We start from the raw sequence: 227,336 nt of genomic DNA on the forward strand, positions 1-227,336 counted from the left end.
GAGATCGACCGCGATCTCAAAACCATCCGGCCGCGCGCCGCATAGGCATGTCTCCGGGCAACGACCGATGCTATAAGCCATCATGCCCAAACCCGGTCCGATCAGCGCCAAGCCGCTTTCCGTCCTGCTCAGCGACGTGTTTTCCGACGCCTATGCCCGGCAGGGATTTGCGGCCCGTGAACTGGTCACACGCTGGACGGAAATCGCCGGCCCCGAAATCGCCGTGCATGCCGAGCCATTGAAGATCCAGTGGCCGCGGCCGGTGGAGGGGCAGCCGCAGGAACCGGCCACGCTGGTGCTGCGGGTGGACGGCCCGATGGCGCTGGAAATCCAGCACGGTTCCGATGTGATCCTGCAGCGCGTCAACCGCTTCTTCGGGTGGAACGCGGTCGGCCGGCTGGCGCTGCGCCAGGCGCCGCTGGCGCGCCGGAAAACGCCGAAAGCGCCTGCCGCACCCGACGCCAAAGCCGTGGCAGAGGTGGCAAAAACCCTGACCTCGATCGAGGACGAGGAGTTGCGGGCCGCGCTGGCCCGGCTTGGCGCCTCGATCAAGCGAAATTGAGCCTATCTACAGGCTCGGCGGCCGTGGCCTGCCATTGCCACAATTGAGGTTTCAAGTTAGCCAACTGCATTACAACCGTTATTGGCAATATCTCCCTTGGGCTTTTCGGGCGTGAACGCGCCAATTCAGGAGCAGACCTTGATCATCACGCGCCGCGCCTTCACCGCCGCCCTGTCGCTGACCGGACTTAGCCTGCTTGCCGGTTTCTCGCCGCTGCGCCTGATCACCGAGGCGATGGCGCAAAGTGCGGCCGATGTCGCCAAGCCGGTCTCGCTGCCGGACATGGCGCTTGGCCCCGCCGACGCCCCGATCACGATCACCGAATTCGCGTCGATGACCTGTCCGCATTGCGCGGCGTTCAACGCCGACGTGTTCCCGAAGATCAAGTCGACCTATATCGATACCGGCAAGATCCGCTACGTGTTCCGCGAATTCCCGCTCGACATCAAGGCCGCCGCCGGCTCGATGCTGTCGCGCTGCATCGCCAAGGACGACGCCGGAAAATACTTCGCGGTCACCGACATGCTGTTCAAGCAGCAAGGCGACTGGGTGATGAAGAACACCACCGAAACCCTGACCCGGATCGGCAAGCAGGCCGGCTTGAGCCAGCAGGCTGTCGATGACTGCCTGAAAGATCAGACGCTGCTCGACAAGATCGTCGCCGACCAGAAATTCGCCAACGAGGTGCTGAAGGTCAATTCGACGCCGACCTTTTTCCTCAATGGCGAGATGATCAAGGGCGAAACCTCGTTCGAGGAATTCGACAAGCGGATCAAGGCGCTGCTCAAGAGCTGAGCGGCCCCGGTCGAATTATCGCTGTCCTGGCCAGGGCCGGGACAGCAGCGTGAGCGCGCTTCGCCGAAATTATGCTGGCGTCGGTTATTATGGGTCCGCGGTGTTCGCCATAGCGACATCTGTGGATAACCTCTGTAAAAACCTCAATAAAAGTCTCTAAAAAGCCTTGGGAAAAGCCCTTCGCCGCAGTTGCCCAAAGGCCCGGGCCTCGCCATTGTCGACGCCATGAGAGCCGCGAGGAGCGACTCGCCCACACACCGACATTGCCTTCTATGGTATTGTCCCGGCAGGGAGATTCGCGCCTTGCCAACAGAGCATCGTGTCCATGAAACTCACACGCCTTCGTCTTCACGGTTTCAAGTCCTTCGTTGAGCCCACCGACTTCGTGATCGAACCCGGTCTCACCGGGGTGGTCGGGCCGAACGGCTGTGGAAAATCGAATCTGGTCGAGGCGCTGCGCTGGGCGATGGGCGAGACCTCGCACAAATCATTGCGCGCCGCCGACATGGACGCCGTAATCTTCGCCGGCTCCGGCAATCGTCCGTCGCGCAACCACGCCGAAGTGGTGATGACGATCGACAATTCCGATCGCTCTGCGCCGGCCGCAATGAACGACCGCGAGATTCTGGAAATCTCGCGCCGCATCGAGCGCGAGGCCGGCTCGGTCTATCGCATCAACGGCCGCGACGTGCGTGCCCGCGATGTGCAGATCCTGTTCGCCGATGCCGCCACCGGTGCGCGATCGCCCGCATTGGTCCACCAGGGCAAGATCGGCGAAATCATTCAGGCCAAGCCTGAGCAGCGTCGCCGGGTGCTGGAAGACGCCGCCGGTGTTGCGGGACTTCATGCCCGCCGCCACGAGGCGGAACTGCGCCTCAAGGCCGCCGAAACCAACCTCACCCGCGTCGAGGACGTGATCGGGCAATTGGCCGGACAGATCGACGGGTTGAAGAAGCAAGCGCGGCAGGCGATCCGCTTCCGCGAAGTCGCGGCTAAAGTGCGCAAGGCCGAGGCGATGCTGTTCCATCTGCGCTGGGTCGGCGCCCATGCCGACGTCGCGGAATCTGCGCAGGTTCACGACCTCAGCGTCCGCGAAATGGCCGAGCGCACCCGCGAGCAGGCAGAGGCCGCACGCATCCAGGCGATCCGTGCTTCCGAACTGCCGGCGCTGCGCGAGAGCGAAGCCCGTGCCGCGGCCGGGCTGCAGCGCCTTACCAACGCGCGCGAAACGCTCGACCGCGAGGAAGCGCGCGCCAAGGAGCGCGTTGCCGAGCTCGATCGCCGGCTGACGCAGTTTTCAGCCGACGTTGCCCGCGAACAGCAACAGAGCGCCGACGCCGAGGTCGCGCTGCAGCGGCTCGATATCGAAGACACAGAGCTGAAGGAAGAGATCAAGTCGCGCGTCGAGAAGCGCAGCGGCGTCGATGAGCGCGTGTCGGAGGCCGAGGCGACGCTGGCGGCCGCCGAGCGGATGTTCTCCGAACTGACCACCGAACTCGCCGACCTCACCGCCAAGCGCAACCAACTCGAAGCCAGCGTGCGCACCCATCGCGATCGGCTGGCGCGGCTCGATCAGGAAATTGCCAACGTCCAGAGCGAAGAGTCGAAGCTGGCGCAGGAAACCAGCGGTCATGGCGATCTCGCGACCTTGGCCGGCGCCATGGAATCCGCGCAGGAAAATCTCGCGCAATCCGAAGCCGCCTCGCAGGCCAGCGAAGCCGGCCATGTCTCGGCCCGGCAAAAGCTTGAGGCCGCCCGCGCGCCGCTGAACGAAGCTGATAAACGCGTGCAACGGCTTGAGACCGAAGCCCGCACGATCTCCAAGCTCGTCAACAGCGAGACCAAGAATCTGTGGCCGCCGATCATCGACGGCGTCACGGTTTCCAAGGGCTATGAGAAGGCGATCGGCGCAGCCCTCGGCGACGATCTCGATGCGCCCGTCGATCCCTCGGCCCCGATGCGCTGGACCAATTCGGGCGTCACCGAGGGCGATCCCGCACTGCCGGAGGGTGTCGAAGCCCTCGCAGCCCATGTCGAAGCGCCCCCGGAACTGGCGCGGCGTCTCGCCCAAATCGGCGTCGTCGCCAAGGAGCGCGGCGCAGAACTGGTCTCGCAGCTCAAGACCGGCCAGCGGCTGGTGTCGCTGGAAGGCGACGTCTGGCGCTGGGACGGTTTTGTCGCCGCCGCGCATGCGCCGACCGGCGCGGCCCGGCGTCTGGCCGAGCGCGCCCGGCTGGTCGATATCGAAAACGAACTGGAACAGGCCCGCATCGAGGCTTCAATCAAGCGTCAGGCGCTTGAGACCGCCGAAGCCGAACTCAAGGCGGCGTCCGCCGCTGAAACCTCCGCACGCGACGCGTGGCGTGCCGCCCAGCGCGAGGCCGATGCCGCGCGCGAACGTCATGCCGCGACCGAGCGCGAGATCAACCGCCATGCGGCGCGCAAATCGGCGCTGACCGAAGCGCATACGCGCCTCGCCGCCGACCGCGCCGAAGCCGAAGGGGCGCATGAGAGCGCCACCGCCGCTTTGGCCGAACTGCCGCCGAGCCTGGAGGCCGAATCCCGGCTCTCCATGGTTCGCACCGATATCGAGGGTCATCGCCGCCTCGCCGCGCAGGTGCGGGCGGAAGCCCAGGCGCTGGCGCGCGAGGCTGAACTGGCCGATCGCCGGTTGCAGGCGATCACGTCGGAACGCAGCCAGTGGAACGACCGCAAGCAGAGCGCGGCCTCGCAGATCTCGACCATCGAAGCCCGCGTCACCGAGGTTACGGCCGAACGCGCCGAACTCGACAACGCGCCGGCTCTGTTCGCGGAAAAGCGCCGCGCGCTGATCAGCGAGATCGAAGCCGCCGAAACCGGCCGCCGTGTCGCCGCCGATGCGCTGGCCGCGGCCGAAAGCGCGATGGCGGAGACCGATCGCGACGCCAAGATATCGCTGGAGGCGCTTTCGGGCGCACGCGAAGCCTGCGCCCGCGCCGAAGAACGCATGGACGGCACCAAGCGCCGGCTGATCGATATCGAGCGCGAAATCCACGACATGCTGGAAATCGAACCGCACGCCGTGGCAGGGATCGCCGAGATCGAACCCGGCGCCGAGTTGCCGCCGCTGGCGGAAATCGAAGAGAATCTCGAAAAGATGCGCCGCGATCGCGAGCGCCTCGGCGCCGTCAATCTGCGCGCCGAGGAAGAACTGCGCGAGGTCGAGACCCAGCATACCGGGCTGACCACCGAGCGCGACGATCTGGTCGAGGCCATCAAGCGGCTGCGCCAGGGCATCCAGAGCCTCAACCGCGAAGCGCGCGAGCGGCTGTTGACCTCGTTCGAGATGGTCAACAATCATTTCAAGCGGATGTTCGTCGAACTGTTCGGCGGCGGCGAAGCCGCGCTGCATCTGATCGAGAGCGACGATCCGCTCGAGGCCGGGCTCGAAATCATCGCCAAGCCCCCCGGCAAGAAGCCGCAGACGCTGTCGCTGTTGTCAGGCGGCGAGCAGGCGCTGACCGCGCTGTCGCTGATCTTCGCGGTGTTCCTCACCAACCCGTCGCCAATCTGCGTGCTGGACGAAGTCGACGCACCGCTCGACGATCATAACGTGGAGCGGTTCTGCAACCTGCTGCATGAAATGACCTCGACCACCGAAACGCGCTTCATCATCATCACGCATAATCCGATCACAATGGCGCGGATGAACCGGCTGTTCGGCGTCACCATGGCCGAGCGCGGCGTCTCGCAACTGGTCTCGGTCGCGCTCGATGAGGCCGTGAAGATTCTTGACCAGCACGTGGCGTGATCTCCTTACTTCCCCTCTCCCCTTGTGGGAGAGGGTGGCTCGAATGAGCGCAGCGAATTCGAGACGGGTGAGGGGTTCCGATCTATCGATGGAAAGAGACCCCTCATCCGGCGCTTCGCGCCACCTTCTCCCACTCGAAGTCGGATATATCCGACTTCGACAAATTCAGAATAGCCAACTCGGGTAAACCCGAGTTGGCTGGGGAGAAGGGAAGAAGACGATGATGACCGCGCCCGATCTTCCCGCTGAACTGAAAGCCGCGCTTGACGCCAAGCTGCACGGGCTGTCGCGCAACGACGCCGCCGAACGCGCCGCGGTGATCTCGAAGACCTACCGCGACGGCGGCCATTCCGGCGCGATCAAATCCGAGACCGATGCATTAGCTTACGCACTGGCGCGGATGCCCGCGACCTACGCCGCAGTGACCGCGAGCCTGAACGCGCTGCGCGAGATCACGCCAAACTTTGCGCCGGCAAGCCTGCTCGATATCGGCGCCGGTCCGGGCACCGCAAGCTGGGCCGCGGCCGAGGCGTTTTCATCGCTGCAAGACTTCACGCTGCTGGACGCCAACAGCGCACTGCGCGCGCTGGCGCTGGATCTCGGCCGCGACAGTTCGCGTCTTGGCAAAATGACCTATCAGCGCGGCGAAGCCCGCGCGGCGCTCGCCGCATCCGAACCGGCCGATCTTGTGGTGGCGAGTTATGTGATCGCCGAACTCAGCGACAAGGAACGCAGCGCGCTCGCTGAACTGATGTGGTCGAAGACCCGCGATACGCTTGTCATCGTCGAACCCGGCACCCCCTCGGGCTATGCGCGGATCATTGCGCTGCGCGCACAGTTGATCGCATTGGACGCGCATATTGCTGCCCCCTGCCCGCATGACGGCCCGTGTCCGCTCACGGCGCCCGACTGGTGTCATTTCACCCAGCGCCTGCCGCGCCTGCGCGCGCATATGCAGATCAAGGGCGCGGAGTTGCCGTTCGAAGACGAGAAATTCAGCTATGTCGCGCTGACGCGCGCGCCAGTGACATCTCATCCCGCCCGCGTGCTGGCGCAGCCCATCGTGAGCAAGGTCGATGTAACAGCGAAACTCTGCACGCCGGATGGTCTCACTGTGACCAAAGTGCCCAGCCGCACCAAGGCGGATTATGCCCGCGCCCGGCGCTGGCGATGGGGTGACGCGGTGGTGGAAGAGCCGTAACGCGTGACGCATCAACATCGCGTCAAATGCCGCACTAATTGCCGAGCTTAATGCCGGCGTCCTTGATTACTTTGGCCCATTCGGGCGTTTCTTTCCGGATGATCGCGGTCAACTCATCCGGCGTACCGCCGATCGGCTCGAGCCCAAGTTCGTCGAACTTCTTGCGCACCTGCGGCGCCGCCAGAGCCTTGACGGTCTCGTCATGCAATTTATCCAGAACATCCCTGGGCGTGCCGGCCGGCGCGAACAGACCGAACCACGGCACGGCCTCAAAGCCCGGATATCCGGATTCCGCCATGGTCGGCAGATCGGGCGCCAGCGGCGAACGCTTGATCGAGGTGATGGCCAGCGCGCGCAATTTACCTTCGCGCGCGAGCGGGATCACGTTGGAGATATTGGCGAACGACATGGTGATGCGGCCCGCGAGCAGGTCCGGCATCAGCGCCGTGGTGCCGCGATAGGGCACGGCTGAAATATCGACATGCGCCATGTATTTGAACAATTCAGCGCCCAGATGCTGCGACGTGCCCACCCCGGCATGGGCGTAGGAAAGCTTGCCGGGGTTCGCTTTGGCAAGCGCCACCAGTTCCGCCACACTCTTGATCGGCAGCGCGGAGGGCACCGCCAGCACGTTGGCTGCGATGAATACCTGCGAGATCGGCGCGAAATCCTTGATCGGGTCGAATGGCAGCGTTTCGTACAGACTCGGATTGATGACCAGTGACGAGTTGCCGCCCATCAGCAACGTGTAGCCGTCGGCAGGAGCCTTGGCGACGTGATCGGTGGCGATGTTGCTGCCGGCGCCCGGCGTATTCTCGACCACGAACGGCGAACCCCAGACGTCCGCAAACCGGTCGGCAAGAATGCGCGCCGCGAGATCAGGCGCGGTGCCGGGCGTAAAACCGACCACGATTTTCACCGGCCGGTTCGGATAGCCGGATTGTGCCAAAGCCGTTGGCGCGGCGAGCAACACGCACAGGGCGGCGAACAGCCTCAAAGCGAGCCTCATCGTTCCTCCCTGTCGTCCCGCATGACCGTTCATTCGGTCTTGTCGCGAGATTAATTAGCTGCCTTCCAGCAATTTGCCGTAGCCTTTGACGCTGCAACTAACGCCGGCCGTGCGCAAGGCGTGCCACATCATCGCCGAAGCCGCCGAAACAACCGGCTTGCCCAAATCGTCCTCAAGGGACTGCAGTGCATCGAGCGTCGGCATGCCGACGCCGCTGAGGAAGATCAGATCGGCCTTGGGGTGATCGACCTGCCGGGCGATCGCATAGGCGCGCGCACTGGTTTCCTCGTAGATATTGCGGACGTCAGCCAGATGGCCTGAACTGACGACCTCAATGCTGCAGCTTTCGAGATGCTGCTTGCCACGCGCGGTCATATCGGCCGAATACGGCGTGGCATAGGCGACCCGGCGCGCGCCAAGGTGAGAGAAGGCCGCGAGTACGCTTCCGAAGGCCGTGATGAAGCGCGCACCGCTGGCGGCTTCCATCTGCGCTACCAGTTCGGCTTCCCGCAGTTGTCCCAGCGTATAGCTCGTCGCCGTGTGCGCCATCACGATGACGCGGGGCGACACCATGGCGAGCAGCTTGACGCAGGCCGGGATGCTTGCAAGCTGGCTGAGATTGCGTTCTTCCTGGCCGGTATGCGTCCCGGCCGGGCCGTCCGCGCTCATCCGGGTGAAATGAAGCGATACGCCTGATGGCGCCAGCTCCGTCATTTCCGGTTCAACCGTCGGATTTCCCGGCGGCACCAGAAATCCTATGCGGGCACGCCATCCCTTCATGACAAAATCACCTTCATCACAAAATCACTTGCGTCCATTTTTGTAGTTGGCCAACTCTAGGTCGGCGCGCGGCGCTTTCCAAGCGTCGTGCCGGACCAAACCCGCTGGCATTCATCTATTGCTCCGGGTACCGTCGACGTCGCGGAGGCCCGAGCCCCCGGGAACGACCGGTCGGGATTGCGAGTTGGTGTGGCTCTGTGGAGGCAGGAAAAATGCGAGCCGTCCCGAACGAACCGTTGTCGCGATACGCCCTCGCCTTTGTTCTTGCGGGCGGCCGGGGCAGCCGGCTGCAGGAATTGACCGACAGACGCGCCAAGCCGGCGGTCTATTTCGGAGGCAAGTCGCGTATCATCGACTTTGCGCTCTCGAATGCGCTGAACTCCGGCATAAGGCGCATCGCCGTCGCCACCCAATACAAGGCTCACAGTCTTATTCGTCATTTGCAGATGGGCTGGAACTTCTTCCGTCCGGAGCGCAACGAAAGCTTTGACATCCTGCCGGCCAGCCAGCGGGTTTCCGAAACCATGTGGTATGTCGGAACCGCGGACGCCGTCTATCAGAACATCGATATTATCGAGGCCCATTCCTGCCAGTTCATCGTCCTGCTTGCCGGCGACCATGTGTATAAAATGGATTACGAGATCATGCTGAAGCAGCATGTCGAGTCCGGCGCGGATGTCACCGTCGGCTGCCTCGAAATGCCGCGCGCGGAATCCAGCGCCTTTGGCATCATCCATGTCGACGAAAACGACATCATCCAATCCTTTCTCGAGAAGCCGGCCGACCCTCCGCCGATGCCCGGCAAGCCGGATGTATCGCTCGCCAGCATGGGCATCTATGTTTTCAACACCGAATTTCTGTTCGATCAGTTAAAGCGCGATGCCGCCGATCCGCATTCGAGCCACGACTTCGGCAAGGACATTATCCCCTATGTGGTGAAACATGGCCGCGCGGTCGCGCATCAGTTCAGCAAGTCCTGCGTCCGATCCGGCACCGATCAGCCCAGTTACTGGCGCGATGCCGGAACGGTCGACGCCTATTGGTCATCGAATATCGATCTCACCGACGTTGTGCCTGAACTTGATCTGTATGACCGGTCGTGGCCGATCTGGACCTATGCCGAGATTTCGCCCCCCGCCAAATTCGTCCATGACGAAGACGGCAGGCGCGGAGAAGCCGTGACCTCGCTGGTTGCAGGCGGCTGCATCGTGTCAGGTGCGGCGCTGCGGCGCTCGCTGCTGTTCACCGGCGTACACCTGCATTCGCATGCCCGGGTTGAGGGCGCGGTGATCCTGCCTTATGTTGATGTGGCGCGAACCGCGAGATTGAGGAACGTGGTGATCGACCGTGGCGTGAAAATTCCCGAAGGACTTGTCGTCGGTGAAGATCCCGAACTCGACGCAAGCCGCTTTCGACGCACAGATCAGGGAATTTGCCTGATCACCCAGCCGATGATCGACAGGCTGAATGCATGAGGCCTGTCCGCGCCCTTTCGGTCGCTTCGGAAATCTATCCCATCATCAAAACCGGTGGCCTTGCGGACGTAACCGGCGCTCTACCGATCGCTCTCAAGGCGGAAGGCATCGAAACCCGCACCCTGTTGCCGGGCTATCCGGCCGCCATCAGCGCGCTGGAAAAAGCCGAGCAGGTGCTGGCATGGCGGGATTTCTTTGGCGGACCGGCACGCCTGCTCAGTGGTTCCTGCGGTGCACTCGACTTGTTGGTGCTGGATGCGCCGCATCTGTTTGGGCGCCCGGGTAATCCCTATCTCTCGCCTGAGGGTGTCGACTGGCCGGATAACGGCCTGCGATTTGCGGCGCTGGCGGGCACGGCCGCCGACATCGGGCTCGGCGGCGTGCCGTCTTTCGTACCTGACGTGGTTCATGCGCACGACTGGCAGGCCGGCTTGACGCCCGCCTATCTGCACTACAGCGGCCAGCCGCGTCCGGGCACGATTTTGACCGTCCACAACCTCGCCTTTCAGGGCCGCTTTCCGCAGCAAATGCTGCGCGAGATTGGCTTGCCGCCGGACTCTTTCACGATGGCTGGCGTCGAATATTATGGCGACATCGGCTTTCTGAAAGCCGGGCTTCAATTTGCCGATCGCATTACGACCGTCTCGCCGACCTACGCCGTCGAGATCCAGGGCGATGAAGGCGGCATGGGCCTCGGTGGCTTGCTGCGCGCACGTTCCGGCCAGCTCCAGGGCATTCTCAACGGGATCGATATCGACGTGTGGAATCCCGCTGCGGACGGCGACATTTCCAGTTCTTTCAGCCTGGATGATCCTGACGGTCGCCTTGCCAACAAGGTAGCTTTGCAGCGACGATTTGGCTTGCAACCCAACAACGAGGCCATTCTGCTCGGCGTGATCAGCCGCCTGTCCTGGCAAAAGGGACTGGATCTTCTGATCGAATGCATTCCCGCCTTGCTGGATGAAGGGATGCAACTGGCCGTGCTCGGCAGTGGAGACGCCGAACTCGAGGATAAATTCCGGGCAGCCGCGAAAGCCAATGCCGGACAGATCGGCGTCCTGATCGGCTATGACGAAAAGCTGGCGCATCTCATCCAGGCCGGCGCCGACGCGCTTGTGGTGCCCTCTCGATTTGAGCCATGCGGCCTCACGCAGCTCTGTGCGCTCCGCTATGGCGCCGTTCCCATCGTGTCACGGGTCGGCGGCCTCGAAGACACCATTCACGATTTCGATGAAACGGACAGCGATCAGGCGACCGGGTTTAAATTCGGACCGGTCACCACCGAAAATCTCGCCGCGGCATTGCGCCGGGCGAACGCCCTGTTTCGAAACAAAGCGGCATGGAAAAAAATACAGATGAACGGCATGTCGACCGACGTTTCCTGGCGGAGCCGTGCCAGCCAGTATGCCCGTCTATATCGCGAGATTGCCGGTAGCGGGCATTAGCCGGGGGTAACCCGCCTTCTCCCTTGCTTTGAACTAAACTCGCCTTGCGCCCGACCAAGGGTAACCCCATCTCGCGGCGGGCTGCCGCGCGCGGGCTTTTTGGTCTACCCTGCCCGCCTTCGTTGTCTCATCAGGAGCTGTTGCCATGTCGACCGGCTGGATCGTTCTCGGCGTCATCGTTATTCTCGTTCTGTTCGCGATCGGCGCCTATAACCGCCTAGTCGCGCTCGGCCAGCGCGTCAATCAGGCGTTTGCCGACATCGACGTGCAACTCAAGCAGCGCCACGACCTGATCCCGAACCTGCTGGAAACCGTGAAGGGCTATGCCGCGCATGAACGCGGCACGCTCGACGACGTGGTCAAGGCCCGCAACGCGGCGATGACGGCGCAGGGGCCGGGACAGGTCGCCGCCGCCGAAAACCAGTTGAGCGGCGCGCTCGGCAAGCTGATCGCGCTGTCCGAGGCCTATCCCGACCTCAAGGCCAACGCCAACTTCCAGCAATTGGCGAGCGAATTGTCCGACCTCGAAAACAAGATCGCGGCCAGCCGCCGCTTCTTCAACAACGCGGTTTCCGAATACAACACCGGAATCCAGCAGATGCCGGCCGCTCTGTTCGCCGGCATGTTCGGCTTCACCCGCAAGGATTTCTTCGACCTCGGCGCCTCCAGGACCGAAGTCGAGGCGGTGCCGACGGTCAAGTTCTGACCTTTTAGGGCTTTCCGGCAGAGCAGCGCATCATGGCCGCGTATGGTCTTTACACGCACATCGCATCGAACAAATTCCGTTCGATGCTGCTGCTCGCCGGGTTGTTCGTTCTGATCTATGTGATGGTCTATGCCGGCGCGCTGATCGCCGAAGTGCTGATCAACGCCGGCGGACCGCTCGATTATTATCTGGCCAAGGCGGCGCGCGACCTGGTGACGGCGTTTCCCTATGCCACGCTTGCCGCCGTGCTGTGGATCGTGATCGCCTATTTCTTCCATCAATCGATCGTCGATGCCGTGACCGGCGGCGAGGACGTGACGCGGCAGCAGCAGCCGCGGCTTTATAATCTCTTGGAAAATCTCTGCATCTCGCGCGGCATCCCGATGCCGAAGCTGAAAATCATCGACAGCGACGCGCTGAACGCGTTCGCGACCGGGCTCAACCAGCGCCAATATGCCATCACCGTCACCACCGGCCTGTTGAACGCGCTCAACGACCAGGAGGTCGAGTCGGTGCTCGGCCATGAACTTACCCACATCCGCAACGGCGACGTGCAGATGATGGTAATCGCGGTGATCATCGCCGGCGTGGTCGGATTCTTCGCTGAATTGCTGTTCCGGGGTTTTACCAATTTCGGCTATTATGGTGGTGGGTGGTCGTCGTCCTCTTCCTCTTCATCCTCGTCGTCATCCTCTTCGAGCAGCGACCGGAAAAGCTCCGGCGGCGGCGCGGCCATCCTTGTCATCATCATCGCGGTCGCGCTGATCGCGCTGGCGTGGCTGTTGTCGCAAATGGTGCGGCTGGCACTGTCGCGCTCGCGCGAATTGCTGGCCGACGCCGGATCGGTCGAACTGACGAAAAATCCCGATGCGATGATCTCGGCGCTGCGCAAAATCGAGAACCGCGGCGAACTTCCCGGCGCAACGTCGGCGGTCATGGAATTGTGCCTCGACAACCCGCGCGAGGGTTTTTCCGACCTGTTCGCGACCCATCCCTCGGTCGACACCCGCGTACAAGCGCTGGTGAAATTCGCCGGCGGTCACGACCCCGGACCGCTAGCACTGCCTTCGGATACTGTGCCGTCGGATACATCCGATGCACCGGACGATCAGCCACCTCCGCTGCCGGCTGATGGCCAGCCCCCGCCACCGCCGTCGGGTCCATGGGGCCCTCCCGGTGCATCGCAGGGACCTTGGAGCAATCCCGCAAGTCCTCCTGGCGGTCCTCCCATAGGTCCTTGGGGCCGGCACTAGCGATCCCAGCGATAAAGCCCATTGAACGACCGGAACTTGTACGGGATTAACGACATCGGCACGATTAAACCCGGCCGCCGTCTAATGAATTGAATTCTCCCTTGTTTCTGCCATGTTCCCGCCTAAAGCAGGCGGGGGACATTCTGATCGCATCGTGTATAGAGCGACGGTCGGGATATAATATTGCGCGCAAGGGGCGTTCATGGCGAAGCCGGTAGTGATTGTAGTAGGTGCTGACAAGGGCGGGGTCGGCAAGACAACCGTCTCGCGAACCGTGCTGGACTATTTCAGCGCCAATAACGTGCCGACCCGGGCCTTCGATACCGAAGCCCCGCGGGGCACCCTGAAGCGCTTTCATCCCGACATTACCGAGATCGTCGACATGACGACGACATCGGATCAGATGAAGATCTTCGATACGCTGAACGCCGTCAGCCCCTCGGTCACCGTAATCGATGTCCGCGCCGGACTGTTGTCGCCGGCCCTGGCCTCGTTGCGCGATATCGGCTTTCTCGATGCCGCCAAAACCGGCCAGATCACCTTCGCCGTGTTCCACATTCTCGGCCCCTCGATCGCCTCGCTGGACGAAATCGCGGAGACCGCGAATTTCATGCAGGGCGCGAAATATTTCCTGGTGAAGAACTTCATCAACAACACCAGCTTCTTCGAATGGGATCAGGCGACCTACAATTCCTATTTCCACCGCATCAAGGACGCCACCGAACTCACCATCCCCAAGCTCAACGAAATGGCCTATGAGCAGGTCGAGGTCGCCTCGGTGCCATTCCTCAAATTCGTCGCCAACAAGGGCACCAATGACGAAGCCGCGAATTATTCGTTCGTGCTGCGCGGCTATGTCCGCCACTGGCTGGCCAATGTCTGGAGCGAATTCGACCGCATCAAGCTGACCGATCTGGTCGGCTCCAGCAAAGGCGTCCCACGCACCGGCGAAAAATAATGGCGCGGGCGATATAATTTGGCTGGATTAGGCGCAGAATTCGCCTGATATAGCCCTGATGTCCGCGACGCCCATCTACATCATCTGCTCGCCCCGCCCGCTGGTCGGCAAGACCCTGCTGGCGCGGCTGTTGAGCGAATTCCTGCTGCTGAAAAACGGCACCGTCACGGCTTTCGACATCAACCTGAAAGAGCCGTCGCTGCTGGAATATCTGCCGCGGATCACCGAGACCGCCGAGGTCGACAACACTTTCGGCAAGATGGCGCTGATGGACCGCCTGATCGTCAATGACGGCGTCGCCAAGGTGATCGATCTCGGCTTTCATGCCTTCGACGAGTTCTTCACGATGACCGATGAGATCGGCTTCCTGAAGGAAGCCGCACGGCGCGGTGTGGCTCCGATCATCCTGTTTGTCGCCGATACCGACCGGGTCTCGGCACGCGGCTATCCGATGCTGCAGGAGCAGATCCCCGCCAACGCGCTGGTGACCATCGACAACGAACATGTGGTGCGCGGTGAACTACCCCCCGCCATGGGACATGGCCGGATCATACGCGTCCCGGCGCTGCCGGCGTTTCTCAAGACCTATATCGACCGGCTGAATTTCTCGTTCACGGGATATCTGCGGCAGGAAAAGGATTCATCCACCGAACTGCATCAGTGGATTCGGAAGAACTATTCCAGCTTTCGCGATTTGGAGCTGAGGCTGCTGTTGCAGAGGTCGTAGACGTACCACTCTCAACACGTCGTCCCGGCGAACGCATACGCCGCTTTGTCATTGCCGGGCTTGACCCGGCAATCCATCCCGTTTCGCAAAGTTTTTTTGAAGTGTAATGGATACGCGGGTCAAGCCCGCGTATGACGATTGAAGACGCCGAGAGTTCTGCGCTCCTCTCTTCTAACCTCTCAATGCCCGTCGAACGCCATCAGGGTCCGCACCGGCACATCCATCGCGCGCAATTTTGCGGCGCCGCCGAGATCCGGCAGATCGATGATGAAACAAGCCGCGACCACAGTGGCGCCGATCTGGCGTATCAGCTTGACCGCGCCCTCGGCGGTGCCGCCGGTCGCGATCAGATCGTCGACCAGGATCACGCGCTCGCCGGGCAGGATCGCATCGGCATGCATTTCCATTTCATCGAGGCCGTATTCCAGCGAATAGGCGATCCGCACCGTGGTGTGCGGCAGCTTGCCCCGCTTGCGGATCGGAACGAAACCAGCCGAGATCTGATGTGCCACCGCGCCGCCCAGGATAAAACCGCGCGCCTCGATGCCGGCGACCTTGTCGATCTTGTTGCCGGCCCATGGCTGCACCAGTTCATCGACGGCCTGGCGGAACGCGCGGGCGTCGCCGAGCAACGTCGTGATATCGCGAAACAGGATGCCCGGTTTTGGGTAATCGCGAATGGTGCGAACGCTGGACTTCAAATCATATTCAAAAGTCATCGGTTTCTCTTTCAGATTTCCTGCAGGTAATCTTCAATTCACTGGCACGCGCAGCCGAAATGCGTTCTCGACGATGCGCAGGCCGACTTCGCCGCCAAGCGACATCAGCGATTCCGGGTGAAACTGCACACCGCCGACCGGCAAACTCTTGTGCTCGATCGCCATCGCGACGCCGTCTTCGGTACTCGCTGTCACCTCGAGCACGTCGGGCATGCTGTCGCGCTCGACATAGAGCGAATGATAGCGGCCGATCACGATCTCATTGGGCAGGTTCTGCATCAGCCTGCCGCCGCGAACCGCAACCCGCGACGGCCGGCCATGCGCGGGCTGGCTGAGCTGGCCGAGCTGGCCGCCGAAATATTCGCCGATCGCCTGCACTCCCAGGCAGACGCCGAAGATCGGCAGCTTCTTGTCGAGCGCCGCTCCGATGGTTTTGGAAATGGCGAAATCTTCCGGCCTCCCCGGCCCTGGCGACAATACCAGGAGATCGTAGCTTTGGGTGTCCAGCATGTGCTGGGCGTGAATATAGCGTACCACGGTCACGGTGGCGCCGACCTGACGAAAATAATCCGCCAGCATATGCACGAAGCTGTCGTCATGATCGATCAGCAGCACCCGCTTGCCTGAACCGGTGGCATCAGGCGCGAAGGCCGATAACGGCTTCGGCGGATCGCCGCGCAGCGCCTGAAACAGCGCCGCCGCTTTGACCTGGCATTCCCGGTCCTCGGCGGCAGGGTCTGAATCGAACAGACAGGTGGCGCCGACCCGCACCTCGGCCAGCCCGTCTTTCATCCTGATCGTGCGGATAGTCAGCCCGGTATTGATGCTGCCGTCGAAATTCACCGCCCCGATCGCGCCGGCATACCAGCGACGCGATGAACGCTCATTGTCCTCGACGAACTGCATCGCCCATAATTTGGGCGCACCGGTCACCGTCACTGCCCAGGCGTGGGTGAGAAACGCATCGAGTGAATCGAAGCCCGGCCGCAGCATGCCTTCGACATGGTCGACGGTGTGAAACAGCTTTGAGTAGGTCTCGATCTGGCGCCGCGCCAGAACCTTGATGGTGCCGGGGATGCAGACTCGCGCCTTGTCGTTACGGTCGACGTCGGTACACATGTTGAGCTCGAATTCGTCTTTCTCCGAATTGAGCAATTGCCGGATCTGCTCGGCATCGCCGATCGCATCGATGCCGCGCGCGATGGTGCCGGAAATCGGGCAGGTCTCGACCCGCCGTCCGTCCGAGCGCACGAACATTTCCGGCGAGGCCGACACCAGAAACTCGCCGTCGCCGAGATTCATCAGCGCGCCATAGGGCGACGGGTTGATCCGGCACAGCCGCTGGAATACTTCCGCCGGCGAACGCTCGCAGGGTTCGGCGAATAATTGCCCCGGCACCGCCTCGAACAGATCGCCGCGCGCAAACGCCGCGCGCGCGGTTTCGACCGTCGCCTGATATTCGCCGGGCGCGTGATCGGCAAAACCTTGCCGCGGCGTCTTGGCGTAGATGCTTTCCGGCGTGTCGCGCGGCAGGCCTTCGGAAGATTTGCCGTTCCAGGCAAAATCATAACTCAGCACCACGCCCCGCCCGGTGGCGCGGTCATAGGCCAACAGGCGATCCGGCAGATACAGCACGATGTCGCGCTGGTCGGCCTCGCGCGGGCGCTTCTGCACGAGATCTTCGATCTGAAACACGAGATCATAGGCGAAGGCGCCGAACAGGCCATGCATCGGATCGTCATTGGCGCCGAGTGCGGCCACCAGCGCGCGCACCAGCGACATCACGCTGGCGCGGCGGGTGCGCTGGTCTTCATCGACCGGGGCTTCACCGCGCACGATATGACCGGCGAGACGGCGCGGGCTCTTTTCGGTGACGACGACACAGGGCTCGCGCAGCACGTCGCCAATGAAAGCGATCAGCACCTCGCCCCGCGCGTTCAGCGCATCGAGCAGGAAATTCGCGCCGGTGGTTTCCAGCCGCAGCGGCGGATCGGAAAAACCGAGATCGAAACTCTCATAGCGGCCGGGCACTGTAGTTCCCGACGACAGCACCACGCCGCGGCGGCTGTCGAGCAGGTCGATCAGATCATCGAGCCGGTTGGCTCCCCCGGAGAATTGCTCCACCGAACGCGTCACTTCGAGGCCGCCATGGGTGCGATAGAGGCTGCGGGCCGGCAGTGAAAAGGCTGTCCTGTTCATGTGATCCTCTTACGAAACTTGCCGAGGGAACGCCACACAGAGGACAAACGAGAAGGCCGTCGCGCTGCGATGACGGCCTCTGACGATTGATTGAAATGAAATCGCACCGGCCACCTCTTAGGAGGTGCGCCACCAGAGACGGGCTGGGCGGACAACGGTGTTCATGGCCGGTAAACACCATGGCTCAGCCGGATCGTCAAGGGCACGACTGGCAATACCCGGGCCGTCTGCCCTCTCTCCCGCTTGCGGGGAGAGTTGGAGAGGGGGCAGCCCACGCAAGGTGCCCCCGTAGCGGCCCCACCCTAACCCTCCCCGCAAGCGCGGGAGAGGGAACGTTCTCGCGCCAGCCGATGGACTGTGGGTCAGACCGCTCGCCTGATCCTGAAAATTTGCGTAGGATTCGATCAAGATCACAAAAGAACGCGGGAGGCGCGCGATGCCAGTGCAGGCTCTGGGGTATGCCGGGTTCGGCTCGGCCGCGCTCGATGACTGGCGGCAATTCGGCACCGGGCTGGTCGGGCTGCAGGCGGTGGAACGCAGTTCTTCCCTGCTGGCGTTCCGGATGGACGACCGCAAGCAGCGCATCGTGATCGACCGTTCGATGCCGGAAGGCGCGCGTTTCTTCGGCTGGGAGGTCGCCGATGCGGCCGCGCTGGACGCCCTCGCGGCACGGCTGGAACAGGCCAAAGTCAGCGTCACCGCCGAGCCGCAAACGCTGGCCGATGCGAGGCGCGTTGGCCGGCTGATTTCGTTTCACGATCCCGCGGGCAATCGGCTGGAGGCGTTTTACGGCGCCGAGATCGACGATACGCCGTTCAGTCCGGGCCGCTCAATTTCAGGATTCCGCACCGGGCCGCTCGGGCTGGGGCACGCGGTGCTGACGGTCGAGAACCTCGAGCCGGTCATGGCGTTCTATGTCGACGTGCTTGGATTCGCGCTGAGCGACTACATCGAAAAGCCGTTCCGCGCCTATTTCTTCCACATCAACGCCCGGCATCACTCGCTGGCCCTGATCGAGACCGGCAAGAACGGTATGCATCATCTGATGGTGGAGCTGTTTTCGCTCGATGATGTCGGTCAGTCCTATGACATTGCACTGACCCAGCCCGATCGCGTCAATGTCACGCTCGGCCGCCACACCAACGATCTCATGACCTCGTTCTACGCCAAAAGCCCATCGTCATTCATGATCGAATGCGGTTGGGGCGGCCGCGAGATCGAGCCTTCGACATGGAAACCGTTCGAGATGCACGCCGGCCCGAGCCTGTGGGGTCATGAGCGCGTCTGGCTGCCGCCGGCCGATCGCGAAGTCGCGCGCGAAATGCGCATGCGCGCTGCGGCTTCGGGCCTACGCGCGCCGGTCCAGGTGATGGATGGCAATTACAAGCTTATGTCGGGCACGTGTGCGTGGTGGGATGGGGTGAAGGGCTGATTGGTCCCTCAACGTCGTCCCGGCCTTGAGCCGGGACCCATAACCACCGGCAGTTGTGGTTACGGGAGGTCGTCGAACACCGTCTTCTAAACTGGCGAGCACGGCGTATGGGTCCCGGCCTTCGCCGGGACGACGATTCAATATGCCCTACCCCAAATGCTTCCGGAAAAACTCCGTCGCCCTGCCCCATGCCAGTTCCGCCGCTTCGCGGTCATGCACCGACTGGCGCTGTTCGTTGACGAAGGCGTGGTCGGCGTCATAGCGGAACAGTTCGAGTGACTTGCCGGCGGCCTTCATGCCGTTCGCGAAGGCATCGACCAGTTGCGGCGTGCACCAGTCGTCCTTGTTGGCAAAATGGGCCTGCAGCGGAATCTTGATATCCGCCGGCTTTGCCGCCGCTTCCGGCGGGATGCCGTAGAACACCACGCCTGCGGTCAGTTCCGGAATTTTGGCAGCGCCGATGATGGTGACCGCGCCGCCGAGGCAGAAACCGGTCAGGCCGACCTTGGCGCCGTTCTTGCCGAGATACTGTGCGGCGCCGCGCACGGTCTGCGTGGTGGCGTCCATGAAATCCAGCGAGTTCATCTCTTTGCCGGCCGCGTCCGTATCGTGATACGGCACCACCTTGCCGGCATAGAGATCGGGCGCCAGCGCATCGAAGCCAGCCACTGCGAAGCGATCGCACAGCCCCTTGATCTGCTCTGAGAGCCCCCACCATTCCTGGATCACGACCACGCCCGGCGCGTTGCCCCGCGCTGCGTTGGCGAGATAGCCGTTGGCGTCCTTGCCATCCGGACGCTTGAACGAAATGCTGGTGCCCATGGGTTCCTCCGGTGGTTTTGACGAAGCTTTCGCGGCTAGTTTGTCTGTGACGTGGCCGGGAAGCAATTAAACTCCGTCCATTCCGGCGCGATGCGCAGCATCGAGACCGGAATCTCGAGATTCCGGGCTCGTCCTTCGGACGCCCCGGAATGACGAACGACAGCCAACAAAAAAGCCCCCGCGGGGGCTTTTTCAATTCACATGATCGCGACAGGCTTAGTGCGCGTCGGCCCAGACCTTCTTCTTGGTCCAGAACATCAGACCGGCGAAGATGATCAGGAACACGAATACCTGCAGCCCAAGCCGCTTGCGGGCTTCCATATGCGGCTCCGCGGCCCACATCAGGAACGTGGTGACGTCATGGGAGTATTGCGCCAGCGTCGCCGGAGCGCCGTCGTCGAACGTGACCTGACCGTCGGACAGCGGTTTCGGCATCTTGATCGCGTGGCCGGGGAAGTACTTGTTGTAGTAGGTGCCCTCGGGCAACGTCACATCCGCCGGCTTCTTGTCGAAACCCTGCAGGATCGCGCTGACGTAGTTCGGCCCCTGCTCCTGGAATTGGGTGAAGAAGTCGAAGATGAACTGCGGAAAGCCGCGCTCATACGAACGAGCCTTGGTGATCAGCGACAGATCCGGCGGCAGGCCGCCGCCATTGGCCGCGCGGGCGGCCTGATCGTTCGGGAACGGCGACGGGAAGTAGTCGGCGGCGCGGCCGGGCCGGTCGAACATATCGCCGGCGTCGTTCGGGCCATCCTTGATCTTGTATTCGGACGCCAGCGCTGCGACCTGGGCCACCGAATAGCCCGGACCATCCGCGTCGGCGAGATTACGGAATGCGATATACGACAATCCGTGGCAGCTCGAGCAGACTTCCTTGTAGATCTTCAGGCCGCGCTGCAGAGAGCCGCGATCGTATTTTCCGAACGGCCCGGCAAACGACCATTTCTCCGAGGGCGGCACGGGCGACTCTTCGGCCCGCGCGTTCTGCACGCTGCCGGCGAACAGGGCGCCAGCCACAGCGAACATGATCGCCACCGACGCGACCGCCTTGCCGGACTTCGACAGCACGTCATCGGCGATCGAATTGGGCAGCGGCCGCGGCTTTTCGATCCGGCTCAGAAGCGGCAGCAGGACCAGGAAATAGCCGAAGTAGCAGACGGTCAGGATACGGCCGGCGATCACATAGATGCCTTCCGGCGGCTGCGCGCCGAGATAGCCCAGCAGGATGCAGATCACGACGAAGATCCAGAAGAACTGCTTGGCCAGCGGACGATATTTCGACGAGCGCGTCTTGGCACTGTCGAGCCAGGGCAGGAATGCCAGCACGATGATCGCCGAGAACATCGCGATCACGCCCGCGAGCTTGTTCGGGATCGAACGCAGGATCGCGTAGAACGGCAGGTAGTACCATTCGGGCACGATGTGCGCCGGGGTCACGCCGGGATTGGCGGGGATGTAGTTGTCGGCGTCGCCGAGATAGTTCGGCATGTAGAAGATGAACCAGGCGAAGAACAGCAGGAAGCAGGAAACACCGAATGCGTCCTTGATGGTCGCGTAGGGCGTGAACGGCACCGTGTCTTTTTCAGTCTTCGGCTCGACGCCGGCCGGATTGTTCTGGCCCGCGACATGCAGCGCCCAGATGTGCAACACGACCACGCCGGCGATGACGAACGGCAGCAGATAGTGCAGCGAGAAGAAGCGGTTCAAGGTCGGGTTACCGACGGAATAGCCGCCCCACAGCAGGGTCACGATGCTGTCGCCGACATAGGGAACGGCCGAGAACAGGTTGGTGATGACGGTGGCACCCCAGAAGCTCATCTGGCCCCACGGCAGCACATAGCCCAGGAAGCCCGTCGCCATCATCAGCAGGTAGATGATCACGCCGAGGATCCAGAGGACTTCACGGGGTTCCTTGTATGAACCGTAATACAGGCCGCGGAACATATGGATGTAGACGGCGATAAAGAACATCGAGGCGCCGGCGGCGTGCATGTTGCGCAGCAGCCAGCCGTAGTTCACGTCGCGCACGAGGCTTTCGACCGACTTGAAGGCGAGATCGGCATTCGGCGTGTAGTGCATCGCCAGGATGATGCCGGTCAGGATTTGCACCCCGAGCATCATCGAAAGGATGGCGCCGAAGGTCCACCAGTAATTGAGGTTACGCGGCGTCGGGTAGGCCACGAAGGAGGAATGGACAAGCCCGATAATCGGGAGACGCCGTTCGAGCCACTTCAAGGCGGGATGGGTCGGCTGGTATTCGGATGGTCCGCTCATGATGCGATCCCTGGGGAAGTAAGACGGAGCGACGGGCTTATAGTCTCGGACAAAGTATCCGAGGCTCAGCCAATCTGGATTTTGGTGTCGGAAACGAATTGATAGGGCGGCACCGGCAGGTTGGCTGGCGCGGGTCCCTGACGGATACGACCGGAGGAGTCGTACTGAGAACCATGGCAGGGGCAGAAGAAGCCGTCGTAATTGCCTTCATGAGCGATCGGGATGCAACCGAGATGGGTGCAGATGCCGATCACGACCAGCCACTGGTCATGGCCGTCCTTGACCCGGGATTGATCGGTCGCCGGATCCGGCAGGCTCGCGACGGGCACCGCACGGGCCTCGTCGATCTGCTTCTTGGTCCGGTGGCTGATGTAGATCGGCTTGCCCCGCCAGAATACCTTGATGTCCTGTCCCTCGGCGATCGGCGTCAGATCGACCTCGATCGGCGCGCCGGCCGCGATGGTCGAGGCGTCCGGATTCATCTGGGAGATGAACGGCCACGCGGTAAATACCGTACCGACGGCGGCGGCAGCTCCGGTTGCAACAAAAAGGAAATCACGGCGTGTGGTACCCGCCGAAGACGCTGTCGTCACGATTCCAAACCCTTTCTCGGCTGCAGCCGGTGGAACCGCCCCAGGCAACGCATGAACGAAGCAAGGGTGGCTGCCGGCGCCCGCGACCCCCGCGGCGGCAGTAAAGACCACTTCTCCCGGCCAATCGGGCGGAACAAGCAGTCCAGAATCGTTCTATTGGCACCCTTGCCGGACGAGCGCAAGCCCGCTATCGGCTGGCTCGCGTGCAATGCACTAATTCCGCGCATAGCGATGATTTATTCCGACATTTCACGAGACACCCAAACGGCCGTCACATAATGCAGATCGCGCTTTTCCAGCCCGACATTCCCCAGAACACCGGCACGATTCTGCGGCTCTGCGCCTGCCTGGACGTCACCGCCCACATCATCGAACCCGCGGGTTTTCCGGTCTCCGACCGGCATTTCCGCCGCTCCGGCATGGATTACCTCGACCAGGTGACCCTGATGCGCCATGATTCATGGGCCAAATTCCAGGAATGGCGCCACGAAGCGCGTTACCGCCTGCTTCTTTTCACCACCAAGGGCGCCGTCTCCTATCTTGATTACCGCTACGGCGCCGATGACATTTTGCTGTTCGGGCGCGAATCCGCCGGGGTTCCGGACAACGTTGCCGCCGCCGCCGACGCGCGGCTGGTGATTCCGATCAAGCCCGGCCTGCGCTCGCTGAATATTGCGATGGCGACCGCCATGGCCTTGGGCGAGGCGTTGCGGCAAACCAGAGCCGGTAACGGCCCGCAAAGTTAGGCATTTGAAGTTAGGCATTGGGACATGAATATTTCCGTGATCGACGATCGCAAGGCGCGCGCCCGGACCTGGTTCGAGGCGCTGCGCGACCAGCTTTGCCTGGCCTTCGAGCGGCTGGAAGACGATGCGCCGGCCGCGCTCTACCCCGGCGAGGCCGGGCGTTTCGTGCGCACGCCCTGGGAACGCACCGACCATGCCGGCGAGAGCGGCGGTGGCGGCGTGATGAGCCTGATGCACGGGCGGCTGTTCGAGAAGATCGGCGTGCACTGCTCAACGGTGCATGGCGAGTTCGCCCCTGAATTCCGCGCCCAGATCGCCGGCGCCGCGGACGATCCGCGGTTCTGGGCGTCCGGCATTTCGATCATTGGCCATCCGCGCAATCCGCATGTCCCGGCCGTGCACATGAACACGCGCTTTGTAGTGACGACCAAGGCCTGGTTCGGCGGCGGCGCGGATCTGACCCCCGTGCTGGACCGGCGGCGCACGCAGCAAGACGCCGACACGATCGCGTTTCATGAGGCGATGAAGTCCGCCTGCGACGGCCACAATGGCGTCGCGGACTACGACAAGTACAAGGCCTGGTGCGACGAATATTTCTATCTGCCGCATCGCAAGGAGCCGCGCGGCATCGGCGGCATTTTCTACGACCATCATGATTCCGGCGACTGGGACGCCGATCTCGGCTTTACGCAGGAAGTCGGCCGCGCCTTTGCGAAAATCTATCCCGAACTGGTGCGCCGGAATTTCAACTCGCCGTGGACCGCGACCGAGCGCGAAGAGCAGTTGATCCGCCGCGGCCGCTATGTCGAGTTCAACCTGCTCTACGATCGAGGCACCACGTTTGGCCTCAAGACCGGTGGCAATGTCGATTCGATCCTGTCCTCGATGCCGCCGGAAGTGAAGTGGCCGTGACGCCGGCGCGCGACCGGCGCTGAACGCAGTTCCACCGCTGCTTTCGCTTTGGTTATTCAAGCCCGTCGAGGCGGCGACAGCCCCGCCGGCATAACCCAAATTTCAGAACAAATTCGGACTGGTTCAGCCCGATTTCAGGACGGCCGGCCGCCGCCTGCCTATGAACTTGCACCCTTCGATCGCGGAAAATGGACCCGGGATAATCCCCTCGAGGCGAGCCAACGCGGATCAAGGTTTCATCAAGGAGTTCTTGCCATGACCACACATACGCATCATTCCGCCCCGACCCAGTACGTCGAGGCCAACGGCATCCGCTTCGCCTATCGGCGCTTCGGCAAGACCGGCGGCGTGCCGATTGTCATGAACGTGCATTTCCGCGGCACCATGGATCATTGGGATCCGGCGATCACCGATGGGCTGGCCCAGCAGCGCGAGGTGATCCTGTTTGACAATGCGGGCGTCGGCGCGAGCTCGGGCGAGGTGCCGGCGACTTTCCCCGATATGGCGCGGGACGCGATCGCCTTCATCAAGGCGCTCGGGATCAGCAAGGCTGACATCCTGGGGTATTCGATCGGCGGCAAGATCGCGCAGGAGATCGCCGTGCAAGCGCCCGATCTGGTGCGCAAGCTGGTACTGGTCGGCACCGGCCCGCGCGGCGCCGACACTGCCGCCAGCAAATCCGCCGAGATCTTCTCTGCGACTTATGATCCGCCCGAACATCTCTGGATCGCCGCGCATTTCTCGTCCTCTCCCGCCGGTCGGGCGGCCGGTCTCGAGTACCTCGAACGTAAGCACCGTCGCCGCGACCGCAGTCCCGAGGTCAGCGAGGCATCCGCCGCCACGCAGTTCCAGGCGATCGTCAAATCGAACGAGAAGGTCGATGGCGTTCTGGACTATCTGGCTGAAATTCATCATCCGGCGCTCGTCGTGCATGGCAAAAACGACCTGATCATTCCCACGGTCAACGGCCTCACCTTGCAACAGCACCTGCCGAACGCGCAGCTCATCATATATCCGGATTCCAATCACGCTCCCTTCTACCAGTATCCGGAACTCTTCCTGGCCCATGCAGCCCTGTTCCTGGATGCGTGAGGTTCTGGATGCGTGAGGCGACGTGAATTTGTCGAGCCGGTCGGCCGCGCTTCTGACGCTCCGATCGGCTCACCTCGATTAGCCTCTCCATTGAATGGCCAGCCCTGAATTTCGAGCAATACAAAAATCGAGACTTTTGTGTCGGCGACACAAAGCGGACGCGTGGCCGTGATCGACCTGTCATGACATCGCGATAGGTTGAAACTCCGTCGATCAACCGAGGAACAGATCATGGATTTGAAACCAGGCGATGTTGTCATTCTAAAGTCCGGCGGTCATCCGATGACGGTCGCGGAAGTACACGACGATGCGGTCGCGTGCCTGTGGATGGGCGGAGAAGGCGATCTGTTTCGCGAAACGCTTCCCCTGATCGCGCTCGAATCCGCCGACATCGCCGAGCCGGATGACGAAGAAGACGACGAGGAAAACGAAGAAGACGAGGACGAAGACGAAGATCACGACGAAAAAGCCTCGCGCAAGAAGCGCAAAGCGGCCTGAGCAGGTCTCCCTGAATAAGGCCTTCCCTGGATAAAGGTCTTCCTGCGTAAGCCGTTTGCGTCAGTCTGTCTGCGTAGCGTAATTCCGTCTTGCGATGCCGCCCTTCCCCCGTTCGGCGGCATCGCTTTTTTATTTCATCTCTCCCATTCGGAGAGGTCGGCGCGTAGCGCCGGGTGAGAGGCTACGGAACAACGGTATCCAGGAGATATCGGCAAAGCCGGAAATGATCGTCACAGGCGGTGATCGCGGCGGAAGCGCGCCACGGTTTGATCGGCGATGGCTTCAAGCGCTGACACCTCGATCGGGAAATTCGCTGCCAGCCAGGCGTCTTCGGCCAAAGCGAGCACATGTCCGAGCCCCGGTCCTTCGGCAATGCCGCGTGCGATGAAGTCGGCGGCCTTCAACGGAAATTTCGGCGCCTGCCAGCGTTCCGGCAAGGTAGCCAGCGCATGCCAAGACTCCGCATTGCCATCCGAATCGGTATCCGCACCGGCCCGCGCCCAGGCCAGCATCAGCCGGTCGCGATAGCGTTCCTCGCCCAACCTGTAGAGCCGCCGCCGCGCCCTCATTTCGTCCATGCCGGCAAGCCGCCACCAGCGATGCCCCATCGAATCGAGCGTCCTGGTTTCGGCATTGGTCAATCGCAGGCGGGCCCCTAGCCGTCGCGCATCCTCGGTCACGGCGACCGCCAGCGCGCCGAGGCGGCGAATGGGGTTGGGCGCCAATCCGAGTTGACGTTCCACCGACACCATGGCCGCAAAAGTCCCGGTATAGGCGACGCCGCCGAAGATCGGCAGCAACAGCCCGCCGTCGGCCATCGCCGTGACCGCGTCGGCGGCGCCTTTGGCAACCATCAGCTTGAGCATTTCCATGCGCATGCGCTCGGCCGAAAGCGTGGCAAGGCCGGCCCGCCCGCCGATGCAGGCGAGATAGCCTGCGCGATCGGGTTCACCTTCGCCATGGGCGGCATGAATGCGAAAGAACCTGAGGATGCGCAGATAATCCTCGGCAATCCGTGAGTTGGGATCGCCGATGAAGCGCACGCGCCTGGCCGCAATATCGTCGAGGCCGCTGACGTAATCGTACACCACACCCTTGGCGTCCGCGGACAGGCCGTTGATGGTAAAATCGCGCCGCTGCGCATCACGCACCCAGTCGCGGCCGAACGCGACCTTGGCCTTGCGACCGAAGGTCTCGGTATCCTCGCGCAACGTGGTGACTTCAAAGGGCTGACCGTCGACAACCAGCGTGACGGTGCCGTGATCGATGCCGGTCGGCACGCTCTTGACGCCGGCCGCCTTGGCGCGGCGGATCACCTCGGTGGGAACAGCGGTGGTGGCGATATCGACATCGTCGATCGGAATCTTCAGCAGCGAATTGCGCACCGCGCCGCCGACCACGCGCGCTTCCTCTCCATTGCCATTGAGCAATTCGAGCACGCGAGCCGCCGGACCGGGTTTGAGCCACGGCGCATCATCCGGCACGCGCGCGCCGCTCATTTTTCAGCTCCGGGAACCAGCCTGCCATTCTCGATATGGGCGGGAATGTAGGTGGAATTAGGTGCCCCGCCGGAAAATTGCGCCAGCAACACAAAACTGATCACCACCAGCAGCAATGAGCCGATCAAAAGCCTGCCGATGATGCGCAGCGGCCACGACGATTGCATTAGTAATCCGGAGCGGGTCGCAATCAGAAACAGCGCATAGACCGCGAACGGGATCAGGAAAATTCCGACTTCGGTCAACGCCGGACGGATCATGGCAGATAGATCCGTTCATACAGCACGCGCAGGATTCCGGCGGTGGCACCCCAGATGTAACGCTCTTCATAGGGCATCGCGTAGTAGGAGCGTTCGATGCCGCGGAATTCCTTGCTGTGAATCTGATGGTTCGCCGGATTCATCAGGAACGCCAGCGGGACCTCGAATACATCATCGACTTCGGCCGCACTGACGCGCATCGTGAAGCCCGGCCGCACCCGGGCGACCGTCGGCAGGATACGAAATCCAAACGCCGTTCCGTAGAGATCGAGATAACCGACCGGATCGATGAACTCCCGCGCGAGACCGACCTCTTCGTTGGCTTCGCGCAACGCCGCATCGAGCGGCGACGCATCGGTCGGATCGATCTTGCCGCCTGGAAAGGAAATCTGGCCGGCGTGATCGTTGAGATGCGCGGAGCGCTGGGTCAGGAGCACGGTTGGCTCCGGACGGTCGACCACCGCGATCAACACCGCCGCTGGCCGGATCGGCTGTTCGCGCGCGATGATCTCCAGCATGCGATCATTGCCCTGATCCCCGCTCAACGGGATGATGCTGGCATCGGTCAGGCCCGCCGGCACGTCGAAATTCAGCCGCGCCCGTGCCCGATCGAAAAACTCCACCGAACTGATCGCAGCCGGCACCGGCTTTCGCATCGGCTCGTTCAAAGTGCGCCCCTCACCTGCTCCGCATCGGCCATCGCGAAGAATTCGCCGGCCGATGCTACCCCAAACATCGCATGACCATCGACCACTCGCTCCTCGCCCATGTCAACCAGATCGTAATAGAGCGCCCGCGTAACCTTGGCCCACAGATCGGACCGGACATGGAGATAGGGCGTCAGGCCGCCGTCGGCGGCAGCCTTGAATCGCAGGCGGTGTGCGCTGTCGCAGGCAACCCAGTCGTCCACATTGGTCCGGAAGCGCAGCCGCCGGTCAGGGCCTTCACCCTCCTTCTGCATCTCCACCGCGAGGAACGGCGCATCGTCGACGCGGATGCCGACCTTCTCCACCGGTGTCACGAGAAAGTGCTTGCCGTCCTCGCGCTTGAGGATGGTTGAAAACAGCCGGACCAGCGCCGGCCGGCCGATCGGCGTCCCCAGGTAGAACCACGTCCCGTCGGTCGCGATCCGCATGTCGAGATCGCCGCAGAACGGCGGATTCCACAAATGCACGGGAGGCATTCCCTTTTGCTTGCCCTTTTGCGCGGAACCCGCATCGCCAGCGTCGTTCGCGGCTTGTTGGGCGGCCGCGGCGATTCCATCAAGGTTTTGCAAGGTTTTGTTGCCTTCGCGGCCTTGATCGCTGATCCGCCCTTGCTTCGCCATGGTTTGCCCTGAGTCTGCACGCCCTAGGTTTGGCACGATTGGTGCACGTCTTCTGAGGAAAAGTATTCCGCTGTGCGACATGGAAAAATACCTTGGAAGAGACCCTTGCGAGACCTCCTCATCAAGTCGCCACATCGTGATGCCGTTAATAGCCTGAAATGCCGATAATGTGGGGATAGTTTAATTCAACGAATACATGGCCTTCGCATAAGTTTAGCATGAGGTTCATGGCATGACGACGCAATCGTGACATTTCCGGCTGGAGTGCGACCAAGGAGAACGAAATGGCTGGCGCAGATATGGTTGGCGCAAACAGTGTCGAAAAACTCGAAGACGTGATCGTCCGTTCGGCCGAGCAGGTCGCCGGTCAAATCCGCGCCGCGAAAGAAGCGATCTCCACCGTCATCTTCGGCCAGGAAAAGGTGGTTGAAAACACGCTGGTGACGATCCTGTCAGGCGGCCACGCGCTCCTGATCGGCGTACCCGGCCTCGCCAAGACCAAGCTGGTTGAAACGCTGGGCATTACGCTGGGGCTCGACGCCAAGCGCGTCCAGTTCACGCCGGACCTGATGCCGTCGGATATTCTGGGCGCCGAAGTGCTGGACGAGAGCGTTGCCGGCAAGCGGTCGTTCCGTTTCATCTCGGGACCCGTATTCGCACAGCTCCTGATGGCCGACGAAATCAACCGCGCCAGCCCGCGCACCCAGTCGGCTCTGCTGCAGGCGATGCAGGAACAGCACATCACGGTGGCCGGCGCGCGGCATGATCTGCCAAAACCGTTTCACGTGCTGGCGACGCAGAATCCGCTGGAGCAGGAAGGCACCTATCCATTGCCGGAAGCGCAGCTCGATCGCTTCCTGATGGAGATTGATGTCGACTATCCCGACCGCGATGCCGAGCGGCGTATCCTGTTCGAGACCACCGGCGCGGACGAGACCTTGGCCAAAGCCGCCATGAACGCCGAGATCCTGATCACGGCACAGCGGCTGGTGCGGCGGCTGCCGGTCGGCGACAGCGTCGTGGAGGCGATCCTCTCGCTGGTACGCTCCGCGCGTCCCGGTCCGGACGGCGGCGAAGCCGGCAAGCTGATTGCCTGGGGCCCCGGTCCACGCGCCAGCCAGTCGCTGATGCTCGCGGTTCGCGCCCGTGCCTTGCTTGACGGCCGCCTCGCACCTTCGATCGACGACGTGCTTGATCTCGCCGAGCCGGTTCTCAAGCACCGCATGGCGCTGACGTTCTCGGCCCGCGCCGAAGGCCGCACCATTCCCGACGTGATCCGGCAATTGAAGACGCGGATTGGTTGATGGCCGCAGAGACCAAGCACGCGGCCGGGGAAATCACAGCGATACGACGTGCCGACGGCGAAAGCCGTACGCTCGCCGCATCACTGCCGCGTCTGGTGCTTGAAGCCCGCCGCATCGCGGCCAATGTGATTCACGGCCTGCATGGACGGCGGCGCGCCGGCGCCGGCGAAAGTTTCTGGCAGTACCGCCGCTTCGTTTCCGGCGAACCATCGCAAACCGTCGACTGGCGCCGATCGGCGCGCGACGATCATTTGTATGTTCGCGAGCAGGAATGGGAGGCTGCGCACACCGTATGGCTCTGGCCGGACCGTTCGCCCTCGATGGCCTTTGCGTCGAAACAGGCGCGCGACAGCAAGCTCGAACGCACCCTGATCGTGACCTTCGCGCTGGCCGAATTGCTCGTTGCCGGTGGCGAGCGCGTCGGCATTCCCGGCCTGATCAACCCGACCGCCAGCCGCAGCGTCATCGACAAGATGGCGCAGGCGATGCTGCATGACGACGCCGCACGCCCCAGCCTGCCGCCATCCTTTGTGCCCTCGGCGCTGGCCGAGATCGTGGTGCTGTCGGATTTCTGGTCGCCGATCTCTGACATCAAGACCATGCTGGCCGGATTGTCGGCGTCGGGCGCGCACGGCACGCTGATTCAGGTGGTCGATCCGGCGGAAGAAACCTTTCCGTATTCGGGCCGGGTCGAATTTGTCGAACCGGAAGGCGGCGGCATCATCACCGCAGGCCGCGCTGAGCGCTGGGCCGACGATTACGTCGCGCGCGTGGCGCAGCACCGTGACGAAATTCGAGGCGAGACCAACAAGCTCGACTGGCTGTTCTCGACCCACACCACCAGCCGCTCGGCCGCCGAACTGTTGCTGTTCCTGCATTCGGGCATGATGGTCAACAAAGGCAGCGCGCGCACGTCGAGCGTCAAAGCGGGGCGCAGCGCATGATTGCCGGACTGCCGCTCTCGTTCGCCGAACCATTTCTGCTGCTGGGCCTGCTCAGCCTGCCCGTGCTGTGGTGGCTGTTGCGGGTGATGCCGCCGCGGCCGCGCCGCATCGAATTTCCGCCGACACGGCTGTTGTTCGATATCGCACCGAAAGAAGAGACGCCGTCGCGGACGCCGTGGTGGCTGACCGCGTTGCGGCTGCTCGCCGCCGCACTCGTGATTATCGCAGCCGCGGGACCGATCTGGAATCCGCCCACGGGATTGGCCGGCTCCAGCGCGCCGCTGGTAATCCTGCTCGACGATGGCTGGAGCGCGGCCAGCAGTTGGGACGCACGGGTCAAGGCCGCCGACGAATTGATCGCCAATGCCGACAACAACCGGCGCGGCGTCGCGCTGGTGCCGCTGTCCGAGCCCGCGCGCGACATCACGATCATGCCGGGCGGCACCGCGCGGGTGGCATTGCGCCAGATCGTGCCAAAACCCTATTCGATCGAACGGGTGGAAACCCTCGCCACGCTCGAGCGCTTTCTTAAAACCACCGGCGACTGCGAGATCGCGTGGCTCTCGGACGGCGTCGATACCGGCCGGGGGCCGGAGTTTCTCCAAGGCCTCGGCAAGACCATCGGCGATCGCACCTTGACGATTTTTGAAGGCGGCAACCCTTCCGCGCTGGCGCTGGTCGCCGCCGAAAATGCCGCCGCAAAGATGACGGTAAAAGTGCTGCGCACCGATGGCGGTATCGCCGCAGGCACCGTGCGCGCGCTCGATCAAAAGGGATCGCCGATCGGCGAAGCCCGCTACACCTTTGCGCCGCAGGACCGCGAGACCGAAGCGTCGTTCGACCTGCCGGTCGAATTGCGCAATGACATCGCACGGCTTGAAATCGCCGGCGAGCACTCCGCGGGGGCGGTGCAGTTGCTCGACAAGAGATGGCGCCGGCGCGCGATCGGCGTGGTCAGCGGATCGAGCACCGATACCGCGCAGCCCTTGCTGGCTTCGACATTCTATCTCACCCGCGCGCTCGGGCCGTTCGCCGACGTGCGGCTCGGAGATCGCGGCGCGCCGCAGCAGGCGATCACGCAATTCCTCGACCAGAAACTGCCGATGATCGTGCTGGCGGATGTCGGTACGCTGTCGCCGGAAATTCGCGAACGCATCTCGGCCTGGATCGAGCAAGGCGGCGTGCTGGTGCGCTTTGCCGGGCCGCGCCTCGCGCAGGCCGATGACGACCTCGTCCCCGTCAAACTGCGCCGCGGCGGACGCAGCCTTGGCGGCAGCCTGACCTGGGAAAAGCCGCAGCATCTGGCGTCGTTTGCGGCCGACGGACCGTTCGCCGGTCTGGCAGTGCCCAAGGACATCACCATCAGCCGGCAGGTGCTCGCCGAACCTGATGCGGTGCTGGCGACCAAAAGCTGGGCTTCGCTCGAAGACGGCACACCGCTGGTCACCGGCGAGCGCCGCGGCAAGGGTCTCGTGAGCCTATTTCACGTCAGCGCCGATATGCGCTGGTCTGATTTGCCGCTGTCCGGCACCTTTGTCGAAATGCTGCGGCGGATCGTCGATACCTCGGGCTATACAGCGAACCCCGGCGCCGGCGTTGCGGGCGAGACCGGCACCGAGACCGTCGCACCATTGCGCACGCTGGATGGTTTCGGCGCGTTCGGGCCTCCGCCATCGACCGCAAAGCCGCTCTCCGCTGATTTCCGCGATCGCGCGACGTCGGATCATCCGCCGGGATTCTATGGCCCGGCCGACGGCCCGCTCGCGGTGAATACGCTCGCCGCAGCCGACCGCATCGCGCCGCTCGACACTTCGAGCCTGCGCGCTCGACGCGCCAGCTACACCAATTCCGAACCGCGTGACTTGCGCGGGATCCTGCTGTCATCGGCGCTGGCGCTGTTTTTGATTGACGCCGTGATCGTCGCGATGCTCGGCGCCGGTATCGCCGCGCTGCTGCGGCGGCGTGCGGCGCCCGCGGCATTGGCGTTCGCTTTCATTCTGTTGCCCCTGCTGGCGGCACCCTCGCCGGTCCGTGCCGATGGCGCCACCGATGATTTCGCGCTCAAGGCCACGTCGCAGACCCGGCTGGCTTATGTCGTGACCGGGAATGCCGACGTCGATTCCATCGTCAAGGCGGGCCTGTCCGGACTGACATTGTTCCTCGGGCAGCGCACCGCGCTGGAAGCCGGCGATCCCGTCGGCATCGATCCCGCGCGCGACGAGTTGGCGTTCTTCCCGCTGATCTACTGGCCGATCGTGCCCGGCGCGCCGAAGCCGCCGCAGGACGCGCTCAATCGGATTGACGCCTACATGAAACAGGGCGGCACCGTGCTGTTCGATACCCGCGACGCCATCGAAGCGACGCCGGGCGAAGGCGCCTCGCAGACGCCGGGCATGCTAACCTTGCGCGGTATCCTGTCCTCGCTCGACGTTCCCGAGCTGGAGCCGGTGCCGCGCGAACACGTCCTGACCAAGACGTTCTATCTGTTGCGCGACTTTCCCGGCCGGTTTGACTCAGGGCAAACCTGGGTCGAGACCCTGCCGCGCGAGGACGACGAGGAGGCTGCGTCGCATCCGGCGCGCGGTGGCGACGGCGTCTCGCCGATCATCATCACGTCGAACGATCTCGCCGGCGCCTGGGCGATGCGTCCGGACGGCCAGCCGATGCTCCCGCTGACGCCGGGCGAACCGCGGCAACGCGAATTCGCCTTCCGCGCCGGCGTCAACATCGTGATGTACACGCTGACCGGCAACTACAAGGCCGATCAGGTTCATGCGCCGGCGCTCATCGAGCGGCTGGGCCAGTAGGAGCGCGGCATGCAATACGGCATCGCGTTTACCCCGCTGGTCCCCACGCTCGTGCTTTGGCTGGCGCTCGCCGCCATCGTGGTGATCGCCGCGTTGCTGCTGCTGGGACGGGCCCGGGGTGCGGCGGTGCGCGTGGCCGCGCTGGCGCTTATTCTGTTGGCGCTGGCCAATCCATCTTTCACCCGCGAGGAGCGCGAACCGCTGTCGTCGGTGGCGGCGGTCGTGATCGACAAGAGCCCCAGCCAGAATTTCGGCAATCGCACCGGCGAGACCGCCAAGGCCCAGGAAGCGCTGGTCGACAGCCTCAAGAAGATCGCCGGACTGGAAGTGCGGGTCGTCGAAGCCGGCCAGGCCGACGGCGAAACCGACGGCACCAAATTGTTCGGCGCGTTATCGTCGGCGCTGTCGGATGTTCCGGTCGATCGCGTCGCCGGCGCGTTCCTGATTACCGACGGGCGGGTGCATGACATTCCCGCCAATGCCGCCGCACTCGGCTTCCAGGCTCCGGTGCATGCGCTGATCACCGGCCGCAAGGACGAGCGCGACCGCCGCATTGCGATTGCCGCCGCGCCCCGTTTTGGCATCGTCGGACAGGTCCAGACCATTACCTATCGGCTGGATGACCAGGGTGTCAGCGGCGAGCGCGCCAAGGTGGTCGTGCGCTGCGACGGCGAGGTGATCAACGAGCGCAATGTTCAGAGTGGCCAGACCGTCAATGTCGATATCGAGATCAAGCATGCCGGCCAGAACATCGTCGAGATCGAGGCCTCGCCGCTCGAGAACGAGCTGACGCTGGTCAACAACCGCGCGGTGGTGGCGATCGACGGTGTGCGCGACAAATTGCGCGTGCTGCTGGTTTCAGGCGAGCCGCATTCCGGCGAGCGCACCTGGCGCAACCTGCTGAAATCCGACGCCAGCGTCGATCTCGTGCATTTCACCATTTTGCGTCCGCCTGAAAAACAGGACGGCACGCCGATCAATGAATTGTCGCTGATCGCGTTTCCGACCCGCGAACTGTTTCAGCAGAAGATCAACGAATTCCAGTTGATCATCTTCGATCGCTACGCGCGCCAGGGCGTGCTGCCGATCGCCTATTTCGACAATATCGCGCGCTATGTGCGTGCCGGCGGCGCCGTGCTGGTGTCGGCCGGTCCCGACTACGCGTCGTCCACCAGCATCTGGCGCACGCCGCTGGATTCGGTGCTGCCGGCCGAACCGGTCGGCGTCACCGAGAAACCGTTCTACGCGCACTTAAGCGATGCCGGCAAACGCCATCCGGTGACCCGCGGCCTCGAAGGCTCCGCCAGCGAACCACCGCACTGGAGCCGGTTCTTCCGTGAGGTCGAAACCCGCAACGCCACCAGCGCGCCGGTCATGACGGGTGCCGATGGCAAACCGCTGCTGCTGCTGTCGCGGTACGGCGAGGGCCGCGTCGCGCTATTGCTGTCGGATCACATCTGGCTGTGGGCGCGCGGCTATGAAGGCGGCGGACCGCATCTCGATTTGCTGCGGCGAATGTCGCATTGGCTGATGAAGCAACCTGATCTCGACGAAGAAGCATTGCGCCTGCAGGTGCAAGGCAAGGATCTGGTGGTACTGCGCCAGACCATGGCCGACAGCGTGACGCCGGTGACGGTGACTTCGCCATCGGGCGCGACGCGCGAGTTGACGCTCAGCGCCAGCGAGCCCGGGACATGGCGCACCACGATCCCCGCGAGCGAACTCGGGCTGTGGCAGGCCACCGACGGCACGCTGAAAGCCCTGATCAATGTCGGCCCGACCAACCCGAAGGAATTTTCGGAAGTCACTTCCACCACCGAGATGCTCAGGCCGCTGTCACAGGCCACCGGCGGCGACGTGCGCCGCGTCGTGGACGGATCGAGCATCGATCTTCCGCGGATCGTGCCGGTGCATGCCTCCAGCGTGTTTCGCGGCGACGGCTGGATGGGCGTCAAGATGCGCGACGCCAGCGTCGTCAAGGGCGTTGGCGTGCTGCCGGTGTTCGCCGGATTGATCGGATTGCTGCTGCTGCTCGGCGCGTTCGCGGCCACCTGGCTGCGCGAAGGACGCTGATCACAATTCAGTCAATGCCGTTGCGTGAATCACACAAGCCCGGCGAATTGTCGCCGCGCGCGGCGGGACTACGGTTGACACCCTCCGCCTGTTCTTGCGATGTTATATTGTAACGTCGGCGTCGCCGGGATATCCCGGCGCGCTCACGCATAGGCGCCTGTCGGCATGAAGTGGTTTCGTTCGAACGTCCAACACGGCACGCGGCTGGCGCTTTTTGCGCTGGCCGTTCAGTTCGTGCTGTCGTTCGGGCATTTCCATGCCATCGCGGCGCCCGCGGTATCGGCGCTGCAATCCGCAGCGACCCAGCTTGATCTTTCCTTCGCAAGCCGCCTGCCCGCGCCGCAGGCCGTCAGCAAGTTCACGCCGCAACAGCCTGCGTCGGATCGCGATTCCGACCGGCAGACCGATGATTTCTGCGCGATCTGCGCCGTGGTCGCGATGGCCAATGCGGCGTTGTCTGCCACGCCGCCGGCGCTGCTGCTGCCGCACGCCGTGGAATTCGTCTACCTGACCACCGATGCCGGGTTCGTTCACCTAAGCCCGGTTCGCGTCGCATTTCAGCCTCGCGCCCCTCCCGCCGCCTGATCTCGATCAATCGTTAGCTCCAAGGACTCGCTGCGCATTGCGCGGCAAGTCTTTCGGAATCAATCGAAATCAGTTCGTCGACTATCGACGGCAGGCCTTCTGAAATTCGCCGACGGCGAAACCGGTCGAGGCCTTATCGGGATTGGGACCAATGTCAGCCTTTACTAAATCTCTCTGGGTTGCCTCCGGCGCAGCCTCACTTCTGCTGGCCAGCTTCGGTAGCGCCGCGCTATCGCAGACAGCAGAGCCTTCGAGCAGCGGGGCGACCAAGCTTCCCGACATCGTTGTCGATGCGCCCAAGCAAGCCGCCGCGAGGCCAAAGCCGAAACTGAAACCGAGGACGACTACGGTTGCCGCCCGCAACGGCGTCAGCCCGCCAACATCAGCGCCAAAACTGGTATCGCCCGCCGAGCAACTTGCCGCGAAGGGCAGCGTCTTCGATCAGGCGCGCGGCAATCTCTACACCACCGCCGGGACCACCTCGGCCACGATCAGCCACGACACGATCCAGGATCTGCCGGGGGGCACCAACCAATCGGTAGAGCAAGTGCTGCTGCAGGCGCCCGGCGTCTCGCAGGATTCGGCGGCCAGCGGTTCGCTGCACATCCGTAACGACCACGCCAATCTCCAGTATCGGATCAACGGCGTGCCGCTGCCTGACGGCGTCACCGGCTTCGGCAGCATCTTCGACACCAGCTTTGTCGGCAGCATGTCACTCGTCACCGGTGCCCTGCCCGCGGAATTCGGACTGCGGACAACGGGCCTCGTCGACATCACGACCCGCACCGACCTTTTCAACAACAGCGGCAGCGTCGGCGTCTACGGCGGCAGCCACGGCACCATCACGCCGACCATCGAGTATGGCGGCACGTTCGGCGGCAATTGTCCCGCGACCGCGCCGGCCACGCCCGGCTATGTCAAGGCGCCCGCCTCCAATAATTGCTTTGCCGGCGTGCAATATTACTTCACCGGCCGCTATCTGCAGAACACGGTCGGAATCGAAAATCCGACGCCCGCCTATAATGCGATTCACGACCTCACCCAGCAGGAACGTGGCTTCGCCTTTATGTCCGCCTTCATCGATCCGACCACACGGATCAGCCTGATCTCGGGAACCGCGGTCAACAATTTCCAGATTCCCAATGTTCCGGGGCAACCGATCGGACAGTCTGGAACGCCGGTCACCAGCGCCTTTGGCGCGACCAGTTTCAACTCCGCGTTGCTCAATGAGAACCAGACCGAGACCACCCAGTTCAACGTGCTCTCGGTGCAAAAATCCTACGATGGCTTCGACGGCCAATTGTCCTATTTCACCCGTTACAACAAGCTGCAGTTCACGCCGGACCCGGTCGGCGATCTCCTGATCAACGGCATCGCCTCGAATATCAGCCGCACCTCGCTGACCAACGGCATCCAGGGTGACGGTTCTTATCAGCTCAACCCGGCGCATACGGTCCGCGCCGGCTTCTCCGTCAGCAGCGAGCAGGCATTCGTGGGCAATACGTCGCTGGTCGAGCCCTGCACGGCGTGCGACGGCTCCGACAACGGCAATCCTGTCGGGATCACCGACAACGTCTCGAAAACCGCGATGCTGATGGGGGTCTATGTTCAGGACGAGTGGAAGGTCACCAACCAGTTCACGATCAACGCCGGCCTGCGTTTCGACCAGATGGAACAATTCATCAGCGCCAACCAGTTCAGCCCCCGGCTGAGCTTCACCTACAAGCCGTTCGAGAACACCACATTCCATGCCGGTTATGCGCGCTACTTCACCCCGCCGGAGCTGGTGGAGGCCGCGCCTGCCAACATCGCGCTGTTCAACAACACGACAGGCGCTGTGACCGGACAGAGCGATCCGGTCTTGCCGGAGCGCTCGCATTATTTCGATGCCGGGTTCGATCAGAAATTCAAATTCGGCTGCGCCTCGGACGGGAAAACCTGCTCCAATCTCGATCTTGGCGTCGATGCCTATTACAAGATCGCGACCGATCTGATCGACAACGGCCTGTTCGGCCAGGCCCTGGTACTGAGCGCGTTCAACTACGCCAAGGGATACAATGAAGGCATTGAATTCCACGCCAAGTACAACAGCGGCAACTTCCAGGCCTATGGCAATGTCGCCGTCGCCCAGCAGAGAGCGACCGACCCGGTGTCGAACCAATATCTGTTCGACAGCACCACGCCGCTGGCGACCCTCGGCGGCTTGACCGAGCTGGCCTACGTGCAGTCGCACTTTGTCTATACCGATCACAACCAGTTCATTACGGCATCGGCCGGCGCGATCTATCAATTCTGCGGCCGGACGGCCACCGCGGCGGAAGCGTTCGGCGACAATGGGCTATCGCCGTGCGGAATCAAACTGAGCGCCGACATGATCTACGGCAGCGGCCTGCGTGACGGTGACGCCAATATCGGCACGGTACCCGCCTATACGCAGGTCAATGTCGGCATCAAGCGCGAATTCCTGCTGCCGAATGATCCCAAGCCGATGACCGTCCGTTTCGATGTCGTCAACCTGTTCGACAACGTCTACGAGATCAGAGACGGCTCCGGCATCGGCGTGTTCGCCCCGCAATTCGGGCCGCGCCGTGGCTTCTTCCTCGGTCTTTCGAAGAAGATATGAGAACGCGCGCGTTGCGCGAGTGATGATGAAGGTGACTCCGCTTTGCTCTCCCCTCCCTCCGCGCGCGAAGCGCGTGGCGGGGAGGGGTCGGGGGTGGGGGGTCTATCAGCTCGCTCTGCTTTTAGCGGTGAACTTGCGGAGACACCCCCCACCCCCGACCCCTCCCCGCCGCTTCGCGGAGGGAGGGGAGCAGAAACACAAAGTGGAGTCCTTGATGCGTCGATGGCTTCGTCTGCTGCCTATCCTGGCCGCACTCGCTTACGCGGGCGCGGCGAAGGCGCATCCGCACGTCTGGGTCACCGCATCCAGCGAATTGATGTTCGCCGCGGATGGCTCGGTGACCGGCGTGCGTCACGCCTGGACCTTCGACGACATGTTTTCGACCTATGCGCTGCAGGGCATCAAGACCAAGAGGAAAGGCGTCTACACCCGCGAGGAACTGGCGCCGCTGGCGCAGACCAATGTGGAGTCGCTGAAGGAATTCGCTTTCTTCACTTTTGCCAGGGTGGACAACAAAAAGCAGAAATTTGCCGATCCGATCGACTACTATCTTGAGTACAGGGATGCCACGCTGGTGCTGCACTTCACGCTGCCGCTGAAAACGCCGATCAGGATCAGGCAGCTCGCGCTTGAAATCTACGACCCGACCTATTTCGTCGATTTCTCGCTGCAGAAAAAAGAGCCGATCCGGCTGGTCGACGCGCCTGCCACCTGCACTCTCGCTGTCCAGCGACCGAGCGACGGTTCGGCCGCCGCCCTGAAGCTCAACGAAGACACTTTTCTTAACGGCGAGAACGCCAATTATGGTGCGATGTTCGCCAACAAGATCTCCGTGAATTGTCCTTGAGGAACACGCGCATGACAACGAGCCGCAAGACTACATGGAGTTTGGCGTGGATTTGTCTGGGAATCGCAGCCTTTGGAATCGCAGTCTTTGGGATCGCGGCTTTGGGCCTTGCCGCCGATGGCGCGCTGCACGGCGCGCTGGCGCAAAATCCGTTTGGCGGTGCGCGCGCGGCTCCCGATGCACAGGTCGGTGGCATTGTCGGCTGGCTGCTGACGAAACAATCAGAATTCTACCGCGAGATGTCATCGACCATTCGCGCCGCCAAGGCCGACGGCAGCGCGGTCTGGACCTTGCTGGCGATTTCGTTCGCTTACGGGATATTCCATGCGGCAGGCCCCGGCCACGGCAAGACCGTGATCTCGTCCTACCTTGTGGCCAATGAAGAGACCGCGCGGCGCGGCATCGCGCTGTCGTTCGTCTCGGCGCTGATGCAATCACTGGTGGCGGTGCTGATCGTCGGCATCGGCGCATGGCTGCTCAATGTGACCGCGAACACGATGTGCGGCGCCGAGCGCGTGATCGAGATCGCCAGCTACGCACTGATCGCGGCCTTCGGGCTGCGGCTGGTCTGGACCAAGGGCCGCGGTTTTGTCAGAGCCTTGCAAACAGCCTATGGCCGATCCGGGTCACGGCCTGCGCTGGTGCTGGCGCACGCCGCCGCGCTTGAACATGGTCACAATCATCATGTGCACGACCATCATGCGCATGGCCGTCACGCGCATGATCACGGCGTTTCAGAACATCATCACCATGATCATACTCACGATCACGAGCACGTTCACGACGAGCATTGCGGGCATTCGCACGGTCCAGAGCCTGCGCAACTGGCCGGGCCCGGCGGCTGGCAACGCGGCCTGAGCGCGGTGTTCACCGTCGGCATCCGGCCCTGCTCGGGCGCCATTCTGGTTCTGGTTTTCGCGCTGGCGCAAGGATTGTTCTGGGCCGGTATCGCCGCCACCTTTGTGATGGGCCTCGGCACCGCGATCACCGTGGCCACGATTGCCATTATCGCCGTCTCCGCCAAGGGGCTGGCGCAGCGGATGACCGCGGGCCGCGATGGCGGCGGTGCGCTGGTGATGCGAGGGATCGAATTCGGCGCTGCCGGCCTGGTGCTGCTGTTCGGCGTGGGATTGCTATTGGGCTACATCGCCGCCGAGCGCGTGACGTGCTTCTAGAGCGTTTTCGAGCGAAGTGGATACCGGTTCGCGTGAAGAAAACGCGTCAAACCAAAAGATTAGAGCCCGGTTCTGATTCAATCAGAACCGATAAGGCTCTAAGACGAAATGTCAGGCCTGACTTCGCGCCAGGCTCCAGTCCGGGCGGATCGCGCCTGAAACATCGGTGAATGCGCCGTCGGCCAGTTCGGCGACCAGGAGACGGCTATAGTCCACCGGACCCGGCATGGTCGCGCGGCCCTTCGGTATCGGCCTGAAGCCGACCCGGCTGTAATAGGCCTCGTCGCCGACCAGCACCACCAGACGATGCCCTTTGGCTTTGGCCTCCTGCAGCGCGCGATCCAGCAGCACGCGGCCGATGCCACGGCTGCGAAACGGCGGCTCGACCGTCAGCGGCCCCAGCAGCAAAGCCTTGGTATCGCCGATACAAACCGGCAATTGGCGCACCGAGCCCACCAGCAGCGTGCCGATCCGCGCGGTAAACGACAGATCGGGCAGATGGTCGACATGCTCGCGCAGCCGATAGGCGCTCAGCACGAAGCGGCCGGGCCCGAACGTGCGTTCGTGCAGACGTTCGATCGCCTGGGCGTCGTTGGCGGTTTCCGCCGATATGGAAAGAGAGAGGTCGCTCATGATACCGCGCGGAATAGAGCGTTTTCGAGCGAAGTGGGTACCGGTTCGCGTGAAGAAAACGCGTCAAAACAGAAGATTAGAGCCCGGTTCTGATTCAATCAGAACCGACAAGGCTCTAGCATCTGGCGGAGGCGCGGTCCATCGTCCCGGCGCTGCATATTCCTGCTCCGCACCCCTCAAGCCACGGCAGTCCCTCTGAACTGGTCCAGAGATTTTTCATCGCGCATCTCGAGTGTTGCGAACAATAAAGTCCAGAGCGAGAGCATGATCATGGGCATCGTATAATACGGCGTGAACACCGGGTGTGTGGCGAAAAAAACCAGATTCACGGCAAGATTGCCCGCAACGACGAAAGCAAGCTGCCTTGCGCCCGATTGACGGGCGCGCCGCCACAGCATCGCGGTCCAGCCGCACGCCACCACAATCAAGGGAAACTGTGCGTCCATGAGATAGGCCAGAAGCACCGTCGCATCGAGCCTGGGCGGCACGGCATCCGGGCCGCCATAAGTCGTGGCAAACGGGCTTCCCGCGTTGATCGCGTTGGCAACCAGAACAGGCAGCACGCCCGCCAGGAAGGCCAGGCCGAATGACAGGCCCCGCAGAAATTTGTCCCGGGTTCGCCAGGTCAGGAACGAGAGTCCGAAAAACAGAAAATAACCGGTCGATAGAAGAATATTCGGCAATCTGAAATTGGCCGACAGCCCGAGCAGAAGACCAACCAGCGCCGTCAAAGCCAGGCGCGATCGGCCTTCATCGGCAAACAGCCTTGCGGTCAAAAACCCCGCGAGCGCGCAACAGACCATGGTGGGCGCCATCGAATAGCTCGCCTTGGTCGGGTTGATCATAAAATAGATGGCAAGCGCACCAAATACGCCCGCCAATCCCTGCATGTTGAACCGCTGCGCCTGCCAAAGCCCCGCCCATGCAAAGCCGGCCACGATCACATTTGCCAGCATATAAAGCGGAATGACCTGCCGCCCCTCGGGAAACAGCGACAGCACAAACCCGGTCCCCGGAGGAGGCACAAGAACCCGCTTGTCAACATTTGGCGGCTTGATGTGGCACAGCGCCTTGGTGTCATCGGTCCAGGAGGGATAGTTGATCTCGCGAGCCTTGCCTTCAAGATAGTGATCGTCGTCCAGGGCGAGATTGGTGTCGAGCCCATGCCATCCAAAACGCTGGAACAGATGCGCCTGCCGAAGGTAGCAGATGTCATCATAGACGCCGCGACTCTCGTTCCAATGCGAAATTGACCGGATATTGCTTGCCAGGATCAGCAGAAAGACGATGCCGAAAAATATCTTGAGAGGCTTCATCGCTTCATTCCAGAGGAACCGTGATCCTTCCCGACGAGGCCGGGCCGCCGTTCACAATCCACCTCGCCGCCAATCCCGGCGACGGCCCAATCCAACCTAAGGCCCCGATCTTGCCGCCCTGGCGTGAGATGGATGGCCAGAGTTTGCTGCCTGTACAGCAGGTGCGGGGATAAGTATAGCAGTGCTCGGACGGCGGGTTATTACATCTCCCGAATAGATCGCATGACCATGTCCTGCCGCGTCGGCGCGTATTGTTTCTGGAGAATTCCGATGTCGGGCGCGTAACGTGACGAATATCGCCGCGGCCTCAGCCGAACCGCCGATGTACGCCCCGACCGCCCCCGTGGTTGAAAAGCCGCGAATCCTGCTGGTTATTCCCTGCTACAATGAAGAGACGTCGATCGGCGACCTGCTCGGCGAAATCGCCGCGGTGGGCGCGGAATACCATCCGCTGGTCATCGATGATGGCTCTTCGGATTCGACCGGCGCCGTTGCAAGCGCACATGCGCAGGTCGTGCGGCTGATCGAAAATCTCGGTATCGGCGGCGCAGTTCAGACCGGACTGAAATATGCAGAGCGTAACGGCTTTGATATCTGCATACAGATCGATGGCGACGGACAACATGATCCGCGAGAAATCAGCGCGCTGCTCGATTGCTACCGGCAGCAACCGCACAACATCGTCATTGGAAGCCGTTTCCTCGACAACGCCGGATTTCGATCGACGGCTTCCCGCCGCCTCGGCAGCAAGCTCATCGCCTCGGCGCTCAACATTTTTTTTGCAGGCAACCGCATTACCGACCCGACAAGCGGCATGCGCCTGCTGGACCGGCGCGCCATCAACTTCTTCGCGCGGAGATATCCGCTGGATTTCCCGGAGCCGATTTCACTGGCATGGGCCAAGCGCGCCGGCCTCACGATCAGCGAAACCCCGGTCGAGATGCGGGCAAGGCAAACGGGGGAAAGCTCGATCGAAGGATTCAAGCCGATCGCCTACATGATCCGTGTCCTGGGCTACATCCTGCTCGCTCGCCTTTCGAACAAGCACTGAGGTCCAGATCTCAAGGAAACAGCCGTGCCAATCGCCCTGCCAAACACCACGACGGTCCTGATCATTTCGGCCTTCGCTGTCGTCTACATGCTGATCCTGTTGCGCAAGACGCTGCAGGGGAAATTTGATCTGTACGATTTTTTGATGCTCTCGATGGTGGCCATCATACCGGCCGGATTCGCGCTGTTTCCGAGGCTGACATATTGGCTCACTCAGATCAGCGGCGTCGGCTTCCCGTTCGTCCTGATGTTCGGAGTCTTGTTCCTGGTCGTGTTCATTTTCATGCACAATATGACCGCGCGGCTTCATAAGCTTGAGCGCCAGAACGGGGCGCTGATTCAGGAACACAGCCTTCTCGCGCTGGAACTCAAGGCGAAGGAAAATAACAGGTCTGAGGATAACAAGCCTGATGCATGACCTGGCCGTCTAACGCCAGGTCGGAATCAGCGGCTTACCTTCCAGCACTTCGGCAATCCGCAACCGCGTCCCCCTGGTCGTCTCCGCCGGCAACGCGCCGGCCTCGAAAAACCCGCAGGCAATGATCTCGCGGTTCGGCTCCGGCAGGCGATCCTGACTGAAATGCCTGACTACATAAACCGCGACATGATCGCGGCGGGAGATATGGCTGTTGAGGAACAGGCCGTGCAAAGCCGGTTCGCCCGTCAACACGATGCGGCCCTCTTCCATGAGTTCGCGTTGCAAGGCGTCGTGGAAGGTTTCGCCGGTTTCGACGCCGCCACCGGGCAGATGCCAACCGGAGATATAGCTGTGCTCGACCAGAAAAACGCGATTTTGACTGTCCAGCACCACCGCGCGAACCCCCAGTGTCATGCCGCGGGCGAACCGCCAATAAAAATGGAAAACCTGCCGCAGGGCCGGCTCAAGACGTAGTCGCAGGCTCTGCAGGTTCACCGACAATGAAACTCCGGATTGACGGACATCGCATTCGATGCCTTGTTCGATTCCATGTTTGATCCTTGCATCGCTTCGGCCCGCTTGCCAATACACTGCAGTGTTTTAGTCGTATCCTGGCAGTGTCTTTGGCGGAATCCCGGAAGCATGTGATGGCGGCATTTACCCTGGCCCATTTGTCCGATCCACATCTTCCGCCCTTGCCCGAACCGCGGCTGGCCGACCTCGCCGGCAAGCGCGCGCTCGGCTATCTCAACTGGACGCGTAACCGGCACAAATTCCATCGGCGGGACGTGCTCGATACGCTGGTGTCGGACTTACACACGCAGGTATCGGATCACATCGCGGTCACCGGCGACCTCGTCAATCTCGCACTCGAGGCCGAATTCCCGTCCGCGCGGACATGGCTGGAAAGCGTCGGCCCACCGGATCGCGTTACGGTCATTCCCGGCAATCACGACGCCTATGTGCGCGCGACGAAACATCGCTTCGCCGAGACATTTGGCGATTATCTGCGCAGCGATGGATCACCCCAGGACAATGCGCTTCAGAGTGAGACATTTCCCTTCCTGCGCCGGCGCGGCCCGCTGGCGCTGATCGGGGTGTCGTCATCGGTGCCGACGCCGCCGCTGATGGCGACGGGCTGGCTCGGGCGGAGCCAACTGGATGCGCTGGGTCGCCTGTTGGCGCAATTGTCCGCCGAGCAGGTATTTCGCGTGCTTTTGATCCACCACCCGCTGCGATCGAAGTCGCGCGCCAAGCGGTTGACGGATTCGCCGCAGTTGCTCGCGCTGTTGAAACAATATGGCGTCGAGCTGATCCTGCACGGGCATGACCACATTCATTCCACGATGTGGTTCGACGGCCCGAACCGCTCGATCCCGGCGATCGGCGTGCCCTCGGCCTCCTCGATCGCGCATGGTCACACCCCCGCCGCGGCCTATAATCTGTTCGCGATCGAGCGCGACGGCGGGGCATGGCGATGCGAGCAGACCGTACGCGGCATCAACGATGCGATGCGGGTGCGGGAAATACGGCAGACGCGGCTGATATAAGAGCCCCGTCATTCCGGGATGGTCCGAAGGACCAGACCTCAGATGTGCAATTGCACATCGGGGAATCTCGAGATTCCGGGTTCGATGCTTCGCATCGCCCCGGAATGACAAAACTCAAAAATTCCGCAAGGTCGAGAACAACGCCACGCCGAACAGCGCGATCGCGCCGACGATGAAACCAAGCGCAAAAGTCCAGAACCCGCTGCGGCGCGGCTTCTCGGCCATGACGGGCACCTGCGCCGGGGTCGCGACCAGCGCATGTTCGCGCTCGATCATGCGGCGCGCGACGTAATCGGTGACGGCATCGACGAGCGGCGCGGTATCGTGGGACTCGGCGATCACGATACGGCCGAAGCGGGTATCCTGCACGAAACGATAGATCCGCTTGTCGCGTCCCATCACGACATGGGCCACCACATCGATCCACAGCCGCGGCGTCTCGCCCTGGCTGATGCCCCGATCGAACAGATCGACCTGATTTGGAATTTGCGCAAACAGCGGATCGAGCGCGTCGTTGAGAATTTCGAGCCGAGCCACTTCGGCATCGCGCAGATCGACGACAACACCGGTGCGATCGGCGGCCTCGATTCGCGCCCGCCGGAGCGCATCGCGCAGCCGCATCGGGCGCGGATCACCGATGGCTTCATTCCCGATATTCTGTGCGTCCGACATCCGCTGACGGCCCTTGTCCTGATGGATCCTAACACCGTTAACCTATCAGTAACCATGTTTTCCGCAAAGGCCGTTTATTCCCAATGGCTTACGCCCCAAACTTTTGTTTTGAAGCGTTTTCCGGGCGCGAACCGGTTCCCACTTCGCTTGAAAACGCTATGCAGTTTCAAGACTCAAGCGGCCCCACCCGGTTTCGCCGGGTGAGGCCGCTCTCGTCCTTGGACGTCTTCTTGGCTCTTGGAAGGTTTTTGCTCTCGGACGTTCTCAGGTTTTGAAGGATCTCAGGCCGAAACGCGGCTGGGCTCTTCCACGATCGAGAAGCGCACGCCGGCCTTGTGCCGGTTCTCCTCCGAGACCGTGCGCCAGGCATCCTCGGCCTCCTTGCGGGTCGGGAACGGGCCCTGCACCTGGGCCGAACCGTGCACGAGGGTGTGGAAGTTCATCGAACCGAACTCGCCGCCGATCACCCAGTAATTGCTTCCTTTGGTCATGGTCGTCTCCTGCTGTTGACTGGCTGTTACTCAGCCGCCTGTTAGCCGAACTGGTTCATTGTGTTGTGGGCGCCGCCCGCCTTCAGAGCGGCCTCACCGGCGAAATATTCCTTGTGTTCGTCGCCGATATCGGAGCCCGCCATGTTCTGATGCTTTGCACAGGCGATGCCCTGACGAATCTCCTGGCGCTGAACATTCTTCACATAGCCCAGCATGCCCTGCTCGCCGAAATACTCCTTCGCGAGATTATCCGTCGACAGGGCGGCCGTGTGATAGGTCGGCAACGTGATCAGATGGTGGAAGATGCCGGCCCGCTTGGCCGAATCGGCCTGAAAGGTGCGGATGCGCTCGTCGGCTTCGATGGCCAGCGGCGTATCGTCGTATTCCTGCTTCATCAGTTCAGCCCGATTGTATTGGCTGACATCCTTGCCGGCTTCCTTCATCGCGTCGTAGACCTGCCAACGGAAGTTGAGCGTCCAGTTGAACGAAGGCGAATTGTTGTAGGCCAGCTTCGCGTTCGGAATGACCTCGCGAATGCGGTCAACCATCTTGGCGATCTGCTCGATATGCGGCTTCTCGGTTTCGATCCACAACAGGTCGGCGCCGTTCTGCAGCGAGGTGATGCTGTCGAGCACGCAACGATCTTCGCCGGTGCCGGCGCGAAACTGATAGAGATTGCTGGCAAGCCGCTTCGGACGCATCATCTTGCCGTTCCGGCTGATGATGACATCGCCATTTCTGGCGTTGGCGGCTGTCACTTCCTCGCAATCCAGGAAGCTGTTGTACTGGTCGCCGAGGTCGCCGGGCTTGTGGCTGACAGCGATTTGCTGCGTGAGACCGGCCCCCAGCGAGTCGGTGCGGGTCACGATGATGCCGTCTTCAACACCAAGTTCGAGGAAGGCATGGCGGCAGGCGCGGATCTTCGCCAGAAACACCTCGTGCGGCACAGTCACCTTGCCGTCCTGATGGCCGCACTGCTTTTCGTCGGAGACCTGATTTTCGATCTGCAGAGCGCACGCGCCTGCTTCGATCATCTTCTTGGCGAGCAGGTAGGTCGCTTCAGCATTGCCGAAACCAGCATCGATGTCGGCGATGACGGGCACGACATGGGTCTGGAAATTGTCGATCTTTTCGATCAATGCCTTTTCCTTCGTCTGGTCGCCGGCCTTGCGAGCGGCGTCGAGGGCGCGGAAGATATCGTTGAGCTCGCGGGAGTCCGCCTGACGCAGGAAAGTGTAGAGCTCTTCGATCAGCGCCGGCACCGAGGTCTTCTCGTGCATCGACTGATCGGGAAGCGGTCCGAACTCGGAGCGAAGGGCGGCGATCATCCAGCCGGAGAGATACAGATAGCGGCGATCGGTCTTGCCGAAATGCTTCTTGACCGAAATCAGCTTCTGCTGGGCGATGAAGCCATGCCAGCAGCCGAGCGACTGGGTGTACTTGGTAGGGTCGGCGTCATAGTCAGCCATGTCGGCGCGCATCAGCGCGGCGGTATACCGGGCGATGTCCAGACCGGTCTTGAAGCGGTTCTGCAGACGCATGCGCGCCACGGCTTCGGCGCCGACGCCGTTCCAGGTCGGCTTGGTCTTGAGGAGCGCCTCGGCAGTTCCAATCTCGCTCAGATAGGACGCCGGTCCCCGGATCGCCTGGTCGTTGATCCCACGTGGCTGGTAGTTCATGCGCGTGTTCCTTTCGGTGACGACGAGTCCGCAGTGTCTTCACCACAATTCTCGACATTCGTGACAGTGCCTTGCGAAATGCGTGGCAAGAGCTAAACGCGAAACTGCTTATCTCGTATAGATAGCTTGTCAGCGAATGGTGATGTGATGTAACATCACGACTTGTAATAGATGTAACTTTGTAAATTTTGTCACATATCGATAATACGCTGTCATTCCGGGGCGATGCGAAGCATCGAGCCCGGAATCTCGAGATTCCGGGTCTGGTCCTTCGGACCATCCCGGAATGACGGAAGAGGTGGGGAGACGACCATGGCCGGCGATTCCGGAAAAAAGCTGTTTGTCGGCCCGCGCTTCCGGCGCATCCGCCAGCAATTGGGGCTGTCGCAGACCCAGATCGCCGAGGGGCTCGGCATCTCGCCCTCCTACATCAACCTGATCGAGCGCAACCAGCGCCCGGTGACGGCGCAGATCCTGCTGCGACTGGCGGAAACCTATGATCTCGATTTGCGCGATCTGGCCACCGCAGACGAAGACCGATTCTTTGCCGAGTTGAACGAGATCTTTTCCGATCCGCTGTTCCGGCAGATCGACCTGCCCAAGCAGGAACTGCGCGATCTCGCCGAATTGTGCCCGGGCGTCACCCATTCGCTGCAGCGGCTCTATGCAGCCTATACCGAAGCCCGCCGCGGCGAGACCATGGTGGCAGCCCAAATGGCCGACCGCGACGAGGGCACGCGCTTCGAGACCAATCCGATCGAGCGCGTCCGCGACCTGATCGAGGCCAACCGCAATTATTTCCCCGAACTCGAACAGGCCGCCGAAAACCTGCGCGACGAATTGAACGTGCCGGCGGAAGGATTGTTCGCCGCGCTTTCGACGCGGCTTCGCGAAAAGCATTCCATCGTCACCCGCATCATGCCTACGGATGTGATGCGCGAAACCCTGCGGCGGTTCGACCGCCATCGCCGCCAGCTTCTGATTTCGGAACTGGTGGATGGTCCCGGCCGCGCGTTCCAGATCGCGTTTCAAATCGGGCTATCCGAATGCAGCGGCAGCTTCGAGACCATCATCGGCCGCGCCGGTTCGCTCGACGACACCCCGCGCCGGCTCTACCGGATTACATTGGCGAATTATTTCGCGGCCGCCGTGATGATGCCGTATCAGGCGTTCCATGGCGCGGCCGAAGCGCTGAGCTACGACGTCCATGTGCTGGCGCAGCGATTCAATGCCGGCTTCGAGCAGGTATGCCACCGCCTGACCACGCTGCAGCGGCCGAATGCGCGCGGCGTGCCGTTCTTCCTGCTGCGCGTCGACAATGCCGGCAACGTCTCCAAGCGATTTTCCTCTGGCACGTTCCCGTTCTCGAAATTCGGCGGTACTTGCCCTTTGTGGAACGTGCACTCGACCTTCGACACGCCGGACCGTCTGCTCAAGCAGGTGATCGAATTGCCCGACGGCACCCGGTATTTCTCGATCGCGCAGATGCTGCGCCGCCCGGTGGCGCCGCACCCGCAACCGCAGCCGCGCTTTGCAATCGGATTGGGCTGCGAAATTCGCCATTCTTCAAAACTGGTCTATGCGACGGGCATGGATCTGGAAAAAACCGAGGGCACGCCGATCGGCGTCAACTGCCGGCTTTGCGAGCGCGAAAACTGCAGCCAGCGCGCCGAGCCGCCGATCACGAGGACGTTGATCCTGGATGAGAACACGCGGCGGGTGTCGTCGTTTGCGTTTTCCAATGCGCGGGAATTGTGAGGAGGATTCATTGCGAGCGCAAGCGACGCAATCCGTGGGGCAACAAATAAGCAAGGTAGATTGCTTCGCCGCTTCGCTTCTCGCAATTACGGCTACGTCGTCCGAGCGCGCGGGGCTGCACGGCGCGCGGTCTATTTTGAGAGATACCCTTCAAAATTTTGCTCGCCACCTCATCATTACCATCACTTGAAACAAACGCCTGCAGGTCGGACGTAATATGATCGGGCTAAATTTTCGAAAACTGATGAAAGTCTACGGAAAAGATGCTGCGGCGAGAGACGCAGTTATGAGACTTTTCGGTAAACCGAATAAAAAAGTAGATCAGTACTATATCCTCTTGGGACAATTCGTTAATTGCTATGCCTTTTTAGAAAGGGACGTTCAAGCCGTCCTTTGGCGACTGGCTAAGCTTGAGACGCCAATCTCACAATCTGTTCTTTCGGGCGTTAGGACGGAAGCTGCTGTTGCCTTGATTTACAGGATCGCCGATGCTGAGCGATGGTCAAAATGCCGAAAGGAAGCCTACAAAAACATCTTGGACCAGATTCAAGTTCTAAACAAATTACGAAACGATCTTCTGCACCGTGGCTCCGAACTGCAACAAGATGGGACTTGGTTGATTACAAACCTTCCCTTCGTACATATCCCTGAACGTATAACAAACATCTCAATGACCGTGAGCGATCTTAAGCATGCTTATAACGATCTTATTATAGTTAGGCTTGTCGTTTCTCTCATTCTCGACGACGAGGTACACTCAGAAGAATGGTGGAATAAGAGCAAGCTGCTCTCATGGAGTTATAAACCTGCTCCACAGGGTCGGAAAGCCCAAACGAATCGTTGAGCTATTCTGAAATTGACGCGCCAACCTCAACCCCCCTCGACATGATTTGGAGCTATTCAGAGATGAGGCGGAGCAGTCAATTCGAGATCTCATGAACACGATAGCCGATGTTTACCTGGAGCTGACCCGCTCAGATTGTCTGGCCATCCCTCTTCCATAGTTGCCGTGCACTTGCCCTTCGTCTACTTCATAGGGTCTCATAAACAAATCCGCGAATTATTCTGTCCTCCGAGACTGGATCCCCTGATGTTCGTTTCATTTTTTCCCCGCCCAAAACTATTCTTCTGGTCCGCTGTGATCTGGGCGGCGTTGTCGATGGCGTTCTGGTATGGCTTTGCCAGCAATCTGGTGGATGCGTCGTCGCCCGCAATAAGCGTAGCGCGGTTCTGGTCGGTGCCGGAGCTGTGGTTCGATCTCTATTTTGCGATCTGCGTCGCGCTGTTCGCGGGCGCCTGGATGTGGTTTGCGCCGCATCCCTGGGCGCCCTGGTCGATCATCGGCTCGGCGTTGATCCTTTTCACTTCTTACTTTCAGGTCCAGGTCAGCGTCGCCCTCAACGACTGGCGCGGGCCGTTCTATAACCTGATCCAATCGGCCCTTACGAAACCGGGATCGGCCACACAAGCGGAGTTCTATGCCGGAATTTCGACGTTCGCGGGAATCGCGACCGTCGCGATTCTGGTCATCGTGCTGACGCGGTTCTTCGTCAGTCACTATATCTTCCGCTGGCGCACCGCGATGAACGACTACTATGTGGCCAACTGGCCGCGGCTTCGCACCATCGAAGGCGCATCGCAGCGCGTGCAGGAAGACACGATGCGGTTTGCGACCATCATGGAGGGGCTCGGCGTCAATCTCATCAGCGCTGTGCTGACGCTGATTGCATTCCTGCCGGTTCTCATCAGGCTCTCCAGCTACGTTACGGAACTGCCGTTTGTTGGATCGATCCCCTACCCCTTGGTGTTCGCCGCGGTGATCTGGTCCGTGTTCGGCACCGGCGCGCTTGCCCTAATTGGAATCCGATTGCCTGGAATCGAGTTTTTCAATCAGCGAGTCGAAGCCGCCTACCGCAAGGAGTTGGTGCTCGGAGAGGACGATCCAGCCCATGCTGAGCCGCCGACTCTGTCGATGCTATTCGTCAACATCCGCCGGAATTATTTTCGGCTTTATCTGAATTTTATGTACTTCAATGTCGGCAGATACGTCTATCTGCAGACCGACGTCATCTTCCCCTACATTCTTCTTGTACCGACCATCGTCGCGGGAAAGATCACGCTAGGCATCATGCAACAGATATTGGCTGCATTTTCCGAGGTCAGAAGTTCCTTTCAATATCTGGTCAATTCCTGGAGCACCATCGTCGACTTGATTTCGATCTATCAGCGCTTGCGAGGCTTTGAGGCCAGAATCCATGACAAGCCGCTGCCCTCGATCGAGACGGAGGCCGAGCCGGCGTCGTTGTGACGCTTCTTTTGTAGGGTGGGTTGGCCCCACCTCTTCCTCTTTGACGAACGGCGGATTACGCTTCGCTAATCCGCCCTACTATTATCTCGCCCTCCGAATTGATCCCCGATTGGTGACCGCATGCGAAGCATTTCAACGGCATTTATCAGCGCCGCTTTATTGACATTCCTTTGTGCGCCACACTCCGCATCAGCTCAACTCGCAGCCCCCACAGGTAGACCCGCTCCCCAAGCCAGACCAGCTCCGGCTCCCGTCGCACCAACACCCCGCGCCGCCTCTTGCCACAACGGCATGTCATTCGACCGCTTCCTCGCCGACCTCAAACAACAGGCCGTCGCCGCCGGCGTATCGCAACGCGCCATCGCGGAAGCGTCGCCGTATCTGGTTTACGATCAGGGCATCGTCAATCGTGATCGCGGTCAGCGCGTGTTCGGACAGGTTTTCACTGAATTCGCCGGCCGTATGGCTGCGCCGTTCCGGATGCAACAGGGCCAGGCGCAGATCAAGACCTACGCCGCGGCCTTTGCGCGTGCCGAGAAGGAATATGGCGTGCCGCCGGCTGTGATCGCCGCATTCTGGGGACTGGAAAGCGATTTCGGCGCCAATATGGGCAATCTGCCGACACTGCGTTCGCTGGTGTCGCTGGCCTATGATTGCCGGCGCTCCGAGCGCTTCACCAACGAGACCATCGCTGCATTGAAGATCATCGATCGCGGCGATCTATCGCCCGACGAGATGATCGGCTCCTGGGCCGGCGAGCTCGGCCAGACGCAATTCCTGCCGACGCATTATTTCACCTATGCCGTCGATTATAATGGCGACGGACATCGCAATCTCCTGCGCAGCCCCGAGGATGTAATCGGCTCGACCGCGAACTACATCGCCACCGGATTGAAATGGCGCCGCGGCGAACCCTGGCTGCAGGAAGTCCGCGTGCCGGCAAACCTGGCATCTGGTTTTCCTTGGGACCAGGCCGACCTCACCATCCAGTTGCCGCGCTCGAAATGGGCGGAGTTCGGCGTCACCTATCCGGACGGCAAGCCATTGCCATCGGACGAATTGCCGGCCTCGGTGCTGCTGCCGATGGGCCGCACCGGCCCGGCGTTTCTGGCCTATGCCAATTTCGCCGCCTATACCGAGTGGAATAATTCGCTGATCTATTCGACCACCGCGGGCTATCTCGCGACCCGCATCGCCGGCGCCGCACCGCTGCGCCGTCCGGCGGTGCCGGTGGTGCAACTGCCGTTCAACGAATTGCGCGAACTCCAACAATTATTGGTGCGCGCGGGCTTCAATGTCGGCAAGGTCGACGGCGTGATGGGCCAGCAAAGCCGCACCGCCGTAAAGGCAATGCAGATCAAATACGGCCTGCCCGCCGATTCCTGGCCCACGGCCGAACTGCTGGCAAAGATGCGCGGGCCGCGGGCGCCCGCCGCTGCACAGGGGCCGGCTGCGGAGCGGTAATTTGCTCCCTCGCCTCGCTTGCGGGACACAGACCGGAATAATCTACTATTTCCGGCAGGCTTAAGAGTTGTATTTCCTCTGCGGCGGTCCCATCTCGAGCAACACTAACTAACGCTTCCCCGTCATTCCGGGGCGCGGGCACTGCGAACGAACCCGGAATCTCGAGATTCCGGGCCCATCGCTGACGCAATGCCCTAGAATGACAGTAACAATGAAAAGAGCATCACATGTCCTTCTATGAAGCCACCGTTCCGGCATTCCAGCAGATTCTTGGCAGCCTTTCCGGCCTCCTGACCAAAGCCGAAGCACACTGCAAGGCGAAGAATATCCAGCCTGAAGTGCTGTTGAGCTCACGGCTCTATCCGGACATGCTGCCGCTGTCGCGCCAGATCCAGCTCGCCTGCGACTTCGCCGGCAAAGCCTGCGCCCGCCTCACCCATATCGACGTGCCCTCCACGCCCGATACCGAAAAGACATTCGAGGAATTGCGGCAGCGGCTGGCCAAGACCGCCGACTACCTGAAGACGTTCAAGCCCGAGCAGTTCGAAGGCGCCGATGCCCGCGAGGTCACCTTCCCCGCCGGTCCGGACAAAACCATGACCCTCAAGGGACAGCAGTTCCTGAGCCATGTGGCGTTCCCGAATTTCTATTTCCACGCCACGACCGCCCACGGCATTCTGCGGCATAACGGCGTGGAAGTCGGCAAGCGGGATTTTCTTGGGGTGAGCTGAGTTAGTATCGTCATTCCGGGGCAGTCCGCAGGACTGAACCTCAGATGCGCAATTGCACATCGGGGAATCCCGAGATTCCGGGTCTGGTCCTCCGGACCATCCCGGAATGACCCGCGGAAAGAGCGTGGTCATCTCGAGGCTCGGGAAATCGTTCAACTGCGTAACTTCCCTTCTATAGAAGACCATTGCTGCCACACTCCCAATGGAGATGAATCATTCCCTCGTGCCGGCCCACCTTGCCGCGCGCGGTTGCAGTGCACATTTCAGCAAGGTCTACCAATTTCCAGCAATTTCCCGCCACCTACCGGAACAGCAAAAAATGAGCACACCGACCAAACTCTTCGAGCCGTACAAACTTGGCCCGATCACGCTGCCCAATCGTTTTGTGATGGCCCCCCTGACCCGCAACCGCGCGGTGGAAGGTTTTGTCCCCGGTCCGCTGGCAGCGGAATATTACGGGCAGCGCGCTTCCGCGGGACTGTTGATTACCGAAGCGAGCCAGATTTCGCAGCAAGGCCAAGGTTATCAGGATACGCCCGGCATCTATTCAAAAGAGCAAGTGGCCGGCTGGCGCAAGGTGACGGACCGCGTGCATGAGCTCGGCGGACGCATCTTCATTCAGCTCTGGCATGTCGGCCGCATTTCGCACACCTCGCTGCAGGTCAATAACGGCGCGCCGGTCGCGCCCTCCGCGATCCGCGCCAAGGGCAAGACCTTCGTCGGCGGCACCTTTGCCGATGTTTCGGAACCGCGCGCGCTGGCGCTGGAAGAAATCCCCGGCATCATCGAAAGCTTCAGGCTTGCCACGGCCAACGCCCTCGCGGCCGGTTTCGACGGCGTCGAGGTCCATGGCGCCAACGGCTATCTGCTGGATCAATTCGCCAAGGACGGCGCCAACAAGCGCACTGACGCCTATGGCGGCTCGATCGAGAACCGCGCCAAACTGATGCTTGAAGTCTCCAAGGTGGTCGCCGCCGAAGCCGGCGCGGATCGCACCGGCATCCGGATTTCACCGGTCACGCCGGCCAACGACATCTCCGACAGCAACCCGCAGCCGCTGTTCGATTACATCGTCGATCATCTCAACGCGCTGAAGCTGACCTACATCCACGTCATCGAAGGCGCGACCGGCGGCCCACGCGATATCGCGCCGTTCGATTACGGCTCTCTGCGAAAGCGCTTCAAAGGCGCCTATATCGCCAACAATGGCTATGATTTCGATCTCGCCACCAAGGTGCTCGCAGCCGACCAGGCCGATCTGATCGCGTTCGGGAAACCGTTCATTTCGAATCCCGACCTGGTCGAACGCCTGAAGCGTGGCGCGCCGCTCAACGAGTACGACAAGAACACCTTCTACGGTGGCGGCGCCAAAGGCTATACGGATTATCCGGCGCTCGGCGCGGCCCTGGATGCGGCGCAGTAAAAGATGCGCTCCTTCTCCCCGCGTGCGGGGAGAAGGTTGGGATGAGGGGGACTCTCGACAGGCTTGGACTCGCGGATAGCCCCCTCACCCTGCGCTTTGCGCCGGCTTCTCCCCGCAAGCGGGGCGAGGTAAGAGAAGTCTCCCTTCCTTGCGGACGTCCCCCATTGTTCTAATCTCCCGGCATGAACCAGAACACTGCCGAGGACATCGTTCGCCGCGCCACTGCTGCGTTTAATGCCGGTCAGCCGGATACAGCGCGCCAGTTGTGCGAACAAGGATTGGTCACCCGCCCCGGCGATCCCATGCTGCATCATCTGCTGGCCGCGGTGTTGTTGTCCAAGGGCGAGATTGAAAGGGCTCGCGCTCACATCACGACCAGCCTCAACAAGCGTCCCGACAACGCCGCCGCGCAGTTGCTGGCGGCACGGATCGCGCGGGCGGCCGGGGATTTTTCCGGCGCGCTGTCGCATCTCGATCGGATGATCGCGATTGCGCCGCAACGTGAAGCCTTTCTCGAAAAGGCGCGAACGCTCGATCAGGCGGCGCTTCATCAAGCGGATCTTCGGCCAAGGGCACGTGAGGCGTGGCGGGCTATTCTGGACGTAATTCCGAAACACACCGAAGCTGCAGCACGGCTGGGACGGCTTGCGTTTGAAGACGGCGACCTCGCGCTCGCCGCGTCGCTGCTCGAACGCGCCGTGACCGGCGAGGTCCCGCCGTCAGTCTGGTTCGATCTCGGTCTTGTCCGCCAGGATTTGCGCGACCACGCCGGCGCCATTAATGCCTATCGCAAGGCGATTGAACTCAAGCCCGATTATGCCGAAGCCGCGCTCAATCTCGGCGTCGTCTTGCAAGACTCCAGCGATCTCGACGGGGCGATGCGCGCCTACACGCAAGCCTATCGGCTGCGGCCGCAAACCTTCGGCACCATCGCGATGGCGCTGACCTCGGCGCCGCACGGCAGGCTGTGGCTCGATGAAGATGCGCTACGTCGAGCATTAAGTAATTGAGCGCCCCCGCCGCGCGCGAAACCGTTTGCGATAGACGCCGGGGCTGGCGAGCACTTCAGCCACCGTCGCTTCATAGGCAGCCCTGTTGCTTTCATCGAAACATTCGAACTCAAGCTGCGGTGCGGCGCGCGGCACCGCAAAGCATTGCGCGACCGGCGTGCCCTTCGGCAGCACACCGGAAAAATCCGGCTGCGTCCAGATCGCCGGAAAATTGATCCCGCCATCGTGAAAGCGATCCGCATCCACCAGCCCCGAGATCAGCCGAAACGGCAGATCGTCGCGATTGACGGGATGCGTGGCAAACAGCGACCAGCCGGGCTCAAGCTCGATGGTCCAGAAACTGTTGAATTTGATGGCGGCCTGGTTGTCGCGCGCGAAAGGCGCGTTCGGGAATTGGGCGGCGACATGGAAACTCAGGGGTGCGCGTGGATGTCGTGAGGTCGCCGGTTGCGGAATGTCCCAGGCCCACGAAAACGATCCTCGGTCGATGGTGATATCGCAGGGCAGCACGATCAGCACGCCATAGGCCATCGCATCCACAAAGGGCGGGCATTGCTTGACGGTGCGGATGTCACGGCCGTGGATGTCGGAAGCCGCTTTCGCCGGCATCGCGCGTAGCCAATCCGGCAGCGCGCTTCGCGCCGGAACCGGCCGCGGCAGATGATCGGACAAGGCCGGATCGCAACGGAAGATCATGCGCATGGCGGGGGCTCCTGATTCTGCAGATGGTGTGGTCCGGCGGCGGCGATGGTCAACAATGCTCCGACCGTCATTGCGAGGAGCGAAGCGACGAAGCAATCCATACTTTTCTTTTTGGTGAGACAATGGATTGCTTCGCTGCGCTCGCAATGACGGAAACAAAAAAGGCCGGGATTGCTCCCGGCCTTCTGTTCTGGCGCGGATGGCCGGGGCATTAGGTGTCAAGACGCACGTTGCGCTTTTGCCCGGCCATGACGATGAGAGGCCTCAGTTCGAAGCGCGCTTCGGCGGGCTTGCCGGCCACGACTTGATCAGCGTGTCGTAGTCGATGGTTTCACCCTTCGGCTTTTCGTTCGCCAGCTTGCGCTGGGGCGCGATATTGCCGTCCTTGGCGGACTTGTTGAACCAGTATTCGGCCGTCTCTTTCTTGTTGAGCTTCGGTCCGCAGGCGCCCTGAACGCCGGATTTCTCCAGACGCTCCATCACCGAATCCTGTGCGGCGGCGAGCGAGTCCATCGCCGCCTGCGGCGTCTTCGCACCGGACGACGCATCGCCGATGTTCTGCCACCACAATTGCGCAAGCTTCGGATAATCCGGCACGTTGTTGCCGGTCGGGGTCCACTGCACGCGCGCGGGCGAGCGGTAGAACTCGATCAGGCCGCCGAGTTTCGGCGCGCGCTCGGTGAACGACTTGTCCCAGATATCGGACTCACGAATGAAGGTGAGACCGACATGGCTCTTCTTCAGGCTCACGGTCTTGGAGACGATGAACTGCTGATAGAGCCAGGCCGCCTTGCGGCGGTCGACGGGCGTGGATTTCAGCAGCGTCAGCGAACCCACATCCTGGTAGCCGAGCTTCATGCCGTCCTTCCAGTAGGAGCCATGCGGCGACGGCGCCATGCGCCACTTCGGCGTACCGTCCGCATTCATGACCGGCAGGCCGGGCTTCACCATGTCGGCGGTGAAGGCGGTGTACCAGAAGATCTGCTGGGCGATATTGCCTTGTGACGGCACCGGACCCGACTCGGAGAAAGTCATGCCTTGCGCCTGCGGCGGGGCATACTTCTTCATCCAGTCGAGATATTTGACGATCGAATAGACCGACGCCGGACCGTTGACGTCACCGCCGCGCTCGACCGACGAGCCGACCGGACGGCAGCCTTCCATGCGGATGCCCCATTCATCGACCGGCAATCCGTTCGGGATTCCCCTGTCGCCATTGCCGGCCATCGACAGCCACGCATCGGTGAAGCGCCATCCCAGCGACGGATCCTTCTTGCCGTAGTCCATGTGACCATAGACCCGCACGCCGTTGATTTCCTTGATGTCGTTGGTGAAGAACTCGGCGATGTCTTCATACGCCGACCAGTTCACGGGAACACCGAGGTCGTAGCCATACTTGGCCTTGAACTTGGCCTTGTAGTCGGGATTGCTGAACCAGTCGTAGCGGAACCAATAGAGGTTGGCGAATTGCTGGTCGGGCAATTGATAGAGATGACCGTTCGGCGCCGTCGTAAAGGACTTGCCGATGAAGTCGTTGACGTCGAGCCCGGGATTGGTGACGTCCTTGCCGTCGCCGGCCATCCACTCCGTCAGATCGACGGCCTGGCCGTAACGGAAGTGGGTTCCGATAAAGTCGCTGTCGTTGATCCAGCCGTCGTACACGTTCTTGCCCGATTGCATCTGGGTCTGGATCTTCTCGACGACATCGCCTTCCTGGATGATGTCGTGCTTGACCTTGATGCCGGTGATTTCCTCGAACGCCTTGGCGAGCGTCTTGGATTCATATTCATGCACGGTCAGGGTTTCGGAGACCGCGTTGATCTCCATGCCCTTGAAGGGGGCAGCGGCCTTGATGAACCACTGCATTTCCTTCATCTGGTCTTCTTTGGACAAGGTCGAGGGCTGAAACTCGCTGTCGATCCATTTTTTGGCGGCCGCTTCGTCCGCGAAGGCAGGCGCGGTGAGCGCAGCCGACGCTGCCATCATCGCAACCGCGCTTGTCATCATCAAGATGCGGGACCGGTTTGCAGGCCCCTTTCTCATCATCAAGTGTCGCATGTTGTTTCCTCCGTTGCAGCGACAAACATATTCAGGCCCGGGTTGCTCCCGGATCTGCTCTTTTTCGCGTGTCTCAGACGGTGCGAAATATGGCGACCGCCGAAGCCAGCGAAATCACGGTGGCGAGCCACAGGCTCGGCAATTCAATGCCTTCCCCAATTGGAATGGTCGCAATGGTGTCGGTGCCGACAAAACCGATCCATGCCAGATGAATTAACGCTGCCATGATCAGCGAAATAAACAGGCGATCGCCGCGCGTGGTCGGAATCCGCAATACTCCGACCCGCTCGGCTTCGGGATAGCGCACCGCAAGCCAGGTCATGACCGCGAGCGTCGTGGCAAGGGCACAGAAGAAAATCGCGGTCGGCGGCGTCCAGGCCATCCATGCGACGTTTTCCATGGAGCCCTCCCTATACCCGGCCAAGCGCGAAGCCGCGCGCAATGTAGTTGCGGACGAACCAGATCACCAGCGCACCGGGGATGATGGTCAGGACGCCGGCCGCGGCCAGCAGCCCCCAATCCATCCCGGCGGCGGAAACCGTGCGCGTCATCACGGCCGCGATCGGCTTGGCGTTGACCGAGGTCAGTGTACGCGCCAACAGCAATTCGACCCAGGAAAACATGAAACAAAAGAACGCCGCGACGCCGATGCCGCTGGCGATCAGCGGCACCAATATCTTGATGAAGAAGCGCGGGAACGAATAGCCGTCCAGAAACGCGGTCTCGTCGATCTCGCGCGGAACGCCGGAGACAAAGCCTTCGAGAATCCAGACCGCCAGCGGGACGTTGAAGATGCAATGCGCCAGCGCGACCGCCCAGGGCGTATCGAACAGATTGATCGCCGAATAGAGATTGAAGAACGGCAGCGCATAGACCGCCGCCGGCGCCATCCGGTTCGACAGCAGCCAGAAGAACAGATGCTTGTCGCCGAGGAAGCGATAGCGCGAAAACGCGTAGGCCGCAGGCAACGCCACCGAAATCGAGATCACGGTATTGATGACCACATATTTCAGCGAGTTGACGTAGCCGGAATACCAGCTCTCGTCGGTGAAAATGCGCATGTAATGCGCGAAGGTCGGTTGATGCGGCCACAGCGTCATGGTCGAGACGATCTCTTCGTTGGTCTTGAAACTCATATTGACCAGCCAATAGATCGGCAGCAGCAGGAAGATCAGAAACAGCGAGAGAATGATACGGCGTCCGGGAATCGAATGCATCATGCGACTCCCTTGCTGGCCGGCCGCTCAGATCCGGCATTGGTCATGACCGTGTAGAATATCCAGCACACGATGATGATGATCAGATTATAGACCAGTGACAGCGCGGCTGCCTTGCCAAGGTCGAACTGACCGAGCGCGATCTTGACCAGCTCGATCGACACGAATGTCGTCGAATTGCCTGGACCGCCGCCGGTGACCACGAACGGTTCGGTATAGATCATGAAGCTGTCCATGAAACGCAACAGCACCGCGATCAGCAGCACGCGATTCATTTTCGGAAGCTGGATCGCGGTGAATACTGCCCAGCGCGAGGCGCCGTCGATTTGCGCCGCCTGATAATAGGCGTCGGGGATCGACTTCAAACCCGCATAGCACAACAGCGCAACCAGGCTGGTCCAGTGCCAGACGTCCATCACGATGACGGTGACCCAGGCATCAAACTCGTTGGAGACATAATTATAGTTGATGCCGATATTATTCAGCACATAGCCGAGCAGGCCGATGTCGGGCCGCCCGAAAATCTGCCAGATGGTGCCGACCACATTCCACGGAATCAGCAGCGGCAGCGCCAGGATCACGAGGCAGGCGGCAACGCGCCAACCGTCGCGCGGCATCGACAGCGCCACCACGATCCCCAAGGGCACTTCGATCGCGAGGATCACGGCCGAGAAGAACAGGTTGCGCCACAGCGAGGCAAAGAAACGTTCGCCGAGATCGGTGGTGGGATCGAGCAATTCCTTGAACCAGCCAACACCGTTCCAGAAGAACTGGTTGTTGCCGAAAGTGTCCTGCATCGAATAATTCACCACCGTCATCAACGGCAGGATGGCCGAGAACGCCACGACCAGAAACACCGGCAGCACCAGGAACCAGGCTTTCTGGTTGATCGTCTTGTCCATCAGGCGGTCCCCTCGACCAGGAGACTGTCGGCATAGACATGAACACGCGACGGATCGAATTTGAGGCCGGCGGATTTTTCAGGGATAGAGAGCCCCGGCGGCACCCGCGCGGCGAATTTGGCATCGCCGATCCGCACCCGCGCGAAACGCACACGACCGAGATCGTCGATCCGGTCGATATTGGCCGACAGCAGTCCCGGCGCCGGTGGCGCGATGTCGACGAATTCCGGCCGCACGCCAATCTCGATCTTCGCGCCCGACGGCAGGCTGTCGTAGCTCCGATTTAAACCGATGACATGGCCGTCGATCCGGGCCTCGCGTCCCCTTACCTCGGCCGGCACGATGTTCATGCCGGGCGAGCCGATGAAGTAACCCACAAACGTATGTGCGGGCTTGTCGAACAATTCCGCCGGGGTGCCGCTTTGCACCACACGGCCGTCATGCATCACCACGACGGTGTCAGCGAAGGTCAGCGCTTCGGTCTGATCGTGGGTGACATAGATCATCGTCAGATCGAGATCGCGGTGCAGCGCCTTGAGTTTTGAGCGCAACTGCCATTTCAACTCGGGATCGATCACGGTCAGCGGCTCGTCGAACAGCACGGCCGCGACGTCGGAGCGTACCAGCCCGCGGCCAAGCGAGATCTTCTGCTTGGCGTCCGCCGTCAGCCGCGTCGCTTTGCGATTCAAATCCGGCGTCAGATCCAGGAGATTTGCGATCTGCGCGACCCGCGCGTCGATCTCGGCCTTCGGCACACCGCGATTGCGCAGCGGAAACGCCAGATTTTGTCCGACCGTCATGGTGTCGTAGATCACCGGAAACTGGAACACCTGCGCGATATTGCGCTTCCGGGTTGACAGCGGTGTGATGTCGACGCCGTCGAACAGGATCTGCCCGCGTGACGGCGTGACGATGCCCGAGATCAAATTGAGCAGCGTGGTCTTGCCGCAGCCCGATGGCCCGAGCAGCGCATAGGCGCCACCCTGCCGCCAGGTCATCGTAACCGGCTTGAGCGCAAAGGATGTGGGATCGGCATCGTTGCCGCCGTAGGAATGCGCGAGATCGACGAGGTCAATGCGGGCCACGCGGCATCTCCCTCACATCGCACCGGGCGAAGCGACCAGCCGGTCGGCCGCGTCGAAAACGAAAACATTGTCGGGATCGAGCACGGCGTCCAGCACATGGCCCGGCGGATATTCGTGCACGCCCTGTAACACCGCGACCCAGTTCGAAGCATCGCGGTTGAGATGCACGAAGCTCTCCGAACCGGTGATTTCAGTCACCGTCACGGTGGCGGAAAAGGCGTGGCGCCCGGCAATGCCGTTGGCCACTTCCAGTTGATGGGCGCGAAAGCCGACGCGGTAGGCGCCGTCGCCGAGGCTTGCATAGAGCCCGGTCGCGGGCGCCTGCACGCCCCCGGCATATTGCACCGAGCCGTTGTGCTTCTCGATCCCGACGATGTTGAGCGGCGGATCGGAAAACACCTGCGCGACCCTTAGCGTGTCGGGATGACGATAAACCTTCGGCGTCTCGCCGGCCTGCAGGATTTCGCCTTCCCACATGCAGATGGTGCGGCCGCCGAGCAACAGCGCTTCGGAAGGCTCCGTCGTCGCATAGACGAAGATGGCGCCGGACGCTTCAAAAATGCGCGGCAGCTCAGTGCGCAATTCCTCGCGCAGCTTGTAATCGAGATTGGCAAGCGGCTCGTCCAGCAGCACCAGATCGGCGCCCTTCACCAGCGCGCGCGCGATCGCGGTGCGTTGTTGTTGGCCCCCGGACAATTGCAGCGGCGTGCGATTAAGATACGGCTCGAGCTTGAGGAGACGCGCGGCCTCCTGAACCCGGCTTTCGATTTCCGCGCGCGGCTTGCCCTGAACGCGTAGTGGCGAGGCGATGTTCTCATAGACGGTCAGCGAGGGATAATTGATGAACTGCTGATAGACCATCGCGACCGAGCGCTGCCGCACATCGGCGCCGGTGACATCCTTGCCGTCAACCAGGACACGGCCGGCGGTCGGCTTGTCGAGGCCGGCGAGCAGCCGCATGATCGACGTCTTGCCCGACAGCGTCGGCCCCAGCAGCACGCTGAGGGTGCCGCGCTCAAGCGTCAGCGAGACGTTGCGGATGGTCGCAATGCCATCCACCGCGCGCGTGACGCCTTCGAGCGTAACGGTCATGGCCGCCCTCCTGCTTCCAGTAGGGAATTTTCAGGCAAAACCCGGTGCGCGGCAATCCAGTCATCGATCGCGGCAATCTGCGCAGATGACAATCGCAACCCAAGCTTTGATCGGCGCCACACGATGTCTTCTGCGGTGCGGGCCCACTCCGACGACATCAGGTACCTGACTTCGCGCTCCGTCAAGGTCGCACCGAACGACTGGCCAAGATCGCCAAGGGATTTCGCACTGCCGAGCAGTTTCGCGGCGCGGGTGCCGTAGGCATGCGCTAGCCGGTTGGCGTGTTCCGGCGTGAGAAACGGATAGGACCGCTGCAATTCCGCCGTCAGCGCCGGGATTGCCGACACATCGAGATCGCCGCCGGGCAGCGGCGATTTGGCGGTCCAGCCTTCGCGCGCCTTGGTGCCGTGGAGGTAAGGCGCGAGCTTTTCGAGCACTTCTTCGGCGAGGCGGCGATGGGTGGTGATCTTGCCGCCATAGATCGACAATAGCGGCGTGCCGCCGGGCAGATCGAGCTCCAGCACATATTCGCGGGTGGCGGCCTTGGCCTCGCTGGCGCCGTCATCATAGAGCGGGCGCACACCGGCATAGGTCCAGACCACGTCCTCGGGCTTGACCGGTTTGGCCAGATATTCGCTGACGGAAGCGCAGAGATATTCGATTTCCTCGGCCGAGGCTTTTACCTTGGCGGGGTCGCCTTCGTAGTCGCGATCGGTGGTGCCGATCAGCGTGAAATCGTCCTGATACGGAATCGCAAAAACGATCCGGCCATCGCTGTTCTGGAACATGTAGGCGCGGTCATGCGCATACAGTTTCCGCACCACGATGTGCGATCCCTGTACCAGCCGCACCTTGGCCTTGGCGTTGACGCCGGCGCCCGACGCCAGCACGTTCTCGACCCAAGGGCCGCCGGCATTGACCAGCACGCGCGCCTGGATCGTGCTGCGCTCACCGCTGGCGGTATTTTCCACCGTGACCTGCCAGATGCCATCGGCCTGACGAATATCTACCGCACGCGTCCGGGTGCGAATGTCAGCGCCGCGATCCGCCGCGTCCCGCGCGGTCAGCACCACCAGGCGGGCGTCATCGACGAAGCAGTCCGAATATTCGAAGCCTTTGACGTAGCGATTTGGAATCAGGGGCTGGCCGACCTCGTCATGCGCCAGATCGACAGAACGGGTCGCCGGCAGTAAATGGCGGCCGCCGATATGGTCGTAGAGAAACAGCCCCAGCCGCAGCAGCCAGGCCGGGCGCAGCCCATCATGATGCGGCAGCACGAATCGCAAGGGACGGATGATGTGCGGGGCGATCTGCCAGAGGAGCTCGCGCTCGATCAGCGCCTCGCGGACCAGCCGGAACTCGTAATATTCGAGATAGCGCAGGCCGCCATGCACCAGTTTCGTCGACCAGGACGACGTTCCACTGGCCAAATCATTCATTTCACAGAGAAAAACCGAATTCCCCCGGCCGACCGCATCGCGCGCGATGCCGCAGCCGTTGACGCCGCCCCCAATGATTGCGAGGTCGAAAATCCGATCCAAAGACGCTTCCCCGGCGCTCGCCTGTTCAAATCAGCGGTTTTACTTTCGTTTTGGATTAAATCACAACCAAATGTGAAAGCAATAGCGAAAGGTGTACCGGGGCTTATTCCAAGCCTCGCATCCTTCGAGACGCATCGCTTTGCGATGCTCCTCAAGACTCAACTCCCTCATGGTGAGGAGCACGTCTTCGTGCGTCTCGAACCATCAGGCCCGGAAGCGCGATCGCACGCCTTGAAACTCTCTATCGAATCCGAGTGACGGTCGCAGGAGCCTCGGCCACCATCTCGTCGATATCGTCAGCCGATTTCGGCATCGCCTCAATCACCTGGATGCCGCGGGTCTGGCAGATATTCGCGAGTTTGTCCGGCAGCGGCATGTCCGTGACAAAAGTCTGGATCTGGCTGATGTCGGCGATACGCACCGGCGCACTGCGGCGCAGCTTGGTGGAATCCGCCACCAGCATCACGCTGCGCGCATTGGCGATGATGGCCTGCGCGGCCTGGACTTCGCGGTAGTCGAAATCAAGCAGCGCGCCCTCCTCGTCGATCGCGGACGCGCCGATGATGGCGTAGTCGACCTTGAACTGGCCGATCAGGCTGATCGCGGTCGAGCCGATCACCGCGCCATCGGCCCGGCGCACCGCGCCGCCGGCCACGATCACCTCGATACGCGGATGCCGGTACAGCAGCATCGCGACATTGAGGTTGTTGGTGATGACCAGCATATCCTCATGCGAGGTCAGCGCGCTGGCGACCTCTTCCGTGGTGGTGCCGATATTGATGAACAGCGAGCAGCCATTCGGGATCAACGTCGCGGCGGCTGCGCCGATCGCCTTCTTCTCTTCGGCGGCGACGAAGCGGCGGGCTTCATAAGCCAGGTTCTCGACTCCCGAGGCGATGATGGCGCCGCCGTGAATCCGCGTCAGCGAGCGGTGGTCGCAGAGATCGTTGAGATCCTTGCGGATGGTCTGCGCCGAGACCTCGAAACGCCGGGCGAGATCTTCCACCATCACCCGGCCAAAGGCGCGAGCGATGTTAAGGATTTCGGTTTGACGATGGCTGAGACCGGTCACGTGGCACCTGAGCGCAAGGGTGGCTTATGGTGCGACGCTTCCGTCATCCGGTCAACGCGGCAGATCGACCGCGTGCCGGCTCAAAGCGACCGGTCCGTCACGTTTCCGCGACCCAACCGGAATGTTGGCTCCGGCGCGGCGTGACGTGGACAGGCTGCGATTGAGATCGCCGGCGTAAAGACCTTGCGTGCAGTTGGATGCGAATCCGGAACGCTCCATTAACGATCTGCATAAAGGTAAACGCGCGTCTTTCGTTGACGATTACACGCGCCGACTTATTCATGTGGGCCAATTCAAACCCAAAGGCTCACCATGAAAATGTCCCGCGCTTACGCCGCCATGATCGTTTCCGCCGTCGCCGCCATTGCCCTGCCGACCGCCGCGTCCGCGGGATGCTATAATTGCTACGCACCGCCGCAGCCCTGCGGCACCTGCTATCAGCAGCAGGTCGCGCCGGCGCAATACCGCGCCGTCCAGGAAACCGTGATGGTCTCCCCGGGCGCCGTCGTCGCGCATCGTAGCCCCGCGCAGTACCGTACCGTGATGGTGCCGCGGACCGTGATGGTCGCGCCGGAAAGCGTTCAGTACGAGCACATTCCCGCCCAGTATGAGACCCGCCAGCATGTCGAAATGGTCGCGCCCGCGCGTACCTATTACGTGCCGGTGGCTCCGCGCTGCAATTCCTGCGGTTACTGATCTCCGCAAACGCATCGCTCACGATAAACAAAAGGACCCGGCGCAAACCGGGTCTCTTTTTTCTTGCACGCAGACAACGATTGTCGCAAGCACGATCGACCGGCGAAGCGGCAGCGGCGTCAGATCGGGAATTCAGGCGCGTGCTGCTCGCTCCAAATCCTTCGCACGTAACGGGCGATTTCCGCATTATGGCCAATGAGCGAAAAGCGGGCGCCGTCGCCGTAATCGGGCAGATTGATCATTTCAGTTGTGATGAAGCTGAGCCCGCTATCGGCGTTCTTCCGGTGCGACAGAAGCACTTTTCGCACAACTTCCTTCGCCAATTCGAGCTTGTAGGCGAACCACTCACTGTGCCATTCGCCAGGCCGCGGCCGGCTGAACGGGTACAGGATGCCGCGCCCGTATTCACCGGCGCGCGGATGATCATCGATAACTCCCGGGTTTGGGATAGCAGGATCCACCTTTGACCAAAGATTACGCGGACCGTTCGGAGCGACGCCGCGAACCTGCAGCCAGCGCACGATCCCCATCGAAAGCCATTCCTCACAGAGATTGCCGGGTTCGAACGGGTCCAGCACCAGGCGTCCCGTCTCGACGTCATCGCGGATGCCGGAAACAGCTTGCTCCCCGGCATTGCCAATCTTGAATATGATATGGCTGTAGTCGAGCGTGAAATTGAAGGGTATGCCGCGCGACTGGACTGCGCGCGCGACAGGCGCGATACGACGAAAATCCTCAGACCACATGTTGACGTGGACCTCGGCGCTGATCTCGATTCCCTGCGCCTGCCAGATCTCGTAGGCACGAAGATAAAAGCCGGCAACTTCCTCGTCGGTCAACAAACGACCATCTGCATGCTGCTTGAACAGCATCATGTTATGCATGCGCATTCCGACTTCTTTGGCCGCCTTGGCATTGCGGTCCAGTGCGCCGTCGTCGCGTCCGAGCTGGTAGGACCACGTACCTGTCCAGACGGGCAGCGCGTACTGCGAGGCCCCCTGAACAAACTCTGGCGCTTCCTGTGGCAACGGCTGGCGGTCGAAGAAGTCGAAGACACCGGCTTCCTTGACCAGACGCATCTGTTCCGTAATTGGGGCTTCCTGGTGAGAAACCGGATTAGTCAGCGAAGAAGCTTGCGCCCCGCGTCCATGGCAGCCGATCGGCGGGAGGGTCTGCATGGAAATTTCCTGCCGTTCCAGCCTCAAGCTGCTTTCGACGAATAGCCAAACGATCGCCGGAACATCTCATCGAGATGCTCCTTTGCCGTACACGTCTCGAACTTGCGCGGATTTGCCTCGTCATAACAGGTAGGGATGGTCTCGATCACGCTGTCAGGATTCGGATTGAAGAAGAACGGGATCGAATAGCGATCCGTATTACCGCCATTGTTCTTCACACGATGCATGTTCGAACGGTAAATCTCGTTCGTCCAGCGCATCGTGAGATCTCCAAGATTGATGATGTAGGTTCCCTCAATCGGCGGAGCCTCGATCCAGTCACCGCTGGCCGTGCGCACTTCCAGGCCGCCCGCATTGTCCTGCGCGAGAAGCGTCACACCACCCCAGTCGGTATGCGCACCAGCGCCGATTTGATTTGCCATCGCATGTTGTGGATGCGGCGGATACTTGATCATGCGCAGCAAACCGCTCGATGGCTGGTAGAACTTCGCGAACCAATCCTCGGGCAGATCGAGCGAAATAGCGATCAAGCCGAGGATTTTAGCCGCGAAGATATCCATCGTCTCGTAATAGCTGTTTGTCTGCTCCTTGAATCCATCGATTGCCGGCCATTGATTATGCCCGAAGCTGCGAATCTTGCGCATGGCCAGCGGATGGTCGTCGGCCAGCTCCCGGCCGGAATAGAAGCTCTCCTTTAAATCCGGCGGCGCTTTCTCGGATTTTTCATCCTGGCTATCCAGCACCTGCCCGCCCATCGCTTCATAACCCGCCACGCTCGGCGAGTTCTTCATGCTGATGCGCATGCGCTCCTCGAGCGGCAGGGAAAAGAACCGCTTCGCCATCTCAAACTGGTTGTCGATAAGACTCTGCGGCACGCCGTGGTTTTTCAGGTAGAAAAACCCTGTCTCGCGGCAGGCGCGGTGAATTGCCTCGGCTGTCTCACGCTTGCCTTTGTCGCCGCCATCGAGCGAGGGCGCAAAGTCGATAACCGGGATTGATGTCAGCTTCGCTGGCGGATGATACAGATGCATGGTCTCTCCCTGAAATTGGCGATGCACCTGAAGGCATCGTCGCGAAAGTCTGTTTGTCTAACCAAAGCCTTGCTGGACCGGGTGCGCTCGCTATAGTCGTCGCCACATCGCGACTGCTTGCCGGGGAAACAAAGCATATTTTATCTCATAATACGAAACGTACCGTTTCGTATATACCGCAGCAAGAACAAATCTGCGGCAGCCTGCCGTAATTTACGTCAGGTCCGTTTGCACTGAACAACTCTGGAAAGACGATGAGAGTACCGTTGAAGAAATCTCAACCTCAGGAGCCCAAACAGCTCGGCCGGCCGCGCAGCGAGACGTCCCGCATAGCGATCCTTGAAGCGACGATGGCGCTTCTCGACAAAACCTCCGTCCGCGACATCACGATAGAAGCCATCGCGCGCGAAGCCGGGGTCGGCAAGGTAACGATCTATCGCTGGTGGCCAACCAAGATTCACCTTGTCGTCGATGCGTTTATGGAAACGATGCTGCCGCAGACGCCGTTTCCCGAAAGCGACGCCAAGTTCGGCGCTTTCGCACATCATCTGGCCGTTCTGGTGAAAAAGTATCGTGGAAAGTATGGCCGCATTGTCGGGGAGATCATCGCCGAGGGACAATTCGATCGCGACGCGCTCACCTATTTCCGCGAAGCCCTGCTGACGCAACGCCGCGCCGCCGCGCGCGACATTGTCGACAATGCCAAAACACGCGGCGAGATCGACAACGAGATCGAAACGGACATTTTGGTCGATGCGCTATATGGACCCATCTACTACCGGTTATTGCTCGGCCACCAGCCGCTCGATGCCGATTTCATTGCCGGCCTCGAGAAGCTGACGGAACGGCTGGCCGTCCCACCCCTTCGCAAGGCAAACCCCGCGGTCAAGCGTGGCCGCTAGACCTTCGTCTGCGACACCGCAGTCTCGTAGAAACTCATGTCGGAGTATTTTTCCGGCTCGGAAAGGTGCTTGCGCGGAACACCGTAGTCGCTGCGCAGCGCGAGAACGGTCCGAACACCAACCGCATCTATCTTCGCATCCCTGAAGAAGCCTGTCCTGCCGTCGAGCAGTACAGCATAAGAACGTTCGGCGTCGCCAGGCGATGCGCCCGCCAGGTGCGCCTGAAAAATACGCAAGGCTTCGGCCTTGTTTGCTCTATCGTAGAGCCAATCGAGCGCCGCGATATTCGCCCGGATAAAAGATTCAATGTCGCCCTTGTGCGCATCAGCCCAGCCCCGGCGCACAGCGGCAACAACGCCCTGATAGTGATCGAGAGCATCCGCAGCCACCGCCAGGATGCGAAAGCCCTTATCCGCCGCGGCGAAAGTATAGGGTGGTACGGACAAGGTTCCCACATGCTTGCCGGCTAAAAGCGCGTCGAAACGCTCTCTCATCCCACCGACTTTGACCAGTTGATAGTCGCCCTCGTTCAGCCCATTCACGGCGAGTATCTTGCGGAGCACGAAAGCGTAGCCGGTGGTCAGCGCGTCAACCGACAGCGCCTTGCCGCGCAAATCGGAAAAATGGTGAATGTCGGGCGATACGATCAGAGACAGGAAGCCGTTATCCGCGCCCATGACAGCGACAAGGTCGGGCTGCGCGACCGTCTCGGCCTCTCCCTGCCCCTCCATATAGGCCACGATGTTGTCGATCGCCGTCATGGCGATGTCGAACCGGCCATCGATCAGCCCGCTCATTTGCGCAATCGACCCAGGTGTCGGCTCAAGCCGGACGTCGAGACCTTCTCGCGCGAAAAAGCCCTTGTCCTGCCCAACCCAGAGCGGCCAGTTAAAGCCGGCCAGAAAGACATTTACATCGAGCCGGACAGGATTCATTGCAAGATTATCCGAAAACCTAGCGGGGACGAAAGTCGCGCGGCGCCTTGATCTCGGAATAGTCGAGCTTATCGACATTCTCCGCCGTCACCAAAATGGCCGGCGTCTTGATCAGCTTGGTCGGCGTCTCGCCTTTCATGATCTTCGCCGCCTGACGCACGGCTTCACGCCCCTGCAAAACGATTTGCTGAATGCTTTCGCATTGCAGATAACCCTTGCGAAGATAGCTGTCGCCAATCGGTGACAAGTTGCTGCTTGAGACCTTGATCTTGCCTTCCAGTTGCGCCTGCACGAGAGCGTCGATCACGCCGGCTCCCATGTCGTCGTCAACAGTGTAGACACCCGCGATTTTCGGGAAGCCCTGCAACCAGTCTTCCATCAACTTCAGCCCTTCGGTACGACCGGGCACCGTCGTCTTTTCGACGACAACCTTCATGCCGGGAGCGATTTTGGCGATGCTTTCCCTGAACCCACGCGCGCGGTCAGCCGCCCAATCGACACCCGGTGGCCCTGCCATAACGCCCACATCGCCCTTGCCGCCCAATGCGCCGGCCAGGCATTCGGCTTGCAGTTGACCGAGCGCGTAGTGATCGGCCAGGACAATGCTTGCAAGTTTATCCATTGGCTCCGGGATGCTGCCAAGCCCGACAACGGGAATACCCGAGGCAATAACACGCTCGACAGTGGAGCGGATACCGGCCGCATTGGTGGCGCCAACCAGCATGACTTTGGGCTTGCGTTGGGCCAGATTTTCGATCTGCTCAACCTGCTTGGCGACCTTGTCGAACCCGCCGGAATCCAGAACCACCGCGTCGAATCCCAGCGCCTTCGCTTCCTCGGTGACGCCGTAATACATCGAAACCCAGAAGCCACCCTGCACGCTGGGCATCGCAAAGGCGATCAGGGGTTTCGTCTGGGCGAAAGACACTGTCGTCCCGGCAAGCAGGGCGGCAACGACAAGCGCTGCTTTCGTGATTTTCATCATACTACTTTCTTTCAGGTGAGCATGACCCGACGGGACGCCGGTGCCTGCGTGTCAACCTTGACTTTTTTAGCTTTGGTCCGCTCGCTCAACCGCTTACGTGTGACCGAGAATAACACGATGAGAACCGTGACAACGCCGAGCATAATGCGTTGCAGGTAGGGCGATACACCGGCGAGATCCATGCCGTTCGAAAGCGTTGTGATGATCACGCTGCCAAGGATCGTCCCCGCGACGTTGGCACGGCCACCGCCGAGCGTCGTTCCGCCCAACACGACCGCGGCGATTGTCTCAAGGGCAAGCCCTTCACCAAAGGTCGGCTGGCCCGACGCCGAACGCGCGGTGTAAATGAGCGCCGCAAGGCCGAACAACGCACCGGCAACAGCATATGCCGTTGCCTTCCAGAGCCGCGTATCGATGCCCGATGCCGCAGCGGCCTCTTCCGATCCGCCAAGCGCGAACAGAAACCGCCCGCTCTGCGTGCAGGTCAGCCAGTACCAACCGGACACCGCAACCAGGAAAAGGCAGATGAACGGAACGGGTATCCCAAGGACCGTACCGGCACCGATGTAGAGGAAACTATCGGGCACTCCCTGCACCGGCGAACTTTGGCTGAAGAGGTATGCGAGCCCGCGCGCGATCGACAACATACCGATGGTCGCGATAACCGGCTGAACCCGCAAGTAAGCTACCGCGACGCCGCTGGTGGCTCCGGCCAGCGCGCCGGCAGCCACGCCGGCCACCAGGCCGAAAGACGCGCCGAAATGCACAGCCGTCAACGCAGCACTGACGCTGGCCAATGCAACAACGGCGCCGGTGCTGATGTCGATACCAGCCACCAGCACGACAAGCATTTGCCCGAGCGCGGCGAGCGCAAGCGGCGCAGCCTGCCGAAGAATATTGCTCGCATTCCCGCCCGTTGCAAACGAAGGCACCTCGATCGAGAAATAGCAAACAAGAATGCCCAGCACGACGGTTGCCGGACCGATCGCGAGCGCAAGCTTCCGCATGGGTGCGGCACCGATCATTTCGCCAATCCCCATTTGAGGCTGATCGGCAGCCTGGATACATACTGGAAAGCGACGACGACAATCGTCACCGATCCGATGACAACCAGTTGATAGGCCGTATCGACACCGAGCAAATTGAGAATATTGGTGACGATCGCAATCGGCGCAGCGCCCAGCGCCGCACGCCAGATCTGTCCGTGGCCGCCGGTCATATTTATGCCGCCGATGGCCACGGCTGCAATCGTCTCGAATTGCAGGCTCGGGGCCAGACTGGGCGGCGCGCTATCGATCCGGCCCGTCAGAACAATCGCTGCAAGCCCCGTCAAAAAGCCGCCGATACAGAACGCATAGAGACGGTAGCGCTCGGGCGAGAGACCGACAATGCGTGCAGCATCCCGGTTGTCACCCACAAGATAAATCGCTCGACCCACGCGCGTGCGTTCCATCACCAGCCAGCAAAGCAAGACCGTGATGACCATCAACGGGACCGAAACCGGCACGCCCTTGATGAAGCCGCGGCCGAACCAGCTATAGCCGTCCGGCGGAAATTCGACCGGCAGACCGCCCGAGGTCAGGAACGCGAAGCCGTCCGCATAAGTGAGCATGCCGGCGGTCGCGATGAAGGCGGGGATCTTGAACCAGCCAACCAGTATGCCGTTAAGCGCACCGAGAGATGCGCCCGCGACGGCTACGGTGAGCCACGCAAGCAAGACTGAATCGGTTTGCACGCCGACCACGACACCCGCCACCCCGGCAAGGGCAACGACGGCACCCTGCGACAGGTCAATATCGCCAGCCGTGATAATAATCGCCTGGCCGAGGCTCGCTATGACTAGCGGCGCCGCTTGCATCAATATGTTGATAAGATTACGTGACGACAGGAACCGCGGCTCAAGGAAGCTGACAGCGACTATCGCGCCGGCGAGCACTGCGGGAATAAAGAGCTGAGTCAGGCGAAAGCGCCGATCAAGCGACACGCGCCGCCCCTCCATCGCCATAGAGTGAGTTCACCAGCGCGGCGACCGACAGCTTCTGTTTCGGCAACTCGTCAACAATGCGGCCGCGGCGCATCACCTTCACGCGGTCACAGATCAGCGCGGCTTCCATTAGATCGCTTGTTAAAACAAGAACAGCGCCCCCTCGCCCGGCAATCTGTCGCAATAGCGCATAGATCGCCTCCTTGGCACCGACATCAACGCCGCGCGTAGGCTCAGCGAGGATCAAAATCCTTGGATTTCGCAACAGCCAGCGACCGAGCACAACCTTCTGCTGATTGCCGCCACTTAGCGTCGTCACTGGCGACGACGCGTCCGGCGTATTGATCGCGAGCGAATGAATGATGTCGTCAACCTTGCGACACTCGTCGCCGCCCGCGATAAAACCGGCGCGTTTGGTCAATTCCCGCAACAAACCGGCACTCGCATTGCGCCTGACGCTTGATTTCAGCATCAACCCCGTCTGCTTTCGGTCCTCCGGTACGAAGGCGATGCCCGCCTCCATCGATCTGCGCGGCTCCGGCCGGTGGTCTTTCCCGAATACGGAGATCATACCCTGGGACATAGGCTGAACTCCATGAATGACCCGGCCCACATCGACAAAGCCCGACCCGAGCGGGCCGACGACGCCGACAACTTCCCCCGCGCGAATGGAAAATGTCACATCCTCGAACACGTCAGCGCACGAGAGCCCTTGCACATGAAGTGCAGTCTGCCCCAAGGCTCCCTCTGCCCGGGTCGAAATTGTCTCAAGGGACCGGCCGATCATTGCCTCGATCAGCGCGTCATCAGTGACAGCAGCGAGCGGCTGCGAAAGGGCCAGCCGCCCGTCACGCAGCACGCTGACAACATCGCCGATGCGCCGCACTTCCTCCATACGATGCGAGATATAGATGAGCCCGAGCCCTTGCGCCTTCAATAAGTGCAACCGCTCAAGCAAAGCATCGACCTCGGCCGCGCTTAACGCTGCGGTCGGTTCATCGAGAATAAGTATCTCGGCCTTGCGGGCCAGCGCTCGCGCGATCTCCACAAGCTGTCGCTGCGCGACACCCAGAGTTTCGACCGGCGCATCAACGTCCAGCCGCACTCCGAGGCGCGATAACATCTCTGCGGCGTCCTGTCGCATCTTCCGACGATCGATCCGGCCGAACGACCGGCGCGGCATTGCGTTCAGAAAAATGTTTTCGGCAACGCTTAGCGTTGGCGCGAGATGAATTTCCTGATGGACAACGCGCACGCCGTGCGCGGCTGCGACGGCCGGATTGCGCAAGTCGACTGTGTTGCCCCTGATGCGGATTTCACCGCCATCCGGCTGCAACAGACCGCCGATCATCTTGATAAACGTCGATTTACCGGCGCCGTTCTCTCCCATCAGGACGTGAACAGTTCCCTCTTGAAGCGTAAAATCGATCCCATCGAGAACGATATTCGTCCCGAAGCGCTTCGTCAGTTTTGTCGCCGACATCAGCACCGACGCGACCATGGCGATCCCTGCTCAGGAGAATGGTTGAACCGTCTTACGATACGTAGCGTTTCGTTATTCGCACAAGCGCAAATATTCGGCACGAATGCCGCATTTTTTGCCAGCGTGGTTTCAGGGCGACAATTCAGGAGGTGCGATAGCCGCTATGACCGTGATCTATCGAGAGTAGAAGATAGCCAATCGGGACCCGTCAATTGACGCGTCCACGCACAGCAAGTCACGGCGCATAAGAAAATCAGCTCAAAAAAGTGGGGCCGGCAGTCGATGCTGCCAGCCCTCGCACGCCGTAGGGCGCACAATCGCTATGGGCCGTTCAATAGTCGCTCGGCCCCATCGCCCACTCCCATTGGTCGTGGCCATGGGAGTAATTCATGTTGGTCGTCGCCGGATTGCGGTTGATGAGCGGCCGCAGATACATCGGATGGGTGACGCTGCGCACCTCATGCTCGATCGTAAACAGGTGCTTGCCGCTTGATAGATCGACGATATCGCGAAAACGATACTGATACTGGTTATCCTCGCTGAAGATCAGATCGCGCTCGGCGAGCCGGCGGTACGGACCCGAGAAATCCGAGACGTAGATCTGCACATGGTGGCCGTCATAGTCCGGCTGCGTCCGGTCGGTCTCGCGGAACAGCAGATACTGGTCTTTGCCGATCTCCACGCGAGCGAGAGTGCCGTCGCCATTGTGGAATTGCGCCGGCGTCCCCAGGATCTGCGGATAAAAATCGCAAATGCCTTTTGCGGTTCCGAGCGGAACATCGAACTCGACATAGGGAATGCCGAGCGTAATGCGCCCGAACCGCGCGGCGTCCGGCTCATAGCAGCGCACATGATTGCCCCAGGGGCAGATCGCCTCGACGTAATCATTATGCTCGCTGAAGGCGAATTTGGTGCCGTGCAATTTCTTGGCAACCGACGCCAGCCGTTCGAGCAGCGCGGCACGCCCCGAGATCACAAGGCCGGTATGGCCGCGCAGCACCTGCGCTTCGCCGCTCGGCAGATGAAACTGGTTGCGACCGGCATTGATCCACATATTGGTGTCGGACACCATCAGATAGGGATCGCGCGTCAGCCCGAGCCCGGTCACATAGAACAATGTCGCCAGATGCTGGTCGGGGACCTGGACGTTGACGTGTTCGAGGTGAACCGAATTGCCAAGGTCTTCTGCGGCGCGGTCGAATTTCTGCTGCATGGATGCATTCCCGGATGCGTTAGGGCGTATCATAGGCAAGGGTGACGCCTAATCCAATACTTCGGCGATATGGATTGCGGCGGCACTGTAGGGGCGTCATCGCACAGGCCTGACATCGCCGGCATGGCCGTCCCAGGCCCGCGTTTCCTCGGTCTCGACGAAGCCTGCCTGCAATTCGGCGTTCGCGGTCTCCATGTCGACGCCGTCAACCCAGCGTCCGACCACCAATGTCGCGATGATGTTCGACGTCAGATTGGTCGCGGCACGGATTTCTGCCATGAAGCGATCGACCCCGAGCAATAATGCAATACCGGCGACCGGCACCGCATCCACCACCGGCAGCGTGGCCGCGAGCGCGATGAAGCCGCCCCCGGTGACGCCAGCCGCGCCCTTCGAGGTGAACAGCATCACGAACAGCACGCTCAATTGGTGCCAGATCGAGAGGTGAACGTTGAAGGCGTTGGCGAGGAACAAGACCGCCGTGGTCATATAGATCGCGGTGCCGTCCATGTTGAAGGAGAAGCCGCCGGGCATCACCAGGCCCACGACCTCGCGCGATACGCCGACCTTCTCCAGCTTCTGCATCGAGCGCGGCATCATGGTTTCGGCCGAGGTCGCCGCGAACACGAACAGGATCTCGTCCTTGAAGTAATTCAGTACCCGGAAAACATTGAAGCCGGACAGTTTCAGGAAGGCGCCGAGCACGATCAGGACAAATAGAATGCTCACAAGATAGACCGAGGCGACGAGTTCGCCGAGATCAAGCAACGTCCGCAGGCCGTATTTGCCGACCGTAAAGGCCATCGCGCACAGGGCTGCGAGCGGCGCGAAATACATGATGATCCGCACCATGCCGAACAACGCGACCGAGGCTGACTCCAGGAACGACACCACCGGCTTGCCGCGTGACTGCGCGATGCTGAGCGCCGATCCCAACAGCACGGCAATGAACAGCACCGGCAGGATGTCGCCCTTGACGAAGGGCTCGATGAACGACGCCGGGATGATCGACTGCAGGAAGTCCGACAGCGTCACGGTCTTGGCGAGCTTGGCATAGGCATCGACCGCCTTGGGATCGAACGCCGCGGGATCGGCGTTGAGCCCGACGCCGACCTTCCACAGATTGCCGACGGTCATTCCGATCACGAGCGCCAGCGTGGAGGCGACCTCGAAATAGACCAGCGCCTTGACACCGACATTGGCGACGCGGCGGATATCGCCCATCTTGGCGATGCCGACCACGATGGTGGTGAAGATGATCGGCGTCACCACGACCTTGATTGCGCGCACAAAGGCGTCGCCGAACGGCTTGAGATAGGCCGAAAAATCCGGATAGGCGTAACCGACGAATGCGCCGAGCGCGACCGCGATCAACACTTGCACATAGAGCTTGCGATAGAGCGGCGTTGCGGCCTTGGCCGGCAACCCGATATTGGCAATATCGGAAGTATGATCGACTTCGAGCGCGGACATCGATTTTCCACCCAGCAGCGAAAGACGGATCGATCAGGTCTCAAGTTCTTCTTGATTCGTTTTATTTGCAGCTCGCGCAAACGCGCCGCCGCTGGCCGCTATCGCGGCCAGCGTCTTGCTTAACGCCAACTACTCGGCCGCCACGCTCTTGATCGCGGCATGGCCATGGGTCTTTACTACAACCTTGATGGCGTCCTCGATGCGCTCGCGGGCGTATTTCAGCGCCGTCGGCAGGTCTTCCAGCGCGAAGGTGTGGGTATGCACCTTGGTGGCGTCAAATCGCTTCTGCGCCATGAACGCCTCGGCGCGATGCGTGGCGCTCTTGCCCTCGCCCCGGATGCCGTAGATGTAGATGTTGTTGCGCACGATATAGGCGATATCGACTTCGGCGGGCTTGCCCGGAAATGCCGCCAGACAAATGCGCCCGCCGCGATTGACCATGCGCGCCGCTTCGTTGACGGCTTCCGGCGCCCCCGAACATTCGACGACATAGTCGACGCCCTTGCCGCCATTGAGCTTGCGAACGGCCGCAACCGGATCTTCGTTCCTGGCATTGACGACGTAATCGGCGCCGAGTTCGAGACCGATCTTGAGACGGTTGTCGCGCGTGCCGGTCAGGATCACCGGATGGGCACCGAGCGCCTTGGCGACGGCCACGCCGAGCAGCCCGATCGGTCCGGGCCCGGTGACGACGACGCTCTCGCCCGCGACGAGGCCGCCGAGTTCGGTCAGGCCATACATCGCTGTTCCGGCGGTGACGACCAGCGTCGCCTCTTCGTCCGACATCGCGTCGGAGATCGGCACCAGCGTGTTGATGCTGTTGACGGCGTATTCGGCAAATCCGCCATCGGTCGTGAAGCCGTTGGCGCGGTGTCCCTTGTCGACGTCGCCGTAGTTCAGGCCGTAATTGTGACACGCCGTATACATCCCCTCGCGGCAGCGCTTGCACTGTCCGCAGCCGGCGTGGATTTCAACGGTGACGCGATCGCCGATCTTGTACTCATCGACGCCGGGTCCGAGCGCTGCGACGGTGCCCATATATTCGTGGCCCGGCGTAAAATTCTTGTTGTAGGGCAGACCGCCCTGGATCATCGCCGGCGGGCCGTGATGGATGATTTCGAGATCGGTAGCGCAGATCGCAACCGCGTCGATCCGAACCAGAACTTCGGCCCGTTTCGGCACCGGCACCGGTTTGGTGGTCAGGGTCAATTGATCGGGATCGCCCAGCACCCAGGCGCGCATCGTGTCGGGAATCGGAAAATCGGGCGAGGTCTTGACGTTGTCGGGCTTGTACATGGGGTCTCCCTGGGTGTGTCCTGATACATTGGGCCGCAGCGTGATCTGCTGACTAAATCAACACGACCTGGCACTACGCGTTCCGCCGGTCATTCACCGGCGGCTTTGATGGATAAATCCTGATGGGATGGATGGACGCCGAACTGCCGCGAATGCCGTCGCCTCCCCCCTGCGGGCGGAAAAATCGGCACAACGCTGTAACCCTGCCAAGTACTTTAGTTGCGAAGTACTTCTCATCTCTCGCTTGCGGATTCCATTACCGCGCTCCACCCGTTGTTATTTTTATCGCTGCAGTAGGGACAATCTTCGATCCCAAAGCAAATGAATTTTCGTCCCGCCGGCCACTTCAGTTTCCGGGTGTTTTGACCATGTGAAACTATTGCGGATACCGGAGGCTATTGAAAGTTCTGCGGCGAGCCGGTGAGACAGGTTGCCATTATGCCGGCCGTGCCCGGCGCCCCCCGGTTAATGATTATTTAGGAATCAGCACTACAGCTTAAGGCCGCTTTTCCTCAAGGGCGGACCGGCAGCATGACTGACTCAGACATCCTAAGTCGCGATATCCATGCGTTACAAGAACTGCAAAGGGTCGCCTGGGGCCAGTTGGCAAGCCCAAGCCTCACCACGTTCGATCGCCGCGAGATTCGAAACCAGATCCGGCAGAGCGAAGTCGAACTCAAGACATATCTGAAAATGAAGTCGGAGCGCGCGCGCTTTCCCGTGTACACGCCTCCGGATTCCAACTACCGCCGCCCCGTGCGGCCCAGCTTCCGGCTGCTGGCCTCGGATTAGAAATTACCGAAACCAGCGACGGACCGCTTCCTGCAATCCGTCTGCGCTGTTCTCCTCGCCGGCCCAGGCAACGCAGGCATCGGGACGGATCAGCATCGAAGGCCCCGTATCAACGGTGACGCAACGTATCCTCTGCGTCGTGGCGGCAACGAGTTCCGAAGCCTTCTGGCCGGTTGAAGCGTCGAGAAAAACGCCCATGCCATCCTCCATGACTGCGTACAGCGAGGTCTCGATGTCACCATGACTGATCGGCCGATCGCCGATCAGTCGTCCGACGTCGTCCCGTTCCGATCCGAGATCGTAACGGATGGAAAGGCCGCTGATCATTTCGCCCATGAAACGATTGACGTCGTCGAATTCCAACAGCTTCGCCACCACATCGCGCATCGCGGCCGACTGTGGATCTGGCCGCATGATAGCCGCTTGCGCGAGCGTGTTGGCCAGAACGGCTTCGGCGACGGGCCGACGCTCGGCCGTGTAGGTATCGAGCAGGCTTTCGGGCATCTCGCCGCGAATGACCGCGGCGAGTTTCCAGCCGAGGTTCGCGGCGTCCGCGAGCCCGAGGCTCATGCCCTGACCGCCAAACGGCGAGTGGACATGCGCCGCATCGCCGGCAAGCAGCACGCGGTCCCGGCAGTAGGTATCGGCAAGCCGCGTATTGTCGGTCCATCGGCTGGCGTTTTCGAACGCCTTGACGCGGACATCCACGCCGCTGACACGACGCAACACAGCCTCGAACTCCTCCCGTGTCACCGGCGCGTCCCGGTCTTTCGGCGGCCCGCTAAAGTCCAGCATGAATATCCGGCCGAGGAGAGCCCCGAACATGCCGCCTGACGTATAACGAAAGCCACGGGGGAAGCGTTCGAGATAGTCGACTTCGGCCAGCGCCTGATACATCGTCAGCGTAGGTTCCGAGCCGGGAAAATCGAAGCCGGCCATTTTGCGAACACGGCTGCGCCCACCGTCGCAGCCGACGAGATAGGAACAGCGGATATGGCCTTCGCCGGTCGCAGAGGTCCACGCCACATCGACGCCGTCCACATGCTGCACCAGTCCGGTCACGTCACATTCGCGGTGGATATCGATTCCGAGGGAACCCGCGCGATCGGCCAGCATGGCTTCGATGGCTTGCTGGTCCACCGGACTGCTGCGCCGTTCCGGCTCCTTCTGCGCGTCCGCGCGGATCAAGACCAGGCCTGCGAAATGACCGCTGATCTTCGGCCCACCACCACGCGGGCTCGCTCCGTTCAGCCCGCCGAACTGCGCCATCATCGCCATGCTGCGCGCCTGTGCGGCAGCGATATCGGTAGCCATGCCGCGCCGCTGCAGAGCCTCGATCCCCAGCGGCCCGATGCCGCCTGCCTTCAAGACCATGCTTGGGGCGGCCAAGCGTTCCAATACGACGACGTGCACGCCGCCCAAAGACAGCTCGATCGCTGCCAAGAGCCCGACCGGACCGGCTCCCACAACAACGACATCTGCCTGATTTTCCATCGCTTTTATCATATACTTAATCCATATATGTACTTAGTACATATATGGATATGTTATCGGGAGCTCCATGTCAATTCCATCTGACCTTCGATCCCGTAAGCGCCTTGCCACGCGACAAGGTATTTCCAACATCGCCACGCGCCTCTTCATCGAGCGCGGCTTCGATCATGTGACGGTGGACGAGATCGCAGCCGCCGCCGACGTCGGACGGATGACGGTGTTCAATTACTTCCCCCGCAAGGAGGACATGTTCTTTGATCTCGACGAGGAAGGCCGCGAGATGCTGCGCGAAGCATTGCGGCAACGCGATCCCAACATCGCGCCGATCGAGACGTTACGTCTGCTGGCGCATCGGATGATTGCGGACCGAAGCCCCTACGCCGAATTTTCCGCCAGGAGCCAGCGCTTCATCGACACGATCGAGGCCAGCGAAACCCTCAAGGCGCGCGCCAGGGCGATACGCGATGAGCTTGCGCAAGTCGTCACCGTGGCGCTGTCAGAATGCGTAGGGCGACAAGCTGCCGATCCCGACGCCTATCTGGCGGCCAGCCTGCTCCTGGCGACCTGGACCGCAGCTTTCATCGAGGCTCACCGGACTTTTCGAGAAACGCGAAATACAAAGGAAGCGAACGCCGCCTTTCTCGCTGCTGTCGATAAGGGAAGCACCGGCTTGAAAGCCGCAATGGCTGGGACGCCTTACGCCTGAAGGTGGCAATTACCGATCTGAAGAAGATCGCATCGCCTCAACCCCTATCAAGCAACCCGCGGCAGTCCGCCGCCGGCGAGCCGGATCGCCGCACGTTCGGCTTCCCGGGCGTTGCGAAACAGCTGTCCGTCCATCGAATAAAAGCGCTGGGTTGCCGCGAAAAACCGGTAGCCCCCGAGATCGCGCACGACGATACCCGCCGCCTTCGAGAGAACTTCGATGATGTAAGAGTCCGACATTTTACTATTCCGCGCCCTTTACGCTCAATGCGCGCGGATAACCGGAATGGTGAGGAAAAGTTCCGGGTGATGAAAAATGCACTTAGCCCGTCATTCCGGAGCGCATCGAAGATGCGAACCCGGAATCTCAAGATTCCGGGTCTGGTGCTGGCGCACCATCCCGGAATGACTCCTCACCCTCACACGGAAACCGGTGCCTCGACCTGCGCAATCACCTGCGGATGGCCCTGATCGTCGATCGAGACATAGGTAAAATTGCCGTCGGTCACCAAAATGGAATGCACTTCCCTGCGGCGAAGGACCCAGGCCTCCAGATGCACGGTGATCGAGGTCTTGCCGACACGAACCAGGCTGGCGTGCACGGAAACGAGATCGCCGACGAAAACCGGCTTCCTGAAATTCATCGCCTCGATCGCCACCGTGACGGTGCGCGACTTGGCGGTCTTGGAGGCGAACACGCCGCCGGCGAGATCCATCTGGCTGAGCAGCCAGCCGCCGAAAATATCGCCATTCTGGTTGGTGTCAGCCGGCATCGCCAGTGCGCGCGTGCAGAGATCGCCGTTGGGTTCGGTTTCCATGTTCGGCGGGGCGTGAACGGCGGATGTGTCGGTCATGTCTGGGGAGCCCTGTCGAATCGGATGCGGCGTTACTTGAAACTATCCCAGCCGGCATCCGGCGTGAACCGGCCGCCGAACTTCGCCGCCAGCTCACGCAGGGCCGAGGCGACATTTTCCGGTCCGCGGCTGCGCGCATAATTCAGCGGACCGCCGCGAAATGGCGCATAACCTGTTCCGAAAATCATTGCGCCATCGACAGTATCGGGGTTGTCGACAATGCCTTCGCGCAGGCAGGCGACGCAGACATTCGACATCGGCAGAACAAGCCGGTCGATCATTTCCGGCGTCGGCTCGGCGGTCGAGGCCGAACCGGAAGACTTGTCGGCCTTGCCGTCCTTCCAAAGATAGAATCCCTTGCCGGATTTGCGGCCGAGTTCGCCCTTGGCGACTTTTTCACGCAACCAGGCCGGCGTCGGCGGCAAGAGATCGCCGAACTTCGAGCGCAGCATGTCGCCGACCGCCAAACAAATATCGAGACCGACCTGATCGGCCAGCTCGATCGGCCCCATCGGCATGCCGAACTTTTCCGCCGCGGCATCGATGGTGGTCTTGTCGATCTTCTCATCCAGCATCACCATCGCCTCAAGCATATAGGGCGTCAGCGCGCGGTTGACGAGAAAACCCGGCGAACTCTTGACCGGCAGCGGCAGCCGGTCGATGGCGCCGACAAAGGCCAGCGCCTGCTTCAGCATTTGCGGATCGCTGCCGTCATGGCTGACGACCTCGACCAGTTGCAGCCGGGAAACCGGATTGAAGAAGTGCAGTCCGACCAGCCGCTCCGGAGATTTCAGCGTCGTGCGCAAGTCCTGCAGCGGGATACTGGAGGTGTTGGTGGCCAGGATCGCGCCGGCCTTCATCTTCGGCTCGAGGCCCGCATAGACCTTTTGTTTTAGCTCGAGCTTTTCCGGCACCGCCTCAATGATCAGATCGGCATTGCGCACGCCCTCGCCGTCGAGATCGGGCACCAGCCGGTCCAGCGCGTCACGCACATCGGTGCGCTTGTGGATGATCTTGCCGAACAGATCGGCGGCGCGCTTCATCGCACCCGCAATCGGCTCCGGCTTCATGTCGGCGAGCGACACCCGCAAGCCTTGATTGGCGCACCACGCCGCGATGTCACCGCCCATCGCGCCGGCGCCGATGACATGAACATGGGAGATCTTGTTGCCGGAGCCCGCGGTCTTCTTCATCTCGTCACGCAGGAAGAATACCCGGATCAAATTCTGCGCCGTCGGCGTCACCATCAGGTTGGCGAATGAGGTTTTTTCAGCCGCGAGCATCGCGACCTTGTCGCCGCCGTGCTTTTCCCAGAGATCGATCAGCGCATAAGGCGCCGGATAATGCTCATGCGGCGCGGCCTTTTCGGCCTCGGCGCGCATCCGCGACGCCAGGAAGCCCTTGACCGGACCGAGATTCAACACCGTATTGAGCAGAACCGGTCTGGCGCGCTTCAAACGGCCGAGCACCGCATCCTTGACCGCGTTGCGCACGTGACGCTCCTGCGTCACGGCATCGACCAGCCCGAGCGACTTTGCCTTGCGCGCATCGATGGTCTTGCCGGTCAGCATCAGCGTCATCGCCTGCATCGGATTGACCAGGCCCGTGAAGCGCGCGGTACCACCGAGGCCGGGATGCAGGCCCAGCATCACCTCGGGAAAGCCAAAGCGCGCGCCGTCGATCGCAATGCGCGACTGGCAGGCCAGCGCGACTTCGAGACCGCCGCCGAGACAGAAGCCATGGATCACAGCGACGGTCGGAACCTTAAGTCCTTCAAGACGGTCGATCACCGCGTGGGCCTGCCCGATCGCCGTTTCGACCGCCTTTGGATCGGTCGCGCCGCGAAACTCGTTGACGTCGGCGCCGGCGATGAAGCCGGAGGTTTTTGCAGAACGAATGACCAGTCCGGCCGGGCGCTGGCTTTCGAGCGATGCCAGTGCGGTGTTGAATTCCGCCATGACATCCGACGACAGCGTGTTGGCGCTGGCGCCTTCGCGATCGAACAATAGCCACGCAATGCCGTCGCTATCGCGCGTCAGCTTGAAATGGCGATAGGGGCCGCTCTCGGGCTTGGGTCCAAGCTCCAGCACGCGGTCACCGAGAACGTCCATGATCCTGCTATCCATGATCACACCATCTCGATCAGCATCGCGCCACCCTGCCCGCCACCGATACATTCGGTGGCGATGCCGCGTTTGGTCCCCAAACGCTTCATCGCATTGACCAGATGAAGCACGATGCGATTGCCGCTGCAGCCGACGGGATGCCCGAGGCTGATGGCGCCGCCATCGACATTCAATCTGGCGCGATCGATCTGCCCGGCTGCGCCTTCAAGGCCAAGAATCTCGCGGCAGAATTTTTCGTCTTCCCAGGCCGCCAGACAGCCCAGCACCTGCGTCGCGAACGCCTCGTTCAATTCCCAGGTCTCGATATCCTGCAAGGACAGTCTGTGGCGCTTGAGCAGTTCGGTCGCCGACAGCACCGGACCGAGGCCCATGATGGAGGGATCGAGCGCCGACCATTGGCTGTCGACGATCACGGCCTTTGGCGTCAGGCCATGCTTGGCGACGGCTTCCTCCGATGCCAGGATGGTCCATGAAGCGCCATCGGTGATCTGCGAGGAATTGCCGGCGGTGACCTGGCCCCAGGGCCGCTCGAATACCGGCTTGAGCGCTGCCAGTTTCTCCGGCAAGGAATCCGGCCGCACGCCGTCATCGTGATCGTAGAATTTGCCGTCGCGCGCGAACGCGGTCTCGACCTCGCCTTTCAGAAAACCCTGCGCCTGCGCGTTCGCCAGCCGCTTGTGGCTTTCCACTGCATAGGCGTCCGATTGGGCGCGTGTGATACCGAAGAGATGCCCCACCACTTCGGCGGTCTGCCCCATGTTGAGTTCGGTGATCGGATCGGTCAGACCGCGTTCGAGCCCGATGATCGGCTTGAAGAATGACGGCCGCGTTTTGGCAAGCGCCGCCAGCTTGGCGACAATGCCCTTGGCGCCGGCCAGTCCAGCGAACCAGCGCACGCCCTGCTGCGGCCAGACCAGCGGCGCATAGCTCAACGCTTCCGATCCGCCAGCCAGGATCAGATCCGAAACACCCTCGCGGATGTAACGATAACCCGTATCGATCGACTGCATGCCGGAGCCGCAATTGATCTGCACCGTGAAGGCGACCATCGCTTCGCCCATGCCGAGACGAAGGGCTGCGACCCGCGCCGGGTTCATCTCGTCGGCGATGACATTGACGCACCCCAAAATCACCTGATCGAAGGCGGTAGGCGCGAAGGGTTGCCGCGCCAGTAGCGGCCGGCCGCATTGCACGGCGAGATCGACCGGGGTGAACGGTCCGGGCCCGGTACGCGCTTTGAGGAACGGCGTCCGGCTGCCGTCGATAATGTAAACTGGTCGCGCCATCAGCTTGCCGCCCGCGTCTCGCCAAGTTCCTGGAAAAATTGATGCACGTCGGCAGGCTTCTTGTAAATCGGCGACAGCGCCTCGGGCGCGAAATCGTCGACCTCGATCACTTTCGACACCGCTTCATGCGCCGCCACGAGCTGATCGCCCTCGACCTGCGTGATGATGCCTCTGGCCACGGCTTCTTTCGCGTCGCGAATATGCGCAGCCCGCATCCGCCTGGCGATGTCTTCCGCGCCGGTGACCAGCAGGAACGCCTTCTCCAGCCGGGCGATGCCGCCGTCGTCGTCAACATGCGACAGATCCGGCGTCAACCGATCGCGCGCCGCCGACGGCTCCAGGATCAACTGCGCGCATTGATGAATCACGCGATCGGACGGGCCGAGCACGCGCGCGCCAAACGGCTGGATCAGGAATGACAGCACGAAGGCGACGAACCGGTTAGGCAGGTTTGCGAGAATTTCCGCGAAGCGGTTTTCGATGGTGCGAAAGCCGCTCGCCATGCACCATTCAAGCAGGACGAAATCCGTGGCCTGACGGCCCTCGTCCTGCCACCGCTTCAGCGCGGCCGACAGCAGATATAATTCGGACAAGATATCGCCGAACCGCGCCGAGAGCATTTCCTTGCGCTTGAGCGCGCCGCCCAGCGTCAACAGGGCCATGTCGGCGCAGAGCGCAAAGGCCGTGGAATAACGCGAAAGCTGGCGATAGAATCCGGTCGCCTCCGCGGCGTCGGGCGCCGGCGCGAACATCCCGCGGGTCCAACTGCGGCCCCATGCCCGGAACAGCGTGGTCACGCTGTGGCCGACATGTTTCCAGAACGCGGTGTCGAAGGCGTCGAGACCCTTGGCGCGATCAGACTCGCCGAGCGCATTCATTTCCTGCAGCAGATAGGGATGCGCGCGGATCGCGCCCTGCCCGAACACGATCAGATTGCGGGTCAGGATATTGGCGCCCTCGACCGTGATGCCGACCGGGACCGAGCGATAGAGATTGCCGATGTAATTCTGCGGGCCGTCGATCACGGCCTTGCCGCCATGGATGTCCATCGCGTCATCGATCGCGATCCGCATCCGCTCGGTGGCCTGCAGCTTCATGATGCCGGAAATGACAGCCGGATGATGGCCCTGATTGAGCGCCGCACAGGTCAGCCGCCGCGCGGCATCGAGCAAATAGGCGGTGCCGGCAATCCGCGCCAGCGGCTCCTCGATCCCCTCGAATTTTCCGATGGGAACATTGAATTGCTCACGGATGCGGGCATAGGCGCCAGTGGTGCGCGCGGCATAGGCCGCACCGGCCGCGGACAGTGACGGCAGCGAGATGCCGCGCCCGGCGGCGAGCGCCGTCATCAGCATCTTCCAGCCCTGGCCGAGACGTTCCTGGCCGCCAATGATGTAGTCCATCGGAATGAAGACGTCCTTGCCCCAGTTCGGGCCGTTCTGAAACACCTGCATCGCCGGCAGATGGCGATGGCCGATGGTGACGCCGGGCAGGTGGGTCGGGATCAGCGCCACGGTGATGCCGAGTTCGTCCTGCGATCCCACCAGATGGTCCGGATCATACGCTTTGAAGGCGAGGCCGAGCAGCGTCGCGACCGGGCCGAGCGTGATGTAGCGTTTGTGCCAGTTGAGGCGTAGCCCCAGCACTTCGCGGCCCTCGAAATTACCCTTGCAGATGATACCGCTGTCGATCATCGCGGCCGCATCGGAGCCGGCTTCCGGGCTTGTAAGCCCGAAGCAGGGAATATCGCGCCCATCGGCCAGACGCGGCAGCCATTGTTGCTGCTGGTCCTTGGTACCGAAACGCATCAGCAATTCGCCGGGGCCGAGCGAGTTCGGCACCATCACGGTGACGGCAGCGGCCAGACAACGCGACGAGATCTTCCGCACCACTTCGGAATGCGCATAGGGCGAGAAGCCAAGCCCGCCATATTCCCTGGGGATGATCATGCCGAAGAATTTATGGACCTTGATGAAGTCCCAGACTTCCGGCGGCAGATCGCGCCATTCCCAATTGATCTTCCAGTCGTCGAGCATCGCGCAGAGTTCATCGACCGGGCCGTTGAGAAAGGCGTTCTCTTCGGCGGTCAGGGTCGCCGGCGCATTGGCAAGCAGTTTCGACCAATCGGGATTGCCGGTGAAGAGGTCAGCGTCCCACCAGACATCGCCGGCTTCCAGCGCCTCGCGCTCGGTGTCCGACATCGACGGCAATACGCCGCGCGCCCAGGAGAAGATCGGCTTGGTGACGAAATCGCGGCGAAAGCTCATGGCCATGTCCTCATGATCGAAGCGAAGCGATTTGGCAGCCGGCCGGCTTGCCGGCGCAGAACAGGTGATTCAAATTAGCAGGAAAGCACGGGCAAGACAGCGTGAGATATCCGTCGCACCGGGAGTTACGACATAAAGGTAACGCGAAACTGATAACGGCCGGGCACCGCAACGGTTCCGGAAAACGCAATGTTAAGCGTTAGTTGCTGCGGTGCGGCTCAATCCGGCCGCGCCATCTCGAACATCGCCTCGGGCTTGATCTCGAAATAGTCACCGCGACGCCCGGCACGCACGATGGGACGTGCCAGCGCGGTTTGGTAGACGCCGTCCTTGATCATCGCCTTGTCGATGTGGACAGCGACGACTTCACCCAAGGTCAGCCAGCCCGGCACCTTGTCGCCGTCCTTGTTCTGCAACTGGATGATTTGCGTCAACTTGCATTCAAACGAGACCGGGCTTTCCGCGACCCTGGGTACGTTGACGAGCCTGCCCGGCACAGCGGTCAAGCCGGCGATCCCGAATTCATCGACATCGCGCGCGACATGCGCCGCGGTGGCGTTCATCTGCGTCGCCAGATCCCGGGTTGCGAGATTCCAGACGAACTCGCCGGTCTCCTGGATGTTCTGAACGCTGTCTTTCAGCGACGTCGAGGAGAACCCGATGATCGGCGGGATATAATTGAAGCCGTTGAAAAAGCTGTAAGGCGCGAGATTGACGTTGCCTTTGGAGTCGCGCGACGAGATCCACCCGATCGGACGCGGAGCAATGATCGCATTGAACGGATCGTGCTTGAGGCCGTGGCCGTTGACCGGCTCGTAATAGTGCAGATCTTTCGGGCTTGATGCGTCCACGTCGGTATTTCCTCTAGTTTGGCAGTCATTGCGAGCGGTAAGACGCTCCGTCATTCCGGGATGGTCCGAAGGACCAGACCCGGAATCTCGAGATTCCGGGCTCGATGCTTCGCATCGCCCCGGAATGACGGAGAAACTATCAGCTTTCTCGCTATTTCGCCAAACGACCGCGCGGCGCAAGCCCTGCAATGATAAAATCGATCATCTGGTCGAGCGACGGCCCCGGCTTATTGGCACATTGCGCGATCATCTGCGGATGAAAGAACCGCATCATCGCCGTGCAGGCGCACATCGTCGTGACCGGGAGATCAGCCGTCTCGAACTCGCCCGAAGCCACGCCCTCGGCAATGACCGTGCCGATGGTCTCGGTGATGTGCTCCATGTGGGCGACGCAGACTTCCCAGCTCTCTTCCATCGCTATCGCAACCATCTCGTGCAGCTTGGAATCGCCGACATAGCGCTCGGAATTCATGCGATGGATGGTTGTCAAAAGCTCCCGCAAGCGGATCGCTACCGGTCCGCGTCCCGACGCGATGGTCCGCGCCGCATCCTCCACCTCACCCATCAAGACGCGCGCAACGCCCTCGTGAATCGCCTTTTTCGAATCGAAAAAGCGATAGACGTTGGCCGGGCTCATGCGCAGCAGCTTGGCGATGTCGGCGACGGTGGTCTTCTGGTAGCCGATTTCACGGAACAGGCGCTCCGCCACCTCGAGAATACGTTCCCGGGTGTCCTGCTCGATATGTTCCGAAACCAGCGTCATGGCAGTACTCAAATCAGCGCGCTTAATCTTCAATTATTCCGCTGCCTCAGCAAGCGGAAATGCGGGTTGCGCGTGATCCCCGTGTTGCGATGCAGGATCAAGGTGCTCGCTCGGGCCGCTTTCCTCGAGGCTCTTGCGGAACCAGAGGGCGTAGAGACCCGGCAGGTATAGCAGAGTGAGGAAGGTTGCAACAAACAAGCCGCCCATGATGGTGATCGCCATCGGACCCCAGAACGCCGAGCGCGACAGCGGGATCATCGCCAGGATGGCGGCGAGCGCGGTCAGCACCACCGGACGGGCCCGCCGGACCGTGGCCTCGACGATGGCCTCCCGGCGTGTCAGGCCGTGGGACACATCGGTTTCGATCTGGTCGACCAGAATCACCGCGTTGCGCATGATCATCCCGGCCAGTGCGATCAACCCAAGCAGCGCCACGAAGCCAAAGGGCTGGTTGGCGACATTGAGGCCGAGCGAGGCGCCCACGATTCCGAGAGGAGCGGTCAGGAACACCAGGATCAGCCGCGAAAAGCTCTGCAACTGGATCATCAGCAGGGTCAGCATCACCAGCACCATCAGCGGAAACAGCACGAAGATCGAGGCATTGCCCTTGGCAGATTCCTCGAACGCTCCGCCGGCCTCGATCCGGTAGGCCGGTTCCAGGCTGTCGCGGATTTCCTGCAGCTTGGGCCAGATCTGGTTGGTCACGTCAGGCGCCTGCACGCCATCGGCCACGTCACCGCGCACGGTGATCGCCATGTCGCGGTTACGCCGCCACAGGATCGGTTCCTCATGGTCGTATTCGATCTTGGCGATCTGCAATAGCGGCACCGCGACGCCATTGCGTGAGGTGACGGTGAGATCGCCGACATGGCTGAGATCGAGCCGCTCGGACGGCACCGCGCGCGCGACCACATCAACCTTCTCGATACCGTCGCGCACGGTCGTGACCGGCACGCCCGAGATCAGCATGCCCAGCGCCTGCGAAACATCCTGCGGGGTCAGGCCGAGCGCACGTGCGCGGTCCTGATCCACCACCAGCTTCAGATAGGGCGACTGTTCGTTCCAGTTGAGCTGCGGATCCCTGATGTTCTCGTTCTGCTTGACCACGTCGCGCACCCGGTAGGCGATATCGCGGACGGTCTGGGGGTCCGGGCCGATCACGCGGAATTGCACGGGGAAGCCGACTGGCGGTCCGAAGTTAAAGCGATCGACCCGCACCCGTGCTTCGGTCAGCGTGCCGTTCTCGACCGATCGTTCCAGCCGCGCCTTGATCCGCTCGCGCGCCTCGACATTCTTGGCGACGATCACGATTTCGGCAAATGCCTCGTTCGGCAGTTGCGGATTGAGCCCCAACCAGAAGCGTGGCGAGCCCTGACCGACATAGGCGGTGTAGGTCGCGATATCCCTGTCGTCTTTCAGCAGCGCCTCGGCCTTTTTCACGGACTGCTCGGTGACGCCAAACGCCGTCCCTTCCGGCAGCCGCAACTGCAGGAACAGTTCGGGCCGCTCCGACAGCGGGAAGAACTGCTGCTGCACATGGCCGAAGCCCACGATCGAGAGCACGAATATCCCGGCCGTCGCCAGCACCACCTTGATCCGGTGGTTGACGCACCACTGAATCATGCTGCGCAGAACGCGATACATGCGAGTCTCGTAGACTGCATGCGGATCGTGGTTGTGGCTGACCGTGATATTCGGCAGCAGCTTGACGCCGATATAGGGCGTGAAGATCACCGCGACGAACCAGGACGCGACCAGCGCGATCGCAACGATCCAGAAAATGCCGCCGGCATATTCACCGACCGCGGAATTGGCGAATCCAATCGGCAGGAATCCGGCCGCAGTCACCAGCGTACCCGTCAGCATCGGAAACGCCGTGGATTCCCAGGCAAAGGACGCCGCGCGGACGCGATCCCAGCCCTGCTCCATCTTCACCACCATCATCTCGACCGCGATGATGGCGTCATCGACCAGAAGACCGAGCGCGATGATCAACGCGCCGAGCGTGATTCGATGCAGGTCGAGCGACATCGCGTTCATGACGATAAAGACGATCGCCAGCACCAGCGGTACCGACAGCGCCACCACAATGCCCGTGCGCCAGCCCAGCGCGAGGAAGCTGACAAACAAGACGATCGCCAGCGCTTCGATGAACGAATGCACGAATTCGCTGACGGCGTGCTCGACCACTTCCGGCTGGTCGGCAATGCGGTCAACATTGATGCCCTGCGGCACCGCCCTCATGAATTCGGCGGTGGCATCGGCGACATCCTTGCCGAGCTCGAGGATATTGGCGCCCTTGGCCGTGACCACGCCGATGCCGATCGCGGGCTTGCCTTCCTGACGCACCACGAAGCTCGGCGGATCAACGAAGCCATGCGTGACGGTCGCGATATCCCCTAAGCGAAACACGCGGCCATTGCTCTCGACCGGGGTTTCCGCCACCGCCTTGACGCCATCGAGCGCACCGGTGACGCGCAACGGCACGCGTTGCGAAGAGGTTTCTACCGTGCCCGCCGGCACGACATTGTTTTGCTTGGCCAGCGAATCGAACAACGCCTGCGGCGTGATCCCCAGCGTCGCCAGCTTGGCATGGGAGAATTCGACGAATATCTTCTCGTCCTGGGTGCCATACATATCGACCTTGGTGACACCCGGCACCTTCAACAGCCGCTGGCGCATGCCTTCGGCGGCTTTCTTCAACTGCGCGTAGTCGGCGCCGTCGCTGGTCATCATATAAAGGATGGAATCGACGTCGCTGAATTCGTCGTTGACGACGGGGCCGAGCAGGCCGGCTGGCAACTGGCCCTGTACGTCGGCCAGCTTCTTGCGCAGCAGATAAAACAGATACGGTACATCCTTGGGCGGCGTCGAATCCTTGAACGAGACCTGCATCGCCGTGAATGACGGCTTCGAATAGGTCTCCACCTTGTCGAAATACGGCAACTCCTGCAGTTTCTTCTCGATCGGATCGGCTACTTGCGTCTGCATTTCCGCCGAGGTTGCGCCCGGCCAGATCGCCGAGACGTTCACCACCTTCACCGTAAAGAACGGATCCTCCGCGCGCCCTAGCCCCCGATAGGAGAAGAAGCCAGCGACACCGAGCGCCACGATCAGGAACAGAATGAGTGCGGGATGGCTCACCGCCCAGCCCGAAAGATTGAACCGCTTCATCGCGCGCTCCCCGGATTGATCCAGATTAAAAACTTAAAACGACCAAAACCTAAAATGACAGTGACGAGACAACCCGGACCTTCTGGGCCGGATCGAGTTTCTGCACGCCCAGCACGACAACCTTCGAGCCGTCATCCACGCCGCCGGTAATGACGACGTCATTGCTGCCGTAGGACTTCACCAGCACCGGCTTCAGCGCGACTTCGCCCTTTGCATCGACGGTATAGAGCGAGGGATCGCCGCCCTGGCTGTACAATGCCGACAGCGGCAACCGCGCCACGCGTTCGGTCAGGGGATCGGCCAGCGTCAGCGTTGCGGTCATGCCGAGCGAGACCTTGTCATCGGCTTCAGGCAGCGAGAACTTGGCGAGATACGTCCGTGTCGCGGCATCGGCCTGCGGCGCGACCTCGCGCAGTTTGGCCACGTATTTCTTGTCGGGTTCGGACCACAGCGTCACGGTCGCCGTGCCTTCCTTGGCGCGGCTCAGAAGCGTCTCGGGGATCGCGACCACGGCTTCCTTTTCGGCAAAGCGCGCGACGCGAATGGCGGTCTGCCCGGACGCCACCACCTGCCCGGCGTCGACCAGGGTCGCGGTCACGACACCGCGGGTGTCGGCCACCAGCGTTGCATAAGAGAGGGAGTTTTTGGTGAGTTCGACCGAGCGCTCGCCGCGATTGAGGCGCGCCCGCGCTTCATCGGCGGCGGCCTTGGCCTGATCCAGCTGCGCATCGGTGGCCCAGCCTTTTGCGCGCAAATCCTTGGCGCGCTGCTCGGCGGCAGCGGCCTGCGCCAGCACGCCGGTCGCGGCGCGGAATTCGGCTTCGGCCTGTTCGGCCTGCAGCCTCAGATCGATTTCATCGAGCGTTGCCAGCGGCTGGCCGACATCGACGGTATCGCCGACTTCAACCAGGCGCTTTGCGATCTTGCCGGGGACCCGAAAACCCATGTCGGTTTCGATCCGGGGACGGATGGTGCCGACAAAACTGCGCTCCGGCGATTCCTGCTCATAATGCACCGTGGCGACCAGAACTGGCCGCGCGGGGACGGTCTTCTCGGCGACCTTGTCATTGCAGCCGGCCAAGGTAATGGCTGTAGCTGCCAGCAATGCGCCGGTTAATAGCCTGTAATAACTTGAGAAAATGGAACGGGCGAACATCTTTCTCTCCATCGGCTAAGGCTGATGAAGAGTGTTGATTATTCACTGACGAATGTCAACATTCGTCAGTGATCATGATTTCGTGAGGGTTGCCCAGTCGCGCCCGTCTGCGCCGCTATCGCCTCGCCTCCCCCACGCTTGCGAATTCCGCCTTGGTCTCGTGACCGCCGAGAAAAGCCAGCAGGCCGCCGATCAGCGGCAGTACCGAAAGCACCAATAGCCCGGTCGAGGTGCTTCCGGTTGCTTCCTTGACCCAACCGATCAGATAGGGACCGCCGAAGCCGGCGAGGTTGCCGATCGAATTGATCAGCGCGATCGCCCCAGCCGCCGCCGTGCCGGAGAGCCACGCGGTCGGCAGCGTCCAGAACACCCCGAAAGTGCAGAACACGCCGATCGCCGCGACCACCAGCGCGACCATCGTGACGCCCGGACTGTCCATGTAACCGCAGACGGCGAGCGATATCGCAGTCAGCAGCAACGGCGCGCCGACATGCATCACGCGCTCGCGCGTCGCATCCGAATGCCGCGCCCACAGGATCATCGCAATCGTTCCGAACACGTAAGGTACTGCGGTGACGAAGCCGGTCTGCGCGTTGGAAAAGCCGAACGCCTTGACGATCTGCGGCAGCCAGAACTGCATGCCGTAAAGGGCGCTGACAAATCCGAAATAGATCAGGCTCAGTGTCAGCACTTTTGGCGAGGAAAGGGCTTGGCCCAGCGTGAGATGCTGCGCGGCCTGCTTGGCCGCGGTTTCGCCCTCAAGCTTTTTGGACAGCCACGCCTTTTGCTCGGCTGAAAGCCAGTCGGCCTTGGCGGGCCGATCGGTGAGATAGAACCACGTGACGATACCCAGGATCACCGAGGGAATGCCCTCGATGATGAACAGCCATTGCCAGCCCTTCAGCCCCATCGCGCCGTCGAGGCCCAGCAACAGCCCGGAGAGCGGCGCGCCGAACACGGTCGAGATCGGCACCGCGATTGCAAACGCCGCCAGAAAGCGCGCGCGATACTCTGCCGGATACCAATAGGTCAGATACAGAATGATGCCGGGAAAAAATCCGGCTTCGGCGACACCAAGCAGAAAGCGCAGCCCGTAAAAGCTCCAGGTCCCCGATACCAGCGACATCAGCGCCGAGATGATCCCCCAGCTCACCATGATGCGCGCGATCCAGCGGCTGGCGCCGAATTTTTCCAGCGCGAGGTTGCTCGGCACCTCGAACAGGAAATAGCCGATGAAGAAGATGCCGGCGCCCCAGGCAAACACCGTCGGCGAGAACTTCAGTTCCGCGTTCATGGTCAGCGCGGCGAAGCCGAGATTGACCCGGTCGAGAAAGGAAAAGAAATACGCCAGCACCAGGAATGGAATGAGCCGCCAGGAGATCGCGCGGATGGTGGATGTCTCGATTTCGCTCTTCGCGCCGGGCGCGGCAAATAGGGTGGCGGACTGGCTCATGCGTTTCTCCCCCCGGAGTTTTGCTTTTGTTACTCGCGACTTGCCCACGTTCTAGCATCGTCTGCGCAAAATCTGCACGAAAATACGCAAATCCTGAGCTTATCGGACAAACGGCCTGCCAACCGGCCCGGCATCATCAGGCCATGGCAAAGATCATCTCCCTCCCCATTCGGCGACCGCAACTGCCCCGCCGGCTCGTGAACGACGGCTGGTGGCTGGAGACGCCGCCTGCGCGAGCCAGCGTCATCGCATTTCCAAAGTCCCGCGCGCCGAAGCCCATACCAAAGGTCAGTTACCTCACCCTCGTTCCACCGACAAAGTAACAAGGAAAAACCATGTCGATCGCGACCACGGCCGATATTGAAATCGCGCGCGCCCGTTTATTGCTAATACCGCTGATATCTGCTGCTGGCTGCGTCGCACTGGCTGATTTTTTGTTTTACGGATGGACGATTGGGATTTCGCTGCCGTTGTTTTTTCTCGTGCTCGGCGTTGTGGCGGTTGCCCGCAACCCTGCTTATGCGCCACGTCGCATTCAGATTGCGATGAGCGTGGTCTTTACCGCTGTTCTCATCGCGCTGATTGAAGACGTCAACATCTTGTCTGCGATCTTCGGCGCGCTTGGCACCGGGTTCTTCGTTATGGTGATCACCGCGCAACAATCCGCGCGATGGCAGCGACATCTGCTTGAGGTCGTGACTACGCCTTTTCGAGGTCCCTTTCAATTTGTGTCCGATTTGATCTGGCAAATGCAAAAGCAGGACTACGCGTGGCTCAAGCCCGCTGCCTTGATCGCCTGGATTATCCCGCTCAGCATTTCCGCCCTCTTTGTCTGGCTATTCGCGTCCGCAAATCCTTTGATCGAACATGGGCTATTGCAGATCGACCTGCATGCCGCCCTTAATCTGCTCAACCCTTGGCGGATGGTATTTTGGGTTTTGTTGGCGGGCGTGATCTGGCCTTTGATTTTCCGGCGCAGCAACCCAAGGGCAATTCCGCAAGCCGAGGTCGTCGCCGATAACGACAAGCCATCAACCCTGGACTTTATTCTTAGTGCGAGTGCAACGGTACGCTCGCTGGTCCTGTTCAATGCGCTGTTCGCGCTGCAGAGCGGATTGGATCTGACCTATCTGTGGGGCGGCGCGAACCTGCCTGATGGTATGACCCTCGCCGAATATGCCCATCGCGGCGCCTATCCGCTGATCATCACCGCGCTGCTCGCCGCCGGCTTTGTCCTGATCGCGATGCGCCCGAACGGGCCGGCGCAGCAATCGCGGCTGATTCGCCCGCTGGTTCTGGCCTGGACCGGACAAAATATCCTACTCGTGATCTCGTCCATTCTTCGGCTCGATCTGTATGTCGGCGTCTACTCGCTCACTTATCTGCGGCTGGCGGCTTTCATCTGGATGGGACTGGTGGCCGCTGGATTGATCCTGATCCTGATCCAGATCGTCCTGCGCAAATCCAACTCCTGGCTGCTGTCCGCCAACGCCGCGACACTGGCGCTGGTCCTGTACGCATGCTGCTTCATCAATGCGCCCTGGCTGGTGGCGACCTATAATGTCGAACATTGCCGCGAGCTCGGCGGAAAGGGGCCCAATCTCGATGTGCAATATCTTGGGTTTCTCGGCCCGCAAGCGCGGCTTGTCCTCGAGTCTCATAGAGCGGAAGTCCCCGCACTTCTGAGCGCGATGGACCGGCAGTTTCCAGACGCCCGGGAGGCCCTCTCACGTCCGGAAAACTGGCGGGCCTGGAGTTTCCGGGCATGGCGCCTGCGGCGATATTTGGCTAACACTCCCGACACACCGCCTGCTCTTTCGAACGGCAACAAAGGCTAGCGAACGTGGCTCATTCCATTCTCGTCGTCGATGATGACCCGCATATCCGTGACGTCGTGCGTTTTGCGTTCGAGAAAACCGGCATGGTGATTTCCACCGCGCAGGACGGCAAGGATGCGCTGCGCCAGTTCGACCAGAAGATCCACGAACTCGTCGTACTCGACATCGGCATGCCCGAAATGGATGGCCTCGAAGTCTGCCGCCAGATCCGAAAGACCTCGGATACCCCGATCCTGTTCCTGTCGGCCCGTGACGAAGAGATCGATCGCATTCTCGGGCTGGAGATCGGCGGCGATGACTATGTGACGAAACCGTTCAGCCCGCGCGAACTCGTCGCGCGGGTCAATGCGATCCTGCGGCGAACGCGAAATACGTCGGCATCCGCGCCGGGCGCAACCAGCGCTACCAGCCATGGCGCGCTGGTGATCGATCCCGGCGCGCGCTCCGCCGTCTTCCAGGGCGCCCCGGTTTCGTTGACGGCGCTCGAATTCGACATCCTGCGAACGCTGATGGCGCGGCCGGGCTTTGTGTTCACGCGCGATTTGATTCTCGATGCCGCCTATGCCGGCAATATCCATGTCGCAGACCGCACCATCGACAGCCATGTCCGCAACATCCGCGCCAAGATGGCGGCGGCCGGTTGCGAATCCGTGATCGAGACCGTGCACGGCGTCGGCTTCAAACTGGGCCGTTGCGAGGCCACGCGTTGACCGACACCGTTAGAGCATCATCCGGCCTGCGGCAAAAATGGCGGCCGAGTCTCAGCCTTGTGGTTTTTCTTGTGCTGGCCAGCGTGCTGTCGCTTCCGCTGTTCAGCCTCTATTTCCTCAAGGTCTACCAGAACCAGCTGATCCAGCAGACCGAGGCCGAACTGATCGCGCAGAGTGCCGCGCTCAGCGCGGTTTTCCATCGCGAAGTCGAAACCAGCATTCCAACAGACGTCGCACTCGGAACTGTGATTCCACCGGCCGCGCCAAAACCGTCTGACGTGCCCTATCAGCCGATCTGGCCGACGCTGGAACTGGTCAATGAGAGCGTGCTGCCGCCGAGGCCGGAAGCCCGCGCGCCCTCCACCCCTGCCGATCCCGCCTTTGTCGCGCTCGGGGCGCGCATGATGCCGGATCTGATCGCCACGCAGAATGTGACGCTGGCGGGATTCCGGCTGCTGGATCCCCACGGCGTTATCATTGCCGGCCGCGAAGAAGTCGGACTGTCGCTCGCCCATCTGCAGGAGGTCGCCGAAGCGCTGCAGGGACATTTCGCAGGCGCGCTGCGCGTGCGCATCTCCAAGCATGACCAACCCTCGCTTTATTCCATGAGCCGGGGCACCGGTATGCGTGTCTTTACCGCGATGCCGGTAATCGCCCGCGGTCAGGTCGCCGGTGTCATCTATGCATCGCGCACGCCAAGCAACGTCTTCAAATATCTGTATGAGCTGCGCGGCAAACTCTTGCCCGCAATCTTCTGCATGATCGTGCCGACGCTGCTGATCGGATTCCTTTTCCATCGCACCATTACCGAACCGATGCGGGAATTGGTGGAACGCACCGATTTGATCGGCAAGGGCGACCGCGATGCGTTGCGGCCGCTCAAGCGCCACGGCACCAGCGAATTCGCCCGGCTGTCGCAAAGTTTTCTCGGCATGGCGAAGCGGCTGAACACGCGATCGAGCTTCATCTCGACTTTCGCGACCCATGTGTCGCACGAGTTGAAATCGCCGCTGACGTCGATTCAGGGCGCCGCCGAATTGTTACGCGACGACGTCGATGCGCCCGCCATGGACGACGAGGACCGGCGCAAGTTTCTCGACAATATCATCGCCGACACCGACCGATTGGCGAAGATCTCCGGCCGCCTGCGCGATTTCGCCCGCGCGGAAAATCCTGTCGCGCTTGGCGCCACCAAACTGTCGGCCTCGATCACGGGCTTGCGCTCGGCATTTCCTGCGCTTGATATTCGCGCCAGTGGCGAACTCGATACGCCGATGCGTATCTCCGAGGAAAACGCCGCCATCATTCTCTCCAACCTCGCCGACAACGCCGTGCGCCATCGCAGTTCGACGCTCGATCTGTCGGCCACGCAGCAGGGCCATCTGCTGCACGTAAAAGTTAGCGACAATGGCGAGGGCGTCTCGCCCAACAACCGCACGCAGATATTCGACAGTTTCTTCACGACGCGCCGCGAGAGCGGCGGCACCGGCATGGGGCTGGCCATCGTCCGCGCCATGCTGGATGCCCATGGCGGCGCGATCCGCCTGCTCGATTCCGAACAGGGAACGGCGTTTGAGATGACCATCCCGCTGGCCCATGAACCGACAGCATGACCGCCTCTCCTGCCTTCTTCATCCGGGCCGGTCTTTGCCTGCTGATCATAGTATCCGGCCTCGCTTTGCGCGGGCTCGGCTTCAGCTTCGGGCTATCCGCCTTTGTCGTGAAATATGGCGGCTCGCTGCTGTGGGCGGCGATGGTTTTCTTTCTGGTCGCGATGGCGGCATCGCATTCCTCACGGCTGAGCGTTGGATTGATCTCAGCCGCGATTGCCATTGGCGTGGAACTGTTTCGGCTGATTCACGCGCCCTGGCTCGATGCCTTCCGGCTGACCTTGCCGGGCGCGCTGTTGTTGGGCCGCATCTTCTCGCTATGGAACATGCTCGCCTATGGTGTGGGGATTATCTTCGCTGTGGGACTCGATCGCATGGCGGTCGACACCCTCGCCGCTCGCTTACGCGGCCATGCTGGCGCGCGCTGAGACGGAACCATACCAGCGCTTCAATGCCGGATGCTCATCCCCGATCGGAAGGTCGGCCCCCTTGGTCGCGAAATCGACCGTGACCAGACCTGTAATGTCCGCGACCGAGAATTCATCACCGGCAATGAACGGCACATCAGCGAGCCGGGCATTGAAGTCGGCATAGAAATTCTCGACGCGTTTGCGGCTACGCTCCACCAGCGCCGGAATCTGCTCGTAATCATGCGGCCCCGCGATCGCCCGGCTTTTGAGACGAGGAACCGCATTGCGAACTGCTTCCATGACAGATGCAAATCCTTCCATCTCGACGCGCCGGTCCCACATCGCGACCTGCGCTCTAGTCTTCGGCGTCGCGCCGAACAGCGGCGGTTCGGGATAGATTTCTTCGAGATAGCGCTGGATCGCCGGCACTTCGCCGATCACGGTGCAATCCTCCAGCACCAGCGTCGGCACCACCCGGCGCGGATTGATCTTGGTATAGGCCTCGGAAAATTGTTCCTTGGCGCCGAGATCGACCGGCACCAGCGGCATCGAAATCCCTTTCTCGGCCAGGAAGATTCTCACTCGGCGCGAGTTCGGCGAAGCGTTGGATTGATAGAGTTTCATGTTAACCTCCGTGCAAATGTGAAAGTGATCGCGACCGGCGGCGCGTTGGCGGCCGCCGGCCGCTCTCATTACTCAGATCTTGGATCCGCCGCCGACCTGGACGGTGTCGCCGGTCACCCAGCGCGAAGCATCCGAGGCGAGGAAGGCGATGACGTCGGCGACATCGTCGGCATGCCCGATACGCTGCAGCGCCTGGATGCTCAAAGTGAAATTGCGGCCCTCGTCGGATCGCGCGAAGCTCGACATGTCCGTATCGATCACACCCGGCGCCACGGCATTGACGCGAATGCCGCGCGGCCCGAGTAGGGCGCCGAAATGCTTCACCAGCGTATCGATCGCGCCTTTGGTGGCGGCATAGGCCGGCAATACGCCGACCGATGCGCGCGCCGCCAGCGACGACAGCAGCACCACGCTGGAACCTTCACCGAGCACCGGCAGCAATTGCTGCACCAGGAAGAACGGCGCGCGGACATTGACCGCGAACATGCGGTCGAATTCTGCAACCGTCTGGTCCTCGATCGACGCCGACGAGGCGACGCCGGCATTGGCCACTAAAATATCCAGCCGATCACCGATCAACGTGCGCACTTCCTTGGCGAGCTTGTGCGCGCCGTCGGATGCGGTGAGATCGACGCTCACCGCGTCCGCCTTGCCGCCGGAGCCGCGGATTTCGGCGACCAGCGATTCAGCTTCGGCGGCGGCATTGCCATAGTGAACGATGACGCGGGCGCCGGCGGCGGCCAGCGCGCGGGCAGTCGCGCGGCCGATGCCACGCGAGGCGCCGGTGACGAGTGCGGTCTTGTTGGTGAGGTTGGTCATGGCAATGGTCCTTTCAGGATTCTTTGGATTGATGGATGCGAATTACGAGGCCGTCTTGCCGCCGTTGACGGCGATGATCTGGCCGGTGATGAACGACGCCTGGCCGGAAGCCGCGAACACGATCGCGTCGGCGATCTCTTCGGGCCGGCCGGTGCGCTTCAGCGGCACCCCGGCGGCAAGTCCGGCCTTGCGGTCGGGAGAACCCGCGAAGCGATCCAGCATCGCGGTCTCGACCGGGCCCGGCGCAATCGCGTTGACGCGTACGCCAAACGCTGCCGCTTCCAGTGCGGCCGACTTGGTCAGGCCTTCAACGGCGTGCTTGCTCGCGGTGTAGATCGATGCGCCGGGCGCGCCGCGATGGCCCATGGTCGACGACAGATTGACGATGCTGCCGGCGCCCTGCGCCTGCATCACGCGCAGTTCATGCTTCAGGCTCAAGAGCACGCCGAGCACATTGGTGTCGAACACCGCCGCATAGCTCTCGGCGGTCTGCGCGGTGACCGGGCCCGGCGTGCCCTCGGTGCCGGCATTGTTGACGGCGACATCAAGACGGCCGAAGCGCGCGACGGTCCTGTCGACGAGGTTTTGCACGTCGGTCTCGTGGCGAACGTCGGCGCGAACGAATTCAGCCTGCGCACCCAGCGCGCGAAGCTCGCTGACCAGCTTTTGGCCGGCGTCGTCGCGGCGGCCGGAAACGACGAGATCGGCACCTTCTTTCGCGAAGGCGAGTGCGGTGGCGCGGCCGATACCGGTCAGCGCGCCGGTGATGAGGACAACGGGACGGGTCATGTGAGTTCTCCTTTGGCTCGATATGCCTTTTGGGCCTTGCCGGAAGCTTCGATCCTGAGCGGATGTGACGCCCGGCCGAAGAATTTTGCTTTCGTGTTTGAATATCTAGATCGCGCTGGCGTCGTGGAGAAAGACTTTGTAAGATCGAGCCATACTTATGGAGTATGGCTATGGAGCTCCGGCATCTTCGTTATTTCGTCGCCGTGGCGGAAGAAGGCAGCCTGACCGTTGCCGCGCAAAAGCGGCTGCATACCGCGCAGCCATCGCTGAGCCGGCAGATTCACGATCTGGAGCTGGAAATCGGTGCACAGCTCTTGAACCGCGGGCCGCGTGGCATCGAACTGACCGCGGCCGGTCGCGTGTTCCTCGATCATGCCCGGATAGCGTTGCTGCAGGTCGAAGCTGCCGGCGAGGCCGCGCGGCGCGCTGCACAACCGCCACGGACTTCGTTCGCGATCGGATTTCTGACCGGCTACGAGATGGACTGGCTGCCGGCCATCATGGAAATCCTTCACGCCGAGCTGCCCTCGACCGAGGTCGTTATCCATAGCCAGGACTCGCCCGATCTCGCCGCCGGCCTCATGCGCGGTAAAATCGATCTGGCCTTTTTGCGCCCGGAGAAACAGGCGCCCGGTTTGAAATTCAGGTTGCTGCGAAAAGACCCGCTGATCGTGCTGATGCCGCACGATCACGCGCTGGCTGCGCGCAGTTCGATTCGGCCACAGGACATCGCGGACGAGATTTTCATCGGCACATCCGCGACCCGGGCGCCGACACTGCGTGCAGCGATCGACGAATACGCCAAACGAACCGGCATTACGCTGAAGCCAAAGCATCAGGCCGAAAATATCGCAATGGCGATTTCGCTGGTGGCGTCCACCGGCGGCGTCAGCCTGTTGCCGCTCTATGCGCAAAATCTGCTGCCCAAGACCGTCGTCAGCCGGCCGATCCAGGGCGCGCCGCCGATGGTCGATCTTGTCGTCGGCTATAACGAGGCCAACACCTCGCCGCTATTGAAATTTCTTCTAACGAAAGTGGATGCGCTGAAGTTTCGGGTGGCGCGAAACGACGCGCGGTGAATTGTCAGCGCTTTCTCTTGCGGGCTTTCCTTGCACTCTTCTTCGCCGCTTTCTTGACCGTTTTCTTGGCAGCCTTTTTGGCGGTCTTTTTGCTGGCCGGTTTCGACTTCTTGGCGGCAGATTTCTTCCTGGCCTTCGCCGCCGGCTTCTTCGGTGCCTTGGCTGCTGACTTTCCTGCGGTCTTCTTACCGGCGCTCTTTGAAGCCCGCTTCGCGGTGGCCCGTTTCTTCGCCGGCGCAATCGCGATCGGTGGCGCCATCATGGGATCCGAAACCAGGCCGTCGGCAGCCAGCGGCATATACATCGCCACCTCTTCATCCGTCTTGCGCCGGGGCGTCTCGGTCTTCAACGCGTGACTGGCCGCATCGCTGGCAAGCGTCGCAATGTCCTTGACCGTGTCGGTCAGCTTTTCCAGGATAGATTTGTCGGTGCCCATAACGCCCTCCAGAGGATAGGTTATCCGTTGAAGGCTAACCGGTGGAGAGGCCGCTGGTTCCCGTCACTCCGCCAGTTGAAACCGCTCGAAGCGGTGCAGTTCGTCCTCAATGCGGCGTTTCAATTCCTTGCGGCCGCCCTTCGGCGCGCCATCGCCGACCCAGCTCCATTTCTGCATCAGCAATTTCCGGCGCTGGCGATCGGTCTTGATATCGAGCGCGGCGACGATGCTGTCGCCGACCAGAACCGGCAGCGCGAAGTAGCCGAAGCGCCGTTTTTCCTTTGGCACATAGGCCTCGAAACGATGTTCGTAATCGAAGAACAGATGCGACCGCTTGCGCTGGATCATCAGCGGATCGAACGGTGAGAGGATGTGAATGAGCCCCAAAGCCTCGCCGCCGGCATGCTCCAGCGTAGCGGGCGAAGCCCAATGCTCCTGCTTGCCCGCGCCCTCAAGCGCGATGGGCACAAGCTCCTTGCGGCGAACTCTCGACTCGATCAGGCGGCGAATTTCGGCCTTGCGCGGCGCATCGAGATGACAGATCGAATCCAGGCTGACGAGGCCTTGGGAACGCAGCGCACGATTGAGCAGATAGACGAGGACGTCCCGCGCCGAAGCCGGCTTCGGCGGTTGATTTGACGGCGTGTCCCAGCCGAAATGCCGCCCCATCAATTCATAGGTCTTGAGCATGCCGTTGCGCTCGGAGATCGTGAGCTGGCCTTCATAGAACGCCAGTTGCAGCGCCCGCTTCGAGGGCTTGCGGCTGGCCCATGGATGCGATTTGTCGACCAGTACGTCATCGTCGATATCGCGGATGGTCAGTGCGCCGCCCTCTCTGATGAGCCGCATTACCTTGCGCAACTCCGCAGGCTTGACCTCCGGGAGCCACTTGTGGCCCTCGCGCCGGTGGCGCTTCATGGCGGGAAGAAAGAAGCGCAAATCCCTGGCCGGCACGTAGGACAGCGCATGGGTCCAGTATTCGAATACGCTCTTGTCGACACTTTGCGCCTGACGCAGATCGGCGCGCCGATATTCGGGGATGCGGGTCCACAGAATATGATGGTGGGAGCGCTCGATGACATTGATGGTGTCGATCTGCACATAGCCGAGATGCTCGACCGCCGCGGCGGTCGCGGCTGCACCCTCGCCGAACGGTGTTGAGACATCGAGCCGCTGGGCGCGCAGCCAGATGTGCCGGGCTTGGGCTTTCGTGATGGCAATGGATTTATCGGTGGAGGGCATGACGCGGAAAGGATACCGGATTCGCCGACGTCGCGTCGAAAGGAACGATGTCCTAAATTTAATGTGCCTTGGATTCAGAACAAAAAGATACGGAAGCGACTGAAATTTTTTAACTTTTCAGGCGCCGCGCCGGGCCTTATTGGCCAATGTGACCTTTGTCACATTCGCCGCATCGAACCTGCCCTACGGTCCGGGCATCCAAACGTCATCAGACGTAGCAATGAGGATGCGACAATGACCAGCCTGCTCAGACTTTCCGGTTTAACGGCGATCACGCTTACGGCCGCGCTGTCGATGACGGCGGGTCTTGCCATCGCCGGCGACAATAATGTCTCCGCCGATCAGATCGTGAATGCGCTGCAGCCGAAGCCCGTGACGCGCGGTCTCTCCGCCGGACCGCAGGTCGATCCCGCGGTCAAGGACAAGGAAGCCAGCTTCATTCAGACCTTGCGCAACCGCAAGACCCGCTCGCTTTCGCTCGGCGAGCGCGAGGAAGTCGCTCAGATCGCATCGACCAAGCCGAACATCGATCTCGATATCCAGTTCGATTACAACTCGGCCCAGATCAGGAAGGCCTCGATGCCGGCCGCCGAAGAACTCGGCAAGGCGCTCTCGAATGCGAGCCTCAAGGGTTCGACCTTCGTTGTCGCCGGTCATACCGATGCGATCGGCAGCGAAGCCTATAACCAGGATCTGTCCGAACGCCGCGCCGATACGATCAAGCGCTTCCTGGTCGACAAATACGGCATCAACGGCACCGATCTTGTCACCGTCGGTTACGGCAAGGACAAGCCAAAGGATCCGAATGCGCCGATGGACCCGATCAACCGCCGCGTTCAGGTCGTCAACATGGACACCAAGACCGCGTCACGATAACGACGACCGCGTCGAAGTAACACCACGCTCGCATCCGCCTGTCCCTCGCGGCAGGCGGATGCACGCCGTTCAAATCCAGTTCTGGAAAAGCATCAGCCGGTTGAAGGTCGCCATCGACGTTCCCACGAACGCCGCCGAGATCGGCAGCATGGCTGCAAAACCGGCGCCTGCGACCGCGACGAACGCCCATAACAACCAGCGCGGGCTGTTGCCACGCCGCAGCACATACACCAGCGCGAGACTCGCGAATGTCGCCGCCGGCAGATAATAATACAGAAATCCGAGTGTGCGCGGCAGCAGCGCCCAGGCCAGATAAGGCCCCGCATAAAACGACAGGATCAAAAACGCCTCCCCGCGGCGCGTTACGATCCAGTCGCGCAAACAAACTGCAAGCGCCGGCAACGCCGGCCACAGCACCAGGGGATTGCCGAGCAGGACAATCGCGGCGATCCGGTCCTCGTCGATCTTGTCGAACAGAAACCACACCGGCCGCACCAGAAACGGCCAGGACGGCCACGCGCTCATATAGGTGTGGCCGGCGATCGCGGTCGTGGTGTTGTCGCCAAAAATCCGGCGCTGCGCTTCCACGAGGTCGGCCAGCGACCAGCCGTGAAGGACCACAAAAGGCGCAAAATAAACAACAACCGGAATGAGAACGAAGCACGCGATGAAGTGCTTGGTTCTGAAATCGGGCCACATCTCCGGCCGGTACCAGTCGTCTTCATTGCCATCCGTAAATTGTGTTTGCCATCCCTGCATCAGGCGGATCACGGCGACAATGACGATGCAGGTCGCGAGCACGAACAATCCGCTCCATTTACACGCGGCCGCAAGGCCGCACGCCATTCCGGTCAGGGCGAACCAGAGCTGCGGTCGCGGCTTGCGGAATCCGTGCAGGAACGATGCGACCGCGAACAGGCCAAAGGCCAGCGCAAAAATATCCAGCATCGCGATCCGCGATTGCACGAAGACCATCTGGTTGAAGAAGGCCAGCAGCGCGGACGCCACCGCCGGCCCCTGCGCGGCAAACAGTGCGAGGCCGCAGAGATACATCGCCACGACCGCCAACGCTCCGAACAACACGCCCGGATAGCGCCAGCCCAGCGGCGTATCGCCAAAGCCCAGGATCGAAAGGGCGATCAGTTGCTTTGCTAGCGGCGGATGCATGGGATTGAGCTGAGGCGCCGAAGGCGCGGGCTCCAGCATCTGCCGTGCCGCCGGCACATAATGCACTTCATCGAAGTAGAATTTATCCGGCGTCGTCACGCCCAGCAGAAGCGCCAAATGCGCTGCGAGGAACAGGACCACGGCAGTGACGGCGCTCGATGTGATTGAAACAGCGGGAACGGAAGGTGATTTGCGCACAATAGTCGCGGATTGACGGCGTTGCATCGATGGAGTGTGGGCGGGCCGATTATTTAAGTCCATCGCATTGAACGCATTTCCGTTTCGCCATCACTAACCATCGGGGCTGCAACTTGTCGCTTGTGATAAATTTACAACATCGCATGCCGACGCGGTCCGGTACGATCAATGGGACAGTCGATCGGTAGTGGAATGAACTGGCGTCATAGCGTTCTCTTTGTCTCCGCGCTTTGCCTTACATGGCTCGCGGCCGATGCCGCTCACGCGCAGACGCGCGTCGGTGAAGCGGCGGTCATCCAGAAAGAAGTCGTTCGCGTTACGGGATCGGCAACCAGCCAGCTCAATGTCGGCGACGGCTTGCTGCGCGATGAAACCGTGCGCACCGGTCTGGAAAGCGCGGCGCGGCTGGTGATGGCCGACAATACAAATCTGTCGCTCGGTCCCAACGCGACGCTCAAGCTCGACCGCACCGTGTTCAACGACGAACATAGCTACCGCGACATCGCGGTTAAGCTCACCGCCGGCGCGTTTCGCTTCGTCACCGGCGGTTCGGAAAAAGCCGCCTACAAGATCACCACGCCGCTCGCAACCATCGGCGTGCGCGGCACCATCCTCGATATCCTGTCCCAGCGCGGCAAGACTACCGTGGTCTTGCAGGAAGGCGCATCGCGCGTCTGCGCGACCGGCGGCCAATGCACCGAGTTGACGCAGCCCGGCGATACCGCGATCATTACGTCCACCGGCGGCAAGGTTACGATCCAGAAGGTCAATGTCCCGCCCTGGACTTTCGCCGCGAACTGCGCGGCGTTAGCAGGACTTTGCAGCGCCACGAATTATGCGCAGGCCATCCCCGTGGTGACGCCGCCGGTCGATGACGGCAGCGACCCCACCGGCATGCTGTGCGGGCGTTGATGATGGCACGCACGCTGCGCCACTTGATCGCATCGGCCCCGCTTGCCGCGGCGGTTTCGCTTGTGCTGCTTCAGGCGCAGACTATTCCGGCCGCCGCGCAGAGCCCGTCGCCCAGTTCGTCGCCAACGCCGTCAGCAAGTACCTCGCCATCTCCAACACCGACGCCGACACCCTCGCCTTCGCCAAGCCCGACGCCCACGCCGACCCCGACCGGCGCCAGTTCAAGCGGAGGATCGATCAACGCCCTGGCCAATCAGCGCTTCAACCAGATGATCACCAACCGGGTGCTCGGCACCGTGCTGCTGGGGGTCAACGAGCAGGTCAATTGCAGCGACTGCGTCAGCGCGTTCGGTTCGGCGGGATCGTTTTCGGCCGGCATTCACGGCCGCAAGGAACTGACGCCCAATCTGTCGCTGCTGGCAGGCATCGCCTACACCCAATACAGCGAGGGCGGTTACAACGTCACCAGCGCGCCGATCGGCGCGTTCGCGCTGCGCTACGATTTCACCGATTGGGGATCGTCACGGCCGTTCTTCGATATCGGCACCATCCTGACGCCGTTCGAGAAGGTGCGTTACACCCGCAGCTACACGACCAGTCTCGGCGCAGTTTCGCTGGATAGCACCACCAACGCCAGCAACTATGGCGTCTATGGCCGGGGCGGCTGGATCAGCCGGCTTTCGCCGCGCGACGAAGTCGCGGCGTCCGTCGAGGTCTGGCAGCTCTGGCAGCATGTGGACGGCTATACGGATCCGGCCGCCGCCGCCCTGAATCCGTTCAGCGCCTCGATTCCGACCGGCACCGATCGAACCAATCTGGTCAAGCTCAGCGGGCAATGGACGCATCTGATCAGCGACAGCATCGAGGGCAACATCAATGGCGGGTTCGTGCAGTCGTTTGCGACGCATTCCGGCATTGTCGCCACCGTAACCGGCGACGGCACCGTGGTGCCGACGATCGGAAATCAGAGCTGGTTCGAATATGGCGGCCGCGTCGGCTTCCGCATCACCAAGGGCTGGGTCGCCGATCTCTTTGTCAACGGCACATTGGGCCCGCAGCCGGTCGGCAACACCATCCACGGCGGTGTCGGGCTGCGCGTCAATTACTGAAGCAAGGGCAGTGTTCTGTCGTCATTCCGGGGCGCGCTGAACGCGCGAACCCGGAATCTCGAGATTCCGGGTTCGAGCTTCGCTCGCCCCGGAATGACACCGTCTATCGCCTCTTACGTCGAGATCGGCGTCGGCTGGGTCAGGAATGACCGGGTCACGTGCCAGAACAATTGACGGTTGGTGGCAAGTGTCAGGGAGTGGGCCGCGCCGGGAATCGTCACGAGTTGCCGGTCACCGTTAGGCAGCAAGTTAAAGAATTCCTCAAGATCGGCCACGGTCGCGTTGCCGTCATACTGGCCGCTCACCAATAGCACCGGCGCCTGCACCTTCTGCGGAAACACCACCGGCATTTTGGCGGTCATGTCGAGATAGGTGCCGGTCGGGATCTGATCGCCGAACTGCATCTCTGCATCCGCCAGCGCCTCCACCGCAGCGAGACTGCTGGTACCGGGTTTGTCGCGGGTCGCGATCGAACGGATCATCTCGCGGTCGCGCTTGCGCATATTGTGGGTCTTGTAATACTCGACCTGCTCGGCGCGCTTGGCGAGGGTCGGCGAACCGTCGCCCTTGTAGGTAAAGGCCGCCAGCACGAGACGGTCGACGCGATCCGGCGCCACCATGGCATAAGCACCGGCGCGCAGCGCACCGGCGGACTCACCGAGAAAATGATATTTCTTGAGGCCGGTTTCGCGGGCAACGACCTCCACCGCCACTTTCAAATCCTCGACACCGCTGGGGGTATCGGCATTGCCGGAGGTCCGGCCGGACTTGCCATAATTTTCATGGTCCATGGTCCAGACGTCAAACCCATAACGGGCGAACTCGTTCATAACCGAATATTCGCCCTGACCGGGCACGTTGATGTCGAACGTCCGTGAGGTCACCGAAGAACCATGGACGAGAAACAGCACCGGCCGTGCCGGCTCACCGGGCTTCGGCGCGCCAACGCGTTTACGGAACATCCACAACGGCACGTCGCCCTTTTTGGTCCAGTACTCGCTGCTCCAGATTTCGCCGCCTTCCGCGGCGGCGGCATTTTGCACGGGCAGCGTGCTGGCCAGTCCGCTAGCAACGACACCGAGCCCTGCGCCTTTGATAACCGCGCGCCGTGCCAGTAATTTATTGAAATAATTCACGAGTGCCTCCGATTCAGGTTCTTGATTGTTTAGTGGCGCTGCAGCGCGGCGTCCCTTTGAAGTCTCTGGCATACTGTATCAGACCGCACACGGCCCCGAAAGCCACGTCGGGAAGATTCGGACATGCGCCAAGCCGCCGATCCGGGCGCGGCGGCACGTCCGGATCGCGATACCGGGCCTACTTGTTCTCCGCGGGATCGCGATGCACGGGATCGATCCACAGCACCGTCTCGGGCTTCTCGACCGGCTCGATATCGAGATTGATCGCGACCGCCTGACCGTCGCTGCGCACCAATACGCATTCCAGCACCTCGTCGGGGCTGGCGTTGATCTCCTGGTGCGGCACATAGGGCGGGATGAAAATGAAATCGCCGGGATTGGCTTCCACGGTGAATTGCAAATGCTCGCCCCAGCGCATCCGCGCCTTGCCCTTGACGACGTAGATGATGCTCTCGAGATGGCCGTGATGATGCGCGCCGGTCTTGGCGTCGGGCTTGATGGTCACGGTGCCCGCCCACAATTTCTGAGCGCCGACGCGGGCGAAATTGATCGCGGCCTTGCGATCCATGCCGGCGGTCGAGGGGACGTTGGGATCGAGCTGGTCGCCGGGAATGACGCGAACGCCATCATGCTTCCAGCGTTCCGCGTCGCCATGATCATGATCATGGGTGTGATCGGAATGGGTGTGATCGTGAGAGCCTGTCATGCTGTTTGGTTCCAGTGAAACTTGCGCAAACGCTACATAAAACCGCGATCACAAACCAGACCTTCCAAAGGACTTTGGAGGAACCTTTTGATGCAGCCGGGACTTGTCTCCGCGAAGCTTAACCCTTCCAGAGGAGAGTCCCCATGGGTGCAACGGCAGACAAGGTTAAAGGCGCGACCAACGAAGGCATCGGCAAGGCCAAGCAGGGCATTGGCGAAGCCGTAGGCTCAGACAAGTTGCAGGGTGAAGGCGCCGTGCAGGAAATCAAGGGCAAGGGCCAGAAGGCTGTCGGCGACGCCAAGGAAGCAACCAAGGACGCCGTCAACAAGGCTGCGGCCGCGGCTAACAAGAATCTCTGATCGACTTTAATCGATTCAGAATCAAAAGACCGGCCACAGCGGCCGGTCTTTTTTTGCCCGATTTTCCCCGGACGAATGCTCAGCCCTTTACGTCGAGCAATTCGACGTCGAACATCAGCGTCGCGTTCGGCGGAATGACGCCGCCGGCGCCGCGGGCGCCATATCCCAGTGCGGGCGGAATGATCAGGGTGCGCTTGCCGCCGACCTTCATGGTGGCCACGCCTTCGTCCCAGCCCGCGATCACGCGGCGCTGGCCGATCGGAAACTCGAACGGCTCGTTGCGATCGACCGAACTGTCGAACTTCTTGCCTTTCTTGCCGTCCTCATAAAGCCAGCCGGTATAGTGCATGACACAGATCTGACCGGGCTTTGGCGTCGCACCGGTGCCGACCGTTCCGTCGATAATCTGCAAGCCTGAATCTGTGGTCATGATTTTTCCTGTCATTTTACCCGTAGTTTTTTCTGCGGTCTGGGCTACTGCGCCGGACGACGCAGCGAGGAGAAAAGCACCGGTCATAGCGATGACAAGGGCGATCGAAAAACGTCGAAACTGGAAGCGCATCATTCAGCTTTCGTTATAGTAAAAGTGCCCGCGTTAGAAGGTTCGCTCAATACCCCAGCGCACAACCGTCTTTGCGGGGATCGGAGCCGCCGGTCAGCGTCCCCTTGTCCCAGTCGATCCAGATCGCCTGGGCGCCGCCGAGCGGCGGGATCACGCTGGTGGTCTGGTGTCCAAGCTTCTTCAGGCCCGCGACAATATCGGCAGGCACGCCATCCTCAAGCTGATAGACATTTTCGTAATGCAGCCCGCGTGGCATATCGATCGCTTCCTGCACGTCGAGGCCGTAGTCGAACATGTTGGTCAGGACGTGGCACTGCCCGACTGGCTGATACTGTCCGCCCATCACGCCAAACGGCATCACAGCACGGCCGTTTTTGGTCACGAGGCTGGGAATGATGGTGTGCAGCGGCCGCTTGCCCGGCGCGATGCAATTGGGATGGCCGGGCTGAATGCGGAAACCGGCGGCGCGATTTTGCAGCAGTACGCCGGTCTTGTTCGAGACGATCGCCGAACCGAAGGAGTGCGCGATCGAGTTGATGAACGAACAGACATTGCGGTCCTTATCGACCACGGTGATGTAGACCGTCGAGGGATTCATCGGCGGCGAGACTTTCGGCAGATCGAGCATCGCGTCCATGCGGATCTTGCCGGCATATTCGTCGGCGAACTCCTTGAGGATACCGGCCACATCGACCTCGACCTGGGCCGGATCGCCGATCCGCTGCTCGCGCATCATGTAGGCCACCCGCGCCGCCTCGGCTTCCAGATGAAACCGCTCGATGCTCATCGCCGGGAATTTCGTCAGATCGAAACGCGACAGGATGTTGAGCATCACCAGCATGGTGATCCCCGGTCCATTCGGCGGACACTGCCAGACGTCATGCCCCTTATACATGGTGCCGATCGGCACCGTGGTTTCGGTGGTGTGGTTGGCGAAATCCTCTGTCGTGTGCAAGCCGCCGATGCCGCGCAACGTCTCGACCATGTCCTCGGCGATCGCGCCCTTGTAGAACGCGTCGCGGCCGTTCTTGGCGATGGCCCGCAAGGTCTGTCCAAGTTCCGGCTGATGAATCACATCACCGGCGACCGCCGGTTTGCCGTGCGGCAGCAGATAGCGCTCGGTGTTGGTGCCCTTCTTCAATTTGTCGAAGCCGTTCTTCCAGTCGAACGCGATGCGCGGCGCTACGACGTAGCCTTCCTCCGCGGCCTTGATCGCCGGCTGCAGCAAGCTATCGAACCCGAACTTGCCGTGATCGCGCAGGAGGGTCGCCCATGCGTCGACCGCGCCGGGGACGCTGACGGCATGCGCCGAGGTCAGCGGGATCGTATGCATGTTGCGCTCGAGATACCATTCAGGCTTCGCGGCCATCGGCGCGCGGCCCGAGCCGTTATAGGCAACGATCTTGCCCTCGCCCTTTGGCTGGATCAGCGCGAAGCAATCGCCGCCAATACCGGTAGCTTGCGGCTCGATCACGCCGAGCAGCGCACATGCCGCCACCGCGGCATCAACGGCAGTGCCGCCCGCGCGTAAAACGTCGATTGCCGTCAGCGCCGCCAGCGGGTGCGACGTCGCCACCATCGCGTTCCGGGCGTGGACCGTCGACCGGCCGGCGAGATGGAAATTCCTCATACCAGGGGGCTCACTTCTGTCGTTTTACCGTGCTTTTTCAATTGCGGGCTTAATGGCATTTCCGGCGGTAATGGGCAATGCTTCAGCGCGATTAACGCGGTAACCATGTCGTTTCCTGCGGGCGCAGGAGAACGCATGCGGGGTTGAAAAGAGGCCGATTTTTGCGGGTTTCGCCGCTGCCATCGGCCTGATAAACCTCCGCGATGCCCTACAAGGTCGCCGCTTTCTATCAATTCGCCGCCCTGCCGGATTTCCGCGATTTACGCGAACCGCTGCGGATGATGTGCGCCGGTCTCGAACTCAAGGGCAGCGTGTTGCTGGCCCGCGAGGGCATCAACGGCACGCTGGCGGGCGACGCGGAGGCCATCGATGAATTGACCCGTCAATTGCGCGACGGTCCGCTGTTCGGCGGCCGGCTGGACAATCTCGAACTGAAATTCTCGAGCGCCGCGGCGATGCCGTTTCAGCGCCTGAAGGTGCGGTTGAAAAAGGAGATCGTTACCCTCGGCGACACGCGGGCCGATCCGACGCGGCAGGTCGGCATCTATGTCGATCCCGCCGACTGGAACGATCTGATCGCGACGCCGGATACAATCCTGATCGACACCCGCAATGCCTTTGAGATCGCGATGGGCACGTTCGAAGGCGCGGTCGATCCCGGGATTCAGAGTTTTGGGCAATTCAAGGAATTTGCCGCTCACCATCTCGACCCCGCCAGGCATCGGCGGATCGCGATGTTTTGCACCGGCGGCATCCGCTGCGAAAAGGCCAGCGCCTATCTGCTCGCGCGCGGCTTCTCTGAAGTCTATCACCTCAAGGGCGGCATCCTGAAATATCTGGAAGGCGTGCCGGAAGCCGAGAGCCGATGGCGCGGCGAATGCTTCGTGTTCGACGACCGCGTCGCGCTCGGTCACGGATTGCGGGAACGCGGGATGGAACAGGATTCCGATGAGTGACGTAAAGACGCTGAGCGAGCGCATCGACACGCTCGAAACCCGCCTGACGTTTCAGGACGAAACCATCGAAACCCTGAACAAGACCATCACAGCACAATGGCAGAAGATCGACGCGCTGACGCGTCAGATCGTTCATCTGAACGAGCGTCTGCAGGAAGCGGAGACGCGCGCGCCCGGCGCGGCCAACGAGCCGCCGCCACATTATTGAAGGCTTACATCAAACTGCCGAATTGGCGGTGACTACCTGCCGGCAGCAATTGATCTCTGAAAAACATCGCCGCTGGTGCCACTGCTGGCCGAGGAAATCCAGGCCACAATCAATCTCGCATCTCTTGGCTGATCCGGTCCAACCTCCGGAATTCATCATCGCGCCGTGGATTTGAGGGGAAGCAGCGCCACGATCTGACCCGCCATGACCAGCCGGTCGCGCCCAGCCTCCTTTGCGGCATAGAGCGCCCGGTCGGCAGCCTCGACCAGCGAGGCGCGGCTTGCCGATCTTTCGGTACCCGGCCAACATACGGCGCCGCCAAGACTTGCGGTAACCCGTCCGGATGGAAGGTTTACCTCGTGAAGTATCGCCGCCTTCTGGAGTTGGCGACAAATCCTTTGCCCGATCCGCGCGCAGCCTGCAGCATCCGTGTTAGGCAACAGCAACGCGAACTCCTCGCCGCCGTATCGCGCCGCGAGGTCTGCGGTTCGCTTCATCTCCCCGGCCAAAATCCTGGCAACGGAACGCAAACACTCATCTCCAGCAGGATGTCCGTACCGGTCGTTGAATGTCTTGAAATGGTCGACGTCAATCATCAACAATGACAGCGGTTTATTATCCCGAAGGGCCCGCGCCCATTCTTCCTGCAGTCGATCGTCGAAATGACGGCGATTGGCGAGGCCCGTCAGCCCGTCCTCTACGGCGAGGGTTTCGAGCCTTTCTTCCAAAACCTTTTGCTCGGTGATATCGCGCGATATCGCCACGACACCGTCGATTTCACCATCGACCTTGCGCGTCACCCGCAGGTTCGACTCAAGCCAGATTTCGGCCTTCTCGCGATGGCGCGTGCGGTAGCTGATGCGCGCCTCTTCGGCATTGCCCCGTTTCAACGCGGCGACCGTTTTCCTGACCCGAGGCAAATCCAGAGCATTGACGCCGGCCAGCGCGGCTGTCCCCGTCAGTTGGTCGGGCCGCCAGCCTACAACAGTTACGCATGAGGGAGAGACATAGGAAATCCGCTCATCCACCCCAATACGGGTCACCATGTCACTCGAGCTTTCCGCCAGCACGCGGAAATTGGCCTCTTTGGCGACGAGAGCAACCGCCATCCGCTGCCCGTTGAGCAATTGACGCACAAGGTAAAATCCCATCATCGAAATCAGCGCGACCAGGCCCAGGACAAACAGTATCCGGTGGATGGCATCATGGCGCCATCGCGCGAGCACGTCGCTCTGCGCCTTGGTGATGACGATGACAAACGGATAGCGATCGCTTTGCTTATAGAAACCCAGCCGCGCTACGCCATCGACGGCAGACTGAAAAAGCATCGCGCCCTCGGATGCATGCCTGCCGATACCCTTGAACACCGGCCGGTCCGAGACATCGCGCCCGATACTGCCGTTATCGGGATTTCGCGCCAGAATGATCCCGTCCTTGCTGACGAGCGCGATCGACCCCTGAGACCCGATATCGAAACGGCTGTAGAATTCCCAGAAATAGCTGACTTCGACGCTTGCCAGGACGACGCCTGCAAACGAACCGTCGGCGTGGTTCCAGCGGCGTGACAGCGTTATCACCCATTGCCCGCCGGATTTGCTGTGAACAGGGCGGCCGATGAACGTCGCGCGATCGGGGGAGTTGCGATGGCGCTGAAAATAATCGCGGTCGCTGTTGTTGTATTCAGCCAGATCGACCGCTTCGGTGGTGGCAAGCCAACGCCCTTCTTCATCATAGACGAACAGTCCATGGATGCGGTCAAGACCGGTCTTGCGCATGTTCAAAAACGATTGCAGTCGCGCGATGCGTTCGGACTTCTCACTGTCGGCCTCCAGAGCGATGACCATGCCAGCAAGAAGCGAGCCTGCGATTTCGGCGGTGCCGTCAGCGTGCTGCACCAATGACCGGCTGAGATTGCCGAGCTCGATTTCGGCGTTCCTCATCTCCGAGTCGCGCGACGCCCATTCCGTCCAGCCAGTAGATGCGATAATCGCAGCGCACGCCAGCGTGACGAAAATCGCAGCCCGCAACGGCAGGCGGCTCAGGCCGGTTTTGTTGAGGGCCAGGGGCATCTCGCGGAACCTTTCGGATGGCGAAATAATCCCACGGACCTCTTATTTATCTCTGAAATAGAACCACAGCAATCGACAGCAATTGAAGGATCCCGCAGAGTTCCGTAGTCTTACGTAACTTCCGTCTTGCGGAACTTCGATTGCGGCCTGCGATACTTCCGCCCTTCCGCATTGCAAAAGCCAGCGACGGCCGCATGCGACGGAACAACGCACTGCACAACGGAGGAAACCGGCCTCGGCAAGGAGAAAACCGGTAAGCTTGGTTCGCAGACTTTCGATCATGGTCAGGGTTGCGATGTCAGGGTCACGGTTGCAACCTCATCGCGAAATCACGCAGCGGCAATCGCGGCGTTCCGCTCGGGGGACAAGCCTGGTAGCGTCAAGGATGGCCGCTGGGCCACTTGGCCGGCACGTCATCCCGAGGCGCCAGACAAATAAAACAGCGATCTTGTCTTGGCCTCTTTGGCGTCCCCAGTGTATCAGAAGCAGCGCTTCGCTTCCCAATGACCTGCGGAATCAACGTTTGCCCCAGATCCACTCCACAAAACCCTTCCTCGACGTTCTTTCCGGACACCGCCAGCCGGTGCCGCCGATCTGGATGATGCGGCAGGCCGGCCGCTATTTGCCGGAATACCGCGAATTGCGCGCCAAGGCCGGCGGCTTTCTCGATCTTTGTTTCACGCCGGAATACGCCGCCGAAGTCACCTTGCAGCCGATCCGCCGTTTCAACTTCGATGCCGCGATCATCTTCTCGGACATTCTTGTCATCCCCTATGCGCTCGGCCGCTCCGTCCGCTTCGAGGCCGGTGAAGGTCCGCGGCTCGATCCACTGGATACACCCGAGAAAGTCAAAACGCTGGCGTCGCAGGCCGACTTTACCAAACTTGAGCCGGTATATGAGGCACTGCGCCGCGTCCGTCGCGAACTCAATCCGGACATTGCGCTGATCGGTTTTTGCGGTGCGCCGTGGACAGTCGCGACCTATATGGTCGCGGGACAGGGCACGCCAGATCAGGCGCCGGCGCGAATGATGGCCTATCGCCACCCCGAAGCGTTCGCGCGCATCATCGACGTGCTGGTCGAGAATTCGATCACGTATTTGCTGGGGCAACTCAAGGCCGGCGCCGACGTGCTGCAGATTTTCGACACTTGGGCCGGCGTGCTGCCGCCACGCGAATTCGAGCGCTGGTCGATCGATGCTACAAGGCGCATCGTCGAAGGCGTGCGCAAGCAGGTCCCCGATGCCAGGATCATCGGCTTTCCCAGAGGCGCCGGTGCGCTGCTGCCGGCCTATGTCGAGGCCACCGGCATCAATGCCGTCAGCATCGACTGGGCGGCCGAGCCGTCTTTGATCCGCGAGCGCGTGCAGAACCGCGTCGCCATTCAGGGCAATCTCGACCCGCTGGCGCTGATCGCGGGTGGCGAGGCGCTCGATCGCGCCATCGACGACGTGCTGGCGAATTACGCGAGCGGCCGGCTGATCTTCAACCTCGGCCACGGCATTCAGCCGGAAACCCCGATCGCGCATGTCGAGCAGATGATCGAGCGGGTGCGCGCGTACAAGGGGTGAACGCTACCCCGGCCGGCTGCGCTCGATAATCTTGGCCGCGCCCTTGTCGAGAAGTTCAAGCCCGACCGCGCGGCCAAGTTCGCGCGGGCGATCGGCGGGACCGGAACGCGAAGCCTCGATGAACAGGCCGCCCGATTCATCCAGCACTGACGCCGTCAGCGTCATCTGCGTGCCTTCGATGGTGGAAAATGCCGCGATCGGCGAATTGCAATGGCCGTTGAGAACCCACAGCACCTCGCGCTCGGCATCGGCACTGCGGTGCGCGGCAAGGTCATCGATCCCAGCCAGAAGCCGCCGTGTCTGCCAATCGCCGGCGGCACACTCCACCGCGACAATGCCCTGCCCGGCCGCCGGCAACATCTCCTGATCTGAAAATTCATAGGCGATACGGCCGGCGAGACCGACGCGCTCCAGCCCCGAGCGCGCCATGATCAGCGCGTCCGCGGGGCCGACCTCGCCTCCGCCGGGCAGCCGCTGCATTTCCAGATGGTCGAGCTTGCGCACGCGGGTATCGGCGGCGCCGCGATAGTGAATGACTTCGATGTGCGGAAACAGCCGGCGCGCATAAGCCCCGCGCCGCACCGCATTGGTGCCGATCTTGAAGCCCTTGCCTTGCGAGCGCCTGACATCATCGATCGACAGTCCCGGCCGCAACACCAGCGCATCGCCGGCGGGATCGCGGCTCAGTGTCGCGCCGATCACCAGCCCGGGGGTGTCTTCATTGCCCGGCATGTCCTTGAGCGAATGCATCGCGGCGTGCAGATCGCCGGAGCGCACCGCGGCGCGAATTTCGGCCACGAAGGCACCACCCTTGCCGCCATGCTGCAACAGCTTGCTGGTCTGGTCCTGATCGCCCGTGGTTTCGAACTTGACGATTTCGACCTCGACATCGGGGGAAGCCGCGATCAGGCGCCGGGCGATTTCCTCGGTCTGGGCCAACGCCATGACACTCTTGCGCGTGCCGATCCGGACTCGAATTGTCACCAAACATGCTCCACTCGGCGCGTCGCGGGATTCACGACTAATTATCGCACCAATTGGGCCGGAACATAGAGCCAGCCCATGCCGGAATGCAAATGCAACCCCCGCACAAAAGCGCAATACTGCGCTACCCCGCATCTTCCAAAATCATATCCGAGGCTTTTTCGGCAATCATGATGGTCGGTGCATTGGTATTGCCCGACATCAGGTCCGGCATAACAGAGGCATCGACCACGCGCAGGCCCTCGATACCGCGAACACGAAGCCGCTGATCGACCACCGCCAGGGGATCATTGCCCATCCGGCAGGTCGATGTCGGATGATAGACCGTGCTGCCGCGCTGCCGGCAAAAATTCAGGATGTCCTCATCGCTGGTGACTTTCGGGCCAGGCTCGACCTCTTCGGTCACAAACGGCTTGAGCGCTGGCGCGGCCAGAATCTTGCGCAGGATCTTCATGCCTTCGACGAAGGCGGTACGATCGGTTTCGGTCGCCAGATAGTTGATGCGGATGGCCGGCGGCATAGCGGGGTCGGCGCTCTTGATGCGCAGCGAGCCGCGGCTTTCCGGCCGCAACTGGCAGACCGACGCGCTGAACCCGGAAAACGCGTGCAGTTTCTCGCCCATCTTGTCGGTCGAGAATGGCAGGAAATGAATCTGGACGTCGGGCGATGCCAGACGCGGGTTGGTCTTGAAGAATGCGCCGGACGTGCCGGCCGCGATCGTCAGCGGTCCCGAGCGAAACGCCGCATAGCGCGCGCCGGCCATGACGCGGCGAACCGGATGGTTGAGAATATCATTGAGCGTAATGCGCTGCGGGCATCGCATCACGATCCTGACCTGCAGGTGATCTTGCAGATCATTGCCGACGCCGGGCGCGTCGAGCACCACATCGATGCCATGTTGCTTCAGGAGATCCGCAGGCCCCACCCCGGAAAGTTGCAGCAATTGGGGGGAATTATACGCGCCGCCGCAGACGAGGATTTCCTTGCGCGCGTTTGCGGTTCGCAGCACTCCATGCTGCCGGTATTCGACTGCACGCGCATGGCGCCCGTCGAACAGAATGCGTTGCGCCAGCGCAGAGGTCTCGACATGCAGATTGCCGCGGTTCTTGGCAGGACGAAGATAGGCCATCGCCGTGCTCGCGCGCCTGCCGCCGCGTGTGGTGGTCTGGAAAAATCCGGCGCCCTCCTGCGACGCGCCGTTGAAATCGGAATTTACCGGTAGACCCGTCTCGGCCGCGGCGTCGATGAAGGCTGCCGAGAGCGGATCGGGATGCCCCAGATTGGATACCGTCAGCGGGCCGCCCACGCCATGATATTCGTCGCCGCCGCGCTGTTGGTTTTCGGCCTTCTTGAAATAGGGCAGCACGTCATCATAACCCCAGCCGCTATTGCCGCGCTGGCGCCAGCGATCGTAATCCTCGTGCTGGCCGCGCACATATAGCAATCCATTGATCGAGCTTGAGCCGCCGAGCACTTTGCCGCGCGGCTGAAACACCTGCCGCCCGCCCAGTTCCGGCTCGGGCTCGGTCTGGTACATCCAGTTGACGGTTTTTTCCTTGAACAATTTGCCGTAGCCGAGCGGCACGTGAATCCAGAGATTTTTGTCCTCGGGCCCGGCCTCGAGCAACAGCACCGAATGCTCGCCGCCCGCGCTGAGGCGATTGGCCAGCACGCATCCGGCTGAGCCTGCACCGACGATGACGTAGTCGAATTCCCTGTTATCGGAAGCTTTGGCGCCCATATCATTTCCTCACACGCGGCGAAAGCGGCCTGCCGCGTATTGTTGTTTCTCCCCGAAAGGCTCCGTAGCGAAGCCATCTTGATCTTGGTTGCCGTCAGCTAAGCTGCGGCCACAGCCGTCGTCAATGCCTGCGGAGCGCATGCAAGTTGCCGAACACGCAAGCGTGCAGATTACCTTCCGCGGCGCGCAATATTCTCGATCATGGAGATCTTCACGGATACAACGTGCTCCCGCATCAGCCGCTCGGCTTCCTGGGGCTCACGCGCCAGGATGGCGTGATAGATGGCATGATGCATATCGTGACGGCGCCGGATGCCGGCCAGATCGAACGCAACGACGTTGTGGGCCGACGCCTGTGGCACGCGTTGGCAGATGCGGACGACTTCGCGCACCAGATCGGATTTGGCCGCGGTGTGAACGGCGCCGTGAAACGCCTGGTTCATTTGCGCATAGGCCGCGCGCTGCGCTTCCAGATCGTCGGAGCCCGACAAGGCCCGATCGCCGTCGGACAGAGCCGCATCGATCGTCCGACGCGCGTCGTCCGACAGACCACGCTCGGCGGAAAAACGCGCCGCAAGTCCCTCGGCCAGCGCGCGCATATCGTAGGCTTCGACCAACTCTGTCAGCAGGAATTCGCGAACCGTAAATCCCTTGTTGGGCTGATGATGCAACAGCCCTTCACCCGCAAGGGTCTGGAGCGCAGCCCGCACCGGCGTGCGCGAGACGTCGAGTTCCTGGCTGAGATGCACTTCGTTCAGCCGCGAGCCCGGCGGATAGCGGCCGTCCAGTAATGCCTGGCGCAGATGTTCGACAAGCCAAGCGGAACGTGTCGCGGGCAGCATCGCTTCGCCCGATCGCTCCGGCGCGAGGCCGCCGCTCGCTAACTCAAATGTATCCAGTTTCTGCAAAGCCCGACCTGCGCCGTGTGATTCACTCGCCGAGTGCAGCCATAAATAAGCTATTTGCCTTGACAGGGCTACTCATATTGTACACATTTTTGATCAGATACCGCCAATACTGTACACACATCCCTCTATCCCTTTGGACTCATTATGACTTCGAGAAAGACGACAGGATGCCGGTAAACGCATCGACCAACTATGCAGTGGCGCCGGAAGTTCACGCGCTTCCCATCGCGGGCTCTTCCGACCTGTTTGCGGTGCGCCGAATCTACTGCGTCGGCCGCAATTATCTCGACCACATCAGGGAAATGAAGGAAGCGGATGAGCGCGATCCGCCGTTTTTCTTCCAGAAGCCGGCCGATGCCCTCGTGCAGAACCGGGCCTCGATTCCCTATCCCGACGATACGCAAGATTTCCAGTACGAGATCGAGCTTGTCGTCGCGATCGGCGCGCAGGGCCGCAAGGTTTCCGTCGCAAAGGCGCTGGACCTCGTATTTGGTTATGGCGTCGGGCTCGACATGACGCGCCGCGATCGCCAGCGCGACGCGCGCGACCGCCGCCTGCCGTGGGAAATGGGAAAGTCGTTCGACGGCTCGGCGCCCTGCACCGCCATCGTGCCAGTGGCGAAAAGCGGCCATCCCGATCGCGGCGCGATCACACTGCATGTCAACGGCGTCGAAAAACAGCGCGGCGATCTTTCCGAACTGATCTGGAAGGTGCCGGAAATCATCGCCAACCTGTCGATGCAATATGAATTGCGGCCCGGCGATCTGATCTTCACGGGAACCCCGGCCGGCGTCGGCCCGCTTGTACCCGGTGACCGGATTGTGGGCGAGATCGCCGGCTTCGAACAACTCCACCTTCATATTACAGAACCGAGAGCTTGAGCCATGCTGCCTACCGAACGCATCAGCTACGACCCGATCGTCGGACGCAAAAAACAGACCTTGCCCGACGGCGCGCGGATGGCCGTCTGGGTCATCGTCAATGTCGAGGAATGGGACATCCAGAAGACGATGCCGCGCACCGTCCTCACGCCGCCGGCGGGCGGATCGCCGATGCCGGATATTCCGAACTGGGCCTGGCACGAATACGGCAACCGCGTCGGCTTCTGGCGTTTTGTCGAAATACTCGACAATCTGAACATCACCGCCGCACTCGCGATCAATGGAACGGCGATCAAGGCTTATGAGCCGATCACGCGCGCCGCGGTCGAGCGCAAATGGGAATTCATCGGCCACGGGCTGACCCAGACCAACATGCAGCACGTCAAGAACGAGCGCGAAGATATCATCGCAACGCGTACAGAAATCGAGCGCGTCACCGGCCGCAAACCGCGCGGCTGGCTCGGACCTGGCCTGACCGAAACCTGGAAAACGCCTGATCTGTTGATCGAAGAAGGCTTCGACTACGTCGCCGACTGGGTGCTCGACGATCAACCCGTGTGGCTGAAGACCCGGACCAAGCCGATCCTCAATGTGCCCTACACCCAGGAATGCAACGACGTCGCGATGATGCTGATCCAGCACCACGCCGCGACCGAGTACCGTAATCGCGCCATCGATCAGTTCAATCAGATCTATTCGGATGCAGCGGACTCCGCCCGCATCATGGCGCTGGTCGTGCACCCCTACATCATGGGCGCGCCGCATCGCGCGCGCTATTTCCGTGAAGCGCTCGAACACATGCGGGCGCACAAGGATGTGGTGTTCTGGACCGGCGAGCGCATCCACGACTGGTTCGTCGCCTCGAACAAGCCAGTCTGATACTTCGGGCCGGCCTGACACCTCAGACCGGCCTGAACCTTCATCACCATTGCATTGGACATCCGCGTATGACTGAGATTGCCCAGGAAAGCACTTCGAGCGAAAGCGGCGAAACAGTTTCGCTGCTCGCCTCGCTGGCGATCATCATTCTGATCCTGACTTACTGCGTCAATGCGATGGACCGGGCGCTATTCCCGCTGCTCCTGACCGACGTGCGGCGCGAATACGGCCTCAATCTGCAGCAGGCTGGACTGATGTCGACCATCTTCACGTTCGGCATGGCCATTGCCGGCCTGCCGACCGGCTATCTCACCGCGCGCTTCTCGCGCAAGACGGTGATGCAGATCGGAATCCTGATTTACTCGGTCGGCACCATCGTCACCACCGCTGCCGTCGGCTACGGCGACATGCTGGTCTATCGCGCGATCACCGGCGTCGGCGAAGCCATGCAGTTGACCGCGCTGCTGGCGATCTTCGCGGGCTATTTCACGCGCTACAAGGCGGCGGCCCTCGGATGCCTCAACATTGCCTACGCCCTGGGTGCCGCGATCGCCCCGGCGCTGGGGACAAGCCTGCTCGTCGCCTATGGCTCGTGGCGCGTGCCCATGATCGTGTTCGGCGCGATCGGACTTGGCATGATGGTAGTGGTGGCGGCCGTGCTGCGACCCTGGCTCAGCGAAGCCGAGAGTCAAAAAGCCGCCACAACGACAGCCGCAACCGGGGGTGCAACAACGCTACGAAACACCAACACCATCATCCTGGTCTGTCTCAGCATCGCCTTCGGTCTCGCGCTGTACGGCTATCTCGGCATGTATCCGACCTTCCTGCGCGAAGAACTGCACTTCGCGCCGCCGGATATCGGGCGGGTGATGAGTTCGTATGGCCTCGGTGTTCTGGTCTCGATCTTCACCGGGTGGCTGGGCGACCGCTTTTCGGCGCGCATCGTGCTTCCCATCGCCTTTGTTGCCGGTGCCGCGATCTGCCTCGCGCTTTTCAACGGACCCACCGGCGTCATGGAGCAGGCGACGCTCTCCTGCCTGCTCGGCATGATTTTCAGTGGCACGCTGTTCGTGAACATTGCCGGCTACAGCGTAAAGTCGGTCTCGGGACCGCTGGCCGGACGCGCCTCCGGCATATTCATTACCGCGCTGTACGGCTCTGCGACCGTCGCCGGCTATATCATCGGCTGGGTCGCATCGCTCGCGGGCTGGACCAAGGCCGGAAATATTCAGCTCGTCGGGCTTTGCCTGTTCGCCGCGGTGCTGTCGCTGTTCCTCAAACCGGCTCTGATGGCTGCACGCGCGAAATGAACACACCTGACAATGATCTGGCGCTGGTTCGCGTCAACGTATTTCCTGGCGGCTTCAACTGGGGACTTTATGTCGGCATCGACACGGGATTGTTCGCCCGTGAGGGCCTTCGCATAGAGATGCAGCATACGCCGAACTCCGTCGCCCAGATGACGGATATGGCCAGTGGAAAATTCGACATCGCGATGACCGGCGTCGACAACATCGTGGCCTATGTCGAGGGCCAGGGTGAGGCGCCGATCGGACCGCAGCCGGATTTCTTTGCCTTCATGGGCAGCGACAGCGCCTTTTTGAGCCTTGTCTGCCTCGCCGACATCAAGGCGATCGCGGAGTTGCAGGGAAAGCAGCTTCTGGTCGATGCCATGACGACCGGCTACGCCTTCGTTCTCTACGACATCCTGCGCCGCGCCGGTTTGCCGGCGGAGACCTATGAGGTCACACGCGCCGGCGGCATGATCGAGCGATGGACCCGATTGCGCGCCGGCGAAGGCGACGGCACGCTGCTGTCGGCGCCTTATAATCTCATCGCCAAGGCGCACGGCCTCAACGAGCTGGCACGCGCGGTCGACACCATCGGCCCTTATCAGGGCAATGTCGGCGCCGCGCGCCGTAGCTGGGCCAACGCCAACGAAAAGACCGTCATCGGTTATATCAGAGCTTACCGCGACGCCATCGACTGGCTGTACGCGCCGCAAAATCGCAGCGAAGCCATCGCCATTCTCAAGCGAAACCTCCCACAGATGACGGAAGACGTCGCGGTCGCCAGCTACGACGAGCTGCTGCATCCGAAATACGGCTTCTATCGCGATGGCGAGATCGACCAAGCCGGTCTGGCCAATGTGCTCGCCCTGCGCTCGCGTTATGGCAAACCGCAGATGACATTGAATAATCCTGACAAATACATCGATCGCCGATTCCTTGAGGCCAGCCGGCGAACCGGCAGCTAATCCAGCAGCGGGTTGCCTACACCGGCCCATTACCGGCCAGCGGATTGGCAAATCCGGCGGCGAGCTTGACCAGATCGGCCTGGCGGCTGGCGCCTGTCTTGGAGAACACGCGGGACAAATGGGTCTTGACGGTCGTTTCGGCGACACCCAGCGCTTTTGAAGTTTCCGGCACGCCTCCGACATCGACAATCGCAAGCAGCACGCGCAATTCCGCCGGCGTCAGTCCAAAGGCGCGCGCGACCAGCTTGCCGCAGGATTGGCCATCCAGCTCGGCCTTGCGAACAAAGACCGCCGCCACAGCCTTCCAAGACGGCGGCTTCAACGAGAATTCCTGCAACGATGCCTCAGCGCCATCGCGTATCACCGCCGTCAGCGGCAACAAATGCGCGACGTAGCGTGTGCCGTCATGTGCGATCAGCGAAAAGGCGTTACTCCCCGCCGTCGCACCAGCGCCGCCATCGGCGATCATCTGGCGCAAATCCTGGTTGGCCTGCCCGTCGCGCGCGACAAGCTGTCCGGCCGCCACGCGCAGAAAGTCCTCTGCGCACAGCATGCCACGACCGGCCACATTGGCATGGACGATACGGCATTGGGCATCGACCAGGAATATCCCGGCGCCGAGGCCATCCAGCGTATGGGCCAACGACGCCGCTTCGGATGTCTTGTATTCGATCATCCTGTTGATCGTCAGCGAGCGGTGAGCATGCGGAACGATCTGCGCGATACGCTGCCGCATGTCGTCGTCCACCATGTGCTTGCCCGCGAGAACGGTAAGAAGAACCGGGCAATTCGGGTTTGAATTTTCGAGCACGACATTCGCCGCATCGACACAGCCCTGGGGCCGCAACCATTCCTGATAGAACCGCCCGTGGCGGTATTCATCAAAGGCAACGAGATCCGGAATGCTGACGACCTGCCCCAAAGGCGGCAAGCAATCGAGCGGATCGAACTTGGAATGGCTATCCGAATAAAGCTGGATGTAATGCGGATCGGCGCCGCAGTAATAATGCGTCACCCCGGATTTGCTGATGGAATCTTTCGAGAATATCCCGCAGGCGCGGCCACCGACAAATTCATTGATCCCGACCACAACATCGTTCCATCGCGCGGGCTCAAGCGCCGCATCGTAGATGTCCTCGATCAGATCCGTGATCTTCATGGGTCCGCGCATGAAACTGGTCTGTTGGTTGAAAAGCCGGCCGATCCCCGCGGCCTGCCGGCTGATGCTTGGGAGATGCATCAGCCGGCAGCGAGGTTCTGATACCTGCCTTAGCGGAGGCTGGCAGTCCGATGTCTCAAATGATGACCCCGATGCGCGAGATGCCGACCGCGCGAATGCATCCGGGCGTGATGCCGGCCACCCTCACGGCGTCCGGCCTCGTGACGACTGCCGCCGTCATGATGGCCGCGACCGGCGATGATGGGATGAATCGTATTGACGATACGGCCCGAAGTTACCGAGCCTTGAGACGAGCCTTGGGACCGGCCGCCTGCATTATTTCCGCCGCCCGCGTTGCTGCCCATGCCGCCGCCTTCATGGCCACCCATGCCGCCGTGACCACCGCCGCCGCCGCGCGCAAATGCGCCGTTGGCCGAAACGACCGCGACGCTCAGGGCGCCCGCAAGCGCCAGCACCGGCAGCACCGCGCGCAAAGACCATGATAAATTCATTTCAAACTCCATCTGTTGATGCAGAATTCCTGCATCGTATTTTTAATCTGACTTCGCCCGGTCGCCGGAACTCCATACGAAAGACCAAGGCCGGCAGGTTTTTATTCCCGCACATCATCCGAAGCTTGGACGGAGACGACAATCATCGGACTCGCCGCGATGGATCGTGCGGGGCGCCATTCAATTCGTTATTCGCAAGGCTGCGCTCCGCAAACGTTTCGATCCGTTGCTCATGGCGAGCGAGCACTGCAACAATCCAGCCGTGGAGAAAACCGCGGGCCAACCGGCAATAGACGCGTACGCGCAGCCGCACGCCGGTGAAAAATTCCGGCCCGATGGGACCGAAGGTTCCGAGCACAAACATATGAGATGCGATGGACATGGTGATGGCGATCAGCGCCGCCAGATAGCAAGCTCTCATCCCCGGTCTCCCCGCACATCACGGGGGGTAAATCCGTAAAGCCGGCGGAAGCGCCGGTTGAAATACGACAGGTCACCAAAGCCGACGTCATAGGCGATCGTGCTGATCGCGGCGTGACTGAAATTGGGATCGCACAACAGGCGATGCGCCCGCGTCAGCCGTTGCGCCATCAGGAATTCGGAAAACGTCGTGCCGTCGGCTTCGAACAGACGCTGCACGTATCGTGGCGTCACGTTCAGACTGGCCGCGACGGACGCGACCGAGGTGTCACGCCGGTGACTGTGGGCGACGATGTATGATTTGGCCAGCTTCAAGCGCGCGGCCCGCAATCCGCGGGTCCTCGCGGTTTCGGCGAAATCGGCGGTGGGACCGATCGCGAGCGTCAGGAGATCGTGGACATGCCGGACGGAGAGATTGAGCAGCTTCGAATCCATCGAGGCGCCGGCGTCCAGTAGCCAGCCGGCATAATATCCAAGCAGTTTTAGCGCGCCGTGATCGCCGGAGATCGGCCGCAGCAAGCGGTCGTCGACACCGGACACGTCGGATTCGAGTATCGCGCGGGGAACCCGCAATGTGAGTGATCGGCCGAGCGTGGTTCGATGAAACGAGGCCGCTTCGCTGCCGCTCAGCAGGATAGCTTCATGCGCCCGCAGGCTCTGCTGCCGGCCGCCGGATGACACGATCGCCGCGCCCATCCGGTTGATCGCCAGCATGATGTCGTCATTGCCATCGGCAAGATATTCACCTCTGCGCGAGATAATCGCCGGTGAAGACGAAGCTTCCATCAATTGCAGGCCCGGAAGCGTCATCGACGACATCCTCGCCTCGAAGGCGATGTCCTTGACAGGTTCGAGGTCGACGCGAAGCATCACCTTTCCATAGTGCTCGCGCCAATAGGCGATCCGGTCCGGTTCCGGCAGATGGTCGGTCGAAAATTCAACGATACGGTTGCCAGTTGCTGTCATGAATCATGCCAATAGTTCTAAGCCTTCCAACCTCCCCGCATCCTGCATTCCTCTGCCCGCGCCAGCCGTTAAGCAGCGACGCGCCGTTCGGCGTCATCCGATCAGGGGAGAGCACGCAAACGTGTTTTGCCGGTTAGCGATCTGGCGCAGCGCAAGACGGCGAAATGGAAGCCTGGCCGGTCAGCCGTTTATCGAATCGCACCGCGCGCCAATCCGAGGAGCGGGTGAATTCAAAGCCGGCCTTGCGGGCAAAAGCTTTCATACGATCGTTGGTCTTCAGGGCTTCGCCGAACAGATCGAAAAATCCGAGATTTACGGCGCGGCACTGCAACTCGCATAACAACGCGGTTCCCAATCCCCGGCGTTGCCAGCGATCGGTCACCGAAATCGCGAACTCGCCGCAATTTTTGCCACGGTCAAAAGCATAACTGGCCTCGGCAATCATCATAACGCCCGATGAGTCTTCCACCTCGGCCACCAGCGTGAAGCGCTCGGCCCTGCAGCCACGGATCAGGCACTCGAAAGCAATGACGGAAAAACTGCCGACACTGCCCATGAAGCGATTGTAGCGCGAAGATTCGGAGAGTGATTCGAAATAGTCCGCGAGACTTCCAAGGTCGCCCGAAAACGCTGACCTGATCGAGACGCCGGAAGGGAGCTCTGCCAGTGCCGGCGGAGATAGATATTCTGACATTCCCGCTCCATCGCTTTGTTGAGCTGTTATCTTGAGCTTTTCGAACCGGTCGGACTTGGACCGATGCGTCAATCATTGGGGCGGGGGCGAATCTTCTCTCCGTCATTGCGAGCACAGCGAAGCAATCCATCGTTCGAAATAAAGAAAGGATGGATTGCTCTCAACGTCGTCCCGGCCTTGAGCCGGGACCCATAACCACAGGATGTTGTGTTGCGCGAAAGCCTTCCAACAGTGTCTTCCCAACGATGGCCGCGGCGTATGGGTCCCGGCGTTCGCCGGGACGACGATGTAGAGACACGGTTCCACACTCCCGCGGCGCGATGCGTCCGAGTGATGCCAGGAATTTTGGCCCTCGAAAGACAGAGGGCGCGGGGAAAGCCGGGTGTCCGATGCACCCGCAGCCGCGCGCGTAGTGGTGGTAGCACGCGCGTTAGTCACCACGAGTTCACCGGAAACATCCGGCTTTCCCCGCGCAATGGTTTTAACGGCTTATTTCGTACTCTCCCCGGTGACCGGGCTCTTTTGCCACCGTCGCTTGCACCGTCTCTTGCGCAAACTTGACACCAGCGTCGGGGTGTCAGGACCATACGACTTCGCCGTCCGCGCCAAGTGCTCTCGTCAGCAGCACCATTCGCGTCCACCGCATCCCGCACCCAACGTCCGTGACGACCGCGAAGCGCCCCTCTTGTGAGCGCGGGATGGCACGGGTTCTACAAATGTTTCGATCGTCAAGAGAAACGAATTATTTTTCCGGGAGGGACTGGACCACCCAAATCAACTTGAATTCACTCGGCAAATTTCAATTTACGTGAGATCGAATTTCGTGCCCGCGCGCAGCATGCGTTCAGCAATTGCTGCGCGCGATTTGCCTGTCGGGCAAATCAGCGGGCTTGCCGAGCGTTGGTGGCGGATGCCCGGTGAGTGACAAGATTCTTTTCGCGCCATTTCGGCCCGGGACCGCGCATGTAGTGATCCTCCGGCCTGTACCGCCTGTGAGGCCCGTCCCAGGACGAACCAAAAGACGAGCCAAGAAATCTCACCAGCACACCGATGGCGCTGGCCGAGAGAGAGAATACCCGAGAAAATATGGCGGTGAATCGAAGCTGTCGCATGGTCGGAAGATGAGCAAGACCGCATAGGAAATCGAGAAGGCCGTCCAATCTCTTTCATAGACACGGCATAAGCGCCGCGCGCGGATGAGAGCGGCTTTCTGTCCCAGGGCTTCTTGGTTCCAGGAGGTGCTTATGCCTCTTTTATGAGATGCAACGGCAATCCGTCTCGCATTCCTATGGCGTCATCGACACATCACGTCGATCGGTTGTGCGACGCTGTTAGCCACCGGATGCGACTGGCTTCGCCGACGCCAACAAAACAAGGGATTTTACCATGACCATGCTGACGCCAGCCCACGGTCAGTTTGAGCGGACGGCTTATTCACTAGGAAGCGGAAACCGGATCGAATCCGATGGAGCGGGCACGCGTCTGGCGGCAATCAAGCGCTTCTGTATTTCGGCCCTTTGGGTTGCGGTGGCGTGCGTTACCCTCACCGCCATCATGGCGCTGAAGGTCATGATCTACCTTCCGCGCTTTCACGCTTGATGCACAACACCGCGTAGCTTGTAGGATGGGTTGAGCACTTGCGATACCCATCACCTTGGCAGGCTATGACGCCGGGATGCGATGGGTTTCGCAAGTGCTCAACCCATCCTACACTCCCTGAATAAAATTGGTCGTCGATCATTCAGTCCGCTGTTCGCAGGCGGCGCACCGTGAATTCGATTTGCCCGTCCGGTAGCTGGCACCAGTGCTCGACAATCGTCGAGTAACCGCCCATCGGAGCCTCGTTGAGAAACAAGCGAACCTTGGCGCGCGCCATTTCAACCGGCAATTTGAATTTTAACCCGGTGGCCGACTCGCGGTGAATGGACATGCGCTCGGCCAAATCACCAGGTTTGAAATCACCGGGTTTGAAGTCACTCGGTTTGCGGCTCATAAAAAACTCCAAAACAAAAACACTCCCGCAACGCGCGGGCAATTCAATACCTTTTTGTGAAAGCAGCGGAGATTTCCAAGATATCCACCGCGCAGGACGGCTTAGCGGGGAGTTATTGACGGCTGGTAAAACCAGCGGCGGCGGCGTGTGATTTGTCCGCCGGACAGATCAGGAGGGCCATTTTCTGACGGGATGGTACGGCACCGAGCCCACGATCTTCGGGACCGGCCTGTTCTTTTTCTTCCGGTGCTCGACCCATGCGCCGATCAGGCCGAAGACAACCTCCAGAATGATTTCCATCTGCGATCCCCTTTTGCCATGACATTTAGGGGAAACCGCTGGAGCATCTGTGATTGACGTCACGTTGAAAAGAAAAGGCCCGCAGCGGCCGTTATCGCAGGACCCCCCTACTTCTTGGCGTCAGGCGTCTTGGTCACCGCCCACGGGTCATATTTTTCCTTCGGCTCGGGGATGCGCTTGAGCGCTTCCTGATAGGCCTTGTCGCTGACCTTGGTCTTCTTGTCCTCGGTCTTGGTATCCTCGCTCTTATGCCCGCGCTTGCCGCCGCCCATCTGCGACTGCGCGGGCACGACCAGCAACGCCAATACCGCTGCAACGATCGACAAGGTCCTTATCATGCGGCATCCCTCGCTGGAATCATGAAGATGGCCCATCCTGCGGGCGCAGCCATTGTCTCACAGCTTGGAAATCGCGCAATATGCGCACCTGATATAAGGGAGCTGCGAAGTGCTTCGTTCGGCAATATTAGTGTGTCTGATTGTGTCGGCACATCCGGCTGGCTTAGCCGGCCGATCCCCGTGAGAAGGATCCTGTATTCCTGGAAATGCGGCGCTTGCTGACCATCCAAACAGAATGCTTCGGGAAACAAGCCGAACCCGTGGCGGCGACTAAATCCGACCTTGAAACGGCCGCGCATGAGGTGCTTGGACGCCGCACCAAGGAAACGCAAACCTACAAAATATTTCTGGACCGGATCAACGCGCAACCTCCGGCTCAATTCGAGGAATACTGGAAGAGCGAGATCGAGACGCGCGATCTGCAACGCGTGAAGAAATTGATTGGGATATTCAGAGGGCAGTGACGGATTGTGCCGGGTTGAAGGGTGACTGCTTCAGCCAAGTCACCAAAGACGGCGGCAGAGAATATCCAGTTCCGGTTGCACTCGGGCATCAGTCACAATACGTCCACTAACGACGGGTTGTCCCTGTCAGTCAGAGGCAGAATTTATGTTTAATTATTTAAAAATCTCATTCCGGACAATTTGGGCGGTTTCGATGATCGTCTTTTGCACAACGGTCGGTGGAATCTATGGTTGGGAACAACACGGGTGGATGGGTGCCATAGCACTCAGCTTTGTTGGGCTGGTCGCCGGAATGCTCCTCGGTTGGTCGCCCGAGTTGCTTCTTCAGCTCTTACATTGAAAAAACGCGCAGAATGGGTTGAGCACTTGCAAAACCCATCGCCTTGTAACGCAAACGACGCGACGATGTGATAGGTAGTTGGCGAGGATTTGGGGATGCAGGCGACGATCGTGAGTACCGATGCCGAACGCATCCCCTTCTGGTCGGCCCTCTTCACGGACAGGCGCATAGCGCCGGCCCTGGGCCTGGGCTTTACGTCCGGCATGCCGTTTCTGCTGACTTATTCGACGCAATCGGCGTGGCTGACCGATGCGGGGGTGCCGTTGGCGACGATCGGCCTGCTCAGCGAATTGACGCTCGCCTACAAGTTCAAGTTCGTTTGGGCGCCATTTCTCGATCAATACGATCCGCCGTTGATCGGACGTGTGCTGGGGCGGCGGCGCGGCTGGTTGATCGTGGCGATTCTCGCCGTCATGACCCTGCTGGCCGGGATTGCGTTCGGCGATCCCGGCCATTGGATCTGGTGGACGGTCGGATTCTCCCTTGCGCTCGGGATCGCCGGCGCGACACTCGATCTCGTGCTCGACGGTTGGCGCATCACGAGTGTGCGCCCGCCGGAGAAACAGGCGGTGCTGTCCTCATGGACCGAGATCGGCTGGCGCATCGGCAATCTCGCGGCCGGCGCAGGTGCGCTCTACCTCGCCGATCATGTCGGCTGGAAGGGCGCCTATCTGTGCATGGCGGCCCTGATGCTGATTGGAATCGTGGCGACGCTGTTCGCGCCCGAACCGCCTTCCGACATAGAGCCCCACAAGCCGCATGCCGGCTTCGTCGAGACGATCTGGGCGCCGATCCAGGAACTCCTCAGGCGGCTTGGCCCGATGGCAGTCGCGATCCTGCTGCTCGTCGCAGGCTTCCGAATGCCGGGCTACATCTCGAATGCGATGGCGGTGCCGCTGTTCAAGCACCAGGGCTTCACCAACACCGACATCGCGACCGTCACCAAGGTGTTCGGCTTCTGGATCGCGCTTGGCGGCACCTTCATGGCCGGGTGGCTAATCCCGCGCATCGGCATGATGGCGAGCCTGCTCATCGGCACGGTCGCGGGCTCGGCCTCGCATCTCGCGCTGGCCCTGCTCGCGGCGCATGGCGGGGATGGCGGCAAGGCGTTCTGGACCTTCGCGCTGGCGGTCGGCGTCGAGGGCTTTGCCTATGCCTTCGCGTCCATCGTGCTCATCACTTATATGTCAACGCTCGCGTCGGTGGAGCATGCGGCGAGCCAGTTCGGCCTGCTGACCTCGCTCTGCGCCTTTCCGGGCAGCATTCTGGCCGGGTTCTCAGGCTTCGCGATCGAACATACCGGCTTCGTCTGGTTCTTCATCTGGACCTCGCTGATCGGCATCCCGGTCGCGATGCTGGCGTTCTTTGTATGGTACCGCGTCGGGATATCGGACGAGGCGCCGATCCAGGCCGGCGGAGGGCATTAGCGCTTAGTCCGTAGTATGGGTTGAGCGCAGCGATACCCATCACTTGCGGCGCGACACCGACATCGGCGACAACATGATGAGTATCGCAGAGTTATCGTCCAGCGCGCATTCGCACGACCCGCTGGCTCAACCCATTCTGCGACTACGGGCTAATTGTCATCGTCCTCATAATACGGGCCCGGTGCGGGACGCGGGTATCGACGGCGCGGGTCGCGGTCCTGAGGCGACGCGTACTGAGGTGAAGTGTATTGAGGTTGCGGCTGAGGCGGGAAAAACACGTTATAGCAGGGTTGGCTCAACCGTGGCCCGTTACCTCTCAGGCACGCGGTGATGCGGTCCGCGTCCGGCATGTAGGCCCCGCAGAGCCGAAACACATCCGGCGTGCAGGCCTGACGCTGCTGATCCGTCCCTTGTGCGCTCGCAGACGTTTCAGCAGAAAGAAAAAATCCGAACGCTGCGAAACAGATAGCTAGTTGATGAGGCCGCATAGTCGCTCTCTCTCGAAATTGACGCAGTCAGGAGTCGAGACAGGGTTTAATCAACGAACCGTGTCGAATTCCGGGCTGGATGGCAGGCGAACACTGTGCTTGCAAAGCCGCGCCATGATTGCCATTTGGCTTAACCCATTCTACGGCTAGGTCGAATTCTTATGGAGCTTCGGGGGCGGATTTGAAACGACGCGAGTTCATCACTTTTGTTGGAGGCGCAGCGGTCGCGCTTGGGGTACGCCGCGGCAGCGCGCAGCAGCCGCGACGTCTGTTTGACAGCCACTGCCACATTATCGATCCGCGCTTTCCCATCGTGCCAAATCAAGGCTACACGCCGCCGGACTTCCCGCTGGAGGACTATCTGGCGCGGGTCAAACCGCTCGGCGTGGTGGCGGGCGCTATTGTTTCCGGCTCTTTCCAGGCCAATGACCAAACCTATCTGATCGATGCGCTGGGCAAGCTCGGCCCCGGCTGGGCCGGCGTCACGCAAATCCCAGGCGATTATCCGGACAAGGAGATCGCGAAGCTTGCCGGTATCGGCGTGCGTGCGGCTCGCTTCAACGTCCTGCGTGGTCTCAATGACGGCATCGACGACATCGTGGCGCTGGCGTCGCGCTGTCACGCCGTTGCCGGGTGGCACTGCGAGATCTACGCCGATGCGGCGGTACTCAAGCCGCATGTAGGCCGTCTTTCCAAGCTACCGCAGATTTCCATCGACCATCTCGGCATGACCGAGGAGGGAGTGCCGGTGTTGCTCGATCTGGTGGCGGCCGGCTGCAAAGTGAAGGCGACCGGCTTTGGCCGCACCAAATTGGACGTCCCAAAAACACTCGAAAGTATTGCGAAGATCAATCCGGGCGCGCTGATGTTTGGCACCGATCTGCCTTCGACGCGCGCACAACGGCCTTTTCTTGCCTCCGACATCGACCTGATCGAGCGGGTACTGGGGCCGGAATTGTCGAAACGGGCGTTCTGGGACAATCCGGTCGCACTCTATAAGGTGAAGGTTTAACGCGCAGGATGGGTTGAGCACTTGCGAAACCCATCACCGTGTTTCGGAATCATGCGACGACGTGATGGGTTTCGCTACGCTCAACCCATCCTACGAGGGCTGGCGCTTTACCATTGAGCTTCATCCGCGTCAGGAGGATGTTGCGCGAGTAAAAAACAAAAGAGGCCGCCACTCGGACGACCTCCTCAAAGCGCCAACAACGAAATTTTAGAAGCGTCCGTTAAACCTGGGATTACGCGCGCAAGCGTTGTCGCCACGGCTGTCCCAACTGCCGTTTCTTCGCCAGTTGGTCCACGCCAGATAATCATACGCCGGGGAATAGGGATTTCCCGGTTCAATAGTCGCGCAATAAGTACTTTTGCCATGCTTTGCCGGGTGCGCGACTGCGTGCCGGGCCATCGCGGGTCCCGCGAGCGCAATAGACATGACGACGACCGCGCCAATCAGTCCGAGATTTATCATTTATATCTCCTTCTGCGTTGGTTGATGCAAATGACCAATCGTTGGCGCGAGTCAGCTTTTCACGTTTAAGGCGTCAGCACGCCCACCTTCTTCCAGGTCTGATCCGGATCGAACAAGTTGGTACGCTCTGCGATGATTTCGGTCCGTTTTCCGAGATCCTTCTCGTAGACGGTGCCGGCGTGATTGACCATGAAAGTCATGACGCCGGAGTTTCCGTATTCGGCCGGATATGCAATCAGGGCGAAGCCGCCGATCATCTTCCCCTTGACGACGTAATAGAGGGCGCCACCCGGCGCGTCGGGTCCCTGCCCCTTCAAAATTCGAAAATAGTATCCATGATAGGGCGCGGCTTGCTCTCCTGCCCTGTAGCCTTCGGCCGCTGCCTGCGCTGCCAATTCGCCGAGCGGGCTCGGGTCGCGATCGTCGCGCCAGAACAACCCATCCTTCTTGCCCGGGCTACTCACAACGCGTTGCGCGTAGACCCCCGCGCCATCGCCGGTGCGATCCTTTTCGGCATATTCGTTCTGGGCATCCACGAAAGCCAGACAGGTTTGAACCGCGTCCAGTTCATTGCGCCCGATACGGCGATACAGAATCTCGATACGCCCCGCGGCCGCGTCGAACTCCCAGCCGCTCTTGCTGTTCATCAGGGGAATCGGGAAGGGAAAATCGTCAGCGCCAAGAATAAGCGTGGCCTTCTTGTTTCCTTCGGCCCTGATAGAATGCTTCGCGTCATACGCCGCGAGAAAACGTTGGCGCGTGCCGGCATCAGCGACATCATCGCCGGATTCGACGATGTCTCCGGCGCGGCTGCCGAGTACCGTCAGAATGGCTTTCGTCGTGCCGGTCTTGACCGCGGCAGCCAGTGCCGCCGCGGCATCTTCCGGCGAGGGATAGGTTTGCTGGGCGCGGGCCATGGAAATCGGCAGCGCCAATGTCATCATGGCGGCGACGATCGCCCCCGATGCACGATAAAATCGGGTTGGCTGAAACACGATCATGGCGACACCTCCGGCGGCATTGGAATCCTTGCGCCGCCAGCAAGCCAGTCGCTGTAGGTGCGAAACTTCAATCCGAGCTTTTCGTAATGGACCCGGAGATAGCGGTCGCTGCCGCGCGTCACGGCGTCCGGCCTGATCGTCTGCACCTCCTGCGCGATCACGCCGACATAGGCCTTGTGACTGCCGAGATAGCTGAAGCGATAGTAGCCGAGGCCGTTATCGAGATGGCCAAGCAGGACAAGGTCGTGCTTCAGCGCGAGGTCGGAGCGCCGGCCACCACCGCCACCGCCACGGAAGCCGCCACCTCCACCGCCTCGGAAGCCGCCACCGCCGCCACCCCCGCGGAAACCACCCCCGCCACCGCCACGGAATCCGCCGCCGCCAGCGCTGGCAAAGCTCGCCCGGCCACGCGCGGATGCGGCAGCGGCTGCGCGGCCCGACGACACATTGAGGGCCCCTCCTCCGCCGCCTCGCGCCCGGTTCGCCGCGGCGCGATTGCCTCCGGCGCCCTGCTTCGCGCGATTGGCGGCATTACCCTTGCGATCGGCCGTGCTGGGACGATTGGCACCTGCGCGATCGCCGCGGTTGCCGGCGCGATCGCCACCACGATCTCCTGCACGATCGCCAATGTTGCCCGCGCGATCGCCACCACCCGGACGGTCCTTTCCCGGGTTGAGTACTTGCTGCCCGCCCTTGCCGCGGAAATCCATCCGGTCGGCCGCTCCGGCGCGCATGTTGTTGTTGCCGAAGCGCTGTTGGACGTTTGCATTGTTGTATCGGACGCCCTGCCGGTGCGCGGGATTGTGGTTCCAGACGTTGGTGGTGCGATGGTTGACATAGACATTGCGGTTGCCCCAGTTGCACCCGCCGCCCCAGTAATTGCCCCAGCGGCCGATCGCCCAGGCGGCGCCAAAGGCGACGCCGGCCGCGACCACCCCGGCGCCAATGTAGGACGGATAGCCGAAATAATAGGGCGGGTAGTCCGCATAGGGCCACGCACCGTAGACAATCGCGGGTTCGTAATAGGGAACATACATCGTGTCGGGATCGGTCGGCTCGATCACGATCACCTGCTTGTTCTCCTGTTGCTTGACCGTGACCTTCTGCTGCTTCGTGGTTGAAAGCTTGTTGTTGCTTCGCGCTTTCTCCCGCAGGCGCTGGATCGCGTCCATCAGGTCGGCCTGCTGCGCGAGCATCGCGTCGCCGAGACTCTTGGTCCAGTCGAGCTTGTCGCTCATCATGTCGAGCACCGAGGGCGTCGCGGTCAGCGCCTTGACACTGTCATCCCAGGATTTCTTGTCGACTGCGGCCTTGAGCGTATCGCCCTTGAGATTCTTGTTCTCCTTCACAAAGCGATCGGCTTCCACGACCTCGAGCGGATAGGTTGCCGCGGCGAGCATGTTGGCGAGCAGCGCATCCGGATAAAGCGCGATCGGCGCAACCAGAGCCTCCAGCTGCTCCGGCTTCAGCAGCGTCTGCTCGGGCGGTGACGACACCGGTGGCGATGTTGCGGCGGGCTGTTGCGCCACCGCGCCCACGGCCGTCGCGACCACAATTACCAATGCCAATAGCACGCTTCCGCTACGCAACATGAGCATTCTCCCTCAAGGCCAGCGCCATCGCGAAACCGACCGACAAAATTGCCGGCTATCCATCGAGCTCTATTTTACGTAGCGAGCGGCGGTTTGATGTTCTACGCGGCCGACGCTTTGGCCACCGGCGGGTAGGCCAGAACGTCACCAAGTAGTGAAATCAACCCGCGGCGCCCGTTCATCTGTCGTGGCTGTTCTGATCCGGAGCTCACCCCCAGTCAGCACCTGGTAATGACCTGGCCATAGGCGTTTGTCACCTGCACGCAGCCCGGTCTGGCCACATAGGCGCCGGCCGCGGCGGCAGCCGTACCAACGGCAACCGCACGGCGCGTCGTTCTGCGGGCAACCCCGGCATAGCTCATGGGCGTCAGCGGGCGTCCGATTCTTGCCTCCGAAACCGAGACAAGCCCGCCTTCAATGCTGGCCGTGCCGTTCCAGAGCAGCCCTCCTGAAAAGGTCGCGGCGGCGGCGAGAAGGACGATAATCTTTCGTGGCAAAATGATCATTTGCTGGCTCCAGCTGCTATGCCCGGGGGCACTTCATCAAATTCGAGCATGACATCATCCTCGAGACTTGCCTTGATCGCGCCCTCCGGCGGCTTGAAGTCGAAGGCCGCGGCATCCGCAATCGCGTCCGTCTTCCAGTCCTTGATCCGCAGCGAGTATTGGGGGGCACCGGCAAGCGTCTTGCTGGTGATCACATATTTGCGCGGGATCGGCTGTGCGCCGGCCTGGATCCAGATCTGCCAGTCGGTGTCGTGTCCACGAAACGCGAGGTGCTCGCACTCGATGCCGTCGACCACCCCCTGGCCGACATGATGGCCCTCGATGATATCGGAGGTAAGTACCTCGAAGGAATTTGACAGCAGCAGATCAGCGCCAGGCAGCGCGCCACCCGTCTTTGCCTGAATGCCATCGATGAGTTGATCAACCGTGCCGGGCATGTCCGCCTGCACATAGGCCTTGGCGTTGTTGCCGTAGAGCGAGACGGTTTTGCCGTTATAGACCAGTTCGACATCGGCATAGCCGCCCGTACGCTTGACACGGAGCTTATCGGGCCGTGTCATCTTAAACTGACCGGAACTCGACAACTGGATCTTCTCCAATTCCGGCGTGATCACTTCGATGTCGCTATCGAAACTCGCCGTGATGGATTTCTGCCCGGCGGTGTAATCCGCCATCGCCTTCAGCAAAGCCGCGGAATCGTCAGCTCGCGCGACTGGACCGATCGCGGCCACGAGTACGGCGATTGAGGAGGCCGTTAAGAAAACTCGCACCCATACGCGAAGACTTCTACTGCTCATGTCGATCCTCCATGCGTTACGCGGCAACTCTGGGTGGGCCACACCATCGAGGCTTGACATGAATCAAGGTCGAAGCACGAAAGTCTACGGTCCCCGGCAGGCTGCTCATGGAAGGCTCGGCTGATACTTCAGGTCCAGCACAAGTTCGCGGTTCCGCGGGCCGCAGACCAATCAGCACCTGCTTTAGATCAATCAAGGCGGCAGCGGTGATATTTGACCTCCATGCCCTCGATGCCCGGGAACACCCGCATGATGCTGTCGTCATCGACGACTTTCAGCACGAACTGGACATTGGAGAGCATGATGTCGGTGGCGCAGGCTGCGATCAGGTTGAGACTCTGCCCCTCTTCCTTTCGCGTCTTGATCCTGCACTTGGCGAACTTGCCCCGGAGCTGGTCTGCCTGGATGATGAAACCGCCGCCATGAACGCTGGAAAATTCGGCGAAATCTATTTGTTGTGCGCGACCGCGTCGAACGAACACCTTGTCGCATTTATCAGCATCGGGAGCCCAGGCGCCGGAGAGTTCTGCAGCCGCGGCATATTCGGGCAGCAGGAGGGCCAACATCGCAATAGCCCCCAGAACCTTTCGGACGCCTCTCATATTACACTCCTCCGCAACGAAGGCATCAGTGACCGCTCAACACCAGCGTCTTGATCGGCAGCAACAGCGCCTGAATTCGCAGCAGCATGGCGTGGACCAACCCAACGGCATCGACCGCATGCAGCACAAACCCCTTCAAGGCACCGGTATCCTTTGCGGCGATCACCTCGTGATTGCTGGTATAGGCATTGACGATACAGCTGCTGCCGGCTGTCACGTCGGCAAGACCGTCCTTCTCGATGGGCTCGAGGAACGCGAAAATCGTCCCGGGTTTGACCGCGCCGGCATCGATGAGTACCTCGCCGCCGCGGAATTGGCCGGCCGCGATATAGTCCTGCACGCTGGTAATGACCATCGGGACGATGGTCCATGGCAGCGACGTGCATGCCGCTTCGGCGACCATGCCCGGCTTCAACACTTGCGCCTCGATCTGTCCGAAGCCTGCCTGCAGCCCGCGTTGGCCGGCACCTTCCGGAATCAGCACGCCGGCGGGCCGCATCAGCGGGTTCACAACGTCACCGGGGCGCAGGAAGAACTGTTCCACCCGTCCGTCGACACCGGCGCGGATCACCGTCTTGTCCAGATCGACCTGCGCCTGGTCGAGTGCGGCTTCGGCGCTGGCTTTGGCTGCCGGAAGGAGCGCCGAAAGCTGGACTTCCGCTGACTGTTTGGAGGCGGCTGCGGCATCGATGGCGGCCTGCCTGCCGTCAACGAGGACTTGCAGCTTTTCGATATCTCGTTGTGGCACGATACCGGGATTGCGGCGCTGCAGCTCACTCTTCACATCGAGTTCGTCCTTGGCCTGTTTCAAGTCGCTGTTGGCCTGCTGGACCTGCGCCTCCGACTTGATTACGTCGACTTTCGCGGAAACGAGTTGGGCGTCGACCTCGGCGATCCTGCGTTTTGCGGTTTCGAACGCCGCCTGTTGTTTCGAACTATCGAGCGTGAAGAGCACGTCGCCTTTCCTGATCGGCTCGCTGAAGCCCACCTTGACCTCCGCGACGCGCCCCGACCCCTCGGGCAGGATCGGCATCGTCCTGAAAAACAGTACCGCCGATGTCGTCGAGGGGTGAAAGTAGAAGATCATGGTGATGAGCGCGATGGTGAGCATCACGCATCCGGTTATGCCCCATCGAAGCTCATACCACATCGAGAACAATGTGATTTCCTGACCGATACGCTTACCTTGGCGATAGCGGCGGTACAGATAATCAGGCACCAGGGTGAACAGCGAACACAGCATCAACTCAAACATGGCTGCCGGCCTCCTTCGCGGGAGCGCTCACATGCCTGGCAGGGACGGGCGCAGCGCGGTGGGATGCCGGCGTGGCTTGAACGGCTGTCGCTTCATCCGCAGTCGCGCCGACGACAACGTCTTCGGAATCCGCAATTTTCTCGACCGATCCGGCGATACGGGCCAGCGGCGTGCTGAAGTCGGGCAGATCGATCAAGGCCAGCAGCAGACCGGCAATCCAGAAGATGTGCATATGGGTAAAGAGCGAGATCAGGCCCAGCACGGCGACGATCTCGAATTGCAGCTTCTGCGACTTGTGCGCCATTCGCTCCGGCAGCGAGTGCAACCGCAAATAGACGTTGCCAATACCCAGGATTGCCGCGATCAGGAAGATGCCCATCGCGATCATCAGCACATCCGTCTCGCCGGGCTTGACGACGTAGAACGGCAGGTGATGAGGCGTCAACGGATGAAGCTGATCGGTCATGAGCGTCGTCCCGGCGACTGCAGTGCGGCGATGCCGAGAGTGCCGGGCTCGACCGGTCGAAGCTTGATCTGGATCAATGGGAGCGGTTCGGGCCCGGCCCTAGCATTGGAAACCAGAGCCGGTGGATGGCTGAAAAGGAAGGATTTGCCATGCCCCAGAATATCGACGATCTGTTGCCCACGGCGAAAGAGATCCAGAAGCAAGCCGCCCTCAAGGAAGCAGAAAAGGCCGAGGATTACGCCAGGAAACTGGCCGTCGTCGAAGCGGAAAAACGCGCTTTGATCGACAGGCTCAGCAAGCCGTCCGGCCTGTCCGAAGACGAGAAGGTCAAGCTTGCTTCGACCGTCATCCAGCGCGCCGTGCGCCACGGCCTCAGCGAGGTGCAGGTGTATCGCTTCCCCCACACGCTCTGCACCGATCGTGGCCGCGCCATCAATGTGATGGAGCCGGGCTGGGAAAAGACGCTCACCGGCATCCCCCTTGAAATTTTCCAACTCTGGTCGGACTATTTGAAACCCCGCGGCTATCGCATCCTTTATCAGATTATCGATTTCCCCGGCGGCATGCCTGGAGACATCGGCATCATCATCGCCTGGGGCGATTGATGTCAGGCGAGAATGACGCTCCGTCGCGGATGAAGCGCAAAGCCTATGAAAAGGAGCTCCGCAAGCTCCAGGTCGAGCTCTGTCATCTGCAGCAATGGGTGAAGGAGAAGAAGCTGCGGGTGATCATCCTGTTCGAAGGCCGGGATGCCGCTGGCAAGGGCGGCACCATCAAGGCGATCACCGAAAAGGTCAGCCCGCGCGTGTTCCGGGTTGTCGCCCTCCCTGCACCTTCCGACCGTGAAAAAACCCAGATGTTCGTGCAACGCTATATGCAGCATTTTCCATCCGGAGGCGAAATCGCCATCTTCGACCGTAGCTGGTACAACCGCGCCGGCGTTGAATATGTCATGGGCTTCTGTTCGCCGGACGAGCACCGGCGCTTCCTGTCGCTGTGCCCGCAGATCGAGAAATATATCGTCGACGCCGGCATCATCCTGATCAAGTTCTGGCTTGAGGTCGGCAAGGAGGAACAGGAGCGGCGCTTCAGGGCGCGGATCGACGATCCCTTGAGGCAATGGAAGCTCAGTCCGATGGACACCGAGTCCTACCGGCGCTGGTATGATTATTCGCGCGCACGCGATCTCATGCTGAAGGCTACCAATTCAAAACACGCGCCGTGGATCGTCATCCGCTCCGATGACAAGCGGCGAGCCCGGCTGAACTGCATCGCGCATGTGTTAAAGACAATTGCGCACCGGAAGATTTCTCGCGACAAGGTCCGGCTGCCGAAGCGATCCGACAAAAACCGCTATAACGACCAGGCCAACCTGCGCAGAATGACTTTCGTCGCCGAGCAATATTGAGCCTGGTCGCGCGGGATCGGATCGTGCTCACTCCAGCACAATCGACACTCCGCCTACCGCCGCCGATAACTCGACGCCGACCTTGCCACCAGCAAGCTGCAGAATTACACCCCTCTCGTTTTGCAACTGCACACCACCGGCACCGGCCGCCAGCGCTCCACCAGCGCCGATCACACCATAGCTTCCCTGGATATCGCCCGGATTGCGCAGGTTCAGGGCGTGCCCGGACAACTGGGTGGTCGATGCACCGATCGTGAAGCCGACACTCATCCCGGAAACCCGGAACGGATAGCGGTGACCTCGGAAGTATAAAACGCCGTGACCGCCGCCTACACCGACGATGAAGCCGCCCTTGGTAAAGACGACGCGGACCGTGCCGGTTTCCGCCTTCAACGACGGTGCAAAGCCACATGCGAGCAGCATGGTCAGGACGACTCCGCATAATTGAATACGAAAATTTTTCATAAGATCTTCTCCAATGTTGTCAGGTCAGTCTGGTGTCGAACGCGATGGATCCAGTAGGATCACCACCTGGGTGATGTTGGCGGACAGTTCGAGACCTGCCTTGACGCTCTGCAATGTGATGACGACGCCCTTTGCATTCCTCAATTGCACGCCGCCGACGCCGCCGGCCAACGCGCCGCCCGCGCCGACCGCCGTATAGAGTCCCGAAAAGTCGGAAAGCTCATTGATGTAACTGGCCCGTCCGACCAGTTTGTTGATCGACGCGCCGGCCGTGAGGCCGAGGCTCAAGCCTTGCACCGTGAAAGGATAGTTGCGGTGGCGAAAGGTCAGAACCCCGTTGCCTCCGCCAGCTCCAACGATAAATCCCGCCTTGGCCACCGTAACACGAACCGTTCCGGTGATGGCGTGCGACGGCGTGGCCACGCCGACCGCACCAGCGAGTGCCACCAGGACTATCCAGTTAGATCGATGTCTCCTCACGTTACACTCCTGCTGTGCAAGGGTCATGGCGGAAATAACCGAAAACGCTCAACGGATGCGGGATACGCCGTAATCCCGCCGCGCATTGCGGAATTCGCTTCGTGACCATCCTCGCTCACTTCGCGGGAACGAGACGTGATGCCTCGTGCATATCCCGGTAGCCGCGGGCGATCAGCCGCACCCCCCGCCCGATCTGCTCGTAGGCTTCGTCGGGCAGGTTCGCCAGCGACACGCGAAGCGACCAGTTCGGCGCTTCGAAACCGCCACCATTCAGAAGAACAATTCCGTATGCCTCGGCGAGGCGGAAGGCGAGATCGAGCGGATGGATATGCTTCTTCAGATATTCGACCGCTTCGTCGCCGATATTCTTCCGCGCCCAGAACTCAAAATCGATCAAGGCGTAGTAAGCGTCGAAATTCGGATTGGGCTGGAGCTGCAGGCCGATGCTGTCAATCAATGTCCAGATGCGTCGATTGACGATCTCCTTGCAGGCCTTCTGGTAGTGTTTATCTTTGTCCATCATCTCGCTGAGCGAGAACAGGCTCATCATCACCTGTTGCGGCAGCGATAGTCCGGCCGTGTGGTTGAGCGCCACGTCGCGGCTGTCGGCGACGATGCGATCGATGAATTTGATCTTGCGCGGCTCCAGCGTCAGTGCGCCATAGCGCTTGTCGAGTGCTTTGAGGTCGGCTGCCGGGAGCTTGGCGATCATCTTGTCAAAAATGTTGTCCTCGTGCGTCGCGATGACGCCGAGCCGCCAGCCGGTGCAGCCGAAGTACTTCGAGTACGAATAGACGCCGATCGTGTTATGCGGCAACTCGCCGAGCAGCGAACGGAAATCGTCGACGAAAGTTCCGTAGACGTCGTCCGTCAGCAGCATCAGATCGGGACGTTTGGTTTTCACCAGCTTTGTGATCTTGCCGATGGTCTCCTTGTCCATTGCCATCCCGGTGGGATTGCCGGGATTGACGACGAAGAAGGCCTTGATTTTCGGATCCTCCAGCTTTTTGATTTCCTGATCGGTGTACTGAAAGCGGTTCTCCTGGGGGGCTTTGATATGCACGACCTTGAGGTCGTAATCCTCAAGATGGGTCATCTCGAGATAGGGCGTGAAGATTGGCGTGCCCAGCGCAATGGTGTCGCCGGGATGCAATAACCGGTTGGCCTTCAGCGATTTGAAGATGTAGCACATCGCGGCCGTTCCACCCTCAACCGCGTAAAGATCGAACTTACCGGCCGGACGCGGCTCGCCGCACATCGCCCACTGCAGATACTCGTGCACAATCCGCTCATTGTGGACCAGCATGCGATCCGGAACTGGGTAATTGTCGCCGATGATCGAGTCGACAAGCTCGTGAACGAAAGCGTCCGCGTCAAATCCGAATTTCTTGACGGCGAACCTGGTCATCGCGGAAAGGAAGCCGGCGCCCGGCATATCGGAATGTTTGGCGAGCCAGATCTCGAGGCGGCCCGCAATACCACCGGCCTGCGGCATTCCACCGATCCCGGCGGGATGCTCCATCACACGCTTGCTTTCCGTCACCGCGAACTGTCCAAGCAGGAAAAACCCCTCGCGTGGCGTGGTAGCAATCCAATTGGGATTTCCTCGGCCGGCGTTGAGGAAGGCCGACTGGGTCGTCCTTGACGTAGCTTTCGCCAGATTGATCAGCTCGTCCTTGATCTCGAAGGGACTGAGAGCCTCAAACTTCTTTAGCGTGTTAAGGTCGGCCATGATTTTCTCCTTTTTGCGCGAATCCGTCGAGGGGTCGTCATGAAGGGGAACCGATCAGCATGGCTTTGGGGCGAATGCTTACCGGGAATTCTCGCCGCTAGGTAAGCAGGATGACCAGCACCATTCCCCAGACGGTCAAAAGCGTGTTGCCGACCGCATAGGTCACCGTATAGCCGAGGCCAGGAATTTGGCTCTTGGCGCGATCATTGATCATGCCGAGCGAGGCTGTTGTGGTGCGCGCACCGGAGCACGCACCCAGCACGATCGCATCGTCGAACCGAAACAGATATTTTCCCACATACATCGCCAGTATCAGCGGCACCGTTGTGACGGCGACGCCCCAGAGAAACAGGCTGAATCCGAGCTGTTGCAGCCCAGCTACAAAGCCTGGTCCGGACGAAAGGCCGACCACGGCGATGAACACATTCAGGCCGACCGAGTTCATGAACCAGACAGTGGACGACGGAATCCGACCGAAGGTCGGACGCACCGAACGCAGCCATCCGAAGAACAGACCAGCGATCAATACGCCGCCCGAGGTCGAGAGCGTAAGCGGCACGCTACCGACCTTGTAGACTAGCGCACCGAGCAGCGCTCCAATCGTGATCGCTCCGCCGATGAATGCGACGTCCGCGACGTCGGTGGCGCGGTCCGGATAACCCAACATCCTGGTCCCGACCGCCACGTCTTGGGTGCGCCCGACCAGGGTAACGATATCGCCCCGCTGCAACTGCGTGTCCGCCAAAATCGGGATGTTGGTCGCGGTTGCGCCACGAACGATCCTGCGCAGGAACACGCCCCGCGCTCCCGGCTGATTTGACAATTGAGCCAGCGTCTTTCCATCGACCTCCTTGTCGGTCACATAGACATCGACGCCTTCGATCGGCACCGCCAGCAGTTCGCGATCGTCGACCTCATCCGCAGTCGAGCCAATCAAATTCACCAGGACATCGCGCCGGCCAGCCACCGCCAAGATGTCTCCGGCGCGGATCACGGTGTCTCCCGCAGCATCCAAAATCTTCCCGTCCCGCCGAATGCTCTGGACAAACACGCGCTGGTCGGGAATCAGCGCCTCGGCCTCTCGTGTCGTCTTGCCGACAACCGGCCCACGTTCCTTTACGCGAAATGCCCGCAAATCGAACTGGTGCCAGGCCGTGCCAGGACCGCCGGCTTCCTTCTTGCCGCCATGCTTTTCCTCATACCGCTTGCACGCCGCCTCAAGGTCGATGCCAAGGAGCGCCGGACCAATCAGCGCCAGAACAATGGCGGATCCGATGGTTCCGAAAATATACGTGACCGCGTAGGCCACCGGCATTGCATCCAATGTTTTCTTGGCTTCCTCGGGCGGCAGACCAAGGCGGTTGATCGCATCGGTCGCCAGGCCCATTGACGCGGAGATCGTCTGCGATCCGGCATAGAGCCCCGCAGCGGAGCCGACGCTATAACCCGCCAATTTCGCGCCCAGATAAGCCGCCGCGAGACAGAAAAAACACACGACGACGGCAAACAGTGCCTGCGGAATCCCGTCCTGCGCGATGCCGCGCACGAATTGTGGTCCGACGCCGTAACCGATGGCGAACAGGAACATCAGGAAAAAGGTCGGCTTGAGCGGACCGCCTATCTTGATATCAAGCTGTCCGATGATGACCGCCGCAATCAGTGTTGCGGTCACCGCTCCAAGACCAAGGCCCTTGTAGGTAAACGAGCCGAAGTAGTACCCGAGGGCCAGGGACAGGAAGATGGCGATCTCCGGGTAGCTGCGAAGCGTCTGCACGAACCAATCGATCACGATGTCATCCTCCCCAGTGGCGGCGCGCTATTCGGCAGCGGCCTTGATCCCATGTGTCCGCGAACGGTTGTCGCGGAGCTTTGTCAACGCCTCTGGACGCACGAGCTTCAAGCCCTGCACATTGTTGTAACCGTGGATCTCCTTCACATCGAGCTTGCGCATGAAGTCGATCGCCCCTTGGGTGATAACCTGTCCGGGCACCATGATCGGGAAGCCGGGCGGATAGGGAATGACGAAGTTCGCCGAGACGAGATCCGGACCGTTCTTGAGCCGGCGATCGATTTCGGGATCGTTCAGGCGGAGATATTCGCAACCCGCAGCGTCGTAGGCGGCGAAGAACCCGCTGCGAATATCGCCTTCATTGGTCTTGTCGCCGGCATCGCCGCGGAAACCATCGTGGAAGTGCGAGAAGTTCGGCAGGTCCGGGACATCGGTCATCAGGCTCTTCACCCGCGCATCGAATATCTTGATGGCGTTTGGGCCGCCTTGGGCAAGATCTCGCTCTATCTCGCTGGATATCTCGGCGAGCACCCGGATCAGTTGAGCCACGTCGCTGCGGGTGTTGTTGATGTTGGACTGGATCAGCACGGAATTGCGCGAAGTTTTGTTGACCTGGATTCCGTAGCGGTTGGCAAGAAGGCCCTTGAACTGGGTGCCATCGAAACCGGCCCTGCCGCACACCAGCGTGAGACGAGTCGGATCGAGGAAGAATTCATCTTCCTTCAGGCTCTTCAGGATCTGTCCCCAGTCGACGCCGGACGCCAGGAAATCGGTGAAACCGCTCGCGCGATATTCCGCCGGCACCATCTTGTCGGCGCCGAGCACGCTGAAATATTTCGAAATTAGCGGGTTGGCCGCCACGGCCCTGCGGATCGCAAAGGCGATTTCGATCGCGTTAGCAACAAGTCCGTATCCTTCCAGTTCCATCTGCCGGCGCGCGACATCGAGACTGGCGATGAGCTGCTGGTTCGGACTGGTCGAGGCATGGGTGAAGACCGCCTCCTTGAATTGCGCCTCCACGGTGTGGAAGTCGACGTCCTTGACGATCAACATCGAACCCTGCCGGATCGCCGACATCGATTTGTGGGTGGAGTTGGTCTGGTAGACGCGGAGTCGAATTTGACGCGGATCGGGCAGCAGTCTTGTATTCAGCAAGGTCTCGTCGGACGGATTGTCGCCGAGCGAAGCACGATGCTTTTCATAGATCTCGATCGATTTGGGATCGTGCATCCACGCCTCGATGTCGTTGGCGGCGCCCATTCCCGTGCGCGGACGCAGGAACGGCGAAAAGCGCGCGAAGGCGAACCAGGCTTCATCCCACAGGAAGATCAAGTCCGGCTTGATCGCGAAGCATTCCTCCATGACCCGGCGCGTGTTGTAGACATGGCCGTCGAAGGTGCAATTGGTCAGATCAAGCATCTTGACGCGGTCAAGCCGGCCCTCGGACCTGAGGTTCAAAAGCGCTTGCTTGATGGTTTTGAGGGGGACCGCACCGTACATCGAATATTCCGTCATCGGGAATGCCTCGACGTAGAGCGGCTGCGCGCCTGACAACACCATGCCATAGTGGTGCGACTTATGGCAGTTGCGGTCGACAATTGCGATGTCGCCCGGCGCAAGCAGCGCCTGCACCGCCATCTTGTTCGAGGTAGAGGTCCCGTTGGTGACGAAGAAGACCCGGTCGCCGCCGAACGCGCGCGCAGCCTTGTCCTGCGCCTTCTTGATATTGCCGGTAGGCTCGAGAAGACTGTCGAGACCGCCCGTCGTGGCGCTGCTTTCCGCGAGGAAAAGATTCGGGCCGTAGAACTCGCCCATGTCGCGAATCCAATCGGACCTGAACACGGATTTGCCGCGCGCGATCGGCAGCGCGTGGAAGGTGCCGATCGGCCGTTGGGCATATTTCTTGAGATTGTCGAAGAACGGAGTCTCGTAACGATCCTGCACACCCTCGAGAATTGCCAGATGCAATTCGAGAAGCTCTTCCACGGAGTAGAAAATGCGGCGGACGACGTCGGCCTCGGAGTTACCGGCCAGCTCCTCCACATTCTGGTTCGAGACAAGGTAGATGTCGAGTTCCGGGCGTATCCGTTTCAGCGTCTTCGCCAGCGCGAGCGCCGAGTCGCCTGTGTCCTTCCGATCCATCGACGCGGTCAGCGAACGCAGGATCGGCGCATCATGACGCGATCGCTGCGTAAATCCTTCATTGATGATGACAGCAGCCAGGTCCGGATTGAGCATGGCGCCGCAGAACGCGTCTTCAAAATTGCCCACAAAGACCGGCTCATAGACAAAAGCATCGGACGGACGGCGCAGCTTTCGCCATTCCGCACCAAGATTAGGCCAGCTCGTGGCGGGAAGCCCGGTAACGATCAAGGTCTCGAAATAAGGTCGGCGCGGGGCGGTGTCGCCAAACCCCGGCGGCAGCAAATCGGGCATTTCAATTTCGGCATCCTCATGCACGTCCCAATCGCCGGCATGCTGGCGGAATGAACGTGTCTGCAGCGATTGCGTGATACGCATTACCAGCGCCAGGACGGCAGCGGCGTCGCCGGCCGAGGCGCGCTCCTTGAGCACCGCCATCACGCGCGGGCCGGGATAAGCATGATATTCTTCCGTGATTGCAAGTTGCGAGAGCCGCTGTTCGAATTTGGCGCGGTCGCCTGATCCGCTTGTCCATCCCTTCGCTGCCTCGACCAACCCGCGCCATTCATCGGCGCGCGCGCCGGGACCGGAGAAAAACTGATCGATCCGGCGTTCCTCAACCTTGTTCGTCGCCATGGGCCTCTCCTCGAAGTGCCACAACCCTGCCGACGAACAGACGGCTGCGACTACGGTGGAGTCTTGATCCAAATCAAGCCCGGCGGGGCAACGAACTTCGCAACTAGTGCTTTAGATCGGACCCGCCTTGTTCGCAGCGCAGCAGAACAATCACCAGCAGCAGCACGGGAATGACGAGGCTGTAGGCCCGCGTCGCTTCCGTCACAAATGCACCGATCGCGGCGCCGGCGCCAAAAGCGGCGCACATCGCGCCGAATACATAGGGCCGGTGAAAGGGCTTTGCCTCGCGGTTGCCCACATAAGCCAAAGCCGCGAACAGACCTTCGATGGTCTGACGCAAATTGCTGGTGGCCATCACTGAATTATAGGCCAATCCCTCGACCCGCGGAAAACTCACCGTCTGGAACGCTGCGACAAGGGAGATGCCGAGTGTACCCGCGACCTCGGGAAGCCGGTTGTGCAGAATGGCGACAATGAACAGGCAGACGATCTCGATCAGGATGCTGGTCCGCGCTGCCTGCTGTGGTGCGAACCAACGCAGCCAGCAAGCCAGGATCACGCCGGCCATAAAGGCCAGGAGCGGGAAGATAAAGCGATCGGCCTCCTTCCAATCCCCGCTCGTCACGTACACCCAGAGAAACACCAGATTGGCGGTCTGTGCATTGGCGAAGACGCGGTGAACGATCCAGGTATAGGCCTCGAGATAGCCGCCCGTCAGCGCCAGCAGGCACGCGATCAGCAACGCCTCTTCGCGGGGAAAAGAAGCTTCGTCGGCTGGCTGCGCAGACACGTCGATGTCCGTTCGATGATAGCGACTGGGATAGCGACTGGAAGAGTTGTCTGCGACACGCCATCCCGCCGGCGGTCGAGCGGCCTTGATCTGAATCAACGTTGCCGGATTTTGACGCGCTCAGACCTGCGTGGGAACGGTAGTGGCAGGGGACCTTCGCGATGGGCACGTTACGATGGATCATCGCCACCGCGCCGGAAATATTCCTTCTTATGTCGGTTGCGATCGGGACCGTGATCGGCCGCATCAGGTTCAAGGGATTTGCGCTGGGAGTGACGGCTTGCATCCTGATCGTCGCGGTCGTGCTCGGGCAACTCGGGACCTTCGTCATTCCGCCGTTGTTCCGGTCGATCTTTTTCAGCCTGTTCGTGTTTACGATCGGCTACCGGTCCGGGCCTGAGTTCTTTGCCTCGTTGAGCCTCAGAACGCTCGCGCAGGCGGGCGTCGCAGCCGTCGTCAGCGTGACGGGACTTGCGATCGTACTCTGTTTTGCCTTTCTGTTTCACCTCGATGCCGGCACCGCAGCCGGACTCGCCGCCGGCGGGCTGACCCAATCCTCCCTGATCGGCACCGCATCGGGCGCGTTGGCGCAGCTTGACCTGAGCGATGATGCGCTGCGCCAGCAGCAAGCCAATGTCGCGGCCGGCTATGCCGTGACCTACATCCTCGGTTACATCCTGACCCTGCTCTTCGTCCCGTTTGTGGCGCCCCGGTTGATGGGCATCGACCTCAAGAGCGAAGCAAAAAAGCTCGAGGCTTCGCTCTCGGGCACCGACGCTCCCAGGACCGGCAGCCTCACTTACCGAAAATTCAATGCCCGGGCGTATCGCGTGGAAGAAGCTGCCGGCACGACCGTCGGTACGATCGAGGATCGGATTGGCAGCCGCGTCGTGATCGAGCGCATCGTCAGGAGCGGCAGTTTGATTGAGCCGGATCGTCAGGTCACGCTCGCACGGGGCGACGAGATCGCGCTCGCCGGACCGAGCGCCGCGATTATTTCCGCCGGCGCGCATATCGGGCCCGAAATCGACGGCGGCCAAATCCTGCACGATGTGACGGGCGAAGTGCTCGACGTGATGGTCGACACCAAGGGCCTGCATGGGCGCAGCATCCGGGAAATCGCCGAGCGTGTCGGGGATGACGCCCGTGGTGTGTTTCTGCGCGACCTGAAGCGGCGGGGACAGGAGGTTCCACTGACGCCGGAAACGCGGGTCTATCTCGGCGACATCATGACGCTGGTGGGCTCTGTCGGTGACGTCGAACGGGCCGCTACCAGGATCGGACAGGTGTTGCGCTACAGCGAACGCAGCGATATCGCCTTTCTGACGGCCGGCATCGCGGTGGGCCTGCTGGCCGGTCTGATCAGCTTCAAGGCTGGATCCTTTGCGATCACGCTCGGCGGCGCCGGCGGCGCGCTGATCGCGGGACTGGTTTGCGGTTGGCTCCGCACGCGTCAGCCAATGGCCGGATCCTTTCCGCCGGCGGCGCAACAAACCCTCAGCGATCTCGGACTCGGCGGCTTCATTGCCGCGATCGGCCTTGTGAACGGGCCGGCCGCGCTCGCAGCCATCCAGGCCCACGGCCTGCTGCTGCTCGGCATGGGCGTGGTCGTCACGCTCGCTCCGCTCATCGTCGCAACGATCTTCGCCTATCATGTGCTGAAGTTGAATCCGGTCATCGTCTGCGGCGCATTGGCCGGCGCCATGACCGTTGACGCCGCGGTGACCGGAGCTTGCGAAGTCGCCGAAAGCCAGACCCCCGTGCTGGGCGTCGCCGTACCCTATGCCGTCGGCAATGTGCTGTTGACCATGCTGGGACCCGTGATCGTCACATTGACTCTGGTACGATGATTGGTTCCACGGCGTTGCCCGGATTTTCGACCGCCGGCGGCTTGATCTGGATCAACGGACCCGCCCTCTCCGCGCGAAAGCTTCCCGCTCGATCCGTCCGCGCTCCGCGGACTTAAGGTAGCGGCGGCCGTCATGTTTCGATCCCTCTGCTTTTCTCTGGCATTGATCATCACGGTTGCTGCGCCCGAAGTCTGTCGAAGCGCCGACAACCAAACACTGCTTCGTATCCAGGAAGAGGTCTGGGCATTGCCTCTTACGCTTCCAACCGTTGCCTATGTGGTTCGTCCGGTCGGCACCGGACCGTTCCCGCTGGCCGTGATGAATCACGGCGTAGCCCTCAACCCGACCGATCGCCGCTTCTTCCCGCTGGTCGAGTTTCGGGACGCAGCAATGTGGTTTGCGCAGCGAGGTTACATGGTGGTGGCGCCGAGCGGCGGGTATGGCGCAGCCGCGCTCAATATTCCCGAACAGGGTCTGTTTTCCGTGTTCTATTCGAAAATCGGCAAGTGCGAGAACCCGAATTTCAGGGACGCCGGGATGGCGGCGGCCGCGGTCGACAAGTGGATCATCGATTATCTGACCGATCAAAAGCTCGCCGTTCCCGATAGCGCAATCGTCATCGGCCAGTCGGCAGGCGGCTGGGCTGCGATTGCGCTATCGAGCCAGAACCTTCCCTCGGTAAAGGCGATCATCACTTTTGCGGCGGGGCGCGGCGGCCGGGTCGGCGGCAAGCCGAACAACAATTGCGCGCCTGACAAGCTTGTTCAGGCAACCGCCGAATTCGGACGCACCGCTCGCGTTCCAATGCTCTGGATCTACATCGAGAACGACAGCTATTTCGGGCCGGATCTGTCGAAGCGGATGTTTGCCGCCTACACCGGCGCGGGCGGCCGTGCCGAATATCACCTGATGCCGCCGTTCGGCAATGAGGGACATATCTTCATCGATTCCCCCGACAGCATTGCGCAATGGTCACCCTTGGTCAGTCAGTTCCTCGACAAGCACCGCTAGTGGAGACAGATAATGAGTGATCGTTGCGCCCCCCTGGTCCCGTCCCGGATCGCCGCGCTGGCGGCGCTGTCGTTGCTGCTGTCACCGCACGTCGCAACCTCCGTCCTTGCACAGCAACGCGTTGAACCCGGCGCGGCTGCGGACGGCAAATCGGCAATCGCGCCGCATGGCGAACGCAAGGCCGTGCGCGAGATCAAGTATGGCGACTGGCAGAAATTCTGCTTCGACACGCCTGGGAGCAATAATACAGTGTGCCGCACCTCGATCGCCGGCACGTGGGATACCGGACAATCAGCAGTGCGCGCCGATCTGATCGAGCGCGAAGGCGAAGCCAAGGCGCGGCTGCAACTCTTTCTGCCCGTCGGCCTCTATTTGCCCGCCGGCGTAAAGCTGACGGTGGATCGGGGCAAGCCATACCAGCTCCCCTATGTCTGGTGCATGACGAATACCTGCATCGCCGGCAGTGTCGCCGACCCGCAACTGGTCCAGGACATGGAGAGTGGAGAGAAGCTCACGCTTGAAATCGTCGATTCCAGCGTGCAGACCCTCAGCACCTCGCTGCCGCTCAATCAGTTTGCGACTGTTCGCAAGGCCGCGCCAGCCCGGACATTTCAGCAAGACCTCGACGAATGACGTGTCCTAGACGCGGCCGGCGGAAACCCGCGCGATCGGCTCGATCAGCGAGTTCGCAACGAAGGGCTTGGTGAGATAGGCGAGGCATCCGGCTGCCATCGCCGCCGTGCGCGTCTTGGGGTTATCGTTGCCCGTGATGAAAATCACGGGAAGCGACATGCCGGCCACCTTCAGGCGATCACACACCCTGATCCCGGAGTCGTCGCCAAGATTGATATCAAGAACGACGCAAATTGCCTGCTCGAAATTGTCATGTTTTTGAAAGGCCTCGGCCGACGGGAACAGCACACTGTCATAGCCGTTGGCGCTCAACAGCCGCTTGACGCTCCTGAGTATGCCAGGATCGTCATCAACCACGAACACCGTTTTCTGTTTCGACAAGGTTGCTGGTCCTGCGCTGCCGATCGAAGTCACCGGAACTGGCCGCCGCGCATAAAGGCCGCAAGGCCGCCAGAGGTTCCAAAATTTTCGAGGTGGCCCATCGCCTGGAATAGCTCTTACACTTAAGTAGGCCAAAACAGGCTGAATTCCAATTGTCCTAAAGGACAACGGGCCTTATCCCAAGGGGATATTGCCGCTCCCTTCGAATGGAGCCGATCTAGCTCGAACGGCTATCGCTCGCGTCCGCCACCATGCCGAGCCGCTCGGCAATCGAGACCAGTTCGGCCAGAGTCTGCACCTTCATCTTTTCCATGACCCGGTGGCGGTGCGCCTTGATGGTACGCTCCGTCGCCCCCAACTGGTGTCCAATCTGCTTGTTGATCTTGCCCTGCACGACCAGATCGAAGACCTGATACTCTCGTGGTGTCAGGGTCGCCAGCAATTCACGGAAGCCATCCAGTTTATCCTTCAGTCTGCGCGAAGATTCGTGACGCGTGATCGCCTTGCCGATCGCGCGGAGAAGTTCTTCCGAAGAAATCGGCTTGGTCAGAAAATCCTCTGCGCCGGCCTTGATTGTACGCACCGTGGTTGGCACATCGGCATGGCCGGTTAGAAAGATGATAGGCAGCGTCGAGCCGAGTTCGGTCAAACGTTCCTGCAAATCAGGACCGTTCAATCCGGGGATTTTGACATCGAGAAGAATGCAGCCGACCTGGCGCTCGTCAGGCATATGATCCAGCAACTGCTGCGCCGATCGGTAAGGCTCGACCTCGTAACCGGCAATTTTCAGACGGCGCTCGATCGCGCTCCGAAACGACGCATCGTCATCGACGACATGAACGATACCCGGCCCGCCCGTCGCTGCTCCCACTTGCTTCAAGCCTCCTGTTGGCTGGCCGCAAATATCATTACGAGCGTGTATCGGCGAAAATGTGGACGCGATAACGCACGGGGGCAATCCGCCCCATTGTCGCACCGACCGTCGCAGGGCGCTACCCCCTCCTGACACCCGCCAGCGCCGTTGCCAGATCAGTACCGCACAGGTCTGAAATCAGTCGATTTGACCCACTTTGCGAGCATTTTATGAAAATCTTGCTCGACGAAATCCGCCGCAACCATTGCTGTGGATGCTAGTATTGGTTCCGGCCGTGCAGGGCTTTCCAGATCGCCGGTGCTCGTCCCGCTCAGTCGGCCCGACACAGAAGACCACGGCGTGGGAAGTACGGCGCCATACCAGCCGTCCCGCGCGGGCATTGTCCTAAGGGACAATGCCCTTCTAGCCAATAGCCCGCGATGCAGGCGCCGCCGTATGAATGGTCCCGGACGATGAGCCATTATAGTTCGGACGATTAAGGTCAAGACAGTTACGCATCCGGCAAAGAGTGATTCAAACGGGGATGTGATCCATGTTTGTCAATCTCAATGGCAACCGCGTCCATAAGACAAGATTTCTCGGTGAGCTTGGCAACCTGCCCCAATCCGAACTCGTCTTGAACGAATTCAAATATCGTCGTGGCTCCGAGATTTTTGGCGAGTCGGAACCCGCCGAATACGTCTATCAAGTCGCGGACGGAGCGGTGCGAAGTTACAAGCTCCTCTCCGACGGACGCCGGCAAATTGGCGCATTCCACCTGCCGGGTGATATTTTCGGGCTTGAGAACGGTGGCGTCCACCGCTTCACCGCAGAAGCAATCGTCAACACCACAGTGCGCCTGGTGAAGCGCGTCAGCCTGGCGCATGTCGCGGAGCAGGATGTGACGGTAGCTCACGACCTGCTCAACATGACGGCCATCAACCTGCAGCACGCCGAGGATCACATGCTGCTGCTGGGACGCAAAACGTCGCTCGAACGCGTGGCGGCGTTTCTCCTGGAAATGGACCGGCGTCTGACGGCCGCGGGCGTCATGGCACTGCCGATGTGCCGTCGCGACATCGCCGACTATCTCGGGCTCACGCTGGAAACGGTATCCCGCGCGCTGTCTGTGCTGCATGACAAGGGCATATTGGGATTCCTCGGCCAAACCCAGCGGCAAATCGTCCTGCTGGACCGGCCCAAGCTCGCGGAGCTCGATCTCTAGCTCAAGCGCGGACGAATTGAACGGTGCGTCCCCGAAGATCTCTTCGCGGACCTCGAAGACCAGCGCGGGCGACCAGCCGAACAACAGGACGCTGTTCATCGCCGCCATCGGCGCTCCCCTTGACCCAAATCAAAGCTCACCTTTCCGCAGGCCGAAGACTGCGGCAGGCCCAAGACTGCCGAAAGCTCAACACTGCCGCAAGCTCAAGCCTGCCGCCGACGTGCAAGCACACCGGAGCCCGCCATGAAAGCCGTTTCCGCCGAGGAAGCCGTCGCGATGATTCCCAATGGCGCGACCGTGATGGTCGGCGGTTTCATGGGCGTCGGCACGCCAGAGCGGCTGCTCGACGAACTGGTACGTCAAAGGAAGAGCCATCTCTCCATCATCGCCAACGACGCCGCCGTTCCTGGCAGGGGCCTCGGCAAGCTGTTCGATGCGGAGCTCGTATCGACGATTATGGCAAGCCACATCGGACTGAACCCCAAGGTGCAGCAGCAGATGATGGCCAAGACGATCGAAGTCACCCTGATGCCGCAGGGGACGCTGGTGGAACGAATTCGCTGCGGCGGTTGCGGCCTCGGCGGGGTGCTGACGCCGACCGGAGCCGGCACGATCGTCGAAGAAGGAAAGCAGCAGATCGAGATCGACGGCAAGCATTTCCTGCTGGAGACCGCGTTGCGTTCCCAATTTGCGCTGGTGCACGCCTTCCTGGCCGATTATCTCGGCAACCTCTCCTACGCCCTCACCGCGCGCAACTTCAATCCGGTCATGGCCATGGCGGCCGACACCGTCATCGTCACCGCGGAGCACATCGTTCCTGTCGGAGTGATCTCCCCCGACCACGTCGTGACCCCGGCCCCACTCGTCGATTATCTCGTTACCAATGGGTGAAGCCATGGATCCCCAAACCATTATCGCGAAACGCGTCGCCCAGGAGCTTCGTGCGGGGAACCTGGTCAATCTCGGCATCGGGATTCCTACTCTGGTCGCGAACTATGTGCCGCCTGGACTCAATGTATTCTTTCAATCGGAGAACGGCCTGATCGGCACCGGGCCAATCCCGGAACAGGGCATGGCGCATCCCCTGCTGACCGATGCGGGCGGCCGGCCGATCAGTGCGCTGCCGGGCGCCTCGACCTTCGACAGCGCGATGTCGTTCGCCCTGATCCGCGGCGGCCATGTCGACGTCACGGTGCTCGGCGGACTGCAGGTCGACGCCAGTGGACATCTCGCCAATTGGATGATCCCCGGCAAGATGGTGCCAGGCATGGGCGGAGCGATGGACCTCGCGAGCGGCGCCAAGCGCGTCATCGTCGCAATGCAGCACGCCGCAAAGGGCAAGTCGAAAATCGTCCAGAAGTGCGGACTGCCTCTGACCTCGGCGCGGCCGGTCGATCTCGTCGTCACCGACATGGCGGTGATGGGTTTTGACGGCGGCAAGATCACGCTGATTGAAACCGCGCCCGGCGTCAGCGTGGCGGAAGTGATGGCGGTGACCGAAGCCGAACTCGCGGTTCCGGACAAGGTCCCCGAAATGAAGATTTGACGTCGGTCCGGAGGGTCGCAACCATGCGGGTATTCAACGGCTTTGACGAGATCAAATCGGCTGTCGGCGCCGAAGTGGGTACCAGTGACTGGATCGAGATCACACAGGATCGCATCAACAAATTTGCCGAAGCGACCTGCGACGAACAATGGATTCACGTCGATCAGGACCGCGCGAAACAGGAATTGCCCGGCGGCCAAACAATCGCCCACGGGCTGCTCTCGCTCAGCCTCGCGCCCATGTTCTTGCGCTCGGTCATGGGCCTCAAGGGGCTGAAGACCACGCTGAACTATGGTGCCGATCGCATCCGCTATCTTGCGCCGGTGCCGGCGGGATCACGATTGCGCGGCCGCACCACCATTGCCGAAGTCGAAGACGTGCCGCCCGAGGGCCTGCGGGTCAATTACCACCTTGTGATTGAAATCGAAGGCGGCAAGCGCCCTGTCTGTGTCGCAGAGCTGATCGCGCTGCACTTGCGCTGAGCAATTCGAGCATCAATCGATGATGTGATAGCCACCATCAATGTACATCACGCTGCCGGTGATGAGCTTGGCGCCGTCAAGGGCGAGGAACGCGGTCGCCGCACCCACATCTTCGATGCTGACGAGGCTTCGCGCCGGCGCTTTGGATTGCGCCTTGTCCATCAATTCATCGAACTCGGGAATTCCGGACGCCGCGCGGGTCGCCAGCGGCCCCGGCGAGATCGCGTGAACCCGGATGCCCTTCGGTCCGACTTCGGCGGCGATGTAGCGCACGGCAGCTTCCAGCGCCGCCTTGGCGACACCCATCACGTTATAATTCTGCACGACCATCTGACTGCCGTAATAGGTCATCGTGAACATGGTGCCGCCGCGCTTCATCAAAGGTTCGGCAAGATGCGCCATCCGCATGAAGGACCAGCAGGACACATCCATCGTTTTCAGAAACCCGTCGCGCGGAACATCGATAACGCGGCCATGCAACGCTTCCTTCGGCGAAAACGCGATCGAATGCAGCAGGAAATCGAGCTGGCCCCACTCCTTCTTGATGTGGTCGAATACCTGTTCCATCTGCCCTTCGAGCATGACGTCGAGCGGCAGGAAGATCGGCGCCTCGAGTTCCTTCGCGAGGGGCTCGACGTGCTTCTTTGCACGGTCGTTCAGATAGGTCACAGCGAGCTCCGCTCCCAGCGCGCGAAAGGCCTTGGCGCAACCCCACGCGATCGATTGATCGTTGGCGATGCCCACGATCAGGCCCTTGCGGCCCTTGAGAGCGACTTTGGTCTCTGGAAATACCGGGATGTTCATGACGCTCTCTCTTTTGCCTGGGTGGACCGGCGCCCGCTCCACAGCAGCGACAGCGTGTGCTGCGCGATCATCAGTTCTTCATCGGTCGGCACGACATACACCGGCGTCGTACCCGGCCGCGATATCAGGAGCGCGTGCCGCCCGTTCTCCATCGGATCGAGCACAACCCCGAGCCATCCGAGCCGCTCGGCAATGCGCGCACGGATGCTGACAGAATTCTCGCCGATGCCGGCAGTGAAGACCAAAGCGTCCAAACCTTGCAGCGCAGCCGCCAGCATCCCGACCTGGAGCGCTGCCCGGTAAATGAAATATTCGACGGCGAAGGCCGCGCTCGGGTCCGGGCTCGCCTGCAGCTCCCGCATGTCATTGCTAACCCCCGAGAGGCCCTTCAGCCCGCAATCGCGGTAAAGGAAGTTCTGCGCCTCCGCAGGCGACATTCCCTTGACCAAAATCAGATAGAGAATCACGCCCGGATCGATCTGTCCCGCCCTCGTCCCCATCGGCAGTCCGTCAAGGGCCGTAAATCCCATTGTGCTTTCGATGCTGCGTCCACCGTGGATGGCGCACATCGACGCCCCACTGCCGAGGTGAGCGACGATCACGCGGCCCGTTGCGATCTCGGGCGCTACCCTGGGAAGCGCTTTGGCGATGTACTCATACGACAATCCGTGAAAGCCATAGCGCCGCACACCTTCTTCGTGCAGCCGTCGCGGGATCGCATAGAAATCGGCAAGGTCGTCATGATCGCGGTGAAAAGCGGTATCAAAGCAGGCAACCTGCGGAAGGTTGGGCAGATTTGCCAGCAGCGACCGCATAGGCGCCAGATTATAGGGCTGATGCAGCGGGGCCAGCGCCGTATAGCGCTCCAGGCGGGTCACAACGCCGTGGTCGATCAGCACCGGCCGGTCATAATCGGGGCCGCCGTGAACCACCCTGTGTCCGACCGCCAACGGAGTGATTTGCATCTCGTCCCGTAGCCACGCGGCACCCACTTGCAGCGCTTCCGAGACGTCGGGAATGCTCTCGATGGGATATGCCCGGTCCGCCAGCGCTTGCCCCGCGGCGTCGGTCGCGCGCAATCGGGGGCGACTGCCGATGCCGTCCATTTGGCCCTTGATCTGCCGGCGCAACCGCCCATCGCCATCGACCGCGAAGACCTGAAACTTGACGCTCGAGGAACCTGCGTTGACGACGAGGATCGTATCCATAGCGGTTACGCCGCCGCTGCCGCACGCCGGCGCCGCGCGTCGGCATAGAGCGCCGCGACCGCGCAGGAAGCCATGCGGGCCCGCGGCGAATCCGCGCGCGAAGTCAGCACGATCGGAACGCGCGCGCCGAGCACGATGCCGGCGCCATCGGCTTTGGCGAAGTAGGCGAGGTTCTTCGCCAGCATGTTGCCCGACTCGAGATCAGGCACCACCAGAATCTGGGCACGGCCCGCGACTTCCGACTTGATTCCCTTGATCCTCGCCGCCTCGATGTCGACCGCGTTGTCGAATGCGAGCGGGCCGTCGAGCAGTCCTCCGGTGATCTGGCCGCGATCCGCCATCTTGCAGAGCGCCGCGGCCTCGATCGTGGATGGAATCTTCGAGGTAACGGTCTCGACCGCGGACAGGATCGCAACCCTTGGCAGCGCGCCGAATCCGGTCTGGGTGAACAGGTCGATCGCATTTTGGATGATGTCGCGCTTACAATCGAGATCCGGGAAAATATTGATCGCGGCATCGGTGACGAACACCGTTTCCGCATACGCCGGCACATCCATCACGAATACATGGCTGATGCGCCGCTCCGTGCGCAATCCCGGCTTTGCGGTCACGCTTCGCATCAGTTCATCGGTGTGAAGGCTTCCCTTCATCAGCATTTCGCCTTTGGATTCATGGATCAGTTCGACGGCTCTCGCGGCTGCCGCCTCGCTGTGGGGTGCGTCAACGACTTCATAGTTGCTGATGTCAATGCCGTGCCGGGATGCGGTATCCCTGATCTTCGACACCGGGCCGACCAGGATCGGCTTGATCAACCCCGCTTTTGCAGCATCGACTGCGCCGCGCAGCGAGCTCTCATCGCAGGGATGAACCACCAAGGTCACAGCCGGCGGAATCGCCTTGGCCGCCGCGATCAGTCGGTCGTATTTGCTGGATGTCTGATCCGCTGCTGCTTTCGCCGGTTGCACGCTCATCGATAGACTCCTGTCGCAGATAAACGTCACGACGCTTTCGATTGAACACTTCCATCCGCATCCTGCATTCCCTCTGCAACTCCGAAGAGCTTCGCGACGCGGGCCAATCGCGTCGCCGTGTCGCCGGATATCTCCCCGGAAGCCGACAGCACGTTGCGAATGGCAGCAAACGCCGCGCGGCGCGCTTCGATTCCGTGCGGCAGCATTTTCGGGATGGCCGCGAGGCTTGCGTCCTCGTCGAGGTTCAACATGAAGAACTGCTCACGTACCAGGGCCTTGAACTGGGATAAGGTCAGCCACGCTTCCACATCGTCCTTTCGCATCCTGCGCAGCGCCTCGAGGCTCCGCTCGTCGACCATGCCCCGGGTCATGCCCACATAAAGCAGGGCACGGATGCCGCACTCCCTGAGACCGCCGCTTCCGATTCTGGATCTCAGCTCCGCGATACGCGTATCCAGAAGTTTACGGTGATCCGCGGACATTTCCGGACGCGGCGACGGATCGGCATTCGGATCGATGCCTACAGCCGCTTGCAGCGCGGGCGAACCATAGATGGCGAGGAAGAGCGATTCACTCAGCGTCTCCTGCGTGTCCCGCCATTTGTCGAGGACGTCCACGATGCTCTTGGAAACGGTTTCCTGGGCTTTAACGAACGGATTGTCCTTTGCCGCAGGCTGGCGGTTCTCGCGCGCCTTCTCCGCGGTCCGGGCCAGCGCCCCGGAAAACGCATTGTCGCCGCCGAAGGCTTCATATCCAACGCGCAGGGGATGCAAGTTCCGCATCCACTCCGCCACCTGTGGCGTCACCATGGCGCGAATCCAGGGTTGGACGAAGGTCCGGTAGTTGGAAAGATTGATTTCCGACACGCGCTTGGCGGTCGCAAAACGCCGCTCGTCCTCAACCGTGTTGCCGCCCATCGCGCGGAGATCGTCGAGCGTGCGCCGCTCGCAGCGCATGACCCAGGCGCCACCGACGAGATCCGCTTGAGTGGTATCGCCGGTTTTCGCCTCAAAGGTCGCTTCATAGAGGCCGGGAGGCAGCACATCGATCAGATCGATATTGCTCGAAAACTCGGCGTGCTCCTTCCTGGCGACGCCGCCGGAAACAAAAATGCCGAGATGGCCGACGGTCTCATGGACCGTGTAGACGATCGTCTGCCCGTAATACCTGATCTCGTCGACGTCGCGGTAAAGATCGAGAATCCAGCCAAGCGCCTGCTGCGGCGGCGTGATGTTATCGCCTTTGGAACAGAATACCACGATCGGCGAGCGTATCTTGCGCAGATCGACGACCTCGCCGTCGGCGGTCTTGATCCGCCCGGCCGCAAGATTGTTGCCGACAAACAGCTCATCGACGATAAACTGGATTTCCTCTGCGTTGAGGTTGACGTGCCCGCCCCACCAGCGCTCGAATTCGAGATAGCGCTCGGCTTCAGTATCGACCTTCGAATAGACATTGTACTGCTTGGTCCACAACGTATTCGACGGATTCGCTTTTTCGAAATTCTGCACCAGCCAGGCGCCATCGAACTTGCCACCGCCGAGATCGCTGGTCATCGCGGTCAGCCAGCTTCCGCCCAGCAGGCCGCCCGAATAGCGCATCGGGTTCATGCCGCGCACACCCGCCCAATATGACAAGGGCGCACCGGCGATGATGATCGGCCCGAACAATTCGGGTCGAAGTGACGCGAGAATCATAACAGCCCAACCGGCCTGACAATTGCCGATCACGCAGGGCTTGCCGTCGGCGCCCGGATGCAGCGCGATGACTTTTTCCAGAAATGTACCCTCGGCGTACGCGATATCCCCGATGGTCTGTCCCGGCATCGGTTCGGGCATGAAGCCGATGAAGTAGCAGGGATGTCCGGCCTTCATGGCGACGCCGATCTCGCTGTCGGCCTTGAAGCCGCCGATGCCGGGACCATGGCCGGCACGCGGGTCGATCACGACGAACGGGCGCCGGCCGGGATCGATCGCAACCCCGCTGGGCGGCGTGACACGGACGAGTGCGTAGTTCACCCGCCGCTTCAGGTTTCTTCCATCGGCGACCAGCTCCACGGAATAATCGAGAACATGAGGCACGGTTTCGGCGAGATGTTCACGATACTGTTCCCCCCGCTTGCGCATAACGTCCAGGAACAAGACACTGCGCTGCCCCGTATCCACCAGATATTCGAAGGCGGATGCAAAAAATCCCGGCATTGCGCGCCCACCGAGGGCCGGCTTGTCCATCGACATGATGTTCCATCCTTGCAGCCAGGCACGATAAGGAGGCCTGCGCGGCGGCGCGGACTTTGATCTAGGTCAAGGGTGCTTTGCTCAGATTTTCGGCGCTTGATCGGGCTTTCTCGGCTGTCGCTTCGCCAGGCGAATTGGCATCGAGGCGATCCTCGCCGATCCACGCCATCATCAACTCCCAGGCTACCGCCAGGATGACGGGCCCGATGAACAGACCGACAATTCCATGGGCCAACGTTCCGCCAAGCACGCCGATGAAGATGACCAATACCGGTGTCGAGAGGCCACGCCCCATCAACAGCGGCTTGAGCGCATTGTCGGAAAGGCCGACCAACACGAGGAAGATCGTGATCAGCACAGCGGTGCCAACGTCCTTGGCCGTCCAGATCCAGATGATGACTGGAAGCAGGATCGGCAACGATCCGATCTGCACAATGCCGAGCACCAGGATGCCGAATGCGAGCGCCCCGGCGTTGGGAACCCCTGCGATCTTCAATACAATTCCAGCCAGCATAGCCTGAAGTGCCGCGATGCCGATCACGCCCTGGAGCACGGTGCGGATGGTGGCGCCGGCCAGCGCCACGAAACTTTCGCTTCGCTCAGGGACGATACGCGCGAGCGCACGTTTGCTCGCCGCGACAAGGCGCGGCCCATATGGAAACAGGAAGCCTGAAATCACAACTGAGGCGAGAAATTTGAGCGTTCCAGTACCGGCGCTGCCCGCGATCGCAAGAACAGGACCCGCCAGCGGCTTCAGATGAGGCGCGAGTTCACGAAGGGCTGCTTCCAGATTTACCGACGCCATTTTCCAGAATTTAAAAAGCGTCGCGCCGATAACTGGCCAGTCGTTGACGGCGTCGGGCGGCGCGGGGATCGTGAGATCTCCCGACGTCAGTTGATCGGAAATGTTGCGCAGCCCCTCGACGAGACCGAGACCAAGCCACGCGGCCGGTCCAAGAAACACTGCCAGGACAACAAGGGTAACGGCGACCGCAGCGACGCCGGGCCGATGCCCGAGGCGCTCCGATAGCCAGTTGTACGCGGGATAGAGCGCGACGGCGAGTACCGCGCTCCAAACCAGGATCGAGATGAATGGACGCAGCAGAATGAACGACCAGAGGATAAGCAGAGCGAGCAGCGCGAGGCGAATGGCGATCTGGATCACCTCTTCGCCTGTTCTGTCTTGTTCGCCTGTTTGGTCTTGCCTTGCTCCCGAGGGAGCTTCGCCGACGTCCATATGTCTCCCCATCGGTCGACAGCGGTCTTCTACATTTCCTTATTGGCACGCCCGTCCCCGCAGGCTTGATCCAGATCAATTAGCCGATAGCGCCGGGCGTTTCATCTCACATGCCATCAGAGGCCGCATGATCCGTGCCGCGACGGATGAGAGAGACGATGAAATTTGGCAGCTACTCGGCCCTGGAGCATCTGCGCGACGGGCGCCCGATTGAAATCCGCGCCCTGCAGCTCGCGGATGAGGCCGATATGCTCGCTGCCATCGATCGCATCGGCCCGGAGTCGCGGCAGCGCCGCTTTTTTGTGACCAAACGCGGCTTCTCCGAGCAGGAGAAGGCCTTCTTCATGAAGATCGATTTCGTCGATCACGTCGCCCTGGTGGTCCAAATCGAGGAAGACAAGCGGCCGGTCATCATCGGTGGCGCGAGGTATGTGGTGGTCAAGCCCGGTCAGGCCGAGGTGGCCTTCATGGTGATCGACGCCTATCAAGGCCAGGGGATCGGAGCGATCCTCACCCGGCATCTCGCGGGTCTGGCACGTGCGGCGGGGTTGAAGGAGCTGATAGCGGAGGTCTTGCCGCAGAACACCGCGATGCTCAAGGTGCTCACCAAGTTCGGCTTCCGGCCGGGTCGCCGTACCGATCCGCAGGTGGCGCATTTGATCCTGCCCCTGCTGTAGCGGACGGCGTCATCGCAAGCCAAGCAGCGAGCGGCGATAGTAACCGCGGCGCGCTTCCTTGAGGCACACATAGCTGCCTGCGGAGCCACCACCGTAGAGCTTTTGATTCCTGAGATAGTATTTGCTCTTTTTAAAATCGAGCCAGACCACGACGTCATCGGGACAGTGCCGCTGCGCCTGGTCCTCATACCTGAACAGGGCAAGAAGGGCCGAAGCGCCGGTCGCGCTCAACAGGATGATCAGGGCCGCCGCGGTGCCCACGGCCTGTTTACGGCACGACAAGATGAACGCTCCCATCACGCTACCCTTTCAGGAATCGAGAAGCTGGAAAAACAGGACGGCGACAGCTTGACCTGGATCAAGCCCAAACCGGAGTCGCGACGATGGAATGCGGACAAGCATCAATTCGACAGTTCGACAAGCGGCAGGCTGATGCGAAATGTGGCGCCGCGTCCAGCCAGGTTTTCCGCGACTATCCGCCCGCCATGGGCGTCGACAATGGTGCGCGCGATCGACAGCCCCATGCCCATGCCATGGGGCTTTGTCGTGAAAAACGGCTCGAACACCTCCTTCAGCTTATCGGCGGGAATGCCAGGACCGGCGTCCGAGATGAAGATATCGGCAGAGTCGCCATCACGCGCGGTCAAGACCCTGACTTTGCGTTCGGCACTCGGCATGCCCGACATCGCATCCATCGCATTGACGATCAGATTCAGGATGACTTGCTGAAGTTGAATGAAATCGCCATTGACGGGAAGCGGTGTCGGCGCGATCAAACTGATCATCTCGACTTCCCGCGCAATCGACAGCGCCGAAAGAAATCGCACGGTCTCGCGTACAACGTCGTTGAGATCAATTTGCCTGGGCTCAAATGGCGCCTTCTTCAGCAGGCTCCGTAACCGGACAATCACGTCGCTGGCGCGCTGGTCGTCACGGCGAATGTCGGCAAGGATTTCCCCGATTTCATGCAGGTCGGGGACCGGAGATTTGATCATCATCTCCGCTGTTTCGACGTTGGCCAGCATGGCTCCGAGCGGCTGGTTGATCTCGTGTGCGATGGTCGCGGTAAGTTCGCCGGCCATGGAAAAACGGTTCATGTGAGCCAATTCCGCCGAGCGTTGCCGCGACACGAGCTCCGCATTGAAGCGCCGCCGACGCTCGAACAACAGACTGGAAATCAGAACGCTTTGCAACAATAGCACCGCGCATACCACCAGAATTTGCGTGCGGTATTTCTGCCAGGCAGTTGGCTCGCGAAAATAGACTTCGCTATCGGACGGAAGACCGCTTTCGCCAATCCCCCAGCGCCGCAGTTCACGCCAGTCATAGATTGGCTTCGCAAAGCCCACCGGTTGAATTGTGATGCTATCCGGCTTTTCTCCGTCGAGCATGCGTACGGCAGCGGTGCCCGCTTGTTTGCTCAACATACGCGCCGACAGCATCGGCCCGCCGACAATTTCCTGGCCGAAGAACGAATCATCGTGCGTGAAAATCGGCGCATTCGCCGTGGCATAGAGATTTTTCAGAGCCCGATCGCCTTCATATGCAACGCCGGCCGCATCGACAAGCATGGTGTGCCAGAAGATCGCTGAGTGCGATGGAAGATGAGCTGTTTGCTTCAGCATGTCCTGGAATGAAAGATTGTCATACCATCTGATATCGATCCGGCCTTCCAAAGGCCGCAGATCCTGCTGAATTTCGTTCCGCCAGAACAATTCATTGGGCGAGTTGCCGTTGACCACGGCCACGATCTTTGTATCTGGCGATATCCGCAAGAAACTCTCGAAAAGAAAGCGGAAGTCGTGTTTGACGACAACCAGGACATCGTTTTGCGAGATACCGGAGTATTGGAGCCGGCGTTGATCGATTGCCGTAAGCAGGGCCGGCGCTTTCGGAAACAGATGCTCTCTGTGCCGCCGCAGGAATGCAGCGGCGGGTGCGCCGATGGCGATAATCAGGTCCGGGACACGCTCGGCATAAAGCGCGTTTAGATATCGAACGAAAGGTGGCTCCGGGTTGGAGTCGCCCGAGCGGGCACTTTCAAGCGAGTGCTCACCCACGTCCAGCGGCCAAGGAGACTGCCTGTCCAGTTCCGTCCGTATTTGTTTGGCATATTCGTTCCACGGTCTAAATTCTCGACCGACCGAATGAAGGATCAATACCGTCTTGTGCTCGGTCGCATGCAGGCTTCCCGAATGCGACAGACAAGCGACAACGCAAACGGTCGCTAGCCATCGTGGCAATCCAGTACATCCGCGCATTACTGCTCCCGGATCCCGAACTCGCGAAAATCCACGATACTGCCGGCGGGCAGCAGATCCTCCGAACCGAACGAGTGCAACAGGAACACGCCTCGGATCTGCCGCCGCAGGTGCAATCGCGGCAAGCACGATGAGCGTAAGCCAACCCTTTATCGCCCGCGCCATGATTCATGGTCCGCAAGCAGCGGCCTCTGCCAGAGCAGCGGTAGTTTGGCACGGTCAAGCGGCGACGGCAACTTGGCGTCGGAAAGCGGCCCGGCAATTCACGAAGCGCCGGGTACCTGGCTCTCGTAGTTGCGGGTAACGTTCGCGCGCAAAATACGATCGCGAACGATCGACGGGCGCACCATTGTCCCTGCGTACAATAGGAATGGATTTTCCCAGCGTATAGGACAGTTGATTGCTGACTTGTGCAACCTAGAAGTGGGGACGTTGTCATGAGGGTAAAATCGTTTTTGATGGGTTTCGCAGCACTCGGCCTGTCGACGCCGGTCTTTGCCGCGGACCTGCCGGCCCGTCCGGTAAAGGCACCCGTTGTCGTGGAGCGAGTCTACGATTGGACAGGCTTGTATATCGGCGCAAATGGTGGCTGGGGTGAAAGCCGCAACTGTTGGAGTTTCACATCGGCCGCGGGCGCATTTCCTGACGGATGCAGTTCCAAATCGGGAGGCGTTTTCGGCGGCCAGCTCGGCTATCGCTGGCAAATGGGCCAATTTGTATTCGGCGCAGAGGGCCAGGGTGATTGGGCATCACTGCGGGCGTCGCGAACGAGCCTGATCAACGCTGCCTTTTCCGAGACCACAAAGCTTGACGCATTTGGTCTCTTCACGGGACAAATCGGCTGGGCCTGGAATGCGGCCCTCATTTATCTGAAGGGGGGCGCGGCGGTTACCGACAATCGTTACGACATCTTCACGACTGTTGGCGGTGTCGGTGCGGCCTCGGCTACCGCAACGCGGTGGGGTGGCGCGGTGGGCGTCGGATTTGAATACGGCTTTACGCCCAATTGGAGTGTTGGCATCGAGTACGATCGGCTCTTTATGGGCGACGCCAATAATTCCTTCTCTGTAGCCAATCCGATCGTGGCTGGCGCTGCCAACCGCGTCGGCCAGGACGTCGATCTGGTATTGTTCCGACTCAACTATCGATTTGGTGGCCCGGTCGTCGCGGGATACTGAGGATTGATCACAACCGGGAAAGTTCCGGCCTCCACACCCGGATTTTCCCGACCGACGGGATTCGGAACCCATCTCGACCCTGAAATTGGGAGGCTGCGGTCGGCCGATCGCGCCTGGCCCTATTGCGAGGCCGTCGTTGATCTAGGTCAACAATCCCGCCGGGATCGGCCTCATTCTTATCGAATGATCACAATCCCCGAATTGACAGCGCAAGCCCTGGGATCATTTCTGGCTTCGGAGACCAAGGGCAGGTTCGGCTCGTCGAACGCCGAGCTGGCCGATCTGCTGCCCTATGCTGCAAGGCTCTCCCTGGATTGCATCGGCAACAGCGATGCCCTGTACCACAATGTCGAGCACACGATGCTTGTGACTCTGGCCGGGCACGACATTCTGATTGGTCGTGCGTTGTTGCGGCCCACAACGGCGGGCGACTACGCCAATTTCATTCTGGCATGCCTCGTTCACGATATCGGGTATGTTCGCGGAATCGTCCAAGGCGACGAGGAAGATTGCTTCGTTGCCGATGTCAATGGCCGTATGGTCCGTCTGCCGCGAGGCGCATCCGACGCTGCGCTGGCGCCCTACCACGTCGACCGTTCCAAATTGTTCGCGCTGGAACGCCTCGACACAGTCGAATACCTCGATGCCAGCCGGATCGCCAGAGCGATCGAATATACCCGCGTTCCCTACGCACCGCCTCAGTCGAACGACGATCTTCACGATGAGGAAGGTTTGCTGCTGCGCGCCGCCGATCTTGTCGGTCAACTCGGCGATCCCAATTATATCAGGAAATCAAACGCTCTTTTCCATGAATTCGAGGAGATCGGACTTAACAAGACAATGGGCTATGAGACACCGGCGGACGTCGTTTATAAATTCCCGCAGTTCTACTGGGCCAACGTCGCGCCGCAGATTGGCATGGCCATACGCTATCTCAACGTTACCTCAAGCGGACGCCAATGGATCGCCAATCTCTATGGCAACGTCTTTCGAGCCGAACGTGACGTGAATCTGTCGGGGCCGCAGAGGTAAGACGCCGACCAATTCGATGTCCGCTTCCCACGCTCCCGACGTGCAGGCATCAGCGCGCATTATTGGGCCGCGTTGGGACAAATGCGTCGTCTTGAGCATTCTGGCCGCAGCGTCCATTGCGCCAGACGAAACCGGCCGGGCAGACGCGACTCGCAGGTGGCGCGGCGCGATAGAACTGACATCGGCCATGCGGGTCGCGATGCAAACCCGCGCCGCATCCGCCTGCGGCGTTTGCGTCATGCCCTGCGAGCAGGGAAAGAAGAAAGAGCGCAGTAGCAACAGGCCCAAGTTTCGTCATGGGAATCTCCGCGATCGGTACCCGACAAGTAATTCTGAATAACGACCGCTGCTCGCGTTGATTTGTGTCAACGATTGTTGGAAGCGTCATCCTCGCGGGAGACTGACCGGCTTGTCGATGCGATAGAAAAAGAGCACGGCATGGACGATGTTATCTTCCTCCATCCGGCGATACTGGCGCGCAAGCAACAACTGTATCCTGGGCTCCTTCGCATCCAGGGATCACAGTTGAGACTTCTGGACGCTTGAACGCACCATTGGAATTGGGGGAGCAAGCCTGCCCCCCACCGCGTTCAAGGAGTATGGGAAAGATGGTAGCGAGAGAGGGACTCGAACCCCCGACCCCAGGATTATGATTCCCGTGCTCTAACCAGCTGAGCTACCTCGCCACAGGTCCCCGGCGCGGTTTGGATACCGCGGTCGCGAACGCGCGGCATATAAGAAGCCGGTCCGGGTCGTGTCAAGCAAACCCGGCCGCGCTTCGAGTTATCCGGCAAGTATCTGGAAAACGCCGTTATTTCGGCCGGATACTGGGGTCGCCGCCGGGGCTGCCGGGCGGCGGAATCACCGGGGTGTTGCCGGCATCGGGGGTGGGCGCGCGGATTTCCGGGTCGACGCCCGAAGGCGGGCACAGCACGCCGTCGGATTTCGCCAATTTGTCGCCGAGCGGCTCGGCCCGCTGCCCTGTCGTGGTGCCCTCCGGGGCCGCGGTGCCTTGAGACGGCACAGGCTGCATCGGTGCGCAGCGGACGGCAGGCGCGGGTGTTGCGGTTTCGGCCGCCGGCGTTGCCGGAGTGGGAGGCGCCTGCGCGATGGCCAGACTGGGTGCTGTGATCAGCAAACACGATATAAAGAGTGCGGATTTCATCATGCCGGGAAAACGGCCTGATCGCGCGGAGGTTCCCCGCGCCGGCGGCAGTTTCAGGCCTTCTTCAGGGCCTGCTTCAAGTCTTCTTGGGTTCCTTGCGGTACCGAATGAGCGAAAAGTGGCCCATCGGCGGCATCGGCCGCCGCTCGGTCAGGCTGACGCCGCCATGTTTCGCCGCCCAGTTCGTCAGCCGCGCCCATGGAAATTCCGGGCGCCAGCCGAGCCGGCGGGCCAAAGGCGCGAACGCCAGCTCGAACAGGCGGCGCGCGCCGTGTTCAGCACCGATATGATTGACCAGAATGAGTTCGCCGCCGGGCTTCAACACCCGGATGAAATCATCCAGCGTGGCCTCGGGGTCCGGCACCGCGGTGATGACATATTGCGCCACCACCGCGTCGAAAAACGAATCCGGGAAGGCGAGATTTTTCGCGTCCATCACCGCAAGCGTTTCGACGTTGGAAAGTCCCAGCGCCTTCACGCGGCTTTGCGCCTTGCGCAGCATCGGCTCGGAAATATCGACGCCGCATAATTTCGTGGTGCGCGAATAATCCGACAGCGACAATCCCGTACCGACACCGACATCGAGAATCCGGCCGCCGATCTTGTCGGCCTCGGCGATGGTCGACTGGCGGCCGTGATCGAACACCTTGCCGAAGACCAGATCGTAGACCGGCGCCCAGCGCCCATAAGCCTTTGCGACCCCCGCGCGGTCGATATCTGACGCCATGCCCCAGCCTTGAAGTATTTGCCTAAAACTTTTCCGCCCGAAATTATTTTATCCGCGCACCGTTTCGATCAGCGGCTGCGGTGCGGCGGTTTCTTTTGCCACATTGTGGGCCGTTGCACGCTTCGCGGTGGCGCTTTGGATGAAACCGCCGCCAAGCACGCGCGCCTGGCCGGAAGCTGCATCGTAGAACACACAGGCCTGGCCGGGCGAAACGCCCTCCTCGCCCGCGACCAGTTCGACTTCGTAGCGGCCATCTTCGGTCCGGCGCAGCCAGGCCGGCTGCGGCGCGCGCGTCGATCGCACCCGCACGAACATCTCAAGGCCGTTGCCAACCACGCGATCGAGCGCGCCGCCGCCGATCCAGTTGATGTCGCGCAGCACGATGCGGTCCATCCGCAGCGCCTCGCGCGGACCGACCACGACGCGGCGGCTGTCGGCATCGAGCCGCACTACATACAGCGGCGCCGCCGATGCGATGCCCAATCCGCGGCGCTGCCCGACGGTGAAGTGAATGATGCCCTGATGGCGGCCGATGATCCGCCCATCGAGGTCGACGATATCGCCGGGCTCGATCGCGTTCGGCCGCAGCCGGCCGATGATATCCGTGTAGCGCCCGGTCGGCACAAAGCAGATGTCCTGGCTGTCCTGCTTGTCGGCGACCTCTAGCTCAAAGCGCCGCGCCAGTTCGCGCGCCTGCGGCTTGGTCATGTCGCCCAAGGGAAAGCGCAGATAGTCGAGCTGTTCGCGTGTGGTCGCAAACAGGAAATAGCTCTGGTCGCGATCGGCATCGGCCGCACAAACCAGCGCGCGCGATCCGTCGTCCATCCGGCGCGAGGCGACATAATGCCCGGTCGCAAGGGCCGCGGCGCCAAGCTCGCGCGCGGTCTTGAGCAGATCGCGGAACTTGATCGAGCGGTTGCACTCGATGCAGGGGACTGGAGTTTGGCCCGACGCATAGCTGTCGGCGAAATTGTCGATCACGGATTCGCGAAAGCGGCTTTCATAATCCAGCACATAATGGGGAATGCCGATCCGCTCGGCCACATTGCGCGCGTCGTGAATGTCCTGCCCGGCGCAGCAGGCGCCCTTGCGGTGGGTGGCCGCGCCATGATCGTAAAGCTGCAGCGTGATGCCGACGACGTCATAGCCCTGCGACTTCAACAGCGCGGCCGTCACCGAGGAATCGACGCCGCCGGACATGGCGACGACGACCCTTGTGTCCTGCGGACGGCCTTCAAGATCCAGACTGTTGAGCATGGTTCCGGTCATTGATGCGACCGCGCGCGCCAAGCGCTTCGCGATCAGGAAACCGCTGTGCGGTCAGGGGGCTTTGGAGCGGGCGGCTGAAAAGCTGCTCTTTAATATAGGCCGTCTTGGCGAGAGGCAATCACGGTCCCCTTTTCAAACGGCAAATCTTGCCGCCGGGCAGAAAAGGAAGCGCTGACGCAGGCCGGCAGGTTCGTCGTCATAAAAATAAGCCATTGATATATATAGATATTTTAAAGAAATTAGGCTGGCCCGGTCCTTGCTGATCTCTTGGCAGTCCCTGTCAGTTGCTGGCAGTTCCATTGCAAGAGGCGTCCGGTGGTCAGCGTCAATCCAGAAGTAGCCGCTAACATGTCCTTCCAGGGCGTGACGGTACGCCAGGTCCGGGTGGACCAGTTGCCCGGAAACGATATTTTTGCGTCGCTGGTCGATAACAACACGGCCAACGACGCCAACAACGCCGCCTCGGCGTCCCAGCAGCAGCAAAATCAGCAGCCGCCCGCCCAGCCAAACCGCGCCGACGACAATTCGCCGCCCCCCGCGGACAATTCCAGGCCGGCGAATAACGCCAATGCCAACCAGCAAGCCAACCAGGCGGCCAACAACGATCCGAACAACAATAATAATAACAACGACAATTCCGGGCCGCCCTCCGACGCCAATGCCAATAATGCCGGCGCCAGTTCCAATGGCGCCGCCGGCACCGGTTCGAGCCAGCAATCCCGTGGCAATTCCGGCACGTCAAAGACCAGCACCAGCAAATCAACCGCGGCCTCGAACAGCGACGACAATTCGGCGGTCGATCCGACAATGCTGGCCCAGCAGGCCGGATCGGCCCTGACCACGCCGACGCCGGTCGCGGTCGTCGTGCCCGTCACCCTCACCGCGACCAATACGCCGGCGCCGGCGCCGACTCCCGGCAGCGCCACGGCGCCGCTGGCGATTGCCGCGGCCGCGATCGCCGCCAGTTCACAGGCGATCTCCGCGCAAGCGGCGGCATCGGCCCCCGTCAAGACGGATCCGACCGCCACGGCGACGCCGACCACCACACCCGACACGTCGGCGGCGACAACGGCCAAGATCACCGTGACCGCGGCGGCGGACCAGACCGCCGCAACGTCGGCGAACCAGACGGCAACCACGGCCGATACGCCCACGGTCAACGCCGCGTCATTGACCACAGCGGTTGCCGCCACCGCGCCCGTCACGCCGAAGACCTCGTCCAAGACGACGGCATCGGAGACCGCGGCAGCCGATACGGCGGCGACGGATTCAACCACCGCGACCGCCCAGAACGGCCTGCTGCAACAAGCGAGCGGCACCGGCAAACCCGAAGCCGCCAACGCGGCGGCGACCGCGACCGCCGAGGCCGCCGCCTCGATCACGACCGGCGCAATATCGGCCCATGAACACGCCTCGACCGCCAGCACAACGCATGCCGGCACCGAGACATCGGACAACACGATTGCAACCGCAGCCACGATCCAGCCGCAGCTCACGACCACGGCAACGACATCCGCCAATTCGCTGACCGCCACCGCGGCGACGGGTGCGGCGGTGCCGCTGAGTGGATTGGCGGTCCAGATCGCCGCCTCGGTCAAGAGCGGCAAGAGCAGTTTCGAAATCCGGCTCGATCCGGCCGAGCTCGGCCGCATCGACGTTCGCATCGATATCGACAGCAACGGCCAGGTGACATCGCATCTCACGGTCGAAAAGCCGGAAACATTGTCGATGCTGCGCCAGGACGCGCCGCAATTGCAGCGTGCGCTCGACGATGCCGGGCTCAAGACCGGCAATAACGGCCTGCAATTCAGCCTGCGCGACCAGTCTTCTTCGGGCCAGAACAGCGGCGGCGATACGCCCCGCAACGCCCAGCGGCTGATCATCGGCGACGACGACACCATGCCCGCCGCCATCGCGGGACGAACTTACGGCCGCTCGCTCGGATCGAGCAGCGGCGTCGATATCAGAGTATGAGGAGAGGCGCATGACAGCAGCAGCAGGCACGTCCAGCCCGGTCGTATCGGGGACAACTCCCCTCCCCGCCGGATCTTCATCTTCCTCCGCCTCGGCGGCTGCGGCTTCAAATGCCCTGGCCTCTTCGCAGATCGCCGGCAACTTTCAGAGCTTCCTGCAATTGCTGACGACGCAATTGCAGAACCAGAATCCGCTGAGCCCGCTGGACACCAACCAGTTCACCCAGCAGCTGGTCGAATTCGCCGGCGTTCAGCAACAGCTCAACACCAACGACTCCCTGGCCACGCTGGTATCGCTGCAGCAGACCGCTCAATCGACCCAGGCGCTGGGATTTGTCGGCAAGACCGCGGTCGTCAACGGCAACACCGCGCCACTGGCCGCCGTTTCCTCGACCAGCAGCCAGGCGACCTGGCTGCTCAGCGTTCCCACCGCCTCGACCGTCAATATCACCATCACCGGCAGCAACGGTCAGACCGTGTTCTCGGGCACCTACAATGCCACCGCCGGCGACAGCCAGCCGTTCTCGTGGAACGGCCAGGGCAATGACGGCACGCAATATCCCGACGGCAGCTACACGCTGACGGCAGTGGGCAAGGACGCTTCGAACAACAACGTAGCCATCAGCGCGCAAATCGAAGGCGTGGTCAGTTCGGTCGATCTCACCCAATCGCCGCCGCTATTGTCGATCGGCACCCAGAAATTCACGGTCAATCAGATCCAGAGCATCGTGGACTAAAGACCGCGCCTCCTTGCCGGAGGCGCCGGCCGCTCAAGAACTGGCGAGCCAGGATCGGCGGCCCTCCCGACATCCACCCAAGCCTTCACGCCGGTCGATCCGGGCGCCATTTTGCGCCCCGGACGGCCGGTGTTCCCGTCATTTTCAAGGAGATTCGTATTGAACCTGTATTGAATCCTTGGGCTTAGGCAAATTTTAAGCCGGGGGGCGTAGGTTATTACCGTGAGTTCAGTGGTTGAGAGTTTGTGAGTACGCCATGACAGAACCCCATCGCCCGAGGGTAAAATACGTCATCGGGCCTGACGGCAGTCCGTTAACAATTGCGGATCTTCCCGCGCCCGGGACCAAACGGTGGGTTATCCGCCGTAAGGCCGAAGTCGTTGCCGCGGTTCGCGGCGGCCTGCTCTCCCTTGAGGAGGCTTGCAGCCGCTACACGCTGACGGTGGACGAATTCCTCTCCTGGCAGTTTTCCATCGACCAGCATGGTCTTGCCGGGCTGCGTACGACCCGAATCCAGCAATATCGCCAATAAACGCTCCCCCGAGCGCGGCATTTTAAACAAATCGGCTTCGCCTCGCGAAGCCGATTTTTTCTATTTTGAAGTTTTGCCGGGGCTCTTAACCTTCGTTAACCATATCGAAACCATCCCATAGGCAATAATTGCCCAGTCGGCGTTTTGGGGCCGAATCTGAGGGGCGGTTAGTTTGCAGAGTCTTGTGGGCTTCCTAAGGGGTCTCGGCGCCTCGCGATTGATGGCGATGGTCGCGGTAACAGCCGCGCTGATCGGCTTCTTTGCTTTTGTGATCATGCGCGTCACCACGCCGCAAATGACCACACTCTTTACCGATCTCAGCGTCGAGGACTCCTCGGCCATCCTCAAGGACCTGGAACGCCAGGCCATTCCCTTCGAACTGCGCAACGACGGCGCCGTGATCATGGTGCCGAAGGACAAGGTCACGCGGCTGCGGATGAAGCTCGCCGAGGGCGGTCTGCCCAAGGGCGGCGGCGTCGGCTACGAGATTTTCGACAAATCCGACGCGCTGGGGACCACCAGCTTCGTCCAGAACATCAATCACCTGCGCGCGCTGGAGGGCGAACTGGCTCGCACCATCCGCGCCATCGACAAGGTACAGGGCGCGCGGGTGCATCTGGTGCTGCCGGACCGGCCGCTGTTTGCGCGCGAGGCGCCCGAACCGTCGGCCTCGATCGTGGTGCGGGTGCGCGGCGCCCTCGAGCCGCAGCAGATCCGGGCGATCCGCCATCTGGTCGCCTCCGCCGTCAACGGCTTGAAGCCGCAGCGGGTATCGATCGTCGACGAGTCAGGCCAATTGCTGGCCGACGGCGCCAGCGGCGAGACCGACAACGCGATCGGGGACGAGCGCCGCGCCGGTTTCGAGAAGCGGATGCGCAATGAGGTCGAGGCGATCGTCTCGTCGGTGGTCGGCGCCGGCCGTGCCCGCGTCCAGCTCTCGGCGGACTTCGATTTCAACAAGATCACCAAGACCTCGGACAGCTTCGACCCGGAAGGCCGGGTGCTGCGTTCGAGCCAGACCCGGGAAGAATCCAGCGCGACCGCCGAGACCAACGGCCAGGTCACCGTCGGCAATGAACTGCCGGGCAATGCGGGCCAGGGCGCCGCCGGGCCGGCCGCGCGCGACCAGAGCAAGAAGACCGAAGAAACCAACAATTACGAGATTTCCCGCACCACCAAGACCGAAGTCACCGAGGCCGGAAGGGTCAACCGCATCTCGGTCGCCGTGCTGGTCGACGGCAGCTACACCAAAAACGAAAAAGGCGAGATGGTCTACCAGGAGCGCAACAAGGAACAGCTCGACCGCATCGCGACGCTGGTGCGCTCGGCCATCGGTTTCGACCAGAAGCGCGGCGATCAGGTCGAGGTCGTCAACCTGAAATTCGCTGAAGGACCGATGGTCGCGCCGATCGCGGAGCCGACCGGCATGTTCGGCATGTTGCAGTTCACCAAGGATGACGTGATGTATGTCATCGAACTCGCCGTCATGATGCTCCTCGGCCTCGTGGTGCTGTTCATGGTGATCCGCCCGCTGGTCAAGCGCATCCTCGCCGCCGAAGTGGTCCCGACGCTCGCCGGCGACGGATCGGTCCCGGCGCTGGCCGATGGCACGGCAGCCGCGGGCGCCGCCGGCCAGAGCCTTGTTCCGGGCGGCCCCTCGGGCCCCAACATGATCGACGTCGCGCAAATTCAGGGCCAGGTCCACGCGCAATCCGTGCATCGCGTCGGTGAACTGGCTGAACGCAACCCCAACGAAACCGCATCCATTGTTCGTCAATGGCTCAGCGAGCCGGCGTGATCTGACATGGCCCTCCCCCCAGCCACAAACAACGCCAACGACATCACCAGCGTCATCGCCTCGCTGGCGGGCCGACAGGGCGACCGTCCGAAAAGCCCGCCGCTGAGCGGCCCGAAACGCGCCGCGATCCTGATGCTGGCGCTGGGCGAACAATATGGCGGCAAGGTCTGGTCGCTGCTCGACGACGATGAAGTGCGCGAATTATCGATGGTGATGTCGACACTCGGCACCGTCGAGGCCGACGTGGTGGAAGACCTGCTGCTCGAATTCGTGTCGCGGATGTCCGCATCCGGCGCGCTGATGGGCACCTTCGACGGCACCGAGCGGCTGCTGCAGCTCTATCTGCCGGCCGAGCGCGTCACCGGCATCATGGATGAAATTCGCGGGCCCGCCGGCCGCAACATGTGGGAAAAACTCTCCAACGTGCAGGAAGAGGTTCTGGCCAACTATCTCAAGAATGAATATCCGCAAACCATCGCGGTGGTGCTGTCGAAACTGAAGCCGGAACATGCCGCGCGCGTGCTCGCGATCCTGCCCGAGGATATGGCGCTCGACGTGGTCGGCCGCATGCTCAAGATGGAAGCGGTGCAGAAGGAAGTGATCGAGCGCGTCGAATCGACGCTGCGCACCGAATTCATGTCGAACCTGTCGCAGACCCGCCGCCGTGACGCCCACGAGGTGATGGCCGAAATCTTCAATAATTTCGACCGCCAGACCGAAACCCGCTTCATCACCTCGCTGGAAGAAGACAATCGTGAGTCCGCCGAACGCATCAAGGCGCTGATGTTCACCTTCGACGACCTCGTCAAGCTGGATTCCGGATCGGCGCAGACCCTGATGCGCAATGTCGACAAGGACAAGCTCGGCATCGCGCTCAAGAGCGCCAATGAAGACGTCCGCGGCTTCTTCCTCGGCAACATGTCGTCCCGCGCCGGCAAGATGCTGCTGGACGACATGGCCGCGATGGGACCGGTGCGGCTGCGCGACGTCGATGAAGCGCAGGCGCTGCTGGTCAACCTCGCCAAGGACCTCGCGGCCAAGGGCGAAATCATGCTGACCAAGAATCGCGCCGACGACGAGCTGGTGTACTGATGGCCGCCCCTGCAAAATTCCTGTTCGACATGGACTTCTCGGCACCCGACAGGATGCGCGAGCGCCCGGCCACGCCGGCGGAAATCGCCCAGAAGGTCGCGGCCGCCGAGGCCCGCGCCTATCGCGACGGCTACGATGCCGCCCAGCGCGAGGCCAAGGCGGAAAGCGATCGGCGCTCCGCCGCCGCGCTGGAGGAAATCGGGGTTAATATTCGGGGTATCGCGCAACGCTTTTCCGGGATCGAGACCCGGATGGAGACCGAGGCGGTCGATGTCGCCGTCGCAGTCGCGCGCAAGCTGTGCAACACGCTGATTGCGGCAGAGCCGCTCAGCGAGATCATCGGGCTCGTAAAGGATTGCTTCTCGCATCTGGTTGCCACACCGCATCTCGTGGTCCGGATCAACGAGGCCCTGTACGACGCCGCCCACGAGCGTATCGAGCGGCTGGCGAAACAAAGCGGCTTTGAGGGCCGGCTTGTGATCCTGGCCGAGCCGGAAATCGCGACCGGCGACTGCAAAATCGAATGGGCGGATGGCGGCGTCGTTCTGGAACGCGAAGCCATCGACGCCAAGATCAACGAACTTGTCGGACGCTACATCGCGTCCCGCAACCAGACCTGAGGATTGAACCATGAGTGACACCGACGCACAGGTTCCGCTCCCGGATCTCAACGCCGCGCAACCGCCTGTCAACGACGACATCGCCTATCACGAAGACGAACAGGCTTCGCGCATTGCGGCCGATCTGGAAGCCGTATTCGACGTGCCGGTGCAGGTCTCGGCCGTGCTCGGCCGTTCCAAGATGGATGTCGGCGAACTGTTGAAACTCGGTCCCGGCACCGTCCTCGAACTCGACCGCCGCGTCGGTGAGGCCATCGACATCTATGTCAACAACCGGCTGGTGGCCCGCGGCGAAGTGGTTCTGGTGGAAGACAAGCTCGGCGTGACCATGACGGAAATCATCAAGGCCGAAAAGAACTAGGGCTCTCTCTAACGATACGCGCAGTACGGGCGCGAACAGACGAACAGGAGATTATCATGCGGCTTCTCATCGTTGGCACACTGAAAGGCCAGCTTACGACAGCCACCAAGATCGCGATGGACAATGGCGCTTCCGTGACCCATGCGGAGGACCACGAACAGGCGATGCGCGTGCTGCGCGGCGGCAAGGGCGCCGACCTGTTGCTGGTCGATGTCGCGCTCGACATCCGCGACCTGGTGATGCGGCTCGAGGCCGAACACATCCATGTGCCGATCGTTGCTTGCGGCATCACCAATGATGCCCGCGCCGCGGTCGCCGCGATCCACGCCGGCGCCAAGGAATACATCCCGCTGCCGCCAGATCCGGAACTGATCGCCGCGGTGCTCGCCGCCGTCGCCAATGATTCCCGCGACCTGGTCTACCGCGATGAAGCGATGGCCAAGGTGATCAAGCTGGCGCAGCAGATCGCCGGTTCCGACGCCTCGGTGATGATCACCGGCGAATCCGGCACCGGCAAGGAAGTGCTGGCGCGCTATGTCCATACCCGCTCCAACCGCGCCAAGCGGCCGTTCATCAGCATCAATTGCGCGGCCATTCCCGAACATCTGCTGGAATCCGAGCTGTTCGGCCACGAAAAGGGCGCGTTCACCGGCGCGGTCGCGCGGCGGGTCGGAAAGTTCGAGGAAGCCACCGGTGGCACGTTATTGCTCGACGAAATTTCCGAAATGGATGTGCGGCTGCAATCCAAATTGCTGCGCGCGATCCAGGAGCGCGTGATCGATCGCGTCGGCGGCACCCGGCCGGTGCCGGTCGACATCCGCATCATCGCGACCTCGAACCGCAATCTGGCCGACGCGGTGCGCGAAGGCACGTTCCGCGAGGATCTGCTGTTCCGGCTCAACGTCGTGAACCTGAAGATCCCGCCGCTCCGCGAACGCCCGGCCGACATTCTCGAACTGGCGCAACATTTTGCCAAGAAATATGCCGACGCCAACGGCGTGCCGTTGCGCCCGATCTCCGCCGAAGCGCGGCGGGTGCTGACGTCCAACCGCTGGCAGGGCAACGTCCGCGAACTGGAAAACACCATGCATCGCTCGGTGCTGATGGCGCAGGGCGATGAAATCGGCGCCGAAGCCATTCTGACGCCGGATGGCGACCGCCTCGATCTCACCAAGACAGTGCCGGCAGTGGCGCACGCCACCTTCGCCGCCGAACAGGTCACCCGCGCGCTGGTCGGACGCACGGTGGCGGATGTCGAGCGCGATCTCATTCTTGAAACGCTCAAGCACTGCCTCGGCAACCGCACCCATGCCGCGAACATCCTGGGCATCTCGATCCGCACGCTGCGCAACAAGCTGAACGAATACGCCGACGGCGGATTGCCGATCACCCCCGCGGGCTCCGGCGACTTTCATCGCGTCGCCGCGACGGCGTGATTGGGGTCAAGCCATCTCGTCATTGCGAGGAGCGAAGCGACGAAGCAATCCATTCTTTCTTTACGTGGCGACATGGATTGCTTCGCTTCGCTCGCAATGACGCTGATAGGCTTCAGCCCCCTTCACGAATAATTCGGCGCATCCGGCTTGCGGAAAATATGAATCGGATCGCCGGGCTGCAATTCGCGTCCGGTGAAGGCCGCATAGGCGAACAGCGCGAGATAGCCGATCGCCAGCGCGCCGATCGCGTAAAATGCAAAGACCGCGAGACGCTTCATCAGGTCAAGGCGCTGCGTTGGGCTGCGCCGGCGACGTGCTGATGCCACAGCCATAACAGCGGTGCGAAGATCAATTCGCCGGCGAGGCCGATCAGGATGCCGATGGTGGGCACGCCATGGCTGATCACCGCAAGCAGCCGCGGGACGGCGCCGAGCACCAGGATGAATGTCACCACCGAAATCCGCTCAGCGTGCCGCGCAATATCCGGTATCGACGACCAGTAGATCAGGCCGATCCCGAGCAGCATGCCCTTGAGGAAGCGGAAATAGCTGTCCATTTCGACGCTGCCGGACAGATTCGCGAAGTTGGGGCCAAAGAAAACACCGGCGAGGCCGAAAGCGATCAGCAGCAGGCCCGCCAGCGCGAAGGCGATCTGAAGAAGCTTGCGTTCCATCTGACCTCCCCTGGTTCCCGCAGCGCCGGACTCAAGGAAAGCTTTTAGGCCGCAGATGGAGAAAACGCCACCTCTCAGGCGCTACGCGGCCTAAAGCGGCCGATCAGGCCCTGTGTCGGTCGCGCGGGGTCGGGACGCTGACTTCGGCCAGCTTGAGCGCATCCTCGTTCTGGTCGACAGCCAAATATTGTCCCTGCCAATAGGCCAGGGCCGCCGTGCGCGACGACAGCCGCAGATCCAGCACGCGCCCGATCACGACGGCGTGGGAATGACGCTCAATGATATCCTCGGCCTCGCAATCGATTGCTGCCAACGCGCCCACCAAAAGCGGCACGCCGGATGCGCCGGTGGTCCATTCAGCGCCGACGAAACGCTCGGCACCCTTGAGGCCGCCCTTGCCGGTAAACCGCTCGGCGACATCGAGTTGATCGGCGGTGAGGATGTTGACGCCGAAGAAGCCATGACGTTTCAGCAGCGGCCAGGATGACGAAGCGCGGTTGATGCTGACGACCAGCGACGGCGGATCGACCGCCAGCGACGAGACCGAGGTCACCGTCATCCCCGTGATGTCCTTGCCGCGACCGACCGTGATCACGCTGACGCCGCCGGCCAGGTGCCGCATCGCGCCTCGAAAATCATCCGTAGCGACGCCCTGATCCAGTTTGATGTTGCGAACAGCCGTGTTCATGGCAGCCTCATATGTCTGTGGATTCATCGCCCGCCCCGAGCAGATCGCGCAGGATCGAGCCTTCCAGCGCGGCAAGGTCGGCGGAGCCGCGCCGGCGAGGACGCGGGATATCGATCCTGACGTCATGGGCGATGCGGCCGTCTTCGATCACCAGTACGCGATCGGCCAATGCGACCGCTTCCGCAACGTCATGCGTGACCAAAATCGCGGTGAAGGACTGATCGCGCCAGACCCGCTCCAGCAGCCGCTGCATGGAAATACGCGTCAGGGCGTCGAGCGCGCCAAGCGGCTCGTCGAACGCCAGCACCCGGGGATCGCTGACCAGCGCGCGCGCCAGTGCGACACGCTGTTTCTGCCCACCGGACAGAACCGCCGGCCACTGGCCGCGTTTTTCCTCCAGGCCGACTTCGGCAAGCGCCTTTTCAGCGCGGCCTTGCGCGTCCGGCGAGGCGCGGTCGCGGCCAAGGCCGACTTCGACGTTCGACAGCACCTTGGCCCACGGCAACAGCCGCGGCTCCTGAAACATCACCCGCACATCTTCCGGGCGGATTTCTTCGCCAAAGCTGACGGTGCCGGCATCGATGGTTTCCAGACCCGCGATCAGCCGCAGCAACGTGCTCTTGCCGCAGCCGCTGCGCCCGACGATCGCCACGAACTGGCCCGCCGGAATGTGCAGATCGATCCCGCGCAGCACCTGATGATCGCCGAACGATTTGCGCAAGCCGCGAATGGTCAGCGGCAGCCCGCGCGATATCACATCCGAACCGCGCCGCGCGACCTGGGCCTGTTCGATGATATCGCTGGGGTCCACAGGTTCGGCATCCGGCAAGCGAAAACGCAAGGCGTCTTGTATAAGGGCTTCTTGCATATCAGTTCTCAATGTTTCTGAAAGGCCGGATTCCAGGACAGCGTCAGCCGCTCGAGCGCCCGGGAAGCGCTGTCGGCAACCTTTCCGAGGAGGGCATAGATCAGGATGCTCAGCACGACGACGTCGATCTGCATCAATTCGCGGGCCTGCATCGCCATGTAGCCGAGGCCCGACGATGCCGCGATGGTTTCCGCCACGATCAGCGTCAGCCACATGATGCCGAGCGCAAAGCGCACGCCGACGAAAATCGACGGCAACGCGCCCGGAAAGATCACGCGGCGGAACAATTCGCTGTCGGTCATCCCGTAGATCCGCCCCATCTCGATCAGCTGCGGATCGACGGTGCGTACGCCATGCAGCGTGTTCAGATAGATCGGAAAGAACACCCCGAGCGCCACCAGAAACAGCTTGGCCGATTCATCGATGCCGAACCACAGGATGACGAGCGGGATCAAAGCAAGGTGCGGAATGTTGCGCACCATCTGCAGGGTCGTGTCGGTCAGCCGGCTGGAGAGCTGCGACAGGCCGTTGGCCAGTCCAAAGGCAAAGCCGATGCTGCCGCCGATGATAAAGCCGATGCCGGCGCGCCAGAAGCTGACCCAGATATTCTGGGCCAGTTCACCCGACAGCAAAAGTTTCCATCCCGCCAGCGCGACGTCACTCGGCGCCGGCAGCACGCGCGAAGACACAAATCCGGTCACACAGGCGGCCTGCCAGATCGCAATGATCGCCAGCGGCACGATCCACTGGACCACGCCATCCGCGCGCGGCAAGCGAAGCTTGCGGATGCGCGGCAGGTTTTCGATCAGGCTCATGGGCTTAACGCCTTCAAATTCAGCAGTTTTTTTATCTTGCGATAACGCGATGTCTGGGATGATGGGGATGGTCTGCAGAGGTGTCGAGTGCCCTGCAAAAAAAGCAATGACAATGCTCTCTGACGGCTCCGCAACGACGTGTTTATTGCTGAATTGCGGCCGCTCGCGGCGCATTATTCTCAGGCGTCGCAAGATGGAGAATTGTTAACCCGGGACCGGTCAGGGAACTGGAATCCTCATCGTGGGAAATCCGGGCCGCCAGAGCCCCCAAAGGCTAACAATCACGGCCCGTTTATGGCAAATCATACCGCCGTCCAGAAAACCGCATCGTTTCGAGTTTGACATGCCCGCACCCAAGCCGCCTGCATTCGAAACCCTGAGCCTCCATGCCGGCCAGCATCCGGACCCCGTCACCGGCGCCCGGGCTGTCCCGATCTATCAGACCACATCCTATGTGTTTCAGGATTCCGAGCACGCCGCGGCGTTGTTCAATTTGGAACGCGCCGGGCATATCTATACGCGGATTTCGAACCCGACCACATCGGTGCTGGAAGAACGGCTCGCGGCGCTGGAAGGCGGCGTCGGCGCGATCTGCACCGCGAGCGGCATGGCGGCGCTGCATCTGGCGATCGCAACACTGCTGAATGCCGGCGACCACATCGTCGCGTCCGCGTCGCTTTATGGCGGCACCATCAATCTCCTGGCGCATACGCTGCCGCGCTTCGGCATCACTACCAGCTTTGTGAAGCCCCGCGCGCTGGATGAATTTCGCACGACGATCAGGCCGAATACAAGGCTCGTGATCGGCGAGACCATCGGCAACCCCGGTCTCGAAGTGCTGGATATTCCCGAGGTCGCGCAGATCGCGCATGACGCGAAGATTCCGCTGTTGATCGACAACACCTTCGCGACGCCGTTTCTCAGCCGTCCGATCGAACTCGGCGCCGACATCGTGATGAACTCGGCCACCAAATGGATCGGCGGCCACGGCATCGCGATCGGCGGCGTGATCGTCGACGGCGGACGGTTCGACTGGCGTGCCTCCGGCAAATTTCCGGGTTTGACGCAGCCCTATGCCGGCTATCACGGCATTGTCTTCGACGAGCAATTCGGCCCGGCCGCATTCATCATGCGCGCCCGCACCGAAGGCCTGCGCGATTTCGGCGCCTGCCTGTCGCCGACCAATGCCTTCCAGTTGCTGCAGGGCGTCGAGACGCTGGGTGTGCGTATGGAGCGCCACGTCGCCAACACACATCTGGTGCTGGAGGCGCTCGCCACCAACAAGGCGGTCGACTGGGTGCTGCATCCCTCGCTGGAAAGCCATCCCGATCACGCGCTGGCCAAGCGATTGCTGCCGCGTGGCGCGGGATCGATCGTCAGTTTCGGCATCAAGGGCGGGCGGCCCGCCGGCAAGAAATTCATCGAGTCGCTGCGGATGATCAGTCATCTCGCCAATGTCGGCGACGCCAAGACACTGGTCATTCATCCAGCCAGTACGACCCATCAGCAGATGGACGCGGCGCAGCTCAAGGCCGCCGGTATCGGCGAAGAACTGGTGCGGCTGTCGGTCGGCATAGAGTGCGCCGCCGATATCATCGATGACCTCGCCCAGGCGCTCCGTATGTCGCAGAAGGCTTGAGCCATGCAATTGTCCGTCAATGGCCGCGATATCTTCGTCGCTACCGGTGGCCGGGAATTCGACGCCTCGCAGCCCACTATCGTGCTGCTGCACGGCGCCGGCTTCGATCACACCACATGGGCCCTGCACAGCCGCTGGTTTGCGCATCACGGCTATGGCGTGCTCGCGCCCGACTTGCCCGGCCACGGCCGATCGGGCGGCGCGCCGCTGACGACGATCGCCGACATGGCAGACTGGACCGCTGATCTTCTCGATGCTGCCGGCGCGACAAAGGCGCGGTTGGTCGGTCATTCCATGGGATCGCTGATAGCGTTGGAAACCGCGGCACGTCATCCGGCCAAAATATCGTCGCTCGGTTTGATCGGAACGGCGGCTTCCATGACCGTCGGCCCCGATCTGCTCAAGGCCGCGGAAGCCAATGACCACGCAGCGGTCGATATGGTTTCGATCTGGGGGCTTGGCTTTGCGGCCGAACTCGGCGGCAGCCTCGCGCCCGGATTATGGATGCATAGCGGCGCGCAACGGGTGCTCGAACAATGCCGCCCCGGCGTGCTGTTCAACGATCTCTCGGCCTGCAACGCCTATCAAAACGCGCTGGCCGCGGCCGCGCAGATCAAGATACCCGCGACGTTGGTTCTCGGCGAACGCGACATGATGACCCCGGCCAAGGCCGGCAAGGCGCTGGCCGCCGCATTGCCGAATTCAAAGACGGTAGTATTGCGCGGCGCAGGCCACATGATGATGGTGGAGCGGCCGGATGAGCTGCTCGCGGCGTTGCAGGCGTGATTGCATCGCTGGATGCTTGATGAGATTAGATTGATCTGTAGCAGCGCTGAAGGTGCGCCCCCTCTCCCCTTGTGGGAGAGGGTTGGGGTGAGGGGTCCAAGTCTATCGATAGTCCGTAACCCCTCACCCGAAATTCCCGCTGCGCGCGAATTTCGACCTCTCCCACAGGGGGAGAGGTGAAGTAAGTCAGCACGTCAACTACCACGCCGGCAGCACGGCGCCCTTGAATTTCGTGAGCACGAAATCGCGCACTTCGGGCGAGTGATAGCTGTCGACCAAAAGCTTGACCCAGGGCTTGTCCTTGTCGGCTGCGCGCACCGCGATCAGGTTCACATAGGGTCCCTTGGGGTCCTCGCGCAGGATCGCGTCCTTGACCGGATCGAGTCCTGCTTGGGTGGCGTAGTTGGTGTTGACGGCGGCGACATCGACGTCGTCGAGGGTACGCGCGGTCTGCGCCGCGTCCACTTCGACAATCCTGAACTTCCTGGGGTTGTCGATGATGTCAGCGATGGTTGGCTTGACGCCCACGCCCGGCTTGAGTTTCAGCACGCCCTTGTCCTGCAGCAGCAACAGCACGCGGCCGCCATTGGTCGGATCGTTCGGGATCGACAGCGAGGCGCCCTGCGGCACCGCATCCCAGCTCTTGTATTTCTTCGAATAGACGCCCATCGGGAAATTAACGGTAAGGCCGACGGGCTCGATCTTGTAGCCGCGATCCGCCTTTTGGTTGTCCAGATAAGGCTGGTTTTGAAACGAATTCGCCTGCAGGTCGCCGGCATCCAGCGCGGCATTGGGCACCACGTAATCGGTGAATTCGACGATCTGAATATCGAGACCGTTCCTGGCCGCGATCGGCTTGACGGCCTCCAGAATCTGCGCGTGCGGACCCGGCGTGGCGCCGATCTTGATGGTTTCGGCGCTGGCCGCGTTGGCAGCGAATGCCAGGGCCGCAACAGCGGCCGAGATCATGAGATGACGTAGCGACATGGTTTTCTTTCCCGTGAAATATGATTCATGAATTCCGATTGCGCTTGTCGAGCCGGCGCGCAATGGCCTCGCCCAGGGTTTGCGCGCCCTGCACCAGCACGATCAGCACAATTACGACCGTCGCCATGACATCAGGCATGAAGCGTTGATAGCCATAGCGAATACCGAGATCGCCCAGTCCGCCGCCACCGACCGCGCCGACCATCGCAGAATAGCCGAGCAGGCTCACAATGGTCAGCGTCAACGCCAAGGTCACGGCGGGCATCGCTTCCGGCAACAGAACTTTCTGCACGATCTGCAACGGGCTGGCGCCGAAGGCACGCGCGGCCTCCACCAGGCCCTGATCGACTTCGCGGATCGCGGCCTCGATGACGCGCGCGATAAAGGGAATGGCGGCAATAGTCAAAGGCACGATCGCGGCGCGGGTGCCGATCGAGGTGCCCGCGATCAGACGCGTCAGCGGTACGATCGCGACCACCAGAATGATGAAGGGCGTCGAGCGCGTCGCATTGACGATGAAGCCGAGGATGCGATTGGCGTTCGGCGCCGGAAAAAATTCGTTGGCCCGGCTGGTCGCCAGGAAGATTCCGAGCGGCAACCCCAACAGGGTTCCGAACAGGCCCGCCAGTCCCACCATCACGAGCGTGTCGAGCGTCGACCATGCAATGAGCTGGAGTATCTCAGGCGACATAACCGAGATGCTCCACAGTGTTTTGACCGGCCTTCAATTCCGCGATCACCTTGCCCAAGACCTCCGGGTCGGCCGCGACCGAAATGAACAGCGATCCAAAGGGATGACTGGCGATCGTCTCGACCTGCCCGTGCAGGATGTTGACGTCGATGCCGAAGTTTCGCGCCAGCCGCGACAGCACCGGCTGGCCGGCCCCTCGCCCGGTGAATCCGACGTGCAATACCGCGCTGTCGCCGGCAAGACGTTCGGGTTTTAGTTTCGCGCGCAGCCATTCCGGCACATTGCCGCCGGTGATCGAGCCGACGAATCTCTTTGTGGTCTCGTGGCGGGGATTGGCGAAAACCTCAAAGGTCGTGCCCTGCTCGACGATGCGACCGCCTTCGAGCACCGCGACCCGGTCGGCGAGTTTCTTCACCACGGACATTTCGTGGGTGATGAACACGATGGTCAGCTTCAATTCGGCATTGATCGTTTTCAACAGCGACAGGATCTGGTCGGTGGTTTCCGGATCGAGCGCGGAGGTCGCCTCGTCCGACAACAGTACCTTTGGCTTGGTGGCGAGCGCGCGGGCGATACCGACGCGCTGCTTCTGGCCGCCGGACAGTTCGGCCGGGTAGCGATCGCGCTTGTCGGAGAGACCCACCATCGCCAGCAGCGGCCCGACGATTCCGGCGATTTCGCTCTTGGCGACGCCGGCAATTTCCAGTGGCAGCGCGATATTCTCGAAAGCGGTCCGGGACGACAGCAGGTTGAAATGCTGGAAGATCATGCCGATGGAGCGGCGGGCCTCGCGCAGATCGCGTTCGCCGAGCGCCGTCACATCGGTGCCGTTGACCAGCACGCTGCCCCGACTCGGCCGCTCCAGACCGTTGATCAGGCGAATGAGCGTCGATTTGCCTGCGCCGCTTTTGCCGATCACGCCGACGATGGCACCTTGAGGCACCTGCAGATCGATGTCGTGCAGCGCCACGACCTCCGCCGATTCATTGCGCGCGGGATAGACCTTGCTGACACCGGCGAACGCAATAATGGGCTGGGTTTGCACGTCGCTCGGCGGCGGCACGGGCGCTCCGGACAGGGTCGGGACAGGACTGTTCATAAGAGGTCAATTCTGCGCCGATGGGAATATCGGGTGCGGCCCGGCCAGCGAATAAATCAATGGCGGCCGTCAAACCGGCCGCGCGGAGTGACAGCCCGGCCGCCACCAGAATCCGATTGTTGAACTACAACTTGATCGGGACGAAGTGATTGAAGGCGATCAGGATCGCCAGCGATACCACCCCCAGGCCGAGGCTCCAGCCGATCAATTTCTTTTCGATCGGCAGCAGCGGCTCGACTTCCGTGGCGTTGAGTTCGCTCTTGAGATCAGGTTGCGACATGGACTGTCCTTTGAACGAGGCTGTGAACTAGCTGACCAGCGGCGGCTTGAAACCGCTGAAGAACAGCCATGAAATGAACAGCCCGACCCAGATCACAAATCCGAACAGGCTGACGAAATAGACCGCCGCGAGTTTGCCGAAACCCTGCTGCCAAAGCTTTCTGAAATCCGACAGCACGCCGATCGAGAAGAAGGTCAGGACGAAGAAGATCACCCGGAACACATTGGCCTCGCCCGCCGCGGCAGGCAGCGCCTTGGCAATTTCCGGCGTCGAGCCAACCGCGAGCCACAGCGACACCGCAAAGACGAAGATGAAGCCCAGAATGAACTTCGGGAAACGCTGCCAGATCTCGATCGGCTTGGCCTTGTCCGGTCCCTTGTCGATATGGTTGGTCCAGATGTAGCCGAGAATGAACGCCCAGATGCCGATGAAGATATCGATGAAGATCTTCACGGTGGTGGTGGTCGCGAGAATCCAGCCCGGCTGATACTTGATGCCTTCCGCCGCCGCCTTCGCGGTGATCAGCGCCTCGGTAATGCCGCCACCGGCGACGGCCGCGCCGTCGGTCTTGATCGCGAGGCCAATCCAGGCACCGGCCACCAGCGGCTCCTGCCACAGGAAGGTCTGCGCCAGGAACGGCAGGATCAGAATTTCAACGACGGCGAATACGACCACCAGTGATGACACCAGGATCGGCACCGCGGGCCGCGCCCGGATCGCGCCGCCGGTAGCAATCGCCGCCGCGACGCCGCAAATCGAAATGCCGGATGCCAGCGGCACCGACCATTCGCGGCTGAAGCCGAACCATTTGCGCGCGACGTAGTAAATCACGGCCCAATAAATCAGATAGGCCTCGATGATCGCCGCGGCGCCACGGATCAACAACGAAGAGGCAAGATTCAGGCGGCCCGCCGCCGTGACAGCAACAGTGGCGCCGAGAATCACGATCGCGATCTTGATGTAGAGCTCGGGCCGGATTGCTTCCTTGAGCCATTCGGCGAACCGCGGAAAGAAATTGGCGATCACCAGCCCCGACAGCAGCGCCACCACGAAGCCGCCTTCATTGGTAAGCTTCAGCGACCAGGAGAGACCGAATTTCGCCTGCTCGGCCGGCGTCACCGCGGCGACATAGGCGTAGCTGCCGAAAATCCAGCTCGCATAGGCGATGGCGAACACGGCGGTGAAGGCGAGGGCGAATTTACGGACATCGACCCCGAGCGTGACGACGCCGGCACCTAGCACCACCAGCAGCGCGGCATAAGTGGCCAGCAGCGAACCGCCGCCGCCGAGCCAGGCGTAGGCCTTGGCAAATGGATTGAGTGCCTGCGACAGATCCGTATAGACCGATGTGGTTACGGCCCAGCCCAAAAGATCAGTTCCGCCGATGCTGAGGAGCGCCGTGCCGAACACCAAAAGGCCGATAACGACCGCGAGCCAGTCCTCGTTCAGCCGCGCCCGTAGCGTAATTGGCTCCGCCGATGCTTTGACCGCGATATCCGACATCCGACTTCCCCAAAAGCTAGTTAAAGAGGTTGATTAAATGGCGTGGGTTCCGCGCAGCATTCCCGGCCCCGAAATTCGCCTTAATTTGGAACAATATGGCGCAAAACCAGTAATAACGGCAATCTCATAGAATTCTTTTCTTCGGCGCTTTGAAATAAGGCTCTTCTCGCAAACTGCGACCGGAGAGAAGGAATGACTTCGGGCATCCCTCACTTCCGTCATTGCGAGCCAAGCGAAGCAATCCATAGCGCGGCAAGGAGGCAAGAACGGATTGCTTCGCGGAGCCTGTCATCGGGCGCGCATTCGCGCGACCCGTTGGCTCGCAATGACGACAAACCCTGAAAAGCCCCCGATCAGCGCGTGGGATAGGGCCGCGCGCAGAACCGCGCCGGCCTAAAGGCCCGCGCCCTTCCCCAAAAACCCGGCAAATGAACGGTCGACGATATCGGCCGCATTGAGCTTTTGCTTGATCAAGCCGGCGCGGAAATACAGGTCGATGGTTTTCTGCTCTTCGGCCACAACGCCGTCATCGATCGGCGCCATCTGGATTTTCGCGCGATTCAGCCAGTTGATCGCCACCGCCGGCGGAATGTTCATCAGCTTGCCCCAAGTCTCCGCGTAAGCATTGACATTGGTCAGCGACCACTGGCGGGCCGCGGTCAACCGCCGCAGAAAATCCTCCAGCTCCGGCCGCTTGTCGCGGATCGCATTGGATGAGGCGACCTCGAAGCTTAATCCAGACGCCAGACCTTCCGCGCTGAGCAATCGCTTCGACTGGAACAGCACTTCTTCCTGACTCACATAAGGCTCCCAGGTCGACCACGCATCGACGGAACCCTGGGTGTAAGCCACCTTGGCATCCGAGGGCGCGAGGAACACGATCTGCACATCACTCGTCGACCATCCCCGCGATTCCAGCGCGGCCAGAATAAGCTGATGGCCGATCGAGCCGCGGCCGGTCGCGATCTTCTTTCCCTTCAGATCATCGAAACTGTGAATATGCGAGTCGCGCGGCACCAGGATCGCGAGGCCTTCGCGGCTCTGCTTGATGGCGCCGATCGCCTTCACCGACACGTTGGCAGCTGCGGCGAACGTGAACGGCGCGTCGCCGACCACGCCGGTCTCGATGGCGCCGGCACCGAGCGCTTCCAGCAACGGTGCGGCCGCCGGAAATTCCTTCCACTCGATCTTGTAGGGCACATCCTTGAGCACGCCGGCCGCTTCCATCACGGCTTGCGAATTGCCCTTCTGGTCGCCGACCCGCAGCGTGGTTTGGGCCGACGCCGAAGTGATCGCGCCCAGCAACAAGCCCGCAATGAAAAGACCGCGTATCATTCGGCTGCCACTCCCCGGGCGCGGCTGCGCTCGGCGATCAGTTCGCGCGTGCGCGGGATCAGTTCGCGGCCGTAATCAATCGCGTCGATCAGGGGATCGAAGCCGCGAATGAGGAAATGGCTGACGCCGAGATCATAGTAATCGCCGAATACTTCGGCGACCTGCTCGGGCGTTCCGACCAGGGCTGTGGTGTTGCTGTTGGCGCCGGTGAGCTTGGCGATCTCCGTCCACAGCCGCTTGTCGATCCGGGTGCCTTGCTCTGCCAGCGACAGCAACCGGCGCGCACCGGCGGTCGCATGACCGTCGGCTGGCTTGCGATAGCCGGTCTTGTCCTGCAGCGCGGTCGCGCGCGCCAAGATCTCTTCGGCCTTGGCCCACGCCTTCTCTTCGGTGTCGGCGATGATGGGACGGATCGACAGGCTGAAGCGCGGTGTCGGCCGGCCGTGCTTGGCGGCGGCGACGCGCACCCGCGAGGTCACATCGCGCACCTGAGCGTAGGATTCGCCCCACAGCGCGAACGTATCGGCATGCTTGCCTGCGACTTCGATCGCGGCATCGGACGCTCCGCCGACGAAGATCGGAATGCCCGTGCTGCGATAGGGCTTCACTTGTGAGAACCCATTCTGAACCTGATAATATTTTCCGTTGTAGCTGAACGGCTTCTCGCTGGTCCATTGCGACCGCAGCACATCGAGAAACTCGTCGGTGCGGGCGTAACGTGCGTCCTTGTCGTCGAGCGTATTGCCGTCCTGCCGCAGCTCGGTCGCATTGCCGCCGGTGATCACATGCAGCGAAACCCGGCCTTCGGAAAACTGATCGATGGTAGCCAACTGACGGGCGAGCAATGTCGGAGCGGTAAAGCCCGGCCGCTGCGCGATCATGACATGAAGCCGGTCGGTCACGCTCAATACGTGTTGGCCGACCTGAAGCCCGTCCGGCGTGGTCGAATGAAAAGCCAACAGCGCGCGGTCGAACCCGGCGGTCTCATGGGCTTTCGCCACGGTCTCGATGTAGCGGCGATCGAGCACCGGTCCGGACCGAACGATGGTCTCGGACGAATTGTTGTTGGTGATGTATCCGATGAATTCGACGGACATGGGTGGCTCCGGTTCAGGCGGTGAGAATAATGATGGGGTGGCGCGAAATAGGTGTCGAGGATGGCCCGGAAATAAGGACAAGCCCCCTGTCGCACGGGCCGACGCGCGGCTTTTATTTCAGCAGCAGGGTCAAACGCAGCGGAATCTTCCCCGTCGCCTCCCTCTTTCAGAGGCCAAGCGCAAGCCGGCCGGCGATCACGCGCGTGGCATCGTCCTGCGGAGTATGAACGCGTCCGCACAGCACGTCGCGATAATGCCGCTCCAGCGGATTGGCCCGGGTCAGGCCGTGATTGCTGGTCAATGACAGCGCTTGCTCGACGACCGCGACCGCGTTGTTGGTGACGGTAAGCTTGATGATGTTGGCTTCGGACGGACTTAGCTGGACACCATCGTCGAAATCTCCCGCGAAACTTTCGATCAGCCGGGCGTTGACCGCCAGATTAGCTTCAATGGCGCCGACGATCTCCTGCGCGCGCGGCAGCGTGGCCAACGGCGCGCCGAGATTGGACGGCGTGCGATCCTTGAGAAATTCGATGACCCAATCGCGCGCGGCGCGGGCGACGCCATCGTAGATCGCCGCAACGAAGATCGCATGGACCGTCGCCTGGGTGAGATCCGGCACCAGCCATTCATCGGGTTTGCGGACATCGATTTCATAATCGAGCGGAAACACCACGTCGTCGAATATGACATCGTGACTGCCGCTGGCGCGCAGCCCGAGATGATCCCAGGTCTCGACGATGCGGATGCCCGGCAATCCCGCCGGAACCAGAAATATGCCGACCCGCACATCCGGCTCGTCAGTCTTCGCCCACACCGCGTACCATTTCAGGATCGGCGCGCCGGTCGAATAGATCTTGCGGCCGCTTAGCCGCCATCCCGTCTCGGTCTTGCGTGCAATCGTCGCCGGCAGCCCGCCGCGCGACGGCGACCCCTGATCGGGCTCGACCCGCAGCGCATTGATCAAGGCCACGTCTTCGATGGTTTCACGGGCCAGCTTGCGCGCGAGACGGGCCGGCCAGTGCGAGCTCCGCGCCATCACCAGATGCTGGATGTAATGCATCGACAGCACCAGCGCCGTCGATGGATCAGCCTTTCCGAAGATACCAAGGATGCGCGCGGCATCCAGCGCCCCTGCTCCATCGCCGCCCAGCGCGGCCGGCACGGTCAGCGCCAGCAAGCCTGCCTTGGACAGTGCCTCGAAATTCTCGAACGGAAAACTCGCATCGCGGTCATGCTGGGCCGCCCGGCTGGCGAATTCGGAAGCCAGCGCGTTGGCGCGGTCGAACACGTCAACCGTTGCGTCGACCGGAACTTCCTTGCGGTTGGTGCTCACCATGTTGCGTCCAATCCGAGCAGTCCGAGAATGTTCCGGCGCAGCTCCGACAGTTTCGGATCGCCCCGATGCCGCGGATAGGGGCTATCGACCGCAATATCCGCCTTGATGCGCGCCGGGCGGTCGCTGAACACGATGACGCGGTTAGCGAGAAACACCGCTTCTTCGACATCATGGGTCACCAATAGCGTGGTGAATCCGCTGCGCTGCCAGAGCGAGGCGATTTCCGCCTGCATGGTGATGCGCGTCAGTGAATCGAGCTTGCCGAGCGGTTCGTCGAGTATGAGGAGTTGGGGATCGTTGACCAGCGCCCGCGCCAGCGCGACCCGCTGCGCCATGCCGCCCGAGAGCTGATGGGGGTAGGCGTTACGAAAGCCCGAGAGCCCGACCAGCTCGATCGCGGCATCGACGCGGTGACGCTGGGTCTTCAAAATGCCCTGGGCTTCCAGGCCGAGCGCGACGTTGTTCCAGACGGTGCGCCATGGAAACAAGGTCGGATCCTGAAACACCACGACGCGCGAAGGAAACGGCCCGGTGATCGGATCTCCGTCTTCACGCAGCGTGCCCGATCGCGGCGCCTCAAGGCCCGCGACCAGACGCAGCAAGGTCGACTTGCCGCATCCGGACGGACCGAGCAGGGCAACGAATTCACCCGGCTTGACCGAAAAGCTGACATCGTCCAGCACCGGCAGAACAGCGCCATCGATATCGAAAGCATGGCTGACGCCCTCGACATCCAGCGCGGCGCCTCTGGCCAGCGCCGTTGACGCGCGCTCAGTAACCGCGAGCGCTACCATTTCACGACGCCCTTCTGCCAGACCAATAGGCGGTCGCGGGTCCGGAACAGCAGCGTGATCGCGCCCGAGCACAACAGCGACATCACGATCAGCGCGGCATACATGTTCGCATAGGCCGCCCAGCCCTGCGCCCATTGCAGGTACCAGCCGAGCCCGGACTTGACCCCGATCATTTCGGCGACGACCAGCACGGCAAAGGACGATCCCAGTCCCATGAACAGGCCGACAAAGACATGCGGCAGCGCTGCGGGAATGGCGACTTTCAGCACCAGGAACGAAGGCTTGGCGCCCAGCGTCCGCGCCACGTCGTAATAGGCGTTGCTGACGCTCGCGACGCCGGACCAGGTCAGGACCGTGACCGGGAATCCCGTCGCCAGCGCAATCAGGAACGTGCTCGCGCTCCAGCTCGAAGGAAACGTAAAGAACGCGATCGGAAGCCACGCCGTCGCCGGCAGCGGCCCGATGAACCGCAAAATCGGATGCACCCAATAGCCGACGCTGCGCGACCAGCCGATCGATACGCCAGTCAGGAATCCGGCAACCGCGCCGATCACGTAGCCGCCAAGCTGAAGCTTGACGGATGCAAAGGCGCTATCGAGCAGCTTGGGCAGATCGTCGGTATAGACTTCGACGATGGCTTGCGGCGGCGGAAAGAACGGCAGCGGCAGCCAGCCGAATTTTGCGGTCGCGACCTCCCACAAGCTCAGGAACAATCCGAGCACCAGCAGCCACGGCGCGCGTTTCTGCAGACCCGCGCCGAAACGGCCGAGCAGGCTTCCGCTCAATGTCGTGACAAGAACAATGCCGGCGATAACAAAGGCCGAAATCGCGACTTCATGCGTTCGCGACCAATCACCGCGATCTTCCCACCACAGGCAGGAGAGGCCGAAGACAGCCCATGCCGCGCTGGCGACGACACCGCTTCCATTGACCGGAAGCAGCCTGAAAAGCGACAGCCTCGGTAACGACAGCGAGCGTCCCGCGAATGCCGCGCCCTCTTCCACCGATTGCGGTAGCCCGACCGCCTCAGGCACTGAATAGATCGACATAAATCCGCTCCGCAAATTTCGTCGTATCGGTGCTCGGCTTGAAAACGGACACCAGCTTCAGATCGTCAGCATAGGCCTTGAGCTCCTGCTTGAGCACCGCGCCGACCGGATGGTGATGATGGGTGTGATAGCGGACCATCGCCTGCAGATCTTCGATGCTGGCGTTCTTGGGCGCGTAGGGCTGGAACGAGGCGGCTGCCTTGTCCGGATTCTGCGAGGTGAACATCGCCGCGTCCAGCAGTGCCTGCGTGATGGCGCGCGCGACCTGCGGCTCCTCCCGCACCAGACTGCCGCGCAATCCGACGATGCAGCAGCTCTTGTCCTTGTAGTCGCCGTCCAGATTGGACGCGACTTCCTTGTAGCTACTGTCCTTCAGCCAGAGATAGGCGATCGGATCGGACGCCAGCACCGCCTGGACTTCGCCCTTATCGGCGGCCAACTGCAGCAGATTGCCCGGGTAGACCCGCCAATCGACATCCTTGTTGGGATCGAGGCCCAATCTCGCGAGCTGGATCGAGAAGAAATTCTTGTCGGGACCGGCGAGATCCCCGACACCGACGACCTTGCCCTTGAGATCGGCGAGTTTGTCGACGCCCGAATTGGTCCGCGACAGGACGCGCATGCAGCCGCCATGAGTTCCGGCCGCGATCTTGACATCAAAGCCTTGCTCGAGCGGCTTCAGCCAACGCAGCGCCATGCCGAGGCCCGCATCGGTCTTGCCGGTCGCAATCGCCTCCAGCAATTGATCCGTCGAGCCGCTGTAGTTGACTAGTTCGACGTCGAGATTCTGTTTCTGGAAAAAGCCGTGATCGATCGCCACCGGCAGCGGCGCGAGGCAAACAGCGCCGGCATTCCAGGACAGTTTCAGCTTTCGCGGAGCGCCTGTCAGCGGCGGTGCATCGGATGCGGTCTTGCAGATCGGGAATTCCGAGAAGTCGATATTCGGCGTCAGGTTGCGGAACGGAAAGGCCTGCGCGCTGAACACGCCGATCGGCGCGGCAAATGCCGCGGCAGCTCCGGCGCCTAGCAGCGTGCGGCGATCCAGCAACGACCTGTCTTGCTTGGTATCTTTCGGCATTGTTTTCTCCTGCTTTTTGGGCGGCAGCAAGCCGCCATCGGCGCAACGCATGAGTGCTGCGGCCGGTTACTGCGTCGCGTTGGTTTTACGTGAATTCGCTTCTATTGCTGCGAGCGTACAGCTCTCGCGCCATTGAATTGACGTTCAAATGATGCGTCGCGGCATCGCAATCGTCAATGAAATGGAATTTTGAATGTGAAACCGAACGGAGAGATTATCTCCACAATTGCGTTATCCGGCGGTGGAACGCTTTTCGCGCCGTTAAAAAATGTGCAGAGCTGTAAGTTCGATGCAACACCCGCCTGCTCGGCGGGAATAGCCTTGAGCAGCAGGCAATAGCCATGGTCACGCGAAAGGCGAGACGATCATTGCTCGCCCGCCAAAATATTCAGTTGGCCATTTCATTGACTGCGATCCAGTTGCTCTTAGGCTTGATCGGTCTCGGACGCGCGCCAAACCAAGCGCCAATCAACCCGGAGCAACGATGAGCAGGAATCCGATCACGTCCAAATCCAGAATCCATGCACGCCTCCGCAGTGTCCGTGCGGTGCTGTTCGGCGCCGCCGTCAGCATTTCAGTCACCGCATCGGCTCTGGCCGCCGACGTGGTGACGCTTCGGGTCGGCGATCAAAAGGGCGGCAATCGCTCGCTGCTCGAGATTGCGGGGCTCGCCAAGGATCTTCCCTACAAGATCGAATGGTCTGAATTTCCCGCGGCTGCGCCGATTCTTGAAGCGCTCAATGCCGGCGCGCTCGATGTCGGCTATACCGGCGATCTGGCCTTCCTGACCGTGTACGCGACGGGCGCGCCGATCAAGGCCATCGGAGGCACTCGCGCCGATGCCCGAACACAGGCCATTCTGGTGCGCGCGGATTCGCCGATCAGGACCGCCGCCGACCTCAGAGGCAAGCGACTCGCAGGAACGCGGGGCGGCTGGGGCCAGTTCCTGATCGACGCGACGCTGGAAAAGGCGGGAAATAAAATAGAGGACGCGACGTTTGCGCCGCTGGGCCCGGTGGATGCCAAGATCGCGCTGCTCGCGGGCTCCATCGATGGCTGGGCCGTCTGGGAGCCTTACGTGTCCTATGCGACGCTGAAGGACAATGCGCGTGTTGTCGCCGATGGCGAAGGCCTGACGCCGACCATCACATTCTTCGTGGCTTCCGACCAGGCGATCGCGAACAAGCGTGCGGCCGTGCAGGATCTGGTTCAAAGGCTGGACAAAGCGCGGCTATGGTCGCTGGATCATCTCTCAGAATACGCAAAAAGCACCGCCGAACTAACAAAACTGCCGGAAGACGTGCTGCTCGCCGCGTACACCGCGCAGCGCGCCAGCCCGATCGCGATCGATGCAAGCGTCGTCAAGGCGGTGCAGGAAGCCTCCGACCGCGCCACGCGGTATGGCATTTTGGCCAAAACGCTCGATGTGAGCAAAGCGGTGGATCGCAGCTTTACGGTTGGGTCGAGCGCATCCAACTGACGGCGGAGATTGAAGACCATGCGAACTTACTTCACCTCTCCCCTTGTGGGAGAGGTCGGATCGCATCGTCAGATGCGATCCGGGTGAGGGGTTTAGCTCCATCGATGGACCTGAACCCCTCACCCCAACCCTCTCCCACTCGAAGTCGGATATATCCGACTTCGATAATTTAATATGCCCAACTCGGGTAAACCCGAGTTGGGTGGGAGAGGGGACGCACTGCCGTTGCTGCAAAAGATCACATCATAATCTAGCTCTTACCGTTCAAACGCTTACTTATGAAACACCAGCGTCCGCAACTCGATGCTCTCGCGCGGCGGGGCGTCGGCTGGCGTGGTCGGATCGGCAAAGGCGGTGTGGGGCGCGAAGCGAGAGCGTCCGTCGGTCGCGGAATCATAACATTTCAGCAGCAAGGCCTCATCGACCGTCATCCTCGGTACATAGAACCATTGATGTTCCGGATTGTACTTCACTGAATAGGTTTCGCCGACACGGTTGGGATAGACCAGATCGGACGCCACCAATTCGTTCGCGTGTACAGTGCGGGCATCGCAGACCGCCAACGGCGAGTCGAGCAGCGGTCCGCGGATCGGCCGCCAGATGTTGATGATCTGAACGCGGCCTTTCAGAAGTTCTTCCGCTTCGTCTGGAATCAGGTCCCGAACGCGTTGCGGACCGGATTTCGCGGTGTGATCGACATGGACACGCGCAACCGGCTGGCGCAGAAGATTGCCTGCTCGATCTTCCGCGCCTTCGACGCGCTTGCGCACGGTGTGATCGAAGATGAAGACCCGGTCGGCGCCGGTCGCGGCTTTGATCAGCCGCTCGGCTTCCGGATAGTAAACCGCCTTGATCTCGTCGTCGTTGTAAAAATCCTTGACCGAACTCGTTTGCCGGACCAGCGCGAACCCTTCGCGGTCAAGCGAGACTGTTTCGCTGATCAGGCGAATGTCATAAATCGGGAGACTGTGCGCATCCGGCACGATGTTCGACTTCGGTTGGCCGGAAGGCGGTTCAAAAGTGTAGGTCCGTGGCCGATCGACTGACGGCGTCAGGTAATTGAGGTCGGCGGTCACAAACGACAACGCCGCGATCTTTTCGTTTTGCAGTCCCATGTTGTTCTCCTTTTTGTTGGGTGTAGTTTTGTTGCTGGTTCCGGTCTTGCGCTTAAAAGGACTCCTTGAACGGCCGCAGATCCAGTTCGTGCGTCCAGGCCGAGCGGTGCTGCGTATGAAGATGCCAATAGGCATCGGCAATCGCGTCGATGTTCAGCATTCCATCGGCGCCACGCTCGATCTTCAGCTGCGGCACCGCGCTATTGAGTTTCTCGCCGTCGATACCGCCGTCAATGACGACATGACCGACATGAATTCCCTGCGGCCCGAACTCGCGCGCCATGGATTGAGCCAGTGAACGAAGTCCGGCCTTGGCCGATGCGAAGGCGGTGAACGGCGGCTTGCCGCGCAGGCTGGCAGTAGCGCCCGTAAAAATGATCGTGCCTTGACCTCGCGGCGTCAGCCGCCGGGCGGCCTCACGCCCGACCAGAAATCCGCCAAGGGTCGCCACCCGCCAGGTCTGCTCGAACAATTCGGCCGGCATGGTGCGGAAGTCATGGCGGACATTGTTGCCGGCGTTGAACACAACGAGATCGAGGACGTCACCGGATGCTTCCGCGAAATCGAACAGTGCGATAATGTCGGACTCGATGGTCGTATCTGCCCTGAAAGCCTCGGCCCTGCCGCCACTTTCGACGATGGTACGGACCACTTGCGAAAGTTTTGCTTCCGAGCGCCCGGCAACGATTACCTTGTGGCCTTCCGCAGCAAAGCGCCGCGCCAACGCAGCGCCCAGCCCCTGCTCGGAACCAACTCCGACAACGATAGAAGTGCGTTGAGGCGTGCTCATGGAAGGCCTCTCGCTTGCCCGAGTGCATCCCAAGGCAAATGACAGAACTCAATCTGTGTCAGCCGGCCGGCTTCGCCAATGACCCGCGGAAAATAAGATTGATGTCACGCAATCCGGCTATGCCAGGAAAGATTCTTCCAGGTAACTGGCCTACGGCGGAAGTCTTGTTACTGCCGCACCCTCTCAGCGCGATTTGGAAACGAGAACTGCGCCGCAACGGAAATGCTCAGGTTTCATCTTCGCAGGGCGGCATCGGGAGAATGATCCCTGCGCCACCCGCTCAAACTTTGGAATTCAAAAACAGGGCCGGCGTGATCATTGTTGCGTTCTGCAACACGTCCCAGTTTGATGGGAGAAACATCATGCCGCTTTATGTCGTGCGTCATCTCGGTGGAGAGCGCGAGGAATTGCCGTGCTTTCTGCAGCTCGAGGACGAAGGTGCGGCGATGTACTTCAATATCGTTCACGGGAGGAAAGTTCGCCGGCGGTTCACCACGGAACGCGTGGGTGACAAATGCACGGATTATGTGCTTGTCGCGCGGGAATCCGGAAACGGCGGTTTTGTCGAGGAAAGAGAAATTTCCCTGTTCAATTTAACGCCGCATGAGGTTCGGCTTATGTGAGGGGCGCGTTGATTGTTACTGCATCGCTCTGCAACAACAACGACGGTGCGCTCCCTCCCCCTTGTGGGGGAGGGTTGGGGAGAGGGGTACAGTCTATCGATGGACCTGAACCCCTCACCCGAATTGCTTCGCAATTCGACCTCTCCCACAAGGGGAAAGGTGAAAGGAACGACTTTACGCCGCGCCGCCGACGGTTCCCACGATCACATCCTTGCCGTCGCGGATGACCTGATGCAGGAACGGCCGGCCGATCAATTCGCCGCGCTCGTCGAATTTGAGATCCTGTCCGGCGCCGGTGAAATCGATCGCTTCACCCTTGCGCACCAGCGCCAGCGCTTCGGCTCCGGTTGCGACTTTCGTACCCGGTCCGTTGGTGACTGTTCTGATCTCCCTGGCGAATTCAACGGGATTGGCCGACTTCGCTTTCTCGATCGCGACCGCGAGAACATTGATCGCATCGTATTGCAGGGCCGCGAACGGAAACACGGTACCGTCGGGCGCGCCAAGCGCCTTGACGAAAGCCTTGTATTCCGGCCGATCCAGCGGACTGATCGGCTGGACATGCTCGATGCCTTCGGCGACTTCCTTGCCGACATTCTTGACGAACGGGCTGGAGCCGTCGATGCCGGCGGCCGCGGCGATCGTCAATGAGAACACCTTGCCCTTGTAGCCGCCGCGATAGATTTCCTTGGCGATCGACGTGAACTGGTTGACGTATCCCGGCACGAAGATCGCGTCGGGCTCGGCGGCATAGACCTTCTCGATTTCCGCCCGATAAGACGGCTGATCCGGCTTGAATTCGACGTCCGACACGACGCGGGCGCCGCCCTGCTTGATCGTGCTGAGAAACGCCGGAATCATCGAGGCCACGAACGGGTTCTGCAGATGCAGCAGGCCGATCTTCTTGTAGCCGCCCTTGAGAACCGCGCGCGCCGCCGGCTCGCCCCAGCTCGATGCACGCGCCTGGAAGCGCCACACCAGACCCTTGGTATCGCCTTCCGTGACTTCATCAGCGGATCCGAGCGCGGTGAGCACCACGTTCTTTTCCAGCGTCAGCGGGCGCACGGCCAGAATAGGCGCCGATCCCCACACCGCGGTGATCGCGACGACCTTGTCGATATCGAGCAGCTTGCGCGCCGCCTTGACTGCCGCGGTCGCGCTGGTTTCGTCGTCTTCCACGAACAGTTCGATCTTGCGACCGCCAAGCACACCGCCCGCGGCATTGATCTGGTCGGCGGCCAACTTCGACGCCTTGACGATGTCGACGCCATAGGGACCACCGCCACCGGTCAATGGCGCGAGGACGCCGATCCGGATCGGCTCATTTGTCTGCGCGTATGCAAGACGCGACGCGAAGGGCAATGCGGCGATGCCGCCCATCAGTTGACGGCGAGAGAGGGAGAAATTCATGGGGATGTTCCTTGTTTGGTATTATTCGGCGGCTTCGCGGACCACGACGCCCTGTTCGATATCGAATTGCAGAATGTCGTTGAAGCGGTTGAAGGCCCCACACAGCGCGATGCGCCAGGTCAGCTCGACGATCTGCGCTTCGGAGAAGTGCTCCCGGAGCCGGGTGAAGACCTCATCGCGAGTCTTGTTCCAGTTGTTGGTGACCGCGATGGCGTATTCGACCACCAGTCTGTCGACGTCGTCGAGTTCGGGATGATCCTTGTAGTCGAGCAGGCGCTCGGCGCCCTCTTCCGACACGCCCTGGATCGCGAGCTTTGGGGCGTGATGCGATACGCAGTAGGTGCACTTGTTCAGCAGCGAGACCGTGACGAGCCCGAGTTCCAGATAGCGCTTCGATACCACCGCCTCGTCGGCGAGATCGACCAGCAACGACCAGATATGCTTGAAGATCGGCGGCCGGTGCGCCATTACGCCGGCCTGATTTTCGAACGCGCCGTAGGTGCTCATCTTGTCCCACAGCGGTTGCAGCTCGGCCGGCAAATCCGTCCTGGTTTTGATGGATACGCGTGACATGGTTTTCTCCAGTGATTAGCTATTGGCGTCGGGACGGGATGGATTTTGCACCGACAGGCGATATTCCCGCGCAAGACCGTCGGGCCTGTAAATCAGAATTAAAATAAGCCCCGCGCCGATCAGCGCCAATCGCAGCGAGGCCGCTTGCTGGGCCGAAAGAAACGGCACGAAATCTTTCAGAAACCGCGTTCCCTCCAGCAGGACCATGACCGTGCAGGCGCCCACCAGCAATCCTCGATTTGAACCCTTGCCGCCGACGATCACAGTCATGAACGCATAGACGGTGATAAAGCCCGCGAATTCGCCGGGATCGATGTAGCTGAAGTAGTAGGCATGCAGCGCGCCTGCGAGGCCGATCACGGCGCCGCCGATCGCGAATGCTTTGACCCGCAATGCCAGCACATTCTTGCCGAGCGTCGCAGCCACCACATCGTCCTCGCGCACCGCCCGCATCGCACGCCCGAACGGCGAACGGATGATCCGGTCGAGAACCGCATAGACGATCGCGACCAGCGCGAGACACAAAGCCAGGAAGAACGCTTCGTAATATTGACCGCCGATCAGGCCAACCAAAGGCCGCGGGATATCGCGAATGCCGTTGGTGCCGCCGGTGAGCCAAGTCTCGTTCATCAACACCAGCCGCACCGATTCCGAAAACGCCAGCGTCGTGATGGCGAGGTAATCCTCACGCAGCCGGATCGTCGCCAGCGACACGACAGCGGAAATCGCCGCCGTCAACGCGATGGCGGCGACCGTTGCCGTGAATCCATCGACGCCCTGCTTGGACAGGATCGCGGCGGTGTAGGCGCCGACGCCATAAAATCCGGCAAGGCCGAAATTGATCATGCCCGCCTGGCCCCATTGCACATTGAGGGCAAAGCCGATCAGCACCGCCAGCGAGACAAAGGTCAGGATCGCGACGAGATATCCGGTCATCGGCGGATTCTCACAGCGCCAAACAGGCCCTGCGGCCGCATCAGCAGAACCAGCACCAGCACCACAAAGCTGATGCCCTGACGGTAGGTCGTGGAGACCGCCAGCGCCGAAGTCTCCTCCACCAGCCCGATGATCAAGGCGCCGACGACCGCGCCAAAGGGATTGCCGAGACCTCCGATCACGGCGGCGGCGAACACCGAAACCAGATAATTCATGCCGATCAGGGGATCGACGATGCCGTCGAGCGCAATCATCACGCCGGCGAGCGCCGTCAGCACGCCCGAAATTGCCCAGGTCCAGTCGACGGTTCGCGCGCGCTCGATGCCGCGCACTTCGGCCAGATCCGGATCGTCGGAAATGGCCCGCATCGCGCGGCCCAATCGCGTCCGCTTGAGCAGAAAGGCAATCGCCGCCATCGCCGACAGGGAAGCCACCGCGATCTGCAATTGTTCATGGTTGAGCCGCAAACCGTGCCAGATCAACGGCCGCGCGACCGGCACATCGAGGGTGCGGACATCGGCGCCGTAGAAAAAACGCAGCACATTCTCAAGCACGAAGGCGACGCCCATCGACGCGACCAGCAGCGTGACGTGGTCGGCGTTGCGGATCTGGCGATAGACGCCGCGCTGGATCGCGATCGCGATCAGCGCCAGTACAATCGCCGCAATCGGCGCCGCAAGCACGATCGGCGCGCCGAACGAAGTGTTGGCGATATAAGCGAGGTACGCGCCGGTCGTGATCATCGCACCGATCGAAAAATTCGCAAAATTCAGGATGCCATAGGTCAGCGACAGCGCAATCGCGGGCAGCGCAATCAGGAGACCCGAAACCAGGCCGTTAAGCAGCGCTTGCATCATCGCTGCGCCTTTCCTGGCCAGAATTTTCGGACTTTGCTTTCGCTCCGCCCAAAAACAGCGATCTCACTTCGGGATCGGACAAAAAGACGTCCGCGCCCCACTTGCCCCTGATTCCACCGGCGACCAGCAGAACGACATCGTGGGACACCCGCATCGCCTCGATCAGATTTTGCTCGATCATGATCACGGTGACGCCGGCACGGTTTACCGCCGCGACCGCGTCGAGCATCGTCGTCACATACCGCGGCGAAAGCCCCGCCGAGGGCTCGTCGAGCAACAGCGTGGTTGGTCCGGGAATTAATGCACAGCCCATCGCCAGCATCTGGCGCTGGCCGCCGCTAAGCGTCCCCGCAAGCTCGCCGAGCCGTGCCGTCAAATCCGGGAAAAGATCGAGCACGCGGTCGCGCGCCGCATTGAATTCCTTTTCCGGCGACTTGCGACGAATGAATTCGAAACCGATGCGAAGGTTTTCGCCAATCGTCAGATTCTTGAAGACATTACGTTCCTGCGGGACGTATCCGAGACCAGCCAGCGCGCGCTGCGGCGGCGACAGCGGCGTGATATCCCGGCCGCCGATCAAGATCTGGCCCAGTCGCGGCCGCAACAGCCCAACCAGCGTCTTCATCAATGTCGATTTGCCGGCGCCGTTCGGCCCCGCGATGGTCGTGATCCGCCCTTGCGCCGCCTGCAGCGTCACGGACGCGATGATATCGGATGCGCCGTAACCTGCGTAGACGTCACGCACCTCAAGAGCGGCGGCGGAAACCGTCATGCCTTCAATCCGAGATAGGCTTCAACGACGCGGGCATCGCCGGTGACATCTGCAAAGGATCCCTGCGTCAATATCCTGCCTGCCGCCATGACGTAGACTTCCTCGCACAGCGCCGCGACGACATCGAGATCGTGTTCGATAATGAGGAAATCCACGCCCTCCGCCGCAAGGCCGCGAATGGTGTCGATCAGGACTTCTTCCATCGCGGGCGCCACGCCCGCGGCCGGCTCGTCGAGCAACACCAATTTTGGCTTGAGCATCAGCGCGCGGGTGAGTTCCAGCAGCTTTTTCTGTCCGCCGGACAAGCTCGCTGCCGGTGCATCCGCGAGCCGCCATAGACTGACTTTCAGAAGAGCTGCGCGCGCCGTCTCGATCGCCGCCTCTTCTTCCTGCCGGACCCGCTTGCCGTGCGCGAAAAGCTGCATCAGTCTTTCGCCGGTCTGCTGCGGGCGCGCCAGCAACAAATTCTCCAATACCGTGAGCTGGCCAAGGTCACGCGAAATCTGGAAGGTTCGCACCAGGCCCTGCGCGGCAAGCCGGTGCTGCGGCAGCGCGCCGATGTCGTTGCCACGGAACAGTACGCGGCCGGCGGTGGCGCGTTCAACACCCGAGATGATGTTGAGCAGCGTGGTCTTGCCGGCGCCGTTGGGGCCGATCAGGCCGGTGATCCGTCCGCCGGGCGCACCGGGTAGATCGAGGTCGATGCCAGCGACGGCCTGCAACCCGCCATAGGTCTTTTGCAGTCCCAGCACCTGAAGCAGCGGCACGTCGCTCATCGGCCGCTCAACCGTGCCCGTGACCGGCGCAACCGCGCGGGCCGCCGGCAAATCCGACACGATCCTGAGATCGAGGGAATCCTGAAGCGCGGTGGCGGCTGAACCCATTGAAATGCTTTACGATGCACGAGCCAAGCAGGGCGGCGGATGCCGCTGCCGAAGGCCGCTGGAATTGGTGCCGATACAATAGTTTGCTTTGCAACATGCGGGCCGATCTCGAGAAAATAATAAAGTTGTCCCTCCGGCGGAGGCTAAAAGAGAGCAAACGTGCTTCAGCCTGCGCCGTCGAGAAATAGTGTTTCGTCACCGGTGTGAGCACCGCCGCCGATATTTCAGGTTTGAAGATGCCCCCGCAGGGTTGAGGCCGTGTAGTCCTCGCGGAACACGCCGAGACGTTGTAATTCCGGCACCACACCATCCACGAATTCGGCAAAGGACTCCGGCAGGAATGCCGGTGACACCACAAAGCCGTCCGCATCGCCGGAAGTGAAAATATCCGCAAGCTCATCGGCGATTTGCTTCGGCGTACCGCATAGCTGCGGCACCAGCACGCACTCACCGTATTTCCGGCCGATCTCGCGCAGGCTCAGCGAATTGTCACGGGCGATCCGCGACGCCATCGCAATCAGGCTTTGGGTCCCGGTGCTGCGCAGTTGCTCGACCGGCGCATCGAGGTCGAGCGTGCTCAAATCGACATTGGAATGCGCCGACAGCGTCGATAGCCCGACCATCGGATCTACCAGCGCGTTGGCGATATCTCTCTTTTCCTGTGCCTCCTCGCGGGTGCGGCCGACAAAGGGCATGATGGCGGTCAGGGATTTGCAGCTTCCCTCCGGCCGGTTCAACCGCCGCGCTTCCTCGCGAACACCCTCGGTCGAGCGTTTCATGTGGTCGCGCGTCGGCGAGATGTTGAAAATGACCTCCGCCCATTTCACCGCAAAGGCCCGGCCGCGATCGGAAGCGCCGGCCTGAATGATCACCGGACGCCCCTGTGGACCCCTGGGAATATTGAGCGGGCCGCGCGACTTGAAATAGGTGCCCGCGTGGTTGACGTAATGCACTTTCGCCGGATCGGCATAAAGTCCCCTGGCGCGATCGAGCGTGAGCGCGCCGTCTTCCCAGCTATCCCAGAGCTTGAAGATCAGCTCCATGAACTCCTCGGCGCGGTCGTAGCGCTGGTCATGGTTGAGATGGCTCTCGATCCCGAAATTGAGCGCTTCGCCGTCATTCATTGACGTCACGACATTCCAGGCCGCCCGGCCGTTCGACAGATGATCGACGGTGCCGAATTCGCGCGCCAGATGATAGGGCTGGTCATAGGTGGTGGAGCGCGTGGCGCCGAGCCCGATATGCCGCGTGGTCGCCGCCAGCGCGCCCAGAATGGGGACGGGATCCATCCGCGTCGAATCCTGGTCGCCGTGGCGCAGCCCGACTTCCTTGTCGTCGCCAAACCGATCGGCAATCGCGAGCCGATCCGCAAAGAAAATCAGATCGAACTTGCCGCGCTCCAGCGTACGGGCCACTTCAACATAATAATCCGATGTCAGGAACGGGACCTCATGGGCCGGGTTACGCCACAGCGCATGGCTATGCGCGACCGGGCCCGCGATGAGAAATCCGGCTAGATTCATGTGACGTGGGGACAACGCAACAACCTCCGTCAGGAATGGCTTTTGTCACTTCTATACCAGAGATCTGACACCGACGACCCCAATCGTGGCAATAGCTGCCCGCTTGCACTGACCGCATGAATGGTTAGGTTTGCAGCCTGTGAGTCGTAGCTTCGCGCGCGGCCTCTCCCACCGAGACCTCAAGCCGATTTCATGCCCACATTCACGCCGCATCAGGATTCCGCGCTGAAGGCCGTTGCCGACTGGCTGAAGGCGAAACCGGGCCGGAACGGCACGCCGCCGATCTTCCGGCTGTTCGGCTATGCCGGCACCGGCAAGACCACCTTGGCGCGGCATATCGCCGATGGCGTCGATGGCGAGGTGAAGTTCGCGGCTTTCACCGGCAAGGCCGCGCTGGTGATGCGCAACAAGGGCTGCGACAACGCTTCAACTATTCATTCGCTGATCTACCGCGCGCGCGAATCCGGCGTCGAGCAGCCGAGCTTTGAGCTGTGGGACGACGCGCCGGCCTCAAAGGCGAAACTGATCGTGATCGACGAATGTTCGATGGTCGATGCGGAACTCGGCCGCGACCTGATGTCGTTCGACTGTCCGCTGCTGGTGCTTGGCGACCCCGCGCAATTGCCGCCGATCCAGGGCGGCGGATTCTTCACCGATTGCGAACCGGACTCGATGCTGACCGAAGTGCATCGCCAGGCGCAGGACGATCCGATCGTGCGGATGTCGATGGACGTGCGCGAGGGCCGCGACCTCGACATCGGCCGCTACGGCGAAAGCGAAGTGGTGTCGCGTTCCGAGCTTGACCCAGACCGCGTGATGAGCGCCGATCAGGTGCTGGTCGGGCGCAACAATACGCGGCGCTCCTACAATATGCGGGTGCGGCAGAAGCAGAACATCGAGGATCCCTTGCCGGTCGCAGGCGACAAGCTGGTGTGCCTGCGCAACAACCGCAAGAAGGGCCTGTTCAACGGCGGCCTGTGGCGCGTGAAATCGCGCGCGCAGTCGAAATCGAAGATTATCACCATGCGGCTGTCGCCCGACGAGGATTTCGGCCACAAGGTGACAAAAGTTTCCGTCCGCGGCGACTGCTTCGGCGGCGCCATCGAGACCATCCCGTGGGAACAGCGCAAGCCCTATGACGAGTTCGACTACGGTTACGTGCTCACGGTGCACAAATCGCAGGGCTCGCAATGGGACGATGTGGTGCTGTTCGACGAAAGCTTTGCGTTTCAGGAAAGCCGTGCGCGGTGGCTTTATACGGGGATTACGCGTGCGGCGAAGCGGTTAAGTATCGTGGTGTAGACGCTATCCCTTAGCGAGGTATCTCAACGTCATTGCGAGCGAAGCGAAGCAATCCATTTAGCGGCGATAAGAAAGAATGGATTGCTTCGTCGCTTACGCTCCTCGCAATGACGGGGATCAAGACCTACTTCCTCGCCACAAAGTAAAAATCCTCCCGCCCCGGCGGCGAACCATACGTAAACGGCTGCCCCCGGGGTATGACAGTCTGTCGATCAATAGCAACCGCGGTTCAGTTTGGCGTTCGGGCGCTTTGCCGCAGGCTGTATTTCCTTCCTAACAGGCTGGGAACATGGACATTTATTCACGAATGAGTGTCCCCATGGCCGTAACAAGCGCCGCTTTGCCCCGTATCTAGTGGCATCAGGGAGACCAGCCCGATTGCGAACCGCCACTCCCGCTCTAAACTACCCCCAACCGCTGACCTCAAGAGGAAGCCCCCCATGTCCCGTAGCCAATTTAGCCGCCTTTCGCTTTACGCTGCCGCCATCGGAGCGCTCGCGGCCACCGCCTTTGTAGCCGCGCCCGCGCTGGCCGCCGAAGATGCCGTGATCATTCCCGCGCCCGCGGCCGACGTTAAGGCTGGCGACGGCATCCAGACCGTGGTCATCGCGGGTGGTTGCTTCTGGGGCGTGCAGGGCGTGTTCCAGCACACATCAGGGGTCGTCAACGCAGTGTCCGGTTACGCCGGCGGCAGCAAGAGCACCGCCGACTACAGCACAGTCTCGACCGGCACCACCGGCCATGCGGAATCGGTCGAGGTCAAATACGATCCGAAGAAGATCAGCTACGGCAAGATCCTGCAGATCTTCTTCTCGGTCGCACACGATCCGACGCAGTTGAACCGTCAGGGTCCGGACAGCGGCACGCAATACCGCTCCGCGATCTTCACCACCAATGACGAACAGAAGAAGGTGACCGACGCCTACATCGCGCAGCTCAATGCCGCCAAGGTCTACAAGAAACCGATCGTGACCAAGGTCGGACCGCTCGAAGGGTTCTTTCCGGCCGAGGCCTATCATCAGGACTACCTGACGCTTCACCCGAACCAACCCTATATTGCCTACAACGACATCCCGAAGGTCGAAAACCTGAAGAAGATTTTCGCCGAGAACTACATCGAGAAGCCGACGCTGGTCAGCGCCAAGCTCACCAACTGAAGGCTGTTAGTTGATCGTGTTTTTTCACGCGAACCGGTACCCACTTCGCTTGAAAACACTCAGTGAACATTAGAAGGAGGTTCCATGTCCAACACCAAGACGATGCCCGGCAAGGTCGAAAAGAGCGAAGCCGAGTGGCGCAAGGAACTGACGCCGATGCAGTATGCAGTGCTGCGGGAGAAGGCGACCGAACGGCCGTTCTCCGGCGAGTACGAGCATGAGCACCGGGCCGGCACCTACACCTGCGCCGGCTGCGGACAGACGCTGTTTGAATCCGACGCCAAGTTCGATTCAGGTTGCGGCTGGCCGAGCTTCACCGCGCCCGCGGCGGAAAGCCACGTCGATGAAGAACGCGACAACACCCACGGCATGATCCGCACTGAAGTGCTGTGCTCGAGCTGCAACGGCCACCTCGGCCACGTGTTCGACGACGGCCCCGGTCCGACCGGGCTGCGCTACTGCATCAACTCGGCGGCGCTGAAACTGCAGCCGAAATAGGGGAAGCCCGTCATTGCGAGCGAAGCGAAGCAATCCAGAAGCTAGGCTGTGACCTGGATAAGATGGATTGCTTCGTCGCTACGCTCCTCGCAATGACGAGAAGAACAAGTAACCCGGTTCCTGTGCTGGAACCGGGTGACGGTATATGCTTTGCTTCCGGCCGGATCGGCCGATTGTTGTGCGCCGGCCGCCCATTGGGGAGAGTGCCATGTCGCTTGGAATGATACTCGTCATCATCCTGATCATCTTCCTGCTCGGCGGCTTCAGCGGCCGTTTTGGGGGCTACGGCTACGGGATGGGCCATTCCGGAATGGGTCTGGGCGGAGTCATTCTTATAGTGCTGCTCATCCTGCTGCTGCTTGGCAAGCTGTAATCCTTATAAGCCATTGAAATAACAAGATTTATCACGGTTCCGGCGCATGACCACCTGGATTCATCATCAGGGCTGTCAGGAGTCGCATTTCTGTCAAACGAGCTTATATTGGGGGCTGTCCTGAAATGACGTGTACCGGCGCCCCATCGCTTTAGCTGCGCCCGTGCGATCCGTTCGCGACCTTGTTCGCGTTCTCACTAAAAAGATAAGGGTCACTGACCATGGCTTCCTTCAGCTACAACACTGCCGCCGAACTTTTCCCCGCCGCGATCCGTAAGAAGAAGCGGGCGGGCTTCGCGTATCGCCGTTTCGACACTGCGGCCGCCGCGGTGCAGTTCGCGATTGAGGAATTGCCGGCGGATTCGCTGAACGGCGCCTATCTGCAGGTTGATGAAGCGCGCTTCGACCAAAGCGGTATCCGCACGCTGTATGAGAGCCAGGATTTTCCGCTGCCGCGCCGTCCCCGTCCGGAGCCCGCGCCCGCCAGCAACGACGCTGACGCCGACGCCGACGCGGCGTAATCCTGTTTTACGGAACGACGATGCACGCCCTCTCCCCTCGGGAGAGGGTTTTTGCTGGACGCCAACCGCAAATGATTTAGCGCGGCTGCTTGTCCATCCAGCGCCGCAGCATCCGCACGTTGCGGATATTGGCGCGGAACAGCACGTCGAAAGCGTCGCCCGCAACCGGCACCAATCCAACCACGCCCTCGAGCGCGACATTGCCGAGCATCCGCGTGGTGACGTGCCAGGGTGCGCCGAGCGCACGCGCCTCGCGCACCAGCCACAGCGAGAACGCGGTCGCAAAGAGATCGCCGACAATCGGGATCAGCCGGATAATGCCGTCGACGCCGTAGCGGATCTTGGTGCCGGGCAGGATGAAGGCAACGTCCAACAGCTTCGCCACCGCATCGAGCCGCGCCAGCCGCTGCTCGCGGGTGAGGTTGCCGAACGGGTTGGCGCTGGAATGGCCGAAATCGAACCGGAACCGCTGGAACTGCTCGCCGAGCGATTCCGCGGGGATCTCGCGTCCGTCCTGATCGATGACCGGACCACGCGCCCGGCTGCCGCGAAACGCGGTGCTGGAACGCACGGGCTTGCCGGGAAAGATATCTTCGTGTGCCATCGCCCTCACATGGGGAGCGCCCGCGACGGGCGCAAGTTCACGCGGTCACAGGCTCGGCGATCACCTCATGCGACAGCCATGATGCGACCGTTCCGGGAATAAAGCCGACCAGGCCATAAAGGATGAACTGGGTGACACCGGTGTCGGCGCCGCGCGAGCCATAGAGAAATTCCGCCGCCACAAAGCCGATCGCGCCGACAATCAGCATCCGCACCACCCAGCCAATTCGCCGGACATGAAACAGAATGTCATCAACCGCGCCCAGCATCAGCGCGGGCAGGATGCCGAACAGATAACTGTATTGGAGCGTGCGGGCGAACACCGCGAGCAGCTTTTCAGCCTCCGACAAGCTGGGTGGATGGCTCCAGTAGCCCGCCTGAACGGTGGTCGTGAGCAGCAGCCAAAACCCGCCCAGCAACGGCGCCAGCGCCGCGAAAATCAGATACCGCCTCATTGCCGCCCCCCCGTACGTTTTATCGACTATAGCAGTTTCCCGGCGGCAAGACCGCGTGTCAAACGGCAAAAAAAGTGGTAGATTCCCAAGATGCCAAGGCAAAAAATATCAGCGGGAAAAAGCAGCAAAACCGGCTTCGTCGTCGGCCAGGCGGGCTTTTCCAAGATTAGTGCGGTCGAAGGCATTCAATTGAAGCCGGCAATGAAACAACGCGCCGCCGAGGCCAACAGCAAGGGCCTGTCTGCCGAAGAATATCGCAAGGCGATCGTTCGCAGCTATCGCAAAGCCTGAGCCGCCATCGCATGTACGATGCGACCGACGATCCCTATACTTACAAAAACTCTACGGTCCTCGTTAACAAGCTTGATTTGCGCAATCAGGACGAACTCGATGATTTCGAAGCTGAAATCACCAATGCGCGAGCGGGCGAACCTCTTCCCGAAGGCAATCTAGACTTTGCGCATTTCTGCGCGGTGCACCATCATCTATTTCAAGACGTGTACGATTGGGCGGGCATTCCGCGAACCGTGCGTATTTCCAAGCAAGGGAGCCCATTCTGTTTCCCTGAGCATATTCATACCCAGGCGGCCAAGATATTCGCCGAGCTGAGAGCCAGGAATTATTTGAAATATCTCTCAGCGAAAGAATTTGTTGGGCATGCCGCGCACTTTCTCGCGGAGCTGAATGCGATTCACGTCTTCCGCGAAGGCAACGGTCGCACACAACTAACGTTCTTTGCCTTGTTGGCAGATCGGGCAGACCGATCGCTTGACCTCGAAAAGCTCGATCCCGAGGCGATGCTTCACGCCATGATTTCCAGTTTCGATGGCGACGAATCCGAACTGACGAAGATTATCGAGGAACTTATCAGCAATAAGCCGGATCAAGAGTAAGATCGAGCGTTCGCTTTCCAACCCAGGGTATTCGCAAAATGCGTCAAGACGGAGCGAAAATCCCGCCCCCTACTCGCCCCACGCCGCGAAGGCGTCGTTGAAGGCGCGCTCGCCCGGGGCGCCCTTTTCGATCGCGATGATGGCGCGGCGCTGGTTGACATAGACCAGCGGCACATCGAACCACGAGCGCTCTTTCAGAAGCTGCAGATTGCGCGAGCGATCGGCGTCGACGTTGGACAGGCCGACCAGGAAGAAGCCGTCGGTGACCTTGACCGCGAGCCCGGCCAGCGGCGTGCCGCGCGCCTGCTCGTTGGACTTCATCAGGATGCCCGGCACGTTGCTGACGCCGCCACCGGCGAAATCCGGCGGCAGGATGAAGGTCAGTTCCGCGGTGTGGCTGGCCGGCAGCGAGGTGTCGGTATTGCGGCGGAACGACATCGTCATCTTGAACTTGCGATCGGGAATTTCGATGTCGGCGCGCACGGCGATATCGGCCTTCTGGCCGGCCGCCGCCTTGATCTGTTCGGTGCGCCAGATCACCGAGCCGACATATTGCTTGCCCTTGGGGTCCGAGGGATCCTCGTCATACAGCACCACGCGCTGCGCCACCGGCGCAACCTGGTCGCTCGACGACGGCTGGCCAACGCGATCGGGAATCTTCGGCTTCGACAGCGGCGTGCCGCCGTCCTTGGGCGCTTCCACCACCGTCGTCGACGGCTTGAACATGCCGCTGACCACCGTGACAATCGACTTGCCCCACAGGATCCCGGCGCCGACCAGGATAAAGACGACGCCGATCGCGATCGCGCTCTTGAACGGAAAGGCCACGCCGGAGCGGCCGCTCTTTTTCGGCTCGCGGCCCCGCTCCTGCGAAACACGCGGACGCGGCGACGGCTGTTGAGGCGTCGCGTAGCGTTCGGCCTCCTCGACGGATTCGTCATACGAATAGGGCGAATCCGCATCGCCGCGGTTTTCCATGCTCGGCTCGAGCCGGTCGAATTCCGGCGAGGGTGACGGCACGTTGGCGTAGGTTTTTCGCGCGGCGCGATTGGCCTGCGCCGCGGCGCGGCCGAGTTCGTCGGCGTCGGCGGTAATATCGCGGAAGCCACGCGCGGCCTGCGGCGCGCTGTTGTCCGGGCCACGGCGCGGCGCGCCCACCCGTTCGCGGGTCGGCGGCAACGGCGCATCCTGCGTCGGGGCCGGCGGCACCGGCGGCGGTCCGTCACGCAGGATACGCTGCGGGCGCGGCTCTGGCCGGTCCGGACGATCTTCCTGTCCGAGCGGCGGACGCTCGTTGCGCGGCGGTGGCGGCGCAGCCGGTCGCGAACGCGGGGGAGCCGGCGGCGAGGCTGCGGGATCGCCCGGCCGCGCAGGGGGACGGGTATTGGCGCGGAACGCGTCGCCGGCGCGGGCGCCGCTGCGCGGCGCATCGCCACCGGAGCGCGTAGCGTCCCGGGCGCGCTGGGCAGCCTCGGATTCGACCTTGCGCACGGCTTCTTCCAGCGACAGGCGCTCGCGGGTGATTTCGGATTCGCTGAGCGGTGGGTCGACGCTGCGTAGCTGCGCAATCAGCGCGGCGCGTGCCCGCTCATAAAGCGCACGGCGGCTCTCGCCGGGAGCACTGGGGTCCAGTCCGGCGATGGCGCGGGCAATCAATGGGTAGTAATCAGCCATTTCTACTCAACAATGCCGGCTTTCCGGTAACATCTCGTTAAGCCTCAAACGGATTCTGGACCAGAATAGTATCCTCGCGTTCCGGGCTGGTGGAAAGCAAGGCGATCGGACAGCCCACCAGTTCCTCGACCCGGCGAACATATTTTATGGCCTGCGCCGGCAAATCCGCCCAGGAACGGGCATTGGCGGTCGGCTCCTTCCAGCCCTCGATGGTCTCGTAGACCGGCACCACCCGGGCCTGCGCGCCCTCGCCGGCTGGCAGATGGTCGATTTCCTTGCCGTCCAGCATGTAGCCGGTGCAGACCTCGATGGTGTCGAACCCATCGAGAATATCGAGCTTGGTCAGCGCCAGGCCGTTGATGCCGCAGGTCCGCACGGTCTGACGCACCAGGACCGCATCGAACCAGCCGCAGCGCCTCTTGCGCCCGGTGTTGACGCCGAATTCCTTGCCGCGGCGGCCGATCTCCTCGCCGATCTCATTGAGCAGTTCGGTCGGGAACGGGCCCTGCCCGACCCGCGTCGTATAGGCCTTGCAGATCCCGAGCACATAACCGACCGCGCCCGGGCCCATGCCGGTGCCGGTCGCCGCCTGCGCCGCCACGGTGTTGGACGAGGTGACATAGGGATAGGTGCCATGATCGACGTCGAGCAGCGCGCCCTGCGCACCCTCGAACAGGATCCGCTTGCCTTCGCGGCGCTTCTGATCGAGCAGCCGCCACACGGTTTCGGCGTAGGGCAGAAGCTGCGGCGCCAGCGCCGTCAGCTCCCGCAAAATTCCAGCACCGTCGATTTCGTCGAGCTTAAGCCCGCGGCGCAGCGCGTTGTGATGCGCCAACAGCCGGTCGATCTTGTGCGGCAGCGTGTCGAGATCGGCGAGGTCCATCAGGCGGATAGCGCGGCGGCCGACCTTGTCTTCATAGGCCGGACCGATGCCGCGCCGCGTGGTGCCGATCGCGGTCGCCGCGTTGGACGACTCGCGCAATGCATCGAGTTCGCGATGCAGCGGCAGGATCAGCGTGACGTTCTCGGCGACGCGCAGATTGTCCGGGCTGACCGCGACACCCTGCGCCTTCAGCTTGGTGACTTCTTCGAGAAACGCCTGCGGATCGAACACCACGCCGTTGCCGATCACCGCGAGCTTCGAGGGCCGCAATACGCCCGACGGCAGCAGCGCCAGCTTGTAGGTCTGGCCATTGATGACGAGTGTATGGCCGGCATTATGGCCGCCCTGGAAGCGCACGACGATGTCGGCCTGCTCCGACAACCAGTCGACGATCTTACCCTTCCCCTCGTCACCCCACTGGGCGCCGACGACGACAACGTTGGCCATTTCGCGCGTAATCCCTCTGCAACTGTCTCTGTTCGAGCATGATCCCCTGAGAAAGCCGGTCGCCCTCGGATCAAGTCCTAAGGGCACGCTTTGCCGGATCATGCGCCCAGCCAAAACACGGCCGGGGCCGCTCGCATGCGAGGCATCCCATCGGATAAAGGATGCGGGCTATTGACGCAAGCAAGAAGGGGCGCCTGATGTCGCCTTGAGGGCCATCCAACCCATTGATATCCCCTGAAAATATGTGGCTGCGCCAAGGCAGCGCAGCCAGGGCGGCCGGTCGGTCGCCAGATGCTGGCAGACAAAGCGCCATCCGCTACCGCCGTGCCGTGCGCGGAAACGCGCCGACCGCCCCGTGCGTGTTAGGCTCTCATGCCGGGATGCTGGATTTTGGGGGGTAATGATCTGATGCGTACGACCATGTTAGGCGGCTTGCTCGCATGTTTCATCGGCGCGGCACCGCTTCAAGCCGCACCCTATCCGGACCGGCCGATCACCATCGTCGTGCCGTTCGGCAAGGGCACCACGGCCGACCTCGTGGCCACTGTTGTGGCCGAGGCGATGGCGAAAGACATCGGCCAGAAGGTTGTGGTCGAACTCAAGCCCGGCGCGGGCGGCGGCCTCGCGATGGAGCAGGTCGAGAAGGCCGCGCCCGACGGCTATACGCTGGCGATGATCACGCAGGGCACGCACGTCTTCAATCTCAGCCTGTACAAGACGCTGCGTTACGATCCGCAGAAGATCATTCCGATCACGCCGATTGCGGCGGTCTCCAATGTGATGACCGTTCATCCCACAAATCCCGCCAACACGCCCCTCGAAGTCGCGGCCGCCGCCAGGGCCGCGCCGGGCCAGCTCACCTATGCCTCAGGCGGGATCGGCACATCGCATCATCTCGGCGGCGTGCTGTTCGCTTCGATCGCCGGTGTCGACATCAAGCATGTGCCGCATCTGGTTTCGGTGGAGGGCGTGAAGAAAATCGTCAGTGGCGAAATCACCATGGGCTTTTTCAATCTGCCGACCGTGATCGAGGAAATCAAAGCCGGCAAACTGAAGCCGCTTGGTGTCACCGGTTTGACACGCTCGATGTATTTGCCTGACGTGCCGACGCTCGATGCCAGCGGCCTGAAGGGTTACGATCTGGTGACCTGGTTCGGCTACGGCGCTCCCGCGGGCACGCCGCCCGAGATCGTGCAGCGGCTGCGCGACGCCTTCGCCAAAGCCGCGGCCGATCCCACGGTAAAGGCCAAACTGAAGGAGGCCGGGCTTGATCCGATCGATCAGATGCAGCCGGCGGAATTTGCGCGCCTGATCGCCTCGGACCTCGCCAAATGGACACCGATCATCAAGACCTCCGGCGCCGGCGCGGAGTGACACCGGAACCACCGCGCCGCGTGCCGGTACCCGCGGCCCGTTCCGCGCATGGACGCGATGCATCCGGCAGCATTGATGCGCGGTGAAAATCCGTGTCTGTCAGCACGCCGGGTCGAGATGCCGGCCCGGTGCCCGCACCGGGCGAGGCCGCGGTGTCGTGTTCTCCAGCCGCCATCGGACTTTCGCGAATGTCTGCTTCCGATCCAACCTCGAACGCCACATCTTCGGGAAACGCGACCTCAAGGCACTGGATCGCCAACCAGCCCTATCTGCTGCTCTGCATCACCGCGCTGACCTGGGCCGGCAATGCCATCGTCGGCCGCCTCGCGGTCGGTCATATTCCGCCAGTGACGCTGTCGTTCCTGCGCTGGTCGCTGGCGTTCGTGATCATCCTTCCCTTTGCCTGGAACCATCTGCGGCGCGACTGGGGCGCGATCCGCAACCAGATCGGCCTGATTATTTTCCTTTCCATCACCGGAATCGGGATCTTCAACACGCTGCAATACTGGGCGCTCGAATACACCCAGGCGCTCAACACCCTGCTGCTGCAATCGGCGCTGCCGCTGTTCGTCGCGTTATGGTCGCTGATCCTGCTCGGAATCCGGCTCACCCTGACACAGGCCTGTGGAATCACCTTGTCACTGCTCGGCGTTCTCATGATTTTGCTGCACGGCGACGTCTCGGTGCTCACCAGTCTCACCTTCAACAAGGGCGATCTCATTTTCATGGTGGGAGTGGTGGTCTTCGGAATCTATTCGGTGCTGTCGCTGAAACGCCCGCGGATTGACGGCCTGTCGTTTGCCGCGTTCACGTTCGGCTGTGGCGCGGCCTGCCAGATTCCGTTTTTGATCCGCGAAATGATCACGCAACCGATGATGGATCTGGATGCGTCCAATCTGCTGTCGCTGATTTACGTCGCGGTGTTTCCCTCGACGCTGGCCTATGTCTGCTTCAACCGCGCCGTGCAGTTGATCGGGGCCAACCGCGCTGCGCCGTTCTTTCACCTGGCGCCGGTGTTCGGCACCGTGATGTCGATCGTCTTTCTCGGCGAGCAGTTGCACCTGTTCCACGTCATCGGCTTTGCGCTGGTGCTGACAGGGGTTTTCGTCGCGTCACGCAAGCCGGCTGTTGCGTAGCTTAGCGTTCGGCCGACTGCGCAGAAGCTTGCAGCGGCACGCGCCTGGCGATCGGCGCGGTATCGGAATCCCGAACCAGCAACCAGGTGACAAGCGCAGCAAGAAGGCAGAACACGGCGCTGGTTGTAAACAATGCTGCGTATCCATCGGCAAAACTTTTTTGCGCCAGCGCGTGCAGTTCGGCGGTGTGGGCTGCTGCAATACCGGTACCCGACAGATTGCCCGACGCGACCTCGCGGATAAATCCGAGCCGTTCGTTTTCGCCGAGCGCCGGCAGCACCGCCGTGATCGTATTCGCGATCCGGCTGAACAGGACGACACCGAGGGCGGCGAAGCCGATCACGATGCCGGTGAAGCGCATGGTGCCGGAGATGCCGGAAGCCATGCCGGCCCGCTCGGCGGGTATCACCGTCATCCCGACCTTGGTGGTCTCGCCGTTGAGTAAACCCGCGCCGACACCCGTCGCCAGCATGCCCACCACCATCAGCCGATAATCGAGTGTATCAGCGACAAGCGCCATGAAGGCGAGCCCGAGGCCGACCAGCGCGAGCCCCGCGGTGAGCAGCGTGCGCCCGGTCAGGCGATGCGACAATTGCGATGTCACGATACGCGGCACGACGAACAGCGGCAGCGCCATCGGCAGCATCAATAGTCCGGCCGTGCGCGGCGACAGGCCGAGCGCGTGCTGAAAATAGATCGGCATGAAGGTCAGCATCGTGAGCAGCCCGGCCGCAAAAGAGAACTGGGCGATATTGGCGCCGAGATAGGTCGGACGTCGGAAGAACGAGAAATCCACCATCGGCCGGGCCTGAACTTTTTCCACGACGATAAACAGCACAAGGAAGACCACGGCGCCCAAGCCCTCGAGCAGAATATGGGGGCTGGTCCAGCCGTCATGATTGCCCGAGATCAGGCCGAGCGTGGTCAGGAACAGAAACGCGCTGAAGGTCAGCACGCCCGGAAGGTCGAAGCGCACCGCGCCGGGATCGCGGGATTCGTCGATCACGACGAGGATGGTTGCGATGCTGACGGCGCCGATCGGCAGGTTGATGTAGAACGCCCATTGCCAGCCGAACGTCTGGGTGATCAGGCCACCGACGATGGGCCCAAGCGTAATGGCAATTCCCACCACGGAGCCCCAGAACGCGAAGGCGCGGGCGCGCGTATCGCCCTTGAAGGTGCTGGCGAGCGTCGCCAGCGCGGCGCTGAGCTGGAGCGCCGCGCCGATGCCCTGCACCGCGCGCGCGGCGATCAGCGTGTCGAGATTCGGCGCGGCGCCGCAGAAGAACGAGGCCAGCGTGAACAACACAAGTCCGGTGACCAGAACGCGTTTGCGCCCAAAGCGGTCGGCGAGTGCCCCTGCCGGGAGCAGCAGCGAGGCAAAGGACAATGTATAGGCCGTGATCACCCATTCGATGCCGGCGAAGGTGGCGCCCAGCGAATCCGTGATTGATGGCAGCGACACCGCGACGATATTCGAGTCGAGCTGCAGCATGAACGAGGGCGCCGACACGCAGATCAGCACCAGCACGGCCTGAAGACCCGACGGCTGCGGCTTTGATTGCTCGATTATGGCTAGCATTTGCTGGCGCTCCAACGGATTGATCAGGAGGCGTATTGAGCAATGCCGTTGCCGAACGACCAGTTTTCCTTTTTCACCTCGACGAGGGTGATGAAAACATCCTCCAGCCGGACTTTTAGTTCGGCGGACAGTCCTTCGGCGATCGCCTTGTAGAGCGCCTGCTTCTGCGCCACCGAGCGCCCCTCGTTGAAGAATATCTGCACGATGATCAGGTCTTTGGTGCGGTGAATGCCGAGATAGTCCGGATCGAAGATGAAGTTCTCGACAGCGTGCTCGCCGATGATCTGGAAATGGTCGTTCTTGGGAACCCCGGTGTGGGCGACCATCGCTTCATAGACGATCTGTCCGGCCTTCTGACGATAGGCGGCGTCTTTTCCCTTTTGCAGGTCGATACGTACCAGGGGCATCGGTTCTCTCCATCTTCCGTGAAACCGCTTTGGATTAGCTGCGAACTTGCCCAGGGTTCGTTTCCCCCCTCGGCGCTTTCGCTTCAATCCCTTGCATATGCAATCATTAGGAAGTATGTGTATATGCAAGCAATAGTCAAGGCCCGGATTTGGAGCGGTGAAACATGGCAACCCACCACATCAGCCAGAAAAGCCTTTGCAACTGCACGGCTTTACGCAAGGCGACGCGGCGCGTGTCTCAGCTTTATGATTCTGCATTGGAGCCCTGCGGATTGCGCTCCACTCAGCGGACCATCCTGATCCAGATCGCACGCTCCGGGACCCCACCGCTCGGCGAACTGGCCGAAGCGCTGGTTATGGACCGCGGCGCACTGACGCATAATCTGAAGCCGCTTCAACGCGACGGGTTCGTCAAAATCAGCGTCGACCCGCAGGACCGCCGCAATCGC

218 protein-coding genes and 1 tRNA gene (2 of these 219 cut by a window edge) are annotated in these 227,336 nt (G+C 61.4%); 92 read left to right on the top strand and 127 right to left on the bottom strand.

Features of this window, described 5'->3' with window-relative positions; genetic code table 11:
* From HB676_RS11765 to HB676_RS11785, 5 genes are all read left to right on the top strand, one after another.
* Positions 1 to 45 carry the 3' end of a HigA family addiction module antitoxin gene (locus HB676_RS11765; protein ID WP_213737964.1) on the top strand. The gene continues 276 nt to the left of window position 1, outside the view, so 45 of the gene's 321 nt are visible here — the last part of the coding sequence; its start codon lies beyond the left edge, outside the window; the stop codon is at positions 43 to 45.
* A 37-nt stretch (positions 46 to 82) separates the two neighbouring features.
* The gene (locus tag HB676_RS11770) at positions 83 to 562 is read left to right on the top strand and encodes a DciA family protein (protein WP_213737965.1); all 480 of its coding nucleotides are present in this window, start codon (positions 83 to 85) and stop codon (positions 560 to 562) included.
* A gap of 138 nt (positions 563 to 700) precedes the next feature.
* Positions 701 to 1,357, top strand: a complete 657-nt coding sequence (locus HB676_RS11775; RefSeq protein WP_213738245.1) for a DsbA family protein — start codon at positions 701 to 703, stop codon at positions 1,355 to 1,357.
* Between the two features lie 325 nt (positions 1,358 to 1,682).
* Positions 1,683 to 5,147 carry a chromosome segregation protein SMC gene (smc, locus tag HB676_RS11780; RefSeq protein WP_213737966.1) on the top strand — a complete coding sequence of 1,155 codons (3,465 nt, stop codon included), beginning with the start codon at positions 1,683 to 1,685 and terminating at the stop codon, positions 5,145 to 5,147.
* Between the two features lie 220 nt (positions 5,148 to 5,367).
* A complete protein-coding gene (locus HB676_RS11785; RefSeq protein WP_213737967.1) occupies positions 5,368 to 6,348 on the top strand; it encodes a small ribosomal subunit Rsm22 family protein in 981 nt (326 codons plus the stop codon).
* Between the two features lie 34 nt (positions 6,349 to 6,382).
* Here HB676_RS11785 and HB676_RS11790 read toward each other — a convergent pair whose 3' ends face one another.
* Together HB676_RS11790 and HB676_RS11795 are read right to left on the bottom strand one after the other, a co-directional pair.
* Positions 6,383 to 7,357 carry a tripartite tricarboxylate transporter substrate binding protein gene (locus tag HB676_RS11790; RefSeq protein ID WP_213737968.1) on the bottom strand — a complete coding sequence of 325 codons (975 nt, stop codon included), beginning with the start codon at positions 7,355 to 7,357 and terminating at the stop codon, positions 6,383 to 6,385.
* 54 nt (positions 7,358 to 7,411) lie between these two features.
* Positions 7,412 to 8,137 (bottom strand): hypothetical protein, encoded by a 726-nt coding sequence (locus tag HB676_RS11795; protein ID WP_213737969.1) that lies wholly within the window; start codon positions 8,135 to 8,137, stop codon positions 7,412 to 7,414.
* 212 nt (positions 8,138 to 8,349) lie between these two features.
* Between HB676_RS11795 and glgC the strand changes: the two genes are divergently transcribed.
* From glgC to HB676_RS11825, 6 genes are all read left to right on the top strand, one after another.
* Entirely contained in the window at positions 8,350 to 9,612 is a 1,263-nt protein-coding gene (gene glgC, locus HB676_RS11800; RefSeq protein WP_213737970.1) for a glucose-1-phosphate adenylyltransferase, read from the top strand.
* A complete protein-coding gene (gene glgA, locus HB676_RS11805) occupies positions 9,609 to 11,057 on the top strand; it encodes a glycogen synthase GlgA (RefSeq protein ID WP_213737971.1) in 1,449 nt (482 codons plus the stop codon). The genes glgC and glgA overlap by 4 nt, the downstream gene beginning before the upstream one ends.
* 145 nt (positions 11,058 to 11,202) lie before the next feature.
* Positions 11,203 to 11,763: a LemA family protein gene (locus HB676_RS11810; RefSeq protein ID WP_213737972.1), complete on the top strand. Its 561-nt coding sequence runs from the start codon at positions 11,203 to 11,205 to the stop codon at positions 11,761 to 11,763.
* Between the two features lie 32 nt (positions 11,764 to 11,795).
* Positions 11,796 to 13,016, top strand: a complete 1,221-nt coding sequence (locus tag HB676_RS11815; protein WP_213737973.1) for a M48 family metallopeptidase — start codon at positions 11,796 to 11,798, stop codon at positions 13,014 to 13,016.
* 202 nt (positions 13,017 to 13,218) lie between these two features.
* On the top strand, positions 13,219 to 13,974 hold the full coding sequence (locus tag HB676_RS11820) for a hypothetical protein (RefSeq protein WP_213737974.1): 756 nt from the start codon (positions 13,219 to 13,221) through the stop codon (positions 13,972 to 13,974).
* A 58-nt stretch (positions 13,975 to 14,032) separates the two neighbouring features.
* Positions 14,033 to 14,701, top strand: a complete 669-nt coding sequence (locus tag HB676_RS11825; RefSeq protein WP_213737975.1) for a hypothetical protein — start codon at positions 14,033 to 14,035, stop codon at positions 14,699 to 14,701.
* Positions 14,702 to 14,880: 179 nt separating this feature from the next.
* On the opposite strand, the gene HB676_RS11830 is transcribed toward HB676_RS11825, so the two are convergent.
* Together HB676_RS11830 and HB676_RS11835 are read right to left on the bottom strand one after the other, a co-directional pair.
* Entirely contained in the window at positions 14,881 to 15,420 is a 540-nt protein-coding gene (locus HB676_RS11830; RefSeq protein WP_213737976.1) for an adenine phosphoribosyltransferase, read from the bottom strand.
* 33 nt (positions 15,421 to 15,453) lie between these two features.
* Positions 15,454 to 17,619, bottom strand: a complete 2,166-nt coding sequence (locus HB676_RS11835; protein WP_213737977.1) for an anthranilate synthase component I — start codon at positions 17,617 to 17,619, stop codon at positions 15,454 to 15,456.
* Positions 17,620 to 18,055: 436 nt separating this feature from the next.
* Here HB676_RS11835 and HB676_RS11840 point away from each other — a divergent pair, with 436 nt between their 5' ends.
* Positions 18,056 to 19,051 (top strand): VOC family protein, encoded by a 996-nt coding sequence (locus tag HB676_RS11840; RefSeq protein WP_213737978.1) that lies wholly within the window; start codon positions 18,056 to 18,058, stop codon positions 19,049 to 19,051.
* A 147-nt stretch (positions 19,052 to 19,198) separates the two neighbouring features.
* Here the strand turns inward: HB676_RS11840 and HB676_RS11845 are convergent, their stop codons facing one another.
* The 3 genes from HB676_RS11845 to petA all read right to left on the bottom strand — a co-directional run bounded on the left by HB676_RS11845 (position 19,199) and on the right by petA (position 22,740).
* A complete protein-coding gene (locus tag HB676_RS11845; RefSeq protein WP_213737979.1) occupies positions 19,199 to 19,873 on the bottom strand; it encodes a dienelactone hydrolase family protein in 675 nt (224 codons plus the stop codon).
* A gap of 216 nt (positions 19,874 to 20,089) precedes the next feature.
* Entirely contained in the window at positions 20,090 to 22,147 is a 2,058-nt protein-coding gene (locus HB676_RS11850) for a cytochrome c1 (protein ID WP_213737980.1), read from the bottom strand.
* A 65-nt stretch (positions 22,148 to 22,212) separates the two neighbouring features.
* Positions 22,213 to 22,740 carry a ubiquinol-cytochrome c reductase iron-sulfur subunit gene (gene petA, locus HB676_RS11855; protein ID WP_213737981.1) on the bottom strand — a complete coding sequence of 176 codons (528 nt, stop codon included), beginning with the start codon at positions 22,738 to 22,740 and terminating at the stop codon, positions 22,213 to 22,215.
* Between the two features lie 278 nt (positions 22,741 to 23,018).
* On the opposite strand from petA, the gene HB676_RS11860 reads away from it, so the two are divergent.
* The 4 genes from HB676_RS11860 to HB676_RS11875 all read left to right on the top strand — a co-directional run bounded on the left by HB676_RS11860 (position 23,019) and on the right by HB676_RS11875 (position 25,988).
* A complete protein-coding gene (locus HB676_RS11860) occupies positions 23,019 to 23,486 on the top strand; it encodes a tRNA (cytidine(34)-2'-O)-methyltransferase (protein WP_213737982.1) in 468 nt (155 codons plus the stop codon).
* Positions 23,487 to 23,510: 24 nt separating this feature from the next.
* The gene (gene hemF / locus HB676_RS11865) at positions 23,511 to 24,398 is read left to right on the top strand and encodes an oxygen-dependent coproporphyrinogen oxidase (protein WP_213737983.1); all 888 of its coding nucleotides are present in this window, start codon (positions 23,511 to 23,513) and stop codon (positions 24,396 to 24,398) included.
* 48 nt (positions 24,399 to 24,446) lie between these two features.
* Positions 24,447 to 25,490, top strand: coding sequence for an alpha/beta hydrolase (locus tag HB676_RS11870; protein ID WP_213737984.1), 1,044 nt, complete (start codon positions 24,447 to 24,449; stop codon positions 25,488 to 25,490).
* 231 nt (positions 25,491 to 25,721) lie between these two features.
* Complete coding sequence (locus HB676_RS11875) at positions 25,722 to 25,988, top strand: DUF2158 domain-containing protein (protein ID WP_213737985.1); 267 nt, start codon at positions 25,722 to 25,724, stop codon at positions 25,986 to 25,988.
* A 230-nt stretch (positions 25,989 to 26,218) separates the two neighbouring features.
* Here HB676_RS11875 and HB676_RS11880 read toward each other — a convergent pair whose 3' ends face one another.
* From HB676_RS11880 to HB676_RS11895, 4 genes are read right to left on the bottom strand one after another with little or no spacing between them, the layout of a single operon-like run.
* Positions 26,219 to 27,487: a CCA tRNA nucleotidyltransferase gene (locus HB676_RS11880; RefSeq protein ID WP_213737986.1), complete on the bottom strand. Its 1,269-nt coding sequence runs from the start codon at positions 27,485 to 27,487 to the stop codon at positions 26,219 to 26,221.
* Positions 27,484 to 27,747 carry a DUF6111 family protein gene (locus HB676_RS11885; protein WP_213737987.1) on the bottom strand — a complete coding sequence of 88 codons (264 nt, stop codon included), beginning with the start codon at positions 27,745 to 27,747 and terminating at the stop codon, positions 27,484 to 27,486. Before HB676_RS11885 ends, HB676_RS11880 begins: the two co-directional genes overlap by 4 nt.
* Positions 27,744 to 28,415, bottom strand: coding sequence for a CoA pyrophosphatase (locus HB676_RS11890; RefSeq protein WP_213737988.1), 672 nt, complete (start codon positions 28,413 to 28,415; stop codon positions 27,744 to 27,746). Before HB676_RS11890 ends, HB676_RS11885 begins: the two co-directional genes overlap by 4 nt.
* A complete protein-coding gene (locus tag HB676_RS11895; protein ID WP_213737989.1) occupies positions 28,412 to 29,074 on the bottom strand; it encodes a DUF1285 domain-containing protein in 663 nt (220 codons plus the stop codon). The genes HB676_RS11890 and HB676_RS11895 overlap by 4 nt, the downstream gene beginning before the upstream one ends.
* 299 nt (positions 29,075 to 29,373) lie before the next feature.
* Here HB676_RS11895 and HB676_RS11900 point away from each other — a divergent pair, with 299 nt between their 5' ends.
* The 8 genes from HB676_RS11900 (at position 29,374) to HB676_RS11935 (ending at position 41,432) form a co-directional block, all read left to right on the top strand.
* The gene (locus HB676_RS11900; RefSeq protein WP_213738246.1) at positions 29,374 to 30,378 is read left to right on the top strand and encodes a MoxR family ATPase; all 1,005 of its coding nucleotides are present in this window, start codon (positions 29,374 to 29,376) and stop codon (positions 30,376 to 30,378) included.
* Positions 30,378 to 31,322, top strand: a complete 945-nt coding sequence (locus HB676_RS11905) for a DUF58 domain-containing protein (protein ID WP_213737990.1) — start codon at positions 30,378 to 30,380, stop codon at positions 31,320 to 31,322. Before HB676_RS11900 ends, HB676_RS11905 begins: the two co-directional genes overlap by 1 nt.
* Entirely contained in the window at positions 31,322 to 34,129 is a 2,808-nt protein-coding gene (locus tag HB676_RS11910) for a DUF4159 domain-containing protein (RefSeq protein WP_213738247.1), read from the top strand. The genes HB676_RS11905 and HB676_RS11910 overlap by 1 nt, the downstream gene beginning before the upstream one ends.
* 9 nt (positions 34,130 to 34,138) lie before the next feature.
* On the top strand, positions 34,139 to 36,202 hold the full coding sequence (locus HB676_RS11915) for a hypothetical protein (RefSeq protein ID WP_213737991.1): 2,064 nt from the start codon (positions 34,139 to 34,141) through the stop codon (positions 36,200 to 36,202).
* Between the two features lie 165 nt (positions 36,203 to 36,367).
* Positions 36,368 to 36,787 (top strand): DUF2946 family protein, encoded by a 420-nt coding sequence (locus tag HB676_RS11920; protein WP_213737992.1) that lies wholly within the window; start codon positions 36,368 to 36,370, stop codon positions 36,785 to 36,787.
* Positions 36,788 to 36,938: 151 nt separating this feature from the next.
* Entirely contained in the window at positions 36,939 to 39,410 is a 2,472-nt protein-coding gene (locus HB676_RS11925) for a TonB-dependent receptor (protein WP_213737993.1), read from the top strand.
* Between the two features lie 214 nt (positions 39,411 to 39,624).
* Positions 39,625 to 40,257 (top strand): DUF1007 family protein, encoded by a 633-nt coding sequence (locus HB676_RS11930; protein ID WP_213737994.1) that lies wholly within the window; start codon positions 39,625 to 39,627, stop codon positions 40,255 to 40,257.
* 11 nt (positions 40,258 to 40,268) lie between these two features.
* Positions 40,269 to 41,432 (top strand): nickel/cobalt transporter, encoded by a 1,164-nt coding sequence (locus HB676_RS11935; protein ID WP_213737995.1) that lies wholly within the window; start codon positions 40,269 to 40,271, stop codon positions 41,430 to 41,432.
* A 111-nt stretch (positions 41,433 to 41,543) separates the two neighbouring features.
* On the opposite strand, the gene HB676_RS11940 is transcribed toward HB676_RS11935, so the two are convergent.
* Positions 41,544 to 42,065: an N-acetyltransferase gene (locus HB676_RS11940; RefSeq protein ID WP_213737996.1), complete on the bottom strand. Its 522-nt coding sequence runs from the start codon at positions 42,063 to 42,065 to the stop codon at positions 41,544 to 41,546.
* Between the two features lie 176 nt (positions 42,066 to 42,241).
* On the bottom strand, positions 42,242 to 43,381 hold the full coding sequence (locus tag HB676_RS11945; RefSeq protein WP_213737997.1) for a hypothetical protein: 1,140 nt from the start codon (positions 43,379 to 43,381) through the stop codon (positions 42,242 to 42,244).
* A 286-nt stretch (positions 43,382 to 43,667) separates the two neighbouring features.
* Here HB676_RS11945 and HB676_RS11950 point away from each other — a divergent pair, with 286 nt between their 5' ends.
* Positions 43,668 to 44,432, top strand: a complete 765-nt coding sequence (locus tag HB676_RS11950; RefSeq protein ID WP_346347319.1) for a glycosyltransferase family 2 protein — start codon at positions 43,668 to 43,670, stop codon at positions 44,430 to 44,432.
* A gap of 24 nt (positions 44,433 to 44,456) precedes the next feature.
* Complete coding sequence (locus HB676_RS11955) at positions 44,457 to 44,849, top strand: DUF2304 family protein (RefSeq protein ID WP_213737998.1); 393 nt, start codon at positions 44,457 to 44,459, stop codon at positions 44,847 to 44,849.
* Positions 44,850 to 44,858: 9 nt separating this feature from the next.
* Here HB676_RS11955 and HB676_RS11960 read toward each other — a convergent pair whose 3' ends face one another.
* A complete protein-coding gene (locus HB676_RS11960) occupies positions 44,859 to 45,350 on the bottom strand; it encodes an NUDIX domain-containing protein (RefSeq protein WP_249780198.1) in 492 nt (163 codons plus the stop codon).
* 146 nt (positions 45,351 to 45,496) lie between these two features.
* On the opposite strand from HB676_RS11960, the gene HB676_RS11965 reads away from it, so the two are divergent.
* Positions 45,497 to 46,399, top strand: a complete 903-nt coding sequence (locus HB676_RS11965; protein WP_213737999.1) for a metallophosphoesterase — start codon at positions 45,497 to 45,499, stop codon at positions 46,397 to 46,399.
* 114 nt (positions 46,400 to 46,513) lie between these two features.
* Here the strand turns inward: HB676_RS11965 and HB676_RS11970 are convergent, their stop codons facing one another.
* The 3 genes from HB676_RS11970 to HB676_RS11980 form a co-directional block, all read right to left on the bottom strand.
* A complete protein-coding gene (locus HB676_RS11970; RefSeq protein WP_213738000.1) occupies positions 46,514 to 47,071 on the bottom strand; it encodes a hypothetical protein in 558 nt (185 codons plus the stop codon).
* A gap of 281 nt (positions 47,072 to 47,352) precedes the next feature.
* Positions 47,353 to 47,562: a hypothetical protein gene (locus tag HB676_RS11975; RefSeq protein WP_213738001.1), complete on the bottom strand. Its 210-nt coding sequence runs from the start codon at positions 47,560 to 47,562 to the stop codon at positions 47,353 to 47,355.
* A 41-nt stretch (positions 47,563 to 47,603) separates the two neighbouring features.
* Entirely contained in the window at positions 47,604 to 49,241 is a 1,638-nt protein-coding gene (locus HB676_RS11980) for an isocitrate lyase (protein ID WP_213738002.1), read from the bottom strand.
* A 312-nt stretch (positions 49,242 to 49,553) separates the two neighbouring features.
* Between HB676_RS11980 and HB676_RS11985 the strand changes: the two genes are divergently transcribed.
* The 7 genes from HB676_RS11985 (at position 49,554) to HB676_RS12015 (ending at position 57,935) form a co-directional block, all read left to right on the top strand.
* Positions 49,554 to 50,999, top strand: a complete 1,446-nt coding sequence (locus HB676_RS11985) for an XRE family transcriptional regulator (protein WP_213738003.1) — start codon at positions 49,554 to 49,556, stop codon at positions 50,997 to 50,999.
* Between the two features lie 244 nt (positions 51,000 to 51,243).
* Positions 51,244 to 51,843 (top strand): hypothetical protein, encoded by a 600-nt coding sequence (locus HB676_RS11990; RefSeq protein WP_213738004.1) that lies wholly within the window; start codon positions 51,244 to 51,246, stop codon positions 51,841 to 51,843.
* Between the two features lie 246 nt (positions 51,844 to 52,089).
* Entirely contained in the window at positions 52,090 to 53,307 is a 1,218-nt protein-coding gene (sbmA, locus tag HB676_RS11995) for a peptide antibiotic transporter SbmA (protein ID WP_213738005.1), read from the top strand.
* A gap of 120 nt (positions 53,308 to 53,427) precedes the next feature.
* Positions 53,428 to 54,771, top strand: a complete 1,344-nt coding sequence (locus tag HB676_RS12000; RefSeq protein WP_213738006.1) for a lytic murein transglycosylase — start codon at positions 53,428 to 53,430, stop codon at positions 54,769 to 54,771.
* Positions 54,772 to 54,998: 227 nt separating this feature from the next.
* Positions 54,999 to 55,502, top strand: coding sequence for a DUF1993 domain-containing protein (locus HB676_RS12005; RefSeq protein ID WP_213738007.1), 504 nt, complete (start codon positions 54,999 to 55,001; stop codon positions 55,500 to 55,502).
* A gap of 319 nt (positions 55,503 to 55,821) precedes the next feature.
* Positions 55,822 to 56,925: an alkene reductase gene (locus HB676_RS12010; protein ID WP_213738008.1), complete on the top strand. Its 1,104-nt coding sequence runs from the start codon at positions 55,822 to 55,824 to the stop codon at positions 56,923 to 56,925.
* Positions 56,926 to 57,107: 182 nt separating this feature from the next.
* On the top strand, positions 57,108 to 57,935 hold the full coding sequence (locus HB676_RS12015) for a tetratricopeptide repeat protein (protein WP_213738009.1): 828 nt from the start codon (positions 57,108 to 57,110) through the stop codon (positions 57,933 to 57,935).
* On the opposite strand, the gene HB676_RS12020 is transcribed toward HB676_RS12015, so the two are convergent.
* From HB676_RS12020 to HB676_RS12060, 9 genes are all read right to left on the bottom strand, one after another.
* Entirely contained in the window at positions 57,924 to 58,637 is a 714-nt protein-coding gene (locus tag HB676_RS12020) for a hypothetical protein (RefSeq protein WP_213738010.1), read from the bottom strand. The genes HB676_RS12015 and HB676_RS12020 overlap by 12 nt on opposite strands.
* 264 nt (positions 58,638 to 58,901) lie before the next feature.
* Positions 58,902 to 60,695, bottom strand: a complete 1,794-nt coding sequence (locus tag HB676_RS12025; protein ID WP_213738011.1) for an ABC transporter substrate-binding protein — start codon at positions 60,693 to 60,695, stop codon at positions 58,902 to 58,904.
* Positions 60,696 to 60,768: 73 nt separating this feature from the next.
* Entirely contained in the window at positions 60,769 to 61,095 is a 327-nt protein-coding gene (locus tag HB676_RS12030) for a DUF2160 domain-containing protein (protein ID WP_213738012.1), read from the bottom strand.
* Positions 61,096 to 61,105: 10 nt separating this feature from the next.
* Positions 61,106 to 61,912 (bottom strand): carbohydrate ABC transporter permease, encoded by an 807-nt coding sequence (locus HB676_RS12035; RefSeq protein WP_213738013.1) that lies wholly within the window; start codon positions 61,910 to 61,912, stop codon positions 61,106 to 61,108.
* Complete coding sequence (locus HB676_RS12040) at positions 61,912 to 62,814, bottom strand: sugar ABC transporter permease (RefSeq protein ID WP_213738014.1); 903 nt, start codon at positions 62,812 to 62,814, stop codon at positions 61,912 to 61,914. Before HB676_RS12040 ends, HB676_RS12035 begins: the two co-directional genes overlap by 1 nt.
* The gene (locus HB676_RS12045) at positions 62,814 to 63,899 is read right to left on the bottom strand and encodes an ATP-binding cassette domain-containing protein (RefSeq protein WP_213738015.1); all 1,086 of its coding nucleotides are present in this window, start codon (positions 63,897 to 63,899) and stop codon (positions 62,814 to 62,816) included. Before HB676_RS12045 ends, HB676_RS12040 begins: the two co-directional genes overlap by 1 nt.
* 12 nt (positions 63,900 to 63,911) lie before the next feature.
* On the bottom strand, positions 63,912 to 64,991 hold the full coding sequence (locus tag HB676_RS12050) for an ABC transporter ATP-binding protein (RefSeq protein WP_213738016.1): 1,080 nt from the start codon (positions 64,989 to 64,991) through the stop codon (positions 63,912 to 63,914).
* Complete coding sequence (glpD, locus tag HB676_RS12055) at positions 64,988 to 66,532, bottom strand: glycerol-3-phosphate dehydrogenase (RefSeq protein WP_213738017.1); 1,545 nt, start codon at positions 66,530 to 66,532, stop codon at positions 64,988 to 64,990. Before glpD ends, HB676_RS12050 begins: the two co-directional genes overlap by 4 nt.
* 241 nt (positions 66,533 to 66,773) lie before the next feature.
* Complete coding sequence (locus HB676_RS12060; protein ID WP_213738018.1) at positions 66,774 to 67,604, bottom strand: DeoR family transcriptional regulator; 831 nt, start codon at positions 67,602 to 67,604, stop codon at positions 66,774 to 66,776.
* Between the two features lie 318 nt (positions 67,605 to 67,922).
* On the opposite strand from HB676_RS12060, the gene HB676_RS12065 reads away from it, so the two are divergent.
* Positions 67,923 to 68,300, top strand: coding sequence for a hypothetical protein (locus tag HB676_RS12065; RefSeq protein WP_213738250.1), 378 nt, complete (start codon positions 67,923 to 67,925; stop codon positions 68,298 to 68,300).
* Positions 68,301 to 68,419: 119 nt separating this feature from the next.
* On the opposite strand, the gene HB676_RS12070 is transcribed toward HB676_RS12065, so the two are convergent.
* A complete protein-coding gene (locus HB676_RS12070; protein ID WP_213738019.1) occupies positions 68,420 to 69,478 on the bottom strand; it encodes a hypothetical protein in 1,059 nt (352 codons plus the stop codon).
* A 23-nt stretch (positions 69,479 to 69,501) separates the two neighbouring features.
* Positions 69,502 to 70,509 carry a 2-oxoglutarate and iron-dependent oxygenase domain-containing protein gene (locus tag HB676_RS12075; protein ID WP_213738020.1) on the bottom strand — a complete coding sequence of 336 codons (1,008 nt, stop codon included), beginning with the start codon at positions 70,507 to 70,509 and terminating at the stop codon, positions 69,502 to 69,504.
* 254 nt (positions 70,510 to 70,763) lie between these two features.
* Between HB676_RS12075 and HB676_RS12080 the strand changes: the two genes are divergently transcribed.
* Positions 70,764 to 71,411, top strand: a complete 648-nt coding sequence (locus HB676_RS12080) for a TetR/AcrR family transcriptional regulator (protein ID WP_213738021.1) — start codon at positions 70,764 to 70,766, stop codon at positions 71,409 to 71,411.
* On the opposite strand, the gene HB676_RS12085 is transcribed toward HB676_RS12080, so the two are convergent.
* The 8 genes from HB676_RS12085 to HB676_RS12120 all read right to left on the bottom strand — a co-directional run bounded on the left by HB676_RS12085 (position 71,408) and on the right by HB676_RS12120 (position 80,780).
* Complete coding sequence (locus tag HB676_RS12085) at positions 71,408 to 72,424, bottom strand: ABC transporter substrate-binding protein (RefSeq protein ID WP_346347321.1); 1,017 nt, start codon at positions 72,422 to 72,424, stop codon at positions 71,408 to 71,410. The two genes, HB676_RS12080 and HB676_RS12085, sit on opposite strands and share 4 nt — an antisense overlap.
* Entirely contained in the window at positions 72,366 to 73,331 is a 966-nt protein-coding gene (locus tag HB676_RS12090) for a substrate-binding domain-containing protein (protein WP_213738023.1), read from the bottom strand. Before HB676_RS12090 ends, HB676_RS12085 begins: the two co-directional genes overlap by 59 nt.
* 11 nt (positions 73,332 to 73,342) lie before the next feature.
* Complete coding sequence (locus HB676_RS12095; RefSeq protein WP_213738024.1) at positions 73,343 to 74,356, bottom strand: ABC transporter permease; 1,014 nt, start codon at positions 74,354 to 74,356, stop codon at positions 73,343 to 73,345.
* Positions 74,353 to 75,315: an ABC transporter permease gene (locus HB676_RS12100; RefSeq protein WP_213738025.1), complete on the bottom strand. Its 963-nt coding sequence runs from the start codon at positions 75,313 to 75,315 to the stop codon at positions 74,353 to 74,355. Before HB676_RS12100 ends, HB676_RS12095 begins: the two co-directional genes overlap by 4 nt.
* On the bottom strand, positions 75,305 to 76,816 hold the full coding sequence (locus HB676_RS12105; protein ID WP_213738026.1) for a sugar ABC transporter ATP-binding protein: 1,512 nt from the start codon (positions 76,814 to 76,816) through the stop codon (positions 75,305 to 75,307). The genes HB676_RS12100 and HB676_RS12105 overlap by 11 nt, the downstream gene beginning before the upstream one ends.
* Before the next feature lie 313 nt (positions 76,817 to 77,129).
* Complete coding sequence (locus tag HB676_RS12110) at positions 77,130 to 78,011, bottom strand: hypothetical protein (protein WP_213738027.1); 882 nt, start codon at positions 78,009 to 78,011, stop codon at positions 77,130 to 77,132.
* Between the two features lie 96 nt (positions 78,012 to 78,107).
* Entirely contained in the window at positions 78,108 to 79,484 is a 1,377-nt protein-coding gene (gene dctA, locus HB676_RS12115; RefSeq protein ID WP_213738028.1) for a C4-dicarboxylate transporter DctA, read from the bottom strand.
* A 129-nt stretch (positions 79,485 to 79,613) separates the two neighbouring features.
* Positions 79,614 to 80,780 (bottom strand): zinc-binding dehydrogenase, encoded by a 1,167-nt coding sequence (locus tag HB676_RS12120; RefSeq protein WP_213738029.1) that lies wholly within the window; start codon positions 80,778 to 80,780, stop codon positions 79,614 to 79,616.
* A gap of 531 nt (positions 80,781 to 81,311) precedes the next feature.
* Between HB676_RS12120 and HB676_RS12125 the strand changes: the two genes are divergently transcribed.
* Positions 81,312 to 81,572, top strand: coding sequence for a hypothetical protein (locus HB676_RS12125; protein ID WP_213738030.1), 261 nt, complete (start codon positions 81,312 to 81,314; stop codon positions 81,570 to 81,572).
* Between the two features lie 3 nt (positions 81,573 to 81,575).
* Here HB676_RS12125 and HB676_RS12130 read toward each other — a convergent pair whose 3' ends face one another.
* On the bottom strand, positions 81,576 to 83,066 hold the full coding sequence (locus HB676_RS12130) for an FAD-dependent monooxygenase (RefSeq protein ID WP_213738031.1): 1,491 nt from the start codon (positions 83,064 to 83,066) through the stop codon (positions 81,576 to 81,578).
* A gap of 67 nt (positions 83,067 to 83,133) precedes the next feature.
* Here HB676_RS12130 and HB676_RS12135 point away from each other — a divergent pair, with 67 nt between their 5' ends.
* A complete protein-coding gene (locus tag HB676_RS12135; RefSeq protein ID WP_213738032.1) occupies positions 83,134 to 83,772 on the top strand; it encodes a TetR/AcrR family transcriptional regulator in 639 nt (212 codons plus the stop codon).
* Positions 83,773 to 83,819: 47 nt separating this feature from the next.
* Here HB676_RS12135 and HB676_RS12140 read toward each other — a convergent pair whose 3' ends face one another.
* The 10 genes from HB676_RS12140 to HB676_RS12185 form a co-directional block, all read right to left on the bottom strand.
* Complete coding sequence (locus HB676_RS12140; protein WP_213738033.1) at positions 83,820 to 84,011, bottom strand: hypothetical protein; 192 nt, start codon at positions 84,009 to 84,011, stop codon at positions 83,820 to 83,822.
* 179 nt (positions 84,012 to 84,190) lie between these two features.
* Positions 84,191 to 84,625 carry an acyl-CoA thioesterase gene (locus tag HB676_RS12145; protein WP_213738034.1) on the bottom strand — a complete coding sequence of 145 codons (435 nt, stop codon included), beginning with the start codon at positions 84,623 to 84,625 and terminating at the stop codon, positions 84,191 to 84,193.
* Between the two features lie 32 nt (positions 84,626 to 84,657).
* Positions 84,658 to 86,751 (bottom strand): 3-hydroxyacyl-CoA dehydrogenase NAD-binding domain-containing protein, encoded by a 2,094-nt coding sequence (locus HB676_RS12150; protein WP_213738035.1) that lies wholly within the window; start codon positions 86,749 to 86,751, stop codon positions 84,658 to 84,660.
* A 2-nt stretch (positions 86,752 to 86,753) separates the two neighbouring features.
* A complete protein-coding gene (locus HB676_RS12155) occupies positions 86,754 to 88,037 on the bottom strand; it encodes an acetyl-CoA C-acetyltransferase (RefSeq protein WP_213738036.1) in 1,284 nt (427 codons plus the stop codon).
* Positions 88,037 to 90,304 (bottom strand): acyl-CoA dehydrogenase, encoded by a 2,268-nt coding sequence (locus HB676_RS12160; protein ID WP_213738037.1) that lies wholly within the window; start codon positions 90,302 to 90,304, stop codon positions 88,037 to 88,039. The genes HB676_RS12155 and HB676_RS12160 overlap by 1 nt, the downstream gene beginning before the upstream one ends.
* 218 nt (positions 90,305 to 90,522) lie before the next feature.
* Positions 90,523 to 91,155, bottom strand: coding sequence for a flavin reductase family protein (locus tag HB676_RS12165; protein ID WP_346347322.1), 633 nt, complete (start codon positions 91,153 to 91,155; stop codon positions 90,523 to 90,525).
* Between the two features lie 151 nt (positions 91,156 to 91,306).
* The gene (locus HB676_RS12170) at positions 91,307 to 91,918 is read right to left on the bottom strand and encodes a TetR family transcriptional regulator (RefSeq protein ID WP_213738039.1); all 612 of its coding nucleotides are present in this window, start codon (positions 91,916 to 91,918) and stop codon (positions 91,307 to 91,309) included.
* Between the two features lie 33 nt (positions 91,919 to 91,951).
* Positions 91,952 to 95,092, bottom strand: coding sequence for an efflux RND transporter permease subunit (locus tag HB676_RS12175; protein WP_213738040.1), 3,141 nt, complete (start codon positions 95,090 to 95,092; stop codon positions 91,952 to 91,954).
* Positions 95,093 to 95,141: 49 nt separating this feature from the next.
* Entirely contained in the window at positions 95,142 to 96,248 is a 1,107-nt protein-coding gene (locus HB676_RS12180; RefSeq protein ID WP_213738041.1) for an efflux RND transporter periplasmic adaptor subunit, read from the bottom strand.
* A 115-nt stretch (positions 96,249 to 96,363) separates the two neighbouring features.
* Complete coding sequence (locus tag HB676_RS12185; protein WP_213738042.1) at positions 96,364 to 97,701, bottom strand: MFS transporter; 1,338 nt, start codon at positions 97,699 to 97,701, stop codon at positions 96,364 to 96,366.
* Positions 97,702 to 98,036: 335 nt separating this feature from the next.
* Between HB676_RS12185 and HB676_RS12190 the strand changes: the two genes are divergently transcribed.
* The 4 genes from HB676_RS12190 to HB676_RS12205 are packed head-to-tail and all read left to right on the top strand — an operon-like array spanning position 98,037 to position 102,287.
* The gene (locus HB676_RS12190; protein WP_213738043.1) at positions 98,037 to 99,539 is read left to right on the top strand and encodes a DUF4173 domain-containing protein; all 1,503 of its coding nucleotides are present in this window, start codon (positions 98,037 to 98,039) and stop codon (positions 99,537 to 99,539) included.
* Between the two features lie 5 nt (positions 99,540 to 99,544).
* The gene (locus HB676_RS12195; protein WP_213738044.1) at positions 99,545 to 100,249 is read left to right on the top strand and encodes a response regulator; all 705 of its coding nucleotides are present in this window, start codon (positions 99,545 to 99,547) and stop codon (positions 100,247 to 100,249) included.
* Positions 100,246 to 101,862 (top strand): HAMP domain-containing sensor histidine kinase, encoded by a 1,617-nt coding sequence (locus tag HB676_RS12200; protein WP_249780199.1) that lies wholly within the window; start codon positions 100,246 to 100,248, stop codon positions 101,860 to 101,862. Before HB676_RS12195 ends, HB676_RS12200 begins: the two co-directional genes overlap by 4 nt.
* The gene (locus HB676_RS12205) at positions 101,859 to 102,287 is read left to right on the top strand and encodes a DUF2809 domain-containing protein (protein ID WP_213738045.1); all 429 of its coding nucleotides are present in this window, start codon (positions 101,859 to 101,861) and stop codon (positions 102,285 to 102,287) included. Before HB676_RS12200 ends, HB676_RS12205 begins: the two co-directional genes overlap by 4 nt.
* Here the strand turns inward: HB676_RS12205 and HB676_RS12210 are convergent.
* The 3 genes from HB676_RS12210 to HB676_RS12220 form a co-directional block, all read right to left on the bottom strand.
* Positions 102,261 to 102,893 (bottom strand): glutathione S-transferase family protein, encoded by a 633-nt coding sequence (locus HB676_RS12210; protein WP_213738046.1) that lies wholly within the window; start codon positions 102,891 to 102,893, stop codon positions 102,261 to 102,263. The genes HB676_RS12205 and HB676_RS12210 overlap by 27 nt on opposite strands.
* 72 nt (positions 102,894 to 102,965) lie before the next feature.
* A complete protein-coding gene (locus HB676_RS12215; RefSeq protein ID WP_213738047.1) occupies positions 102,966 to 103,712 on the bottom strand; it encodes an SDR family oxidoreductase in 747 nt (248 codons plus the stop codon).
* 42 nt (positions 103,713 to 103,754) lie between these two features.
* Positions 103,755 to 104,501: a glucose 1-dehydrogenase gene (locus HB676_RS12220; RefSeq protein WP_213738048.1), complete on the bottom strand. Its 747-nt coding sequence runs from the start codon at positions 104,499 to 104,501 to the stop codon at positions 103,755 to 103,757.
* Positions 104,502 to 104,671: 170 nt separating this feature from the next.
* Here HB676_RS12220 and HB676_RS12225 point away from each other — a divergent pair, with 170 nt between their 5' ends.
* The gene (locus HB676_RS12225) at positions 104,672 to 105,580 is read left to right on the top strand and encodes a LysR family transcriptional regulator (protein WP_213738049.1); all 909 of its coding nucleotides are present in this window, start codon (positions 104,672 to 104,674) and stop codon (positions 105,578 to 105,580) included.
* Positions 105,581 to 105,584: 4 nt separating this feature from the next.
* Here the strand turns inward: HB676_RS12225 and HB676_RS12230 are convergent, their stop codons facing one another.
* Complete coding sequence (locus HB676_RS12230; RefSeq protein WP_213738050.1) at positions 105,585 to 106,016, bottom strand: hypothetical protein; 432 nt, start codon at positions 106,014 to 106,016, stop codon at positions 105,585 to 105,587.
* Positions 106,017 to 106,079: 63 nt separating this feature from the next.
* Positions 106,080 to 107,258, bottom strand: coding sequence for a winged helix DNA-binding domain-containing protein (locus HB676_RS12235; RefSeq protein WP_213738051.1), 1,179 nt, complete (start codon positions 107,256 to 107,258; stop codon positions 106,080 to 106,082).
* A gap of 234 nt (positions 107,259 to 107,492) precedes the next feature.
* Here HB676_RS12235 and HB676_RS12240 point away from each other — a divergent pair, with 234 nt between their 5' ends.
* Positions 107,493 to 108,134: an OmpA family protein gene (locus HB676_RS12240; protein ID WP_213738052.1), complete on the top strand. Its 642-nt coding sequence runs from the start codon at positions 107,493 to 107,495 to the stop codon at positions 108,132 to 108,134.
* 69 nt (positions 108,135 to 108,203) lie between these two features.
* On the opposite strand, the gene HB676_RS12245 is transcribed toward HB676_RS12240, so the two are convergent.
* Complete coding sequence (locus tag HB676_RS12245) at positions 108,204 to 109,526, bottom strand: phospholipid carrier-dependent glycosyltransferase (RefSeq protein WP_213738053.1); 1,323 nt, start codon at positions 109,524 to 109,526, stop codon at positions 108,204 to 108,206.
* Between the two features lie 165 nt (positions 109,527 to 109,691).
* On the opposite strand from HB676_RS12245, the gene HB676_RS12250 reads away from it, so the two are divergent.
* Together HB676_RS12250 and HB676_RS12255 are read left to right on the top strand one after the other, a co-directional pair.
* Positions 109,692 to 110,411, top strand: a complete 720-nt coding sequence (locus HB676_RS12250; protein WP_213738054.1) for a FecR family protein — start codon at positions 109,692 to 109,694, stop codon at positions 110,409 to 110,411.
* Positions 110,411 to 111,520, top strand: coding sequence for a hypothetical protein (locus HB676_RS12255; RefSeq protein ID WP_213738055.1), 1,110 nt, complete (start codon positions 110,411 to 110,413; stop codon positions 111,518 to 111,520). The genes HB676_RS12250 and HB676_RS12255 overlap by 1 nt, the downstream gene beginning before the upstream one ends.
* 113 nt (positions 111,521 to 111,633) lie before the next feature.
* On the opposite strand, the gene HB676_RS12260 is transcribed toward HB676_RS12255, so the two are convergent.
* Together HB676_RS12260 and HB676_RS12265 are read right to left on the bottom strand one after the other, a co-directional pair.
* Positions 111,634 to 112,656, bottom strand: coding sequence for an alpha/beta fold hydrolase (locus HB676_RS12260; protein WP_346347323.1), 1,023 nt, complete (start codon positions 112,654 to 112,656; stop codon positions 111,634 to 111,636).
* Positions 112,657 to 112,834: 178 nt separating this feature from the next.
* The gene (locus HB676_RS12265; protein WP_213738057.1) at positions 112,835 to 113,362 is read right to left on the bottom strand and encodes a cupin domain-containing protein; all 528 of its coding nucleotides are present in this window, start codon (positions 113,360 to 113,362) and stop codon (positions 112,835 to 112,837) included.
* Between the two features lie 143 nt (positions 113,363 to 113,505).
* Here HB676_RS12265 and HB676_RS12270 point away from each other — a divergent pair, with 143 nt between their 5' ends.
* Entirely contained in the window at positions 113,506 to 113,721 is a 216-nt protein-coding gene (locus HB676_RS12270) for a CsbD family protein (RefSeq protein WP_213738058.1), read from the top strand.
* A 79-nt stretch (positions 113,722 to 113,800) separates the two neighbouring features.
* On the opposite strand, the gene HB676_RS12275 is transcribed toward HB676_RS12270, so the two are convergent.
* Together HB676_RS12275 and ggt are read right to left on the bottom strand one after the other, a co-directional pair.
* Positions 113,801 to 114,286, bottom strand: a complete 486-nt coding sequence (locus tag HB676_RS12275) for an FKBP-type peptidyl-prolyl cis-trans isomerase (RefSeq protein ID WP_213738059.1) — start codon at positions 114,284 to 114,286, stop codon at positions 113,801 to 113,803.
* 43 nt (positions 114,287 to 114,329) lie between these two features.
* The gene (gene ggt, locus HB676_RS12280; protein ID WP_213738060.1) at positions 114,330 to 115,913 is read right to left on the bottom strand and encodes a gamma-glutamyltransferase; all 1,584 of its coding nucleotides are present in this window, start codon (positions 115,911 to 115,913) and stop codon (positions 114,330 to 114,332) included.
* 203 nt (positions 115,914 to 116,116) lie between these two features.
* Here ggt and HB676_RS12285 point away from each other — a divergent pair, with 203 nt between their 5' ends.
* Complete coding sequence (locus HB676_RS12285) at positions 116,117 to 116,869, top strand: rhodanese-related sulfurtransferase (protein ID WP_213738061.1); 753 nt, start codon at positions 116,117 to 116,119, stop codon at positions 116,867 to 116,869.
* Positions 116,862 to 117,077 carry a SlyX family protein gene (locus HB676_RS12290; RefSeq protein ID WP_213738062.1) on the top strand — a complete coding sequence of 72 codons (216 nt, stop codon included), beginning with the start codon at positions 116,862 to 116,864 and terminating at the stop codon, positions 117,075 to 117,077. The genes HB676_RS12285 and HB676_RS12290 overlap by 8 nt, the downstream gene beginning before the upstream one ends.
* A gap of 155 nt (positions 117,078 to 117,232) precedes the next feature.
* Here HB676_RS12290 and HB676_RS12295 read toward each other — a convergent pair whose 3' ends face one another.
* Positions 117,233 to 119,146 (bottom strand): diguanylate cyclase, encoded by a 1,914-nt coding sequence (locus HB676_RS12295; protein WP_213738063.1) that lies wholly within the window; start codon positions 119,144 to 119,146, stop codon positions 117,233 to 117,235.
* 523 nt (positions 119,147 to 119,669) lie between these two features.
* Here HB676_RS12295 and hemE point away from each other — a divergent pair.
* Complete coding sequence (hemE, locus tag HB676_RS12300) at positions 119,670 to 120,716, top strand: uroporphyrinogen decarboxylase (protein WP_213738064.1); 1,047 nt, start codon at positions 119,670 to 119,672, stop codon at positions 120,714 to 120,716.
* Positions 120,717 to 120,719: 3 nt separating this feature from the next.
* Here the strand turns inward: hemE and hemC are convergent, their stop codons facing one another.
* The 3 genes from hemC to HB676_RS12315 all read right to left on the bottom strand — a co-directional run bounded on the left by hemC (position 120,720) and on the right by HB676_RS12315 (position 124,283).
* Positions 120,720 to 121,700 carry a hydroxymethylbilane synthase gene (gene hemC / locus HB676_RS12305; protein ID WP_213738065.1) on the bottom strand — a complete coding sequence of 327 codons (981 nt, stop codon included), beginning with the start codon at positions 121,698 to 121,700 and terminating at the stop codon, positions 120,720 to 120,722.
* Positions 121,701 to 121,824: 124 nt separating this feature from the next.
* On the bottom strand, positions 121,825 to 123,441 hold the full coding sequence (locus tag HB676_RS12310) for a choline dehydrogenase (protein WP_213738066.1): 1,617 nt from the start codon (positions 123,439 to 123,441) through the stop codon (positions 121,825 to 121,827).
* Between the two features lie 170 nt (positions 123,442 to 123,611).
* A complete protein-coding gene (locus HB676_RS12315; protein WP_213738067.1) occupies positions 123,612 to 124,283 on the bottom strand; it encodes a GntR family transcriptional regulator in 672 nt (223 codons plus the stop codon).
* Positions 124,284 to 124,516: 233 nt separating this feature from the next.
* On the opposite strand from HB676_RS12315, the gene HB676_RS12320 reads away from it, so the two are divergent.
* From HB676_RS12320 to HB676_RS12335, 4 genes are all read left to right on the top strand, one after another.
* Positions 124,517 to 125,230, top strand: coding sequence for a fumarylacetoacetate hydrolase family protein (locus HB676_RS12320; protein WP_213738068.1), 714 nt, complete (start codon positions 124,517 to 124,519; stop codon positions 125,228 to 125,230).
* 3 nt (positions 125,231 to 125,233) lie between these two features.
* On the top strand, positions 125,234 to 126,109 hold the full coding sequence (locus HB676_RS12325) for a polysaccharide deacetylase family protein (protein ID WP_213738069.1): 876 nt from the start codon (positions 125,234 to 125,236) through the stop codon (positions 126,107 to 126,109).
* Between the two features lie 68 nt (positions 126,110 to 126,177).
* Positions 126,178 to 127,419 (top strand): MFS transporter, encoded by a 1,242-nt coding sequence (locus HB676_RS12330; RefSeq protein ID WP_213738070.1) that lies wholly within the window; start codon positions 126,178 to 126,180, stop codon positions 127,417 to 127,419.
* The gene (locus tag HB676_RS12335) at positions 127,416 to 128,366 is read left to right on the top strand and encodes an ABC transporter substrate-binding protein (RefSeq protein WP_213738071.1); all 951 of its coding nucleotides are present in this window, start codon (positions 127,416 to 127,418) and stop codon (positions 128,364 to 128,366) included. Before HB676_RS12330 ends, HB676_RS12335 begins: the two co-directional genes overlap by 4 nt.
* A gap of 16 nt (positions 128,367 to 128,382) precedes the next feature.
* Here HB676_RS12335 and HB676_RS12340 read toward each other — a convergent pair whose 3' ends face one another.
* The 5 genes from HB676_RS12340 to HB676_RS12360 all read right to left on the bottom strand — a co-directional run bounded on the left by HB676_RS12340 (position 128,383) and on the right by HB676_RS12360 (position 132,117).
* Entirely contained in the window at positions 128,383 to 129,537 is a 1,155-nt protein-coding gene (locus tag HB676_RS12340) for a helix-turn-helix transcriptional regulator (RefSeq protein WP_213738072.1), read from the bottom strand.
* 98 nt (positions 129,538 to 129,635) lie between these two features.
* Positions 129,636 to 130,037, bottom strand: a complete 402-nt coding sequence (locus HB676_RS12345) for a hypothetical protein (RefSeq protein WP_213738073.1) — start codon at positions 130,035 to 130,037, stop codon at positions 129,636 to 129,638.
* A 142-nt stretch (positions 130,038 to 130,179) separates the two neighbouring features.
* Entirely contained in the window at positions 130,180 to 130,458 is a 279-nt protein-coding gene (locus HB676_RS12350; RefSeq protein WP_213738074.1) for a hypothetical protein, read from the bottom strand.
* A complete protein-coding gene (locus HB676_RS12355; RefSeq protein WP_213738075.1) occupies positions 130,455 to 131,423 on the bottom strand; it encodes an AraC family transcriptional regulator in 969 nt (322 codons plus the stop codon). Before HB676_RS12355 ends, HB676_RS12350 begins: the two co-directional genes overlap by 4 nt.
* Positions 131,424 to 131,556: 133 nt before the next feature.
* Positions 131,557 to 132,117 carry a GNAT family N-acetyltransferase gene (locus tag HB676_RS12360; protein WP_213738076.1) on the bottom strand — a complete coding sequence of 187 codons (561 nt, stop codon included), beginning with the start codon at positions 132,115 to 132,117 and terminating at the stop codon, positions 131,557 to 131,559.
* A gap of 1,386 nt (positions 132,118 to 133,503) precedes the next feature.
* Here HB676_RS12360 and HB676_RS12365 point away from each other — a divergent pair.
* Positions 133,504 to 133,716 (top strand): hypothetical protein, encoded by a 213-nt coding sequence (locus tag HB676_RS12365; protein ID WP_213738077.1) that lies wholly within the window; start codon positions 133,504 to 133,506, stop codon positions 133,714 to 133,716.
* A 142-nt stretch (positions 133,717 to 133,858) separates the two neighbouring features.
* On the opposite strand, the gene HB676_RS12370 is transcribed toward HB676_RS12365, so the two are convergent.
* From HB676_RS12370 to HB676_RS12375, 3 genes are all read right to left on the bottom strand, one after another.
* Positions 133,859 to 134,110, bottom strand: coding sequence for a hypothetical protein (locus HB676_RS12370; RefSeq protein ID WP_249780200.1), 252 nt, complete (start codon positions 134,108 to 134,110; stop codon positions 133,859 to 133,861).
* A gap of 168 nt (positions 134,111 to 134,278) precedes the next feature.
* Positions 134,279 to 134,410 carry a hypothetical protein gene (locus HB676_RS34070; protein WP_275944935.1) on the bottom strand — a complete coding sequence of 44 codons (132 nt, stop codon included), beginning with the start codon at positions 134,408 to 134,410 and terminating at the stop codon, positions 134,279 to 134,281.
* A gap of 107 nt (positions 134,411 to 134,517) precedes the next feature.
* Positions 134,518 to 134,748: a hypothetical protein gene (locus tag HB676_RS12375; RefSeq protein ID WP_218625713.1), complete on the bottom strand. Its 231-nt coding sequence runs from the start codon at positions 134,746 to 134,748 to the stop codon at positions 134,518 to 134,520.
* Positions 134,749 to 134,963: 215 nt separating this feature from the next.
* Between HB676_RS12375 and HB676_RS12380 the strand changes: the two genes are divergently transcribed.
* Positions 134,964 to 135,212 (top strand): hypothetical protein, encoded by a 249-nt coding sequence (locus HB676_RS12380; RefSeq protein WP_213738078.1) that lies wholly within the window; start codon positions 134,964 to 134,966, stop codon positions 135,210 to 135,212.
* Positions 135,213 to 135,647: 435 nt separating this feature from the next.
* The gene (locus HB676_RS12385; protein ID WP_213738079.1) at positions 135,648 to 136,979 is read left to right on the top strand and encodes an MFS transporter; all 1,332 of its coding nucleotides are present in this window, start codon (positions 135,648 to 135,650) and stop codon (positions 136,977 to 136,979) included.
* A gap of 149 nt (positions 136,980 to 137,128) precedes the next feature.
* On the opposite strand, the gene HB676_RS33830 is transcribed toward HB676_RS12385, so the two are convergent.
* Positions 137,129 to 137,467 (bottom strand): hypothetical protein, encoded by a 339-nt coding sequence (locus tag HB676_RS33830; RefSeq protein ID WP_249780201.1) that lies wholly within the window; start codon positions 137,465 to 137,467, stop codon positions 137,129 to 137,131.
* A 181-nt stretch (positions 137,468 to 137,648) separates the two neighbouring features.
* On the opposite strand from HB676_RS33830, the gene HB676_RS12390 reads away from it, so the two are divergent.
* Complete coding sequence (locus tag HB676_RS12390) at positions 137,649 to 138,479, top strand: amidohydrolase family protein (RefSeq protein WP_213738080.1); 831 nt, start codon at positions 137,649 to 137,651, stop codon at positions 138,477 to 138,479.
* 527 nt (positions 138,480 to 139,006) lie between these two features.
* On the opposite strand, the gene HB676_RS12395 is transcribed toward HB676_RS12390, so the two are convergent.
* The 7 genes from HB676_RS12395 to HB676_RS12425 all read right to left on the bottom strand — a co-directional run bounded on the left by HB676_RS12395 (position 139,007) and on the right by HB676_RS12425 (position 145,160).
* Positions 139,007 to 139,942, bottom strand: coding sequence for a DUF2950 domain-containing protein (locus HB676_RS12395; RefSeq protein WP_213738081.1), 936 nt, complete (start codon positions 139,940 to 139,942; stop codon positions 139,007 to 139,009).
* Positions 139,939 to 141,534, bottom strand: coding sequence for a DUF3300 domain-containing protein (locus HB676_RS12400; protein WP_213738082.1), 1,596 nt, complete (start codon positions 141,532 to 141,534; stop codon positions 139,939 to 139,941). Before HB676_RS12400 ends, HB676_RS12395 begins: the two co-directional genes overlap by 4 nt.
* Before the next feature lie 218 nt (positions 141,535 to 141,752).
* Positions 141,753 to 142,037, bottom strand: a complete 285-nt coding sequence (locus HB676_RS12405; RefSeq protein WP_213738254.1) for a hypothetical protein — start codon at positions 142,035 to 142,037, stop codon at positions 141,753 to 141,755.
* Positions 142,037 to 142,897 (bottom strand): DUF2092 domain-containing protein, encoded by an 861-nt coding sequence (locus HB676_RS12410; protein ID WP_249780202.1) that lies wholly within the window; start codon positions 142,895 to 142,897, stop codon positions 142,037 to 142,039. Before HB676_RS12410 ends, HB676_RS12405 begins: the two co-directional genes overlap by 1 nt.
* Positions 142,898 to 143,025: 128 nt before the next feature.
* On the bottom strand, positions 143,026 to 143,439 hold the full coding sequence (locus tag HB676_RS12415) for a hypothetical protein (protein ID WP_213738083.1): 414 nt from the start codon (positions 143,437 to 143,439) through the stop codon (positions 143,026 to 143,028).
* A 25-nt stretch (positions 143,440 to 143,464) separates the two neighbouring features.
* Positions 143,465 to 144,694 carry an HlyD family secretion protein gene (locus HB676_RS12420; protein ID WP_213738084.1) on the bottom strand — a complete coding sequence of 410 codons (1,230 nt, stop codon included), beginning with the start codon at positions 144,692 to 144,694 and terminating at the stop codon, positions 143,465 to 143,467.
* Positions 144,687 to 145,160 (bottom strand): hypothetical protein, encoded by a 474-nt coding sequence (locus HB676_RS12425; protein ID WP_213738085.1) that lies wholly within the window; start codon positions 145,158 to 145,160, stop codon positions 144,687 to 144,689. Before HB676_RS12425 ends, HB676_RS12420 begins: the two co-directional genes overlap by 8 nt.
* 149 nt (positions 145,161 to 145,309) lie before the next feature.
* On the opposite strand from HB676_RS12425, the gene HB676_RS12430 reads away from it, so the two are divergent.
* Positions 145,310 to 145,765, top strand: a complete 456-nt coding sequence (locus tag HB676_RS12430) for a hypothetical protein (protein ID WP_213738256.1) — start codon at positions 145,310 to 145,312, stop codon at positions 145,763 to 145,765.
* The gene (gene ppk2, locus HB676_RS12435) at positions 145,765 to 146,568 is read left to right on the top strand and encodes a polyphosphate kinase 2 (RefSeq protein ID WP_249780203.1); all 804 of its coding nucleotides are present in this window, start codon (positions 145,765 to 145,767) and stop codon (positions 146,566 to 146,568) included. Before HB676_RS12430 ends, ppk2 begins: the two co-directional genes overlap by 1 nt.
* Before the next feature lie 27 nt (positions 146,569 to 146,595).
* Here the strand turns inward: ppk2 and HB676_RS12440 are convergent, their stop codons facing one another.
* From HB676_RS12440 to HB676_RS12465, 6 genes are all read right to left on the bottom strand, one after another.
* Positions 146,596 to 146,991 (bottom strand): hypothetical protein, encoded by a 396-nt coding sequence (locus HB676_RS12440; protein ID WP_249780226.1) that lies wholly within the window; start codon positions 146,989 to 146,991, stop codon positions 146,596 to 146,598.
* A gap of 66 nt (positions 146,992 to 147,057) precedes the next feature.
* Complete coding sequence (locus HB676_RS12445; RefSeq protein ID WP_213738087.1) at positions 147,058 to 147,480, bottom strand: hypothetical protein; 423 nt, start codon at positions 147,478 to 147,480, stop codon at positions 147,058 to 147,060.
* A 148-nt stretch (positions 147,481 to 147,628) separates the two neighbouring features.
* Positions 147,629 to 149,245: an aspartate 4-decarboxylase gene (gene aspD, locus HB676_RS12450; RefSeq protein WP_213738088.1), complete on the bottom strand. Its 1,617-nt coding sequence runs from the start codon at positions 149,243 to 149,245 to the stop codon at positions 147,629 to 147,631.
* A 97-nt stretch (positions 149,246 to 149,342) separates the two neighbouring features.
* Positions 149,343 to 151,034 (bottom strand): aspartate-alanine antiporter, encoded by a 1,692-nt coding sequence (gene aspT / locus HB676_RS12455; RefSeq protein WP_213738089.1) that lies wholly within the window; start codon positions 151,032 to 151,034, stop codon positions 149,343 to 149,345.
* 27 nt (positions 151,035 to 151,061) lie between these two features.
* A complete protein-coding gene (locus HB676_RS12460; RefSeq protein ID WP_213738090.1) occupies positions 151,062 to 153,812 on the bottom strand; it encodes a decarboxylase in 2,751 nt (916 codons plus the stop codon).
* 103 nt (positions 153,813 to 153,915) lie between these two features.
* Complete coding sequence (locus HB676_RS12465) at positions 153,916 to 154,602, bottom strand: DUF1275 family protein (RefSeq protein ID WP_213738091.1); 687 nt, start codon at positions 154,600 to 154,602, stop codon at positions 153,916 to 153,918.
* Between the two features lie 161 nt (positions 154,603 to 154,763).
* Between HB676_RS12465 and HB676_RS12470 the strand changes: the two genes are divergently transcribed.
* From HB676_RS12470 to HB676_RS12480, 3 genes are all read left to right on the top strand, one after another.
* Complete coding sequence (locus HB676_RS12470; protein WP_213738092.1) at positions 154,764 to 156,452, top strand: transporter; 1,689 nt, start codon at positions 154,764 to 154,766, stop codon at positions 156,450 to 156,452.
* A gap of 132 nt (positions 156,453 to 156,584) precedes the next feature.
* Complete coding sequence (locus HB676_RS12475; protein ID WP_213738093.1) at positions 156,585 to 157,463, top strand: dienelactone hydrolase; 879 nt, start codon at positions 156,585 to 156,587, stop codon at positions 157,461 to 157,463.
* Positions 157,464 to 157,475: 12 nt separating this feature from the next.
* Positions 157,476 to 158,096 carry an invasion associated locus B family protein gene (locus HB676_RS12480; protein WP_213738094.1) on the top strand — a complete coding sequence of 207 codons (621 nt, stop codon included), beginning with the start codon at positions 157,476 to 157,478 and terminating at the stop codon, positions 158,094 to 158,096.
* Between the two features lie 6 nt (positions 158,097 to 158,102).
* On the opposite strand, the gene HB676_RS12485 is transcribed toward HB676_RS12480, so the two are convergent.
* Both HB676_RS12485 and HB676_RS12490 read right to left on the bottom strand, forming a co-directional pair.
* Complete coding sequence (locus HB676_RS12485) at positions 158,103 to 158,477, bottom strand: response regulator (protein ID WP_213738095.1); 375 nt, start codon at positions 158,475 to 158,477, stop codon at positions 158,103 to 158,105.
* Positions 158,478 to 158,694: 217 nt separating this feature from the next.
* Positions 158,695 to 159,348 carry a response regulator gene (locus tag HB676_RS12490; protein ID WP_346347325.1) on the bottom strand — a complete coding sequence of 218 codons (654 nt, stop codon included), beginning with the start codon at positions 159,346 to 159,348 and terminating at the stop codon, positions 158,695 to 158,697.
* Positions 159,349 to 159,883: 535 nt separating this feature from the next.
* Here HB676_RS12490 and HB676_RS12495 point away from each other — a divergent pair.
* The 4 genes from HB676_RS12495 (at position 159,884) to HB676_RS12510 (ending at position 162,583) form a co-directional block, all read left to right on the top strand.
* Positions 159,884 to 160,555 (top strand): helix-turn-helix domain-containing protein, encoded by a 672-nt coding sequence (locus HB676_RS12495; protein WP_213738097.1) that lies wholly within the window; start codon positions 159,884 to 159,886, stop codon positions 160,553 to 160,555.
* Between the two features lie 243 nt (positions 160,556 to 160,798).
* Positions 160,799 to 161,446 (top strand): CoA transferase subunit A, encoded by a 648-nt coding sequence (locus HB676_RS12500; protein ID WP_213738098.1) that lies wholly within the window; start codon positions 160,799 to 160,801, stop codon positions 161,444 to 161,446.
* A 4-nt stretch (positions 161,447 to 161,450) separates the two neighbouring features.
* Positions 161,451 to 162,101: a 3-oxoacid CoA-transferase subunit B gene (locus HB676_RS12505; protein WP_213738099.1), complete on the top strand. Its 651-nt coding sequence runs from the start codon at positions 161,451 to 161,453 to the stop codon at positions 162,099 to 162,101.
* Between the two features lie 23 nt (positions 162,102 to 162,124).
* Positions 162,125 to 162,583, top strand: a complete 459-nt coding sequence (locus HB676_RS12510) for a MaoC family dehydratase (protein WP_213738100.1) — start codon at positions 162,125 to 162,127, stop codon at positions 162,581 to 162,583.
* A 12-nt stretch (positions 162,584 to 162,595) separates the two neighbouring features.
* Here HB676_RS12510 and fabI read toward each other — a convergent pair whose 3' ends face one another.
* The 5 genes from fabI to HB676_RS12535 all read right to left on the bottom strand — a co-directional run bounded on the left by fabI (position 162,596) and on the right by HB676_RS12535 (position 168,968).
* Complete coding sequence (gene fabI, locus HB676_RS12515; RefSeq protein ID WP_213738101.1) at positions 162,596 to 163,387, bottom strand: enoyl-ACP reductase FabI; 792 nt, start codon at positions 163,385 to 163,387, stop codon at positions 162,596 to 162,598.
* Positions 163,384 to 164,595 (bottom strand): acetate/propionate family kinase, encoded by a 1,212-nt coding sequence (locus tag HB676_RS12520; protein WP_213738102.1) that lies wholly within the window; start codon positions 164,593 to 164,595, stop codon positions 163,384 to 163,386. Before HB676_RS12520 ends, fabI begins: the two co-directional genes overlap by 4 nt.
* Positions 164,596 to 164,600: 5 nt before the next feature.
* Positions 164,601 to 165,566, bottom strand: a complete 966-nt coding sequence (locus HB676_RS12525) for a phosphate acetyltransferase (RefSeq protein WP_213738103.1) — start codon at positions 165,564 to 165,566, stop codon at positions 164,601 to 164,603.
* A gap of 26 nt (positions 165,567 to 165,592) precedes the next feature.
* Positions 165,593 to 167,803, bottom strand: a complete 2,211-nt coding sequence (locus tag HB676_RS12530) for a DUF3141 domain-containing protein (RefSeq protein WP_213738104.1) — start codon at positions 167,801 to 167,803, stop codon at positions 165,593 to 165,595.
* 61 nt (positions 167,804 to 167,864) lie between these two features.
* Positions 167,865 to 168,968, bottom strand: a complete 1,104-nt coding sequence (locus HB676_RS12535; RefSeq protein ID WP_346347326.1) for an AI-2E family transporter — start codon at positions 168,966 to 168,968, stop codon at positions 167,865 to 167,867.
* 230 nt (positions 168,969 to 169,198) lie between these two features.
* Between HB676_RS12535 and HB676_RS12540 the strand changes: the two genes are divergently transcribed.
* Positions 169,199 to 169,717, top strand: coding sequence for a GNAT family N-acetyltransferase (locus HB676_RS12540; RefSeq protein WP_249780204.1), 519 nt, complete (start codon positions 169,199 to 169,201; stop codon positions 169,715 to 169,717).
* A gap of 9 nt (positions 169,718 to 169,726) precedes the next feature.
* Here HB676_RS12540 and HB676_RS12545 read toward each other — a convergent pair whose 3' ends face one another.
* Positions 169,727 to 169,999, bottom strand: a complete 273-nt coding sequence (locus HB676_RS12545) for a hypothetical protein (protein ID WP_249780205.1) — start codon at positions 169,997 to 169,999, stop codon at positions 169,727 to 169,729.
* Between the two features lie 119 nt (positions 170,000 to 170,118).
* Positions 170,119 to 172,143: a HAMP domain-containing sensor histidine kinase gene (locus HB676_RS12550; RefSeq protein ID WP_249780206.1), complete on the bottom strand. Its 2,025-nt coding sequence runs from the start codon at positions 172,141 to 172,143 to the stop codon at positions 170,119 to 170,121.
* 374 nt (positions 172,144 to 172,517) lie between these two features.
* On the opposite strand from HB676_RS12550, the gene HB676_RS12555 reads away from it, so the two are divergent.
* Positions 172,518 to 173,156: an outer membrane beta-barrel protein gene (locus HB676_RS12555; RefSeq protein WP_346347327.1), complete on the top strand. Its 639-nt coding sequence runs from the start codon at positions 172,518 to 172,520 to the stop codon at positions 173,154 to 173,156.
* A gap of 183 nt (positions 173,157 to 173,339) precedes the next feature.
* Positions 173,340 to 174,188 carry a metal-dependent phosphohydrolase gene (locus HB676_RS12560; RefSeq protein ID WP_213738108.1) on the top strand — a complete coding sequence of 283 codons (849 nt, stop codon included), beginning with the start codon at positions 173,340 to 173,342 and terminating at the stop codon, positions 174,186 to 174,188.
* 609 nt (positions 174,189 to 174,797) lie between these two features.
* On the opposite strand, the gene HB676_RS12565 is transcribed toward HB676_RS12560, so the two are convergent.
* The 4 genes from HB676_RS12565 to mnmA form a co-directional block, all read right to left on the bottom strand.
* Positions 174,798 to 174,874: transfer RNA gene (locus tag HB676_RS12565), tRNA-Met, on the bottom strand.
* A 125-nt stretch (positions 174,875 to 174,999) separates the two neighbouring features.
* Complete coding sequence (locus HB676_RS12570) at positions 175,000 to 175,353, bottom strand: hypothetical protein (protein ID WP_213738260.1); 354 nt, start codon at positions 175,351 to 175,353, stop codon at positions 175,000 to 175,002.
* A 76-nt stretch (positions 175,354 to 175,429) separates the two neighbouring features.
* Entirely contained in the window at positions 175,430 to 176,080 is a 651-nt protein-coding gene (locus tag HB676_RS12575) for a methyltransferase domain-containing protein (RefSeq protein ID WP_213738109.1), read from the bottom strand.
* 48 nt (positions 176,081 to 176,128) lie between these two features.
* Positions 176,129 to 177,337: a tRNA 2-thiouridine(34) synthase MnmA gene (mnmA, locus tag HB676_RS12580; RefSeq protein ID WP_213738110.1), complete on the bottom strand. Its 1,209-nt coding sequence runs from the start codon at positions 177,335 to 177,337 to the stop codon at positions 176,129 to 176,131.
* Positions 177,338 to 177,697: 360 nt separating this feature from the next.
* Here mnmA and HB676_RS12585 point away from each other — a divergent pair, with 360 nt between their 5' ends.
* The 8 genes from HB676_RS12585 (at position 177,698) to HB676_RS12620 (ending at position 185,898) form a co-directional block, all read left to right on the top strand.
* A complete protein-coding gene (locus HB676_RS12585; RefSeq protein ID WP_213738111.1) occupies positions 177,698 to 179,323 on the top strand; it encodes a flagellar hook-length control protein FliK in 1,626 nt (541 codons plus the stop codon).
* Between the two features lie 10 nt (positions 179,324 to 179,333).
* Entirely contained in the window at positions 179,334 to 180,059 is a 726-nt protein-coding gene (locus HB676_RS12590) for a flagellar hook capping FlgD N-terminal domain-containing protein (RefSeq protein ID WP_213738112.1), read from the top strand.
* A gap of 256 nt (positions 180,060 to 180,315) precedes the next feature.
* Entirely contained in the window at positions 180,316 to 180,591 is a 276-nt protein-coding gene (locus tag HB676_RS12595) for a DUF1153 domain-containing protein (RefSeq protein ID WP_002714638.1), read from the top strand.
* 172 nt (positions 180,592 to 180,763) lie between these two features.
* Positions 180,764 to 182,389 (top strand): flagellar basal-body MS-ring/collar protein FliF, encoded by a 1,626-nt coding sequence (fliF, locus tag HB676_RS12600; RefSeq protein WP_213738113.1) that lies wholly within the window; start codon positions 180,764 to 180,766, stop codon positions 182,387 to 182,389.
* 6 nt (positions 182,390 to 182,395) lie between these two features.
* Positions 182,396 to 183,481: a flagellar motor switch protein FliG gene (gene fliG, locus HB676_RS12605; protein ID WP_213738114.1), complete on the top strand. Its 1,086-nt coding sequence runs from the start codon at positions 182,396 to 182,398 to the stop codon at positions 183,479 to 183,481.
* Positions 183,481 to 184,101 (top strand): FliH/SctL family protein, encoded by a 621-nt coding sequence (locus HB676_RS12610; RefSeq protein WP_213738115.1) that lies wholly within the window; start codon positions 183,481 to 183,483, stop codon positions 184,099 to 184,101. The genes fliG and HB676_RS12610 overlap by 1 nt, the downstream gene beginning before the upstream one ends.
* A gap of 10 nt (positions 184,102 to 184,111) precedes the next feature.
* Positions 184,112 to 184,462, top strand: a complete 351-nt coding sequence (gene fliN / locus HB676_RS12615) for a flagellar motor switch protein FliN (protein ID WP_213738116.1) — start codon at positions 184,112 to 184,114, stop codon at positions 184,460 to 184,462.
* A gap of 56 nt (positions 184,463 to 184,518) precedes the next feature.
* Complete coding sequence (locus HB676_RS12620; protein WP_213738117.1) at positions 184,519 to 185,898, top strand: sigma-54 dependent transcriptional regulator; 1,380 nt, start codon at positions 184,519 to 184,521, stop codon at positions 185,896 to 185,898.
* Positions 185,899 to 186,020: 122 nt separating this feature from the next.
* Here HB676_RS12620 and HB676_RS12625 read toward each other — a convergent pair whose 3' ends face one another.
* The 5 genes from HB676_RS12625 to ssuC all read right to left on the bottom strand — a co-directional run bounded on the left by HB676_RS12625 (position 186,021) and on the right by ssuC (position 188,942).
* Positions 186,021 to 186,176 carry a hypothetical protein gene (locus tag HB676_RS12625; protein WP_213738118.1) on the bottom strand — a complete coding sequence of 52 codons (156 nt, stop codon included), beginning with the start codon at positions 186,174 to 186,176 and terminating at the stop codon, positions 186,021 to 186,023.
* Complete coding sequence (locus HB676_RS12630) at positions 186,176 to 186,571, bottom strand: DUF4345 domain-containing protein (RefSeq protein WP_213738119.1); 396 nt, start codon at positions 186,569 to 186,571, stop codon at positions 186,176 to 186,178. Before HB676_RS12630 ends, HB676_RS12625 begins: the two co-directional genes overlap by 1 nt.
* 103 nt (positions 186,572 to 186,674) lie before the next feature.
* Entirely contained in the window at positions 186,675 to 187,259 is a 585-nt protein-coding gene (locus tag HB676_RS12635; protein ID WP_213738120.1) for a flavin reductase family protein, read from the bottom strand.
* A gap of 7 nt (positions 187,260 to 187,266) precedes the next feature.
* Positions 187,267 to 188,112: an ATP-binding cassette domain-containing protein gene (locus HB676_RS12640; RefSeq protein WP_346347334.1), complete on the bottom strand. Its 846-nt coding sequence runs from the start codon at positions 188,110 to 188,112 to the stop codon at positions 187,267 to 187,269.
* A 23-nt stretch (positions 188,113 to 188,135) separates the two neighbouring features.
* A complete protein-coding gene (gene ssuC, locus HB676_RS12645) occupies positions 188,136 to 188,942 on the bottom strand; it encodes an aliphatic sulfonate ABC transporter permease SsuC (protein WP_213738122.1) in 807 nt (268 codons plus the stop codon).
* 343 nt (positions 188,943 to 189,285) lie between these two features.
* Here ssuC and HB676_RS12650 point away from each other — a divergent pair, with 343 nt between their 5' ends.
* Both HB676_RS12650 and HB676_RS12655 read left to right on the top strand, forming a co-directional pair.
* Positions 189,286 to 190,581 (top strand): O-acetylhomoserine aminocarboxypropyltransferase, encoded by a 1,296-nt coding sequence (locus HB676_RS12650; RefSeq protein WP_213738123.1) that lies wholly within the window; start codon positions 189,286 to 189,288, stop codon positions 190,579 to 190,581.
* Between the two features lie 3 nt (positions 190,582 to 190,584).
* Complete coding sequence (locus HB676_RS12655) at positions 190,585 to 191,367, top strand: alpha/beta hydrolase (RefSeq protein ID WP_213738124.1); 783 nt, start codon at positions 190,585 to 190,587, stop codon at positions 191,365 to 191,367.
* A gap of 198 nt (positions 191,368 to 191,565) precedes the next feature.
* Here the strand turns inward: HB676_RS12655 and HB676_RS12660 are convergent, their stop codons facing one another.
* The 11 genes from HB676_RS12660 to HB676_RS12710 all read right to left on the bottom strand — a co-directional run bounded on the left by HB676_RS12660 (position 191,566) and on the right by HB676_RS12710 (position 202,619).
* Positions 191,566 to 192,354, bottom strand: coding sequence for a MetQ/NlpA family ABC transporter substrate-binding protein (locus HB676_RS12660; RefSeq protein ID WP_213738125.1), 789 nt, complete (start codon positions 192,352 to 192,354; stop codon positions 191,566 to 191,568).
* A gap of 25 nt (positions 192,355 to 192,379) precedes the next feature.
* Complete coding sequence (locus HB676_RS12665) at positions 192,380 to 193,045, bottom strand: methionine ABC transporter permease (protein ID WP_213738126.1); 666 nt, start codon at positions 193,043 to 193,045, stop codon at positions 192,380 to 192,382.
* Entirely contained in the window at positions 193,035 to 194,144 is a 1,110-nt protein-coding gene (locus HB676_RS12670) for a methionine ABC transporter ATP-binding protein (RefSeq protein ID WP_213738127.1), read from the bottom strand. The genes HB676_RS12665 and HB676_RS12670 overlap by 11 nt, the downstream gene beginning before the upstream one ends.
* A gap of 124 nt (positions 194,145 to 194,268) precedes the next feature.
* The gene (locus HB676_RS12675) at positions 194,269 to 194,424 is read right to left on the bottom strand and encodes a hypothetical protein (protein ID WP_213738128.1); all 156 of its coding nucleotides are present in this window, start codon (positions 194,422 to 194,424) and stop codon (positions 194,269 to 194,271) included.
* 27 nt (positions 194,425 to 194,451) lie between these two features.
* Entirely contained in the window at positions 194,452 to 195,927 is a 1,476-nt protein-coding gene (locus HB676_RS12680; RefSeq protein WP_249780207.1) for a putative sulfate exporter family transporter, read from the bottom strand.
* Positions 195,928 to 196,320: 393 nt separating this feature from the next.
* Positions 196,321 to 197,262 carry an ABC transporter substrate-binding protein gene (locus HB676_RS12685; protein ID WP_213738129.1) on the bottom strand — a complete coding sequence of 314 codons (942 nt, stop codon included), beginning with the start codon at positions 197,260 to 197,262 and terminating at the stop codon, positions 196,321 to 196,323.
* A complete protein-coding gene (locus tag HB676_RS12690; RefSeq protein WP_213738130.1) occupies positions 197,259 to 198,359 on the bottom strand; it encodes an LLM class flavin-dependent oxidoreductase in 1,101 nt (366 codons plus the stop codon). The genes HB676_RS12685 and HB676_RS12690 overlap by 4 nt, the downstream gene beginning before the upstream one ends.
* 166 nt (positions 198,360 to 198,525) lie before the next feature.
* Positions 198,526 to 199,698, bottom strand: a complete 1,173-nt coding sequence (locus tag HB676_RS12695; protein WP_213738131.1) for an acyl-CoA dehydrogenase family protein — start codon at positions 199,696 to 199,698, stop codon at positions 198,526 to 198,528.
* Positions 199,692 to 200,492, bottom strand: coding sequence for an ABC transporter ATP-binding protein (locus HB676_RS12700; RefSeq protein WP_213738132.1), 801 nt, complete (start codon positions 200,490 to 200,492; stop codon positions 199,692 to 199,694). Before HB676_RS12700 ends, HB676_RS12695 begins: the two co-directional genes overlap by 7 nt.
* Complete coding sequence (locus HB676_RS12705) at positions 200,486 to 201,541, bottom strand: ABC transporter permease subunit (RefSeq protein ID WP_213738133.1); 1,056 nt, start codon at positions 201,539 to 201,541, stop codon at positions 200,486 to 200,488. The genes HB676_RS12700 and HB676_RS12705 overlap by 7 nt, the downstream gene beginning before the upstream one ends.
* Entirely contained in the window at positions 201,519 to 202,619 is a 1,101-nt protein-coding gene (locus HB676_RS12710; protein WP_213738134.1) for an ABC transporter substrate-binding protein, read from the bottom strand. The genes HB676_RS12705 and HB676_RS12710 overlap by 23 nt, the downstream gene beginning before the upstream one ends.
* 484 nt (positions 202,620 to 203,103) lie before the next feature.
* Between HB676_RS12710 and HB676_RS12715 the strand changes: the two genes are divergently transcribed.
* Complete coding sequence (locus tag HB676_RS12715; protein ID WP_213738135.1) at positions 203,104 to 204,099, top strand: ABC transporter substrate-binding protein; 996 nt, start codon at positions 203,104 to 203,106, stop codon at positions 204,097 to 204,099.
* A 272-nt stretch (positions 204,100 to 204,371) separates the two neighbouring features.
* On the opposite strand, the gene HB676_RS12720 is transcribed toward HB676_RS12715, so the two are convergent.
* Together HB676_RS12720 and HB676_RS12725 are read right to left on the bottom strand one after the other, a co-directional pair.
* The gene (locus HB676_RS12720; RefSeq protein WP_213738136.1) at positions 204,372 to 205,214 is read right to left on the bottom strand and encodes a CmcJ/NvfI family oxidoreductase; all 843 of its coding nucleotides are present in this window, start codon (positions 205,212 to 205,214) and stop codon (positions 204,372 to 204,374) included.
* A gap of 52 nt (positions 205,215 to 205,266) precedes the next feature.
* The gene (locus HB676_RS12725; protein ID WP_213738137.1) at positions 205,267 to 206,004 is read right to left on the bottom strand and encodes an SDR family NAD(P)-dependent oxidoreductase; all 738 of its coding nucleotides are present in this window, start codon (positions 206,002 to 206,004) and stop codon (positions 205,267 to 205,269) included.
* A 38-nt stretch (positions 206,005 to 206,042) separates the two neighbouring features.
* Between HB676_RS12725 and HB676_RS12730 the strand changes: the two genes are divergently transcribed.
* Positions 206,043 to 206,627 carry a hypothetical protein gene (locus HB676_RS12730; protein ID WP_213738138.1) on the top strand — a complete coding sequence of 195 codons (585 nt, stop codon included), beginning with the start codon at positions 206,043 to 206,045 and terminating at the stop codon, positions 206,625 to 206,627.
* A gap of 174 nt (positions 206,628 to 206,801) precedes the next feature.
* On the opposite strand, the gene HB676_RS12735 is transcribed toward HB676_RS12730, so the two are convergent.
* The 7 genes from HB676_RS12735 to HB676_RS12765 all read right to left on the bottom strand — a co-directional run bounded on the left by HB676_RS12735 (position 206,802) and on the right by HB676_RS12765 (position 213,597).
* Complete coding sequence (locus HB676_RS12735) at positions 206,802 to 208,037, bottom strand: ABC transporter substrate-binding protein (protein ID WP_213738139.1); 1,236 nt, start codon at positions 208,035 to 208,037, stop codon at positions 206,802 to 206,804.
* A gap of 21 nt (positions 208,038 to 208,058) precedes the next feature.
* Positions 208,059 to 208,610, bottom strand: coding sequence for a carboxymuconolactone decarboxylase family protein (locus HB676_RS12740; protein WP_213738140.1), 552 nt, complete (start codon positions 208,608 to 208,610; stop codon positions 208,059 to 208,061).
* A 15-nt stretch (positions 208,611 to 208,625) separates the two neighbouring features.
* Complete coding sequence (locus HB676_RS12745) at positions 208,626 to 209,546, bottom strand: branched-chain amino acid ABC transporter permease (protein WP_213738141.1); 921 nt, start codon at positions 209,544 to 209,546, stop codon at positions 208,626 to 208,628.
* Complete coding sequence (locus HB676_RS12750) at positions 209,543 to 210,403, bottom strand: branched-chain amino acid ABC transporter permease (RefSeq protein ID WP_213738142.1); 861 nt, start codon at positions 210,401 to 210,403, stop codon at positions 209,543 to 209,545. Before HB676_RS12750 ends, HB676_RS12745 begins: the two co-directional genes overlap by 4 nt.
* Complete coding sequence (locus tag HB676_RS12755; protein WP_213738143.1) at positions 210,384 to 211,175, bottom strand: ABC transporter ATP-binding protein; 792 nt, start codon at positions 211,173 to 211,175, stop codon at positions 210,384 to 210,386. The genes HB676_RS12750 and HB676_RS12755 overlap by 20 nt, the downstream gene beginning before the upstream one ends.
* Positions 211,172 to 212,059, bottom strand: coding sequence for an ABC transporter ATP-binding protein (locus tag HB676_RS12760; protein ID WP_213738144.1), 888 nt, complete (start codon positions 212,057 to 212,059; stop codon positions 211,172 to 211,174). The genes HB676_RS12755 and HB676_RS12760 overlap by 4 nt, the downstream gene beginning before the upstream one ends.
* Before the next feature lie 224 nt (positions 212,060 to 212,283).
* Entirely contained in the window at positions 212,284 to 213,597 is a 1,314-nt protein-coding gene (locus HB676_RS12765; RefSeq protein ID WP_213738145.1) for an LLM class flavin-dependent oxidoreductase, read from the bottom strand.
* 177 nt (positions 213,598 to 213,774) lie between these two features.
* Between HB676_RS12765 and HB676_RS12770 the strand changes: the two genes are divergently transcribed.
* The 5 genes from HB676_RS12770 to HB676_RS12790 all read left to right on the top strand — a co-directional run bounded on the left by HB676_RS12770 (position 213,775) and on the right by HB676_RS12790 (position 217,433).
* Positions 213,775 to 214,884, top strand: a complete 1,110-nt coding sequence (locus tag HB676_RS12770) for an ATP-dependent RecD-like DNA helicase (RefSeq protein WP_213738146.1) — start codon at positions 213,775 to 213,777, stop codon at positions 214,882 to 214,884.
* A 440-nt stretch (positions 214,885 to 215,324) separates the two neighbouring features.
* Entirely contained in the window at positions 215,325 to 216,041 is a 717-nt protein-coding gene (gene msrA / locus HB676_RS12775; protein WP_213738147.1) for a peptide-methionine (S)-S-oxide reductase MsrA, read from the top strand.
* Positions 216,042 to 216,125: 84 nt separating this feature from the next.
* A complete protein-coding gene (gene msrB / locus HB676_RS12780; protein WP_213738148.1) occupies positions 216,126 to 216,539 on the top strand; it encodes a peptide-methionine (R)-S-oxide reductase MsrB in 414 nt (137 codons plus the stop codon).
* Positions 216,540 to 216,747: 208 nt separating this feature from the next.
* On the top strand, positions 216,748 to 216,912 hold the full coding sequence (locus tag HB676_RS12785) for a DUF3309 family protein (protein ID WP_213738149.1): 165 nt from the start codon (positions 216,748 to 216,750) through the stop codon (positions 216,910 to 216,912).
* 221 nt (positions 216,913 to 217,133) lie between these two features.
* Positions 217,134 to 217,433 (top strand): hypothetical protein, encoded by a 300-nt coding sequence (locus HB676_RS12790; RefSeq protein ID WP_213738150.1) that lies wholly within the window; start codon positions 217,134 to 217,136, stop codon positions 217,431 to 217,433.
* Positions 217,434 to 217,509: 76 nt separating this feature from the next.
* Here the strand turns inward: HB676_RS12790 and HB676_RS12795 are convergent, their stop codons facing one another.
* Complete coding sequence (locus HB676_RS12795; protein ID WP_213738151.1) at positions 217,510 to 218,037, bottom strand: DUF4112 domain-containing protein; 528 nt, start codon at positions 218,035 to 218,037, stop codon at positions 217,510 to 217,512.
* A 37-nt stretch (positions 218,038 to 218,074) separates the two neighbouring features.
* The gene (locus HB676_RS12800) at positions 218,075 to 218,491 is read right to left on the bottom strand and encodes a DUF5413 family protein (RefSeq protein WP_213738152.1); all 417 of its coding nucleotides are present in this window, start codon (positions 218,489 to 218,491) and stop codon (positions 218,075 to 218,077) included.
* 90 nt (positions 218,492 to 218,581) lie between these two features.
* Here HB676_RS12800 and HB676_RS12805 point away from each other — a divergent pair, with 90 nt between their 5' ends.
* Positions 218,582 to 218,782, top strand: coding sequence for a hypothetical protein (locus HB676_RS12805; protein WP_213738153.1), 201 nt, complete (start codon positions 218,582 to 218,584; stop codon positions 218,780 to 218,782).
* Positions 218,783 to 218,793: 11 nt separating this feature from the next.
* Positions 218,794 to 219,384, top strand: coding sequence for a Fic family protein (locus HB676_RS12810; protein WP_213738154.1), 591 nt, complete (start codon positions 218,794 to 218,796; stop codon positions 219,382 to 219,384).
* A gap of 69 nt (positions 219,385 to 219,453) precedes the next feature.
* Here the strand turns inward: HB676_RS12810 and HB676_RS12815 are convergent, their stop codons facing one another.
* The gene (locus tag HB676_RS12815) at positions 219,454 to 221,058 is read right to left on the bottom strand and encodes a hypothetical protein (protein WP_213738155.1); all 1,605 of its coding nucleotides are present in this window, start codon (positions 221,056 to 221,058) and stop codon (positions 219,454 to 219,456) included.
* Positions 221,059 to 221,095: 37 nt separating this feature from the next.
* Positions 221,096 to 222,388 carry an adenylosuccinate synthase gene (locus HB676_RS12820; RefSeq protein WP_213738156.1) on the bottom strand — a complete coding sequence of 431 codons (1,293 nt, stop codon included), beginning with the start codon at positions 222,386 to 222,388 and terminating at the stop codon, positions 221,096 to 221,098.
* 408 nt (positions 222,389 to 222,796) lie between these two features.
* Here HB676_RS12820 and HB676_RS12825 point away from each other — a divergent pair, with 408 nt between their 5' ends.
* The gene (locus HB676_RS12825; protein ID WP_213738157.1) at positions 222,797 to 223,762 is read left to right on the top strand and encodes a tripartite tricarboxylate transporter substrate-binding protein; all 966 of its coding nucleotides are present in this window, start codon (positions 222,797 to 222,799) and stop codon (positions 223,760 to 223,762) included.
* A gap of 188 nt (positions 223,763 to 223,950) precedes the next feature.
* The gene (locus HB676_RS12830) at positions 223,951 to 224,898 is read left to right on the top strand and encodes a DMT family transporter (RefSeq protein WP_213738158.1); all 948 of its coding nucleotides are present in this window, start codon (positions 223,951 to 223,953) and stop codon (positions 224,896 to 224,898) included.
* A gap of 1 nt (position 224,899) precedes the next feature.
* Here HB676_RS12830 and HB676_RS12835 read toward each other — a convergent pair whose 3' ends face one another.
* Entirely contained in the window at positions 224,900 to 226,480 is a 1,581-nt protein-coding gene (locus HB676_RS12835) for an MFS transporter (protein WP_213738159.1), read from the bottom strand.
* Positions 226,481 to 226,503: 23 nt separating this feature from the next.
* Entirely contained in the window at positions 226,504 to 226,887 is a 384-nt protein-coding gene (locus HB676_RS12840) for a tautomerase family protein (RefSeq protein ID WP_213738160.1), read from the bottom strand.
* Between the two features lie 164 nt (positions 226,888 to 227,051).
* Between HB676_RS12840 and HB676_RS12845 the strand changes: the two genes are divergently transcribed.
* Positions 227,052 to 227,336, top strand: partial view of a MarR family winged helix-turn-helix transcriptional regulator gene (locus HB676_RS12845; RefSeq protein WP_213738161.1) — the 5' portion only. The gene runs 177 nt beyond the window's last position; the window shows 285 of its 462 coding nt (coding positions 1-285); the start codon lies at positions 227,052 to 227,054; the stop codon falls past the right edge of the window.

Origin of the sequence: Bradyrhizobium sp. dw_411 (genome assembly GCF_018449695.1) — a bacterium.
Lineage (GTDB): Bacteria > Pseudomonadota > Alphaproteobacteria > Rhizobiales > Xanthobacteraceae > Bradyrhizobium.

Excerpts from the sequence above, each read along its gene's own strand:
- HB676_RS11900 (WP_213738246.1), top strand. The coding sequence starts at position 29,374 with ATGGTTGGCGCAAACAGTGTCGAAAAACTCGAAGACGTGATCGTCCGT.
- HB676_RS11970 (WP_213738000.1), bottom strand. The coding sequence starts at position 47,071 with ATGTCGGACGCACAGAATATCGGGAATGAAGCCATCGGTGATCCGCGC.
- HB676_RS11915 (WP_213737991.1), top strand. The coding sequence starts at position 34,139 with ATGCAATACGGCATCGCGTTTACCCCGCTGGTCCCCACGCTCGTGCTT.
- HB676_RS12760 (WP_213738144.1), bottom strand. The coding sequence starts at position 212,059 with ATGGGTTCAGCCGCCACCGCGCTTCAGGATTCCCTCGATCTCAGGATC.
- HB676_RS12830 (WP_213738158.1), top strand. The coding sequence starts at position 223,951 with ATGTCTGCTTCCGATCCAACCTCGAACGCCACATCTTCGGGAAACGCG.
- HB676_RS12585 (WP_213738111.1), top strand. The coding sequence starts at position 177,698 with ATGTCCTTCCAGGGCGTGACGGTACGCCAGGTCCGGGTGGACCAGTTG.
- HB676_RS12495 (WP_213738097.1), top strand. The coding sequence starts at position 159,884 with ATGTTTGTCAATCTCAATGGCAACCGCGTCCATAAGACAAGATTTCTC.
- HB676_RS12230 (WP_213738050.1), bottom strand. The coding sequence starts at position 106,016 with ATGGGCACCGACAAATCTATCCTGGAAAAGCTGACCGACACGGTCAAG.
- glgC (WP_213737970.1), top strand. The coding sequence starts at position 8,350 with ATGCGAGCCGTCCCGAACGAACCGTTGTCGCGATACGCCCTCGCCTTT.
- smc (WP_213737966.1), top strand. The coding sequence starts at position 1,683 with ATGAAACTCACACGCCTTCGTCTTCACGGTTTCAAGTCCTTCGTTGAG.
- HB676_RS12835 (WP_213738159.1), bottom strand. The coding sequence starts at position 226,480 with ATGCTAGCCATAATCGAGCAATCAAAGCCGCAGCCGTCGGGTCTTCAG.
- HB676_RS12440 (WP_249780226.1), bottom strand. The coding sequence starts at position 146,991 with ATGCTGCTCGCATGTGGCTTTGCACCGTCGTTGAAGGCGGAAACCGGC.
- HB676_RS12275 (WP_213738059.1), bottom strand. The coding sequence starts at position 114,286 with ATGATGCGCTTCCAGTTTCGACGTTTTTCGATCGCCCTTGTCATCGCT.
- HB676_RS12595 (WP_002714638.1), top strand. The coding sequence starts at position 180,316 with ATGACAGAACCCCATCGCCCGAGGGTAAAATACGTCATCGGGCCTGAC.
- HB676_RS12250 (WP_213738054.1), top strand. The coding sequence starts at position 109,692 with ATGAACTGGCGTCATAGCGTTCTCTTTGTCTCCGCGCTTTGCCTTACA.
- HB676_RS11925 (WP_213737993.1), top strand. The coding sequence starts at position 36,939 with ATGTCAGCCTTTACTAAATCTCTCTGGGTTGCCTCCGGCGCAGCCTCA.
- HB676_RS12520 (WP_213738102.1), bottom strand. The coding sequence starts at position 164,595 with ATGGATACGATCCTCGTCGTCAACGCAGGTTCCTCGAGCGTCAAGTTT.
- HB676_RS12420 (WP_213738084.1), bottom strand. The coding sequence starts at position 144,694 with ATGTTTGAGTTGATGCTGTGTTCGCTGTTCACCCTGGTGCCTGATTAT.
- HB676_RS12395 (WP_213738081.1), bottom strand. The coding sequence starts at position 139,942 with ATGATCGTGTTTCAGCCAACCCGATTTTATCGTGCATCGGGGGCGATC.
- HB676_RS11880 (WP_213737986.1), bottom strand. The coding sequence starts at position 27,487 with ATGAGCGGCGCGCGCGTGCCGGATGATGCGCCGTGGCTCAAACCCGGT.
- HB676_RS12135 (WP_213738032.1), top strand. The coding sequence starts at position 83,134 with ATGTCAATTCCATCTGACCTTCGATCCCGTAAGCGCCTTGCCACGCGA.
- HB676_RS12665 (WP_213738126.1), bottom strand. The coding sequence starts at position 193,045 with ATGTCGCCTGAGATACTCCAGCTCATTGCATGGTCGACGCTCGACACG.
- mnmA (WP_213738110.1), bottom strand. The coding sequence starts at position 177,337 with ATGCTCAACAGTCTGGATCTTGAAGGCCGTCCGCAGGACACAAGGGTC.
- HB676_RS12005 (WP_213738007.1), top strand. The coding sequence starts at position 54,999 with ATGTCCTTCTATGAAGCCACCGTTCCGGCATTCCAGCAGATTCTTGGC.
- HB676_RS12285 (WP_213738061.1), top strand. The coding sequence starts at position 116,117 with ATGCCCTACAAGGTCGCCGCTTTCTATCAATTCGCCGCCCTGCCGGAT.
- glgA (WP_213737971.1), top strand. The coding sequence starts at position 9,609 with ATGAGGCCTGTCCGCGCCCTTTCGGTCGCTTCGGAAATCTATCCCATC.
- HB676_RS12755 (WP_213738143.1), bottom strand. The coding sequence starts at position 211,175 with ATGACGGTTTCCGCCGCCGCTCTTGAGGTGCGTGACGTCTACGCAGGT.
- HB676_RS11845 (WP_213737979.1), bottom strand. The coding sequence starts at position 19,873 with ATGGGCACCAGCATTTCGTTCAAGCGTCCGGATGGCAAGGACGCCAAC.
- HB676_RS12540 (WP_249780204.1), top strand. The coding sequence starts at position 169,199 with ATGAAATTTGGCAGCTACTCGGCCCTGGAGCATCTGCGCGACGGGCGC.
- HB676_RS12480 (WP_213738094.1), top strand. The coding sequence starts at position 157,476 with ATGAGTGATCGTTGCGCCCCCCTGGTCCCGTCCCGGATCGCCGCGCTG.
- HB676_RS12815 (WP_213738155.1), bottom strand. The coding sequence starts at position 221,058 with ATGGCTGATTACTACCCATTGATTGCCCGCGCCATCGCCGGACTGGAC.
- HB676_RS12525 (WP_213738103.1), bottom strand. The coding sequence starts at position 165,566 with ATGAGCGTGCAACCGGCGAAAGCAGCAGCGGATCAGACATCCAGCAAA.
- aspD (WP_213738088.1), bottom strand. The coding sequence starts at position 149,245 with ATGGCCGACCTTAACACGCTAAAGAAGTTTGAGGCTCTCAGTCCCTTC.
- HB676_RS12370 (WP_249780200.1), bottom strand. The coding sequence starts at position 134,110 with ATGAGCCGCAAACCGAGTGACTTCAAACCCGGTGATTTCAAACCTGGT.
- HB676_RS12745 (WP_213738141.1), bottom strand. The coding sequence starts at position 209,546 with ATGACCGGATATCTCGTCGCGATCCTGACCTTTGTCTCGCTGGCGGTG.
- HB676_RS12635 (WP_213738120.1), bottom strand. The coding sequence starts at position 187,259 with ATGAACACGGCTGTTCGCAACATCAAACTGGATCAGGGCGTCGCTACG.
- HB676_RS12355 (WP_213738075.1), bottom strand. The coding sequence starts at position 131,423 with ATGACAGCAACTGGCAACCGTATCGTTGAATTTTCGACCGACCATCTG.
- HB676_RS12510 (WP_213738100.1), top strand. The coding sequence starts at position 162,125 with ATGCGGGTATTCAACGGCTTTGACGAGATCAAATCGGCTGTCGGCGCC.
- HB676_RS12310 (WP_213738066.1), bottom strand. The coding sequence starts at position 123,441 with ATGGGCGCCAAAGCTTCCGATAACAGGGAATTCGACTACGTCATCGTC.
- HB676_RS11795 (WP_213737969.1), bottom strand. The coding sequence starts at position 8,137 with ATGAAGGGATGGCGTGCCCGCATAGGATTTCTGGTGCCGCCGGGAAAT.
- HB676_RS12245 (WP_213738053.1), bottom strand. The coding sequence starts at position 109,526 with ATGCAACGCCGTCAATCCGCGACTATTGTGCGCAAATCACCTTCCGTT.
- HB676_RS12560 (WP_213738108.1), top strand. The coding sequence starts at position 173,340 with ATGATCACAATCCCCGAATTGACAGCGCAAGCCCTGGGATCATTTCTG.
- HB676_RS12705 (WP_213738133.1), bottom strand. The coding sequence starts at position 201,541 with ATGTCGATCTATTCAGTGCCTGAGGCGGTCGGGCTACCGCAATCGGTG.
- HB676_RS11980 (WP_213738002.1), bottom strand. The coding sequence starts at position 49,241 with ATGAACTACCAGCCACGTGGGATCAACGACCAGGCGATCCGGGGACCG.
- HB676_RS12180 (WP_213738041.1), bottom strand. The coding sequence starts at position 96,248 with ATGTTCGCCCGTTCCATTTTCTCAAGTTATTACAGGCTATTAACCGGC.
- HB676_RS12825 (WP_213738157.1), top strand. The coding sequence starts at position 222,797 with ATGCGTACGACCATGTTAGGCGGCTTGCTCGCATGTTTCATCGGCGCG.
- HB676_RS12020 (WP_213738010.1), bottom strand. The coding sequence starts at position 58,637 with ATGCGCATGATCTTCCGTTGCGATCCGGCCTTGTCCGATCATCTGCCG.
- HB676_RS12500 (WP_213738098.1), top strand. The coding sequence starts at position 160,799 with ATGAAAGCCGTTTCCGCCGAGGAAGCCGTCGCGATGATTCCCAATGGC.
- HB676_RS12725 (WP_213738137.1), bottom strand. The coding sequence starts at position 206,004 with ATGAGCACGCCTCAACGCACTTCTATCGTTGTCGGAGTTGGTTCCGAG.
- HB676_RS12140 (WP_213738033.1), bottom strand. The coding sequence starts at position 84,011 with ATGTCGGACTCTTACATCATCGAAGTTCTCTCGAAGGCGGCGGGTATC.
- hemF (WP_213737983.1), top strand. The coding sequence starts at position 23,511 with ATGAATATTTCCGTGATCGACGATCGCAAGGCGCGCGCCCGGACCTGG.
- HB676_RS12000 (WP_213738006.1), top strand. The coding sequence starts at position 53,428 with ATGCGAAGCATTTCAACGGCATTTATCAGCGCCGCTTTATTGACATTC.
- HB676_RS12120 (WP_213738029.1), bottom strand. The coding sequence starts at position 80,780 with ATGTACAAGCCCGACAACGTCAAGACCTCGCCCGATTTTCCGATTCCC.
- HB676_RS12715 (WP_213738135.1), top strand. The coding sequence starts at position 203,104 with ATGAGCAGGAATCCGATCACGTCCAAATCCAGAATCCATGCACGCCTC.
- HB676_RS12340 (WP_213738072.1), bottom strand. The coding sequence starts at position 129,537 with ATGCGCGGACCCATGAAGATCACGGATCTGATCGAGGACATCTACGAT.
- HB676_RS12105 (WP_213738026.1), bottom strand. The coding sequence starts at position 76,816 with ATGGTCGCGTCGGTGCTGATGTCGGCGACAAAACTGACGAAGCGCTTC.
- HB676_RS12350 (WP_213738074.1), bottom strand. The coding sequence starts at position 130,458 with ATGAGAGCTTGCTATCTGGCGGCGCTGATCGCCATCACCATGTCCATC.
- HB676_RS12735 (WP_213738139.1), bottom strand. The coding sequence starts at position 208,037 with ATGAATTTCTCCCTCTCTCGCCGTCAACTGATGGGCGGCATCGCCGCA.
- HB676_RS12320 (WP_213738068.1), top strand. The coding sequence starts at position 124,517 with ATGCCGGTAAACGCATCGACCAACTATGCAGTGGCGCCGGAAGTTCAC.
- HB676_RS11840 (WP_213737978.1), top strand. The coding sequence starts at position 18,056 with ATGCCAGTGCAGGCTCTGGGGTATGCCGGGTTCGGCTCGGCCGCGCTC.
- HB676_RS12095 (WP_213738024.1), bottom strand. The coding sequence starts at position 74,356 with ATGATCGGTGCCGCACCCATGCGGAAGCTTGCGCTCGCGATCGGTCCG.
- HB676_RS12240 (WP_213738052.1), top strand. The coding sequence starts at position 107,493 with ATGACCAGCCTGCTCAGACTTTCCGGTTTAACGGCGATCACGCTTACG.
- HB676_RS12785 (WP_213738149.1), top strand. The coding sequence starts at position 216,748 with ATGTCGCTTGGAATGATACTCGTCATCATCCTGATCATCTTCCTGCTC.
- HB676_RS12220 (WP_213738048.1), bottom strand. The coding sequence starts at position 104,501 with ATGACCCGTCCCGTTGTCCTCATCACCGGCGCGCTGACCGGTATCGGC.
- HB676_RS12620 (WP_213738117.1), top strand. The coding sequence starts at position 184,519 with ATGCGGCTTCTCATCGTTGGCACACTGAAAGGCCAGCTTACGACAGCC.
- HB676_RS12130 (WP_213738031.1), bottom strand. The coding sequence starts at position 83,066 with ATGGAAAATCAGGCAGATGTCGTTGTTGTGGGAGCCGGTCCGGTCGGG.
- HB676_RS12790 (WP_213738150.1), top strand. The coding sequence starts at position 217,134 with ATGGCTTCCTTCAGCTACAACACTGCCGCCGAACTTTTCCCCGCCGCG.
- HB676_RS12750 (WP_213738142.1), bottom strand. The coding sequence starts at position 210,403 with ATGATGCAAGCGCTGCTTAACGGCCTGGTTTCGGGTCTCCTGATTGCG.
- HB676_RS12700 (WP_213738132.1), bottom strand. The coding sequence starts at position 200,492 with ATGGTAGCGCTCGCGGTTACTGAGCGCGCGTCAACGGCGCTGGCCAGA.
- msrB (WP_213738148.1), top strand. The coding sequence starts at position 216,126 with ATGTCCAACACCAAGACGATGCCCGGCAAGGTCGAAAAGAGCGAAGCC.
- HB676_RS12050 (WP_213738016.1), bottom strand. The coding sequence starts at position 64,991 with ATGACCGTTACGCTCGAAGGCGTCACGCGCGCGGTGGATGGCATTGCG.
- HB676_RS12425 (WP_213738085.1), bottom strand. The coding sequence starts at position 145,160 with ATGACCGATCAGCTTCATCCGTTGACGCCTCATCACCTGCCGTTCTAC.
- HB676_RS12415 (WP_213738083.1), bottom strand. The coding sequence starts at position 143,439 with ATGAGAGGCGTCCGAAAGGTTCTGGGGGCTATTGCGATGTTGGCCCTC.
- HB676_RS12270 (WP_213738058.1), top strand. The coding sequence starts at position 113,506 with ATGGGTGCAACGGCAGACAAGGTTAAAGGCGCGACCAACGAAGGCATC.
- HB676_RS12840 (WP_213738160.1), bottom strand. The coding sequence starts at position 226,887 with ATGCCCCTGGTACGTATCGACCTGCAAAAGGGAAAAGACGCCGCCTAT.
- HB676_RS12710 (WP_213738134.1), bottom strand. The coding sequence starts at position 202,619 with ATGCCGAAAGATACCAAGCAAGACAGGTCGTTGCTGGATCGCCGCACG.
- HB676_RS12430 (WP_213738256.1), top strand. The coding sequence starts at position 145,310 with ATGCCCCAGAATATCGACGATCTGTTGCCCACGGCGAAAGAGATCCAG.
- HB676_RS11935 (WP_213737995.1), top strand. The coding sequence starts at position 40,269 with ATGACAACGAGCCGCAAGACTACATGGAGTTTGGCGTGGATTTGTCTG.
- HB676_RS12650 (WP_213738123.1), top strand. The coding sequence starts at position 189,286 with ATGCCCGCACCCAAGCCGCCTGCATTCGAAACCCTGAGCCTCCATGCC.
- HB676_RS12460 (WP_213738090.1), bottom strand. The coding sequence starts at position 153,812 with ATGGCGACGAACAAGGTTGAGGAACGCCGGATCGATCAGTTTTTCTCC.
- HB676_RS12040 (WP_213738014.1), bottom strand. The coding sequence starts at position 62,814 with ATGGACAAGACGATCAACCAGAAAGCCTGGTTCCTGGTGCTGCCGGTG.
- HB676_RS12030 (WP_213738012.1), bottom strand. The coding sequence starts at position 61,095 with ATGGAAAACGTCGCATGGATGGCCTGGACGCCGCCGACCGCGATTTTC.
- HB676_RS11830 (WP_213737976.1), bottom strand. The coding sequence starts at position 15,420 with ATGACTTTTGAATATGATTTGAAGTCCAGCGTTCGCACCATTCGCGAT.
- HB676_RS12265 (WP_213738057.1), bottom strand. The coding sequence starts at position 113,362 with ATGACAGGCTCTCACGATCACACCCATTCCGATCACACCCATGATCAT.
- HB676_RS12770 (WP_213738146.1), top strand. The coding sequence starts at position 213,775 with ATGCCCACATTCACGCCGCATCAGGATTCCGCGCTGAAGGCCGTTGCC.
- HB676_RS12145 (WP_213738034.1), bottom strand. The coding sequence starts at position 84,625 with ATGACCGACACATCCGCCGTTCACGCCCCGCCGAACATGGAAACCGAA.
- HB676_RS12805 (WP_213738153.1), top strand. The coding sequence starts at position 218,582 with ATGCCAAGGCAAAAAATATCAGCGGGAAAAAGCAGCAAAACCGGCTTC.
- HB676_RS12730 (WP_213738138.1), top strand. The coding sequence starts at position 206,043 with ATGACAGAACTCAATCTGTGTCAGCCGGCCGGCTTCGCCAATGACCCG.
- HB676_RS12290 (WP_213738062.1), top strand. The coding sequence starts at position 116,862 with ATGAGTGACGTAAAGACGCTGAGCGAGCGCATCGACACGCTCGAAACC.
- HB676_RS12080 (WP_213738021.1), top strand. The coding sequence starts at position 70,764 with ATGAGAGTACCGTTGAAGAAATCTCAACCTCAGGAGCCCAAACAGCTC.
- HB676_RS12575 (WP_213738109.1), bottom strand. The coding sequence starts at position 176,080 with ATGGCGTCAGATATCGACCGCGCGGGGGTCGCAAAGGCTTATGGGCGC.
- HB676_RS12235 (WP_213738051.1), bottom strand. The coding sequence starts at position 107,258 with ATGCCCTCCACCGATAAATCCATTGCCATCACGAAAGCCCAAGCCCGG.
- HB676_RS12675 (WP_213738128.1), bottom strand. The coding sequence starts at position 194,424 with ATGTCGCAACCTGATCTCAAGAGCGAACTCAACGCCACGGAAGTCGAG.
- HB676_RS11885 (WP_213737987.1), bottom strand. The coding sequence starts at position 27,747 with ATGATCCGTCCGGCGTTGACCGAAGTCGGAATTTTCCTGATCCCGTTC.
- HB676_RS34070 (WP_275944935.1), bottom strand. The coding sequence starts at position 134,410 with ATGGAAATCATTCTGGAGGTTGTCTTCGGCCTGATCGGCGCATGGGTC.
- HB676_RS12205 (WP_213738045.1), top strand. The coding sequence starts at position 101,859 with ATGACCGCCTCTCCTGCCTTCTTCATCCGGGCCGGTCTTTGCCTGCTG.
- HB676_RS12690 (WP_213738130.1), bottom strand. The coding sequence starts at position 198,359 with ATGTCCGTCGAATTCATCGGATACATCACCAACAACAATTCGTCCGAG.
- HB676_RS11815 (WP_213737973.1), top strand. The coding sequence starts at position 11,796 with ATGGCCGCGTATGGTCTTTACACGCACATCGCATCGAACAAATTCCGT.
- HB676_RS12335 (WP_213738071.1), top strand. The coding sequence starts at position 127,416 with ATGAACACACCTGACAATGATCTGGCGCTGGTTCGCGTCAACGTATTT.
- HB676_RS12670 (WP_213738127.1), bottom strand. The coding sequence starts at position 194,144 with ATGAACAGTCCTGTCCCGACCCTGTCCGGAGCGCCCGTGCCGCCGCCG.
- ssuC (WP_213738122.1), bottom strand. The coding sequence starts at position 188,942 with ATGAGCCTGATCGAAAACCTGCCGCGCATCCGCAAGCTTCGCTTGCCG.
- HB676_RS11770 (WP_213737965.1), top strand. The coding sequence starts at position 83 with ATGCCCAAACCCGGTCCGATCAGCGCCAAGCCGCTTTCCGTCCTGCTC.
- HB676_RS12625 (WP_213738118.1), bottom strand. The coding sequence starts at position 186,176 with ATGAAGCGTCTCGCGGTCTTTGCATTTTACGCGATCGGCGCGCTGGCG.
- HB676_RS11990 (WP_213738004.1), top strand. The coding sequence starts at position 51,244 with ATGAAAGTCTACGGAAAAGATGCTGCGGCGAGAGACGCAGTTATGAGA.
- HB676_RS12315 (WP_213738067.1), bottom strand. The coding sequence starts at position 124,283 with ATGCTGCCCGCGACACGTTCCGCTTGGCTTGTCGAACATCTGCGCCAG.
- msrA (WP_213738147.1), top strand. The coding sequence starts at position 215,325 with ATGTCCCGTAGCCAATTTAGCCGCCTTTCGCTTTACGCTGCCGCCATC.
- HB676_RS12075 (WP_213738020.1), bottom strand. The coding sequence starts at position 70,509 with ATGCATCTGTATCATCCGCCAGCGAAGCTGACATCAATCCCGGTTATC.
- HB676_RS12570 (WP_213738260.1), bottom strand. The coding sequence starts at position 175,353 with ATGAAATCCGCACTCTTTATATCGTGTTTGCTGATCACAGCACCCAGT.
- HB676_RS12330 (WP_213738070.1), top strand. The coding sequence starts at position 126,178 with ATGACTGAGATTGCCCAGGAAAGCACTTCGAGCGAAAGCGGCGAAACA.
- HB676_RS12170 (WP_213738039.1), bottom strand. The coding sequence starts at position 91,918 with ATGACGCTGGTTTCGGAACATATCGAGCAGGACACCCGGGAACGTATT.
- fabI (WP_213738101.1), bottom strand. The coding sequence starts at position 163,387 with ATGAACATCCCGGTATTTCCAGAGACCAAAGTCGCTCTCAAGGGCCGC.
- ppk2 (WP_249780203.1), top strand. The coding sequence starts at position 145,765 with ATGTCAGGCGAGAATGACGCTCCGTCGCGGATGAAGCGCAAAGCCTAT.
- HB676_RS11785 (WP_213737967.1), top strand. The coding sequence starts at position 5,368 with ATGATGACCGCGCCCGATCTTCCCGCTGAACTGAAAGCCGCGCTTGAC.
- HB676_RS12375 (WP_218625713.1), bottom strand. The coding sequence starts at position 134,748 with ATGATAAGGACCTTGTCGATCGTTGCAGCGGTATTGGCGTTGCTGGTC.
- HB676_RS11895 (WP_213737989.1), bottom strand. The coding sequence starts at position 29,074 with ATGGCGAAGCAAGGGCGGATCAGCGATCAAGGCCGCGAAGGCAACAAA.
- HB676_RS12740 (WP_213738140.1), bottom strand. The coding sequence starts at position 208,610 with ATGTCACGCGTATCCATCAAAACCAGGACGGATTTGCCGGCCGAGCTG.
- HB676_RS12685 (WP_213738129.1), bottom strand. The coding sequence starts at position 197,262 with ATGATACGCGGTCTTTTCATTGCGGGCTTGTTGCTGGGCGCGATCACT.
- HB676_RS12630 (WP_213738119.1), bottom strand. The coding sequence starts at position 186,571 with ATGGAACGCAAGCTTCTTCAGATCGCCTTCGCGCTGGCGGGCCTGCTG.
- HB676_RS12410 (WP_249780202.1), bottom strand. The coding sequence starts at position 142,897 with ATGTCAAGCCTCGATGGTGTGGCCCACCCAGAGTTGCCGCGTAACGCA.
- dctA (WP_213738028.1), bottom strand. The coding sequence starts at position 79,484 with ATGTCCGCGCTCGAAGTCGATCATACTTCCGATATTGCCAATATCGGG.
- HB676_RS12530 (WP_213738104.1), bottom strand. The coding sequence starts at position 167,803 with ATGTCGATGGACAAGCCGGCCCTCGGTGGGCGCGCAATGCCGGGATTT.
- HB676_RS12015 (WP_213738009.1), top strand. The coding sequence starts at position 57,108 with ATGAACCAGAACACTGCCGAGGACATCGTTCGCCGCGCCACTGCTGCG.
- HB676_RS12655 (WP_213738124.1), top strand. The coding sequence starts at position 190,585 with ATGCAATTGTCCGTCAATGGCCGCGATATCTTCGTCGCTACCGGTGGC.
- HB676_RS11875 (WP_213737985.1), top strand. The coding sequence starts at position 25,722 with ATGGATTTGAAACCAGGCGATGTTGTCATTCTAAAGTCCGGCGGTCAT.
- HB676_RS11940 (WP_213737996.1), bottom strand. The coding sequence starts at position 42,065 with ATGAGCGACCTCTCTCTTTCCATATCGGCGGAAACCGCCAACGACGCC.
- HB676_RS12400 (WP_213738082.1), bottom strand. The coding sequence starts at position 141,534 with ATGTTGCGTAGCGGAAGCGTGCTATTGGCATTGGTAATTGTGGTCGCG.
- HB676_RS12385 (WP_213738079.1), top strand. The coding sequence starts at position 135,648 with ATGCAGGCGACGATCGTGAGTACCGATGCCGAACGCATCCCCTTCTGG.
- HB676_RS12025 (WP_213738011.1), bottom strand. The coding sequence starts at position 60,695 with ATGCGACACTTGATGATGAGAAAGGGGCCTGCAAACCGGTCCCGCATC.
- HB676_RS11975 (WP_213738001.1), bottom strand. The coding sequence starts at position 47,562 with ATGACCAAAGGAAGCAATTACTGGGTGATCGGCGGCGAGTTCGGTTCG.
- HB676_RS11820 (WP_213737974.1), top strand. The coding sequence starts at position 13,219 with ATGGCGAAGCCGGTAGTGATTGTAGTAGGTGCTGACAAGGGCGGGGTC.
- HB676_RS12810 (WP_213738154.1), top strand. The coding sequence starts at position 218,794 with ATGTACGATGCGACCGACGATCCCTATACTTACAAAAACTCTACGGTC.
- HB676_RS11965 (WP_213737999.1), top strand. The coding sequence starts at position 45,497 with ATGGCGGCATTTACCCTGGCCCATTTGTCCGATCCACATCTTCCGCCC.
- HB676_RS12065 (WP_213738250.1), top strand. The coding sequence starts at position 67,923 with ATGTCCCGCGCTTACGCCGCCATGATCGTTTCCGCCGTCGCCGCCATT.
- fliN (WP_213738116.1), top strand. The coding sequence starts at position 184,112 with ATGAGTGACACCGACGCACAGGTTCCGCTCCCGGATCTCAACGCCGCG.
- HB676_RS11810 (WP_213737972.1), top strand. The coding sequence starts at position 11,203 with ATGTCGACCGGCTGGATCGTTCTCGGCGTCATCGTTATTCTCGTTCTG.
- HB676_RS12800 (WP_213738152.1), bottom strand. The coding sequence starts at position 218,491 with ATGAGGCGGTATCTGATTTTCGCGGCGCTGGCGCCGTTGCTGGGCGGG.
- HB676_RS11860 (WP_213737982.1), top strand. The coding sequence starts at position 23,019 with ATGCAGATCGCGCTTTTCCAGCCCGACATTCCCCAGAACACCGGCACG.
- HB676_RS33830 (WP_249780201.1), bottom strand. The coding sequence starts at position 137,467 with ATGCGGCCTCATCAACTAGCTATCTGTTTCGCAGCGTTCGGATTTTTT.
- HB676_RS11930 (WP_213737994.1), top strand. The coding sequence starts at position 39,625 with ATGCGTCGATGGCTTCGTCTGCTGCCTATCCTGGCCGCACTCGCTTAC.
- HB676_RS12360 (WP_213738076.1), bottom strand. The coding sequence starts at position 132,117 with ATGTCAGAATATCTATCTCCGCCGGCACTGGCAGAGCTCCCTTCCGGC.
- HB676_RS12695 (WP_213738131.1), bottom strand. The coding sequence starts at position 199,698 with ATGGTGAGCACCAACCGCAAGGAAGTTCCGGTCGACGCAACGGTTGAC.
- HB676_RS12150 (WP_213738035.1), bottom strand. The coding sequence starts at position 86,751 with ATGGATAGCAGGATCATGGACGTTCTCGGTGACCGCGTGCTGGAGCTT.
- HB676_RS12720 (WP_213738136.1), bottom strand. The coding sequence starts at position 205,214 with ATGGGACTGCAAAACGAAAAGATCGCGGCGTTGTCGTTTGTGACCGCC.
- HB676_RS12295 (WP_213738063.1), bottom strand. The coding sequence starts at position 119,146 with ATGCCCCTGGCCCTCAACAAAACCGGCCTGAGCCGCCTGCCGTTGCGG.
- HB676_RS12085 (WP_346347321.1), bottom strand. The coding sequence starts at position 72,424 with ATGTCGATAAGCTCGACTATTCCGAGATCAAGGCGCCGCGCGACTTTC.
- HB676_RS12090 (WP_213738023.1), bottom strand. The coding sequence starts at position 73,331 with ATGATGAAAATCACGAAAGCAGCGCTTGTCGTTGCCGCCCTGCTTGCC.
- HB676_RS12475 (WP_213738093.1), top strand. The coding sequence starts at position 156,585 with ATGTTTCGATCCCTCTGCTTTTCTCTGGCATTGATCATCACGGTTGCT.
- HB676_RS12190 (WP_213738043.1), top strand. The coding sequence starts at position 98,037 with ATGTCGATCGCGACCACGGCCGATATTGAAATCGCGCGCGCCCGTTTA.
- HB676_RS11850 (WP_213737980.1), bottom strand. The coding sequence starts at position 22,147 with ATGAGCGGACCATCCGAATACCAGCCGACCCATCCCGCCTTGAAGTGG.
- HB676_RS12035 (WP_213738013.1), bottom strand. The coding sequence starts at position 61,912 with ATGCATTCGATTCCCGGACGCCGTATCATTCTCTCGCTGTTTCTGATC.
- HB676_RS12160 (WP_213738037.1), bottom strand. The coding sequence starts at position 90,304 with ATGAGCTTTCGCCGCGATTTCGTCACCAAGCCGATCTTCTCCTGGGCG.
- HB676_RS11835 (WP_213737977.1), bottom strand. The coding sequence starts at position 17,619 with ATGAACAGGACAGCCTTTTCACTGCCGGCCCGCAGCCTCTATCGCACC.
- HB676_RS12610 (WP_213738115.1), top strand. The coding sequence starts at position 183,481 with ATGGCCGCCCCTGCAAAATTCCTGTTCGACATGGACTTCTCGGCACCC.
- HB676_RS12365 (WP_213738077.1), top strand. The coding sequence starts at position 133,504 with ATGACCATGCTGACGCCAGCCCACGGTCAGTTTGAGCGGACGGCTTAT.
- HB676_RS11905 (WP_213737990.1), top strand. The coding sequence starts at position 30,378 with ATGGCCGCAGAGACCAAGCACGCGGCCGGGGAAATCACAGCGATACGA.
- HB676_RS12175 (WP_213738040.1), bottom strand. The coding sequence starts at position 95,092 with ATGAAGCGGTTCAATCTTTCGGGCTGGGCGGTGAGCCATCCCGCACTC.
- HB676_RS12795 (WP_213738151.1), bottom strand. The coding sequence starts at position 218,037 with ATGGCACACGAAGATATCTTTCCCGGCAAGCCCGTGCGTTCCAGCACC.
- HB676_RS11790 (WP_213737968.1), bottom strand. The coding sequence starts at position 7,357 with ATGAGGCTCGCTTTGAGGCTGTTCGCCGCCCTGTGCGTGTTGCTCGCC.
- HB676_RS11920 (WP_213737992.1), top strand. The coding sequence starts at position 36,368 with ATGAAGTGGTTTCGTTCGAACGTCCAACACGGCACGCGGCTGGCGCTT.
- HB676_RS12125 (WP_213738030.1), top strand. The coding sequence starts at position 81,312 with ATGACTGACTCAGACATCCTAAGTCGCGATATCCATGCGTTACAAGAA.
- HB676_RS11945 (WP_213737997.1), bottom strand. The coding sequence starts at position 43,381 with ATGAAGCCTCTCAAGATATTTTTCGGCATCGTCTTTCTGCTGATCCTG.
- HB676_RS12590 (WP_213738112.1), top strand. The coding sequence starts at position 179,334 with ATGACAGCAGCAGCAGGCACGTCCAGCCCGGTCGTATCGGGGACAACT.
- HB676_RS12680 (WP_249780207.1), bottom strand. The coding sequence starts at position 195,927 with ATGTCGGATATCGCGGTCAAAGCATCGGCGGAGCCAATTACGCTACGG.
- ggt (WP_213738060.1), bottom strand. The coding sequence starts at position 115,913 with ATGAGGAATTTCCATCTCGCCGGCCGGTCGACGGTCCACGCCCGGAAC.
- HB676_RS12255 (WP_213738055.1), top strand. The coding sequence starts at position 110,411 with ATGATGGCACGCACGCTGCGCCACTTGATCGCATCGGCCCCGCTTGCC.
- HB676_RS11825 (WP_213737975.1), top strand. The coding sequence starts at position 14,033 with ATGTCCGCGACGCCCATCTACATCATCTGCTCGCCCCGCCCGCTGGTC.
- HB676_RS12505 (WP_213738099.1), top strand. The coding sequence starts at position 161,451 with ATGGATCCCCAAACCATTATCGCGAAACGCGTCGCCCAGGAGCTTCGT.
- sbmA (WP_213738005.1), top strand. The coding sequence starts at position 52,090 with ATGTTCGTTTCATTTTTTCCCCGCCCAAAACTATTCTTCTGGTCCGCT.
- HB676_RS12225 (WP_213738049.1), top strand. The coding sequence starts at position 104,672 with ATGGAGCTCCGGCATCTTCGTTATTTCGTCGCCGTGGCGGAAGAAGGC.
- HB676_RS12660 (WP_213738125.1), bottom strand. The coding sequence starts at position 192,354 with ATGTCGCTACGTCATCTCATGATCTCGGCCGCTGTTGCGGCCCTGGCA.
- HB676_RS12210 (WP_213738046.1), bottom strand. The coding sequence starts at position 102,893 with ATGAAACTCTATCAATCCAACGCTTCGCCGAACTCGCGCCGAGTGAGA.
- HB676_RS12110 (WP_213738027.1), bottom strand. The coding sequence starts at position 78,011 with ATGCAGCAGAAATTCGACCGCGCCGCAGAAGACCTTGGCAATTCGGTT.
- fliG (WP_213738114.1), top strand. The coding sequence starts at position 182,396 with ATGGCCCTCCCCCCAGCCACAAACAACGCCAACGACATCACCAGCGTC.
- HB676_RS12550 (WP_249780206.1), bottom strand. The coding sequence starts at position 172,143 with ATGGCGCGGGCGATAAAGGGTTGGCTTACGCTCATCGTGCTTGCCGCG.
- HB676_RS12820 (WP_213738156.1), bottom strand. The coding sequence starts at position 222,388 with ATGGCCAACGTTGTCGTCGTCGGCGCCCAGTGGGGTGACGAGGGGAAG.
- HB676_RS12185 (WP_213738042.1), bottom strand. The coding sequence starts at position 97,701 with ATGAGCCAGTCCGCCACCCTATTTGCCGCGCCCGGCGCGAAGAGCGAA.
- HB676_RS12325 (WP_213738069.1), top strand. The coding sequence starts at position 125,234 with ATGCTGCCTACCGAACGCATCAGCTACGACCCGATCGTCGGACGCAAA.
- HB676_RS12345 (WP_213738073.1), bottom strand. The coding sequence starts at position 130,037 with ATGAATTTATCATGGTCTTTGCGCGCGGTGCTGCCGGTGCTGGCGCTT.
- HB676_RS11985 (WP_213738003.1), top strand. The coding sequence starts at position 49,554 with ATGGCCGGCGATTCCGGAAAAAAGCTGTTTGTCGGCCCGCGCTTCCGG.
- HB676_RS12070 (WP_213738019.1), bottom strand. The coding sequence starts at position 69,478 with ATGCAGACCCTCCCGCCGATCGGCTGCCATGGACGCGGGGCGCAAGCT.
- HB676_RS12215 (WP_213738047.1), bottom strand. The coding sequence starts at position 103,712 with ATGACCAACCTCACCAACAAGACCGCACTCGTCACCGGCGCCTCGCGT.
- HB676_RS12010 (WP_213738008.1), top strand. The coding sequence starts at position 55,822 with ATGAGCACACCGACCAAACTCTTCGAGCCGTACAAACTTGGCCCGATC.
- HB676_RS12470 (WP_213738092.1), top strand. The coding sequence starts at position 154,764 with ATGGGCACGTTACGATGGATCATCGCCACCGCGCCGGAAATATTCCTT.
- HB676_RS12155 (WP_213738036.1), bottom strand. The coding sequence starts at position 88,037 with ATGGCGCGACCAGTTTACATTATCGACGGCAGCCGGACGCCGTTCCTC.